General features: G+C 58.1%; 206 protein-coding genes, 6 tRNA genes, 2 pseudogenes and 1 riboswitch. Of the genes and pseudogenes, 130 read left to right on the top strand and 84 right to left on the bottom strand.

The genetic code is table 11. The features are described from left to right. Positions 1-70: 70 nt before the first annotated feature. From WG29040_RS08790 to WG29040_RS08705, 18 genes are all read left to right on the top strand, one after another. Entirely contained in the window at positions 71-613 is a 543-nt protein-coding gene (locus WG29040_RS08790; protein ID WP_003440298.1) for a YaeQ family protein, read from the top strand. A gap of 178 nt (positions 614-791) precedes the next feature. Beyond that, positions 792-2,501, top strand: a complete 1,710-nt coding sequence (gene recJ / locus WG29040_RS08785; protein ID WP_127196024.1) for a single-stranded-DNA-specific exonuclease RecJ — start codon at positions 792-794, stop codon at positions 2,499-2,501. A gap of 144 nt (positions 2,502-2,645) precedes the next feature. Next, the gene (locus WG29040_RS08780) at positions 2,646-3,752 is read left to right on the top strand and encodes an NADH:flavin oxidoreductase/NADH oxidase (RefSeq protein WP_003440303.1); all 1,107 of its coding nucleotides are present in this window, start codon (positions 2,646-2,648) and stop codon (positions 3,750-3,752) included. Positions 3,753-3,788: 36 nt separating this feature from the next. Beyond that, complete coding sequence (locus WG29040_RS08775) at positions 3,789-4,508, top strand: tellurite resistance TerB family protein (protein WP_010655980.1); 720 nt, start codon at positions 3,789-3,791, stop codon at positions 4,506-4,508. A gap of 177 nt (positions 4,509-4,685) precedes the next feature. Beyond that, positions 4,686-6,308, top strand: coding sequence for a methyl-accepting chemotaxis protein (locus WG29040_RS08770; RefSeq protein WP_127196023.1), 1,623 nt, complete (start codon positions 4,686-4,688; stop codon positions 6,306-6,308). Continuing rightward, a complete protein-coding gene (locus tag WG29040_RS08765; RefSeq protein WP_003440313.1) occupies positions 6,308-6,823 on the top strand; it encodes a chemotaxis protein CheW in 516 nt (171 codons plus the stop codon). Before WG29040_RS08770 ends, WG29040_RS08765 begins: the two co-directional genes overlap by 1 nt. Further along, positions 6,820-8,088, top strand: a complete 1,269-nt coding sequence (locus WG29040_RS08760; protein WP_127196022.1) for a protein-glutamate O-methyltransferase CheR — start codon at positions 6,820-6,822, stop codon at positions 8,086-8,088. The genes WG29040_RS08765 and WG29040_RS08760 overlap by 4 nt, the downstream gene beginning before the upstream one ends. Beyond that, positions 8,085-8,771 (top strand): chemotaxis protein CheW, encoded by a 687-nt coding sequence (locus WG29040_RS08755; protein ID WP_003440318.1) that lies wholly within the window; start codon positions 8,085-8,087, stop codon positions 8,769-8,771. The genes WG29040_RS08760 and WG29040_RS08755 overlap by 4 nt, the downstream gene beginning before the upstream one ends. Next, a complete protein-coding gene (locus WG29040_RS08750) occupies positions 8,768-11,056 on the top strand; it encodes a hybrid sensor histidine kinase/response regulator (protein ID WP_127196021.1) in 2,289 nt (762 codons plus the stop codon). Before WG29040_RS08755 ends, WG29040_RS08750 begins: the two co-directional genes overlap by 4 nt. Then, positions 11,053-12,063 carry a chemotaxis response regulator protein-glutamate methylesterase gene (locus WG29040_RS08745; RefSeq protein WP_003440321.1) on the top strand — a complete coding sequence of 337 codons (1,011 nt, stop codon included), beginning with the start codon at positions 11,053-11,055 and terminating at the stop codon, positions 12,061-12,063. Before WG29040_RS08750 ends, WG29040_RS08745 begins: the two co-directional genes overlap by 4 nt. Positions 12,064-12,115: 52 nt before the next feature. Beyond that, the gene (locus tag WG29040_RS08740) at positions 12,116-13,117 is read left to right on the top strand and encodes a PleD family two-component system response regulator (RefSeq protein WP_127196020.1); all 1,002 of its coding nucleotides are present in this window, start codon (positions 12,116-12,118) and stop codon (positions 13,115-13,117) included. A 200-nt stretch (positions 13,118-13,317) separates the two neighbouring features. After that, positions 13,318-14,413, top strand: a protein-coding gene (gene prfB / locus WG29040_RS08735; RefSeq protein WP_100917176.1) for a peptide chain release factor 2 whose coding sequence is annotated in 2 segments (ribosomal slippage) — positions 13,318-13,389 and positions 13,391-14,413 — 1,095 coding nt in all. Because the reading frame shifts where the segments join, the coding sequence is not laid out codon by codon here. Positions 14,414-14,529: 116 nt separating this feature from the next. Further along, positions 14,530-16,032 carry a lysine--tRNA ligase gene (gene lysS / locus WG29040_RS08730; protein ID WP_003440329.1) on the top strand — a complete coding sequence of 501 codons (1,503 nt, stop codon included), beginning with the start codon at positions 14,530-14,532 and terminating at the stop codon, positions 16,030-16,032. Positions 16,033-16,225: 193 nt separating this feature from the next. Next, the gene (locus tag WG29040_RS08725) at positions 16,226-16,942 is read left to right on the top strand and encodes a TetR/AcrR family transcriptional regulator (protein ID WP_003440331.1); all 717 of its coding nucleotides are present in this window, start codon (positions 16,226-16,228) and stop codon (positions 16,940-16,942) included. 12 nt (positions 16,943-16,954) lie between these two features. Further along, entirely contained in the window at positions 16,955-17,503 is a 549-nt protein-coding gene (locus WG29040_RS08720) for a hypothetical protein (RefSeq protein ID WP_003440333.1), read from the top strand. Positions 17,504-17,534: 31 nt separating this feature from the next. Then, positions 17,535-18,812, top strand: a complete 1,278-nt coding sequence (locus WG29040_RS08715) for a flavohemoglobin expression-modulating QEGLA motif protein (RefSeq protein WP_003440336.1) — start codon at positions 17,535-17,537, stop codon at positions 18,810-18,812. A gap of 126 nt (positions 18,813-18,938) precedes the next feature. Beyond that, positions 18,939-19,850, top strand: coding sequence for an alpha/beta hydrolase (locus WG29040_RS08710; protein WP_127196019.1), 912 nt, complete (start codon positions 18,939-18,941; stop codon positions 19,848-19,850). Beyond that, positions 19,847-20,167, top strand: a complete 321-nt coding sequence (locus tag WG29040_RS08705; protein WP_010655975.1) for a hypothetical protein — start codon at positions 19,847-19,849, stop codon at positions 20,165-20,167. The genes WG29040_RS08710 and WG29040_RS08705 overlap by 4 nt, the downstream gene beginning before the upstream one ends. Positions 20,168-20,268: 101 nt before the next feature. Here WG29040_RS08705 and WG29040_RS08700 read toward each other — a convergent pair whose 3' ends face one another. Both WG29040_RS08700 and WG29040_RS08695 read right to left on the bottom strand, forming a co-directional pair. Then, positions 20,269-21,048, bottom strand: coding sequence for an OmpA family protein (locus WG29040_RS08700; RefSeq protein ID WP_003440342.1), 780 nt, complete (start codon positions 21,046-21,048; stop codon positions 20,269-20,271). A 64-nt stretch (positions 21,049-21,112) separates the two neighbouring features. Further along, a complete protein-coding gene (locus WG29040_RS08695) occupies positions 21,113-21,526 on the bottom strand; it encodes a DUF4398 domain-containing protein (protein WP_003440344.1) in 414 nt (137 codons plus the stop codon). Positions 21,527-21,797: 271 nt separating this feature from the next. Between WG29040_RS08695 and ppc the strand changes: the two genes are divergently transcribed. From ppc to WG29040_RS08670, 5 genes are all read left to right on the top strand, one after another. Beyond that, positions 21,798-24,428, top strand: a complete 2,631-nt coding sequence (gene ppc / locus WG29040_RS08690; RefSeq protein ID WP_010655974.1) for a phosphoenolpyruvate carboxylase — start codon at positions 21,798-21,800, stop codon at positions 24,426-24,428. A gap of 285 nt (positions 24,429-24,713) precedes the next feature. Beyond that, positions 24,714-25,361: an adenylate kinase gene (gene adk, locus WG29040_RS08685; protein ID WP_003440349.1), complete on the top strand. Its 648-nt coding sequence runs from the start codon at positions 24,714-24,716 to the stop codon at positions 25,359-25,361. Positions 25,362-25,455: 94 nt separating this feature from the next. Next, the gene (gene tsaB, locus WG29040_RS08680; protein ID WP_010655973.1) at positions 25,456-26,133 is read left to right on the top strand and encodes a tRNA (adenosine(37)-N6)-threonylcarbamoyltransferase complex dimerization subunit type 1 TsaB; all 678 of its coding nucleotides are present in this window, start codon (positions 25,456-25,458) and stop codon (positions 26,131-26,133) included. A gap of 144 nt (positions 26,134-26,277) precedes the next feature. Next, complete coding sequence (locus tag WG29040_RS08675; RefSeq protein ID WP_127196018.1) at positions 26,278-26,574, top strand: hypothetical protein; 297 nt, start codon at positions 26,278-26,280, stop codon at positions 26,572-26,574. A gap of 4 nt (positions 26,575-26,578) precedes the next feature. After that, complete coding sequence (locus WG29040_RS08670; RefSeq protein WP_003440353.1) at positions 26,579-27,442, top strand: DUF72 domain-containing protein; 864 nt, start codon at positions 26,579-26,581, stop codon at positions 27,440-27,442. Here WG29040_RS08670 and WG29040_RS08665 read toward each other — a convergent pair. Next, complete coding sequence (locus WG29040_RS08665) at positions 27,439-28,059, bottom strand: hypothetical protein (RefSeq protein ID WP_003440355.1); 621 nt, start codon at positions 28,057-28,059, stop codon at positions 27,439-27,441. The two genes, WG29040_RS08670 and WG29040_RS08665, sit on opposite strands and share 4 nt — an antisense overlap. A 93-nt stretch (positions 28,060-28,152) precedes the next feature. Here WG29040_RS08665 and WG29040_RS08660 point away from each other — a divergent pair, with 93 nt between their 5' ends. Continuing rightward, on the top strand, positions 28,153-28,935 hold the full coding sequence (locus tag WG29040_RS08660) for a class I SAM-dependent methyltransferase (RefSeq protein ID WP_003440357.1): 783 nt from the start codon (positions 28,153-28,155) through the stop codon (positions 28,933-28,935). 89 nt (positions 28,936-29,024) lie between these two features. On the opposite strand, the gene WG29040_RS08655 is transcribed toward WG29040_RS08660, so the two are convergent. Continuing rightward, entirely contained in the window at positions 29,025-29,663 is a 639-nt protein-coding gene (locus WG29040_RS08655; protein ID WP_037001390.1) for a TetR/AcrR family transcriptional regulator, read from the bottom strand. Positions 29,664-29,753: 90 nt separating this feature from the next. On the opposite strand from WG29040_RS08655, the gene WG29040_RS08650 reads away from it, so the two are divergent. Both WG29040_RS08650 and WG29040_RS08645 read left to right on the top strand, forming a co-directional pair. Next, a complete protein-coding gene (locus WG29040_RS08650; RefSeq protein ID WP_003440361.1) occupies positions 29,754-30,854 on the top strand; it encodes an efflux RND transporter periplasmic adaptor subunit in 1,101 nt (366 codons plus the stop codon). Between the two features lie 5 nt (positions 30,855-30,859). After that, entirely contained in the window at positions 30,860-33,919 is a 3,060-nt protein-coding gene (locus WG29040_RS08645; RefSeq protein ID WP_127196017.1) for an efflux RND transporter permease subunit, read from the top strand. A gap of 87 nt (positions 33,920-34,006) precedes the next feature. On the opposite strand, the gene WG29040_RS08640 is transcribed toward WG29040_RS08645, so the two are convergent. After that, positions 34,007-34,408 carry a YbaY family lipoprotein gene (locus tag WG29040_RS08640; RefSeq protein WP_003440366.1) on the bottom strand — a complete coding sequence of 134 codons (402 nt, stop codon included), beginning with the start codon at positions 34,406-34,408 and terminating at the stop codon, positions 34,007-34,009. Positions 34,409-34,494: 86 nt separating this feature from the next. After that, positions 34,495-37,008, bottom strand: a complete 2,514-nt coding sequence (plsB, locus tag WG29040_RS08635; protein WP_010655969.1) for a glycerol-3-phosphate 1-O-acyltransferase PlsB — start codon at positions 37,006-37,008, stop codon at positions 34,495-34,497. Positions 37,009-37,248: 240 nt separating this feature from the next. Here plsB and WG29040_RS08630 point away from each other — a divergent pair, with 240 nt between their 5' ends. After that, entirely contained in the window at positions 37,249-37,458 is a 210-nt protein-coding gene (locus WG29040_RS08630) for a cold shock domain-containing protein (RefSeq protein ID WP_003440369.1), read from the top strand. Between the two features lie 110 nt (positions 37,459-37,568). On the opposite strand, the gene WG29040_RS08625 is transcribed toward WG29040_RS08630, so the two are convergent. The 4 genes from WG29040_RS08625 to WG29040_RS08610 form a co-directional block, all read right to left on the bottom strand. Continuing rightward, the gene (locus WG29040_RS08625) at positions 37,569-37,949 is read right to left on the bottom strand and encodes a hypothetical protein (RefSeq protein WP_127196016.1); all 381 of its coding nucleotides are present in this window, start codon (positions 37,947-37,949) and stop codon (positions 37,569-37,571) included. Positions 37,950-38,029: 80 nt separating this feature from the next. Beyond that, a complete protein-coding gene (locus WG29040_RS08620; protein ID WP_010655967.1) occupies positions 38,030-38,839 on the bottom strand; it encodes a putative RNA methyltransferase in 810 nt (269 codons plus the stop codon). Then, on the bottom strand, positions 38,839-39,990 hold the full coding sequence (gene dapE / locus WG29040_RS08615; protein WP_003440376.1) for a succinyl-diaminopimelate desuccinylase: 1,152 nt from the start codon (positions 39,988-39,990) through the stop codon (positions 38,839-38,841). Before dapE ends, WG29040_RS08620 begins: the two co-directional genes overlap by 1 nt. A gap of 98 nt (positions 39,991-40,088) precedes the next feature. Then, entirely contained in the window at positions 40,089-42,680 is a 2,592-nt protein-coding gene (locus tag WG29040_RS08610) for a glycosyltransferase (RefSeq protein WP_003440388.1), read from the bottom strand. 275 nt (positions 42,681-42,955) lie between these two features. Between WG29040_RS08610 and tcdA the strand changes: the two genes are divergently transcribed. Further along, positions 42,956-43,765, top strand: coding sequence for a tRNA cyclic N6-threonylcarbamoyladenosine(37) synthase TcdA (tcdA, locus tag WG29040_RS08605; RefSeq protein ID WP_003440391.1), 810 nt, complete (start codon positions 42,956-42,958; stop codon positions 43,763-43,765). Between the two features lie 103 nt (positions 43,766-43,868). On the opposite strand, the gene WG29040_RS08600 is transcribed toward tcdA, so the two are convergent. From WG29040_RS08600 to WG29040_RS08585, 4 genes are read right to left on the bottom strand one after another with little or no spacing between them, the layout of a single operon-like run. Then, positions 43,869-44,273 carry a SufE family protein gene (locus WG29040_RS08600; RefSeq protein ID WP_003440394.1) on the bottom strand — a complete coding sequence of 135 codons (405 nt, stop codon included), beginning with the start codon at positions 44,271-44,273 and terminating at the stop codon, positions 43,869-43,871. Then, positions 44,270-45,475 (bottom strand): cysteine desulfurase, encoded by a 1,206-nt coding sequence (locus WG29040_RS08595; protein ID WP_127196015.1) that lies wholly within the window; start codon positions 45,473-45,475, stop codon positions 44,270-44,272. Before WG29040_RS08595 ends, WG29040_RS08600 begins: the two co-directional genes overlap by 4 nt. 59 nt (positions 45,476-45,534) lie before the next feature. Further along, a complete protein-coding gene (gene dapD, locus WG29040_RS08590) occupies positions 45,535-46,569 on the bottom strand; it encodes a 2,3,4,5-tetrahydropyridine-2,6-dicarboxylate N-succinyltransferase (protein WP_003440400.1) in 1,035 nt (344 codons plus the stop codon). 36 nt (positions 46,570-46,605) lie between these two features. Then, positions 46,606-46,968, bottom strand: a complete 363-nt coding sequence (locus WG29040_RS08585; RefSeq protein ID WP_127196014.1) for an ArsC family reductase — start codon at positions 46,966-46,968, stop codon at positions 46,606-46,608. A 229-nt stretch (positions 46,969-47,197) separates the two neighbouring features. Here WG29040_RS08585 and WG29040_RS08580 point away from each other — a divergent pair, with 229 nt between their 5' ends. Further along, positions 47,198-48,841 carry a Na+/H+ antiporter gene (locus WG29040_RS08580; protein ID WP_003440407.1) on the top strand — a complete coding sequence of 548 codons (1,644 nt, stop codon included), beginning with the start codon at positions 47,198-47,200 and terminating at the stop codon, positions 48,839-48,841. 77 nt (positions 48,842-48,918) lie between these two features. On the opposite strand, the gene dapC is transcribed toward WG29040_RS08580, so the two are convergent. The 3 genes from dapC to map all read right to left on the bottom strand — a co-directional run bounded on the left by dapC (position 48,919) and on the right by map (position 53,778). Further along, positions 48,919-50,118, bottom strand: a complete 1,200-nt coding sequence (gene dapC / locus WG29040_RS08575; RefSeq protein WP_127196013.1) for a succinyldiaminopimelate transaminase — start codon at positions 50,116-50,118, stop codon at positions 48,919-48,921. Between the two features lie 26 nt (positions 50,119-50,144). Then, entirely contained in the window at positions 50,145-52,847 is a 2,703-nt protein-coding gene (locus WG29040_RS08570) for a [protein-PII] uridylyltransferase (RefSeq protein WP_010655964.1), read from the bottom strand. Positions 52,848-52,914: 67 nt separating this feature from the next. Continuing rightward, entirely contained in the window at positions 52,915-53,778 is an 864-nt protein-coding gene (gene map, locus WG29040_RS08565; protein ID WP_127196012.1) for a type I methionyl aminopeptidase, read from the bottom strand. Between the two features lie 291 nt (positions 53,779-54,069). Between map and rpsB the strand changes: the two genes are divergently transcribed. From rpsB to ispD, 22 genes are all read left to right on the top strand, one after another. Continuing rightward, entirely contained in the window at positions 54,070-54,813 is a 744-nt protein-coding gene (gene rpsB / locus WG29040_RS08560; RefSeq protein ID WP_127196011.1) for a 30S ribosomal protein S2, read from the top strand. Positions 54,814-55,019: 206 nt separating this feature from the next. Then, complete coding sequence (tsf, locus tag WG29040_RS08555; RefSeq protein ID WP_003440424.1) at positions 55,020-55,889, top strand: translation elongation factor Ts; 870 nt, start codon at positions 55,020-55,022, stop codon at positions 55,887-55,889. Between the two features lie 205 nt (positions 55,890-56,094). Further along, the gene (gene pyrH / locus WG29040_RS08550) at positions 56,095-56,838 is read left to right on the top strand and encodes a UMP kinase (protein WP_003440426.1); all 744 of its coding nucleotides are present in this window, start codon (positions 56,095-56,097) and stop codon (positions 56,836-56,838) included. Beyond that, entirely contained in the window at positions 56,835-57,392 is a 558-nt protein-coding gene (frr, locus tag WG29040_RS08545; protein ID WP_003440428.1) for a ribosome recycling factor, read from the top strand. Before pyrH ends, frr begins: the two co-directional genes overlap by 4 nt. 15 nt (positions 57,393-57,407) lie before the next feature. Continuing rightward, entirely contained in the window at positions 57,408-58,163 is a 756-nt protein-coding gene (gene uppS / locus WG29040_RS08540) for a polyprenyl diphosphate synthase (RefSeq protein WP_003440430.1), read from the top strand. Next, a complete protein-coding gene (locus WG29040_RS08535) occupies positions 58,163-58,969 on the top strand; it encodes a phosphatidate cytidylyltransferase (RefSeq protein WP_127196010.1) in 807 nt (268 codons plus the stop codon). Before uppS ends, WG29040_RS08535 begins: the two co-directional genes overlap by 1 nt. Beyond that, positions 58,966-60,153: a 1-deoxy-D-xylulose-5-phosphate reductoisomerase gene (ispC, locus tag WG29040_RS08530; protein ID WP_003440436.1), complete on the top strand. Its 1,188-nt coding sequence runs from the start codon at positions 58,966-58,968 to the stop codon at positions 60,151-60,153. The genes WG29040_RS08535 and ispC overlap by 4 nt, the downstream gene beginning before the upstream one ends. 44 nt (positions 60,154-60,197) lie before the next feature. Then, positions 60,198-61,550: a sigma E protease regulator RseP gene (gene rseP, locus WG29040_RS08525; RefSeq protein ID WP_003440439.1), complete on the top strand. Its 1,353-nt coding sequence runs from the start codon at positions 60,198-60,200 to the stop codon at positions 61,548-61,550. A gap of 75 nt (positions 61,551-61,625) precedes the next feature. Further along, a complete protein-coding gene (bamA, locus tag WG29040_RS08520; protein WP_003440442.1) occupies positions 61,626-63,974 on the top strand; it encodes an outer membrane protein assembly factor BamA in 2,349 nt (782 codons plus the stop codon). Between the two features lie 45 nt (positions 63,975-64,019). Continuing rightward, positions 64,020-64,523, top strand: a complete 504-nt coding sequence (locus WG29040_RS08515) for an OmpH family outer membrane protein (protein ID WP_003440444.1) — start codon at positions 64,020-64,022, stop codon at positions 64,521-64,523. Between the two features lie 2 nt (positions 64,524-64,525). Beyond that, positions 64,526-65,581 (top strand): UDP-3-O-(3-hydroxymyristoyl)glucosamine N-acyltransferase, encoded by a 1,056-nt coding sequence (gene lpxD, locus WG29040_RS08510; protein ID WP_003440447.1) that lies wholly within the window; start codon positions 64,526-64,528, stop codon positions 65,579-65,581. Between the two features lie 109 nt (positions 65,582-65,690). Then, positions 65,691-66,131 (top strand): 3-hydroxyacyl-ACP dehydratase FabZ, encoded by a 441-nt coding sequence (gene fabZ, locus WG29040_RS08505; protein WP_003440450.1) that lies wholly within the window; start codon positions 65,691-65,693, stop codon positions 66,129-66,131. Then, complete coding sequence (lpxA, locus tag WG29040_RS08500; RefSeq protein WP_003440454.1) at positions 66,128-66,904, top strand: acyl-ACP--UDP-N-acetylglucosamine O-acyltransferase; 777 nt, start codon at positions 66,128-66,130, stop codon at positions 66,902-66,904. Before fabZ ends, lpxA begins: the two co-directional genes overlap by 4 nt. A 2-nt stretch (positions 66,905-66,906) precedes the next feature. Next, entirely contained in the window at positions 66,907-68,037 is a 1,131-nt protein-coding gene (gene lpxB / locus WG29040_RS08495) for a lipid-A-disaccharide synthase (RefSeq protein WP_003440456.1), read from the top strand. A gap of 11 nt (positions 68,038-68,048) precedes the next feature. Next, positions 68,049-68,672, top strand: coding sequence for a ribonuclease HII (gene rnhB / locus WG29040_RS08490; protein WP_003440459.1), 624 nt, complete (start codon positions 68,049-68,051; stop codon positions 68,670-68,672). A 78-nt stretch (positions 68,673-68,750) separates the two neighbouring features. Continuing rightward, on the top strand, positions 68,751-72,272 hold the full coding sequence (gene dnaE, locus WG29040_RS08485; protein ID WP_003440462.1) for a DNA polymerase III subunit alpha: 3,522 nt from the start codon (positions 68,751-68,753) through the stop codon (positions 72,270-72,272). Positions 72,273-72,456: 184 nt separating this feature from the next. After that, positions 72,457-73,404 (top strand): acetyl-CoA carboxylase carboxyltransferase subunit alpha, encoded by a 948-nt coding sequence (locus tag WG29040_RS08480; RefSeq protein ID WP_003440465.1) that lies wholly within the window; start codon positions 72,457-72,459, stop codon positions 73,402-73,404. 78 nt (positions 73,405-73,482) lie between these two features. Continuing rightward, positions 73,483-74,799 (top strand): tRNA lysidine(34) synthetase TilS, encoded by a 1,317-nt coding sequence (gene tilS, locus WG29040_RS08475; RefSeq protein WP_127196009.1) that lies wholly within the window; start codon positions 73,483-73,485, stop codon positions 74,797-74,799. Positions 74,800-75,071: 272 nt separating this feature from the next. Further along, positions 75,072-76,703 carry a CTP synthase gene (locus WG29040_RS08470; RefSeq protein WP_003440470.1) on the top strand — a complete coding sequence of 544 codons (1,632 nt, stop codon included), beginning with the start codon at positions 75,072-75,074 and terminating at the stop codon, positions 76,701-76,703. A 328-nt stretch (positions 76,704-77,031) separates the two neighbouring features. After that, positions 77,032-78,321 carry a phosphopyruvate hydratase gene (gene eno, locus WG29040_RS08465; protein WP_003440481.1) on the top strand — a complete coding sequence of 430 codons (1,290 nt, stop codon included), beginning with the start codon at positions 77,032-77,034 and terminating at the stop codon, positions 78,319-78,321. Positions 78,322-78,484: 163 nt separating this feature from the next. After that, positions 78,485-78,763: a cell division protein FtsB gene (gene ftsB / locus WG29040_RS08460; protein WP_003440483.1), complete on the top strand. Its 279-nt coding sequence runs from the start codon at positions 78,485-78,487 to the stop codon at positions 78,761-78,763. Then, positions 78,760-79,464, top strand: a complete 705-nt coding sequence (gene ispD, locus WG29040_RS08455; protein WP_003440486.1) for a 2-C-methyl-D-erythritol 4-phosphate cytidylyltransferase — start codon at positions 78,760-78,762, stop codon at positions 79,462-79,464. The genes ftsB and ispD overlap by 4 nt, the downstream gene beginning before the upstream one ends. Before the next feature lie 79 nt (positions 79,465-79,543). On the opposite strand, the gene WG29040_RS08450 is transcribed toward ispD, so the two are convergent. Further along, on the bottom strand, positions 79,544-80,440 hold the full coding sequence (locus WG29040_RS08450; protein ID WP_003440489.1) for a LysR substrate-binding domain-containing protein: 897 nt from the start codon (positions 80,438-80,440) through the stop codon (positions 79,544-79,546). Positions 80,441-80,548: 108 nt separating this feature from the next. Between WG29040_RS08450 and WG29040_RS08445 the strand changes: the two genes are divergently transcribed. The 8 genes from WG29040_RS08445 (at position 80,549) to rpoS (ending at position 87,711) form a co-directional block, all read left to right on the top strand. Next, positions 80,549-81,661 (top strand): S-(hydroxymethyl)glutathione dehydrogenase/class III alcohol dehydrogenase, encoded by a 1,113-nt coding sequence (locus tag WG29040_RS08445; protein ID WP_010655958.1) that lies wholly within the window; start codon positions 80,549-80,551, stop codon positions 81,659-81,661. Positions 81,662-81,748: 87 nt separating this feature from the next. After that, entirely contained in the window at positions 81,749-82,594 is an 846-nt protein-coding gene (gene fghA, locus WG29040_RS08440) for an S-formylglutathione hydrolase (RefSeq protein WP_003440495.1), read from the top strand. A gap of 43 nt (positions 82,595-82,637) precedes the next feature. After that, positions 82,638-83,111, top strand: a complete 474-nt coding sequence (gene ispF / locus WG29040_RS08435; RefSeq protein WP_010655957.1) for a 2-C-methyl-D-erythritol 2,4-cyclodiphosphate synthase — start codon at positions 82,638-82,640, stop codon at positions 83,109-83,111. Continuing rightward, positions 83,108-84,166, top strand: coding sequence for a tRNA pseudouridine(13) synthase TruD (truD, locus tag WG29040_RS08430; protein ID WP_127196008.1), 1,059 nt, complete (start codon positions 83,108-83,110; stop codon positions 84,164-84,166). Before ispF ends, truD begins: the two co-directional genes overlap by 4 nt. Further along, positions 84,154-84,903, top strand: coding sequence for a 5'/3'-nucleotidase SurE (surE, locus tag WG29040_RS08425; RefSeq protein WP_003440501.1), 750 nt, complete (start codon positions 84,154-84,156; stop codon positions 84,901-84,903). The genes truD and surE overlap by 13 nt, the downstream gene beginning before the upstream one ends. Positions 84,904-84,944: 41 nt before the next feature. Next, complete coding sequence (locus WG29040_RS08420; RefSeq protein ID WP_003440502.1) at positions 84,945-85,580, top strand: protein-L-isoaspartate(D-aspartate) O-methyltransferase; 636 nt, start codon at positions 84,945-84,947, stop codon at positions 85,578-85,580. 192 nt (positions 85,581-85,772) lie between these two features. Further along, positions 85,773-86,600, top strand: a complete 828-nt coding sequence (locus WG29040_RS08415; RefSeq protein ID WP_003440517.1) for a peptidoglycan DD-metalloendopeptidase family protein — start codon at positions 85,773-85,775, stop codon at positions 86,598-86,600. 106 nt (positions 86,601-86,706) lie between these two features. Beyond that, positions 86,707-87,711, top strand: a complete 1,005-nt coding sequence (gene rpoS / locus WG29040_RS08410; RefSeq protein WP_010655953.1) for an RNA polymerase sigma factor RpoS — start codon at positions 86,707-86,709, stop codon at positions 87,709-87,711. A 626-nt stretch (positions 87,712-88,337) separates the two neighbouring features. Here the strand turns inward: rpoS and WG29040_RS08405 are convergent. Genes WG29040_RS08405 through WG29040_RS08395 form a run of 3 tightly spaced genes read right to left on the bottom strand, consistent with a single transcriptional unit; the run spans position 88,338 to position 90,889 of the window. Beyond that, positions 88,338-89,387, bottom strand: coding sequence for an alkene reductase (locus WG29040_RS08405; protein WP_127196007.1), 1,050 nt, complete (start codon positions 89,385-89,387; stop codon positions 88,338-88,340). Between the two features lie 20 nt (positions 89,388-89,407). Next, positions 89,408-90,574: an MFS transporter gene (locus tag WG29040_RS08400; protein WP_127196006.1), complete on the bottom strand. Its 1,167-nt coding sequence runs from the start codon at positions 90,572-90,574 to the stop codon at positions 89,408-89,410. A 12-nt stretch (positions 90,575-90,586) separates the two neighbouring features. Next, positions 90,587-90,889 carry a helix-turn-helix transcriptional regulator gene (locus WG29040_RS08395; protein WP_127196085.1) on the bottom strand — a complete coding sequence of 101 codons (303 nt, stop codon included), beginning with the start codon at positions 90,887-90,889 and terminating at the stop codon, positions 90,587-90,589. Between the two features lie 156 nt (positions 90,890-91,045). Here WG29040_RS08395 and WG29040_RS08390 point away from each other — a divergent pair, with 156 nt between their 5' ends. Continuing rightward, on the top strand, positions 91,046-91,630 hold the full coding sequence (locus tag WG29040_RS08390) for an ACP phosphodiesterase (RefSeq protein WP_127196005.1): 585 nt from the start codon (positions 91,046-91,048) through the stop codon (positions 91,628-91,630). Positions 91,631-91,640: 10 nt separating this feature from the next. On the opposite strand, the gene WG29040_RS08385 is transcribed toward WG29040_RS08390, so the two are convergent. Both WG29040_RS08385 and olsB read right to left on the bottom strand, forming a co-directional pair. Next, on the bottom strand, positions 91,641-92,441 hold the full coding sequence (locus WG29040_RS08385; RefSeq protein WP_127196004.1) for a lysophospholipid acyltransferase family protein: 801 nt from the start codon (positions 92,439-92,441) through the stop codon (positions 91,641-91,643). Further along, positions 92,441-93,196: an L-ornithine N(alpha)-acyltransferase gene (olsB, locus tag WG29040_RS08380; RefSeq protein WP_003440534.1), complete on the bottom strand. Its 756-nt coding sequence runs from the start codon at positions 93,194-93,196 to the stop codon at positions 92,441-92,443. The genes WG29040_RS08385 and olsB overlap by 1 nt, the downstream gene beginning before the upstream one ends. Positions 93,197-93,459: 263 nt before the next feature. Between olsB and WG29040_RS08375 the strand changes: the two genes are divergently transcribed. The 3 genes from WG29040_RS08375 to WG29040_RS08365 all read left to right on the top strand — a co-directional run bounded on the left by WG29040_RS08375 (position 93,460) and on the right by WG29040_RS08365 (position 95,992). Further along, complete coding sequence (locus WG29040_RS08375) at positions 93,460-94,050, top strand: YceI family protein (protein WP_003440535.1); 591 nt, start codon at positions 93,460-93,462, stop codon at positions 94,048-94,050. 1 nt (position 94,051) lies between these two features. Beyond that, entirely contained in the window at positions 94,052-95,209 is a 1,158-nt protein-coding gene (locus tag WG29040_RS08370; protein WP_127196003.1) for a phosphatidylserine/phosphatidylglycerophosphate/cardiolipin synthase family protein, read from the top strand. A 147-nt stretch (positions 95,210-95,356) separates the two neighbouring features. Further along, entirely contained in the window at positions 95,357-95,992 is a 636-nt protein-coding gene (locus WG29040_RS08365) for a LysE family translocator (protein WP_127196002.1), read from the top strand. Between the two features lie 95 nt (positions 95,993-96,087). Here the strand turns inward: WG29040_RS08365 and WG29040_RS08360 are convergent, their stop codons facing one another. The 4 genes from WG29040_RS08360 to WG29040_RS08345 form a co-directional block, all read right to left on the bottom strand. Next, complete coding sequence (locus WG29040_RS08360) at positions 96,088-97,362, bottom strand: MFS transporter (RefSeq protein ID WP_127196001.1); 1,275 nt, start codon at positions 97,360-97,362, stop codon at positions 96,088-96,090. A 51-nt stretch (positions 97,363-97,413) separates the two neighbouring features. Then, on the bottom strand, positions 97,414-98,484 hold the full coding sequence (locus WG29040_RS08355; protein WP_127196000.1) for a sugar phosphate isomerase/epimerase: 1,071 nt from the start codon (positions 98,482-98,484) through the stop codon (positions 97,414-97,416). A 134-nt stretch (positions 98,485-98,618) separates the two neighbouring features. After that, positions 98,619-100,115, bottom strand: a complete 1,497-nt coding sequence (locus WG29040_RS08350; RefSeq protein WP_003440546.1) for a PLP-dependent aminotransferase family protein — start codon at positions 100,113-100,115, stop codon at positions 98,619-98,621. A gap of 123 nt (positions 100,116-100,238) precedes the next feature. Further along, a complete protein-coding gene (locus WG29040_RS08345) occupies positions 100,239-101,153 on the bottom strand; it encodes a LysR family transcriptional regulator (protein WP_003440549.1) in 915 nt (304 codons plus the stop codon). Positions 101,154-101,306: 153 nt separating this feature from the next. Between WG29040_RS08345 and speB the strand changes: the two genes are divergently transcribed. From speB to betA, 4 genes are all read left to right on the top strand, one after another. After that, the gene (gene speB, locus WG29040_RS08340) at positions 101,307-102,284 is read left to right on the top strand and encodes an agmatinase (RefSeq protein ID WP_127195999.1); all 978 of its coding nucleotides are present in this window, start codon (positions 101,307-101,309) and stop codon (positions 102,282-102,284) included. 95 nt (positions 102,285-102,379) lie between these two features. After that, the gene (locus WG29040_RS08335; RefSeq protein ID WP_127195998.1) at positions 102,380-103,888 is read left to right on the top strand and encodes an aldehyde dehydrogenase; all 1,509 of its coding nucleotides are present in this window, start codon (positions 102,380-102,382) and stop codon (positions 103,886-103,888) included. Between the two features lie 118 nt (positions 103,889-104,006). After that, positions 104,007-105,560 (top strand): cytosine permease, encoded by a 1,554-nt coding sequence (locus tag WG29040_RS08330; RefSeq protein ID WP_003440557.1) that lies wholly within the window; start codon positions 104,007-104,009, stop codon positions 105,558-105,560. Positions 105,561-105,562: 2 nt separating this feature from the next. Then, positions 105,563-107,251: a choline dehydrogenase gene (gene betA, locus WG29040_RS08325; RefSeq protein WP_003440560.1), complete on the top strand. Its 1,689-nt coding sequence runs from the start codon at positions 105,563-105,565 to the stop codon at positions 107,249-107,251. Between the two features lie 184 nt (positions 107,252-107,435). Here betA and WG29040_RS08320 read toward each other — a convergent pair. The 4 genes from WG29040_RS08320 to WG29040_RS08305 form a co-directional block, all read right to left on the bottom strand. Continuing rightward, a tRNA-Gly gene (locus WG29040_RS08320) sits at positions 107,436-107,509 on the bottom strand. A gap of 107 nt (positions 107,510-107,616) precedes the next feature. After that, a complete protein-coding gene (locus tag WG29040_RS08315; protein WP_127195997.1) occupies positions 107,617-108,474 on the bottom strand; it encodes an alpha/beta fold hydrolase in 858 nt (285 codons plus the stop codon). 77 nt (positions 108,475-108,551) lie between these two features. Then, the gene (locus WG29040_RS08310; protein ID WP_127195996.1) at positions 108,552-109,244 is read right to left on the bottom strand and encodes a pseudouridine synthase; all 693 of its coding nucleotides are present in this window, start codon (positions 109,242-109,244) and stop codon (positions 108,552-108,554) included. A 33-nt stretch (positions 109,245-109,277) separates the two neighbouring features. After that, on the bottom strand, positions 109,278-109,499 hold the full coding sequence (locus WG29040_RS08305; protein WP_010655945.1) for a cysteine-rich CWC family protein: 222 nt from the start codon (positions 109,497-109,499) through the stop codon (positions 109,278-109,280). A gap of 204 nt (positions 109,500-109,703) precedes the next feature. On the opposite strand from WG29040_RS08305, the gene WG29040_RS08300 reads away from it, so the two are divergent. Continuing rightward, a complete protein-coding gene (locus WG29040_RS08300) occupies positions 109,704-110,003 on the top strand; it encodes a hypothetical protein (protein WP_127195995.1) in 300 nt (99 codons plus the stop codon). An 84-nt stretch (positions 110,004-110,087) separates the two neighbouring features. Then, positions 110,088-110,780, top strand: a complete 693-nt coding sequence (gene ung / locus WG29040_RS08295) for a uracil-DNA glycosylase (protein ID WP_003440570.1) — start codon at positions 110,088-110,090, stop codon at positions 110,778-110,780. Between the two features lie 5 nt (positions 110,781-110,785). On the opposite strand, the gene WG29040_RS08290 is transcribed toward ung, so the two are convergent. The 4 genes from WG29040_RS08290 to WG29040_RS08275 are packed head-to-tail and all read right to left on the bottom strand — an operon-like array spanning position 110,786 to position 114,822. Then, on the bottom strand, positions 110,786-111,820 hold the full coding sequence (locus WG29040_RS08290; protein WP_003440574.1) for an AbrB family transcriptional regulator: 1,035 nt from the start codon (positions 111,818-111,820) through the stop codon (positions 110,786-110,788). Further along, positions 111,813-113,327 (bottom strand): tripartite tricarboxylate transporter permease, encoded by a 1,515-nt coding sequence (locus WG29040_RS08285; protein ID WP_003440577.1) that lies wholly within the window; start codon positions 113,325-113,327, stop codon positions 111,813-111,815. Before WG29040_RS08285 ends, WG29040_RS08290 begins: the two co-directional genes overlap by 8 nt. Before the next feature lies 1 nt (position 113,328). After that, the gene (locus tag WG29040_RS08280) at positions 113,329-113,787 is read right to left on the bottom strand and encodes a tripartite tricarboxylate transporter TctB family protein (protein WP_127195994.1); all 459 of its coding nucleotides are present in this window, start codon (positions 113,785-113,787) and stop codon (positions 113,329-113,331) included. A gap of 57 nt (positions 113,788-113,844) precedes the next feature. Continuing rightward, positions 113,845-114,822: a tripartite tricarboxylate transporter substrate binding protein gene (locus WG29040_RS08275; RefSeq protein ID WP_127195993.1), complete on the bottom strand. Its 978-nt coding sequence runs from the start codon at positions 114,820-114,822 to the stop codon at positions 113,845-113,847. Positions 114,823-115,272: 450 nt separating this feature from the next. On the opposite strand from WG29040_RS08275, the gene WG29040_RS08270 reads away from it, so the two are divergent. Further along, a complete protein-coding gene (locus WG29040_RS08270) occupies positions 115,273-115,944 on the top strand; it encodes a response regulator (RefSeq protein ID WP_003440586.1) in 672 nt (223 codons plus the stop codon). Continuing rightward, positions 115,937-117,343 carry a sensor histidine kinase gene (locus WG29040_RS08265; protein ID WP_127195992.1) on the top strand — a complete coding sequence of 469 codons (1,407 nt, stop codon included), beginning with the start codon at positions 115,937-115,939 and terminating at the stop codon, positions 117,341-117,343. The genes WG29040_RS08270 and WG29040_RS08265 overlap by 8 nt, the downstream gene beginning before the upstream one ends. Before the next feature lie 44 nt (positions 117,344-117,387). Here the strand turns inward: WG29040_RS08265 and WG29040_RS08260 are convergent, their stop codons facing one another. Together WG29040_RS08260 and WG29040_RS08255 are read right to left on the bottom strand one after the other, a co-directional pair. Further along, entirely contained in the window at positions 117,388-118,206 is an 819-nt protein-coding gene (locus WG29040_RS08260) for an HDOD domain-containing protein (RefSeq protein ID WP_127195991.1), read from the bottom strand. A 19-nt stretch (positions 118,207-118,225) separates the two neighbouring features. After that, complete coding sequence (locus WG29040_RS08255; protein ID WP_127195990.1) at positions 118,226-119,167, bottom strand: folate-binding protein YgfZ; 942 nt, start codon at positions 119,165-119,167, stop codon at positions 118,226-118,228. 139 nt (positions 119,168-119,306) lie between these two features. Between WG29040_RS08255 and WG29040_RS08250 the strand changes: the two genes are divergently transcribed. Together WG29040_RS08250 and WG29040_RS08245 are read left to right on the top strand one after the other, a co-directional pair. Then, positions 119,307-119,561, top strand: a complete 255-nt coding sequence (locus WG29040_RS08250) for a succinate dehydrogenase assembly factor 2 (protein ID WP_003440597.1) — start codon at positions 119,307-119,309, stop codon at positions 119,559-119,561. Beyond that, on the top strand, positions 119,545-119,997 hold the full coding sequence (locus WG29040_RS08245) for a protein YgfX (protein WP_003440600.1): 453 nt from the start codon (positions 119,545-119,547) through the stop codon (positions 119,995-119,997). Before WG29040_RS08250 ends, WG29040_RS08245 begins: the two co-directional genes overlap by 17 nt. Here WG29040_RS08245 and nadB read toward each other — a convergent pair. Beyond that, on the bottom strand, positions 119,966-121,582 hold the full coding sequence (nadB, locus tag WG29040_RS08240; RefSeq protein WP_127195989.1) for an L-aspartate oxidase: 1,617 nt from the start codon (positions 121,580-121,582) through the stop codon (positions 119,966-119,968). The genes WG29040_RS08245 and nadB overlap by 32 nt on opposite strands. Positions 121,583-122,085: 503 nt before the next feature. On the opposite strand from nadB, the gene rpoE reads away from it, so the two are divergent. From rpoE to WG29040_RS08220, 4 genes are all read left to right on the top strand, one after another. Then, a complete protein-coding gene (gene rpoE, locus WG29040_RS08235; RefSeq protein WP_003172477.1) occupies positions 122,086-122,667 on the top strand; it encodes an RNA polymerase sigma factor RpoE in 582 nt (193 codons plus the stop codon). Positions 122,668-122,698: 31 nt separating this feature from the next. Beyond that, positions 122,699-123,289 (top strand): sigma-E factor negative regulatory protein, encoded by a 591-nt coding sequence (locus tag WG29040_RS08230; protein ID WP_003440613.1) that lies wholly within the window; start codon positions 122,699-122,701, stop codon positions 123,287-123,289. An 8-nt stretch (positions 123,290-123,297) separates the two neighbouring features. Next, positions 123,298-124,266, top strand: a complete 969-nt coding sequence (locus WG29040_RS08225; protein ID WP_127195988.1) for a MucB/RseB C-terminal domain-containing protein — start codon at positions 123,298-123,300, stop codon at positions 124,264-124,266. Positions 124,267-124,451: 185 nt separating this feature from the next. Next, the gene (locus WG29040_RS08220) at positions 124,452-125,873 is read left to right on the top strand and encodes a DegQ family serine endoprotease (protein ID WP_003440619.1); all 1,422 of its coding nucleotides are present in this window, start codon (positions 124,452-124,454) and stop codon (positions 125,871-125,873) included. Between the two features lie 92 nt (positions 125,874-125,965). On the opposite strand, the gene WG29040_RS08215 is transcribed toward WG29040_RS08220, so the two are convergent. From WG29040_RS08215 to arcD (WG29040_RS08160), 12 genes are all read right to left on the bottom strand, one after another. Then, on the bottom strand, positions 125,966-126,454 hold the full coding sequence (locus tag WG29040_RS08215) for an RDD family protein (protein WP_003440621.1): 489 nt from the start codon (positions 126,452-126,454) through the stop codon (positions 125,966-125,968). Between the two features lie 96 nt (positions 126,455-126,550). After that, positions 126,551-126,763: a cold-shock protein gene (locus WG29040_RS08210; RefSeq protein WP_003440624.1), complete on the bottom strand. Its 213-nt coding sequence runs from the start codon at positions 126,761-126,763 to the stop codon at positions 126,551-126,553. Between the two features lie 385 nt (positions 126,764-127,148). Beyond that, on the bottom strand, positions 127,149-128,273 hold the full coding sequence (gcvT, locus tag WG29040_RS08205; RefSeq protein WP_003440627.1) for a glycine cleavage system aminomethyltransferase GcvT: 1,125 nt from the start codon (positions 128,271-128,273) through the stop codon (positions 127,149-127,151). Between the two features lie 17 nt (positions 128,274-128,290). Then, positions 128,291-129,667, bottom strand: a complete 1,377-nt coding sequence (locus WG29040_RS08200) for an L-serine ammonia-lyase (RefSeq protein ID WP_127195987.1) — start codon at positions 129,665-129,667, stop codon at positions 128,291-128,293. A gap of 102 nt (positions 129,668-129,769) precedes the next feature. Continuing rightward, on the bottom strand, positions 129,770-132,628 hold the full coding sequence (gcvP, locus tag WG29040_RS08195) for an aminomethyl-transferring glycine dehydrogenase (protein ID WP_003440635.1): 2,859 nt from the start codon (positions 132,626-132,628) through the stop codon (positions 129,770-129,772). Positions 132,629-132,638: 10 nt separating this feature from the next. Beyond that, on the bottom strand, positions 132,639-133,022 hold the full coding sequence (gcvH, locus tag WG29040_RS08190; RefSeq protein ID WP_003440638.1) for a glycine cleavage system protein GcvH: 384 nt from the start codon (positions 133,020-133,022) through the stop codon (positions 132,639-132,641). Between the two features lie 318 nt (positions 133,023-133,340). Next, positions 133,341-134,849: a sigma-54-dependent transcriptional regulator gene (locus tag WG29040_RS08185; RefSeq protein ID WP_003440647.1), complete on the bottom strand. Its 1,509-nt coding sequence runs from the start codon at positions 134,847-134,849 to the stop codon at positions 133,341-133,343. Positions 134,850-135,024: 175 nt separating this feature from the next. Then, entirely contained in the window at positions 135,025-135,384 is a 360-nt protein-coding gene (locus tag WG29040_RS08180) for a DUF5064 family protein (RefSeq protein WP_127195986.1), read from the bottom strand. 59 nt (positions 135,385-135,443) lie between these two features. After that, on the bottom strand, positions 135,444-136,373 hold the full coding sequence (gene arcC, locus WG29040_RS08175; RefSeq protein ID WP_003440653.1) for a carbamate kinase: 930 nt from the start codon (positions 136,371-136,373) through the stop codon (positions 135,444-135,446). 143 nt (positions 136,374-136,516) lie between these two features. Next, positions 136,517-137,527: an ornithine carbamoyltransferase gene (locus WG29040_RS08170; protein ID WP_003440656.1), complete on the bottom strand. Its 1,011-nt coding sequence runs from the start codon at positions 137,525-137,527 to the stop codon at positions 136,517-136,519. Positions 137,528-137,604: 77 nt separating this feature from the next. Further along, positions 137,605-138,861: an arginine deiminase gene (gene arcA, locus WG29040_RS08165; protein ID WP_003440658.1), complete on the bottom strand. Its 1,257-nt coding sequence runs from the start codon at positions 138,859-138,861 to the stop codon at positions 137,605-137,607. A gap of 33 nt (positions 138,862-138,894) precedes the next feature. Beyond that, positions 138,895-140,322 carry an arginine-ornithine antiporter gene (gene arcD, locus WG29040_RS08160; RefSeq protein WP_003440661.1) on the bottom strand — a complete coding sequence of 476 codons (1,428 nt, stop codon included), beginning with the start codon at positions 140,320-140,322 and terminating at the stop codon, positions 138,895-138,897. 449 nt (positions 140,323-140,771) lie between these two features. Between arcD (WG29040_RS08160) and arcD (WG29040_RS08155) the strand changes: the two genes are divergently transcribed. After that, complete coding sequence (gene arcD, locus WG29040_RS08155) at positions 140,772-142,199, top strand: arginine-ornithine antiporter (protein WP_003440663.1); 1,428 nt, start codon at positions 140,772-140,774, stop codon at positions 142,197-142,199. Between the two features lie 48 nt (positions 142,200-142,247). Here arcD (WG29040_RS08155) and WG29040_RS08150 read toward each other — a convergent pair whose 3' ends face one another. From WG29040_RS08150 to gap, 7 genes are all read right to left on the bottom strand, one after another. Further along, complete coding sequence (locus WG29040_RS08150) at positions 142,248-142,667, bottom strand: YbaN family protein (protein ID WP_051060445.1); 420 nt, start codon at positions 142,665-142,667, stop codon at positions 142,248-142,250. Between the two features lie 58 nt (positions 142,668-142,725). Next, positions 142,726-143,334, bottom strand: a complete 609-nt coding sequence (locus WG29040_RS08145; protein ID WP_003440671.1) for a biliverdin-producing heme oxygenase — start codon at positions 143,332-143,334, stop codon at positions 142,726-142,728. Positions 143,335-143,446: 112 nt separating this feature from the next. Then, the gene (locus tag WG29040_RS08140; RefSeq protein ID WP_010655929.1) at positions 143,447-146,044 is read right to left on the bottom strand and encodes a TonB-dependent receptor; all 2,598 of its coding nucleotides are present in this window, start codon (positions 146,042-146,044) and stop codon (positions 143,447-143,449) included. A 131-nt stretch (positions 146,045-146,175) separates the two neighbouring features. Next, positions 146,176-147,081 carry a FecR domain-containing protein gene (locus WG29040_RS08135; protein ID WP_256681537.1) on the bottom strand — a complete coding sequence of 302 codons (906 nt, stop codon included), beginning with the start codon at positions 147,079-147,081 and terminating at the stop codon, positions 146,176-146,178. 99 nt (positions 147,082-147,180) lie between these two features. Continuing rightward, positions 147,181-147,699 carry an RNA polymerase sigma factor gene (locus WG29040_RS08130; protein ID WP_003440680.1) on the bottom strand — a complete coding sequence of 173 codons (519 nt, stop codon included), beginning with the start codon at positions 147,697-147,699 and terminating at the stop codon, positions 147,181-147,183. Positions 147,700-147,851: 152 nt separating this feature from the next. After that, entirely contained in the window at positions 147,852-148,316 is a 465-nt protein-coding gene (locus WG29040_RS08125) for a methylglyoxal synthase (protein ID WP_003440683.1), read from the bottom strand. A gap of 4 nt (positions 148,317-148,320) precedes the next feature. Beyond that, on the bottom strand, positions 148,321-149,322 hold the full coding sequence (gap, locus tag WG29040_RS08120) for a type I glyceraldehyde-3-phosphate dehydrogenase (protein ID WP_127195984.1): 1,002 nt from the start codon (positions 149,320-149,322) through the stop codon (positions 148,321-148,323). A gap of 209 nt (positions 149,323-149,531) precedes the next feature. Between gap and edd the strand changes: the two genes are divergently transcribed. The 10 genes from edd (at position 149,532) to WG29040_RS08070 (ending at position 161,634) form a co-directional block, all read left to right on the top strand. Continuing rightward, on the top strand, positions 149,532-151,358 hold the full coding sequence (gene edd / locus WG29040_RS08115) for a phosphogluconate dehydratase (RefSeq protein WP_127195983.1): 1,827 nt from the start codon (positions 149,532-149,534) through the stop codon (positions 151,356-151,358). Next, positions 151,355-152,311, top strand: a complete 957-nt coding sequence (locus WG29040_RS08110; RefSeq protein ID WP_003440697.1) for a glucokinase — start codon at positions 151,355-151,357, stop codon at positions 152,309-152,311. Before edd ends, WG29040_RS08110 begins: the two co-directional genes overlap by 4 nt. Positions 152,312-152,388: 77 nt before the next feature. Continuing rightward, positions 152,389-153,126, top strand: a complete 738-nt coding sequence (locus tag WG29040_RS08105) for a response regulator (protein WP_003440699.1) — start codon at positions 152,389-152,391, stop codon at positions 153,124-153,126. Further along, on the top strand, positions 153,116-154,576 hold the full coding sequence (locus WG29040_RS08100) for an ATP-binding protein (protein ID WP_127195982.1): 1,461 nt from the start codon (positions 153,116-153,118) through the stop codon (positions 154,574-154,576). Before WG29040_RS08105 ends, WG29040_RS08100 begins: the two co-directional genes overlap by 11 nt. A gap of 136 nt (positions 154,577-154,712) precedes the next feature. Beyond that, on the top strand, positions 154,713-156,011 hold the full coding sequence (locus WG29040_RS08095; protein ID WP_003440702.1) for an ABC transporter substrate-binding protein: 1,299 nt from the start codon (positions 154,713-154,715) through the stop codon (positions 156,009-156,011). A gap of 106 nt (positions 156,012-156,117) precedes the next feature. Next, positions 156,118-157,026: a carbohydrate ABC transporter permease gene (locus WG29040_RS08090; RefSeq protein ID WP_003440704.1), complete on the top strand. Its 909-nt coding sequence runs from the start codon at positions 156,118-156,120 to the stop codon at positions 157,024-157,026. Then, positions 157,019-157,864, top strand: coding sequence for a carbohydrate ABC transporter permease (locus tag WG29040_RS08085; RefSeq protein WP_127195981.1), 846 nt, complete (start codon positions 157,019-157,021; stop codon positions 157,862-157,864). The genes WG29040_RS08090 and WG29040_RS08085 overlap by 8 nt, the downstream gene beginning before the upstream one ends. Before the next feature lie 2 nt (positions 157,865-157,866). Beyond that, positions 157,867-159,027 carry an ABC transporter ATP-binding protein gene (locus tag WG29040_RS08080; RefSeq protein WP_003440708.1) on the top strand — a complete coding sequence of 387 codons (1,161 nt, stop codon included), beginning with the start codon at positions 157,867-157,869 and terminating at the stop codon, positions 159,025-159,027. A gap of 174 nt (positions 159,028-159,201) precedes the next feature. Further along, complete coding sequence (locus WG29040_RS08075; protein ID WP_003440710.1) at positions 159,202-160,551, top strand: carbohydrate porin; 1,350 nt, start codon at positions 159,202-159,204, stop codon at positions 160,549-160,551. A gap of 210 nt (positions 160,552-160,761) precedes the next feature. Then, positions 160,762-161,634: a D-hexose-6-phosphate mutarotase gene (locus tag WG29040_RS08070; RefSeq protein ID WP_127195980.1), complete on the top strand. Its 873-nt coding sequence runs from the start codon at positions 160,762-160,764 to the stop codon at positions 161,632-161,634. 41 nt (positions 161,635-161,675) lie between these two features. Here the strand turns inward: WG29040_RS08070 and WG29040_RS08065 are convergent, their stop codons facing one another. Then, positions 161,676-162,536: a MurR/RpiR family transcriptional regulator gene (locus WG29040_RS08065; protein ID WP_177412960.1), complete on the bottom strand. Its 861-nt coding sequence runs from the start codon at positions 162,534-162,536 to the stop codon at positions 161,676-161,678. 208 nt (positions 162,537-162,744) lie between these two features. On the opposite strand from WG29040_RS08065, the gene zwf reads away from it, so the two are divergent. From zwf to WG29040_RS08050, 3 genes are read left to right on the top strand one after another with little or no spacing between them, the layout of a single operon-like run. Continuing rightward, positions 162,745-164,214, top strand: coding sequence for a glucose-6-phosphate dehydrogenase (gene zwf / locus WG29040_RS08060; RefSeq protein ID WP_127195979.1), 1,470 nt, complete (start codon positions 162,745-162,747; stop codon positions 164,212-164,214). Then, entirely contained in the window at positions 164,201-164,914 is a 714-nt protein-coding gene (pgl, locus tag WG29040_RS08055) for a 6-phosphogluconolactonase (protein ID WP_003440717.1), read from the top strand. The genes zwf and pgl overlap by 14 nt, the downstream gene beginning before the upstream one ends. Continuing rightward, complete coding sequence (locus WG29040_RS08050; protein WP_177412956.1) at positions 164,911-165,597, top strand: bifunctional 4-hydroxy-2-oxoglutarate aldolase/2-dehydro-3-deoxy-phosphogluconate aldolase; 687 nt, start codon at positions 164,911-164,913, stop codon at positions 165,595-165,597. The genes pgl and WG29040_RS08050 overlap by 4 nt, the downstream gene beginning before the upstream one ends. Positions 165,598-165,752: 155 nt before the next feature. Here WG29040_RS08050 and WG29040_RS08045 read toward each other — a convergent pair whose 3' ends face one another. Next, positions 165,753-166,940 carry an aminotransferase class V-fold PLP-dependent enzyme gene (locus WG29040_RS08045; protein ID WP_127195978.1) on the bottom strand — a complete coding sequence of 396 codons (1,188 nt, stop codon included), beginning with the start codon at positions 166,938-166,940 and terminating at the stop codon, positions 165,753-165,755. 12 nt (positions 166,941-166,952) lie between these two features. Next, the gene (locus tag WG29040_RS08040) at positions 166,953-167,189 is read right to left on the bottom strand and encodes a DUF3820 family protein (protein WP_019693207.1); all 237 of its coding nucleotides are present in this window, start codon (positions 167,187-167,189) and stop codon (positions 166,953-166,955) included. A gap of 207 nt (positions 167,190-167,396) precedes the next feature. Between WG29040_RS08040 and WG29040_RS08035 the strand changes: the two genes are divergently transcribed. Continuing rightward, the gene (locus WG29040_RS08035) at positions 167,397-167,864 is read left to right on the top strand and encodes a PA2169 family four-helix-bundle protein (RefSeq protein ID WP_003440729.1); all 468 of its coding nucleotides are present in this window, start codon (positions 167,397-167,399) and stop codon (positions 167,862-167,864) included. Positions 167,865-167,977: 113 nt separating this feature from the next. Here WG29040_RS08035 and WG29040_RS08030 read toward each other — a convergent pair whose 3' ends face one another. Continuing rightward, the gene (locus WG29040_RS08030; RefSeq protein ID WP_003440732.1) at positions 167,978-168,448 is read right to left on the bottom strand and encodes a MaoC family dehydratase; all 471 of its coding nucleotides are present in this window, start codon (positions 168,446-168,448) and stop codon (positions 167,978-167,980) included. A gap of 71 nt (positions 168,449-168,519) precedes the next feature. Next, a complete protein-coding gene (locus tag WG29040_RS08025; protein WP_127195977.1) occupies positions 168,520-169,464 on the bottom strand; it encodes an alpha/beta hydrolase in 945 nt (314 codons plus the stop codon). Positions 169,465-169,673: 209 nt separating this feature from the next. Here WG29040_RS08025 and fadD2 point away from each other — a divergent pair, with 209 nt between their 5' ends. Together fadD2 and fadD1 are read left to right on the top strand one after the other, a co-directional pair. Next, positions 169,674-171,362 (top strand): long-chain-fatty-acid--CoA ligase FadD2, encoded by a 1,689-nt coding sequence (gene fadD2, locus WG29040_RS08020; RefSeq protein WP_127195976.1) that lies wholly within the window; start codon positions 169,674-169,676, stop codon positions 171,360-171,362. A gap of 359 nt (positions 171,363-171,721) precedes the next feature. After that, positions 171,722-173,413, top strand: coding sequence for a long-chain-fatty-acid--CoA ligase FadD1 (fadD1, locus tag WG29040_RS08015; protein ID WP_127195975.1), 1,692 nt, complete (start codon positions 171,722-171,724; stop codon positions 173,411-173,413). 102 nt (positions 173,414-173,515) lie between these two features. On the opposite strand, the gene WG29040_RS08010 is transcribed toward fadD1, so the two are convergent. Further along, a complete protein-coding gene (locus WG29040_RS08010; protein ID WP_003440740.1) occupies positions 173,516-173,896 on the bottom strand; it encodes a hypothetical protein in 381 nt (126 codons plus the stop codon). A gap of 200 nt (positions 173,897-174,096) precedes the next feature. Here WG29040_RS08010 and WG29040_RS08005 point away from each other — a divergent pair, with 200 nt between their 5' ends. The 3 genes from WG29040_RS08005 to def all read left to right on the top strand — a co-directional run bounded on the left by WG29040_RS08005 (position 174,097) and on the right by def (position 175,968). Continuing rightward, positions 174,097-174,288: a CsbD family protein gene (locus WG29040_RS08005; protein WP_003440746.1), complete on the top strand. Its 192-nt coding sequence runs from the start codon at positions 174,097-174,099 to the stop codon at positions 174,286-174,288. Positions 174,289-174,472: 184 nt separating this feature from the next. Next, entirely contained in the window at positions 174,473-175,426 is a 954-nt protein-coding gene (locus WG29040_RS08000) for a YihY/virulence factor BrkB family protein (protein WP_003440749.1), read from the top strand. Positions 175,427-175,428: 2 nt separating this feature from the next. Then, positions 175,429-175,968, top strand: coding sequence for a peptide deformylase (def, locus tag WG29040_RS07995; RefSeq protein WP_127195974.1), 540 nt, complete (start codon positions 175,429-175,431; stop codon positions 175,966-175,968). 76 nt (positions 175,969-176,044) lie between these two features. Here def and WG29040_RS07990 read toward each other — a convergent pair whose 3' ends face one another. Beyond that, the gene (locus WG29040_RS07990; RefSeq protein WP_127195973.1) at positions 176,045-176,449 is read right to left on the bottom strand and encodes a GNAT family N-acetyltransferase; all 405 of its coding nucleotides are present in this window, start codon (positions 176,447-176,449) and stop codon (positions 176,045-176,047) included. A gap of 589 nt (positions 176,450-177,038) precedes the next feature. On the opposite strand from WG29040_RS07990, the pseudogene WG29040_RS24705 reads away from it, so the two are divergent. Both WG29040_RS24705 and WG29040_RS24700 read left to right on the top strand, forming a co-directional pair. Further along, positions 177,039-177,809, top strand: a pseudogene (locus WG29040_RS24705) (PAS domain-containing protein); the annotation flags it as partial. Between the two features lie 9 nt (positions 177,810-177,818). Next, positions 177,819-178,358 (top strand): methyl-accepting chemotaxis protein, encoded by a 540-nt coding sequence (locus tag WG29040_RS24700; protein ID WP_238143970.1) that lies wholly within the window; start codon positions 177,819-177,821, stop codon positions 178,356-178,358. A gap of 51 nt (positions 178,359-178,409) precedes the next feature. On the opposite strand, the gene WG29040_RS07980 is transcribed toward WG29040_RS24700, so the two are convergent. Next, complete coding sequence (locus WG29040_RS07980) at positions 178,410-179,849, bottom strand: MFS transporter (RefSeq protein WP_127195971.1); 1,440 nt, start codon at positions 179,847-179,849, stop codon at positions 178,410-178,412. 152 nt (positions 179,850-180,001) lie between these two features. Beyond that, a complete protein-coding gene (locus WG29040_RS07975) occupies positions 180,002-181,033 on the bottom strand; it encodes a LacI family DNA-binding transcriptional regulator (RefSeq protein ID WP_003440777.1) in 1,032 nt (343 codons plus the stop codon). Between the two features lie 228 nt (positions 181,034-181,261). Here WG29040_RS07975 and WG29040_RS07970 point away from each other — a divergent pair, with 228 nt between their 5' ends. Together WG29040_RS07970 and WG29040_RS07965 are read left to right on the top strand one after the other, a co-directional pair. Beyond that, positions 181,262-181,795 carry a gluconokinase gene (locus tag WG29040_RS07970; protein ID WP_003440780.1) on the top strand — a complete coding sequence of 178 codons (534 nt, stop codon included), beginning with the start codon at positions 181,262-181,264 and terminating at the stop codon, positions 181,793-181,795. An 82-nt stretch (positions 181,796-181,877) separates the two neighbouring features. Continuing rightward, positions 181,878-183,230: a GntP family permease gene (locus WG29040_RS07965; protein WP_003440786.1), complete on the top strand. Its 1,353-nt coding sequence runs from the start codon at positions 181,878-181,880 to the stop codon at positions 183,228-183,230. A 51-nt stretch (positions 183,231-183,281) separates the two neighbouring features. Here the strand turns inward: WG29040_RS07965 and alaC are convergent, their stop codons facing one another. Next, complete coding sequence (gene alaC / locus WG29040_RS07960; protein WP_010655918.1) at positions 183,282-184,490, bottom strand: alanine transaminase; 1,209 nt, start codon at positions 184,488-184,490, stop codon at positions 183,282-183,284. A gap of 189 nt (positions 184,491-184,679) precedes the next feature. On the opposite strand from alaC, the gene WG29040_RS07955 reads away from it, so the two are divergent. Beyond that, positions 184,680-185,171: a GyrI-like domain-containing protein gene (locus WG29040_RS07955; RefSeq protein ID WP_127195970.1), complete on the top strand. Its 492-nt coding sequence runs from the start codon at positions 184,680-184,682 to the stop codon at positions 185,169-185,171. Here WG29040_RS07955 and WG29040_RS07950 read toward each other — a convergent pair. The 5 genes from WG29040_RS07950 to WG29040_RS07930 all read right to left on the bottom strand — a co-directional run bounded on the left by WG29040_RS07950 (position 185,168) and on the right by WG29040_RS07930 (position 189,606). Continuing rightward, positions 185,168-185,674, bottom strand: a complete 507-nt coding sequence (locus tag WG29040_RS07950) for an N-acetyltransferase (protein WP_003440796.1) — start codon at positions 185,672-185,674, stop codon at positions 185,168-185,170. The two genes, WG29040_RS07955 and WG29040_RS07950, sit on opposite strands and share 4 nt — an antisense overlap. A gap of 114 nt (positions 185,675-185,788) precedes the next feature. Further along, positions 185,789-186,577: a methanethiol S-methyltransferase gene (gene mddA / locus WG29040_RS07945; protein ID WP_127195969.1), complete on the bottom strand. Its 789-nt coding sequence runs from the start codon at positions 186,575-186,577 to the stop codon at positions 185,789-185,791. A 143-nt stretch (positions 186,578-186,720) separates the two neighbouring features. Next, the gene (locus tag WG29040_RS07940) at positions 186,721-187,908 is read right to left on the bottom strand and encodes a GAF domain-containing sensor histidine kinase (protein ID WP_127195968.1); all 1,188 of its coding nucleotides are present in this window, start codon (positions 187,906-187,908) and stop codon (positions 186,721-186,723) included. 154 nt (positions 187,909-188,062) lie between these two features. Beyond that, positions 188,063-188,368, bottom strand: coding sequence for a PepSY domain-containing protein (locus WG29040_RS07935; RefSeq protein WP_003440805.1), 306 nt, complete (start codon positions 188,366-188,368; stop codon positions 188,063-188,065). A gap of 104 nt (positions 188,369-188,472) precedes the next feature. Beyond that, the gene (locus WG29040_RS07930) at positions 188,473-189,606 is read right to left on the bottom strand and encodes a glycerophosphodiester phosphodiesterase (protein WP_127195967.1); all 1,134 of its coding nucleotides are present in this window, start codon (positions 189,604-189,606) and stop codon (positions 188,473-188,475) included. Between the two features lie 136 nt (positions 189,607-189,742). Here WG29040_RS07930 and WG29040_RS07925 point away from each other — a divergent pair, with 136 nt between their 5' ends. Beyond that, positions 189,743-190,066 (top strand): DUF2025 family protein, encoded by a 324-nt coding sequence (locus tag WG29040_RS07925; protein ID WP_003440813.1) that lies wholly within the window; start codon positions 189,743-189,745, stop codon positions 190,064-190,066. Here WG29040_RS07925 and WG29040_RS07920 read toward each other — a convergent pair. Together WG29040_RS07920 and WG29040_RS07915 are read right to left on the bottom strand one after the other, a co-directional pair. Then, positions 190,063-190,596 (bottom strand): DUF1003 domain-containing protein, encoded by a 534-nt coding sequence (locus WG29040_RS07920; RefSeq protein ID WP_010655915.1) that lies wholly within the window; start codon positions 190,594-190,596, stop codon positions 190,063-190,065. The two genes, WG29040_RS07925 and WG29040_RS07920, sit on opposite strands and share 4 nt — an antisense overlap. Positions 190,597-190,623: 27 nt before the next feature. Beyond that, positions 190,624-191,697 (bottom strand): diguanylate cyclase, encoded by a 1,074-nt coding sequence (locus WG29040_RS07915; RefSeq protein WP_003440819.1) that lies wholly within the window; start codon positions 191,695-191,697, stop codon positions 190,624-190,626. Between the two features lie 289 nt (positions 191,698-191,986). On the opposite strand from WG29040_RS07915, the gene WG29040_RS07910 reads away from it, so the two are divergent. Beyond that, positions 191,987-193,036 carry an MBL fold metallo-hydrolase gene (locus tag WG29040_RS07910; protein WP_127195966.1) on the top strand — a complete coding sequence of 350 codons (1,050 nt, stop codon included), beginning with the start codon at positions 191,987-191,989 and terminating at the stop codon, positions 193,034-193,036. 2 nt (positions 193,037-193,038) lie between these two features. Here WG29040_RS07910 and WG29040_RS07905 read toward each other — a convergent pair whose 3' ends face one another. From WG29040_RS07905 to WG29040_RS07890, 4 genes are all read right to left on the bottom strand, one after another. Then, positions 193,039-193,356: a helix-turn-helix transcriptional regulator gene (locus WG29040_RS07905; protein ID WP_003440839.1), complete on the bottom strand. Its 318-nt coding sequence runs from the start codon at positions 193,354-193,356 to the stop codon at positions 193,039-193,041. 249 nt (positions 193,357-193,605) lie between these two features. Then, on the bottom strand, positions 193,606-194,856 hold the full coding sequence (locus WG29040_RS07900) for a ribonucleotide-diphosphate reductase subunit beta (RefSeq protein ID WP_003440841.1): 1,251 nt from the start codon (positions 194,854-194,856) through the stop codon (positions 193,606-193,608). 496 nt (positions 194,857-195,352) lie between these two features. After that, positions 195,353-195,571 carry a hypothetical protein gene (locus WG29040_RS07895; RefSeq protein ID WP_003440844.1) on the bottom strand — a complete coding sequence of 73 codons (219 nt, stop codon included), beginning with the start codon at positions 195,569-195,571 and terminating at the stop codon, positions 195,353-195,355. Positions 195,572-195,713: 142 nt separating this feature from the next. Beyond that, positions 195,714-195,977, bottom strand: coding sequence for a DUF2790 domain-containing protein (locus tag WG29040_RS07890; protein WP_003440846.1), 264 nt, complete (start codon positions 195,975-195,977; stop codon positions 195,714-195,716). 416 nt (positions 195,978-196,393) lie between these two features. Here WG29040_RS07890 and acs point away from each other — a divergent pair, with 416 nt between their 5' ends. The 14 genes from acs to astE all read left to right on the top strand — a co-directional run bounded on the left by acs (position 196,394) and on the right by astE (position 212,251). Next, complete coding sequence (gene acs, locus WG29040_RS07885) at positions 196,394-198,349, top strand: acetate--CoA ligase (RefSeq protein ID WP_003440848.1); 1,956 nt, start codon at positions 196,394-196,396, stop codon at positions 198,347-198,349. Between the two features lie 512 nt (positions 198,350-198,861). Beyond that, complete coding sequence (locus tag WG29040_RS07880) at positions 198,862-199,647, top strand: ABC transporter substrate-binding protein (RefSeq protein WP_003440850.1); 786 nt, start codon at positions 198,862-198,864, stop codon at positions 199,645-199,647. Positions 199,648-199,738: 91 nt separating this feature from the next. After that, positions 199,739-200,428: an ABC transporter permease gene (locus WG29040_RS07875; protein WP_003440853.1), complete on the top strand. Its 690-nt coding sequence runs from the start codon at positions 199,739-199,741 to the stop codon at positions 200,426-200,428. After that, entirely contained in the window at positions 200,425-201,123 is a 699-nt protein-coding gene (locus WG29040_RS07870; protein ID WP_003440855.1) for an ABC transporter permease, read from the top strand. The genes WG29040_RS07875 and WG29040_RS07870 overlap by 4 nt, the downstream gene beginning before the upstream one ends. Before the next feature lie 2 nt (positions 201,124-201,125). Beyond that, the gene (locus tag WG29040_RS07865) at positions 201,126-202,238 is read left to right on the top strand and encodes a succinylglutamate desuccinylase/aspartoacylase family protein (RefSeq protein WP_003440858.1); all 1,113 of its coding nucleotides are present in this window, start codon (positions 201,126-201,128) and stop codon (positions 202,236-202,238) included. 23 nt (positions 202,239-202,261) lie between these two features. Continuing rightward, positions 202,262-203,026, top strand: a complete 765-nt coding sequence (locus WG29040_RS07860) for an ABC transporter ATP-binding protein (RefSeq protein WP_003440860.1) — start codon at positions 202,262-202,264, stop codon at positions 203,024-203,026. Positions 203,027-203,148: 122 nt separating this feature from the next. Beyond that, positions 203,149-204,129 (top strand): transcriptional regulator ArgR, encoded by a 981-nt coding sequence (argR, locus tag WG29040_RS07855; protein WP_003440864.1) that lies wholly within the window; start codon positions 203,149-203,151, stop codon positions 204,127-204,129. A gap of 259 nt (positions 204,130-204,388) precedes the next feature. After that, entirely contained in the window at positions 204,389-205,609 is a 1,221-nt protein-coding gene (locus WG29040_RS07845; protein ID WP_010655910.1) for an aspartate aminotransferase family protein, read from the top strand. Positions 205,610-205,785: 176 nt separating this feature from the next. After that, positions 205,786-206,805 carry an arginine/ornithine succinyltransferase subunit alpha gene (aruF, locus tag WG29040_RS07840; RefSeq protein ID WP_003440870.1) on the top strand — a complete coding sequence of 340 codons (1,020 nt, stop codon included), beginning with the start codon at positions 205,786-205,788 and terminating at the stop codon, positions 206,803-206,805. A 54-nt stretch (positions 206,806-206,859) separates the two neighbouring features. Continuing rightward, positions 206,860-207,897 (top strand): arginine N-succinyltransferase, encoded by a 1,038-nt coding sequence (gene astA, locus WG29040_RS07835; RefSeq protein WP_003440872.1) that lies wholly within the window; start codon positions 206,860-206,862, stop codon positions 207,895-207,897. Continuing rightward, positions 207,894-209,363, top strand: a complete 1,470-nt coding sequence (gene astD / locus WG29040_RS07830) for a succinylglutamate-semialdehyde dehydrogenase (protein WP_177412958.1) — start codon at positions 207,894-207,896, stop codon at positions 209,361-209,363. Before astA ends, astD begins: the two co-directional genes overlap by 4 nt. Before the next feature lie 164 nt (positions 209,364-209,527). After that, positions 209,528-210,874 (top strand): N-succinylarginine dihydrolase, encoded by a 1,347-nt coding sequence (gene astB / locus WG29040_RS07825; RefSeq protein WP_010655907.1) that lies wholly within the window; start codon positions 209,528-209,530, stop codon positions 210,872-210,874. Between the two features lie 65 nt (positions 210,875-210,939). Beyond that, entirely contained in the window at positions 210,940-211,227 is a 288-nt protein-coding gene (locus tag WG29040_RS07820; protein WP_127195964.1) for a topoisomerase II, read from the top strand. A gap of 13 nt (positions 211,228-211,240) precedes the next feature. Beyond that, positions 211,241-212,251 (top strand): succinylglutamate desuccinylase, encoded by a 1,011-nt coding sequence (astE, locus tag WG29040_RS07815; protein WP_003440883.1) that lies wholly within the window; start codon positions 211,241-211,243, stop codon positions 212,249-212,251. Positions 212,252-212,347: 96 nt separating this feature from the next. On the opposite strand, the gene WG29040_RS07810 is transcribed toward astE, so the two are convergent. Next, on the bottom strand, positions 212,348-212,842 hold the full coding sequence (locus WG29040_RS07810; RefSeq protein WP_010655905.1) for a 6,7-dimethyl-8-ribityllumazine synthase: 495 nt from the start codon (positions 212,840-212,842) through the stop codon (positions 212,348-212,350). A 131-nt stretch (positions 212,843-212,973) separates the two neighbouring features. Next, positions 212,974-213,144, bottom strand: a riboswitch (FMN riboswitch). Between the two features lie 216 nt (positions 213,145-213,360). Between WG29040_RS07810 and ltaE the strand changes: the two genes are divergently transcribed. The 9 genes from ltaE to mgtE all read left to right on the top strand — a co-directional run bounded on the left by ltaE (position 213,361) and on the right by mgtE (position 221,274). After that, entirely contained in the window at positions 213,361-214,365 is a 1,005-nt protein-coding gene (gene ltaE, locus WG29040_RS07805; RefSeq protein WP_127195963.1) for a low-specificity L-threonine aldolase, read from the top strand. Positions 214,366-214,511: 146 nt separating this feature from the next. Next, positions 214,512-217,130 (top strand): alanine--tRNA ligase, encoded by a 2,619-nt coding sequence (gene alaS / locus WG29040_RS07800; RefSeq protein WP_003440892.1) that lies wholly within the window; start codon positions 214,512-214,514, stop codon positions 217,128-217,130. 79 nt (positions 217,131-217,209) lie between these two features. After that, positions 217,210-218,445, top strand: a complete 1,236-nt coding sequence (locus WG29040_RS07795) for an aspartate kinase (protein WP_003440896.1) — start codon at positions 217,210-217,212, stop codon at positions 218,443-218,445. Between the two features lie 187 nt (positions 218,446-218,632). Next, the gene (gene csrA, locus WG29040_RS07790; protein ID WP_003175645.1) at positions 218,633-218,821 is read left to right on the top strand and encodes a carbon storage regulator CsrA; all 189 of its coding nucleotides are present in this window, start codon (positions 218,633-218,635) and stop codon (positions 218,819-218,821) included. Positions 218,822-218,882: 61 nt separating this feature from the next. Then, positions 218,883-218,973 (top strand) — tRNA-Ser (locus tag WG29040_RS07785). A gap of 108 nt (positions 218,974-219,081) precedes the next feature. Then, positions 219,082-219,158, top strand: a tRNA-Arg gene (locus WG29040_RS07780). A 72-nt stretch (positions 219,159-219,230) separates the two neighbouring features. After that, a tRNA-Arg gene (locus tag WG29040_RS07775) sits at positions 219,231-219,307 on the top strand. 70 nt (positions 219,308-219,377) lie between these two features. Next, positions 219,378-219,454 (top strand) — tRNA-Arg (locus WG29040_RS07770). Positions 219,455-219,831: 377 nt separating this feature from the next. Further along, positions 219,832-221,274, top strand: a complete 1,443-nt coding sequence (mgtE, locus tag WG29040_RS07765; protein WP_003440900.1) for a magnesium transporter — start codon at positions 219,832-219,834, stop codon at positions 221,272-221,274. Between the two features lie 79 nt (positions 221,275-221,353). On the opposite strand, the gene WG29040_RS07760 is transcribed toward mgtE, so the two are convergent. Beyond that, entirely contained in the window at positions 221,354-221,680 is a 327-nt protein-coding gene (locus WG29040_RS07760) for an Arc family DNA-binding protein (protein ID WP_003440903.1), read from the bottom strand. Positions 221,681-222,044: 364 nt separating this feature from the next. On the opposite strand from WG29040_RS07760, the gene phnN reads away from it, so the two are divergent. After that, positions 222,045-222,626 (top strand): phosphonate metabolism protein/1,5-bisphosphokinase (PRPP-forming) PhnN, encoded by a 582-nt coding sequence (gene phnN, locus WG29040_RS07755; protein WP_127195962.1) that lies wholly within the window; start codon positions 222,045-222,047, stop codon positions 222,624-222,626. Between the two features lie 41 nt (positions 222,627-222,667). Here the strand turns inward: phnN and WG29040_RS07750 are convergent, their stop codons facing one another. From WG29040_RS07750 to WG29040_RS07740, 3 genes are all read right to left on the bottom strand, one after another. Then, positions 222,668-222,910: a hypothetical protein gene (locus WG29040_RS07750; RefSeq protein WP_177412955.1), complete on the bottom strand. Its 243-nt coding sequence runs from the start codon at positions 222,908-222,910 to the stop codon at positions 222,668-222,670. 215 nt (positions 222,911-223,125) lie between these two features. After that, positions 223,126-223,854 carry an aspartate/glutamate racemase family protein gene (locus WG29040_RS07745; protein ID WP_003440913.1) on the bottom strand — a complete coding sequence of 243 codons (729 nt, stop codon included), beginning with the start codon at positions 223,852-223,854 and terminating at the stop codon, positions 223,126-223,128. Between the two features lie 54 nt (positions 223,855-223,908). Further along, positions 223,909-225,447: an NCS1 family nucleobase:cation symporter-1 gene (locus WG29040_RS07740; RefSeq protein ID WP_003440916.1), complete on the bottom strand. Its 1,539-nt coding sequence runs from the start codon at positions 225,445-225,447 to the stop codon at positions 223,909-223,911. A gap of 663 nt (positions 225,448-226,110) precedes the next feature. On the opposite strand from WG29040_RS07740, the gene WG29040_RS07735 reads away from it, so the two are divergent. Continuing rightward, positions 226,111-226,187: transfer RNA gene (locus tag WG29040_RS07735), tRNA-Arg, on the top strand. A 308-nt stretch (positions 226,188-226,495) separates the two neighbouring features. Continuing rightward, a complete protein-coding gene (locus WG29040_RS07730) occupies positions 226,496-227,407 on the top strand; it encodes a bifunctional GNAT family N-acetyltransferase/nucleoside diphosphate kinase regulator (protein WP_127195961.1) in 912 nt (303 codons plus the stop codon). A 51-nt stretch (positions 227,408-227,458) separates the two neighbouring features. Here WG29040_RS07730 and WG29040_RS07725 read toward each other — a convergent pair. Beyond that, positions 227,459-227,582 (bottom strand): annotated as a pseudogene (locus tag WG29040_RS07725) (integrase core domain-containing protein); the annotation flags it as partial.

Genomic DNA, 227,582 nt, shown 5'->3' with positions numbered 1-227,582 from the left:
GTTGAATTGAGCGCAGGCGGGGGTGTATCGGTTAGACTTGGCGCCTTTCTCCGTATCAAGAAGCCCGTTCATGGCCCAGCCGTCCACGACTTACAAGTTTGAACTGAATCTCACCGATCTCGATCGCGGGGTGTATGAAAGCGTCAAGCAGACCATCGCCCGTCACCCGTCTGAAACTGAAGAGCGCATGACCGTGCGTCTTCTGGCGTATGCCTTCTGGTACAACGAGCAGCTGGCTTTTGGTCGTGGTCTTTCGGATGTCGACGAGCCGGCACTGTGGGAAAAAAGCCTGGACGACCGCGTTCTGCACTGGATCGAAGTCGGCCAGCCCGATGCCGATCGTCTGACCTGGTGTTCGCGCCGTACTGAACGCACCAGTCTGCTGGCCTATGGCAGCCTGCGCGTTTGGGAAGGCAAAGTGATCCCGGCCATCAAGAACCTGAAGAACGTCAATATCGCGGCCGTTCCGCAAGAGATTCTTGAAGTCCTGGCCAAAGACATGCCGCGCGTTATCAAGTGGGACGTGATGATCAGCGAAGGCACGATTTTCGTGACCGACGATCGCGGCCAGCACGAAGTCCAGTTGCAGTGGCTGCAGGGCGATCGCGGTTAACAGAGCACATGAAAACTGCTGCGCTCGACAATACTGCGTTAAAGGCAGGCCCGGACTGCTCATTTACACCCCGTAAACTGCGCGTCCTCGCCTGCTTTTGCCTTGTCTTGCCTTCGCTCGCGACGTTTTCAAGCGACCTGTACAAGTACATTTTTCAATAAGAGCCTCCATCCAGCTTATGCGCATCGAACCTCGTCCACTGCCCGAAATCCTGCCTTTTCTGGGCGAAATGCCGACATTGCTGACGCGTCTTTACGCCGCCCGTGGCGTGCAGTCGCAAGCGGAACTGGACAAGAGCCTGGCGCGGCTGATTCCGTATCAGCAGCTCAAGGGCATCGATGCCGCCGTGGATTTGCTGGTGGTGGCCCTTGAACAGCGCCAGCGCATCCTGATAGTCGGAGACTTTGACGCCGACGGCGCCACGGCCAGTACCGTCGGCATGCTCGGTTTGCGTCTGCTGGGCGCGGCCCATGTCGATTACCTGGTGCCTAACCGTTTCGAATATGGCTACGGCCTGACCCCGGAAATCGTCAAAGTTGCATTGACCCGCACGCCACAGTTGCTGATCACCGTCGACAACGGCATTTCCAGTATCGAGGGTGTGGCAGCGGCGAAAGAGGCCGGGTTGAGCGTTCTGGTCACCGACCACCACTTGCCGGGCAACGAGCTGCCGGCGGCTGATGCCATCGTCAATCCCAACCAGCCGGGCTGCGAGTTTCCGAGCAAGGCACTGGCGGGTGTCGGGGTGATCTTCTATGTGCTGATCGCTTTGCGTGCTCGCCTTAACACTCTGGGCTGGTATCAAAACAGCAAGGCGCCAAACATTGCCGAGCTGCTGGACCTGGTGGCCCTGGGCAGCGTGGCGGACGTGGTGCCGCTGGACGCCAACAACCGGATTCTGGTGCATCAGGGGCTCGAACGCATTCGGGCCGGGCGTGCGCGGCCGGGGCTCAAGGCCATTCTTGAAGTGGCCAAGCGTGACCACTCGCGTATTACCTCCACCGATCTTGGATTTATTCTTGGGCCGCGCCTGAATGCCGCCGGTCGTCTGGACGACATGAGCCTGGGTATCGAATGCCTGCTAACCGACGACGCCAATGCCGCGCGGGAAATGGCCGCGCAGCTCGACGAAATGAACCAGGATCGCAAGTCCATTGAGCAAGGCATGCAGCGTGAAGCGCTGGCCCAACTCAAGGAGCTGCCGGTTGAAAGCATGCCGTTTGGTTTGTGCCTGTTCGATCCGGAGTGGCACCAGGGGGTGATCGGGATTCTGGCTTCGCGCCTCAAGGAGCGTTACTTCCGCCCGACGTTCGCGTTTGCCGATGCGGGTGACGGCATGCTCAAGGGCTCCGGTCGTTCGGTGGCGGGCTTTCATATTCGCGATGCGCTCAGCGTGGTGGCTGCCCAGCACCCGGACTTGATCAGTAAATACGGCGGCCACGCCATGGCCGCAGGCCTGACCCTGCCCGAGGCGAACTTCGCGGTGTTTTCCCGTGCGTTCGATGCCGAAGTGCGGCGTCAACTGCGTGAAGAAGACCTGACGGGGCGATTGATGTCGGACGGCAGTCTGGCGGTAGAAGAGTTCCATCTGGAACTGGCGCGGGCCCTGCGCAATGCCGGGCCATGGGGGCAGCACTTCCCCGAGCCGCTGTTTCATGGGGTGTTTCAGTTGGTGGAGCAGCGAATTGTCGGGGAGCGCCACTTGAAAGTGGTGCTCAAAACCGAGTGCGGCAGCGTCAAGCTGGACGGCATTGCCTTCGGAGTTGACCGCGAAGTGTGGCCGAATCCGACCATTCGCTGGGTTGAACTGGCCTATAAACTCGACCTCAACGAATTTCGCGGCAACGAAACCGTACAACTGATGATTGCCCACATCGAACCGCGTTAACCCCGGCGCTCAACCCTTGCGGGAGCTGGCAAGCCAGCTCCCGCAATCTGTACAAAAGATGAACCCCACCTCTTGCAGGGTTGTCGACTAGGCTCTAGGTACGCTTGTTCCCTGGAGCCTGCCCACTGTCATTAGAGGTGACCCATGAGTCTGCTGCTAGAGCCCTATACCCTGCGTCAACTGACCCTTCTCAACCGCATTGCGGTCTCGCCAATGTGTCAATACTCCAGCGTTGACGGGCTGGCCAATGACTGGCATCTGGTGCATCTGGGTAGCCGTGCTGTTGGCGGCGCCGGTCTGGTTTTTACTGAAGCTGTGGCGGTAACCCCTGACGGGCGTATCACCGCGCAGGACCTTGGCTTGTGGAACGACGAACAGATCGAGCCCCTGCAGCGCATTACCCGCTTTATCCGGGCCCAGGGTGCCGTGGCCGGTATTCAGCTGGCCCATGCCGGGCGCAAGGCCAGCACCTATCGTCCCTGGCTGGGCAAGCAGGGCAGCGTCAAAGTGGAAGAGGGCGGCTGGGTGCCGGTCGGTCCTTCGCCCATAGCCTTTGACCCGCGGCACACTGCCCCGACCCAGCTCGACGAAGCCCAGATCAACGACCTGATTCAAGCCTTTGTCGATGCCGCCAGGCGGGCACTTGTGGCTGGTTTCTCGGTGGTTGAAATTCACGCTGCCCATGGCTACCTGCTGCATCAATTCCTGTCCCCGCTGAGCAATCAACGGCGCGACCAGTACGGTGGCTCCTTCGACAACCGTATTCGCCTGGTGCTGCAAGTCACCAAGGCCGTACGTGACATCTGGCCTGAAGAGCTGCCGCTGTTTGTCCGGGTATCGGCGACCGACTGGGTGGAAGATGGCTGGAACCCGGACGAAACCGTGGAGCTGGCGCTGCGCCTCAAAGCGCTGGGGGTCGATCTGGTGGATGTGTCTTCGGGGGGCACCGCCGCCAATGCCGAGATCCCGGTCGGGCCGGGGTATCAAACCCGTTTTGCCGAGCGTGTACGCAAAGAGGCAGGCATCGCCACCGGCACTGTAGGCATGATTACCGAGCCGGCTCAGGCAGAACATATTCTGCGTACCGGTCAGGCCGATTTGATCCTGCTGGCCCGCGAGCTATTGCGTGACCCCTACTGGCCGCTGCACGCCGACGATGATCTGGGCGGCCAGAAGGCGATTTGGCCAGCCCAGTACCAGCGTGCCACTCACCGCGACCAACCGATACACGAGTCGGATCTGCGTGACTGAGTTTCTCCCCTGCCACCCATTTACGAGAGGTGTTTAATGAATACGCGTGGATTGCTCGATCAGTTGCTCAAGTCCGGTCAACAGATGTTGCAGAATAAAACCGCGGGGCAAAGTACCCCCTCCGGCTCAGACAAAGGTGGACTGGGCGGCCTGCTGGGAGGCTCCGGCGGGTTGGGCGGGTTGCTTTCAGGTGCCGGTGGCGGTGCGCTGGCGGCAGGCGTGCTGGGGATGTTGCTGGGCAACAAGAGTGCCCGCAAATATGGCGGGCAGGCCCTGAGCTATGGCGGTCTGGCCGCGTTGGGGGTACTGGCCTACAAAGCCTACGGCAACTGGCAGGCCAACCAGGGTACGGCGCCGCAAACAGAACCGCAGACGATCGACCGGGTAGCGCCCCAGCAGGTAGAGCAACACAGCCAGGCGATTCTCAAGGCGCTGGTTGCAGCGGCCAAAGCTGATGGTCATATCGACGAGCGTGAGCGCCAGCTGATTGATGGCGAGTTCAGCAAGCTGGACGGTGACCCGGCCCTGCAGCAATGGCTGAAAACCGAAATTGACAAGCCACTGGACCCGGCTGAAGTGGCGAGTGCTGCCAGCACCCCGGAAATCGCTGCCGAAATGTACATCGCCAGCCTGCTGCTGGTGGATGAAGAGAGCTTTATGGAAAAGGCCTATCTGCAAGAACTGGCCAAGCAACTCAAGCTCGATCCGGGCCTGAAGGCTGAGCTGGAGTCCCAGGTTAAACAGGCGGCGGAGTAACCCTTTACTGCAGGAGCGGGCATTTTCAAATGCCGCACAGCTCGCGATCAAGCTCGCTCCTGCAGCTTTATGAATATTTTTGCAGATTGCTGTGAGATCAGTCTCAGCGCCCATACGAATCCTCGCGTACCCTCGGCTATACTCCCCATCATTTGAATGGCTCCCCGAGGATTGACTGTGAAGAACTGGACGTTGCGCCAACGCATTTTGGCGAGCTTTGCGGTAATCATCGCCATCATGTTGTTGATGGTCGTCGCGGCTTATTCTCGCCTGCTTTCAATCGAAAGCAGCGAAGAGACAGTCCGGGCCGACTCGATTCCCGGGGTCTATTACAGCTCGATGATTCGCAGTGCCTGGGTGGACAGTTACGTCTTGACCCTGCAACTGGTGGGCTCGTCCAACCAGCGCGACCTGAACAATGAAGACCGCAAACTGTACGCCAGCTACGAAGAACGCCTGAAGCTTGAGCTGGAGAACTATCGCGGCACCATTTTCGATAAAAACGATCGCGCCGCGTTCGATGAGTTTGAGCGGCTGCATCAGCAATACGCGCAGATTCTGGCGAACGTGCTTGAGCTGTACCAGGCCAAGCAATTCGCCCAGGCCCATACCATGGTCACCGAGCAATTGGCGCCGGCCTGGATGGCTGGACGCAAACAGCTCAACAGCGTAATTGACGCCAATCGCTCCTCGGCTTCCGAAGCCACCGAAAACATTGCTCATTCAGTCATGACCGCCAAAGTCAGCATGCTGGTCTCGCTGCTGATTGCCGTACTCGCCGCCGCCCTCTGCGGCTATCTGTTGCTACAAGCGATCATGTCGCCCATGAAACGTATTGTTTCGATTCTGGAAGTGATGCGTTCCGGTGACCTGAGTTCGCGCCTGAACCTGGAGCGTAAAGACGAGTTCGGCGCGGTAGAAACCGGCTTCAACGACATGATGACCGAGCTGACCTCTTTGGTGTCACAAGCCCAGCGCTCCTCGGTACAGGTCACCACCTCGGTCACCGAAATTGCCGCGACCTCCAAGCAGCAACAAGCCACCGCGACTGAAACTGCGGCCACCACCACGGAAATTGGCGCGACTTCCCGCGAAATCGCAGCCACTTCCCGTGATCTGGTACGCACCATGACCGAAGTCACCTCGGCTGCCGATCAGGCGTCGATCCTGGCCGGCTCCGGGCAGCAGGGTCTGGCCCGCATGGAAGAAACCATGCATCAGGTCATGGGCGCCGCCGATCTGGTCAACGCCAAACTGGCGATCCTTAACGAGAAGGCCGGCAACATTAACCAGGTGGTAGTGACCATTGTTAAAGTGGCCGACCAGACCAACCTGTTGTCTCTGAACGCTGCCATCGAAGCAGAGAAGGCCGGTGAGTATGGCCGTGGCTTCGCCGTGGTCGCCACTGAAGTCCGCCGCTTGGCCGATCAGACCGCCGTGGCCACTTACGATATCGAACAGATGGTGCGCGAGATTCAGTCAGCGGTCTCGGCTGGCGTAATGGGCATGGACAAATTTTCGGAAGAAGTCCGCCGCGGCATGTTCGAAGTGACCCAGGTGGGTGAGCAGCTATCGCAGATCATCCATCAGGTTCAAGCGTTGGCCCCGCGGGTGCTGATGGTCAATGAGGGCATGCAGGCCCAGGCCACAGGCGCGGAGCAGATCAACCTTGCACTGGTACAACTGGGGGATGCCAGCAGCCAGACCGTCGAGTCTCTGCGTCAGGCCAGCTTTGCGATCGATGAGCTCAGCCAGGTTGCCGTCGGGCTGCGCAGCGGCGTTTCGCGTTTTAAAGTCTGATGAGCGATCCTCGGGCCAAATCCAGCGGTGGGGGAGCGCCGAACAATCGCCTGTTCCTGGTGTTTCATATCGGCGATGAACGTTATGCCTTGCCGGCCACCGATGTGGTCGAAGTGCTGCCGCTTCTCCCGCTAAAACCTATTGCCCATGCCCCGGCATGGGTGGCTGGCGTGTTTACCCATCGCGGGCAGGTGGTGCCGGTGATCGATATCAGCGCCATGACGTTCGGCCAGGCCGCTGTGGCCCGCACCAGCACCCGGCTGGTGCTGGTCAACTATCGCGGGCAAGTACTGGGTTTGATGCTTGAGCAGGCCAGCGACACGTTGCGCTGCAACCCCGCGGACTTTCAGCCCTATGGCCTGGATAACCGCGATGCGCCGTATCTGGGCCCGGTGCGCAGTGACCAGCATGGGCTTGTGCAATGGATCAGTATCGATGAACTGCTGAGCCCGGCGGTTTCTGCGCTGATCTTCGCCGCGCACCCGGATGACACCGGCCCACAGGTGTACCCATGAATGCCGATCAGCGGTTTTTCGATTTTTTGAAGAAATGCATCGGTCTGGATGTGGCTTCAGTAGGTCCGGCCATCATCGAACGTGCTGTTCGTCAGCGCTGCATGGCGTTGAACATGCTTGACCATGATGATTACTGGCAGCGTTTGATCAGCTCCCAGGATGAACAGCAAGCCCTGATCGAATCGGTGATCGTGCCCGAAACCTGGTTCTTCCGTTACCCCGAATCATTTTCCACCCTGGGGCGCCTGGCCAGAAAGCGCCTGGCCGAAATCGGCAGTCGCCGGACCCTGCGTATCTTGAGCCTGCCCTGTTCAACCGGTGAAGAGCCCTATTCGATTGCAATGGCGCTGTTTGATGCCGGTTTTGCCGCGTATCAATTCAAGGTGGACGCGCTGGATGTCAGCCCGCTTTCGGTGCAGCGGGCTCAGTCTGCGCGGTACGGAAAAAACTCATTTCGCGGGCAGCAAACGGATTTTCGCGAGCGCTATTTCAGCCTTGTGGACGACGCTTATCAACTGTCGAGCAGGGTCTGCGAGCAGGTCAGTTTTCACGTCGGTAACTTGCTGGACCCGGCCCTGCTGGCCAGTTACCCACCCTATGATTTTGTATTTTGTCGCAACCTGCTGATCTATTTCGACCTTAAAACCCAGCAGCAGGCACTGGATGTGCTCAAGCAATTGACCCGTACCGATGGCGTGCTGTTTATCGGTCCGGCCGAGGGCAGCCTGCTGGGCCGGATGGGCATGCGCTCGATCGGTGCGCCGCAGTCGTTTGCTTTTTGCCATAGCCACGAGCCATTACCCGCGGCCCGCCCGGTGCTGGCCGAATTCAAGCCGCTGGTCCGTCCGCAACCGCCAGCGGCGCCACCGGTCATCCGACCATTTGCCCCGCGCCCCCAGTCCTTGGCACCGCGCCAAACGGACTCGCAGGCTGCTGAGCCCAAGGCCCTGCTTGAACAAATTGCGCTGCTGGCCAATGCCGGCAAGAGCAGCGAGGCCCGTGCTGCCTGCGAGCAATTACTGCAATTGCATGGCCCGCAGGCCCAGGGCTATTACTGGCTGGGTTTGCTCAGTGACGTCCAGGGCCAGACGGCTCAGGCCCAGGGGTTTTATCGCAAGGCGTTGTACCTGGAGCCCCAGCATGCAGAAGCCCTGGCACACCTGGCGGCCTTGCTGGCCTCACAGGGTGATGTAACAGGCGCTCAACGCTTGCAGGAGCGCGCGGCCCGTAATGAGCGATCCGTTCACAGTGAGCGTAAACAATGAGCGGTTTAACAGCCCAGAACTTGATCCACTCCGAAGCGCAGGACATTGATGACTGCTGGAACCGTATCGGCATCTTCGGCGATAAATCCTGTGCGCTGCTGGCTGAACATATCCATTGTCGTAACTGTTCGGTGTATTCGGCTGCGGCCACCCGCTTGCTGGACCGCTACTCGTTTGAGCAGGAACATGTGGCCCAATACTCCCCCCGGGAGCTTGAGCGAAAAGTGGCGACCCGCTCGCTGATGATTTTTCGTCTGGGGGATGAATGGCTGGGACTGGCGACGCGCTATCTGGATGAAGTGGCCCCGCTGCAGTCGATCCATTCACTGCCGCACCAGCGTTCACGTGCGCTGTTGGGGGTAGCCAATGTGCGCGGCGCCCTGGTGCCCTGTTTGTCCCTGGTCGAGCTACTGGGCCTGGACCCGACATTGGCGGGGCCGGCATCGCTGCGGATCATGCCGCGCATGCTGATCCTGGCCGCACAAGGCGGGGCAGTGGTATTGCCAGTGGATGAAGTGGATGGCATCCACAACATTGAAGAGTCTGTTTTGAATGGCGCGTCACTCTCGGGCGAGCAGGCCAGTGCCAAGTACACCCGTGGCGTATTGCTGTGGAAAACCCGCAGCCTGCGCTTGCTGGACGAAGAGCAATTACTGGGCGCGATCGCCCGGAGCCTGACATGACCCCCGAGCAAATGCGTGACGCCTCGTTGCTTGAGTTGTTCAGTCTTGAGGCCGAGGCCCAGACCCAGGTCCTGAATGCCGGCCTGTTGGCGCTGGAGCGTAACCCGACTCAGGCCGACCAGCTCGAAGCCTGCATGCGCGCGGCCCACTCCCTCAAGGGGGCGGCGAGAATTGTCGGCGTGGATGCCGGGGTCAGCGTTTCCCATGTCATGGAGGATTGCCTGGTCAGTGCCCAGGAAGGCCGTCTGTACCTGCAGCCCGAGCATATTGATGCCTTGTTGCAGGGCACTGACTTGTTGATGCGTATTGCCACACCAGGCAGTGCCAACGTCGGCCCGGCCGACATTGATGCCTATGTCGGGCTGATGAACCGCTTGCTTGATGGCGGCGACAGCCATGTCTCGGTGGCGCCCCCGGCGTTCGACGTGTCGCAGCTGTTGCTGCCCCCGGAGCCGGCCGTGCCTGTGGTTGAGCTGGCGCTCGAGGCTGACACCGCTCCGGAGCCTGGTCTTCGGTCCCGGCGCCGTACTGATACTGGCGAACGGGTGTTGCGGGTCACCGCCGAGCGGCTCAACAGTTTGCTCGATCTGTCCAGCAAGTCATTGGTCGAAACCCAGCGGCTCAAGCCTTATCTGGTGACGTTGCAGCGCCTCAAGCGCATGCAAAACAGCGGTCTGAAAGCATTGGACAACCTGCGCGACCAGCTCAAGGTGCTGGATCTGAGCCATGAAGCGCAAGAGGCCTTGTCTGATGCACGGCGGATACTGGCTGAGTCCCAGCATTTGCTGAGTGAACAGACTGCCGAACTCGACGAATTTGGCTGGCAGGCCGGCCAGCGCGCGCAATCGCTGTACGACACCGCGCTGGCGTGCCGCATGCGGCCATTTGCCGATGTGCTGGTCGGTCAGGAGCGCATGGTCCGTGATTTGGGGCGCGCCCTGGGCAAACAGATCCGCCTTGAAATCGATGGCGAGAAAACCCAGGTCGACCGTGATGTACTGGAAAAACTCGAAGCGCCGCTCATCCATTTGCTGCGCAATGCCGTCGATCACGGGATAGAAACGCCGGAACAGCGGCTGCTGGCTGGCAAACCTGCCGAAGGCCTGATTCGTTTGCGCATCTCCCATCAGGCGGGTTTGCTGGCGCTGCAGTTGAGTGATGACGGCGCCGGTGTTGATCTTGAGCGTTTACGCCAGACCATCGTCGAGCGCCAGTTGTCGACGGCTTCCACCGTGGCACAGCTGAGCGAAGAGGAACTGCTGGCCTTTCTCTTTCTGCCGGGCTTCAGCCTGCGCGACACCGTGACCGAAGTCTCCGGACGCGGCGTCGGGCTGGATGCGGTGCAACACATGGTGCGCCTGCTGCGGGGCGCAATCGTCCTGGAGCAGGCTTCGGGGCAGGGCAGTCGTTTCAGTCTGGAAGTGCCGCTGACCCTGTCCGTGGTACGCAGTCTGGTGGTTGAAGTGGCCGACGAAGCCTATGCCTTTCCACTGGCGCACATCGAGCGCATGCGCGACTTGATGCCCGATGAAATCGTGCAGCTCGAAGGTCGTCAGCATTTCTGGCACGAAGGGCAGCACGTGGGGCTGGTGGCTGCCAGCCAACTGTTGCAGCGCCCTCCAAGCCAGAGCGAGGATGAAACCCTCAAGGTGGTGGTCATTCGCGAGCGTGATGTGGTGTATGGCGTGGCCGTCGAGCGTTTTATCGGTGAGCGCACGCTGGTGGTTCTGCCCCTCGATCCGCGCCTGGGCAAGGTGCAGGATATTTCGGCCGGAGCCTTGCTCGACGACGGGTCTGCGGTACTGATTGTGGATGTCGAAGACATGCTGCGATCCGTGGACAAACTGCTCAGTACCGGGCGACTGGAGCGAATTGACCGGCGTAACCGCCACGCCGCGCAACTGACCCGCAAACGCATTCTGGTGGTGGATGACTCGCTGACGGTACGCGAGTTGCAGCGCAAACTGCTGATCAACCGGGGCTACGAAGTGGCCGTGGCCGTTGATGGCATGGACGGCTGGAACGCCTTGCGGGCCGAGCACTTCGATTTATTGATCACCGACATCGACATGCCGCGCATGGATGGCATCGAACTGGTCACGCTGTTACGACGTGACAACCGTTTGCAATCAATGCCGGTGATGGTGGTTTCGTATAAAGATCGGGAAGAGGACCGCCGGCGCGGACTGGATGCCGGGGCCGACTATTATCTAGCGAAAGCCAGTTTCCATGACGATGCTCTGCTTGATGCAGTGGTTGAGCTCATTGGAGGAGCTCAACCATGAAAATTGCCATCGTTAACGACATGCCCATGGCAGTTGAAGCCTTGCGCCGGGCGCTGGCTTACGAGCCTGCCCATCAAGTGCTCTGGGTGGCCGCCAACGGCCTGGAAGCCGTGCAACGCTGTGCCGAGAACACCCCGGACCTGATCCTGATGGACCTGATCATGCCGGTGATGGACGGCGTCGAGGCTACGCGGCGGATCATGGCTGAAACCCCGTGCGCCATCGTCATAGTGACGGTTGACCGTGAACAGAATGTCCATCGCGTGTTCGAGGCCATGGGTTTTGGCGCGATGGATGTAGTGGACACTCCCGTGCTGGGAGGAAGTAACCCCAGGGAAGCGGCCGCGCCCTTGCTGCGCAAGATCCTCAATATTGGCTGGTTGATCGGGCAAAGTGAAAAAAGCGTCACTCCGGTTTCTGCCCAGCCCCGGATCTCGGGTTTTCGGGGCGGGCTGGTGGCTATCGGTTCGTCGGCAGGCGGCCCGGCCGCCCTCGAAAGCCTGCTCAAGGGGCTACCGAGGAACTTTGCGGCGGCCATTGTGCTGGTCCAGCATGTTGATCAAGTCTTTGCGGCCGGGATGGCCGAGTGGTTGAGCAGCTCGTGCGGTCTGGACGTGCGTCTGGCGCGACACGGTGAGACGCCACAGGCGGGGACGGCTCTGCTGGCCGGGACCAACCACCACATCCGGTTGTTGAAGAACGGCACCCTGGCCTATACCGCCGAGCCGGTAAACGAGATTTATCGACCCTCGATCGATGTATTTTTTGAAAGTGTTGCCAGGCACTGGCATGGTGATGCGGTGGGTGTTTTGTTGACCGGCATGGGGCGTGACGGGGCTCAAGGGCTCAAACTCATGCGCCAGCAAGGTTTTCTCACCATCGCCCAGGATCAACTGAGCAGTTCGGTGTATGGCATGCCCAAAGCGGCAGCCGCCATCGATGCCGCGGTTGAAATTCGCCCCTTGGACATGATTGCGCCACGCTTGCTGGAGATATTTGCCAAATGACTGGTAAAACCCCGCTGGACTGGCTTGAAGGTGGTAATTCAGGTGAACGCGCATGAGTGACTTGCAGTTGGACGACGTTAAAACTGACGAAAACTCGGCCATGGTGTTGCTGGTAGACGATCAGGCGATGATCGGCGAAGCCGTACGTCGCGGGCTGGCGCTGGAGCAGAACATAGATTTCCATTTCTGTGCCGATCCCCATCAGGCCATTGCCCAGGCGATCCGCATCAAGCCGACGGTGATCCTGCAGGATCTGGTCATGCCGGGGCTTGATGGCTTGACCCTGGTGCGCGAATACCGCAACCACCCGGCCACGCAGAATATCCCGATCATCGTGCTTTCCACCAAAGAAGACCCGTTGATCAAAAGTGCGGCCTTCGCGGCCGGGGCCAATGACTATCTGGTGAAACTGCCCGATAACATTGAGCTGGTGGCCCGTATTCGCTACCACTCGCGCTCTTACATGACGTTGTTGCAACGTGATGCTGCATACCGGGCGTTGCGGGTCAGTCAGCAGCAATTGCTGGATACCAATCTGGTATTGCAGCGGCTGATGAACTCCGACGGCCTGACCGGGCTGTCCAATCGCCGGCATTTCGATGAGTACCTGGAGCTGGAGTGGCGCCGCGCCTTGCGTGAGCAGACCCAGCTGTCCTTGTTGATGATCGACGTCGACTATTTCAAGTCCTATAACGATAGCTTCGGTCATCTGGATGGCGACGAAGCATTGCGCAAAGTGGCCGCGGCCATTCGCGATGCCAGTAGCCGTCCTTCCGACTTGCCGGCCCGCTATGGGGGTGAAGAGTTTGCCATTGTGTTGCCCAACACCTCCCAGGGCGGTGCCCGGCTGGTGGCGGAAAAACTGCGCCAGGCGGTGCAGGGGCTAAAAATCCCGCATATTTCACCTGCTCCCGGCAGCAGCCTGACCATCAGCATTGGCCTGGCGACCCTTACCCCGCAGCAGGGCGGCACCTGCCGTGAGCTGATTTCCGCAGCGGACAAAGGGCTGTACCTGGCCAAGAACAACGGACGTAACCAGGTAGGAATCTCGTAGTCGCTGCCGCAGGCTGCCAAGGGTTGCGTAGCAACCCGTTTCCTTGAGGCCCCCCGCGGCCTCGTCGCAGCCCGACAGCGACTACAGATGATCCAGAGCTGAATTCATCGAGCCTTAACCCCGCCAGACGGGCTGCTGATACGGGCTGTTTCCGGTATACTCCCCGGCTTTGTAAAAATCGCCTACGAGTGCCGCCAGCCATGGAAATCAACCCGATCCTTAACAGCATCAAGGACCTGTCAGAGCGCTCCGAAACTATTCGGGGGTATCTTTGACTACGATCAAAAGCATGAGCGTCTGACCGAAGTCAATCGCGAGCTTGAAGATCCGAGTGTCTGGAACAACCCTTCGTACGCCCAGGAGCTGGGGCGCGAGCGCTCCCTGCTGGCGCAGATCGTTGAAACCCTCGATGAGATGCACACAGGTCTGGCCGATGCCAAAGACTTGCTGCTGATGTCCGCCGAGGAAGAAGATCAGGCCGCTGTCGATGACGTTGCCGCAGAAGTCGAGCGTCTGCGCGAAGCCCTTGAAAAACTCGAATTCCGCCGCATGTTCAGTGGTGAGATGGACGCCAACAACGCTTACCTGGACATTCAGGCAGGCTCTGGCGGTACCGAAGCGCAAGACTGGGCCAATATCCTGTTGCGGATGTATTTGCGCTGGGCCGACAAGCGCGGCTTCGATGCCACCATCATGGAACTGTCTGCCGGTGAAGTGGCCGGGATCAAAGGCGCAACTGTACACATCAAGGGCGAATACGCATTTGGTTGGTTGCGCACCGAGATTGGCGTCCATCGTCTGGTCCGTAAAAGCCCCTACGATTCGGGCAACCGTCGTCATACCTCGTTCTCGGCCGTATTCGTATCGCCGGAAATCGACGACAACATCGAAATCGACATCAACCCGTCAGACCTGCGGATCGATACCTATCGTTCCTCCGGTGCCGGTGGTCAGCACGTAAACACCACCGACTCGGCCGTTCGTATTACCCACGTTCCGAGCAACACCGTGGTGTGCTGCCAGAACGAACGATCCCAGCATGCGAACAAAGACACCGCGATGAAAATGTTGCGGGCGCGTCTTTACGAGCAGGAAGTGCAGAAGCGTAATGCTGCCTCCCAGGCCCTGGAAGATACCAAGTCGGATATCGGCTGGGGACACCAGATCCGCTCGTACGTACTCGACGCCTCGCGGATCAAGGATTTGCGTACCAACATCGAGCGCAGCGATTGCGACAAGGTACTCGACGGCGATATCGACGAATACCTGATTGCCAGCCTGAAACAAGGGCTGTAAGTCGCGCAACAACACGTAAAGTGCGCAGCCGGTGCGATGCCTTCAAGGCGCGCCAAAGCCCGCTTCCCCCTGTCGCAAGGCGGGGGCAACGAACCTGTGATGGAATTTTTTAAGACATGAGCGACCAACAACTCGACCCGCAAGACCTGCAACAGGAAGAAAATACCCTGATCGCCCTGCGCAAGGAAAAACTTGCAGCCGAGCGCGCCAAGGGCAATGCCTTCCCGAATGACTTCCGTCGCGACAACTACTGCGCCGATCTGCAGAAGAAGTACGCCGACAAGACCAAGGAAGAGCTGGCTGAAGCCGGTATTCCGGTCAAGGTTGCCGGTCGCATCATGCTTAACCGTGGCTCGTTCATGGTGATCCAGGACATGACCGGGCGCATCCAGGTCTACGTCAACCGCAAGACCCTGCCGGAAGAAACCCTGGCCGCCGTGAAGACCTGGGACCTGGGCGACATCATTGCCGCCGAAGGCACCCTGGCCCGTTCCGGCAAAGGCGACCTGTACGTTGAAATGACCAATGTGCGCCTGCTGACCAAATCCCTGCGCCCGCTGCCGGACAAGCACCACGGTCTGACCGACACCGAGCAGCGCTACCGCCAGCGTTACGTTGACCTGATCGTCAACGAAGAAGTGCGCCACACCTTCCGTGTGCGTTCCCAGGTGATTGCGCACATTCGCAGCTTCCTGATGCAGCGCGACTTCCTTGAAGTGGAAACGCCGATGCTGCAAACCATCCCGGGTGGTGCAGCGGCCAAGCCGTTCGAGACCCATCACAACGCTCTGGACATGGACATGTTCCTGCGCATCGCGCCTGAACTGTTCCTCAAGCGTCTGGTGGTTGGCGGTTTTGAAAAAGTGTTCGAGATCAACCGCAACTTCCGTAACGAAGGTGTCTCGACTCGTCACAACCCAGAATTCACCATGCTGGAGTTCTACCAGGCTTACGCCGATTACGAAGACAACATGGACCTGACCGAAGAGCTGTTCCGTGAACTGGCTCAGCTTGTTCTCGGGACTACCGACGTGCCATACGGCGACAAGGTGTTCCACTTCGGCGAGCCGTTCGTGCGTCTGTCGGTGTTCGACTCGATTCTCAAGTACAACCCCGAGCTGACCGCCGATGACCTGAACGACATCGACAAGGCTCGCGCCATTGCCAAGAAAGCCGGGGCCAAGGTGCTGGGCTTTGAAGGTCTGGGCAAGCTGCAGGTAATGATTTTCGAAGAGCTGGTCGAGCACAAGCTGGAACAGCCGCACTTCATTACCCAGTACCCGTTCGAAGTGTCGCCGCTGGCCCGTCGTAACGACGACAACCCGAACGTGACTGACCGTTTTGAACTGTTTATCGGTGGCCGTGAAATCGCCAACGCTTACTCCGAGCTCAACGATGCAGAAGACCAGGCCGAGCGCTTCATGGCCCAGGTAGCTGACAAGGACGCGGGCGATGACGAAGCCATGCACTACGACGCCGACTTCGTACGCGCACTGGAATACGGCATGCCGCCGACTGCCGGTGAAGGTATCGGCATTGACCGTCTGGTGATGCTGTTGACCAACTCACCGTCGATTCGCGATGTCATCCTGTTCCCGCACATGCGGCCACAGGCGTAAAGCTAGAAAATAAAAAGCCGCCGACTGAGGCGGCTTTTTATTGCCTGACACCCGGTGATGCGCCGATTCTGGGAGCTGGCTTGCCAGCGATGCAGGGAACATGGTGTTTAGTTGATGTAATCGCCGGCAAACCGGCCCCACAGCCATCCAGTCTCGTCAGTGGCACCATTGTCTTCAACACAAGGAGTCTTTCGTGAACCTAGCCAGGGCTCAAGAAGGGGCGGCGCATGTCGCTACGGCGGTAGCCGAAAGTGTTCAGTATCAAGGGCGCAAGGCCAGTCGCCACGGCAGTGAGCAGCGCCGCCAGCAGATTCTCGATGCGGCCATGCGCATTGTTGTGCGTGACGGCGTGCGTGGCGTGCGGCACCGGGCGGTTGCGGCTGAAGCAGGGGTGCCGTTGTCGGCGACCACCTATTACTTCAAAGACATCGATGACCTGCTTAATGACACCTTCGCCCAATATGTCGAACGCAGCGCAGCCTTTATGGCCAAGCTGTGGCTGAGCACTGAAGGCCAACTGCGTGAACTGGTGGCCTATGGCGATGGCAGCCCGCAATCGCGCGCGCAACTGGCCGATGAAATCGCCCGCATGGCCGCCCACTATATCCAGCACCAGTTGCTTACCCGTCGCGAGCACCTCATGGCGGAACAGGCTTTCCTCCAGGCGGCGTTGCTCAACCCGCGCCTGGCGGTTCTGGTCAGGGCTCATCAACAGATTTTATGGCAGGGTACGTGCCAGATATTACAGGTGCTGGGCTCGAAACAACCGCAGCAGGACGCCAATGTCTTGACGGCGATAATCGGTCGGATGGAATATCAGGACCTGCTTAACGGTGCGCAGCCAGAGGCCGATGCTGGCCGACTCGCTACTCTCACGCGTTACATGCACTTGGTACTGGCCGCTCTATAGAAGGATGCAGGCATGAAAGCTTGGCGCGTAATGCTTATGGCACTGTCGTTTTTAATGTTGAACGGTTGTCTGGTGACCTTTAACGAGGCACCGCTGGTGGCCGAGACAGCGCCCCGGCAGTTGCTGGGAAAATGGGTCAGCAAGGATGCCTGGGGGCAGGCGCGCAACCTGTTGATCAGCGCCATCGACAAACAACACTATCAGGCAGTGGTCTACCCCGCGGGTGAGCCCAAGGCCCAGGAACGCTACAGGTTCATCGTCGCTCGTCATGGCAGCCGCTGGTACGCATCGGCCGCGCTGCCGGCAAAGCTGGGTGGCCACTACACGCTGAGCGGTTTTGAACTGACCGACAGCAATGAACTGGTGGTCTACGATCTTGATCTGGACCAGATCAAACAGGCCATTGGCCAGTCGGCGTTGAGCGGTGACGCCATCGAAACCGCCGAAGGCCCCGGCGCATTGATCAACAGCCCGTCGGCCAAGGTCTTTGCCTACCTGGATGATCCGGCCAACTCCGACGTATTCGTGGAAGCTGCCCGCTATCAACGTGTGGTCAAGTAACCCAACATTAAGCCCATTCAAGGAGCACCGGGTGGACGACTACCAGCGCACGATTCGCACATTGTCAGACCGTATCGTACTGGCGCAAACACCGATCCGCGTACTGGATGCGGTGAAGTGGGACGACAGCATCCGTCAGGGTTTCTTCAAGGCCAAGGGCAAGGAAATGCCGGCGGTCAATCGCGACTATTACCTGGGGCGGCCGCTGTCCTTTGACTCCGGGGCGGTAAAGCTGGAGTTCCAGAACATCGAGCGCGATATCACCCGCCAGCTGGGGCAATTCAACCCGGTCGGGCAGATCATGCGCCGCATGTGCAAAGAGTACCGCATGGTGGTGCGCATGCTCGAAGCCCGTGGCACTGAAGACTTCGGGCTGATTTCCCAGGAGCTGTACGGGGCTGCGTCCGACGCCTTCCATGCCGGCGACCCGACGCTGGCCGATCTGGGGCTGATGATGTCCGATTACCTGGACAACATCGACGGGCGCGGCGACCTCAAGGACGAAGCCAAGACCCTGACCGCCAAAGATGCCGTGGGCCTGCTGCAAAGTCGCTTGAACAAGGTGTTTGGCGAGGCCGAGGAAACCATCCGGGTATTCGAGTCCGACGGTATTGTTGCGGACGCTGCGGCGGGGGCGGATTACATCAAGATTCGCGCCGACGCGATGTTCAACGAGCGCGACGTGCGGGCGCTGGAGGTGCATGAGGGACTGGTGCATGTGGGCACTACGCTCAACGGGCAGAACCAGCCGATATGCACCTTCCTCGCCAAAGGCCCGCCATCCTCGACGGTGACCCAGGAAGGCCTGGCGATCTTGATGGAAATCATCACCTTTGCCTCCTACCCGAGCCGCCTGCGCAAACTGACCAATCGCACCCGCGCTATCCATATGGTGGAAGAGGGCGCCGACTTCATGCAGGTTTACGAGTTCTTCCGTGAGCAAGGCTTTGAAATGTCGCAAAGCTATGGCAATGCCAGTCGGGTTTTCCGCGGCTCGGTGCCAAATGGCCTGCCATTTACCAAAGACTTGTCCTACCTCAAGGGCTTCATCATGGTTTACAACTACATTCAGCTGGCCGTGCGTAAAGGCAAGCTGGAGCAAGTACCGTTGTTATTCTGTGGCAAGACCACCCTGGAAGACATGCGAACCCTGCGCCAACTGGTGGATGAAGGCCTGGTGGTAGCGCCCAAGTACCTGCCCGAACAGTTCCGTGACATGAACGCACTGGCGGCCTGGATGTGCTTCTCCAACTTCCTCAACCATCTGAGCCTGGACCGGATTGAAGCGGATTACTCCAACATTCTGTAACCCTTGAACAGCCGGTAGTCGCTGACCCAGGCTGCGAAGGAGTGCGAAGCAATCCGTTACTCTGAAAACCATACGCACGGACCTCATCGCAGCCTTGGGCAGCGACTACAAATGGTGACTTGTTAGATGAAAATCCTGGCTGCCCTCTGCCTGCTGTTGACCCTCAGCGGATGCAGCTCATTGCTGTTCTACCCCGAACCCGGCCAGCCGATTACGCCAACTGCCGCGGGTTTGAAATATCGTGATGTAACCCTCACCGCCGCCGATGGCACGCGCCTGCATGGCTGGTGGCTGCCCGCCAAAGCCGGGGTGCCGCTCAAGGGGACGGTGCTGCATCTGCATGGAAATGGCGGCAACCTGGCCTATCACCTGGGCGCCACTGCCTGGATGCCCGAGCAGGGTTATCAGGTGTTGATGCTCGATTATCGTGGCTACGGCCTGTCCGCGGGCGAGCCCGGTTTGCCTGCGATCTATCAGGACATCGACGCCGCTTTCGAGTGGTTGCAGCAACAACCCGAAACCCGGGATCAGCCACTGATCGTGCTGGGGCAAAGCCTGGGCGGGGCGATGGGTGTGCATTACCTGAGCCGGCACCCTGAGCAGCGGGCCCGGATCAAGGCCATGGTGCTCGATGGAGTACCGGCCAGCTATCGTGAAGTGGGGCAATTTGCCTTGAGCACTTCGTGGCTGACCTGGCCCCTGCAAGTCCCTTTGTCATGGCTGGTGCCCGACGCAGACAGCGCCGTGTATGCCATGCCGGAAATGGGCGGGGTACCGATGCTGATCTTCCACAGCATGGACGACCCGATCGTGCCGCTTTCCAATGGTCTGCGACTGTATCAAGCTGCGCCCCCGCCCAAGGTGTTGCAACTGACGCGCGGCGGCCATGTACAGACGTTTGCCGACCCGACCTGGCGTCAAGTGATGCTGCGTTACCTGGATGACCCGCAACACTTCAATGGCGTACGGCGCTTGGGCGAAATCCCCAATTACCCCGCCTCACCCGATTCGATTAATGCTGCAGAGAGCCCGCAATGAGTGAAGAACGCAACGCCATCCCCCTGATCATTACCGGTATTTGCACCATCATCGGCACCGTGGGAGCCCTGTGGTACTACGGTTACCTGCACTTTGCCAAACCAGAAGACGCACTGCTGCTCAGCGACTTCACCATGCTCAAGACTATCCCCGGGGAGGACTACAAGGTGTCCCTGACGCCGGCCAATCAGGTGGCGCAGTGCATCGATGGCATCGTCGTACTGTTCGACACCGAGCAAAAAGGTCTGACCGGGGTGCTGGTCAACAACAAGAAACAAGCGGTGCACTGTCTGGTCCAGAAGGCCCCGCAACCCTAAGAGCGAACGCAGGAACAGCCCGCGCCTGCAGGATTGCAGTTGCTCACAAAAAAGCCCCGCCTGATTGCTCAGGCGGGGCTTTTTATTGCGCGCTTACAGACTTACTTCATCGACGAGCGCGGAGCTACCGGCTGGTTGTCGTTGGAGATGGTCACTTCAACCCGGCGGTTCTGGGCACGGCCCGAGTTGCTGTTGTTGTCAGCCACCGGATATTCCTTGCCGTAGCCCTGGGCGACGATGCGCGTAGGATCTACCCCGGCACGCACCAGTGCCGCCTTGACGGCGTTGGCACGACGTTCAGACAGGTTCTGGTTGTACGAAGCCGAACCCTTGCTGTCGGTATAACCTTCAACAATCACCTTGCGGTCCGGGTTTTTGATCAGGTAGTTGGACAGTGTGGTAATGCTGTCACGGCTGTTGGGCTTGAGGCTTGCCTTGTCGAAATCAAACAGCACGTCACCGAAGGTCACCAGAGTGCCGCGTTCGGTCTGCTTGGCGTTCATGCCTTGCAGTTGCTTGATCTGCGCATCACGGGCGTCCAGCAGTGCTTGAGAACGGGCCGCTGCGGAGTTGTTCAACTGGTTTTCAGCAGTACGCAACGCGATGGTCTGCTTGGCCACTTCAACCCGCTGGTTGGTCAGGTAGGCCAGCTGGTCCACTTTGCTGTCATCCTCTTTGTCCATGTAGGCCTTTTGCGCCTTGTCCAGCCATTCGCTGGCATCCTTGGTTTCCAGCGCGGCTACCTTGGTGGCTTGCGGGTTGGCCTGCAGGGCCGAGAAATTGGTCTGGGCATTTTCCAGGTTGACGTTCGGCTGGTGGGAGCATGCAGCCAGGCCAACGCTTAGAGCCAGCAGGGCGGGGATCAGTACTTGATTACGCATAATGTTTGTCCTTTATATCGATTAGGAATGCTGTGTCTGGGCCAGAGGCAAAAAGGGGCAGCGCTTATTGAACGCTGCGCATACCTTCCTGACGCAGTTCCTGGACGGCTTTCTGAGCATCCTGTACGGCCTTCTCGGCTTTTGCGGCCTGGGCTTTGCGCTCTGCTACGCGGGCATCCCATTCCGCTTGTTCAGACAGACGACGGGCGTCTTTGTAGTTCTTGTCATGCATGGCCATCTCGGCCTGCTTGAGCTTGTCCTGTGCCGACTTCATTTCTACCGGAGCGTATTCAGTGCCACCAGCGCTTACGGCGTTGTTGACCGCTGCCTGGGTCACTGCGTACTGCTCCGACGGAGGATTGCCAGCGCAACCGGCCAGAACGAAGCTGGCACCGAGTGCCAGCGCGGCCAGTTTTAGCCCGCGCAGGCGAGGCGAGTTGGTTTTGACAGTGCGGGTCATCATGGTCTTCGACTCCATTGGGAAGCTCCTTATAAAAATCAAGTTCCATCACGACTAAGGCGTCACACGGGAGTGTTGGAACACAGGTGCAAGAGGTGATGGTTATTGGCTGTGACCCGAACGATTTTTGAATAGTTCAAATTAAATGGTGGCGCATTGCCTAAAAAATTCTGACCGTTTGGTCAGGCGTTTTTTGCAGGCTTTGGCGCGGGATCTCTTGTCAAAAGCAGTCCTCGCAACGCACTCTTGGGCAGGAGCTGGTCCCCGGAATCTGCTGGAGAAATTGCTGATGACCGATATTGATGCACGCTTGCGCGATGATGTTCACCTGCTGGGTGAACTGTTGGGAAATACCATTCGTGACCAGTACGGCGAAGCATTTCTCGCCAAGATCGAGCGTATCCGCCAAGGGGCCAAGGATGACCGGCGCGGCACCACGGGCGAGGAGCTGAGTGCCATTCTGGATGCCCTGGGTGACGATGAAGTTCTCCCCGTTGCGCGGGCGTTCAACCAGTTTCTGAACCTGGCGAACATCGCCGAGCAATACCAGCTGATTCACCGTCGCGAAGAAGGCCAGCCGCAACCGTTCGAGTCGCTGGTGCTGCCCACCTTGCTGACCCGGCTGCTGGACGAAGGGCATGACCCTGACACCCTGGCGCGGCAAATCGGCCGTCTCGACATCGAGCTGGTGCTCACGGCCCATCCCACTGAAGTCACGCGCCGTACCCTGATCCAGAAGTACGATGCCATTGCCGAACAACTCGCAGCCCAGGACCATCGCGACCTGACCCAGGCCGAAAAGTCCCGGATCGAGCAGCGTCTGCAACGCTTGATAGCCGAGGCCTGGCACACCGAAGAAATCCGCCGTACCCGACCCACCCCGGTGGACGAGGCCAAGTGGGGCTTCGCGGTCATTGAGCACTCTTTGTGGCAAGCCGTACCGCATATGCTGCGCAACGCCGATCAGGCGCTGCACGCGGCCACTGGCCTGCATTTGCCTTTGGAAGCGGCGCCTGTGCGTTTTGCTTCCTGGATGGGCGGCGACCGTGACGGCAACCCCAATGTCACCGCCAGTGTGACTCGCGAAGTGCTGTTGCTGGCGCGCTGGATGGCGGCTGACCTGTACCTGCGTGATATCGACAAACTGGCCGCCGATCTGTCGATGCAGCAAGCCACTGCCGAACTGCTGGCGGTAGCCGGGGATGGCGCCGAACCGTATCGCGCGGTCCTCAAGCAGTTGCGTGAGCGGCTGCGGGCGACCCGCAACTGGGCGCATAACGCCTTGAGCAGCGCCCAGCCTGCACCGGACGGGGTGTTGCAGGACAACCGCGATCTGCTGGCACCGTTGCAACTGTGCTACCAGTCGTTGCATGCCTGCGGCATGGGGGTAATTGCCGACGGGCCGCTACTTGATTGCCTGCGTCGTGCGGTGACGTTTGGCTTGTTTCTGGTGCGCCTCGATGTACGCCAGGATGCGGCCCGCCACGCCTCGGCTATGACTGAAATCACCGATTATCTGGGCCTGGGCCGCTATGAAGACTGGGACGAAGATGCACGTCTGACCTTCCTCAACCGCGAACTGGCCAACCGTCGACCGCTGTTGCCGGGTTACTTCAAACCCGGGGCAGACACCGCCGAAGTGCTGGCCACCTGTCGCGAAGTGGCTGCAGCACCGCAGGCTTCGCTGGGCTCTTATGTAATCTCGATGGCGGGGGCTGCCTCTGACGTGCTGGCGGTGCAACTGCTGCTTAAAGAAGCTGGGCTGGAGCGCCCGATGCGCGTGGTGCCGTTGTTCGAAACCCTGGCCGACCTCGACAATGCAGGGCCGGTGATCGAACGCCTGCTGCTGTTGCCGGGGTACCGCGCACGCCTGCATGGCCCGCAGGAAGTGATGATTGGTTATTCCGATTCGGCCAAGGATGCGGGCACCACCGCAGCGGCCTGGGCGCAATATCGGGCCCAGGAAAAACTGGTCAATATCTGCCGCGAGCAAGAGGTTGAACTGTTGTTGTTCCATGGTCGCGGTGGCACCGTGGGCCGTGGCGGCGGTCCTGCCCATGCGGCGATTCTGTCGCAGCCGCCGGGCTCTGTGGCGGGGCGATTCCGCACCACCGAGCAGGGCGAAATGATTCGCTTCAAGTTCGGTTTGCCGGACATCGCCGAGCAAAATCTCAACCTCTATCTGGCCGCAGTGCTGGAAGCCACTTTACTGCCGCCGCCGTTGCCCGAGCCGGGCTGGCGGGTGCTGATGGACGAGCTGGCTGGCGATGGGGTCGAGGCTTACCGCGCAGTGGTGCGGGACAATCCGCAGTTCGTCGAATACTTCCGCCAGTCCACTCCCGAGCAGGAGCTGGGCCGCTTGCCGCTGGGCAGTCGTCCGGCCAAGCGCCGGGCAGGGGGGATTGAAAGCCTGCGTGCCATTCCGTGGATTTTTGGCTGGACCCAGACCCGTCTGATGTTGCCCGCATGGCTGGGTTGGGAGACCGCATTGAGCCGGGCGCTGGAACGGGGGGAGGGCGAACAGCTGGCACAAATGCGCGAGCAGTGGCCGTTCTTTCGGACCCGTATCGACATGCTGGAAATGGTCCTGGCCAAGGCCGATGCCGACATCGCACGGCTCTATGACGAGCGTCTGGTAGATCAGGAACTACTGCCATTGGGTGCGCATTTGCGCGACTTATTGTCGCAGGCGTGTTCGGTGGTGCTAGGTTTGACCGGTCAATCGCAATTGATGGCGCACAGCCCGGACACTCTGGAGTTCATCCGTTTGCGCAACACCTACCTGGATCCCCTTCATCTATTGCAGGCAGAACTTCTGGCCCGTTCAAGGCGCCAGCAAGCGGCCCAGGACAGCCCTCTGGAACAAGCGTTGCTGGTAACTGTGGCCGGGATTGCTGCCGGCTTGCGTAACACCGGTTAAGCCAAAAGCAAGACGGGTTGTCGTGCAACGGGCCCGGGAGCGCCGAAGATTTGCTGCGGATCCCCGGGCTCGAACGACACTTTATTGTAGGGTTGCGAGCTGCGACACCTGGCCGCAAGTGCGCGTTTGCTAGAGATTATTCCTGGTTTGGCCTGCTTGTGTGGGCCGGGCCTGCTGTGTATCTTGATCAGCCCTTGGCCGTTTTGACGGCCATAACCCGATTTTGAGATTGGCCCAAAGAGGCGAGTCTGTTGTCATTTAAATAAAAATTTGAGGAGCATATCGATGCGCGTAATTCTGCTGGGAGCTCCCGGGGCCGGTAAAGGTACTCAGGCAAAGTTCATCACTGAAAAATTTGGCATCCCGCAAATCTCCACCGGCGACATGTTGCGTGCAGCGGTAAAGGCCGGCACCGAACTGGGTCTGATCGCTAAGAGCGTGATGGACAGCGGTGGTCTGGTATCTGATGACCTGATCATCAATCTGGTTAAAGAGCGTATCAGCCAGCAAGACTGCAAAAACGGTTTCCTGTTCGACGGTTTCCCGCGCACCATTCCGCAAGCCGAAGCACTGGTTAAAAACGGCGTCGAGCTGGATCACGTGATTGAAATCGCGGTTGACGATGAAGAAATCGTTCAGCGCATTGCCGGTCGTCGTGTTCACGAAGCCTCTGGCCGGGTTTACCACACCATCTACAACCCGCCAAAGGTTGAAGGCAAGGACGACGTAACTGGCGAAGAGCTGATCCAGCGCAAGGACGACACTGAAGAAACAGTTCGTCATCGCCTGTCGGTTTACCATTCGCAAACCAAGCCGCTGGTAGCCTTCTACCAGAACCTGGCTGAGACTCAAGGCAAGCCGAAGTACAGCCACATCGAAGGTGTAGGCTCGGTTGAAGCCATCACCGGCAAGGTACTTGAAGCGCTGAGCTGATCGTCGAATTGCTCTGATACAACAGCCCGCTTGCGGGCTGTTGTTGTTTATACTGCTGCACTTTTTTCAATTCTCAATTCTGACGGGAACACCGATGAGCACCTTGCTGGCCCTGGATACCGCGACTGAAGCTTGCTCTGTTGCCCTGCTGCATGATGGCAAGGTCACGAGCCACTACGAGGTGATCCCGCGCCTGCATGCGCAAAAGTTGTTGCCGATGATTAAAGACCTGCTGGCTGAGGCCGGGGTTGAACTGTCAGCCGTCGAAGCCATTGCTTTCGGGCGCGGGCCGGGAGCCTTTACCGGGGTGCGGATTGCCATTGGCGTGGTGCAAGGTCTGGCCTTTGCCCTGGAGCGCCCGGTGTTGCCGATCTCCAACCTGGCGGTATTGGCCCAGCGTGCCCATCGCGAGCATGGCGCGACCCAGGTGGCGTCGGCCATTGATGCGCGCATGGACGAAGTGTATTGGGGTTGCTACCGCGAGCAGGCGGGTGAAATGCGTCTGGAGGGTGCTGAAGCCGTATTGCCACCGGAAGTGGCCGCCTTGCCTGCCGGTGCCGGCGGTGACTGGTTTGGCGCGGGGACCGGCTGGGGTTATGCCGAGCGTTTGAACGTCAAACCCTACGCGATGGATGCGGGCATGTTGCCCCATGCTGAAGACCTGCTGACCCTGGCCCGCTTTGCCTGGGAGCGCGGTGAAGCCATCGCCGCCGACCTGGCGCAGCCGGTGTACCTGCGTGACAAGGTAGCCACTCCAAAAGCAGAGCGTTGATCGGGACAGGCAGCACAGCCCATTCCCTGTAGGCGCTGGCTTGCCAGCGATACAGGCAACGCGGTTTATCTGGCAGGGCGGCGGGGATTTGCTTACTTGGCCCAACGTCGCTAAATTGCCTTTATCGCTACCGAGCAAGCAGCCATGCGCATAGACGGCTTTTCCTCCCGGTCCTACCCCGTCAAGCGCAAGCAGCGTAAAGATCAGGCGCTGATTGATGAGTCGGTGGAGGACAGCGAAACCACGTTTGAAAGCGCCCCCCAAACTGCTCGCACGCCACCCTCCGGTGAGCGTATCAACTCGTTCCCCGTCCGTTCTCAAGACATGATCTTCCAGCGCTCCATGAGCAAAAGTGCGGCCAGCGCCCTGGCCAGCTATTTGACGACTGCCGGCTTCGTCGATTGGGAAATAGAAGAGCAGGTGCTGGACCTGTACATTTGAGCCCATGAAAGATCTTCCTTACTACCTGGGTTGCCCGTCCTGGAGCGAAAGCGCCTGGCGCGAAGGGCTGTACCCGCAGAATGCCCGGCCAGCGGAATTTCTGGGCCTGTACGCTCAGGTCTTCAACGCTGTCGAAGGCAATACCACTTTCTATGCCCGTCCCGCGCCAGCCACTGTCGAGCGCTGGGCACAAAGCCTGCCCGGACATTTTCGCTTTACTGCCAAGTTCCCCAGGGATATCAGCCACGGCGGTGATCTGCGTGAACAAAATCATGCGGCCGAAGATTTCCTGCAGTTGTTGCGACCTCTTGGGGCGCGCGTAGCGCCACTTTGGCTACAACTCCCGGCCAGCTTCGGGCCTCAGCGTCTGGCAGAGCTGGCGAGCTTCATGGACGCTCTGGAGCGCCCGTTAGCGGTGGAAGTGCGCCACCCTGAGTTCTTCGCCAAAGGGGATAGCGAACGCTTGCTCAATCGCTTGCTCAAAGATCGCGGGGTTGAGCGTATTTGCCTGGATCCGCGGGCGCTGTTCAGCTGCACTTCGACCGATCCGGCGGTGCTCCATGCCCAGGCGAAAAAGCCCAGGGTGCCGCCCCGTCCGGCAGCCTTCACTCAATTCCCGCAAGTGCGTTTTATTGGCCGGCCGGAGCTGCAAGCCAACGACCCGTATTTAGTGCCCTGGATTGACAAAGTCGCGGGCTGGATCGAGGAAGGGCGCACGCCTTACGTGTTTCTTCATACGCCGGACAATCACCGCGCTCCGGAACTGGCGCGGCGCTTTCATCAACAGTTGAGCGAAAGGTTACCGGGGTTGCCCGCATTACCCGAGTTGCACCAACCCCAGGCGACAGAACAACTGGGACTGCTTTAAGCCGCCAGGCGCATATTGTTGATGACCAATGGTCTGGCCCAGCCAAGATCGAAGTCCATGGCCCGTTGTTGCTCGATCAGGGTCAGGGGGTCGAACGGCTCGGCAGGCTTGTCGAGCAAGTCCATTTCAAACTCGGCAATCGGCAGATGCAACGGCCGTGGTTCAGGCCCCGGGCCCGGATCAGGCAGCGGATGGCCGAAAGCCATAACCCTCGGGCGTACCCAGGTGGTTTCGAAGTCCTGTTGATGCTGCTGTGCACTCACTTGTTCTGCGGCAAAGGGTGTGGCGGGCGGTGGCAGCAAATCCGGATCGAACTCGGCAATCGGTAAAAACAACGCTTCAGGGGGCTGCAGTTCGGTGTCCTGCACCTGGCAATGTCGCTGGGTCACGATATTGCCCAGCAGGTCGCTGCCACCCCGGGGCTCAACCTGTTCCTCCACGGCCTGCGGGGTTGCTTCAATCGCAGGGAACTCCGACGTCGCGCATTGTTCGGCCAATGCCTGGGCGTAAAAGTCCTTCCACAGGTGGTTGACGCTACCCGTGATCTGCGAATTGTGCCGGCCAAAGTCGCCAATTGGGGCGATAAAGCCGATGGATGTGCAATGAATGTCTGACATAGCTCTCGGTCGACGCCCGGCTCTGGCAAAATGCCGGATATTTCATTTATCGGCAGCCTTTGCCGATCATTAAATTTTTGAGTGTGTTTTTAGATGAGTGAGCAAGCAGCAGGCTGTCGTATCAAAGTCGAAGCATTGGGCGAGGCCTATCAGGCCCTGGCCGGGCAATGGGCTGAACGTCTGGGTCTGCCTCTGGCCGAGCCCGAGGCTGAGTTCGCCTTGCAAGTGGGCGCGCAGGGGTTGCAGCTGCAACAACTGGGGCCGGACGCCCCGGGCCCGGTGCGGGTCGACTTTGTAGAGGGAGGGGCGGCCCATCGACGTTTGTTTGGTGGCGGTACGGGGCAGATGATTGCCAAGGCGGTCGGCGTACAGCAGGGCGTGCGTCCGCGGGTACTGGACGCCACGGCAGGTTTGGGCAAAGACGCGTTCGTGCTGGCGAGCCTGGGTTGTGAAATGAGCCTGATCGAACGTCAGCCGCTGATCGGAGCGCTACTTGAAGATGGCCTGGCCCGCGGCCTGGACGACTTTGAGGTGGCGCCGATCGTGTCACGCATGCACTTGCTCAAGGGCAACTCGATTGAGGTGATGCGCAACTGGGAAGGCGAGCCGCCGCAAGTCATCTACCTCGACCCTATGTTTCCGCACCGTGAGAAAACAGCCTTGGTGAAGAAGGAAATGCGCCTGTTCCGGCCATTGGTGGGTGATGACAATGATGCTCCGGCCCTGCTTGAAGCGGCGTTGGCACTGGCCAGCCACCGGGTAGTGGTCAAGCGCCCGCGCAAGGCACCGTGCATTGCCGGGCCCAAGCCGAGCCATGCGCTGGACGGCAAGTCGAGCCGTTACGATATTTATCCGAAGAAAGCGCTAAAGCCCTGACCCCGATCTTCCTGCAGGAGCGAACTTGCTCACGATCTTTCAAGCGCAAGAGATCGCGAGACAAGCTCGCGCCTACAGGGGCGGTGTGATCAGAGCGGGCGATACGCGCGCATGAAAACCCCCACCACTTCCTGCACGTGCGCCTCGGCGCCCGCATCGTCCAGCGGCTCGCCGCAGCCATAGAGCAGGCGAAAATTGGGTGAGCCCTTGAGCATGCAAAAGAAGTGCTCCGCTGCGTAGTGCGGCTGATCAATCTGCAATTCACCGGTGCGGTGGATTTTTCCCAGCAGACGCTCCATCTCCAGCACCACTCGCTCCGGCCCCGCCTCAAAGAAAATTTGCGACAACTTAGGGTCCTGGCTGCCTTGGGTCATCATCAGCCGATGCAGGTTGAGTGACTCCTGGCTGTTTATCAGGCTGTGGAAACCCCGGGCAATGTTCAGCAGCACCGCCTCGACCGGTGCGCCGCCAGGCAATTCAAAAAACAATTCCGGCAACTGATCTGTGCACTTGGCCATGATCGCCGAAGAAAAGAGCGTCTCTTTGTCGGTGAAATGGCTGTAGACGGTGAGTTTTGACACGCCCGCCAGGCCTGCGACCGCGTCCATGCTGGTGCTGGCATAGCCCTTGGTCAGAAACAGGGTTTTCGCCGCGTCAAGGATCGCCTGGCGTTTTGCCATGTCCTTGGGACGCCCGAGCGCATTGGGGGGTAAAGGATTGTCAGACATTCTCGTTTATTACTGGACTGGTGAGTTTGGTATTAATAACATGCCGCCCAGTATAAATATTCCAAGCCCTATTAGCGAAAGGTCATCTCCATGTTGCGCCATGCCTTGCCCCGCGCTGTGCCTGTGTGTCTGGTGTTTTTGTTATCCGCGTGCGGCCATGAAGAGCCTGCTCAAATCAGCATCAGCCCGGCAATGGTGGAGCAGCCACAGCCTTCTGCGCTGGCGAGCCAAAGCTATCCGGGTGAAGTCCGGGCCCGGTTCGATCCGCAACTGGCGTTCCGCATTGGTGGCAAAGTGACCCGGCGGCTGGTGGATGAAGGTGAGCGGGTCAAGGCCAATCAGCCGCTGGCTGAGCTGGACCCGCAAGATGTGCGCCTGCAACTGGAGGCGACCCGGGCCCAGGTTGCAGCGGGGCAGGCCAACCTGAATCTGGTGCGAGCGGAACGTGACCGCTACAAAACCCTGCTCGACCGGCAGATGGTCAGCCGTTCGCAGTTCGACAATGCCGAAAACCTCTATCGCTCGGGTGAAGCCCGGCTCCAGCAGCTCAAGGCCGAGCAGGACGTGGCCAGCAATCAGGCCAGCTACGCCGTGTTGCGCGCGCCCCAGGACGGGGTAATCGCCCAGCGCCAGGTTGAGGTCGGCCAGGTCGTGGCCGCAGGGCAAACGGTGTTTACCCTGGCTGCCGACGGCGAGCGTGAAGTGCTGATCAGCTTGCCGGAGCAAGCCTTCGGCCGCTTCAAGATTGGCCTGCCGGTTTCGGTTGAACTGTGGTCGCAGCCCGATCAACGCTTCAGCGGGCGCATTCGCGAACTGTCGCCTGCGGCTGATCCCCGGTCGCGGACCTTTGCCGCCCGTATCGCCTTCACTTCCGGCAAGGTGCCGGCCGAGCTGGGGCAAAGTGCCCGGGTCTTTATTCAAAGCGAAGGCGTGAGCCCGTTGTCGGTGCCGCTGTCGGCATTGAGCGCTGAAAATGGCGCGACCTATGTCTGGCGTGTCGGCCCGGGCAACAAGCTGGAGCAGGTCCCCGTGCGTACCGGGCCCTTTGGCGAGAAAAACGTGCCGGTGCTTGAAGGTCTCAAGGCTGACGACTGGATTGTCTCGGCCGGGGTGCACGTGTTGCATCCTGGGCAGCAAGTGCGGCCGGTTGATCGCTCCAACCGAACGATCAATGTTGCGGTGAAGGAGTAATCCCGATGGGTTTCAACCTTTCCGCCTGGGCGTTGCGCAATCGTCAAATCGTACTGTTTCTGATGTTGTTACTCGCTATCGTTGGTGGGCTTTCCTACACCAAGTTAGGGCAAAGTGAAGACCCGCCGTTCACCTTCAAGGCCATGGTGATTCGCACGTTGTGGCCGGGTGCCAGCGCCGAGGAAGTCTCGCGCCAGGTGACCGAGCGCATCGAAAAGAAGCTGATGGAAACCGGCGATTACGAGCGGATTGTTTCGTTCTCGCGACCTGGCGAGTCACAAGTGACCTTCATGGCCCGTGACTCAATGCCTTCGGCGCGGATTCCGGAGCTGTGGTATCAGGTCCGAAAAAAAATCAGCGACATTCGCCAGAACCTGCCGCCGGATATTCAGGGACCATTTTTCAACGATGAGTTCGGCACTACTTTCGGCAATATCTACAGCCTGAGTGGCGAAGGCTTCGACTACGGGGTGCTTAAAGACTACGCCGACCGCATCCAGATCCAGCTGCAACGGGTCAAGGATGTGGGCAAGGTCGAGCTGCTGGGGCTGCAGGACGAGAAAATCTGGATCGAACTCTCCAACCTCAAGCTCGCCACTCTGGGCCTGCCGCTGGCGACTGTGCAACAAGCCCTCAAGGAGCAGAACGCAGTCTCTACCGCCGGTTTTTTCGAGACCCCGACCGAGCGTGTTCAATTGCGCGTGAGCGGCAATTTCAAAACCGTTGAACAGATCGAGGGGTTCCCGATCCGGGTGGGGGAGCGCACCTTGCGGATCAGTGATGTGGCGGACGTACATCGCGGCTTTAATGATCCTCCGGCACCGCGCATGCGCTTCATGGGGCAGGATGCCATTGGCCTGGCCGTGGCGATGAAAGACGGCGGCGATATTCTGGTACTGGGCAAGGCGCTGGAAACAGAGTTCGAACGACTCCAGAAAAACCTCCCCGCCGGGATGCAACTGAGCAAGGTGTCGGATCAACCGGCGGCGGTGAAAAGCAGCGTCGGTGAATTCGTCCAGGTGCTGGTGGAAGCACTGGCAATCGTGTTGCTGGTGAGCTTCTTCTCGCTTGGGGTGCGCACCGGCCTGGTGGTGGCGCTGACGATCCCGCTGGTGTTGGCGATGACATTTGCCGCCATGTACTACCTGGGCATAGGCCTGCACAAAATCTCCCTGGGTGCGCTGGTGCTGGCGCTGGGGCTGTTGGTGGATGACGCGATCATCGCTGTGGAAATGATGGCGATCAAAATGGAGCAGGGCTACGACCGGCTCAAGGCGGCGAGTTTTGCCTGGACCAGCACCGCGTTCCCGATGTTGACCGGCACCCTGATTACGGCAGCGGGTTTTCTGCCGATTGCCATGGCGCAGTCGAGCACCGGTGAGTACACCCGCTCGATCTTCCAGGTGGTGACCATTGCGCTGCTGGCATCCTGGATTGCCGCGGTGGTGTTCGTGCCGTATCTGGGGGCATTGCTGCTGCCGGATCTGGCGAAGATCCATGGGGCCAAACATGGCAGCGCGACGCCCGACCCCTACGGCACCCCGTTTTATCAACGGGTACGACGGCTGGTGGAGTGGTGTGTGCGTCGGCGCAAGACCGTGATTGTACTGACGGTGCTGTTGTTTTTAGGGTCGGTGGTGCTGTTCCGGTTCGTTCCGCAGCAGTTTTTTCCGGCTTCGAGCCGCCTGGAATTGATGGTCGATTTGAAACAGGCAGAAGGTGTCTCGCTGAGCAACACCAACGAGCAAGTCAAACATCTGGAAAGCTTGCTCAAGGATCACCCCGGGATTGCCAACTATGTGGCTTACGTGGGGACCGGTTCGCCACGTTTTTACTTGCCACTGGATCAACAGTTGCCGGCGGCCAGCTTCGCCCAGTTCGTGGTGCTGGCCAAGAGCATCGAGGAGCGTGAAACCCTGCGCACCTGGTTGATCGAGACCCTTGATCAACAGTTTCCGGGGGTTCGCTCGCGGGTTACCCGCCTTGAAACAGGCCCGCCGGTTGGATACCCGGTGCAGCTTCGGGTGACTGGCGAGCATATAGAAGAGGTACGGGCCCTGGCGCGCAAGGTAGCGGCCAGGGTTCGGGAGAATCCCCACGTGGTCAATGTTCACCTGGACTGGGAGGAACCGAGCAAAGTGGTGTACCTCAATGTCGACCAGGACCGGGCGCGGGCTTTGGGCGTAAGTACAGCGAACCTGTCGCACTTCCTGCAGAGCACCTTGCTGGGCTCCTCCGTCAGCCAGTACCGGGAAGACAACGAGTTGATCGAAATCCTGTTGCGCGGCACCTCCCATGAGCGCACCGAACTGTCGTTGCTGCCGAGCCTGGCGGTACCGACCGACAATGGTCAGAGTGTCGCCCTGTCGCAAATCGCGACCCTGGAATATGGCTTTGAAGAAGGCATTATCTGGCACCGCAACCGCCTGCCGACCGTGACCGTGCGCGCCGATATTTATGGCAAGGAGCAACCGGCCACGCTGGTGCAGCAGATTCTGCCGACATTGCAGGATGTGCGGGCAGAGCTGCCGGATGGTTACCTGCTGGAAGTGGGCGGCACGGTTGAAGACTCCAGCCGTGGGCAGGACTCGGTGAAAGCCGGTGTACCGTTGTTTATCGTGGTGGTGCTGACCCTGTTGATGGTGCAGCTGCGCAGCTTCTCGCGCATGGTGATGGTGTTTTTGACCGCGCCGCTGGGGTTGATCGGGGTGACCCTGTTCTTGCTGGTGTTCGGCAAACCTTTCGGCTTTGTTGCGATGCTGGGCACCATTGCCCTGTCCGGGATGATCATGCGCAATTCGGTGATCCTGGTGGACCAGATCGAACAGGACAAAGCCGCAGGGATGGACCCCTGGCAGGCGATTATCGAAGCGACGGTACGCCGGTTCCGGCCGATTGTGCTGACTGCCCTTGCCGCGGTGCTGGCGATGATCCCGCTGTCCCGTAGCGTGTTCTTCGGGCCGATGGCGGTAGCGATCATGGGCGGGCTGATAGTGGCGACGGCCCTGACTCTGCTGTTCTTGCCGGCGCTGTATGCGGCGTGGTTCAGGGTGAAGAAGGTTTAACCCTGGCCTGAGGTGGGGCATTGTTGAAGTGGGGGCTGGCTTGCCGGCGATGCAGGCAACTCCAGCCCCTACAGGATCATGCGCTGTTTATTGTTGAACCTGATCAACCCGCAGGCGAATCGGTTGCTGGGTTTTGGCATTCAGGTCGACGCTGTTGCGCTCAGTGGTGATGAACAACAACTGACCGTTATCTTCAATCCGTGCACTGACTGCATAGGTGTGGCCCGGTTTGACTTCAGCCGGGTCATAGCTCAGGTGGAAAGGTAGCGGAACCTGGCCTTTGACCGGGCCGCTTTGTTTGGCCAGGGTGACTGCCGGAGCGTCGGCCAGTGACACATCCTGCAGGCTCACTTCAAGGGTGGCGCCAGGCGGCAGGGCGATACGTTGCAGGTAAAACACTTCGCCATCGAGAGCGGCTTGCGGGGCAGGTGTCATAGAGCTGCAGGCTCCGAGCAGGGCAGTCAGGCTGAGTAAAAGGACTTTTTTCATGCGGGAGGCTCCATAGGGCAGGCATTAACGCCATGCGTTGAGAGGGCGCCTGCCAGACAAATGTTCAATCTGGCAGGCGCTTTTGCTTATTTAAGCGGTTTTTCCAAAGACAGCGGCGCTTGATCTGCCGGGTCTTCGCTGCGGTGCAAGGCCACCTGACGGATCGACAAGCGGATCTCGGCGGGCAGCACGCGTTTGGCCGCGCCTTCAGCCAGTTCGCCAAGCAGCTCGTGATAGCTCAACTTACCGTTGGCGTCGCGGCGCAAGACGTCTTCTTCGAGCAAGCTCTGGATAAAGTGGCGGAACAGGCTCTTGTCGAAGAACTCCGGGGCATTGAGGCCATGCAGGATCGACAGGCGCTGGGCCATCATGGTGCACAGGTCTTCCAGCTCTTCGGCGCTCAAGGTGTTCTGGCCGCTGTTGAGCAGCAACGAGATGGCCATGTAGAAGCGCTGCAGGGTTTGCGCAATGCTCCTGGACAGTAGCGTCAGCAGCACAAAATGCCGCGAGCTCGGGGCCGGGCGCAGGTACACAGCGTTTTCAAAGCGCAGCAAACCCTGTTCGACAAACGCCTCTAGCCACTGATCCACCACGGCGTCCAGCTCATCTTCGGACCAGCGGATAAACAGTTCCGATTGCAGGTACGGATACAGGGCGTGGGTGTAACGCAGGATTTGCTCGCGGGTCATGCGCGAGCTGCTCTGGAAGAAGCTGGCCAGCAACGCCGGCAGGGCAAAGATATGCAGCACGTTGTTGCGGTAGTAAGTCATCAGGACGGCGTTTTGCTCATCCAGATACAGGACCTTGCCCAGTGCATCGCTCTGCTCGGAGAGCAGGTCCATGCTTTTCACGTGTTCGATCAGTGCCTGACCGTCACCTTCAGGCACGGTGGTGTGGGGTGAATAGGGGACGCGGCGCAGCAGGGCCAGATACAGGTCCAGCACGCGGGCCATGGCCCGGTCATCCAGCGCCAGTTTGCTGGTGGACAGGAGCACCAGCGCCACCAGGTTGACGGGGTTGATGGCTGCGGCTTCGTTCAGGTGCCGGGCGACTTTCTCCCCCAGCCGGTTAGTAGCCCCGTGCAACCACTCAGGCCGGTACGACGGAGCCAGTTCCTGCTGGCGCCAGCCCGGTTGTTCCCCATCGAGAAACTCGGCGAGTTTGATCGGCTCGCCGAAGTTGACCGCCACCTGGCCAAACTTCTGTTTCTTGAGTGCGCCGATGACTTTGAAAATATCGAATACCGATTCTTTTTTCTTGCTCGCCCCGCGCAGCTCTCCGAGGTAGGTGCGGCCCTCCAGCACCCGCTCGTAACCGATGTACACAGGTACAAAGACGATCGGCATGCGCGATGAGCGCAGGAAGCTGCGGACGGTGATGGCCAGCATGCCGGTTTTCGGTTGCAGCATGCGCCCGGTGCGCGAGCGGCCGCCTTCGACGAAATATTCCACCGGGAAGCCTTTGGTGAACAGGGTATGCATGTATTCGTTGAACACCGAGGTGTACAGCGGGTTGCCCTTGAACGTGCGGCGCATGAAAAAAGCCCCGCCACGGCGCAGCAAGCGCCCCATCAGCGGCATATTGAGATTGATCCCGGCAGCAATGTGCGGCGGAGTCAGGCCGTTGCGAAACAGCAGATAAGACAGCAGCAGATAATCGATATGGCTACGGTGGCATGGCACGTAGACGATTTCATGGCCCTGGGCCACGTTCTGCACGCCCTCGATGTTGTGGATTTTGACCCCGTCGTAAATCTTGTTCCAGAACCAGCTCAGTATCACTTCAAAAAAACGGATTGCCGTGTAGGTGTAATCCGAAGCGATTTCGTTGGCGTAGCGCAGCGCCAGGGCTTTGGCTTTGTCCGCAGATATATTCTCGCGCTCGGCTTCATCCACAATCGCCTGGCGTACGGCCGGCTCCTTGATCAGACCTTTGACCAGGTTGCGGCGGTGGGACAGGTCGGGGCCGATGGTGGCGGTTTTGAGGTTGCGAAAGTGCACTCGCAAAATGCGCTGGGCCATGCGTACCGTGCGCTCATGGCCCTTGTTGTGGTCAATCAGTTCGCGCAAATGAATCGGCGCGGAAAACTGCACGCGGGTCTTGCGCCCCAAAATAAGAATGCGCAGCAAGCGGCGCAGGCGCCCGGTGACTGCCCAGCTGTCGGCAAACAGCAGTTTCCAGGGGCTGGACTCGCTGTCGGGGGACTGGCCCCAGAACACGCTGACCGGGATGATTTGCGCGTCCTCGCCCGGGTTGAGGGTCAAGGCATCTACCAGTCGGGTCAGCGCAGGAGGGGCGCCGCGCTTGTCCTGACGTCCCAGCCAGTCGGGCTCGGGGGTCAGGTAAAAGAACGCTTCGGGCTCGATCATGCTGCCAACGGCGACCGGCAGCACGGGGCGCGGCAAGCCGGCCTTGGTGCACTCGGCGTCGACCACTGCCAGTTCGGTCAGTGAGGGCGATTGCAGCACGTAGAACACCGGCCGGCTGCGATCCAGATTCAGTGTCAAGGACGACTGATTGATCGTTTCCGAGCGCACCCACAGGTACAGCAAGCGACGCAGCGCGCCAAATACAAGACGACGGAATGGGGAGCGGGTCATACGGCTTCTGCGTTAGTGGATTAAAACGAATGTTTACTCGTGCCGGTAGTGTGCCGTATCTCTGGAAAATCGGCAAAAAAGCAGCGAACTAATATTGATTGAGTGTTTTTTTTGCTGACTTATACTCGGGGGTCTTTCGCCATGCTGCACAAGACCCAGTCTGCAAAAACCAGGTTCGAGCGAAAGTTCTCAAAGGGCTGATGGTAGAGCCCGATCAATAATAAAAAGGGGGAAGGATTCATGAGTACGCGCGTAACAGGCAGTGTGAAGTGGTTCAACGACGCCAAAGGCTACGGCTTTATTCAGTGTGCCGATGGTGCCGATGTGTTCGTGCATTACCGTGCCATTCGCGGCGAGGGGCATCGCTCCCTGGCCGAGGGACAGCAGGTCGAATACACCCAGGTCAAGGGTGACAAGGGCTTGCAGGCTGAGGATGTGGTGGGGTTGTAGGCAGGCCCTGTAGCCGCTGTCGCAGGCTGCGATAAGGGCCGCCGGCCCTTCAAACAGCAGGGGTGCTGCGCACCCCGTCGCAGCCTGCGTCAGCGGCTACATGTTTCACTTCAGGGCCCGGTTTTCCAGGTGATTTCTTCCTGACCGTCTTCGCTGATACGAATCCAGCGATCAGCGTCAGCTTCGCCCTGTTCCTCTTCCCACGTGCCCGGTGCGCAACGCACTTCGACGTTCAGCGCTTTGAAAGCGGCCTGGGCGCAGGCAATGTCGTCATCCCACGGGGTTTTATCGCTGTCCAGAAACAGGCTGTTCCATTTGCCGACGGCATTTGGCATCCAGGTCACAGGTATGTCGCCGGCGGTGCATTTCCACACCTGGCCTTTCTTCACCCAGGGGGTGCAGGGGCCCAGGGCCTCGCTAAGCCATGTAACGACGTGTTCATGACCGGCTTTGGCTTCTTTCAGGTAAATCTCAATATCGGGCTGGCGCATGGATGTCCTCACTGCGTATCTGAAAAATCCATTCGCGGATTAGTCGGGCCAGGGGCGGCTGCCCCTGGCCGTAAAGTGGGTTATTGAAGAATGAAGTAATCGTAGCGCATCGACACAGTGACCACTAAAGGCTGCGGGTGGTCGATGACCTGGGCCCGACGTTCGGCACTGGCACGCCAGCCATGGGGGGTCATGGCCAGCAGGTTGGCGCGGTCCTTGGGTTCACTCAGGCTGAGCACGAACTCCAGGGTTTCACTGTGCTGCAACTGCATGCCTTCAGGCACCAGCGCCAGGTGTTTGTCGTCAGCGTAGTCGCGTACTTCGTCGTACAGCCGTTCACGCAGCTCCATCAGGTGCCCGCGGGTCGGGCCTACGCGCATCAGGCCGCCGCCGGGGCTGAGCAGGCGTTTGGCTTCCAGCCAGTCCAGCGGGCTGAACACGCTGGCCAGAAACTGGCAGCTGGCATCGGCCAGTGGCACCCGGGCCATGCTGGCGATCAACCAGGTCAGGTGCGGGTTGCGCTTGCAGGCACGCTTGACGGCTTCGCGGGAGATGTCCAGCGCGTAGCCGTCGGCGTTGGGCAGCGCCTCGGCGATTTGCGCGGTGTAGTAACCCTCGCCGCAACCGATGTCGAGCCAGCGCTGGGGGGCGCGTTCGGCGGCCAGTTCAGCCAGTCGCTTGGCCACAGGCGCGTAGTGACCCGCGTTGAGGAAATCGCGACGGGCTTCAACCATGGCCTGGTTGTCGCCAGGGTCGCGGCTGTTTTTGTGCTGCACGGGCAACAGGTTCAGGTAGCCCTGACGGGCGCGGTCAAAGCGATGGCCCGTCGGGCAGGCCACGCCATTGTCGACTGCGCTGAGGGGTTGCGAACAGATAGGGCAGGCAAGCATCAGGCAAGCAACCTGATCAGGGTCTGGTAGTAGATTTCGGTCAGCACGTCGAGATCGCTGGCCAGAACCCGCTCGTTGACCTGGTGGATGGTCGCGTTGACCGGGCCCAGTTCAACCACTTGGGTACCCAGGGTCGCGATGAAGCGTCCGTCCGAGGTGCCGCCGCTGGTGGAGGCTTTGGTTTCGCGGCCGGTCACCTGTTTGATGCTCGACGACACCGCATCCAGCAGTGCGCCCGGCTCGGTCAGGAACGGCAGGCCGGACAGCGCCCAATCGATGTGCCAGTCCAGGCCGTGCTTGTCGAGGATGTCTGCGACACGCTTTTGCAGCCCTTCAACAGTGGACTCGGTGGAGAACCGGAAGTTGAACACCGCCACCAGATCGCCGGGAATCACGTTGGTGGCGCCGGTGCCGGAGTTCAGGTTGGAGATCTGGAAGCTGGTTGGCGGGAAGAAGGCGTTGCCGTTATCCCAATGCTCGGCGGCCAGTTCGGTCAGTGCGGGCACGGCCAGGTGAATCGGGTTTTTGGCCAGGTGCGGGTAGGCCACGTGACCCTGTACCCCGCGCACGGTGAGTTTGGCGCCCAGGGAGCCGCGACGGCCGTTTTTAACCACGTCGCCCACCAGAGTGGTGCTCGACGGCTCACCGACGATGCACCAGTCCAGACGCTCATTGCGGGCCTTGAAACGCTCGATCACGGCTTTGGTGCCGTGATGGGCCGGGCCTTCTTCGTCACTGGTGATCAGAAACGCCACCGAACCCTTGTGGTCCGGGTAGTCGGCGACGAAGCGTTCGGCGGCAACCAGCATGGAAGCAAGACTGCCTTTCATGTCGGCAGCGCCACGGCCGCAGAGCATGCCGTGCTCGTCGATCAAGGCGTCGAATGGATCGTTTTGCCAGGCCTGCACCGGGCCGGTGGGTACCACATCGGTATGGCCAGCGAAGCACAGCACCGGGCCTTCGTTTTTACCGTGGGTGGCCCAGAAGTTGTCTACGTCTTCGATGCGCATGGGTTCCAGCTTGAAGCCGGCATCACCCAGGCGCTGCATCATCAGCTTCTGGCAATCGGCATCGATCGGGGTCACTGAAGGGCGACGGATCAAATCGCAGGCAAGTTGCAGGGTCGGCGAAAGGTCGGCGTGGGCCGTCATGGGGTGGACTCCGAAGCTGAGCGTGGCAGGGCACAAAAGGGCGGTTATCTTAAAGCAAAACGGCGACCAGAGGCCGCCGTTTAGTGGTTGCAGTCAATTTATACGGCCGGGTGCTCTTCTGGCGCTTCCACCGGTTTGGGCAGTGAAGACAAGAAGGCCATGATCAGCGCCGCCAGATACGGCAGCGACTGCACCAGCAGCATGACCACCCAGAAACGCATGTCGTTGCTCGGCAGGCCCTGGACCAGGAAGATCCCCAGTGCCGCGCCCCAGAGCAGCAGCATGATGAACACCTCTTCACGGGCTTCCGAGATGGCGACCCAGAATCCGTGATTGTCGGCGTTTTTCGGGGTGCGGAAGAACGGAATGCTGGTGGTGAAAAATCCGTACAGCACCGCTTTGGCGATGGTATGGGACAGGGCCAGACCTGCCAGGGCCGCGGCAAACGCGTCCTTGAGGTTGACCCCCACGGCGCGGCGGTACAGGAAGATGATCTTGCCTACCTTGAACACAAACAGGGCCAATGGCGGGATGGCGAAAATCAGCAGCGGCGGATCAACCCGCGTCGGCACAATGATCATCGCCGCCGACCACAGCAGGGCGCCCACGGTGAAGAAGATGTTCATGCCGTCGGCTACCCACGGCAACCAGCCCGCGAGGAAGTGATAACGCTGGCCACGGGTCAATTGCGTATCTTTGCCGCGCAGCAGGCTGGAGGCGTGACGCTTGATAATCTGAATCGCACCGTAGGCCCAGCGGAAGCGCTGTTTCTTGAAGTCGATAAAGGTGTCGGGCATCAGCCCTTTGCCGTAGCTATTGTGGGAATAGGCAGCGGAATAGCCTTTTTCGAACACGCGCAGACCCAATTCGGCATCTTCACAGATACACCAGTCTGCCCAGCCAAGCTCCTCGAGCACGGAACGCCGGGTCATGGTCATGGTGCCGTGCTGAATGATCGCGTCGCGGTCATTGCGGGTGACCATGCCGATATGGAAGAAGCCCTTGTACTCCGAGTAGCAGAGCTTCTTGAAGGTGCTTTCGTTCTGATCACGGTAGTCCTGGGGCGACTGCACGATGGCGATTTTCGGATCGGCAAAGTGCGGCACCATGTGCTTGAGCCAGTTGCGATCGACACAGTAATCGGAGTCGATCACGGCAATCACTTCGGCATCCGGCGCGGTGTGCGGGATCAGATAGTTCAGCGCGCCGCCCTTGAAGCCGGCCAGCGGGGCAACATGGAAGAACTTGAAGCGCGGGCCAAGGGTTGCACAGTAGTCGCGCACCGGCTCCCAGACCGCCGGATCCTTGGTGTTGTTGTCGATAATCAACACTTCGAAGTCCGGGTAGTCGAGGTTCGCCAGTGCATCGAGGGTCTGTTTGACCATCTCTGGCGGCTCGTTGTAGCACGGCACGTGGATCGACACTTTTGGCCGGTAGGCGTCCTCGTGTTCAACCGGCAGAAACTCGCGCCGCCGCTTGCGAATCCATACGGCCTCGGCCAGTTCATGGGCCTCGGTCAGCAGTACGATAAACACCCCGAACGCACCGAGTCCGAGCAGGATGCCTACGGTCAGACTGAACCAGGTGCTGTATTGCTGGCTGTAGTCGTAACCGATCCACACCAGCACCGACCCGCACAGGAACGCGGTGAAGGTCAGGAAAGTGCGGCCACGCTGACGCAGGGCGGAACCGTCGATCAGCAGCAAGGCCAGCGACAGCAGGCCCATGACCACTGAGCCAATGGCCAGTACCCGCCACTGCGGGATAGCCACTACCGGGCCTTCAAAGTTGAATTTTTGCTGGCGCGCGGCGTTGTACACGCCCCAGTACGCGCCCACCGAGCCTTCGTCACTGGCTTTCCAGGGTTGGTCGAAGGCTTCGATCACAAAGTAGTTGTAGCCGCGACGGTTAAGCGTATTGACCAGTGTGCGCAGGTAAATGGCCTGGTCAGCCGGGGTCGCATCGGCGCCACCGCGCATGCGGCCGTTGCTCGGCCAGCCAACCTCCGAGAGCAGCAGCGGTTTTTTCGGGAACATTTTTTTCAGGTCGCGGGCACGGTCCAGGACGAACTCGCCGGCCTTGTCCACGGGGATAAATTCCCAGTACGGCAAAATGTGCGCAGCGATCAGGTCAACGTGCTTGGCCAGTTGCGGGTATTTCTCCCAGATATGCCACTGCTCGGAGGTGGTGACCGGCACCTTGACGGCTGCCCGCACCCGGTCCAGCAACACGATCAAGTCTTCCGGGGTGATCTCTTCACGGAACAGGGCTTCGTTACCCACCACAACCCGCACTACGCTGCGCGAGTTATTGGCCAGTTCGATGGCTTTCTGGATTTCGCGCTCATTGCGCTCAAGGTCCGGACTGATCCAGATCCCGATGGTGACCCGCAAGCCGAACTCTTCCGCCAGCTTGGGAATATCGCCCAGGGTGCCGTCGACCGAGTAAGTCCGGATGTTGTCGGTCAGCTTGCTGATGATTTCCAGATCGCGACGCATTTCGTCGTCGGTCGGGTACTGGTCTTTCTGCGGGTACTGGCCTTGCTGAAACGGCGAGTAGGAAAAGCCCGAGATTTGCTCGGGCCAGTTAGGCGCAGAAACCGGGCGATTGATCAGCGCCCAGAAGCCGGTGAACAGGGCGGCGATGGCCAGCACCACCACCAGGTTGAGTCCAAATTTACGCGATGACATAACTATTTCGGGTTCCAAAGGGAGTGGAACGAAGATCGTTCGGCAGTTACCAAGCGGCGCGCATCCTACACCGCGCTCTGACCGGCCGTACAGCGCACGGAATCAGGTCCGGCGTTTGGCAGCGGCGGCCGATTTAAGTTCTTGCATTATTATTTGCAGCTCTTGCCTCGTTGTACCTCCAGGTATTAAAGCAGGCTTGGTCGCGCAGCCTCCAGGAAAGATACAAAACCCCGGGTCATGCCCCTATAATGCGCGCCGGTTTCAGGGTGATGGTCATGAGTACAGAAGATCCACGGTTTGCCGGTGTAGCCCGGTTATATGGCATAGAAGGCCTGGAGCGGCTGCGCGCGGCCCATGTAGCAATCGTCGGTGTGGGCGGTGTCGGGTCGTGGGCGGCAGAAGCCATTGCCCGTTGTGGCGTAGGTGAAATCTCGCTGTTTGATCTGGATGACGTGTGCGTCAGCAACAGCAATCGCCAGTTACACGCCTTGAGCACGACCATTGGTCGAGACAAGGTGGAAGTGATGGCCGAGCGTCTGCGTCAGATCAATCCTGACTGCAAGGTGCATGCAGTGGCTGACTTCGTGACTCGCGAAACCATGGCCGAATACATCACCCCCGATATCGATTGCGTGATTGACTGTATCGATAGCGTGAATGCCAAGGCAGCGCTGATTGCCTGGTGCAAGCGGCGCAAGATCCAGATTATCACTACCGGTGGTGCGGGGGGGCAGATTGACCCGACGCTGATCCAGGTCTGCGATTTGAACCGCACCTTCAATGATCCGCTGGCTTCAAAAGTGCGTTCGACCTTGCGCCGCGATTATGGCTTCTCGCGCACCATGACCCGTCATTACAGCGTGCCTTGCGTATTTTCCACCGAGCAGCTGCGCTATCCGAAGCCTGACGGCAGCATTTGCCTGCAGAAAAGCTTTGTGGGTGACGGGGTCAAGCTTGATTGCGCCGGTGGGTTTGGCGCGGTGATGATGGTGACGGCCACTTTTGGCATGGTCGCGGCCACCAAGGCCGTGGACAAGATCGTGGCGGGCGTGCGGCGGCCCTCGGAGCGGGTGAAGCCTGCCTGATCGGCCCCGTTAATCGTCCCGATGCCATCGCTGGCAAGCCAGCTCCCACACTGTTTTTGTAGGCGCTAATACCCCGTGGGAGCTGGCTTGCCAGCGATGGGGTTTAGCCTGCCAGCTCGCGCATCCGCTGCAATACGGCATTCAGCCCATTACTGCGCGACGGTGACAGCTGCCGGCTCAAGCCCAGCTGGTTGAACCACTCGGGCAAATCCACCTGTTGCAGCTGTTCGCCGGACAAGCCATTGACCCGTGCCAGCAATAGGGCGACCAGCCCGCGGATCAATCGTGCATCGCTACTGGCTGCAAACTGCCAGTGACCGTCGCGCAGCTCACCCAGCAACCACACCTGACTTTCGCAGCCATGCACGCGGTTGGCTTCGTTTTTGTCTGCCAGGTCAAGCTCGGGCAGGCGTTGCCCCCATTGCATCAGCAAGCGCGCGCGTTGTTCCCAGCCTGTGCAGTGTTCAAAACTGTCGAGGGCGGCCTGTGCATCGGCGGGCAGGGTCATTGCAGCAACTCCAGCGCCTGGTCCAGCGCCTCGAAAAAACGCTGTAGATCGTCGGAGTCGTTGTACAGCGCCAGCGACACGCGGATAGCTCCGGCCAGACCGAAGCTTTTGAGCAGCGGCATGGCACAGTGATGACCGGCCCGCACAGCGATGCCTTGCTCAGTCAGCAGATGTGCCAGGTCGGCATTGTGCACGCCGTCAACCACAAAGCTCACCAGCGCCAGCTGTGGCGAACCCAGCAGGCGAACCCCCTGGCGTTGCGTCAAGCCGTCGATCAGCAGGCTGTGCAATGCGGCTTCGTGGGCTTCGACGGCTGCTTGATCCAGAGTGGACAGATAGCTGAGGGTTGCGCCCAGACCGATCACGCTGGCAATCGGCGGAGTACCGGCTTCAAAGCCCAGCGGTGCCGGGCGAAAGGTTGCGCTCTGGTAGTCAGCGTCTTGCACCATCTCGCCACCGAACTGCCAGTGCTGCAGGCGGGCCAGCGCGGCGTGGCGGCCAAACAGCACGCCCAGCCCGTCCGGGCCGTACAGTTTGTGGCTGGAGAAAACGTAAAAGTCGCAGCCCAGCGCGTTCACGTCATGCCGGCCATGGACGATGCCCTGGGCGCCATCAACCACGGTCAGCGCATTTTGCGCCTTAGCCAGAGCCAGCAGCTCAGGTAACGGCTGCCATACACCGAGCACATTGGATAACTGGCTGACGGCCAGCAGGCGGGTGCGGGGGGTGATCAGGCGGGCGGCGGCATCGAGGTCGATCACGCCGTCGGCATCCAGCGGCAGTACCACCAGAGTCAGTTTTTTACGCTTGGCAAGCTGTTGCCACGGCAGCAGGTTGGCATGGTGTTCCAGGGCGCTGATAACGATCTCGTCGCCCTGGGTAAATTGGTGTTCCAGCCCATAGGCCAGAAGGTTCAGCGCCGAGGTGGCGCCGTGGGTGAAAACAATTTGCCCGCAGTCGCTGGCGTTGAGCCATTGCGTCACTTTCTTACGGGTGTTTTCAAACGCCTGGGTCGCATGGGCGCCCGGCAGATGCTGGGCGCGGTGCACATTGGCTGCGCCATTGGCGTAGTAATGCTGCAGTGCGTCGAGCAGGGCCTGGGGTTTTTGTGTAGTTGCAGCGTTGTCCAGATAGGTCTGGTCCTGACGTTGCATGGCGGCGATGGCAGGGAAGTCAGCGCGCCAGGGGGAAGGCAAAAGCATGGTGTTCAGGGCTCTGTTGACGGGACCAGAGGCTGGCCCCGTCAGTGGCAGACAGACGCTTAGTTGTGAGCGTGCAGTGCTTCGTTCAGCTCGATGGCCGACTTGTGGGTTTTGCATTCCACAGCGCCGGTTTCCGAGTTGCGGCGGAACAACAGGTCTGGCTGACCGGCCAGGTCACGGGCCTTGACCACTTTGACCAGCTGGTTGTTCTCGTCCAGCAGCGCGACCTTGGTGCCGGCGGTTACATAAAGGCCGGACTCAACGGTGTTGCGGTCGCCCAGCGGGATACCGATACCGGCGTTGGCGCCGATCAGGCAGCCTTCGCCAACCTTGATCACGATGTTGCCGCCGCCCGACAGGGTGCCCATGGTGGAGCAGCCGCCGCCCAGGTCCGAGCCCTTGCCGACGAATACGCCCGCCGAGACGCGGCCTTCGATCATGCCCGGGCCTTCGGTGCCTGCGTTGAAGTTGACGAAACCTTCGTGCATCACGGTGGTGCCTTCGCCGATGTAGGCGCCCAGACGGATCCGCGCGCTGTCAGCGATACGCACGCCGGCCGGAACCACGTAGTCGGTCATTTTCGGGAACTTGTCGACCGAGAACACTTCCAGCAACTCGCCACGCAGGCGGGCTTCGAGCTGACGCTCGGCCAGTTCGCCCAGGTCGATGGCACCCTGGCTGGTCCATGCCACGTTCGGCAGCAGCGGGAACACGCCAGCCAGGCTCAGGCCGTGGGGCTTGACCAGGCGATGGGACAGCAGGTGCAGCTTGAGGTAGGCCTCGGGGGTGGAGGTCAGGGCTGCATCTTCGGCCAGCAGGGTGGCGACCAGCGGCTTGTGGCTTTCAGCCAGACGGGTCAGCAGGGCGGCCTGGGCGGTGTCGATCGGTTTGGCGATTTCAGCCATTTGTGCAGCTTGCGCGGTGCTGAAGGTGATTGCCTGGTTGCCGCCGGTGTAGCCCAGGATCGGGGCGATGGCTGCGATCAGCTCGGCCGACGGGTTAAGCAACGGTTGGGCGTAAAACACTTCCAGCCATGCGCCTTGACGATTCTGGGTACCAACACCAAAGGCCGCGCTGAATAGGGTAGTAGACATGCAATTACCTCTTGAACATAAATAAATGGGCGGGCTTTAAAGAAGGGCCGCCGCATAAAGATCTGGCTTGAAGCCAATCAGGGTTTTGTCTCCGAGATCGAGCACCGGGCGCTTGATCATCGAGGGTTGGGCAAGCATCAGTTCAATGGCTTTCGCCTGGTCGAGATCGGCTTTGCGTTCGTCGTCGAGTTTGCGAAAGGTTGTACCGGCGCGATTGAGTACCACTTGCCAGCCGTGCTCGTTGCACCATTGGGTCAGGTGCTCGCGGTCAATACCGCTGGCTTTGTAATCGTGGAAGTCGTAGCGCACGGCATGCTCATCCAGCCAGGTGCGAGCCTTCTTCATGGTGTCGCAGGCCTTGATGCCGAAAAGGTGCAACGTCTTGTTCGAATCGGTCACTGGATTGCCCCTCCTTTGAATACGCCGGGAAATGATCGGTGGCGGATTATGCCATGAGCAGCGGCCTTGGGCTCGGCCGGGTGCAAGCTTGGCATGTACGTGTGACAGGTCGTCGCATTGCGACTTTTGTTCAGCGGTCAGAGCCCGGGCTTAAAGGCTACTATGGTACGCAATGGGGAAATTGTTGCCTCATATGTTTTAAGGCTTATTGTTCGGGAATCCTGTTGATATGCAAACTGCCTATACCGTCCTCATCTTGCTGATGCTGGTGGGCGTCTCGCGTTTATTGGGGCGCGTGATTCCGCTGCCTCTGCCCCTGGTGCAGATTGCTGCCGGTGCAGTGCTGGCGTGGCCAACCCTGGGCTTGCACGTGGCGCTGAACCCCGAGTTATTTCTCTTTTTGTTTTTGCCGCCGTTGTTGTTCTCGGACGGTTGGCGCATGCCAAAGCGCGAATTCTGGCGCCTGCGGGGGCCCATTCTGACGCTGGCCGTCGGCTTGGTGCTGTTCACTGTCGTGGGGGCCGGCTACTTCATTCATTGGCTATTACCGAGCATTCCTCTACCCGTTGCGTTTGCCCTGGCCGCCGTACTGTCGCCGACGGATGCGGTGGCGGTATCGGCCATTGCCCAAAACCGGCTGCCGGCACCCCTGATGCATATGTTGCAGGGCGAGGCGTTGATGAATGACGCGACCGGCCTGGTGACCTTCAAGTTCGCCCTGGCGGCAGCCATCACCGGGGTTTTTTCCCTGGCCAATGCCAGCGTGACTTTTTTGCTGGTGGCTTGTGGCGGCCTGGCGATAGGTGTGGCATTGAGCTGGGTTGTAGGGCGCATGCGCTCGTGGATGATCACGCGGGGCTGGGATGATCCGGCCACGCATGTGGTGTTCATGCTTCTGCTGCCGTTTGCCGCTTATGTACTGGCCGAGCGTCTGGGGGCTTCGGGTATTTTGTCGGCGGTAGCGGCGGGGATGATGCAGAGCTGGCTGGATTTGTTGCCGCGGCAAACCAGTACCCGGTTACTGAACCGCAGCGTGTGGTCGCTGCTGGAATTTGCCTTCAATGGCCTGATTTTCTTGCTGTTGGGCCTGCAGTTGCCGGACATCATCAAAGCCGTCGTCAGACTGGAGCCCACACTGTGGCCGACCCTGATGTATCGCTGCCTGGATGTAGTGGTGATCTTTCTGGTGCTGTTGGCGTTGCGTTTTATCTGGGTGCAGAGCATCTGGCGCTTGTCCGGCCTGTTGCGCCGCTGGCGCGGCAAGGGCGAGTTGACCATGGTGCCGACTGCACGTTCCTGCTGGTTGCTGACGGTGGGCGGGGTGCGTGGGGCCGTGACGCTGGCGGGCGTGATGTCGGTGCCGCTGTTGATCAGCGAAGGCCTGGATTTTCCGGAGCGCGAACTGTTGATCTTCATTGCCGCCGGGGTGATTTTGCTGTCGTTGATCGTGGCCTGCATTGCCTTGCCCCTGTTGTTGCGCGGTATCCCCAAGAGTCAGGACGATGCCATGCGGGCTGAAGTGCGCGAAGCGTGGCGGCGCACGGCGGAAGCGGCGATTCATGCGCTGGAGGCTGAAGAGGTGGTCGAGCCCGAGAAACAGGATGCTGCGCTGGCGGCATTGGCGGCTGAATTGAAGGCGCGGATCATGTCCGAGTACCGGCATCAGCTTGAGGTGTTCAATGACTCGGCGGAAGCTCAGGCGCTGGCGTCGCAGATGGACCATCTGGAAAGCCGTTTGCGGCTCAAGGCGCTCAGGGCGCAACGGCTGGAGCTGTACAGCTTGCGTCGCCACCATGAAATCGGTGATGACGTACTCAGTGAAGTCCTGCGGGATCTGGACTTGAGCGAGGCCAACCTGGGAACCGTGAAGTAGCCCGACATCTGCAGCAGCGAGCTCGCCTCATGATCTTTAAAGATCGCGGGGCAAGTTCGCTGCTGCAGGTCTGGAGGTTATTTGCGGCGCAGAATGAACTCGCGAATCCGTTCTGCGGCTTCTACGCATTCTGCCAGCGGCGCTACCAGTGCCATGCGCACGCGGCCGGCGCCGGGGTTGAAGCCGTCGACTTCGCGGGACAGGTACGAGCCCGGGACCACAGTCACCTGTTCTTCGGCGAACAGGTCGCGGCAAAAGTCTGCGTCATCCCCTTCAACGTTGGGCCACAGGTAAAAGCCGCCGTCCGGGCGCTGTACGTCGAGGACCGGGCCCAGAATTTCCAGCACCGCATCGAACTTCTCGCGATACAGGTCGCGGTTGGTGCGCACGTGGGCTTCGTCGTTCCAGGCCGCAATGCTGGCCAGCTGGGTTTGAACCGGCATGGCGCAGCCGTGGTAGGTGCGATACAGCAAAAATGCCTTGAGGATCTCGGCGTCACCGGCCACGAAACCCGAGCGCAGGCCCGGCAGGTTGGAGCGCTTGGACAGGCTGTGGAATACCACGCAGCGTTTGAAATCTTCACGACCCAGGTCTACGCAGGCGCTCAGCAGGCCGACGGGCGGTGTCTGCTCGTCGAAGTACAGTTCGCTGTAGCACTCGTCGGCGGCAATCACGAAGTCATGTTTGTCAGCCAGGGCGATCAGTTTTTTCAGGGTGTCGAGGGGGATCAGCGCGCCCGTCGGGTTGCCCGGTGAGCACAGGAACAGGATCTGGCAGTTGTCCCAGGTCTCGGCCGCTACGGCGTCGAAGTCCGGGTTGAAGCCATGCTCTGCCAGGCACGGCAGGTAGTGCGGTTTGGCGCCGGCGAGGAACGCCGCGCCTTCGTAGATCTGGTAGAACGGGTTCGGACTGATCACCAGCGCGTCGTCGCCACGGTTGACCACGGTCTGGGTGAAGGCAAACAGCGCTTCACGGGTACCGTTGACCGGCAGGATGTTGCGCGCCGGGTCGAGCCAGCCTTTTGGCACCTGGAAACGTCGCTCGGCCCAGCCGCCAATGGCTTCGCGCAGGGCCGGGATGCCGAGGGTGGTCGGGTAGACCGCCATCTGGTCCAGGTTGTCGGCCAGGGCCTTGGCCACGAAATCCGGCGAGCGGTGTTTGGGTTCGCCAATGGACAACGCAATCGGGCGTTTGTCGGTGTTGGGCTGCACGCTGCCAAGCAGGGCGCGCAGTTTTTCGAACGGATAAGGCTGAAGCTGGTTTAGAGCGTTGTTCATTGGATGCGGGTCTCGCTCGGCGGCGCTTAAATGCTCAGGCGCCACGGTTCAGGGGTTGAGTCTTTGTCGACGGTCAGCTGTTCAACGATGGCTTCCTGCAAACGCATGCACAGCTGCGGATCGGACAGCGGCTGATTGTTTTCGTCAGTAACGAAAAACACGTCTTCGACGCGCTCGCCCAGGGTGGCAATCTTGGCGTTCTGCAACGACAGGTCGAACTCCAGAAAAATCATCCCGATACGGGCCAGCAGGCCGGGCCGGTCGGGTGCGCTGAGTTCCAGTACGGTCACCGGGCGCTGCGCGTCATTGTGAATCGTCACCTGGGGCGGGAAAGCAAAATGCTTGAGCTGGCGGGGAACCCGGCGCTGGATGATGTTGGGGTAGTCATCGGGGTTGCGCAGCGCTTCAGTCAGGCCCTTGCGGATTCTCTCGACGCGGGCCGGGTTATTGCCGATCGTTTCGCCGTCGTTGTCGAGCACGATGTAGGTATCGAGGGTGAACTTGCTGCTGGAGGTGATGATTCGCGCGTCATGAATGTTCAGGTTGAGCTGATCCATCGCGGCCACGGTTACGGCAAAGAAGTCATGCTGGTCGGGCGCGTAGATGAAAATCTGGGTGCCGCCTTCGAACTCGCGCTGGGTGGTTTCCTTGATCAGTACCAGCGGGCCGCCATCGGCCGGTTGTTGCAGGATGGCCTCGGTGTGCAGGGCCACATCGGCCGAGGTATGGCGCAGGAAGTAGTCGTCGCCAAGCTGGGACCAGAGTTGTTCCACATCGTCCTGGTCGTTGCCGTTGCGCACCAATATGTCCAGCGCGGCACTCTGGGTCTGGCGGATCTGCTCTTCGCGATCAACCGGGTTTTCCAGGCCGCGACGCAGTGCGCGCTTGGTTTCGGTGTAAAGCTGGCGCAACAGGCTGGCGCGCCACGAGTTCCACAGGGTCGGGTTGGTGGCATTGATATCGGCCACGGTCAGGACGTACAGGTAGTCGAGACGGGTTTCGTCGCCCACGATCTGGGCGAAGTCATGGATGACCTGGGGGTCGGACAGATCCTTGCGCTGGGCGGTGGTCGACATCACCAGGTGATTTTGCACCAGCCACACGATCAGGCGTGTATCCCACTGCGGCAACTGGTGGCGGATGCAGAACGCCTCGGCATCTACCGCGCCAATCTCGGAGTGGTCGCCATGCCGGCCTTTGCCGATATCGTGATACAGCCCGGCCAGGTAAATCAGTTCAGGCTTGGGCAGCTTGGCCATCAGCTTGCTGGCCAGCGGGAATTTCTCTGACACCTGGGTGTACTGCAATTTACGCAGATGCTTGATCAGGTTCAGGGTGTGGGCATCGACGGTATAGATGTGGAACAGGTCGTGCTGCATTTGCCCGACGATAAAGCCGAATTCGGGCAGGTAGCGTCCGAGAATGCCGTAGCGGTTCATCCGGCGCAGGTTGCGATGGATGCCGATCTTGCACTTGAACAGCTCGATAAACAGGCTGGTGTTGCGGATGTCTTTACGGAAGTCGTCGTCGATCAGGTAGCGGTGTTCGCGCAACAGACGAATGGTATCGGCCCGCACGCCCTTGATCTCGGGGTGCTGGGCCATCAGCAGGAAAATTTCGAGCATGGCAAACGGCGTGCGTTTGAACACATGGTCGCTGGTGGCCTCGATGTAGCCATCGTGCAGCTGGAAGCGCGAGTTCAGCGGGGCAGGCGGCGCGGCGTCGTCGGGTGCCAGAATCACTTCTTCGAAGTGCTGGATGATCAGGTCGCTGAGCTGGGCGATGCTCATGACCACCCGGTAGTACTGCTGCATGAAGTTTTCGATGGTCTGTTTGGTATCTTCGCCGGTAAAGCCGAGCAACTCGGCGATGCTGCGTTGATGATCAAACAGCAGGCGGTCTTCAGCGCGGCCGGCGAGCATGTGCAGGGCGTAGCGGACTTTCCACAGGAACTCTTGCGAGGATGCCAGCAGGGCGTGCTCGCTCTCGACCAGGAAACCTTCACCCGCCAGGGCGCGCAGATTGAGGGTGCCGTACTGACGTCGGGCCACCCACAAAATGGTCTGGATATCGCGCAGGCCGCCCGGTGAGCCTTTGACGTTGGGCTCCAGGTTGTATTCCGTGTCGTTGTATTTGTGGTGACGAGCTTTCTGCTCGGCACGCTTGGCCAGAAAGAAATCCTTGCTGGGCCACATGTGGGCGGTACTGGTGACGTCCAGCATGCGCTGGCGCAGGCGCTCAGGGCCGGCCACGGTACGGCTTTCCATCAGGTTGGTGATGATGGTCAGGTCGGCGCGGGCCTGCTCGGCGCATTCGTCCACCGAGCGCACGCTCTGGCCAACTTCGAGACCGATGTCCCAGAGCAGGGTCAGAAAGCGTTCGATGGAGTCGCGGAAAATTTCGTGATCGGCGTTGTCCAGCAGGATCAGCAAATCGATGTCGGAGTAGGGGTGCAGTTCGCCACGGCCATAGCCGCCGACGGCAACCAGGGCGATATCGGCCTGGTTGCTCCAGCTGAACTGATCCCACGCCTGTTGCAGGATATTGTCGACGAACCAGGCGCGATCTTCGATCAGGCGTCGAATGTCGCGGCCACTGCGAAAGCGTTCGTCCAGAGCCTCTCGCGCCTGGCGGATGGCCTTTTTGAAAGCGGCAATGGGGCTTGCCTTCAACGCCAGTTCGGCCTGGAACTGGCCGCGGTCAAAAAGTTCGGGATCCACCTGCGGCATCGATTGGCTTTCCTATCGCTGTAAAGCTTTTATATAGGGAGAATCTATATAGAGACTGCTTGAGGTATCAGGCCGAAACGCGAGGGATGGTGTCATCGCTGCGCAGGGTGAAGATCTCGTAGCCCGTCTCGGTCACCAGCAGGGTGTGTTCCCACTGCGCTGACAGCTTGCGGTCCTTGGTGATTGCGGTCCAGCCATCACCCAGAACCTTGGTATCGGCTTTGCCCTGGTTGATCATCGGCTCGATGGTGAAGGTCATGCCTGCTTTAAGTTCCATGCCGGTGCCGGCGCGACCGTAGTGCAGGATTTGCGGCTCTTCGTGGAAGACCTTGCCGATGCCGTGGCCGCAGAACTCGCGAACTACCGAGAAGCCGTTCTTTTCAGCGTGCTTCTGGATCACTTCGCCGATGTCGCCCAGGCGGCAGCCCGGTTTGACGATTTCGATGGCCTTGTACATGCATTCCTGGGTCACTTGCGACAGGCGCTCGGCCCAGACCGGTACCTTGCCGACGTGGAACATGCGGCTGGTATCGCCGTGGTAACCGTCCTTGATGACGGTAACGTCGATATTCAGGGTGTCACCGTCTTTCAGCACCTTGTCGCCCGGGATGCCGTGGCACACCACATGGTTGATCGAGGTGCAGATGGACTTCGGAAAGCCTTTGTAGTTGAGCGGAGCGGGGATGGCCTGCTGCACGTTGACAATATAGTCATGGCAGATGCGGTCCAGCTCTTCGGTGGTAACGCCGGGCTTGACGTGCTCGGCAATCATTTCCAGGACTTCGGCGGCCAGTTTGCCGGCGATACGCATTTTTGCGATGTCCTCGGGGGTTTTGAGGGTGACGGTCATTCGGGCTCTCTTCGCGCGTTGGCGCTCATCATCAGGATTGCGGGGGTGCTTTGTTGCTGCACACCGCCATAAAAATGCGATTCTAACAGACGGTCGGCGATAATCATGGGCCTCTCGCCATCGCTTCTCTTAATAGAATGGGGCATTCTGGCTCTATTCCAGACCCTGCGCAAAAGGGCGAGGAAGAAAGTCTGAATCCGTGTTTCGTTTTTTGCGCATCTTGTGGTATAAAATGCGCCGCTTTCCGGGTATAGCCCGCTAAGCACAAACCCACACACGTATCGACACGATGACCTGGGTGCCTTCAGCTCGAAGCTGCTGGTTGGTCGTTGGGATACGTGGAGGCCTAACCCGACTTACTAAGGAACTACCATGTCCCAAGTCAACATGCGCGATATGCTGAAGGCCGGTGTGCACTTCGGTCACCAAACCCGTTACTGGAACCCGAAGATGGGTAAATACATCTTTGGCGCGCGTAACAAGATCCACATCATCAACCTTGAAAAAACCCTGCCAATGTTCAACGAAGCTTTGACTTTCGTAGAGCGTCTGGCCCAGGGCAAAAACAAGATTCTGTTCGTCGGCACCAAGCGTTCCGCTGGCAAGATCGTTGCTGAAGAAGCAACCCGTTGCGGTTCGCCGTACGTTGATCACCGCTGGTTGGGCGGCATGCTCACCAACTTCAAAACCATCCGTGCTTCCATCAAGCGTCTGCGTGACCTTGAAGTCCAGGCCGAAGACGGTACTTTCGCCAAGCTGACCAAGAAAGAGGCGCTGATGCGTACTCGCGATCTGGAAAAGCTGGATCGTAGCCTGGGTGGTATCAAGGACATGGGCGGTCTGCCAGACGCACTGTTCGTTATCGACGTTGATCACGAGCGTATCGCGATCACCGAAGCTAACAAGTTGGGTATCCCGGTTATCGGCGTTGTCGATACCAACAGCAGCCCAGAAGGTGTTGACTACATCATCCCGGGTAACGATGACGCAATCCGCGCTATCCAGCTGTACATGGGTGCGATGGCTGATGCTGTGATCAAAGGCCGTAACCACGTTGCTGGCGGCACCGACGTTTTCGTCGAAGAAGCTCCGGCTGCAGCGGTAGTTGAAGGCTGAGTAATTAACGCCTAGCGTTTACTCAGTACGCAAAAAGGGGGCTTGGCCCCCTTTTTGCCACCTCGAAATCCATTTGTTGGAAGTTGCCCTGGCGTTGCTGTATCAGATTGCGGCTGGCAGGGTTGTATCGAGGCATGCTTCACACGAATTGAACGCCCGTTCGGTCGGGTGGAATGGTTGAAAACCTATCCAAGAGGAATTTTGAAATGGCAGAGATTACTGCAGCGTTGGTTAAAGAACTGCGTGAGCGTACCGGCGAAGGCATGATGGATTGCAAGAAAGCCTTGACCAAGGCTGGCGGCGACATCGAAAAAGCCATTGATGACATGCGTGCTTCGGGCGCCATCAAGGCTGCCAAAAAAGCAGGCAACGTTGCTGCTGAAGGCGCTATCGCAGTTAAAGTTGCTGAAGATGGCAAATCTGCCGTTATTCTTGAAGTTAACTCGCAAACCGACTTCCTGGCTCTGCAAGACGACTTCAAAAAATTCGTTGCTGACAGCGTAGAAAAAGCTTTCGCTGAGAAGCTGACCGACGCAGCTCCGCTGATCGCTTCGCAGGAAGCTGATCGTCTGGTTCTGGTTGGTAAAGTAGGCGAGAACGTAAACATCCGTCGCCTGGCCCGCATCGAAGGCGACGTTGTTGATGCTTACCTGCACGGCAACAAGATCGGTGTTGTAGTAGCTCTGAAAGGCGGTAACGCCGAGCTGGCACGTGACATCGCCATGCACGTAGCTGCAAGCAACCCTGAGTTCCTGCTGCCATCGCAAGTTTCCGCTGACGCTATCGAACGCGAAAAAACCGTGTTCATGAGCCTCAACGAAGACAAGATCAAAGGCAAGCCAGCAGAAATCGTTGAAAAAATGGTTGCCGGTCGTATCAGCAAGTTCCTGGCTGAAGCCAGCCTGGTTGAACAAGCTTTCGTTAAGAACCCGGAAATCAAGGTCGGCGAACTGGCCAAGAAAGCCGGCGCTGAAATCGTTTCCTTCACCTACTTCAAAGTAGGCGACGGTATCGAGAAGCCAGTTGATGACTTCGCTGCTGAAGTTGCTGCACAAGTGGCTGCAAGCAAGCAATAAGACGGTTCTAAACTGTCGACCCGAAGAGGCTGCCCGCTCACGCGCGCAGCCTCTTTTCAAATGGGTGGGGATTTTCCCTTCCCGGCGGAACCGGTTTACAAAATAGTGTTCCGATGGTGCTGCTGTGCAGTGCCAGCTAGAGTAAGCGCGGGCTGTAAACAGCCTCGCACAGATTTTTTATAAAACGCGGCAGGAGAGATTCGCAATGGCTCAGCAGGGCAGTGGTTATCAAGCTCGCTATAAACGCATTCTACTCAAGCTAAGCGGCGAAGCCCTGATGGGCTCTGAAGAGTTCGGGATCGATCCCAAAGTTCTCGACCGCATGGCGCTGGAAGTCGGCCAGCTGGTTGGTATCGGTGTTCAGGTAGGGTTGGTGATTGGTGGTGGCAACCTGTTCCGTGGGGCTGCGCTGAGTGCTGCAGGTATGGATCGCGTTACAGGCGACCATATGGGCATGCTGGCAACCGTGATGAACGCCCTGGCCATGCGCGACGCGCTGGAACGTGCGAATATCTCCGCCATCGTAATGTCGGCCATTTCCATGGTGGGCGTGACTGATCATTACGATCGTCGCAAGGCCATGCGTCACCTGAACGCCAAGGATGTGGTGATTTTTGCTGCAGGTACCGGTAATCCATTCTTCACGACGGATTCGGCTGCCTGTTTGCGTGCCATTGAAATTGACGCTGATGTGGTGCTCAAGGCAACCAAGGTCGACGGCGTGTACACCGCAGATCCATTCAAAGACCCGCATGCCGAGAAGTTCGATCATCTGACTTACGATGAAGTACTGGATCGCAAGCTGGGCGTAATGGACCTGACGGCTATCTGCTTGTGCCGCGACCATAAAATGCCATTGCGTGTATTTAACATGAACAAGCCCGGCGCCCTGCTTAATATTGTCCATGGCGGCGCTGAAGGCACTCTGATCGAGGAAGGTCAACAATGATCAACGAAATCAAAAAAGACGCTCAAACGCGCATGCAGAAATCGCTGGAATCTCTGTCCCATGCATTTGGCCAGATCCGTACCGGCAAGGCTCACCCGAGCATTCTGGGTAGCGTGATGGTGCCTTACTACGGCTCGGATACTCCGATCAGCCAAGTGGCCAACATCACTGTCAAAGACTCCCGTACCCTGCAAGTCGTAGCGTTCGAGCGCAATATGCTCGGTGCGGTAGACAAGGCAATCCAGAGCGCCGGTCTGAACCTCAATCCGACCAACCTGGGCGAATTGCTGCTGATCTCCATGCCTGCCCTGACTGAAGAAACCCGCAAGGTGTTCGCCAAGCAGGCCCGTGACGCAGCTGAAGATGCCCGCATTGCTGTGCGTAATATTCGTCGCGATGCGCTGAGCCAGTTGAAAGATCTGGTCAAGGAAAAAGAAATCAGCGAAGACGAAGAGCGTCGTGCTGCTGATGATATTCAGAAGCTGACCGACAAGGCTGTAGCTGATATCGAAACTGCCACCAAGCAGAAAGAAGCTGACCTGATGGCCGTATAAGGGTCTGGGCGTTTTATGGAAATGACCAAGCAGGCTGAGCCGTCATCGGTGCCGCGACACGTCGCCATCATTATGGACGGTAATAATCGCTGGGCGAAAAAACGCTTTATGCCGGGTGTTGCCGGGCATAAAGCGGGAGTGGATGCGGTTCGCGCAGTGATTGAAGTGTGTGCCCAGGCCAAGGTCGAGGTGCTGACGCTGTTCGCGTTCTCCAGTGAAAACTGGCAGCGCCCGGCAGCAGAAGTCAGTGCCTTGATGGACTTGTTCTTCCGGGCACTGCGTCGTGAGGCCAAGCGCCTCAATGAAAACAACATCAGTCTGCGGATCATTGGCGACCGCTCACGCTTTCATCCCGATTTGCAAATGGCGATGCGTGAAGCGGAAGCAATGACTGCGGGTTCTGAGCGCTTTGTGCTGCAGATCGCCGCTAACTACGGCGGTCAGTGGGACATCGCCCAGGCCGCTCAGCAGTTGGCGCGTCAGGTGCAGGCAGGGCATTTGCAGCCTGAAGACATCACCCCTGACGTGTTGCAAGCCTGTCTGGTAACGGGTGATCTGCCTTTGCCTGATCTGTGCATTCGCACCGGTGGCGAGCATCGCATCAGCAATTTTCTGCTGTGGCAGCTGGCCTATTCCGAGTTGTACTTCTCCGACCTGTTCTGGCCGGACTTCAAACACGAAGCCATGCGTCATGCATTGGCTGATTTCGCTTCTCGCCAGCGCCGCTTCGGTAAAACGAGCGAGCAGGTTGAGGCTGGAGCCCGGGTTTAATGCTTAAACAACGAATCATTACTGCTCTTATCTTGCTGCCAATTGCCCTGTGCGGTTTTTTCCTGCTTGAGGGGGCCGGCTTTGCGCTGTTTATTGGCCTGGTCGTGACCCTGGGGGCCTGGGAATGGGCACGCCTGGCGGGCTTTGAAGCTCAGCCGGCCCGCGTTGCCTTTGCTGCGGTTGTAGCCTTGCTGCTGTTTGGCCTGCACATATTCCCTGATCTGGCGCCATGGGTGCTGGGTGCTGCGGTTCTATGGTGGGCAGTGGCAACCTACCTGGTGCTGACCTTTCCGCAATCATCGGTGCACTGGTCAACGACTGCGACCAAACTGGTCATCGGCCTGTTGATTCTGTTGCCGGCCTGGCAGGGTCTGGTGCTGATCAAGGCGATGGCGCTGGGTAACTGGTTGATCATGGCAGTGATGGTTCTGGTGTGGGGTGCCGATATCGGCGCCTATTTCTCGGGGCGTAAATTCGGCAAGCGCAAGCTCGCACCGAAAGTCAGTCCGGGCAAAAGCTGGGAGGGTGTATTTGGCGGCTTGTTGCTGAGCTTGCTGATCACCGCTGCGGTCGGTGTGGTGCGTGGCTGGAGCGCCTCCGAGATGTTTGCCGCACTGGTCGGTGCTGGCGTGATCGTATTGATTTCGGTGGTGGGTGACCTCACCGAAAGCATGTTCAAACGCCAGTCCGGGATCAAGGACAGCAGTAACCTGCTGCCTGGCCATGGTGGTGTTCTGGACCGCATCGACAGTTTGACTGCGGCGATCCCGGTATTTGCTGTATTGCTGTGGATGGCGGCGTCATGAGCCGTCCACAACAGATTACTGTTCTGGGGGCTACGGGTTCGATTGGCCTGAGCACCCTGGATGTTGTTGCCCGTCACCCTGATCGCTATCAGGTGTTCGGTTTGAGCGGTTACAGCCGTCTCGCCGAGCTGCTGGCGTTGTGCATTACCCACAAGCCAAAGGTTGTGGTCGTGCCGGATGATCGTGCGGCCAGCCAGTTGCTGGCCGGCCTGCGCTCGGCAGGGCTCGGTGTCGAGGTCCTGGTGGGTGAGGAAGGCCTGTGCCAGATTGCTTCGGCGCCCGAGGTTGATTCGGTCATGGCGGCGATTGTTGGTGCTGCGGGCTTGCGTCCGACACTGGCAGCGGTCAATGCAGGCAAAAAAATCCTGTTGGCGAATAAAGAAGCGCTGGTGATGACCGGCGACCTGTTTATGCAGGCTGTTCGCCGCAGTGGTTCGGTGCTGTTGCCCATTGATAGTGAGCACAACGCCATTTTCCAGTGCCTACCGCAGGATTTCGCCCGAGGCCTGACTAATGTTGGCGTTCGCCGGATTCTGTTGACGGCGTCTGGCGGACCTTTTCGCCAGACCCCCCTGGCGGAGCTTGAGCACGTTACGCCGGATCAGGCCTGTGCCCATCCCAACTGGTCGATGGGGCGCAAGATTTCCGTAGACTCTGCCAGCATGATGAACAAGGGCCTGGAATTGATCGAGGCTTGCTGGCTGTTTGACGCCAGACCGGACCAAGTCGAGGTGGTCATCCATCCGCAAAGCGTGATTCATTCGCTGGTCGATTATGTGGACGGTTCGGTGCTTGCCCAGCTGGGTAATCCGGATATGCGCACTCCGATTACCAATGCCCTGGCATGGCCTGAGCGCATTGATTCGGGGGTCGCGCCGCTGGATCTGTTTGCAGTTGCGCGTCTTGATTTCCAGCGCCCGGATGAGCAGCGCTTTCCCTGCTTGCGCCTGGCCCGTGAAGCGGCCATGGCGGGCAACAGTGCGCCGGCGATGCTGAATGCGGCGAACGAAGTAGCGGTTGCGGCCTTTCTTGATGGCCGAATCCGTTACCCGCAAATTGCCCGTATCATCGAAGACGTTTTGAACAGTGAGCCTGTGGTTGCAGTAGACGAGTTAGAGGCGGTCTTCGCCGCCGATACCAAGGCGCGAATGCGGGCTGAACAGTGGTTGAGTCGTAACGGCTGATAAGTGGTGCTTGCCGGAACCGGACAGGATCGCGGAGAAAGTAGATGAGTGCGCTATATATGATTGTTGGCACCCTGGTGGCATTGGGTGTGCTGGTCACTTTTCATGAATTCGGTCACTTTTGGGTGGCGCGCCGTTGCGGCGTCAAGGTTCTACGTTTCTCCGTGGGTTTCGGTACGCCTTTGCTGCGCTGGCATGACCGCAAGGGTACCGAGTTTGTCATTGCAGCCATCCCGTTGGGTGGCTACGTGAAAATGCTCGACGAGCGCGAAGGCGAGGTTCCCGCCGATCAGCTGGATCAGTCCTTCAATCGCAAGACCGTTGGTCAGCGCATAGCCATTGTCGCCGCCGGGCCGATCGCCAACTTCTTGTTGGCGATGGTGTTTTTCTGGGTGCTGGCAATGATGGGCAGCCAGCAGGTGCGGCCTGTAATCGGTGCCGTAGAAAGCGCCAGCCTGGCAGCTCAGGCCGGCCTTGTGGCCGGCCAGGAAATCGTTGCCATTGACGGCGAGCCGACCGTTGGCTGGTCGAACGTAAACCTGCAACTGGTCCGCCGTCTGGGCGAAAGCGGTTCTATCCAGATCGCAGTGCGCGGGCCGGGCTCGGATGTCGAGACTTCGCATCAGTTGATCCTGCATGACTGGCTCAAGTCTGCTGACGAGCCGGATCCGATCAAGTCGCTGGGTATTCGCCCGTGGCGCCCCGAGTTGCCGGCAGTGCTGGCAGAGCTTGACCCGAAAGGCCCGGCACAGGCTGCCGGACTTAAAATCGGTGACAAGCTGTTGGCCATCAACGATCAGGCCATCAACGACTGGCAGCAGGTGGTTGACTGGGTTCGCGTGCGGCCGGACTCCCGTGTTGTGTTGCATGTCGAGCGCGACGGGGTTGCGCTTGATGTCCCTGTTACCCTGGCGGCTCGCGGCGAAGGTAAGGCGGCAACCGGCTATCTGGGGGCGGGGGCCAAAGGTGTCGATTGGCCACCGGCAATGATTCGTGAGGTCAGTTACGGCCCGCTCGCCGCAATCGGGGAGGGTGCAAAGCGTACGTGGACCATGAGCGTATTGACTCTCGATTCGCTGAAGAAAATGTTGTTCGGTGAGCTCTCGGTAAAAAACTTGAGTGGACCGATAACCATTGCTAAAGTGGCGGGCGCTTCTGCCCAGTCGGGCGTCGTGGATTTCCTGAGTTTCCTGGCTTATCTGAGTATTAGCCTTGGGGTTCTGAATTTGTTGCCCATCCCTGTACTGGATGGGGGGCATTTATTGTTTTATCTGATCGAGTGGGCGCGTGGTCGTCCCTTGTCGGATCGGGTGCAGGGTTGGGGGATGCAGATCGGTATCAGTTTGGTGATCGGGGTGATGTTGCTTGCTCTGGTCAACGATCTGGGACGTCTGTAAACACTTCGCTGAATTGCGAATCTGCCGCATTTTGCGGCAGTTTGTTTATTGCCAGTTGGAATAAGAAAGGACTTCATGAAACGTCTGCTGCTAACTGCGGTTCTCGCCGTACTGATGATCGCCGAAGTTCACGCCGAGTCCTTCACTATCTCTGATATTCGTGTCAACGGGCTGCAGCGGGTTTCCGCCGGTAGCGTGTTTGGTGCGTTGCCTCTGAACGTGGGTGAAGTAGCGGATGACCGCCGTTTGGTGGAATCCACTCGTGCGTTGTTCAAAACCGGTTTCTTTCAGGATATCCAACTGGGTCGTGATGGCAATGTGCTTGTCATTACGGTTGTCGAACGTCCATCCGTCTCCAGCATCACCATCGACGGTAACAAGGCGATCTCCACTGATGACCTGATGAAAGGGCTCAAACAGTCGGGCCTGGCCGAAGGTGAAATCTTCCAGCGTGCAACCCTTGAGGGTGTACGCAACGAGCTGCAACGCCAGTATGTTGCCCAGGGCCGCTACTCGGCCACGGTTGACACCGAAGTGGTGCCCGAGCCGCGTAACCGCGTTGCCCTGAAGGTCAACATCAATGAAGGCACGGTTGCTGCTATCCAGCACATCAACGTGGTGGGCAACACCGTCTTCCCTGAAGAAGATCTGGTTGACCTCTTCGAACTGAAAACCACGAACTGGCTGTCGTTCTTCAAGAATGACGACAAGTATGCTCGTGAAAAACTGTCGGGTGACCTTGAGCGTCTGCGCTCTTACTACCTCGATCGCGGCTATATCAATATGGATATCGCTTCGACCCAGGTATCGATCACCCCCGACAAGAAGAACGTCTACATCACGGTCAACGTGAATGAAGGCGAAAAATACAATGTCGGCGAAGTGAAACTGAGCGGTGACCTCAAGGTTCCTGAAGACCAGATCAAATCGCTGTTGCTGGTTCAGCCAGGGCAGGTGTTCTCGCGCAAGCTGATGACCACTACCTCCGAACTGATTACCCGTCGTCTGGGTAACGAGGGCTACACCTTCGCCAACGTGAACGGTGTGCCTCAGCCAAACCCTGAAGATCACACGGTAGCCATCACTTTTGTGGTTGATCCGGGCAAGCGTGCTTACGTGAACCGCATCAACTACCGCGGCAACACCAAGTCTGAAGACGTGGTTCTGCGTCGCGAAATGCGCCAGATGGAAGGTGGCTGGGCTTCGACTTACCTGATTGACCAGTCCAAGGTTCGCCTTGAGCGTCTGGGCTTCTTCAAGGAAGTGAACGTTGAAACTCCGGCTGTGCCAGGCACTGACGACCAGGTTGACGTGAACTACGCCGTAGAAGAGCAGGCTTCGGGTTCGATCACTGCCAGCGTCGGTTTTGCCCAGAGCGCCGGTTTGATCCTGGGTGGCTCGATCACGCAGAACAACTTCCTGGGCACGGGTAACAAGGTCAGCATTGGCCTGACCCGCAGCGAATACCAGAGCCGCTACAACTTCAGCTACGTTGATCCGTACTGGACTGCAGATGGCGTAAGCCTGGGCTACAACGTGTTCTACCGCACCACTGACTACAAAGATCTGGACGTTGACGTTGCCAACTACTCCGTTGACAGCCTGGGTGCAGGCGTCAGCATGGGTTACCCGATCAGCGACACCTCGCGTCTGACCTATGGTCTGACCGTGCAGCAGGATGAAATCAGTACCGGTCAGTACACCGTTGACGAGATTTTCGACTTCGTAAACCGTGAAGGCACCAAGTACCTCAACTTCAAGGCATCGGTCGGCTGGTCTGAATCGACCCTGAACAAAGGTGTACTGCCAACACGCGGCAGCTCGCAGAGCCTGGTGCTTGAAAGCACGATTCCTGGCAGCGACCTGCAGTTCTACAAGCTGGACTACCGTGCCCAGCTGTTCCAGCCGTTGACCGACACCTACACCATGCGTCTGCACACTGAGCTGGGCTATGGCGACGGTTACGGTTCGACTGAAGGCCTGCCGTTCTACGAGAACTACTACGCCGGTGGTTTCAACTCGGTACGTGGTTTCAAGGACAGCGCTCTGGGCCCTCGCAGCACGCCTAGCTCGGGTAAAAACCCGGGCACCATCGCTGACCCTGATCAGGATCCGCTACCATTTGGTGGTAACGTGCTGATCCAGGGCGGTGTGGAAGTTCTGTTCCCGATGCCGTTCGTCAAAGATCAGCGCTCCCTGCGGACCTCTGTGTTCTGGGATGTTGGTAACGTGTTCGACACCAACTGCAAGGGCGATACCAAGGATTGCGACATCAGCTTTAGCAATATGGCCAGCTCTGTCGGTGTTGGCGTGACCTGGGTGACTGCACTTGGCCCGCTAAGCTTCAGCTTGGCAATGCCGGTCAAGAAACCGGATGACGCAGATACCCAGGTATTCCAGTTCTCCCTCGGCCAGACTTTCTAAAAGCCTGACTTTAGACACAGACAACAGATTTTTTAGGAGTGCATCGTGCGCAAGTTGACTCAATTGGTTCTCCTGGCTTCGGTCCTGGTCGCTGGCCCAGCCTTTGCTGATATGAAAATTGCCGTACTGAACTATCAGATGGCATTGCTGGAATCTGACGCTGCCAAGCGTTATGCCGTGGATGCCGAGAAGAAATTTGGCCCGCAACTGACCAAGCTCAAAAGCCTGGAAAGCAGCGCCAAGGGTATTCAGGATCGTCTGGTAAAAGGCGGCGACAAAATGCAGCAGGGCGAGCGTGAGCGTCTGGAGCTTGAATTCAAGCAAAAGGCCCGCGATTTCCAGTTCCAGTCCAAGGAACTGAACGAAGCCAAAGCAGTTGCTGACCGTGAAATGCTGAAACAGCTCAAGCCAAAACTGGACAGCGCTGTTGAAGAAGTCATCAAGAAAGGTGCCTTTGACCTGGTATTCGAGCGTGGTGCTGTGATTGATGTCAAACCTCAGTACGACATCACTCGCCAGGTTATCGAGCGCATGAATCAGCTGAAGTAATTATGACTGCGACTATAAAACTCGGCCAATTGGCCGAGTTCCTCGGTGCCACCTTGCGTGGCAGCGCGGAGAAAGAAATTACTGGGCTAGCCACTTTACAAGAGGCTGGCCCAGCTCAGTTGAGCTTTCTGGCCAATCCCCAGTACCGAAAATTCCTTGTCGACTGTCACGCGGGAGCTGTATTGCTCAAGCCGGACGATGCCGAGGATTATGTCGGTGATGCGCTATTGGTACCTGATCCTTATCTGGCATATGCCCGAATTTCCCACTTGTTCGATCCCAAGCCCAAGGCTGCGCCCGGCATTCACCCGACGGCAGTCATTGCTGTTGATGCGGTGATCGATCCGCTGGCCAGCATTGGTGCTTTTGCGGTGATTGAAAGTGGTGCTCGAATCGCTGCCGGCGTCACGGTCGGTCCCCACTGCTTTATCGGGGCCCGTTGTGAAATCGGCGAGGGCGGCTGGCTGGCACCACGGGTAACGCTTTATCACGACGTACGCATCGGCAAGCGCGTGGTGATTCAGTCGGGTGCTGTGCTGGGCGGTGAGGGTTTTGGTTTCGCCAACGAGAAGGGTGTCTGGCAAAAGATCGCGCAGATCGGTGGGGTAACCATCGGTGATGATGTCGAAATTGGCGTCAACACCGCCGTCGACCGCGGTGCTTTGGCCGACACGGTGCTGGGTAATGGCGTCAAGCTGGATAACCAGATCCAGATCGCCCATAACGTTCAGGTCGGTGACCATACGGCCATGGCTGCCTGTGTGGGTATTTCCGGTAGCACTAAAATCGGCAAGCACTGCATGTTGGCGGGTGGTGTCGGTTTGGTGGGGCACATTGAAATTTGTGACAACGTGTTCTTGACTGGTATGACGATGGTGACTCACTCGATTACCAAACCAGGCGCCTATTCTTCAGGGACCGCCATGCAGCCGGCGGCCGAATGGCGCAAGAGCGCGGCACGTATTCGTCAGCTGGACGATATCGCCAGACGGCTTAAACATCTGGAAAAGCACGTCGGGGAAGTGACCCCGGACGGTAAAGCTTCTTCAGAGGGCTAATACATTTTCCATATCAAGTGTGCATAGCCACTGGTTTGCTTCCTTGATTTGCTAGAGGAGCGCGCCTTAGTCGCGCGCGCCCAATCTTTATTACAGGCTTCCCCACGAAATGATGGACATCAACGAGATTCGCGAATATCTGCCCCACCGTTACCCGTTCCTGCTGGTGGATCGCGTAGTGGATCTGGATATCGAGAACAAGCGCATTCGTGCCTACAAGAATGTCAGCATCAATGAACCTTTTTTCAACGGTCACTTTCCGGCGCACCCAATCATGCCCGGCGTTTTGATCATTGAAGCGATGGCTCAGGCAGCTGGTATCCTTGGCTTCAAAATGCTCGACCTCAAGCCTGCCGACGGCACGCTTTACTATTTCGTGGGCTCCGACAAGCTGCGCTTCCGTCAACCGGTCACCCCGGGTGATCAACTGATTCTTGAAGCCAAATTTCTGAGCTGCAAGCGTCAGATCTGGAAGTTCGAGTGCCAGGCTTCGGTTGATGGAAAGCCGGTTTGCTCGGCTGAAATTATCTGTGCGGAACGCAAACTATGAGTTTGATTGACCCTCGCGCAATCATCGATCCGACGGCCATATTGGCCGACGACGTCGAGGTCGGCCCATGGTCGATCATCGGCGCAGGTGTGGAAATCGGCGAGGGGACAGTGATTGGGCCGCATGTGATTCTCAAGGGCCCAACCAGGATCGGTAAGCACAATCGTATCTACCAGTTCTCTTCGGTAGGCGAGGACACACCTGATCTGAAGTACAAGGGCGAAGAAACCCGCCTGGTGATCGGTGACCACAACGTCATTCGTGAAGGGGTCACCATTCATCGCGGTACCATTCAGGATCGCGCCGAAACAACCCTGGGCGATCACAATCTGGTCATGGCTTATGCCCACATCGGCCATGACAGCGTGATCGGCAATCACTGCATTCTGGTCAATAACGCTGCCCTGGCGGGCCATGTGCACATGGGTGACTGGGCGATCCTGTCCGGTTTTACTCTGGTTCATCAGTTCTGCCATATCGGCGCCCACAGCTTCTCGGGCATGGGCACCGCCATTGGCAAGGACGTACCGGCATTTGTGACGGTGTTTGGCAGCCCTGCGCAAGCGCGCAGCATGAACTTCGAAGGCATGCGCCGTCGCGGTTTCAGTGAAGACGCCATTCACGCGTTACGCCGCGCCTATAAAGTGGTGTACCGCCAGGGCCTGACCGTTGATCAGGCGCTGGCCGAACTGGCTGAGCCTGCTGCGCAATTCCCTGAAGTTGCAATGTTTGTTGAGTCGATTCAATCCTCCACCCGCGGCATTACGCGCTAGTCATGGCTAGATTGCGTATCGCGCTGGTGGCAGGGGAGGCTTCGGGCGACATTTTGGGCTCGGGGCTGATGCGGGCACTCAAGGCACAGCATCCTGATGTCGAATTTATCGGCGTCGGCGGCCCATTGATGGAAGCTGAGGGCATGAGCTCTTACTTCCCGATGGAGCGACTGTCGGTCATGGGGCTGGTTGAGGTGCTGGGTCGTTTGCGCGAATTGCTCAAGCGCCGCAAGCTTCTGGTCCAGACCCTGATCGCAGAAAGGCCCGATGTCTTTATCGGCATCGATGCGCCTGACTTCACGCTCAATATCGAACTCCAGTTACGTCGTGCCGGGATCAAAACCGTGCACTACGTCAGCCCTTCCGTATGGGCGTGGCGTCAGAAGCGAGTGCTGAAAATCCGCGAAGGCTGCGATTTGATGCTGACCTTGCTGCCGTTTGAAGCCAGGTTCTATGAAGAGCACGGTGTACCTGTGCGTTTCGTCGGACACTCTCTGGCAGACACCATCCCGCTTGAGGCCGACAAAGCCGGTGCGCGTGCCGAGCTGGGGTTGCCTGAGGGGCCGCTGGTCGCTTTGATGCCGGGCAGTCGCGGTGGCGAAGTGGGTAAGCTGGGCGGGCTGTTTCTGGATGCTGCGCAAAAAATTCGTGAAGCACGACCTGATGTGCGGTTTGTCCTGCCTTGCGCCAATGCGGCGCGCCGGGCGCAAATCGAACAGTTGCTGGTCGGGCGTGATCTGCCCCTGACCTTGCTCGACGGCCGCTCGCATCTGGCCCTGGCGGCATGTGATGCGGTATTGATTGCATCCGGTACGGCCACCCTGGAAGCGCTGCTGTACAAGCGCCCGATGGTGGTGGCGTATCGTCTTGCAGGTCTGACCTACTGGATTCTCAAGCGTCTGGTCAAAAGTCCCTACGTGTCATTGCCCAACCTGCTGGCTCAACGGATGTTGGTGCCTGAACTGTTGCAGGATGCGGCTACCCCGCAAGCATTGGCGCAAACCCTGCTGCCCTTGCTGGACGGTGGCGAAGAGCAGACCCGGGGCTTTGACGAGATACACCGTACATTGCGTCTCGACGCTTCCAATCAGGCCGCCAAAGCGGTGCTGGATCTGATTGCGCAATCCAAATGAGTAAAGTAACCATGCAAATCGGGCTGGACTTCAATCTGGTCGATCTGGCCGAAGACCTTGTGGCCGGAGTCGATGAGGTGGGCCGCGGGCCGTTGTGCGGCGCGGTAGTGACCGCAGCGGTAATTCTTGACCCTGCGCGTCCCATCGCCGGGCTCAATGATTCGAAAAAGCTCACCGAAGCGCGGCGTGAAAAGCTTTACGACGAAATCTGCGAAAAAGCCCTGAGCTGGTGTATTGCCCGGGCCGAAGTTGAAGAAATCGACGAGCTGAATATTTTGCACGCCACCATGCTGGCCATGCAGCGGGCTGTCGAAGGCCTGAGCATTACCCCCAAGCTGGCCATGATCGATGGCAACCGCTGCCCTAAACTGGCGATGCCGGCTGAGGCCGTGGTTAAAGGCGACAGCAAGGTTCCGGCGATTGCAGCGGCTTCGATTCTGGCCAAGGTCAGTCGTGACCGGGAGATGGCCGCCTTTGAGTTGATCTATCCCGGCTATGGCATCGGCGGACACAAGGGTTATCCGACCCCGGTACACCTCGAGGCGCTCGAACGCCTTGGTCCCACACCGATACACCGGCGTTCGTTTGGTCCGGTGCGTCGGGCCTGGGAAGCCCGCGAGGCGACCGAGATTTAGCCCCAAGGCTGATGTTTTTGCCAAGGCCCGGTACAATCCGGGCCTTGTTGTTTCTCAAAGCTTAAAGACAGGATCACCATGCCGGCTTCATTCGTTCACCTGCGCCTGCACACTGAATACTCCCTGGTCGATGGCCTGGTGCGGATCAAACCGCTGATCAAAACCCTGGCCGGGATGAATATGCCCGCCGTGGCGGTGACCGACCAGAACAACATGTGTTCTTTGGTCAAATTCTATAAAGCGGCCATGGGCGGCGGGATCAAGCCGATTTGCGGGGCTGACCTGTGGTTGTCGAACAAAGACCCGGAAAACCCGGTGAGTCGCCTTAGCCTGTTGGCGATGAATGGCGTCGGCTACCGCAATCTGACTGAACTGATCTCCCGTGGCTTTATTGATGGCCAGCGTAACGGCCAGGTCATTATCGAGCGCGAATGGGTAGCCGAGGCTGCGGAAGGCCTGATCATGCTTTCGTCAGCCAAGGAGGGTGAAATCGGCATCGCGCTGATCAGTGGCAACACTGAAGAGGCCGAGGTTCTGGCCCGCGAATGGATGACCGTATTCCCTGACCGGTTCTATCTCGAGGTTCAACGCACCAAACGTCCCAATGACGAAGAGCACCTGCATGCAGCGGTAGCGCTGGCAGAGACAGTCGGCGCGCCACTGGTGGCGACCAACGATGTGCGCTTCATCAGGCAAGAAGACTTCGAAGCCCACGAAACCCGTGTCTGCATCGGTGAAGGCCGGGCGCTGGACGACCCGCGTCGCTCGAAAAACTACAGCGACCAGCAGTACCTGAAAAGCGCCGAAGAAATGGCCGAGCTGTTCAGTGATTTGCCAGAGGCGCTGGTGAACTCGGTTGAAATCGCCAAGCGCTGCAACATCGAAGTAAAACTGGGCAAACACTTTTTGCCCAACTTCCCGATTCCCGATGGCATGACCATCGATGAGTATTTCCGCAAGGTGTCCTTTGACGGTCTGGAAGATCGCCTCAGCGTTCTGCTGCCTAAAGACACCACCGAAGACTATGACGCCAGGCGCCAGGTGTATGTCGACCGGCTGAATTTCGAGCTGGATATCATCATCCAGATGGGGTTCCCCGGTTACTTCCTGATCGTAATGGACTTTATCCAGTGGGCTAAAAGCAACGGCGTACCCGTTGGTCCGGGTCGAGGGTCGGGTGCCGGGTCACTGGTGGCCTATGTGCAGAAGATCACCGACCTTGATCCGCTGGAATACGACCTGCTGTTTGAACGATTCCTTAACCCGGAACGGGTATCGATGCCCGACTTCGACGTCGACTTCTGCATGGATGGTCGAGACCGGGTCATTGAGTATGTAGCCGAAAAGTATGGTCGCAACGCGGTAAGCCAGATCATTACCTTTGGTTCGATGGCTGCCAAGGCGGTAATCCGTGACGTGGCCCGGGTCCAGGGCAAGTCCTACGGCCTGGCGGACCGTCTGTCGAAGATGATTCCGTTCGAAGTCGGCATGACCCTGGAAAAAGCCTACGAGCAGGAAGAAATCCTGCGCGACTTCATCAAGGTCGATGAAGAAGCGGCCGAGATCTGGGACATGGCCCGCAAGCTCGAGGGCGTAGTCCGTAACGTTGGCAAGCACGCGGGTGGCGTTGTAATCGCGCCGACCAAACTTACCGACTTTTCGCCGATTTACTGCGACGAAGAGGGCGGCGGCCTGGTAACCCAGTTCGACAAGGACGACGTTGAGTCGGCCGGTCTGGTGAAGTTCGACTTCCTGGGGCTACGGACCCTGACAGTCATCGACTGGGCGCTGAAAACCATCAACCGTGATCGCGCCAAGGTAGACGAGCCGCCTCTGGATATCGCTTTCATTCCGCTGGATGACAAGCCGACCTATCAGTTGCTGCAAAAGGCCGAAACCACTGCAGTGTTCCAGCTTGAGTCGCGGGGCATGAAGGAGCTGATCAAAAAGCTCAAGCCCGACTGCCTGGAAGACTTGATCGCACTGGTGGCCCTGTTCCGTCCGGGGCCGCTGCAGTCAGGCATGGTTGATGACTTTATCAACCGTAAACACGGTCGTGCCGAACTGGCGTACCCGCACTCGGACTACCAGTACGAAGGGCTCAAGCCGGTATTGGCCCCGACATACGGCATCATTCTGTATCAAGAACAGGTGATGCAGATTGCCCAGGTCATGGCCGGCTACACCCTGGGTGGTGCCGACATGTTGCGCCGGGCCATGGGCAAGAAAAAGCCCGAAGAAATGGCCAAGCAGCGCGGCGGCTTTATCGAGGGTTGTGCCAACAACAATATCGATGGCGACCTTGCCGGTAACATTTTCGACCTGGTAGAGAAATTTGCCGGTTATGGCTTTAACAAATCCCACTCTGCCGCCTACGGTCTGGTGTCGTACCAGACGGCATGGCTGAAAACCCATTACCCGGCGCCGTTCATGGCTGCGGTACTGTCGGCGGATATGCACAACACCGACAAGGTCGTGACCTTGATCGAAGAAATTCGCACCATGAAGCTGCGTCTCGACGCGCCGGATGTGAATGCTTCGGAGTTCAAGTTCACGGTTAACGATGAAGGGCGGATCATTTACGGTCTGGGTGCGATCAAGGGCGTAGGCGAGGGGCCAGTAGAGGCCATCACCGAAGCTCGCCAGGACGGTCCGTTCACCGATTTGTTCGATTTCTGCGCCCGGGTCGACCTCAAACGCATCAACAAGCGAACCCTGGATGGTCTGATCCGTAGCGGTGCGCTGGACCGTCTGGGGCCGTTTTTCCATGATGAACCCAAGGCCTGGCAGGCGAGTATCGACCAGAATCGCGCGGTATTGCTGGCTGCGATGGAAGAGGCGATCAAGGCTGCCGAACAAACCGCCCGCACCCACGACAGCGGGCACGCCGATCTGTTTGGCGGCCTGTTTGTCGAGGCGGATGCCGACGTCTACGCCAATCACCGCAAGGCCAAGGAACTGACGCTCAAAGAGCGTTTGAAGGGCGAAAAAGACACCCTGGGCCTGTACCTGACCGGCCATCCGATTGACGAGTATGAAGGCGAGATCCGCCGTTTTGCCCGTCAGCGGATCATTGATCTCAAGCCGGCCCGGGATACTCAAACGGTCGCCGGCATGATCATCGCTTTGCGGGTCATGAAGAACAAAAAAGGCGACAAGATGGGCTTCATCACCCTCGACGACCGGTCGGGACGGATTGAAGCCTCGCTGTTTGCCGAGGCATTCCATTCGGCGCAATCGCTGTTGCAGACGGATGCGATGGTGGTGGTCGAAGGTGAGGTCAGCAATGACGACTTCTCCGGCGGCCTGCGCCTGCGGGTCAAGCGTGTGATGAGCATGGAAGACGCCCGAACCAGCCTGGCCGAAAGCCTGCGTCTGAAAGTTGTACAGTCCGCGCTCAAAGGTGATCAACTGCGCTGGCTGGGCGATTTGTTCAAGAAACACCGCGGCGCATGCCCGATCACCATGGAATACACCGGAGTGGGGGCCAAGGCGACGCTGCAGTTTGGCGAGACCTGGAGAATCGATCCGGCTGACAGCTTGATTCAAGCCTTGCGTGACCAGTTTGGGCGAGACAACGTCTTCCTCCAATACCGTTGACGGTCAGGGGTGCGAGAAGCGCCCTGACCTCGACCCGAATTTTTAATCTCGACCTGAGAGCGCCTGTCCCTTAAGGTAGGCGCGATACAGATCAACCGGCTGCCCCAGTTCGGTTAAAAGCACCAGCAAATGCTGGGTTTTAACTCTTCTGGCATGCTTTGCCGCCGACCCAAGACGGATGCTTATGAACCCGAATTTTCTTGATTTCGAACAGCCGATTGCTGACCTGCAAGCCAAAATCGAAGAGTTGCGCTTGGTTGGTAACGACAATTCGCTGAACATCAGCGATGAAATCTCTCGTCTGCAAGACAAAAGCAAAACGCTGACTGAAGATATTTTCGGCAAGCTGACCAGCTGGCAAATTGCCCGTCTGGCCCGTCACCCGCGCCGTCCTTACACCCTGGACTACATCGAGCACATCTTCACCGAGTTCGATGAGCTGCACGGCGACCGCCATTTCTCGGACGACGCTGCCATTGTTGGCGGTATTGCCCGTCTGGACGATCAGCCAGTCATGGTGATTGGTCACCAGAAGGGCCGTGAAGTGCGTGAAAAGGTACGCCGCAACTTCGGCATGCCGCGCCCGGAAGGCTACCGCAAGGCTTGCCGTCTGATGGAAATGGCCGAACGTTTCAAGATGCCGATCCTGACCTTCATCGACACCCCTGGCGCTTACCCGGGGATTGACGCTGAAGAGCGCAACCAGAGTGAAGCAATCGCCTGGAACCTGCGGGTGATGTCGCGCCTCAAAACCCCGATCATTGCCACTGTTATTGGTGAAGGTGGTTCGGGTGGTGCGCTGGCAATCGGCGTCTGCGATCAGTTGAACATGCTGCAGTACTCGACCTATGCGGTGATTTCGCCGGAAGGTTGTGCATCGATTCTGTGGAAAACCGCCGAAAAGGCGCCGGATGCTGCCGAAGCGATGGGCATTACTGCCGAGCGTTTGAAAGGTCTGGGTATTGTTGACAAGGTCATCACCGAGCCATTGGGTGGCGCGCACCGTGATCCGGTGGCGGCTTCCGCTTCGATTCGTGCCGAGCTTGCCTCCCAGCTGGACATGCTCAATAAACTCGATCACGAAGCGTTGCTCAAGCGTCGCTATGAGCGACTGATGAGCTACGGTCTCTGACAGGGGCATTGTAGGAGCCAGCTTGCGCGCGAGCTCTTCGTTGCTGCGTTGTAAGGCTAGCTCCTACAGGATTGTGCGATGTCCAACCTCTCAATCCTGCTTCTCAAAGCCCTCGAGCCCTGGCGCAATGCCAGGGCCTGGCATGTAGCGCTCTCCGGCGGTCTCGATTCGACCGTGTTGCTGCATGTTCTCGCTCAACTTCGTCAAACCAGTTCTCTGCCTCCTCTGAGCGCCATCCATGTCCATCATGGTCTTCAGGCTGCGGCAGACGCGTGGCCGGCCCACTGCCAGGCACTCTGTGATGCGCTGGGGGTGCCGCTGCAGGTTGTACATGTGCATGTGCAGGCCGGAGCAAGTCTTGAGCGTGCGGCCCGTGAGGCTCGCTATCAGGCGTTCGTGACGCTTACGCGAGCGCAAGAGGTGCTGCTCACCGGTCAGCATCGCGACGACCAGGCGGAAACCCTGCTGTTTCGTCTGCTGCGCGGGGCCGGAGTGAGCGGCCTGGCTGCGATGCCGCGTCAGCGTCGGCTGGGTGAAGGCAATTTATGTCGACCTTTGCTCGATGTGTCGCGCACCGACCTGGAGGCCTACGCGCGGGAACACAGCCTGAGCTGGATTGAAGATCCGTCCAATCAGCAGACCGACTTTTCGCGAAATTATTTGCGCCATGAGATTTTTCCGCTGCTGACCCGGCGCTGGCCGCAAGCAGCCGCCAGCATGGCGCGCAGTGCGGCCCACTGTGCCGAGGCGCAGGGCCTGCTCGATGACCTGGCCCGGCAGGACCTGCAAGCTGCGGGGGCGGTCAGCGAGTTCGACTGGCTCGGCTTGCCCTCGCTGGAGCTTGCGCCGATCACCTGCCTGTCACCGGCCCGGCAACGCAATGCGTTGCGTTACTGGCTGGCGGCGTTCAGTCAATTACCGGATACCGATCATTGGGCCGGTTGGGATGCCTTGCGCGATGCCCGGGGCGACGGGCAACCGCTCTGGAAACTTGCCGAAGGCGAGTTGCACCGTGCAGGCGGGAGGATCTGGTGGCTGGCCGGTGACTGGTTGCGCCAGCCGCCAGCTTCTGTGCAATGGCACAACCCGCATCAACCACTGATATTGCCCGGCAACGGCCAGTTACGTCTGTCGGGGGATATACCCGATGGCTCCGTGCAAGTGAGCTATCGTCAGGGGGGCGAGGTGATGACGGTGAAAAACCGTGGTCATCGTGACCTGAAGCGACTGCTCAACGAGCAGGGGTTGCCATTATTTGTCCGTGGCAGATTGCCGCTTCTGTATGTAAACGGGCAGTTATTGGCAGTGGCAAACCTCCCGGGACTGGACTGCGGCCCCTGTGGACGCTGGCAATTGCACTGGCTGCCAACTAAGAGCGATCAAGGTTTGAGCTGAAAGGGTGTTTCCGGTAGACTACGCTCCCTTCTTGATACAACTTCTGTAGATTCACCAGAATTGCAGATGTTGCCGATTACCAAGCAGTCTTTGCTGGGCGATTTTAAAAAAATGTGTGGCTTGTATCGAACCGTTGGTTTCCATCGGTCTGTTTCAACGCAGCAGTTTTTCGAAAGGTGCACTGTGACTAATGCTGGTGATTGGGGGCTTCGGCCTTCCTTCGCTTTCCCCGGCGGCTCTGACCGCTTTAACGCAGACTTCTAGGGTTTTTCATGACGCGCTACATCTTCGTCACGGGCGGTGTTGTTTCTTCATTGGGGAAAGGCATTGCCTCGGCTTCATTGGCAGCCATCCTGGAGGCGCGGGGACTTAAGGTCACCATGCTGAAGCTGGACCCCTACATCAACGTTGATCCGGGCACCATGAGCCCGTTCCAGCACGGTGAAGTGTTCGTCACACACGACGGCGCAGAGACCGACCTGGACTTGGGTCATTACGAGCGGTTTATCCGCACGACCATGACCCAGAACAACAACTTCACCACGGGCCGTGTCTACGAACACGTCCTGCGCAAGGAGCGCCGTGGTGATTACCTGGGTGCAACCATCCAGGTAATTCCGCACATCACCGACGAGATCAAGCGTCGAATCATCAAGGGCGCCGGCGATGCCGACGTAGCGATGGTTGAGATTGGCGGCACTGTGGGTGACATTGAGTCGCAACCGTTCCTCGAGGCAATCCGTCAGCTGCGCATCGAAGTAGGCGCCAAGCGCGCCATGCTGATGCACCTGACTCTGGTTCCGTATATCGCCACTGCTGGCGAAACGAAAACCAAACCAACGCAACACTCGGTTAAAGAATTACGTTCCATCGGCCTGCAGCCAGATGTTCTGATCTGCCGTTCCGATCACCATGTCGATATTTCCTCGCGTCGCAAAATCGCGTTGTTCACCAACGTTGAAGAGCGTGCGGTGATTTCGCTGGAAGACGCCGACACCATCTACCGTATCCCGGGCATGCTGCACGCTCAGGGTCTGGATGATTTTGTCGTTGAGCGTTTCGGTCTGGAATGCAACAGCGCCGACCTGTCCGAATGGGAACAAGTGGTCGACGCCAAGCTCAATCCTGAGCACGAAGTCACCATCGCCATGGTCGGCAAGTACATGGAACTGCTGGATGCGTACAAGTCGCTGATTGAAGCGATGAGCCACGCCGGTATTTCCAACCGTACCAAGGTCAACCTGCGTTATATCGATTCTGAAGATATCGAAAACAAAGGTACTGAACTGCTGGAAGGTGTCGATGCCATTCTGGTCCCGGGCGGCTTCGGTCTGCGCGGCGTAGAAGGCAAGATCACTGCGGTTCAATATGCTCGCGAAAACAAGGTGCCATACCTGGGTATCTGCCTGGGCATGCAAGTGGCGGTTATCGAGTTCGCACGTAACGTGCTGGGCTGGAAAGACGCCAACTCCACCGAGTTCGATCGCAACAGCGGCCACCCGGTTGTGGGCCTGATCACTGAGTGGGAAGACGCCACCGGTGCTGTTGAAACCCGTACCGAAACGTCGGATCTGGGCGGCACCATGCGTCTGGGTGCACAGGACTGCCAGCTTACCGCCGGCTCTCTGGTTCACGACTGCTATGCCAAGGACGTGATCGTTGAACGTCATCGCCATCGCTATGAAGTGAACAACAACCTGCTGCCTCAACTGATGGAAGCCGGCCTGAAAGTAACCGGTCGTTCCGGTGACGGCGCGCTGGTAGAAGTGGTTGAAGCACCGGATCATCCTTGGTTCGTTGCTTGCCAGTTCCACCCGGAGTTCACCTCCACGCCACGTGACGGTCATCCGTTGTTCACGGGTTTCGTCAAGGCTGCACTGGCTCAGCACGAAAAAAACGCTTAAGCAGCAGGGTGTAATGGAAAGTCCGCGCAGGTTCTGGCGGACTTTCCAGAAGATCACCCTGGTTTTTGCGTGCTACCGACTACCGACGACCACGTGTTTGCCTTGGCAGCCGCGGTCGCCGATGTCTGCGGCAGACACTTCTGTGAAGAGTTTTCCGACAATAGAAACCGCATCACCCTCGTTTCTCCGGTAAAGTACCGCACGATTTCTCGGACCCCTGGCTCCGAACCTTATCGTCCTCAAGGCTGCCTGCAGATTGGCCCTTGTCGATGATGACAAAATTTCCCTCAGCTGCGTCGTTTTCGTCAACTTTGGAGTGTTTACAACAATGGCAAAAATCGTCGACATCAAAGGTCGTGAAGTTCTCGACTCCCGTGGCAACCCCACCGTGGAAGCGGACGTGCTTCTCGACAACGGCATCATCGGCAGTGCTTGCGCGCCTTCCGGTGCTTCCACCGGTTCCCGTGAAGCGCTGGAACTGCGTGATGGCGACAAGAGCCGTTACCTGGGCAAAGGCGTTTTGAAAGCCGTTGCCAACATTAACGGCCCGATTCGCGATTTGCTGCTGGGTAAAGACCCGGTTGATCAAAAAGCGCTGGACCACGCGATGATTGCGCTGGACGGCACTGAAAACAAAGGTTCCCTGGGCGCTAACGCCATCCTCGCTGTATCCCTGGCAGCTGCCAAGGCTGCGGCTCAGGACCAGGACCTGCCGCTGTACGCACACATCGCCAACCTGAACGGCACCCCGGGTGTTTACTCGATGCCGGTACCGATGATGAACATCATCAACGGTGGCGAGCACGCAGATAACAACGTCGACATTCAAGAGTTCATGGTGCAGCCGGTTGGCGCCAAGACCTTTTCCGACGCGCTGCGCATGGGTACTGAAATCTTCCATCACCTTAAAGCTGTACTCAAGGCTCGTGGCCTGAGCACTGCAGTGGGCGATGAGGGTGGTTTCGCACCTGACCTGGCTTCCAACGAAGATGCACTGAAAGTGATCTCCGAAGCTGTCGCCAATGCCGGTTACACCCTGGGCACTGACGTGACCCTGGCTCTGGACTGTGCGGCCAGCGAATTCTACGAAGACGGCAAGTACAACCTGTCTGGCGAAGGCCAGGTGTTCAACTCCGAAGGTTTCGCCGAGTACCTCAAAGGTTTGACTCAGCGCTACCCGATCATCTCCATTGAAGATGGCCTGGACGAGTCTGACTGGGATGGCTGGAAAATCCTGACCGACAAAGTCGGTGAGAAAGTTCAGCTGGTAGGGGACGACCTGTTCGTAACCAACACCAAGATCCTGAAAGAAGGCATCGATAAGAAGATCGCCAACTCGATCCTGATCAAGTTCAACCAGATCGGCACCCTGACCGAAACCCTGGAAGCTATCCAGATGGCCAAGGCCGCTGGTTACACTGCAGTGATTTCGCACCGTTCCGGCGAAACCGAAGATTCCACCATTGCCGATCTGGCAGTGGGTACTTCGGCTGGCCAGATCAAGACCGGCTCTCTGTGCCGTTCGGATCGCGTGTCCAAGTACAACCAATTGCTGCGTATCGAAGAGCAATTGGGCGCAAAAGCCAAGTACAACGGTCGCAGCGAGTTTCGCGGCTAAGCAGTTGGTGGTAAAAAGACAGCAGGTTGTGTCGGAATTTTCGCTTAGACGAGTTTTTTGACACTAATCTGAATCTGTACAAGCCTGGGTTCTCCAGGCTTTGTACTATTGGTTGTTTACGTTTTTCGGCATGGCTGTCTTTTCACTGGATACCTGATATTCGATGCGCAGTCCTAATTGGTTGTTTCTCATCTTGCTCTTGCTGCTGGCTGGCCTACAGTATCGCCTGTGGGTGGGGAATGGCAGTTTGGCGCAGGTTACCGACCTGACCCAGCAAATCGCCGATCAGCATGCTGAAAACGAAGTATTGCTGGAGCGCAACCGTGTGCTGGATGCGGAAGTTCTGGAGTTGAAAAAAGGCATGGAGACCGTTGAAGAACGTGCTCGCCATGAGTTGGGCATGGTCAAGGAGGGCGAAACCCTCTACCAGTTGGCCCAATGAGTTCCCTGTCACCGGCCTTCTGGGCCGTGATTCCTGCCGCGGGCGTTGGTGCCCGTATGGCCGCGGACCGTCCCAAGCAGTATTTGCAGTTGGGCGGGCGCAGTATTCTGGAACACAGCCTCGGCTGTTTTCTTGACCATCCGGGCCTCAAGGGGCTGGTGGTCAGCATTGCTTCTGATGACCCTTTTTGGCCTTCCTTGCCCTGTGCCGCCGATCCACGGATCGCCCGGGTAGAGGGCGGGCGCGAGCGTGCCGATTCGGTGCTCAATGCGTTGCTGCATCTGCATGCACTGGGCGCGTCTGATGACGATTGGGTGTTGGTTCACGATGCCGCACGCCCGAACCTGTCCCGTGAAGATCTGGACAAATTGCTGCGCGAACTGGCCCTCGACCCGGTCGGTGGCTTGCTGGCGGTTCCTGCGCGGGACACGCTCAAGCGCGTCGACAAGCATGGCCGGGTGGTTGAAACCGTCGATCGCAGTCTGATCTGGCAGGCGTACACGCCGCAGATGTTCCGTCTGGGAGCATTGCACCGGGCCCTGGCTGATAGCCTGGTGGCAGATGCCAAAATCACTGATGAATCCTCAGCCATGGAGTGGGCGGGCCTCGCGCCGCGCCTGATCGAGGGTCGCTCGGACAACATCAAGGTGACCCGCCCCGAGGACCTCGAGTGGCTGCGGTTGCGCTGGGTCAATCGTTGATCCCTCTGTAGCAGCGAGCTTGCCTCGCGATCTTTTAAAAGATCAAAAGATGGCGAGGCAAGCTCGTTGCTACAGGTTTCTAACCCAAATACTCCTCACGCTTTGCCAATCCTTCCTTCAGATAGTCCACCAGCTTCCTGACCTTTGGCGACAAGTGCCGTTGCTGCGGATAGAGCGCCCAAACCGCGGTATTGGGTGGCTGATGAGTTTCTAGCAAAGACACCAGAGCCCCAGTCTTCAAATGCTCCAGCACGTAATAGTCCGGTAGCTGGCACAGCCCGACCCCCAGCAGGGCTGCATCCAGTACTGCCTGCCCGCTGTTGCAGCGCCAGTTGCCTTGCACCCGCTGCGAAAATTCGCGCCCGTCCTGCTGCAATTGCCATAGATCTGAGCTGCCAATCAAACAGTTGTGGCGGCTCAATTCCGACAGGCTATGGGGGCGGCCGTAATGTTCCAGGTATGACGGCGATGCACACAGATACATACGTCGTGGTGCCAGGCGGGTGGCCACCAGTCGTGAGTCCTGCAGCCGGCCCAGGCGGATGGCCAGATCAAGGCTCTCGTGCACCAGATCCAATGGACGATTGCTCAGTTCGATATCGACCCGTAACTGCGGGTATAACCCCATAAAACGTGTCACCAGCGGCACGATAAAGCGTTCGCCGTAGGCCACGGCGCAGGTCATTCGCAGCATGCCTTTGGGTTCGCTGGCCAGGTCGCCGACTGCACGCAGGGCTTCTTCGCGGCCGTCTTGCAAGCGCTGGCAGTGCTGTAAAAATGTCTGACCGGCCTCGGTCAGGGTTACCCGGCGCGTACTGCGATAAAACAGTCGGGTTTGCAGGCGTTCTTCGAGTCGGGCGACCTGACGGCTTATGTGCGATGACGACACGCCAAGGCGTTCTGCAGCAGCGGTGAATTGGCCGCATTCGGCCACCGCAACAAACTCATCAATGCCTTCCCAGCGGCTCTCATTCACAGTTGATTGTCCCTGTATGGCAATAATGTTTTGCTTTTGTCCGGATTATTAATCAGTCAGCGCTGATTTACACTCCTGGTCTTGTTTTAACTTTGCTGGAGTCGATTGATGATCAAGTCACGTGCTGCCGTAGCCTTCGAGGCCAAGAAACCGCTGGAAATCGTCGAAGTTGACGTTGCGATGCCCAAGGCGGGTGAAGTGTTGCTGCGGGTTGTGGCTTCGGGTGTATGCCATACCGATGCCTACACCTTGTCGGGGGCCGATCCGGAGGGCATCTTTCCGTCGATTTTGGGCCATGAAGGCGGCGCTGTAGTCGAGGCGATCGGCGAAGGTGTTACCTCTGTCGCAGTGGGCGATCACGTCATCCCGCTGTACACGCCGGAATGCCGCAAGTGTAAATTCTGCCTGTCAGGCAAAACCAACCTGTGTCAGGCGATTCGTGCCACCCAGGGTAAAGGCCTGATGCCGGACGGCACCACGCGCTTCTCCTACAAAGGGCAGCCAATTTTCCATTACATGGGCACCTCTACCTTTTCGGAATACACCGTGTTGCCGGAAATCTCGGTGGCCAAGATTCAAAAAGACGCACCGCTGGAGAAGGTCTGCCTGCTGGGTTGTGGTGTCACCACGGGTATTGGTGCCGTGATCAATACTGCCAAGGTCAAGCCGGGCGACACCGTAGCCATCTTCGGCCTGGGCGGCATTGGCCTTTCAGCGGTGATCGGCGCAGTAAAGGCCAAGGCCGCGCGGATCATTGCCATCGATATCAACCCGGGCAAGTTTGAAATCGCCAGGCAACTGGGCGCGACCGATTGCGTCAACCCGAAGGACTTTGATCGCCCGATTCAGGAAGTGATAGTCGACATGACTGACGGCGGCGTCGATTTTTCTTTCGAGTGCATCGGTAATGTGCAACTGATGCGTGCGGCACTGGAGTGCTGCCACAAAGGTTGGGGCGAGTCCGTCATCATCGGTGTCGCCGGTGCCGGTCAGGAAATTTCGACCCGTCCGTTCCAGTTGGTCACCGGCCGAGTCTGGCGTGGATCGGCCTTTGGTGGCGTGCGTGGGCGCACTGAGTTGCCAAGCTATGTCGACATGGCGCAAACCGGTGAAATCCCGCTGGACACTTTCATTACCCACACCATGGGCCTGGAAGACATCAACAAGGCTTTCGACCTGATGCACGAAGGCAAAAGCATTCGTACTGTAATCCACTTCTGACGAAGAGCTGCAAGCTACAAGCTATAAGCGGGAGAAACACATGCCCGCTTCTACTTGTGGCTTGCAGCTGAAAGCTTGGAGCTGTCCATGACACTGGAAAATATTTCCTGCCAGAAAAGCTTCGGTGGCTGGCACAAGCGCTACCGGCACCGTTCTGAGGTACTGGGTTGCGACATGGTATTTGCCGTGTACTTGCCGCCCCAGGCCGAGCAGGGCGCCAGGCTGCCGGTGTTGTACTGGCTGTCGGGTTTGACCTGTACCGATGAAAACTTCATGCACAAGGCCGGCGCTATGAAAATGGCCGCCGAGCTGGGGCTGATTATCGTGGCGCCGGACACCAGCCCCCGTGGCGACGGGGTTCCGGATGATCCGGATGGCGCCTGGGATTTCGGCCTGGGTGCAGGTTTTTACCTGAACGCAACGCAGCAGCCTTGGGCTCAGCATTACCGCATGCATGATTATGTGGTGCAGGAATTGCCGGCATTGGTTGAAGCGCATTTCCCTGCCTCGCAAAAACGCGGGATCAGCGGACACTCCATGGGTGGCCACGGAGCTTTGGTTTGTGCGCTGCGCAATCCGGGGCGCTATCAGTCGGTGTCCGCTTTTGCGCCGATCAGCAACCCGATGGATTGCCCGTGGGGGCAAAAGGCCTTCTCCCATTACCTGGGGGATGAGCGCTCGCGGTGGCGTGAATGGGACGCGTGCATTTTGATCAGCGAGGCCCGTGAAAAGCTGCCGCTATTGGTGGATCAGGGAGATCGGGACGACTTTCTGAGTGTGCAGCTCAAGCCCGAGGCACTGCAGCAGGCTGCGAAACTGGCGGGTCATCCGTTGAACTTGCGTCTGCAGCCGGGCTACGACCATAGCTATTTTTTCATCGCCAGCTTTATTGACGACCACTTGCGTCACCACGCGAGCGCACTAAGCGCTTAATAGTGGGTAGAATCACGCCCTGACTTAATCGGGGCGTTTTTTTATGCGTATTGGCCACGGCTATGATGTGCACTGTTTTGCTGAAGGCGATTTTATAACCCTGGGCGGCGTGCGGATCTCCCACAAATTCGGGCTGTTGGCCCATTCTGATGGCGACGTGCTGTTGCACGCACTCAGCGATGCTTTGCTGGGCGCTGCGGCGCTGGGCGACATCGGCAAGCACTTTCCTGATACCGACCCGACTTTCAAGGGCGCAGACAGTCGCGTCCTGTTGCGTCATGTCGTCGGGCTGATCCATGCCAAAGGTTGGAAAGTCGGCAATGTCGACAACACCATCATTGCCCAGGCGCCAAAAATGGCGCCGCATATTGAAACGATGCGCGCGCTGATTGCGGCGGATCTAGAGGTTGATTTGGACCAGGTAAACGTAAAAGCCACCACCACCGAAAAGCTCGGCTTTGTCGGTCGTGAAGAAGGCATCGCTGTGCATTGCGTCGCGTTGTTGGTTCGCGGATGAACGAGTTTGATCTGCTGGGGCCGCTGGCTTACGGCGAGCCTTTGGGGACCGCGGTGCTCAAGGCCACGGCTGAAGACTTCCAGGTTGATGAAGTGCTGGATATTCCGTTGTCCGGTGATGGCGAGCATCTGTGGTTGTGGGTCGAGAAGCGGGGGCTGAACACTGAAGAAGCCGCACGGCGGATCGCCAAGGCCGCAGGCGTGCCGCTGCGTACGGTCAGTTACGCAGGCTTGAAAGACCGTCAGGCCCTGACGCGCCAGTGGTTCAGCGTGCAGTTGCCGGGCAAGGCCGATCCTGACATGTCGGGCGCTGAAAACGACACCCTGCGAATTCTCAAAAGCACCCGCCACAAACGCAAGTTGCAACGCGGCGCCCATGCTGCCAACGGTTTCACCCTGCGCCTGACGCAACTGGCCGGGGACAAGGAAGCATTGGCGCAACGTCTTGAACTGATCGCCAAACAGGGCGTACCGAACTATTTCGGCACCCAGCGTTTCGGCTGGCAGGGCGGTAATTTGGGTGAGGCCCGTGACTATGCGGCGCGCAAAGCCTTGCCGGAGCAGCGCAATGTGCGCTCGCGGCTGTTGTCCACCGCTCGCAGTTATCTGTTCAATCAGGTGCTGGCGGCGCGGGTAGCCGATGGTAGCTGGCAACGTGCACAGGTTGGCGATTTACTGGCCTTTACCGACAGTCGCAGTTTCTTTGCGGCGGGTGAGGCTGAATGCAGCGACCCGCGACTGAGCATTCTCGACCTTCATCCCACCGGTCCCTTGTGGGGCGAGGGCGAGTCGCCGACCACCGGTGCACCCCATGAACTGGAACAGTCCGTTGCCGGGCGCGAAGCTGATTTGCGTGACTGGCTGGTTCGAGCAGGCATGAGCCATGAACGGCGTATCCTGCGGCTGCCCATTGGCCGGTTGACGTGGCATTATCCGGAGCCTGACATTCTGCAACTGGAATTTGTTCTGCCGGCCGGATGCTTCGCTACTGTCCTGGTGCGAGAACTTGTTGATCTGGTGCCTTTGGGTCAAACGGACAGCCTATGCGTATTCTGATTTCAAACGATGACGGGGTCACTGCCCCGGGTCTGGCCGCGCTTTATGGCGCGCTGGCCGATTATTGCGAGTGCGTGGTGATTGCGCCCGAGCAAGACAAAAGCGGGGCGAGCAGTTCACTGACGCTGGATCGGCCCTTGCATCCGCACACCCTGGCCAATGGCTTTATCAGCATTAATGGCACGCCGACCGATTGCGTTCACCTGGGCCTTAATGGTCTGTTGGAGCAGCAGCCGGACATGGTGGTCTCGGGAATTAACCTGGGTGCCAATCTGGGTGACGATGTGCTGTATTCAGGGACTGTGGCTGCGGCGCTTGAGGGGCGTTTTCTCGATCACCCTTCGTTCGCGTTTTCGTTGGTGTCGCGTCAACTGGACAACTTGCCGACAGCGGCCTATTTCGCCCGCAAGCTGGTTGAAGCGCACGGGGTGCTGGACTTGCCGCCGCGTACGGTCCTTAACGTGAATATTCCCAATCTGCCGCTCGATAAAATTCGCGGTATTCAACTTACGCGTCTGGGGCATCGTGCCCGTGCTGCGGCGCCGGTTCGGGTTGTGGATCCGCGTGGCAAGGCCGGCTACTGGATTGCGGCTGCCGGCGATGCAGAGGATGGCGGCCCGGGAACGGACTTCCATGCCGTGATGCAGGGCTATGTCTCGATCACGCCGCTGCAACTTGACCGCACTTTTGGCGATGGTTTCAAAAGCCTCGGTGTCTGGCTGGAGGGTCTGGGGTGATGGGGCGTGAACAGGATGGCCTGATGCATCGCGGCATTGGCATGACCTCCGAGCGTACCCGCGAGCGGCTGATTCAGCGCCTGCGGGAAGAGGGCATCGTTAACCAGAAAGTGCTTGAGGTTATTCGGCGTACGCCACGGCATCTGTTCGTGGACGAAGCACTGGCGCACCGGGCCTATGAAGACACGGCGCTGCCCATAGGCAACAACCAGACCATCTCCCAGCCTTATATGGTCGCCCGCATGAGCGAGTTGCTGCTTGAGGACGGCCCGCTGGACAAGGTCATGGAGATTGGGACCGGGTCGGGTTATCAGACCGCGGTTCTCTCGCAGCTGGTCGAGCGAATATTTTCCGTAGAACGGATCAAGGTGTTGCAGGATCGGGCCAAGGAGCGACTGCTCGAGCTCAACCTGCGTAACCTGGTGTTCCGATGGGGCGACGGCTGGGAAGGCTGGCCTGCGCTGGCGCCTTATAACGGCATTATCGTGACCGCGGTGGCGACCGATGTCCCCCAGGCGCTGCTGGATCAATTGGCCCCCGGCGGGCGCCTGGTGATTCCGGTGGGTGCAGGCGAGGTTCAGCAATTGATGCTGATCGTACGTGAAGAGCACGGTTTTGCCCGGCGGGTGATCGGCAATGTGCGCTTTGTGCCGCTGCTCAACGGGCCCCTGGCCTGAGTCTTTGTTCGGCCCTGCTGAATTATGGGGCCGGGTGCAGGTCATACTGCGCAGCGGTCGGGCTCTGTCGTTGCCTGAATTTTTTATGATTTGGCTTTGCCGTCTGTAAAGCTGTGTTGCCAGTTATACTTGCGCTAAACCATGGCCAATACTGGCGTACTAATATTTAGCCATCTTCAAAGGGAGCGGCGGGTGAGTCTCACAGTCATTGCGCAGCGTATGGGAACCAAAAGCTATCACAGACTGGTAGTCGGTCTATGCCTGAGTGCCGTCCTGGTTTTGTTGGCCGCGTGCTCCAGCACACCCAAGAATGGCGTGCGTGTGGTTGACCGCAACGGGGTCGCTCAGCGTCCGGCGGTAACAACCGGGCAATACGTGGTGCGACGTGGCGACACGTTGTTCTCAATTGCTTTTCGCTACGGCTGGGACTGGAAGGCTCTAGCGGCGAAAAACAATATTGCGGCTCCTTTCACTATTGTCCCAGGTCAAACAATTCGCTTTGACGGACGTGCCGGAACCCTGCCCGCAGGTGGCACCACCACGACTGTCGTCTCGAATTCTGCAGGCAGCAAAACCACGGTAATCAAACGCGCGAGCACCGCAGCAGCTGCGCCAGCGGCCGTTGCGGCACTGCCTGCAGGCCCTGCTCCCAAAGGCTGGGGATGGCCTTCTAATGGCATTTTGATTGGCAAATTTTCTTCAAACGGTAGTTTGAATAAAGGTATTGATATCGCCGGAGATTTGGGACAGCCTGTTTTGGCTGCGTCTGATGGGTCAGTTGTTTACGCCGGCAGTGGATTGAGGGGCTACGGCGAATTAGTCATCATCAAGCACAGCGATACCTACGTCAGTGCTTACGGCCACAACCGTAGGCTGTTGGTTCGGGAGGGGCAGCAGGTCAAGGTCGGACAGACAATTGCCGAAATGGGGTCAACTGGTACAGACCGGGTGAAACTTCACTTTGAGATTCGCCGTCAGGGTAAACCTGTAGATCCACTGCAATTCCTTCCACGCCGTTGATCGCTTACCAGCCTGTTCCTGATGTAGTTAAGGAACAGGCTCCAGCATTGCCAAGGATATAGGCGAAGCTTGAGCTTGAGGTCGAACTCACCAAAGGACTACAACAATGGCTCTCAGTAAAGAAGCCCCGGGGTTTGACATCGACGATGAGGTGCTCCTTATGGACTCCGGCATCGACAGCGACTTGATGTCAGAAGACGACGAATCAACCCCTACTGCCCGCACCAAGTCCAAAAAAGCGACCGCTACAAAACAGCACAAGTACATTGACTACACCCGGGCGCTCGATGCGACCCAGCTGTATCTCAATGAAATTGGCTTTTCTCCGTTACTCTCCCCAGCAGAAGAAGTTCATTTTGCGCGCTTGTCGCAAAGTGGAGATCCGGCCGGGCGCAAGCGCATGATTGAAAGCAACTTGCGTCTGGTGGTGAAAATCGCCCGTCGCTACGTCAATCGTGGGCTCTCGCTACTGGATCTGATTGAAGAGGGCAACCTGGGACTGATTCGCGCAGTAGAGAAGTTTGACCCTGAGCGCGGTTTCCGTTTCTCGACTTACGCCACCTGGTGGATCCGCCAGACGATTGAACGGGCGATCATGAATCAGACCCGCACCATTCGTTTGCCGATTCATGTCGTCAAAGAGCTCAATGTCTACTTGCGGGCTGCACGCGAACTTACGCAAAAGCTCGATCACGAACCTTCCCCTGAAGAAATTGCCAATCTGCTCGAAAAACCCGTCGCAGAGGTCAAGCGCATGCTTGGACTGAATGAGCGGGTGTCCTCGGTGGATGTTTCTTTAGGCCCTGATTCCGATAAAACCCTGCTCGATACCCTGACAGATGATCGACCTACAGATCCTTGCGAGCTGCTTCAGGACGATGACCTGTCGCAAAGTATCGATCAGTGGTTGTCTGAACTTACAGACAAGCAGCGTGAGGTGGTGATTCGCCGCTTCGGGTTGCGTGGTCATGAAAGCAGTACCCTCGAAGATGTTGGTCTGGAGATTGGTCTGACACGCGAACGTGTTCGGCAGATTCAAGTCGAGGGGCTCAAGCGTTTGCGCGAGATCCTTGAGCGCAACGGTTTGTCCAGTGAGTCGCTGTTTCAGTAACAGGCATCCTGCTCGCTAAAAAGCCCCGAAATATTCGGGGCTTTTTTGTGCCCGCAGAATCTGGACCGCTGCTGCCAAGGGGTTTTTTTGAGTGCGTGCGGGTGACCGGTCAGTCTCAAAAGTGCAGTCAGGCAGGGGTTGGAACTTTATCTGTCATGGGCTGTAAGCCTTTGCTTACCTTTCATGTAAGCCAAGGGCGAAAACAGGCTTGTGGATAGTCTGCTTCTGACTTTAATAAGTTGTAACTGATTGAATTTAAACATTTTTATTGTTTTGTTAAGTCTGATCCGGATTTAAAAACCCTAACTGATGCGCTTGCAGCCATTCTTAAAGTCTTTAGTATCTCAACTGTGCCGACGGATCGACACAGTGCTCAAGGATGAGTGCTCAGGGACAATCGCAGGACGTGATTCATCAGGATGATGAAAGGGACAAAAGGGAATAGGGAAAAAATGTGGGCGGGTCAAACCGCCCCTTTTTTTGCCTTGAAAAAAGTGGCTGCAGCGGCGATTCATCGTTGAGCCGGTTACCCGAATCAAACGCAAAACGCCCAGGGCAATGGCCCTGGGCGTTTTGCGTTACAGACAGAAAACAGGTGCAGTGTGCGCCTGTTCCCGGGTCAGGCGTTACAGCGCTGGATAGTCGATGTACCCGGTAGGGCCTTTAGCATAGAAGGTCTGCGGGTCTGCTTCATTGAGCGGTGCATCGGCCTTCAGGCGTGCTGGCAGGTCCGGGTTGGCAATGAATGGCACACCGAACGCGACAGCATCGGCTTTACCCGCTGCGATCCAGGCATTGGCACTGTCTTTTGTGAAGCTCTCATTGACGATGTACGGGCCGCCAAAGGCTGCCTTGAGCTGTGGGCCGAGGCTGTCTGGCGCTTCATGCTCGCGGGCACAGATATAAGCGATACCGCGCTTGCCGAGTTCACGGGCGACATAGCCAAAGGTTTCAGCCAGATTGTCATCACCCATGTCGTGCAGGTCGGCACGTGGCGACAAGTGCACGCCAATCCGGCCGGCACCCCAGACATCAATGGCGGCATCGGTGACTTCGAGCAGCAGACGGGCGCGGTTCTCGATCGAGCCGCCGTACTGGTCGGTGCGCTTGTTGGTGCTGCTTTGCAGGAACTGATCGAGCAAGTAACCATTGGCACCATGGATTTCTACGCCGTCAAAGCCTGCGGCCTTGGCGTTCTCGGCGCCGGCACGGTAAGCCTCGACAATGTCTGCAATCTCGGCAGTTTCCAGTGCGCGTGGGGTGGGGAAATCCACCTTTGGACGCACCAGGCTTACATGGCCTTTAGCTGCAATGGCACTTGGTGCAACAGGGGCTTCGCCGTTCAGATACATCCCGTGGGAGATCCGGCCAACGTGCCACAACTGCAGCGCGATACGGCCACCGGCCGCGTGGACCGCCTTGGTGATGTTGCCCCAGCCGCGGACCTGGTCGGCAGACCAGATGCCGGGGGTGTCAGGGTAGCCGACGCCCATTGGCGTTACCGAAGTGGCTTCGCTCAGGATCAGCCCTGCCGACGCGCGCTGAACGTAATACTCAGCCATCAGCGCGTTTGGAACCCGCCCTTCATCGGCGCGGCAGCGGGTGAGGGGGGCCATGATGATGCGGTTAGGCAGTTCAAGGTCGCCCAGCTTGATCGGATCGAAAATCGTGGTCATTTATGCAGCCCTCTCAAGGATCAATGTGTGGCAGTGGCCAGTTCGGGATTGCCGTTCTGGCGAAAAGTAATCAGGGTGACCAGCAATGCCAGAACCGCCAGAACCGCGGCAGCCAGTGGCACGCTGGTGAGGCCGAAGCCGTGGGCAATCACGCTGCCGCCAACCCAGCCGCCCAGCGCGTTGCCGATGTTGAAAGCACCGATGTTCAGGGTGGATACCAGATTGGGGGCGGCCTTGCCGAAGGTCACGACGTTCACTTGTAGTGCGGGCACGGCGGCAAACGAAGCGGTGGCCCAGAGGAACAAAGTGATCTCGGTCGGAATCAGCGCGACACTGGTCCAGCTAAGAACGGTGGAAATAACCGCCATCGAGATGAACACGCCGATCAAGGTCGCGGCCAGACGCTTGTCTGCCAGCTTGCCGCCGATGATATTGCCCACGGTCAGGCCCAGGCCGATCAGCAACAAGGTCCAGGTCACACCGTTGGGCGAGACGCCGGTGACATCGCCCAGCAAGGGCGCGACATAGGTGAACAGAGTGAACATCGATGCGGAAAACAGCGCCGTCATGCTCAGAGAGAGCCAGATGCCAGCGCCCTTGAGTGCGGCCAGTTCGGCACGCATGTCGAGTTTCTCTTCGTCACGCTTGGCAGGCAGGAAGCGGATCAGGCCAATCAACGCCACCACGCCAATCACGGTCACCGCGAAAAACGTCGAACGCCATCCTGCCGCCTGACCGAGTGCGGTACCCAGGGGCACGCCCAGCACATTGGCCAAGGTCAAACCGGTGAACATCAGCGCCACTGCCGAAGCGCGCTTGTTGGCCGGTACCAGGCCTGCAGCCACTACCGAGCCGATACCGAAGAACGCGCCGTGACACAGGGCGGTTACCACACGGGCAAACATCAGCACGTTGTAATCACTGGCCAGTGCGCAGAGCAGGTTGCCGATGATAAATATCACCATCAGCGCCACCAGGGCTGCCTTGCGCGGCAATTTGGCAGTTGCCAGCGCCATGAATGGCGCCCCGATAGCTACACCCAGTGCATAACCGGTGACGAGCCAGCCTGCGCCCGGGATCGACACACCAAGGTCCGCAGCGACATCGGGCAGCAACCCCATGATCACGAACTCGGTGGTCCCGATGGCGAAAGCGCTGAGCGCCAGAATGAGTAGCGAGAGGGGCATTGGAAATCCTTGTTAAAGCGCTTGGTTGATTGCGGCGAGGAAAGCCTTGATGGTTTCCTCATTGCGTTTGAAAAAGTGCCACTGGCCAACCTTCTGGCTGCTGATCAGACCAGCGCGTTGCAAGGTGGCCAGATGGGCGGAGACAGTGGATTGCGACAGGCCGAAACGTTGGTCGAACTGTCCGGCGCAGACGCCGTGTTCAGTGCTGTGATGCTGGTCGGGGAACTCCACTTGCGGGTTTTTAAGCAGGCAAATGATTTCTCGGCGTACTGGGTGTGCCAGCGCTTTTATTATTTCGTCGAGGTCGATCGGCATGGTGGTGGTGCTCATTGAAATGCAGCGTTATATCGCGAAGTTGCGAACTTTAAATCGTTATATCGCGATATACAAATACGATTTGCTTCTTGAATCAGCATAAATCGGTATATCGGGTTATAACGATATTGGTGTGGCAGTGTTAAACTGCTCGGCATGAATTATCTCGCACATCTGCACCTTGGCGGCCAGCGCCCTGACGAATTACTCGGAAGCCTGTATGGCGACTTTGTAAAAGGACGCCTGCAAGGCGTATACAGCCCTCAAATCGAATCTGCGATCCAGCTGCATCGAAGCATTGATGTATTTACCGATGCGCATCCCCTGGTCGATCAATCGCTGTCGCGATTCAGCCAGACCCGCCGGCGCTATGCCGGCATAGTGCTTGACGTTTTTTTCGACCATTGCCTGGCCCGGGACTGGGCGCAGTATGCCGAAGGTCCTCTGGACCGCTTTACCTCAGGTTTCTACCAGGTGCTGGTGAAGCAGCCGCAATTGCCCAAACGTCTTGCCGCCATCGCGCCGCACATGGCGGCGGATGACTGGCTTGGCTCCTATCGGGATTTCGCGGTACTGGAACAAGTGTTCCGGGGCATTGCCCGACGTCTTTCGCGGCCAGAGGAACTGGCCGGGGCGATGGCGGATCTGCACGCGCTGTATGAGCCCCTCAGTGAGGATTTCCGGGCGTTTTATCCGCAGTTACAGACGTACGCCAGACAACAGCGCTCGCTGTTGCCCTAGTCGCACGGGTTCAAGTGTCCTGCACGCAGATGCCAGCGCCGGCAGGCTCGCTCCTGCAGTGACGCGGCGCACCACTGAGCACTCGGCTTATCGCCTCCTGGGCTCTATAGGCCAGCACGGCACGTTCCTGCCGGTCACAGGCAATTGGCTCAAGCAGATGAATCTCGACGTCCGCCTGTTCATGGCTGAACAGACGCAATAAATGGGACAGCAAATCATCGTTGCCAATGAAGGGTGCTATCCGGTCGACCTCGCCATTGCGCAAGTAACGAATCGCAACCGGTTGCAGCGCCACCCGACTTTCAATGGCCGCCGACAGCAAACGCCCATGAAACGTGCGTACGGAGCGTCCATCGGTAGTGGTGCCTTCGGGAAACATCAGCAGCGGCAGTTGTTGTTGCAGATGCCGGCTCATTTGCTGGCGAACCAGCTGGCTGTCGCCCGCGCCCCGGCGAATGAACAGGCTGCCTGCCTTGGCGGCCAGCCAGCCAGCCACTGGCCAGCCGCGAACCTCGGCCTTGGACAGGAAAGACAGTGGCGTCAGTTTTCCGAGCAGGGCAATGTCGGTCCATGACACATGGTTACTGACCCACAGCATTGGCGTTGCAGGCACCTCGCCCACCAGGATGACGCGAAAGGGCAGGGCAGCACACAGGCGGGTCATGAAAAATTGCGACCAGCGCTGTCGACGGGCCATCGTACTGTCCAGGTGCAAGCGCTCCATCAGCCCGAACAGACTCGCCATGCCCAGGCCCAGACTGACCACGGCGAGAACCCGCACTACCCGGCCATACTGGCGCAGGCGCTGCATTACACGGCCGCCTTGAAATGACGGGCATATCGCGGGCACAACTCGTCACGCTTGAGCAGGATGAAGACGTCGGCGACCTGAAAATCTTCATCCCAGCACGGCTCGCCACAGATCTTTGCACCCAGGCGCATGTAGGCCTTGAGCAGTGGCGGCATTTCGGTGATGACGTTGGCTGGAATATCCAGGGCCGGCAGCGGTTTTTTAGGCACTGCACGCAAGTGCACGGTGCTCAGGTAGCGTTCACGCAGACGCTGCATGATCGCCTGGGCCTGGACGCCGCCGTCTTGCATCGGAATGCTCGCGCACCCCATCAGGTAGTGGTAATCGCCCTGATTGAGGACCTCGGCCAATTCACCCCAGAGCACAGCGATGGTGCCGCCATTGCGGTAGGCCGGGTCGACACAGGTTCTGCCGATCTCCAGCACTGAGCCCTGCAGGTGCGCCAGCCCGTGAAGGCTGAATTCTTCTTCGCTGTAAAAATGGCCGATGTTCAGCGCCGCACAATGATCGAGCAGGCGGGTGGTGGCTACCAGTTGGCCGCTATTGAGGTCACGAACGCCGATATGCTCGCAATGGGCGTCGTAATCATCCTCATCCAGTTCGTGTTCGGCACTCTTGAGTTTTGCCTTCAGCTCGCCGCCAAATACGCGAAAGCGCAGGGCTTGAGCTTCACGCAAGGCGCCGGGGCCGATCAGACGTTCTGCCTTCAGGCGTCGTTCTTGAACCGTGTCGCGGATACGGACGAGCTGGGACATTGCGAATCTCCGTGCAGGCATGGTGCCTGCCTTGGTTTTCTGCCAATCGACTGAGGGGTGCAACTTCAGGCTAGGCAGGTGCAATGTCATCACCGTGACGTTTGGGTGATGCTTGTATGACAGGCTCTATGGGAGTGCTTTACTGGAGGAACTGTAGGATCGGATAAGCGTCCTAAGGCTGTATGAAAATTTTCCGCCACAGCACTTGCAAGTACCCGGACTCGGGGTAATGTTCGCCCACGTTTATCTGCCTATGAGTTTTTATGTTCAAAGCGTTTTTATCTTCTGCCTGCGCCCTGTGCCTGACCCTCGGCGTGAGCCTGTCTGCCCAGGCCAACTGGTACCTGGACGGTGAGTCCTCAAGGCTTTCATTTATCACCACGCAAAATGCCAATGTCGCCGACCTGCATCGTTTTTTAGTGCTGCACGGCAAGGTCGATCCTAAAGGCCGCGCGCAATTGCGGATCGAAATGGACTCGGTCAACAGTGCGGTGCCGTTGCGCGATGAGCGCATGCGCGACCTGTTGTTCGATTTCAAAAACTTCCCGGAAGCGCAAATCACCGCGCAGATCGATCTGCAGCCCATCAATGACCTGGCCAATGGTGCGCAACTGGAGCTGCACTTGCCGGTCACGGTAAGCCTGCGTGGCAAGCAGCACACCTACGAAGCCGAACTCTTGGCCACCCGTCTTGATGAGCGGCGTTTTCAAGTGGTGACACTTGAACCGCTGATGCTGCAGGCCGAAGACTTTGGCTTGCAACCCCAGCTCGAAACCCTGCGGAAAATGGCCGGCTTGTCGGCCATCAGTTTTTCAGTACCGGTGGGTGCGGTGCTGATTTTCACGGCCCGCTGATATGGCTGGCGCAGTGTTTCCATGGCGCAGCGCCAATCAATTCGAGTTGCTGATCGACGGCCCGCAATTTTTCCCTCGCATGCTGGCGGCTATCGACCAGGCGCAGGTACATGTCGATCTGGAACTGTATCTGGTGGAGGCCGGCGACTGTGCCGAAGCCATAGTCCAGGCCCTGGAACAGGCGGCCCGGCGCGAAGTGCGGGTACGTTGTCTGTTTGACGGATACGGCAGTCTGGCGTTTACCCCGGGCTTGCGGCGCAGACTGACCGATGCGGGGGTCGAGCTCAGGTTTTACAACCGGTTGAGCTGGCGCCGGGGCCTGAACAACCTGTATCGCGATCATCGCAAGCTATTGCTGGTGGATCATCAATTGGCCGTGGTCGGTGGCACCGGGGTGACCGATGAGTTTTGGCAGCCCGGCCAAAACACCTGCGACTGGCATGAAGTCATGGTCGCCATCCAGGGGCCGTTGGTGCAGGACTGGCAGATGCTGTTTGATCGCCAGTGGCGCGCCAATATCAGCCGTAAGGCCTGGAAACCTGCAACGCACTTCGGTTTGCCGCGTTTGCCGCGGGTCCCCGATGAAGGTGAAGGTATGGGGCGCGTGGCTTATGCCGATGCCCACCAGCATCGCGATATTCTGCAATCGCTGGTGCGTGGGATTAACAGTGCGCAACATCGCATCTGGCTTGCCACCCCCTATTTTTTGCCCACCTGGAGCGTTCGTCGCTCGCTGCGTCGTGCGGCGAACAGGGGCGTCGATGTGCGCTTGTTGCTGACCGGGCCGCGTACCGATCATCCGTCAGTACGCTATGCCGGGCATCGTTACTACCCGCGGCTACTCAAATCCGGGGTGCAGATATTTGAATACCAGCCGTGCTTTTTACATCTGAAAATGGTCCTGATCGACGATTGGGTGAGTATTGGCTCGTGCAACTTCGACCACTGGAATTTGCGCTTTAACCTTGAAGCCAATCTGGAGGCGCTGGACCCGGTGCTGACTCAGGCAGTGGCCGCCAGTTTTGTCACCGACTTCGCCCAGAGCATGCCCATCAGCCTGCAAGCCTGGCAGTCACGTCCTCTATGGCGACGGGTCAAACAGCGAATCTGGGGCTGGGTTGACCGTCTGGTGGTCAACGTTCTGGGGCGCCGCCACTAGCCGGCAAAACCCGCGTTGAGGGTTTTGTTGAGCCCTATGCAAATTTTTCCCGGGCATTCGGTTACAGAGCGCTGCCGAACGTGCAGAATCTTGCCACCTCGCGGGCCAATGGACAGCCTGAGGCACGATTTTTCTGGAGCGTTTTGCATGACACTTTCGTTGTTACTGGCGGTACTGGCTTCTGGCTTTATTTATGGCATCACCCCGGGACCCGGGGTGCTGGCGGTTTTCGGGATTGGCGCCGCCCGCGGTCGACGTGCCGGGGCCGGATTTCTATGCGGGCATTTGCTGGGTGACGTGATCTGGTGCAGCACTGCCCTGATTGCCATTGTCGGGGCGCGGGAGTTTGGCAGTACCGCATTCAACATTCTGGGCTTGCTCAGCGGTCTTTATCTGTTCTGGCTGGGGCTGCGTGCAGTGCGCGCCCAGCCTGGCAACGAGGCCCGGCAAGGCCCTGCGCGCCAGCCTTTTGCCCACGGCATTCTGTTTGGCCTGACCAACCCCAAGGCCTACCCCGTTGCGGTGGCCACCTTCACTGCGCTGCTGTCCAGTCGTGCCGAACTGCTGACCTGGTCAATGCTGCCGTGGCTGATTGTGTTGAGCTTTTTGGGGGGCGCGGCAGCTTATGTAATTCTGATTGGCATTGTTGGCGCCGGGCACGTGCGGGCGCTGTATCAACGCCATGAACGACTGATTACCCGGCTGTGTGGTGTGATGTTCATCGGTTTTGCCATCAGCGCCCTGATGCATGCCTTGCCAGGGTTGCTGGCAAGTATCCGCTGAGGCGGCAGTTGGCAAGGCCGCCGCTATTGATAGCACCGCAGTGGTCGACAACCGCAGGCGAAGGCAAGTGACTCACCTTCGCCCTGGTTGAATACTCAGGCCCGGACCGGCTCGCTGTCAGGGGCGCCGGCTGTTTCCTTGCGCACTACACGGTACAAGAGGCTGCAAACCATGAAGCCAATGACGGCAAACAGGCTCATCAGGCTGAACACATAGTTGTAGCCTTGCTGGCCCGGGAAGTGGTCCAGGATCGAACCGTAAATCACGTAGGCAAACATGCCGGGCGCATAGCCGATCAGACAGGCAATTCCGAAGGCCGAGCCGGTGATGCGCTGAGGAATCCCCACCTCGCTCATGGGAGCCCAGAACACGCCGCGCATGGTGAAAACAATCAGCGCGAACGAGAGGGTGGCGGCCATGCCGATATAAATGAAGTGTTCGCCTTTGGGCACCAGCAACACCGCGGCCATGGCGGGAATCAGGGCCAGGAACGCCCATTTCAGATAGCGCGACGGGCTCTTGAAATACTTGTCTGCCATGAAGCCGCCCGCCGGCCCGCCCAGAATCTTGAGGAAGTATTGGTTGATGATCCCGTAGGCACCGACCAGTGCTACGGGCAATTCGTAGATATCCTTTAAGTAGGGAATGAAATAGGTCAGGCCGCAGTAGACGATATAGACCATGAACACGTTGAAGCTGACCAGCCAGATCCCCGGAATCCGAATGGCTTCAAGCAATCCGGACATACCCGACAGGCTGTCCTCTTTCTTGGGGGCGGGGGCTGTCTTGCTGTCTCGCAGCAGGAACCAGGTGATGATCCCGGCAAAGATATCGACCAGAGAATAGAAGACGATGGCCGATTTCAGGCCTGCTTCGCCCGAGCCCATGGCAACGAACACCCCCAGGGCTGAAAACGCCACGAGAGTATCGACGATGCCCCTGCCACCCTCCAGAAAACCGAACATGCGGCCTTGTTCGCCTTCCTCGCCAAGATTGCGCACAGCCTTGAGCAGGGCAGGCCAATAGATACAGTCAGCGCAGACTGCCAGCAGGCAGAACACGATCAGCATCTTGTCGAAGCCGGGAAAGGTGGCCAGGTAAAGTCCCAGACTGCCTGTCCCGATCAACCCCAGGGGAATCAGTTTACGTGTGGCAAAGCGGTCCGCCAGATAACCGCCGACCACGAATAACGCTGTGGCGATGATAGCGTTGGCACTCAGTAACGTGCCCAGTTGAGTATGGCTCAGCCCCATGTATTGCTGGATGGGAACGTAAAAGGCATCTTTCAGGCTGGCGAGTTTATAGATGGTTCCGCCGCCAAGAATGAGGACGAGGAAACGCAGCCATTTGGCTTTTGTCTGTGCGGTCATTTTTGTTTTCCACAGAAAGTAACGTGACGTTTTGGCGAGTGTGGTGCGGGGTCAGGCACAGACCGGCGTATCCGCCAGTGTCAGTTGTGCCAGAACCTTCAGCTCACCGAGCAGGCCGCGCACATAGCGAATCTGGTTGTTCGCCCACTGGTGCTCTGCAGCCATCATGCGTTCGGCGCAAAACCCCGGCGGCAGTGCCGTTTCACTCATTTGCCGGTACTCGATGAAAGGGTCTTGTGTCTCATCCGACTGGCGGAAGGCGGGGGCGGCGTAGTGATTTTCCTGCTCAAGAATAAAGGCGATAACCTGCGGCTCCTGCTCGCCGAGCATCAGCAGCTCGAACATCATGCGCGCACTTGGCAGGTGATCTTCGGCCCCCCCTTGCAGCACCCCGTAATGGCCGAAACCATTTTTCTCGGGCACCACGCGTACCCCTTTCATGTGCACCTGGCGGATGTGCGCAGACAACTGTTTCAGGGCCGTCAAGGGTTGCTCGCAGGCATTGATCATATTGCCGAAGTCGAACAACGCATGCAGGCGGGGGTGATCCAGGCGGCTGAGCAACTGGGCGATTTCATGGCTTTTCAACTCTTCATGCTGCTCAAAGTCGAAGAACAGATCGTGCAGGTCTGCCTGTTGCGCCAGATAGCGCAGATCCTCCTCGATCAGTGCCATTACCCGTGACAGATGACCTTCATAACGCGCATAGACCCGGATGTTGCGAGTGCCGATAGCCTTGGCGATGGCGATAACCTGATCCACGTCTTCTTTGCGGGTGCTGCTGATCTCCAGATGTATGTCCAGGCCCAGCGCTGCTGCCTTATGGGAAAACTCCTGAAGCTGCTGCGGGTTCATGTTACTCAGGCTGTTGGCCTCGCCATCCAGCAGATGCAGGCTCAGGCCTTGCAACTCATGGCGCCAGGCGAAGTCCAGCAGTTCAGCGGGCTTGACCCGACCGTGGGTCAGGTTGGTCAGCAAGGGATAGGCATGGGCGAACAGACGCATGCGCTCCAGGCGATCGATAAGCTTGCTGGCCAGTTGCGCAGTCAACAGTGGAGGCGGGCAGTCGCTGCGGCTGTTGTGGCTTAGCAGGGAGTTGAAGCGTGCTTGAATACAGTTCATTAGAATTATTCCTGGTACAGGCACCGAATCGGTCGGTAAGGCCTTTATCGCACCAGAGTGGTTCTACCAATAGAGCCATTATTTTTTAATTCTTATGACCACTTTCAGCCTCTGTTTCACCGGGGCCTGCCTGCTCACAGAGCGTGGCCCATCTTCAGCAGCGCCTGAGCCAGCGCCTCGACTTTTTCCGTGGCCTGTTCGATCGGGGTTCCGGCAAAGCCGATAAGCAGTCCGGGCGGCAAGTAACGTTTCACGCAGTAGTCGCTCAAGGCATAGGTATGGATCTGGTGTCGGGCCAGCTCCTTGGCGATGACCGCGTCATCCAGTCCGGGGTCAAGCCAGGCAATGACATGCATGCCGACATTGACCGGCTTCACGTCCATGAAATTGCCCAGACGCTGTTTCAGTGCCTGTATCAGGCAGTCCTGGCGCGACTGGTAAAGAGCGCGCATACGCCGGATATGGCCAAGGAAATGACCTTCGCGGATGAAGTCGGCCGTGACCGCTTGCAGCTGGGTCGACGGGCTGCGGTCCATGACCGCGCGCATGGCACAGAAGGGCTCCACCAGTGCCTGGGGCAGTATCACGTAGCCCAGGCGCAAGGAAGGGTAGAGCACCTTGCTGAAGGTGCCGACGTAGATGACACGGGACCACTGGTCCATGGCGTAAAGAGCGGGCAGTGGCTTTGCGCAATAGGTGAATTCGCTGTCGCAGTCGTCCTCGATGATCCAGCGATGGCCACGATTTGCCCACTCGATCAATTCCTGGCGCCGGCCGTAGCTCATGGTAATGCCCAGCGGGTGCTGGCGTGACGGCGTGGTGAACGCAAGACGAGCCTCAGGGCATTCTTGAAGGCCTTGTTGCAGATCGATTCCCTGGTCGTCGATACGCAATGGCACCACCCGGCAACCCTGGGCCTGCAGGGCAATGCGCGCCGAGATATGACCGGGGTCTTCCATCCAGATACTGTCCTGCGGATCGAGCAGCAACATGCCCAGCAGGTTGAACGCCTGCTGGGCACCCGAGACGATCACCACCTGGCCGGCATCGCACTCGATACCGCGAGCGTCATAGACATACTCGGCAATCGCTTCGCGCAGTTGCAGCAAACCCTTTACTTCGCCGTAACCCAATATGGCTTTGGTCGGCTGGCACAGGTGCCGGTTCATCAGGCGCTTCCAGACGTGCAGCGGAAAGGCATCGAACGCGACCTGACTGGGCAGGAAAGATGTCGGGCAGTCCGGCTCCCAAGCCTGGTAGGAGACGCCGTTGAAATGGTCGCTGCGCATGGACAGCACAGATTGGCTCAAGTGTGACAGGCGCGGCGGTCTGGGCGGCTCGTCAGGGGCGGCTTCGCGGTTCTCCCATTCCGCGCAGACATAGGTACCGGCACCGGGGCGTGAGACCAGAAAACTTTCAGCGATCAGCAGGTCGAAGGCATTGAGGATGGTAATCCGTGACAGCCCCTGTTCTTTGCACAGGGTCCGGGTGGAGGGCAGGCGGGTGCCTCCTTGCAGCCGGCCGGCGAGGATTTGCTGGCGAATCTGCAAGTACAGCTGACGGTACAGGGGGGTTGAGCTGGTGCGGTCCAGCGTGAGGCCGGTCAGGAGCCGACCGCCGGGGGATTTCATGGTCTGTTTGCCTCTATTGTTCTTATTGCGCCCTCAGGCACTGAGGGGCGCCATTATGTTGCACGGACCGGCGCAGCAAAACCCGTCTGCACAAGAGTGTGCGAGGTGTCGGCGACACTGTGTTCAAGGCTGGACCTCTTGCCGTGCGGTGGCCGCCAGGTCCTCAAGGAATACCCGCAAAATCGGTGACGGGGCAACGCCGCGTCGGGTGATGACATCGAACGGCGACTTCAAGTGCAGGCTCATCGGGGCCAATTGTTGCATCTCACCGGTATTGACCCACTGAGCGGCAAAGTGGATGGGCAGAAACCCCAGATAAGCACCGGAGATGATCAGGATCGCCAGCGCCTCGATGTTGTCTACGGTGGCGGCGGCCTTGCTCACACCCAGTCGGTCCAGGTCGTGCTGCTGCATGAAGCCCCGGGCTACGATTCGACTCTCGCTGATCTCTTCAAGCAGTTCGGCATTCTCTGCGGTACTGCCGTGCAAGGGATGGCGCCGCCCGCAATACAGTCCGAGGGCCTCCTGGTACAGGGGTAAATAGTCCAGCCCCGAGACGTGATTCGGGAAGTGCCCGATGGCCAGATGCAGGCGGTTGTCCAGCACCCGTTCTTCGAGTTCGGCAGGGGTCCCGACATACACATTGAGGTGAACATCGTGGCCTCTGGAAACGAAGCGCTGGGTGGTTTTCGGCAGGGGAGAATCGGGGTCGGTAATGGTTGAGTCAATGATGCCCAGGTTCAGCTTGCCGGTGATCTTCTGCTTGAGCACATCGGCATCCAGGCAGAAGTCATCTACGGCGGCCAGCAGCCGCCGGGTAGATTCGAAAATCGCCACGCCCTGTTCTGTAAGGCGAAAGCCGCTGCGCCCGCGCTGACAGAGCTTGACCCCAAGACGGGTTTCCAGATGGGTCATCTGTTCGCTGATGGTCGACTGGCCGATATTCAGCGCTGCTTGAGCCGCAGAGAAGCCGCCGCATTTGACGATTTCGGCGAATACTCTGAGCAGCTTCAGGTCCACGGTATGTAGCTGATTCAACCGGTCCTCTCCCTATCGATGCATCGGATCTGCCGATATATGTATCGGATGATTAGCATTTTTTCTATGAAAAGCTGCGCTCATAGTCACTCCAGCGCCAGGCACTTACCAGTGCGCCCCCATGGCAATAACAAGAATTGGAGATAGATCGATATGTCTAGCAATGGATATGAGTCCGGCCGTTTGAACCTTCCGTTTGTAGGGCATTGCACGTTCGGTAAATCCCCGGTCTGTACTGATTGGGAAACCCTGGATGCCGATGTCGCCATCCTCGGCGCACCCAATGACATGGGTACACAGTGGCGTTCGGGCGCCCGTTTTGGGCCGCGCGGGATTCGCGAGGCATCGACCCTGTTTTCTTTCGGTCATGCCGGTGCCTACGATCACGAAGATGACGTGATGTACCTTACCTCCCAGGACGTGCGCATGGTCGATGTGGGGGATGCGGATATCGTCCACACCGATATGAAAGCGAGTAATGACAATATCGAGTTTGCGGTCCGCAAGATTCTCGAGTCAGGCGCTATGCCTGTGGTCCTGGGCGGCGACCACTCGGTTCACGCTCCGGTCATCAAGGCCTTCGAAGGCAAAGGGCCAATTCATATCGTGCACTTTGATGCGCATCTGGATTTTGTTGATGAGCGCCATGGGGTTCGCTACGGCCACGGCAACCCGCTGCGCCGCGCTTCAGAAATGAACCATATCGTCGGCATGACCCAGATGGGCATCCGCAACGTTTCGTCCTCCAACCGCGATGACTATGAAGCGGCCCACTCTGCCGGCTCAAAAATCCTCTCGGTGCGCGATGTCCGTCGCCTGGGTACCGAGGGCGTTCTGGAGCTGATCCCTCAGGGGGTCAAGTACTACATCACCATCGACATTGACGGTTTCGACCCTTCGATCGCCCCGGGCACAGGCACGCCGAGCCATGGCGGCTTTCTGTACTACGAGGTGCTGGAGATTATTCAGGCGCTGGCCAAGCGCAGCAAAGGCAACATCATCGGCATGGACCTGGTGGAGGTCGCTCCGGTGTATGACCCGGCGGGCGTGACGTCGATTCTTGCCGCGCAACTGCTGCTCAACAGCATCGGTTTTATCTACCACGAACGGGCCAAGGCCCGCGCACTCTGAAACACCAGTGCCGGGGGCTTGCGTGCAGCCCCGGATTGAGTCTTGAACCCAGGAGGCCTGGCGCGATGTCTGACGCCCGGCCCGAGAGAATAATAATGGACACGACGGTCAAGCAGTACTTGCAGAAATTCGGCTTGAGCGAAGCCACCCAGGCTTTTCTCGGCAAACAGCAGAAGATGTTTATTGGTGGTGAATGGGTCGAGGCCAGCGACAAACAAACCTCGGATGTCATCGAGCCCTCTACCGGGGGCTTTCTGACCCGTGTTCCCATGGGCACCGCGGCCGATCTGGACCGCGCCGTGCAAGCCGCCCGGGCCCAGTTTGACGGTGGCCCGTGGCGTCAGGTCAAACCGCTGGAACGTGAGCGGATGCTGCATCGGCTGGCAGAACTGATTGAGCTCCATGGCGATGAGTTGGCTGAAATCGAGTCGATCGACATGGGCAAGTCGGTGGTCGCGGCACGGGCCGTGGATGTGCAAGGCACAGTGGATACCCTGCGTTACTTTGCAGGCTGGGCCACGAAAATCCACGGCCGTACCGTTGAACCGTCGCTGCCCGGTAATTATCTGGCCTACACCCGTAAAGAGCCGATCGGGGTGGTGGGCGCTATCGTGCCGTGGAACTTCCCTCTGCAAACCATGGCCTGGAAACTCGGCGCGGCACTGGCAGCCGGCTGCACCATAGTGGTCAAACCGGCTGAATTGACTTCGCTGTCGGCCCTGCGCTTCGCTGAGCTGGTGCAGGAAGCGGGCATCCCGGATGGTGTGATCAATATTGTCACCGGACGGGGAAGTGTGGTGGGTGCCGCGATGGCGACGCATCCGGGCATCGACAAACTGACCTTCACCGGTTCGACGCCGGTCGGACGCACCGTCGGCCAGGCGGCGCTGGGCGACATGAAGCGCCTGACCCTGGAGCTGGGGGGGAAATCCCCGGTAATCGTTCTCGCGGACGCCGACGTGCCTGCCGCGGCGCAAGCGATTGCCAACGGGGTGTTCTTCAACTCGGGCCAGGTGTGCGACGCCGGCACCCGGGCCTACGTCCATCGCAGCATTTACGACAGCTTTTTGCGTGAACTGATCGCCTGTACCCGCGCACTGAAAATGTCCCCCGGGCTGGACCCGGACTGCTTTATCAGCCCGCTGGTATCGCAACAGCAGAAGCAACGGGTACTGGACTACATCGCCCTCGGCAAGCGTGAGGGGGCCGAGCTGGTATACGGCGGCCAGCCGGTCGACGGGCCGGGCTACTTCGTGGAGCCGACGATCTTTGCCCATTGTCGCAACGACATGCAGATCGTCCAGGAAGAGATTTTCGGCCCCGTGCTGGTCACGGCTGCGTTCGATGATGATGAGCAAGCGCTGGCGCTGGCCAACGACTCTTCCTATGGCCTGGCTGCAGCCCTGTACTCCAACGACCTGGGCCGGGTGCACAGCCTGATCCCGCGCCTGCGGGCCGGGATGGTCTATGTCAACGGCCACGGCACCATCGATCCTTCGATGCCGTTTGGTGGCTACAAGCAGTCCGGTTTTGGCAAGGATCTGGGGGCTGAACAGCTCGATCACCTGCTGGAAACCAAAGCCGTGTGGATAACGCTGCCCTGAGTGTCGATTGACACTCCTGTGCACCGGGCGGCTGTCACAACCCTGATAAAGGGCGACAGCTCGCCCCGGGGCAGGGCAGTTATCGGGTCATGATCTTCACTACTTCTGCGAGTACATCATGCACACACCACCCTCATCGGCTGTTGAAGGGCACTCAATCGATTTCATTCCCGAAAATGAGCGCACCGACAAACTTTCCAGCCAGGGACCTTTCTGGTTTCTCGGCAACTTCACCTTTTTCACCATGACCATCGGCTTTGTAGGGCCCAGTGTTGGCTTGAGCGCCCTATGGACGATTCTGGCCGGAACGCTGGGCATCATGTTTGGCACCTTGTTCATGGCCTTCCACGGTTCCCAAGGGCCGCACCTGGGGTTGCCGCAGATGATCCAGTCGCGGGCCCAGTTCGGCTATCGCGGGGTGATTCTGGCGCTGCTGGCGACGCTGTTTGTGTTCGCCGGTTTCAATATCGTCAACCTGGTGTTGATGATGCAGGGCCTCAAGGAACTGTTCGGTTTTGATCCGCTGACGGTTGCGCTGGTGGTGACGGTGCCGGCGACAGTCCTGGCAATCCTGGGGCATGACTGGATGCATCGCAGTTTTAAATGGGCCCTGTTTCTGTCAATTCCCCTGTACGGGCTGGTGACACTGGCGGTGCTGATGCATTGGGTGCCCGACACGCCGCTGCCACTGCTCGCTATCGGCGAGGTCGAGGCACCGCCCCTGGGTTTTAACTGGACCGGCTTTATCACCCAGTTTGCCGCGGCGGCCAGTTACAACATCGCCTATGCGCCGTATGTGTCCGATTATTCGCGTTACCTGCCGAAGAATACCCATAGCGGCAAGTTGATTGCCGTGGTGTTTCTCGGTGCCTCGCTGTCGGGTGCCTGGATGATTGCGGTGGGCGCCTGGCTGGCCGACCACCTGCATGCCACCAACGTCCTGGTGGCCCTGTCGCAAGTGGGCAATACCGTCTCGTCCGTGATGGGCATCGTGGTGGTCGGCGTCACCATCCTGGTGTTTCTGCCGGTCATGGCCATGAACATCTACAGCGCGAAGCTGACCACCCTGACCTGCGTCGACTCCATCAGGCATATCGAACCGACGCGCAAGGCACGGGTGCTGGCAATCATTTTCGTGATCCTGCTGCAGCTGGGTGTATCGCTGGGTCTGCAGGACTCTGACAAGGGCCTTTCGGTATTGGGCATCTACCTGGTGGTGATGCTGTATTTCCTGGTGCCCTGGACTGCGGTGAACCTGACGGACTACTTCTTTGTGCGCAAGGGACGCTACGCCATCCCGCATTTCTTCATGGCCCGCGACAGTCTTTACGGCAGCTGGGGCCTGCGCGGCCTTGCGTCGTATGCCATTGGTTTCGTCGCAATGATCCCGTTTTTCTACATCTTCGATGGCGTGGCCCAGAAAGAAGTGTTTGTCGGCCCGCTGGCCAAAGCCCTGGGCAATATCGACGTTGCCTGGCTGGTCGGGCTGATCGTGTCCGGCCTGACGTACTTCTGGCTCAGCCGCTCGATTGATCTCAATCATGAAGAGCGGGTCATTCAGGACATCGAACAGACGCATCCGCATTACAGCACCGGGGACCCAGGGGCGGCGGTCATGCCGATGCCGGTACCACTTGTGCCGCTGGTCAGTGAAACGAGTATTTGGAGATAACCATGAACAATAAAAAATATGACTACATCATCATTGGCGCGGGCTCTGCCGGGTGCGTGCTGGCCAACCGTCTGACCGAAGATGCGGACGTAGAGGTGCTGGTCCTGGAGTTCGGCGGCAGTGATCGCAGCGTGATGATTCAGATGCCGAGCGCTTTTTCGATGCCCATGAACACCACCCGCTACAACTGGCGCTACGAAACCGAGCCGGAGCCTTACCTCGACGGACGTCGCATTCACTGTCCGCGCGGCAAGGTGCTGGGGGGCTCATCCTCCATCAACGGACTGGTCTATATCCGCGGGCATGCCTATGACTTTGATGAATGGGAGTCCCTGGGTGCCGAAGGCTGGGGCTACCGTAATTGCCTGCCGTATTTCAAGCGTGCCGAGAGCTGTGATGCCGGCGGTGATGCTTATCGCGGCGGCAGCGGCCCGTTGCATACCAGCAGTGGCAACAAAATGAAGAACCCGCTGTACGGGGCGTGGGTCGATGCCGGTGAAGAGGCGGGTTACATCAAGACCGACGACTGCAACGGTTATATGCAGGAAGGCTTTGGTGCCATGCATATGACGGTCAAGGACGGGGTTCGATGCTCCACGGCCAACGCTTATTTGCGCCCGGCCATGGAGCGTCCCAACCTGACGGTGATCACCCGGGCGATGACGCGCCAGATCGTGCTCGACGGCAAGCGTGCAGTGGGGGTGAGCTACGACCACGGCGGCCAGACCCATACCGTGCGCTGCTCCCGGGAAGTACTGATCTCGGCGGGGCCCATCGGTTCGCCGCACCTGTTGCAACGCTCGGGTATCGGTCCGGCTGCGGTACTGAACAAGGCCGGGGTGGTGGTCAGGCATGATCTGCCCGGGGTCGGCGAAAACTTGCAGGACCACTCGGAAATCTACATTCAGTACGCCTGCAAAGAGCCGGTGACCCTGAACAGTAAAATGGACCCGCTGAGCAAGTTGATGATCGGTTTGCGCTGGCTGGTCTGCAAGGATGGGCTGGGTGCAACCAACCACTTTGAAGCCGGCGGTTTCATTCGCTCGGGGCAAGGGTTGCGCTGGCCGGACATTCAGTTTCATTTTTTGCCGGCGGCCATGCGTTATGACGGTAAAAAGCCGATCAAGGGGCACGGCTTCATGGTGCTCACAGGGCCGAACAAACCCAAGAGCCGTGGCCATGTTCGAATTCGCTCGGCTGACCCTTACGAGCATCCCGAAATTATCTTCAACTATTTGCAGCGTGAAGAGGACCGCGAGGGGTTCCGTCGCTGTGTGCGGCTGACCCGGGAAATCATCGGCCAACCGGCGATGGACCGCTTCCGTGAGAGCGAAATCGCTCCGGGTCCGAATGTGAACACTGATGCCGAGATTGACCAGTTCGTACGTGAGAACCTTGAAAGCACCTACCATCCGTGCGGCTCGTGTCGTATGGGTGAAGACGACATGGCAGTGGTGGACTCACAACTACGGGTACGCGGGATTGAGGGGCTGCGGGTAATCGATTCATCGGTCTTTCCAACCGAACCCAACGGCAACCTCAACGCCCCGACCATCATGCTTGCCGAGCGGGCCGCAGATCTGGTTCGCGGGTGCGGGATGTTGCCTGAATCCGATGTGGTGGTGGGCCTGGCTGCGCAGTGGGAAACCAGCCAGCGGCCTTCGGCACCAGTGAGAAATGTCAGGGTTTAAATCTTCAATGTGCTGTGCAGCAAGTGCGTCGTGGCTTGCTGCCGGCCATGAACCAGGCTCGCGAAACTGCCGCGTCAGGCTGACGGGGTGAGCTTGCAGGGAAGGTGTTGCTCTGATGAGCACAACAGCGTTTTGGTTTCAGATGTTCGGGGGGGAGTTTGCTGCGTTTGCATGGAAGCAAAAGTGGAGCGGGTAGAGGGAATCGAACCCTCAACTAAAGCTTGGGAAGCTTTCGTTTTGCCACTAAACTATACCCGCTCAGAGCGGCTGACTTTGTACCAGAAGTCGGCCTTGATGAGAAGTTTTTATTCCTGAAATTGTAAATTTCAAGCGCATTCATTCCCTCTCTTACCCTTGGCACTGCATCAGCGGCTCGCTGCCAGATGCTCAGCGTGTGCCGGCTGCAGAAAACCGAGCATGGCGGCCTTGCTGATATGGCTCGCTGATTTGTGCTCCATATCCAGAAAGTGCCCGGTGTTTTCCAGGCGAACAAACTGACTGTTCTCAATCGATTGGACAAAGTGTTGCGCGTCGCTGGCCGAGGTGTACTCATCCCATGCGCCATTGATGAACAGCACCGGGATCTCGATACCGCTGGCCGTATCAAGCAAGCACGGCTGGTCACAGGTCAGCACCTGTTCGATGTGAAAATGCATTTGTGCGTACTCGTGCTCGGCCAGGCTGCTGACGTGTTTAAAGTTGAAGCGCTTGAACAGCGAGGGTAAATGCTTGCCCAGGGTATCGTTGACCAGGTTGCCCACTTGTGTGCGGTTGCAGTCAGCAAGGCAGCGCCGGCCACGCTCCAGGTAGTCGCGCATGGGCCCGTTGATGAGGGGTGAAAATGAACTGATCACGGCCTTCTCGATGCGCCGTGGTGTGCACGCCAGGGCTGTCAGCGCGGCAGTTCCGCCCCACGAAAACGACATCAGGTAATTCGCCGAAAAATGCTCGATCAACTCCAGAAGCATTTGCGCTTCAAGTTCCTTGGTCAGCATTTTCTGATGCTGGTTGTGCGGTTTCGATTTGCCGGCATAGGGCTGGTCGTAGAGCACGACGTTCAGATGCGGGTGCAGATTCTTCACGGTCTGGGCAAACGAGGCGGTGGTGGCCATGGAACCGTTGACCAGAATAATGGTGTTTTCGGCAGTATCCGAGCGATAGAACTCGGTGTGAATTCGATATTGACCTTGAACATCGAGCACTTTGATTTCGGGCTTGAGCATGGCGTCAGACTCCAGTGAACCGAGTGTCGGCAAGACCGAGGATGCACCGGCTATATGACAGTCATGCGGACACGGGGTCAGAACAGATCGACCTCCTGGGGGCTCAGGGGCCGGTACTGGCCGGGGGCGAGCTGGCTGTCGAGCAGCAATGGCCCGATGCTCTCCCGGTGCAGGTGAACAACCTTGTTGTTGAAGTAGCCAAACATGCGTTTGACCTGATGGTAGCGTCCTTCAACGATACTCAGGCGTGCACTGCAAGGGCCCAGCAGTTCGAGCCCGGCGGGTTGTGTGGTCAGGTCTTCATAGGCGAAATAGACCCCTTCATTGAACCTGGAGACATACTCCTGGCCTATGACTTGTTCTGTCTCAACGTAATACACCTTGGGCAGTTTGGTCTGTGGCTGGGTCAGACGGCGTGACCATTGCCCGTCATTGGTAATCAGCATCAACCCGCTGGTATTGAAGTCCAGCCGGCCAGCAATATGCAGTTCCTGCTTGTCCGGTTCATCCAGCAGATCGAGGACTGTCGGATGTTCCGGGTCCTGGGTGGCGCTGACGCAACCGGGGGGTTTATGCAGCATGAAATACCGCGCAGGTTTGCCAGCCTGCAGCAGCACGTCATCACATTCAATGCGACTGAAAGCCCGTATTTCATGGTGTGGATCGCAGACGATGCGGCCATCGACCCGTATCCGTTTTTCGATCAGGAGCAGGCGGACCTGTTGGCGGCTGAACTGGGGCAAGTTGCTCAGAAAACGGTCTACGCGCATGACGCTCGATCACAAAAAATAGAGGCAGGCATCTTACCCGAGGCGTTCCGGTTGCGCGGGCGGCAATTGGTTTTGCACCTGCGCGCAGCGGGGACACAGGCAGGCCAGGTCTTGCTGGGCGAGTGGCAAGGCTTGCAGCACCTGCGGGTCGATACTGACGCTGTAGCACCAGCAGGGTTGTTCCGCGGTATTGGCGCTGGCCATCGAGCAGTCGTTGCGCGCCCCGCAGGCAGGGCAGAGATCAGGCGTGGTCATGGCTGGGGTCCGGTGATTGACCCGGCTATTGTATGCCCTTCGAAGGGAAGCAGGCGCAGTGATATGCCGCCCGCCACGCCGGTCAGAATTATTTGATCCGCGGCACCGAAACTGTTTTTCGTGGTCTTAAAAGGTGTGGATGGCATCGCCATTTACTGCCCCCGGCGCCGCCGGGTGTGCCCATCAGCGGTCCAGGAGGCCGCCATGTACCGTCGTCTGCTCAGCCTTGTTGTGCTTGCTCTGGCCTTGTCTGCCTGTGTGCCCTATTACCCGGGCTACGGCGGCTATCGCTCTGAGGTTTATGTAGCGCCAGCGCCTTATGGCTATGGTTATTACGGCCCTTACTACGGTCATTCCCGTGGCTACTATGCTGCGCCGCCACGCTTTTACCAGGGGGCGCCGCACTATAACCATGGACCTGCTTATCCGTCGGGTCATGGATATGGCTACGGTAATGGCCACGGTTATGGTGGCGGTGGCCAGGGCCGGGGGTGGGACAGGTAGAGAATGCCCGGCAGATGCATTGATGAATTGACAATGGAGACGGGCTTTTCTAGTGTCCGCTCCATTGTTTTTCAGGATGTAGTCATGACGTCGGATGATCGTATAAAACTTGAACCGGTCTGGAAGCAGGCTTTGCGCGAGGAGTTCGAAAAACCTTATATGGCCCAGCTGCGCGAGTTCCTGCGCCAGGAGCATGCCGCCGGGAAGGAAATCTATCCGCCGGGCCCGCTTATTTTCAATGCCCTCAACCTGACCCCGCTGGACAAGATCAAAGTGGTGATTCTGGGACAGGATCCCTATCACGGTCCCGGTCAGGCCCATGGCCTGTGTTTTTCGGTCCAGCCCGGCATTCCCGTGCCGCCTTCGCTGGTCAATATTTATAAAGAGCTCAAGCGCGATCTGAATATCGATATCGCCACCCATGGCTGCTTGCAGCATTGGGCAGAGCAGGGGGTGTTGCTGCTCAACACCACCATGACAGTGGAGCGCGCCAATGCCGCGTCCCACGCCAAAAAAGGCTGGGAGCACTTCACCGACCGGATTATCCAGGTGGTGAGTGAGCAACAGCCCAAACTGGTGTTTTTGTTGTGGGGCGCCCATGCGCAAAGCAAACAGAAACTGATCGATGCCACCAAGCATCTGGTGCTGACCTCGGTACATCCTTCGCCGCTTTCCGCCTATCGGGGGTTTATCGGCAACGGTCACTTCAGTCGAACCAACAAGTTTCTTGAGCAAAACGGGTTGTCCCCGATCGACTGGAAACTGCCGCCGGCCTGAGGGCGTTAGTCCGGGCGAGGCCGTACCCAGTAGCGAAACAGGGGTTCGGCCAAAAACAGCACGAAGAGCAAGCGCATCACCTGCAGGGCGGTGACCAGAGGTACCGACAACTGCAGGGTTTCTGCGGTAAGGCTCATTTCTGCGATACCGCCAGGCATCATTCCCAGGGTCATGGAGCGCAGATCCAGTTGTGTCAGGCTGCTCAGGCCGAGTGCGCACAGGCTGGCGATCAGCATCGTCAGCGCCGTACCTGTTAATGTGCGGCCGATGAAGGACGGGGCACGGCGAAAAAACGCCCGGTTGAAATGACACCCCAGTCCACTGCCGATCAACCATTGGCCCGCCTGGCTGCTGCCATCGGGCAGGCCTATGTGCAAGTTCCAATAAATACTGACGCTGGCGCTGACCAGCAGCGGTCCGAATAACCAGGGGTTGGGCTGGCGCAAGCGTTGCCAGAGCCAGGCCATCAGCGCACCGGCCGGAAACAGCAGGGCTAACCAGTAGAGGTTGACTGATGCGGGATGCAGCGCCGGAGCGCCTTCGCCGAGCAAGTACTTGAAGGCGGCCGGTACGCACAGCACCACCATCAGCACCCTCAGGCTCTGTCCGGCAGCGACCCGGCTCAATACGGCACCATTGCGTGCGCCGAGATTGACCATCTCCCCCGAACCGCCCGGCATGCTGGAGAAAAACGCCGTAGCGCGGTCCTCTCCACTGCGGCGCATGATCCACACCCCGAGCACGCTCGACACGCTGGTGAGCAGCGCGCCGACAAAGATCAGGCCGAAATGCGCCAGCACCTGCTCCATGACCAGGGGGGTGAAGTGCAGGCCGATACCGATGCCCACAATCCACTGCCCACATTTACGTCCGCCCGGAATCTCGGCCAGCTGCCACGGAGTCAGGCAGCGGACCAAAATGATCGCCAGCAACGAGCCGACCATCCAGGGCAGTGGCCAGCCGATCAGGCTGGCGAGAAAACCGCCGGCCAGACCGACCAGCGGCGTTCCCCACCAGTGCTTGAACCCTTGCTCAGGCATTGGCCAGGGCGCGGCGTTTGGCACTGCGCTTGCGCCAGATACGCAGAACAGGCATCAGCAGCATGATCGCGGTCAGTACCCAAACACCCAGGGTGATCGGGCTTGCCCACAGAATTTCCAGCGCGCCGTTGGAGATCGACAGGGCGCGGCGCAAATTCTGTTCCATCAGTCCGCCGAGGATGAAACCCAGCAGTACCGGCGACAGCGGGAAATCGAGCTTGCGCAGGATATAGCCGAAGATGCCGATACCGATCATCAGGAACAGATCGAAGGTGGTGGCGTGGACGGCATAGACGCCGATGGCGGTAATAATCGCGATCACCGGCACCAGCGCCCAGTTAGGCACCGAAAGAATCCGGGTGAAGATGCGAATCATCGGAATGTTGAGGATCACCAGCATGATGTTGGCGATAAACAACGAAGCGATCAGGCCCCAGACGATATCCGGCTGTTGTTGAAACAGCAGCGGGCCGGGCGTGATGTTGTACAGCGACAATGCGCCAATCATCACAGCCGTGGTACCCGAACCCGGTACGCCCAGGGTCAGCATCGGTACCAGGGCACCGCAGGCCGAAGCACCGATGGCAGTCTCGGGAGCGGCCAGACCGCGCATGTCACCCTCGCCGAATTTGCCCGAAGTACCCGCCAGACGTTTTTCCGTCATGTAGGCCACGGCACTGGCCAGGGTTGCGCCTGCACCCGGCAGGACGCCCATGATGAATCCGAGCAGGCCGCAACGGATATTCACCACGAATACCGCAGAGGCTTCCTTGAAGTTGAACATCATGCGGCCGGTGGCTTTCACGGCTTCTTGCCCGCGATGGGTTTTTTCCAGCAGCAACAGGATTTCGCTGATGGAAAACAGGCCCAGTACCAGCACCACAAACTGGATGCCGTCAGTCAGGTGGATGTTGTCCCCTGTAAAACGGTAAACCCCGCTGTTGGCATCAATCCCCACCGTCGACAGGAACAGACCGATCAAGGCGGCGATAAATGTCTTGAGTGGACGATCGCCGGCCATGCCGCCCAGGCAGACGATGGCGAATACCATGAGTACGAAATATTCCGCCGGACCGAAGGCTATCGCCCATTTGGCCAGCAGCGGGGCGAACAGCACCATGCCGCAGGTGGCAATAAAGGCACCAATGAAAGAGCTCCAGGCGGACAGTGAAAGCGCCACGCCTGCCAGGCCTTTGCGGGCCATCGGGTAGCCGTCGAGGGTGGTCATTACGGTGGACGCTTCACCGGGGATATTCAGCAGGATCGAGCTGATACGCCCGCCGTACTCACAGCCCAGGTACACGGCAGCCAGCAGGATCAGCGCGGATTCGGGAGGCAGTCCCAGGGCGAAGGCAATGGGAATCAGCAGTGCCACCCCGTTGATGGGGCCAAGGCCGGGGAGCAATCCGACCACGGTGCCGATCAGGGTGCCGCACAGTGCGGTGATCAGGTTGTAGGGCGTGAGCGCGACGCCAAAGCCCTGGCCCAAATAGCCAAAAGTATCCATATCAGTTCTCCAGAACGTCGAGCAGGCCAAGCGGCAGCGGTACGTCCATGGCTTTATCGAACAGCAGATAAAGGCCGACGCTCATCAAGCTGATGATCAGGATGCCGGGCAACCAGCGGCCGCCATACAAACGTGCCATCGGGATGCCGACCAGCGCGCTGCTGAGGATAAAACCCAGGGATTCGAAGGTGCCGGCGAAGACAAGTAACAGCAGGACACACAGTCCGATCTTGGTCAGCGTCTGGCGATCCAGCTGCGGGTCTTCTTCGCTATGCACCACAGGTGAGGGGCGAAAAATCATGTAGATCAGACCCAGTGCCATCAAGGCGAGCATGAGCAAGGGGAAGGCGCGAGGACCTACGGGCTCGTAGGAAAAAGCAGCCTGATACGGCCAGGCCATGATCGCCAGACCGGCGCAGACGACGAGCAGGACCGAGGCAAAAATTCGTTGTATGAGCATGGTTCACTCCTGGGATGTGCCCCGGTATTCAGGGGCACAGCCAGCGGTCAGCGGCGGTTACTGGATGAGGCCGAATTCCTGGGCCAGGGTTTTGTAGTCAGCCACCTGTTTTTTCACATAGGTGTCCAGCTCCGGCCCGGTCATGGCGAAGGGGAAGAGCTCGCGCTGATCACGCAGCTTGGCGAATTCTTCGGAAGCCAGCAGCTTGTCGAACGCGTCTTTCCACCACGCGTAGTCTTCATCGCTGACTTTTGGACCCAGGTAAAAACCGCGAACCACAGGCCAGACGATGTCGTAGCCCTGTTCTTTGGCGGTCGGGATGTTTTTCATTTCGGGCTCATCCAGACGTTCATTGGCGAACACGGCGAGCAGGCGCATATCACCGCTCTGGATGTGCGGCATGGAGTCGGAAATATCGGTACTGCCTACCTGAATGTGACCACCCAGCAGCGCGGTTGCGATTTCACCGCCACCCTCAAGGGCAACGTAGCGCAAGTCCCGCGGATTGATTCCTGCCGCCTTGGCGATCAAGGCTGTTTGCATCCAGTCCTGGCTGCCCACGGTTCCGCCGGAGCCGATGACCACTTTGCCTGGATCTTTCTTCAGTGCCTGAACCAGATCATCGAGGTTCTTGTAGGGCGAATCATTTTTCACCGCAATCGCCCCATAGCTGGTACCCACGGCGGCGAGCCAGCGCACGGAATTTTCATCGAAGCGACCGAACTTGCCTTGCGCCAGGTTCAGCAATGAACCGCTGGACCAGGCCACCAGGGTGCCGGCATCGGCGGGACGCTGGGCGACCACGGCGTTGTAGGCAACGGCGCCCACTCCGCCGGGCATGTAGGTCACGCGCATCGGCTTGCTGAGCAGTTTTTCGTTAACCAGTGCACTTTGGGCCAGCTTGCACGTGAGGTCGAAACCACCGCCAGGCGAGGCCGGGGCGATGCATTCCGGGCGTTTCGGTTCTGCCAGCAGTTGGCCGGCGAAGAGCATGCAGCCGGCGGCAAGAGCTACGGTGCGCAGTGATAGATTCATGGTGTCTCCAAAGGAGTTTTTGTTTTTAGGGGGCAGCAATTGTTCGCTGAAAGCCGGTGGCGGCGGGAAACGCCCGTGCCGGGCTGGCGCCGTGCATCAGCTTTATTGCGCAAAACAGGGAGGCGACAAAAAGTCTTTCGCAAGGGAGCGGGAGTGTCGAGCCAACAGGGGGGAAACAGAAAGGCGGCGGGCCTTGGGCTGAAGAGTCAGCATGCAGGGTGCTCCATTATTGTTCTTATTGGCGAAAACGCTTCGAGGCGTTTTTCAGGGCGTAACGCGATGACAGTTGTAACTGTCCGTTTCCGGATCCTAATCAGCCAACCTTTCGCGAACCTTTCAGTTGCCTTTCATTGCTCTTTCCCGGTTTTCGCACTTCACAGTATTTCTGCCGTCTGTACACTCCGCGCAAAGAAAGGCCCCGGCCTGCACAAAAATAATGAGGTAAACCCGATGCGTGTACTTTTGGTCGAAGATCAGCTGCAGCTGGCCGAGAGTGTTGCCCAGGCCTTGAAAAGCACTGGTCTGACCGTGGATGTGCTGCACGACGGTGTGGCTGCCGACCTGGCCTTGAGCAGCGAGGAATATGCAGTGGCGATCCTGGATGTGGGATTGCCGCGCATGGACGGTTTTGAGGTGCTGGCGCGTTTGCGCAGCCGGGGCAAGACCTTGCCGGTATTGATGCTGACTGCCCGCAGCGATGTCAGGGACCGGGTTCACGGGCTCAATCTGGGGGCTGACGATTATCTGGCCAAACCCTTCGAACTGACTGAGTTGGAGGCCAGGGTCAAAGCCCTGCTGCGGCGCACTGTACTGGGCGGGGAGCGCCAGCAGCGGTGCGGATCTTTGGTGTACGACCTGGGCACCCGGCGCTTCACCCTTGGCGATGAACTGCTGATTCTCACCTCCCGCGAGCAAGCGGTGCTTGAGGCGCTGATCGCAAGGCCCGGCAGAGTCATGAGCAAGGAGCAACTGGCAGCCCAGGTATTTGGCCTGGATGAGGAAGCCAGTTCTGACGCTATCGAAATCTATATTCACCGCCTGCGTAAAAAACTCGACGGCCAGGCAGTAGCCATTGTGACCTTCAGGGGTCTGGGGTACTTGCTGGAAGGCCGCGATGTTTAAATTCGACAGCCTGCGCGGGCGCCTGCTGTGGAACCTCTCGCTGCTGTTGGTGGTATTGATGCTGGCCAGTGGCTTTAGCGCTTACTTCAACGGCCGTGAAGCTGCCGACACCGCCTATGACCGGACCTTGCTGGCGTCGGCGCGCACTATTGCTGCCGGGCTGTCACAGCGCGATGGCAGTTTGAGTGCCGATGTACCCTATGTAGCGCTCGACACCTTTGCCTACGATAGCGCCGGACGTATCTACTACCAGGTCAACGATATTCATCAGCGGCTGATTTCCGGTTATGAACAGTTACCGGCTCCGCCACCCGGTACCCCCCGTACCGATGATTACCCGGCCCTGGCGCGGTTTTATAACGGCCAGTATCTGGGGCAGAACGTGCGGGTGGTGAGTCTGCTCAAGGCGGTTAGCGAGCCCAACATGAATGGCATGGCGGAAATCCGCGTTGCTGAAACCGACGAGGCGCGGGTGTCCATGGCGCGCAGCCTGATGGCCGATACGCTATTGCGCCTGGGCATGCTGGGGCTGGGAGCCTTGATTGTCGTGTGGTTTGCGGTAAGCGCCGCATTGCGACCGCTCGAGCGCTTGCGCACCGCCGTCGAGGAGCGCCAGCCCGATGACTTGCGGCCATTGCCGCTGGTGTCGGTCCAGCGCGAGTTGCGGCCATTGGTGCAGGCGCTCAATCACTTCACCGAGCGTTTGCGCGGGCAGTTTGAGCGCCAGGCGCAATTTATCGCCGACGCCGCCCATGAGTTGCGTACCCCACTGGCGGTGCTCAAGGCCCGGCTTGAGTTGGGTCTGCGGGCGAATGAGCCGCCCACCTGGCGCAACACCCTTGAACAGGCTGCCGATGACACCGACCGTTTGACCCTGTTGGCGAATCAGTTGTTGTCGCTGGCGCGGATTGAAAACGGGGCACGGGCCATTGCCGAAGGCGGTGCGCAGTTGCTCGATCTCAGCCAGTTGGCCCGGGAGCTGGGAATGGCCATGGCGCCGCTCGCACATGCCCGGGGCGTGGCCCTGGCGCTTGAGGCCGACCAGCCAGTGTGGATGCGCGGGGAGCCCACCTTGTTGAGTGAGTTGTTAAGCAATCTGGTGGATAACGCATTGGCCCACACTCCACAGGGCGGCAATGTGATTCTGCGGGTGACGCCCCATGCCGTGCTTGAGGTTGAGGACGACGGGCCGGGCATCCCCTTTGAGGACCGCGAGCGGGTTTTTGAACGCTTTTATCGGCGTAACCACCAGGTGGCAGGTTCGGGGCTCGGGCTGGCGATTGTCGGTGAGATTTGTCGGGCGCACCTGGCACCGATCAGCCTGCACGACGGTGAGCAGGGCGGGTTGAAAGTGCGGGTGAGTTTTGTGCTGGCCGACAGGCGGACGCAAACCTCGTAGTCGCTGCCGCAGCCTGCGGCAGCGACTATAGGTGCGATCCGGCTTCAGATAAACATACCGCGGGCAGCGTTAAGATCGTCCTGGAACCTTTGATCGTCGGCATCCAGCCCCAGTTTTTTGAAGGCCGGCAGGGTGCTCAGCTCAAGCCCCGGAACTGCGTTGCTGCCTTGCGAGCAGAACAGGGTCGCGATTTGTACCAGGTCGATGTAGTCGATGGTTTTGGAATCGCGGGTGAAGTCCTGGTACTGACCGGGCAGTTTCAGCAACATTTCCGGGAATTCCCAGACCGTCAGCAGCTTGTCGCCAATGCGCGGATGAATGCTTTCGATCACGTGATTCAGCGATACCGGATCGAACAGCAGTTCATTGTGGTCTTCGGCGTAGGTCAGGATCGGCAGCACGCCAATTTGATGGACCAGCCCCCCGAGTGCTGCCTGATCAGGCTTGAGCGAGGTGTATCGACGACACAAGGTGTAGCAAATCCCGGCGACCTCCAGGCTTTGGCGCCAGACGTCGCGCATTTTGTTTTCGACCACTTGCGAACGGGCATGAAAGATCTGCTCCATCACCAGTCCGATAGCCAGGTTACTGCTGTAGTTGACGCCCAGGCGGGTGATGGCGGTGTGCAGGTCGGTGACTTCGTAGAGGGCTCGTAGCAGCGGGCTATTGACCACCTTGATCAGTCGCGCCGACAGGGCGGTGTCGCGACCTATGACTTTACTCAGATGACTGACGCTGATTTCAGGGTTTTCTGCTGCCTTGCGGATGTTCAGCGCCACTTCCGGTAGCGTGGGCAAAACCAGGTCATCTTTATCTATGGCCTTAATCAAGTCCATCTGGACTTTGTGTGCCAGCGTGCTCATTTCTGTTCTCTAGTGGCAATTAGCGCTGGATCTCACGATCGCGGTCTAGCTGGTACGGCAAATCAAGCAGCGAAAGGGTGGGGCCCTGTGCATCACCTACATGGATTTCGCCTGCTTCAACGGCATCGGCAGTCAGAACACACAGCAGCTCAATGCCGTTTTCTGCATGGGCTGCAATCACCACTTCACCCACGCTACCGGTATTCGCAGGAGTAAACAGAGGCGTTCCAGGCTCGGGTAATTCGCCGGCTTCCAGATGCAGGCGGTAGAGGCGGCGTTTGAGCTTGCCCAGATACTGCATGCGCGCGACGATTTCCTGGCCGGTGTAGCAGCCTTTTTTGAAGCTGACTGCTCCCACCGCCTGCAGGTTGAGCATCTGCGGAATGAACAGTTCGCGGGTCTGGGGCATGACCTGGCCGATACCGGCGCGGATCTGACCCAGGATCCATTGATCGAGGTCGGCTTCTACCAGTTGCGCTTTCAATTGCTGTAAAAGGCTGTCGGCCTGGTCGGCCGCGGTCCATAGTTCAGACCGGCCCGGGGATACGCGAATGGCGATCAGGCCATTGGCTCTGGCTACGCTGTCGGTCTCGGCTGGCAGGTCGAGGCCCAGGTTTTGCAACACTGCATCGGCCTGGTTCAGGCCAAAGCGTACCCAGCTGGCGCTGTCGTCGGTCAGTTTCGACTTGGAGAACACGGCGTATTTTTTCAGGTCTGCCAACTGTGGCTCGACCAGTTCGCGGGCCATCGCCAGCAGGCAGCCTTCAGGTTCAAGGAGGATGCGGAAGCTGGACTGCATCCGGCCTTTTTGTGTGCAGCGCGCACCCAGGCTCGAGCGCGTCTCGCTCAAATAGTTGAGGTTGCAGGTCAGCTGTCCCTGCAGGAACTTGCTGGCGTCATTGCCGATGACGGCGAGAACGCCTTCGTGGGACAGGGTGCAGAAAAAAGCAGAGTCGGCCATGGGTCTTCGCAGGTAATAAAGTCTGGGACACATCATAGAGGTGCGCCCTGTAAATGGGTAGTTCAATGCCGGGCGACCAAAGCCGACTGTTCTATGGCGGATCGGCCTGTATACTTGCGCTCTATTTGAGGAGCGCTCCATGGTCGAAGATGTTGAACTCAATCGTCTCTACTGGCACAGCCGTCGCGGCATGCTTGAACTTGACGTGTTGCTGGTGCCTTTCGTCAAGGAAGTGTACGCCACCCTGAATGATGTCGATCGCGAATGCTATCGCAAGCTGCTCGAGTGTGAAGACCAGGACATGTTCGGCTGGTTCATGGAGCGCGCAGAGTCCGAAGACCCGGAACTGCAGCGCATGGTTCGCATGATCCTGGATCGTGTCCAGCCCAAGTAATTATTTCGAGTGCCGCTGGCAGGCCTCAGGGCAATTGCTGGCGGCCTGTCTCGCAGCCCAGATGCTGGCGCTGATCTCAATTTTCCTTCTCTCGATACCTGTCTGGGCACGTGTGTCCGGTGCTTTTCTGTGCCTGGCCCATGGCATCTGGCTGTGGGGGCGGCACATTCGGCTGACCCACGCCACGGCCTTTCGCGGATTGCGCCGCACTGCCGATGGCTGGCAGCTATGGAACCGGGCCAGGGGCTGGCAGGCCGTGCAGTTGCGCCGTGACAGTCTGGCGCTGCCAAGTGTGGTGATTGTGCGTTTCAGCCTGCGCGGCGAGCGTCGGGTGCGCACGTTGTGCATACCCCGCGACGCGCTGGCGCCGGATCAGCACCGGCGTTTGCGCGTGCGCCTGAAGTTCAGTCGACGTAGGTGGTTGGCACCAGAATAGTGTCCAGGGCTTCGGGCAGCATGTGCGGATAGTCGAGGGTGTAATGCAGGCCCCGTGACTCCTTTCTCGCCATGGCGCTGCGGATCATCAGCTCGGCCACTTGCGCCAGATTTCTCAGCTCGATCAGGTCGCGGCTGACTTTGTAATTACTGTAGAACTCGTCAATTTCGTCCAGCAGCAGGCGCACGCGGTGTTGTGCCCGTTGCAGGCGCTTGTTGGTGCGCACTATGCCTACGTAGTCCCACATAAAGCGCCGCAACTCATCCCAGTTGTGGGCAATGATCACATCTTCATCCGAGTCCGTGACCTGGCTGGCATCCCAGTCCGGCAGGGCCACAGGCGTCGCTACCTGTGGCAGCTGGGAGAGGATGTCGGCCGCTGCCGACTTGGCATACACAAAACATTCCAGCAACGAATTGCTGGCCATGCGGTTGGCACCATGCAGGCCGGTGAAGCTGGTTTCACCAATGGCATACAGGCCCGGCACATCGGTATGCCCATGCTCGTCCACCATTACCCCGCCGCAGGTGTAATGTGCCGCCGGGACCACCGGGATCGCCTGCTTGGTGATATCGATGGAGAACTCCAGACAACGCTCATAGACGGTCGGGAAGTGGCTTTTGATAAAGGTATCGGACTGGTGGCTGATATCGAGATAGACGCAATCGATGCCCAGGCGCTTCATCTCGTGGTCGATAGCACGGGCGACGATATCTCGTGGTGCCAGTTCCCCGCGCGGATCGAAGCGATGCATGAAGCGCTCGCCGTCAGGCAGCTTGAGGTGTGCGCCTTCGCCGCGCAAAGCTTCGGTTATCAGAAAGCTTTTGGCCTGGGGGTGATACAGGCATGTGGGGTGGAACTGGTTGAACTCCAGATTCGCCACGCGACACCCGGAGCGCCAGGCCATGGCAATGCCATCACCGCAGGCGCCGTCGGGGTTGCTGGTATAGAGGTAGACCTTGGCGGCGCCGCCCGTGGCCAGAATGGTGAAGCGTGAGCCGAAGGTCTCGACCTCTCCGGTGGCGCGGTTGAGCACATAGGCACCCAGGCAGCGTTCGCCATCCAGGCCAAGCCGGCGCTCGGTAATCAGATCGACGGCAACCCGCTGTTCCAGCAATTCAATATTGGGCCGTTGGCGGGCCTGCTCGAGCAGGGTTTTGAAAATGGCGGCGCCGGTAGCGTCAGCGGCATGGATAATTCGCCGGTGGCTGTGCCCGCCTTCGCGGGTGAGGTGGAACTCAAAGCCCGGCTGTTCGGGGTCTGCGTCTTCATCACGGGTGAAGGGTACGCCCTGGTCGATCAGCCACTGGATGGCTTCGCGGCTGTGCTCTACGGTAAACCGCACCGCGTCTTCATGGCACAAGCCACCCCCGGCATTGAGGGTGTCTTCGACGTGGGACTGTACGGTGTCGGTGTCATCAAGAACTGCGGCCACGCCACCCTGTGCCCAGAACGTCGAGCCATTGGCCAGATCGCCTTTGCTGAGAACTGCAATGCGCATATGGCCCGGCAGAGTAAGGGCCAGGCTCAAACCGGCAGCGCCGCTGCCAATCACCAGCACATCATGTTGAAAATGTTGGCTCATTCTTCTGAATCCGCAATAAAAGCGCCCTCTAGTATATAGAGGGGGGGATCGGCACAATAGCCGGGCTTTTGTGGCTTTGGGAAAGTACCGCGGGCAGGGAGTGTGCCTCAGACTTGCGGGGGCTGCATGTCGATTTGCACAATTAATCGGCAAGCGCTCGGGGCTGCCCGGCATTGGCCTGTTGCCCGGTCCCGTATGGCTTGATTTCGTATGGGATTTTGAACTTTTCCTGCGGGCCAGGGTTCCATAGAGGGTTGCCCTTCATGTGGGAGAACAGCGTCAAATGTGCAGCTGGGGTTATGGTCTGACTTCAGTTGCTGAATTTGGCGACAAGATTATCGACGCAGCCGGGCTGACCCGAGCTGCGTTTTCGTGCGTGCCAAATCAGAGTGCGCAGGAAACTTGCCAGGGGGGAGAGAACTTTTGCGTAAAAGCCGAGTCTATGTTTGCAAGCCTGATCAATTAGCAAAGCAATCTTCCTCCCGGTCTTATGAGGAGTGTTCATGCTAACCCAGGAAGAGGATCAGCAGCTGGTCGAGCGCGTACAGCGTGGCGACAAGCGAGCTTTCGATCTGCTCGTGTTGAAGTATCAACACAAAATTCTCGGGTTGATCGTGCGTTTTGTGCACGACACCCATGAAGCCCAGGACGTCGCTCAAGAAGCTTTTATCAAGGCTTATCGGGCACTCGGTAATTTTCGCGGTGACAGTGCCTTTTATACGTGGCTGTATCGTATTGCCATCAATACGGCGAAAAACTATCTGGTGTCTCGCGGTCGACGTCCCCCTGATAGTGATGTGAGTTCTGAAGACGCTGAATTTTATGATGGTGATCACGGTCTCAAGGATCTTGAGTCGCCGGAGCGCGCTTTGCTCCGTGACGAGATTGAGGGCACGGTTCACCGCACCATTCAGCAATTACCAGAAGATTTGCGTACGGCGTTAACTTTACGTGAGTTTGATGGTCTGAGTTACGAAGACATTGCGAGCGTCATGCAATGTCCGGTGGGTACCGTGCGCTCCCGGATTTTCCGCGCTCGGGAAGCCATCGATAAAGCCCTGCAGCCGTTGTTGCAGGAAAACTGAGACAGCGGCGATAGCCAAGAGAGGAACCGCCATGAGTCGTGAAGCCCTGCAGGAATCGCTGTCCGCGGTGATGGATAACGAAGCGGACGAACTGGAATTGCGTCGGGTGTTGAATGCCTTTGACGATACACAAACACGTGAGACCTGGTCCCGTTATCAGGTGGCGCGTGCTGTGATGCACAAAGACCTGTTGATTCCGCGTCTGGATATCGCATCTGCCGTTTCGGCCGCGTTGGCTGAAGAGCAGGCCCCTGCCAAAGTCGTACGTGGTCCGTGGCGCAGCATTGGCCGTCTGGCCGTCGCTGCTTCGGTCACCGTTGCCGTATTGGCGGGCGTAAGACTGTACAACCAGGATGACATCGTAGGTGCCCAGCTGGCCCAGCAAAACAGCCAGCAGAGCCTGAGCGCTCCGATGGTTAAAGGCCCGGCGGTACTGGCAAACTACAGCGAGAGCTCCGATCAGGCCACCGGTCCCATGGCTAACGGCGTTCTGCAAGGTCAGCCAGGATGGCAAGATCAGCGTTTGCCAGGTTATCTGCGCCAGCATGCCCAGCAAGCGGCGATGAAGGGGACTGAAAGCCCTCTGCCTTATGCTCGTGCTGCCAGCCTGGAAAATCGCTAAGGACCATCATGCGCGTCCTACCTCTGTTACCTCTTCTGCTGACGGGCCTGTTTGTTCTTCCGGCCCAGGCAGATGAAGCCCGGGACTGGCTCAAACGTCTTGGGCAAGCCGAGCAACAACAAAGCTACAAGGGCACTTTCGTCTACGAACGCAATGGTAGTTTTTCTACCCATGGCATCTGGCACCGAGTGCAGGACGGCTCCGTTCGTGAACGACTGATGCAGTTGGACGGTGCTGCGCAAGAGGTTGTTCGTGCAGATGGACATACCGAGTGCGTCACTGGCAAGTTTATCTCCGGTCTCGGGGATATTCCTGCAGCTACGGCTCGTCAGCTCGATACCAAGAGAATTGATGACTGGTATTCGGTTGCAAAAGTTGGCGACTCTCGGGTCGCTGGAAGACCGGTATCAGTAATTGCTTTCACCCCTCGCGATCAACATCGTTACGGGGTTGAACTGTATCTGGATAACGAAACCGGTTTAGCGCTGAAATCGTTGTTACTCAATGATAAAGGGCAGTTACTTGAGCGTTTCCAGTTCACCAGTATCGATACTACGCCCCCGGATGACAGTGAACTCAAGCCCACTGGTAAATGCCGTCCCGTTGTTGCGGCTGATGCTGAGCCACCTTTAGTCAAAACTTCGCATGTCTGGCATTCCGACTGGTTGCCGCCGGGTTTTGAACAGATCAGCAGTACAGTGCGCCTGGATCCCAAGACCAAGTCTGAAGTTACCAGCCTCTTGTATGACGATGGTTTGACGCGCTTCTCCGTGTTTCTTGAGCCACTGAAGGGTAACGCTATACCCGATACGCGGTTGCAGCTGGGCCCGACCGTTGCGGTGTCAAGGCATCTCACCACCCCGCAGGGGAACATGATGGCCACTGTTGTGGGTGAAATTCCGATGGGTACCGCAGAGCGCATCGCACTCTCGATGCGTGCCGGTCAGAGCGATCCTGCGCCCCAGGGCAAGCCATAGCGGTGCTCGAACATGATAGGTGAGCATTCAGTTTTATCGTACCTTTTATCTTTTCGTACAGGTCAGGGCCCGCAAGGCTCTGGCCTTGTTTGTTTTCCGGGGCCAAAAAAAAGGGTCTATGCTGGCTTTAGTTTTTTGGTGCCTGTCGCTTAACTCTGCTTGCTATTAACGGGAGCTGTAAATCAATGCCTCGATTGAAATCTTACTTACCCATTTTTGCAGCCGTGCTGATGCTCGGGCAGGCAGTGCCGGCTCTTGCTGAAGCGCAGTTACCTGATTTCACGCAGCTGGTCGAGCAAGCCTCTCCGGCTGTGGTGAATATCAGCACCACACAAAAGCTGCCGGAGCGCAAAGTATCGAGCATGGGCCAAATGCCTGACCTCGAAGGTTTGCCGCCCGGCCTGCGCGACTTCTTCGAACGCAGCCTGCCCCCAGGCAGTGGTGGCCAGGGTGGCCGTCAGCGTGAGGCCCAGTCCCTGGGCTCGGGTTTCATCATTTCGCCGGATGGCTACATTCTGACCAACAACCATGTGGTGGCGGATGCTGATGAAATCGTTGTGCGCCTGTCTGACCGCAGCGAAATGAAAGCCAAGCTGGTCGGAACTGATCCCCGTTCCGACGTCGCATTGCTGAAAATCGAGGGCAAAAACCTGCCTGTTTTGAAACTGGGTAAATCCCAGGACCTCAAGGCCGGTCAGTGGGTGGTTGCCATCGGTTCGCCGTTCGGGTTTGACCACACTGTGACCCAGGGCATCATCAGCGCTATCGGTCGCAGCCTGCCCAATGAAAGCTACGTGCCGTTCATCCAGACTGACGTGCCGATCAACCCGGGTAACTCGGGTGGCCCGTTGTTCAACCTGACGGGCGAAGTGGTGGGCATCAACTCGCAGATCTATACCCGTTCCGGCGGCTTCATGGGCGTGTCCTTCGCCATTCCTATCGATGTGGCGATGGATGTTGCCAATCAGCTCAAGGCAGGCGGCAAGGTAAGCCGTGGCTGGTTGGGTGTGGTGATTCAAGAGGTCAACAAAGACCTGGCCGAGTCGTTTGGCCTGGATAAACCGGCCGGTGCGCTGGTGGCCCAGGTGCTCGATGATGGTCCTGCTGCCAAAGGCGGCCTGCAAGTGGGTGACGTGATCCTGAGCATGAATGGTCAGCCGATCGTGATGTCCGCAGACCTGCCGCACCTGGTTGGCGCGCTCAAGGCCGGCAGCAAGGCGACCCTTGAAGTGGTTCGTGACGGTAAGCGCAAAACCCTGGATCTGACGGTGGGTGCTATTCCCGATGAAGGGAAAGAAATGGCTCCTGCAGCAGGTGCAGAACTCAGCAGCAATCGTCTGGGCGTTTCCGTGGCGGATCTGACCGAAGAGCAGCAGAAAGCCAATGACATCAAAGGTGGCGTGATCATCAAAGACGTACAGGACGGCCCGGCTGCCCTGATCGGCCTGCAACCTGGCGACGTGATTACTCATCTGAACAACCAGGCAATTACCAATGCCAAGCAGTTCACTGATATTGCCAAGGCATTGCCGAAGAACCGTTCGGTATCGATGCGGGTTCTGCGTCAGGGTCGTGCCAGCTTCATTACCTTCAAGCTGGCTGAATAACCTGATGTGAATTGCAGGAGCGAGCATGTTGCTCCTGCAGTTCTGAAGTCACTGCTAATAAAAAACCCGTATCGCGAGATACGGGTTTTTTTTTATTTCTTTGGCTTGGGAATGCGTACCAGCTGACTGCTGGAGTACATGTCGTGCCAGGTACGTTTGTGCTTGTCGAATAGCGACCAGATAAACCCCAGCCCCAGGCACAGCCAGGAGCCGATAGAGACGATAAATCGCAGCAGGGCCTGCCACAGGCTGATCGCGCTGCCATCGGCATTCTGTACGCGTATGCCCCAGACCTGCATGCCCAGGGTTTGCCCTGAGTGGGTCCAGAACTTGGCAAAGAAACCGAACAGGACAAAAAACAAAATGGTGGAAAGTAGCGGGTCGCCATCCAGAGCGCCCGACTCGGACAACGCCCGCATTTTGGCTTCGCCGATAAAGCTCATCATGATCAGTTTGTAGATGAACGTAGTGACGATCAGCAGGGCCGTGCACAGCAAAAAGTCATAGAACATAGCTGCCAGGCGGCGCCCCAGGCCAACGGCGGGAAAGTCGCCTTGCGGGCTAAGCGGTTGTTTCGACATGGCAGGGTCTCGTGAAGGAAAAGCGCCATCTTACGGAATTACGCCAACAAAAAAGCCTCTGATGTCACCATCAGAGGCTTTTCAACGCGAGAAAGCTTAGCCTTCTGCTTGCACTTCATCAGCCTGCAGGCCTTTTTGGCCCTGAACTGCGATGAAGGTCACTTTCTGGCCTTCTTTCAGGCTTTTGAAGCCATTACCCTGAATGGCACGGAAGTGCACAAACAGGTCCGGACCGCTTTCCGGGGTAATGAAACCAAAACCTTTCTCGTCGTTAAACCACTTAACGGTACCGCTCTGACGTTGGGACATTTCTTAATTCCTTGACGCTAACAATTAATGACAGCCTCTTAGTTGTGTAAGAGGACTGGTGCTGGGTTGCAGGAAAGTAAGAGACGCAGAACGGGTTGTAGCAAACATAGAGCTACTGCCCAGGTCACGATTCCAGCGACCCATGCAAACACAGTGAGCAAACTTTACGAAACCGGAAATGAAAAAACAAGCCCCTTTGGCAGGCCGCGCCAAGCCCGTTTTTTCAGGTTGTTAATGCAGTTTTACAAGGCTGTTGATCATGCTGATGTTCGATTGCGCTCATGTTGAAACATGTGTTTTCGCTATCGAAAGTTTGCACCATTTGGTGGCGGTTGCATGACACCCATGGAGCGTGAACATGCAACTGCACTAATTAAGCTTTAGCTCACCCGCGATAATAACGTTGTGGAACAAATGGCAACTTCGAAACTTTCAGCGGTACAGGTTTGCCGCGCACGATTGCCCACACCTCTGAGTCCAGCGCGGTAAAGGCTGTATCCAGATAACCCATGGCCAGAGGGGCACCCAAAGTCGGCCCAAAACCACCGCTGCATACATTGCCGATGACAGTGCCTTCAGCGTCAACGATTTCAGCGCCTTCACGTACGGGTGTGCGCTCCTGGGGCAGCAGGCCCACACGCTTGCGCGCTACGCCGTTTTGCTGCTGGGCAAAAATGATGTCTGCACCCGGAAAACCGCCGGCCCGGGAACCCTCGGCGCGCCGATTTTTCGAGATCGCCCAGAGCAGGCTGGCTTCAACCGGCGTGGTGCTGTCGTTCATGTCATGCCCGTACAGGCACAGACCGGCCTCCAGTCGCAGCGAATCACGGGCGCCAAGGCCGATGGCTTGCACTTGCGGATCGGCCAGCAGGTGGCGCGCCAGAGCCTCTGCGTGTTGAGCGGGGACCGAAATCTCAAAACCGTCTTCCCCGGTGTAGCCCGAACGACTGACGTAGCATTCAGTTCCCAGCAGGGTGACCGGGGCAAATTGCATAAAGGTCATGCTTGCCACTTCGGGAGCCAGACCTTGCAGCACGGTAACTGCTGCCGGACCTTGCAGGGCGAGCAGGGCGCGCTCTTCAAACAGCGGCTGGATGTCGCAGTGCTTGCCCAGGTGTTTGCGCAGATGCGCCAGGTCCTGGTCCTTGCAGGCGGCGTTGACCACGAGAAACAGCTGGTCATTGCCCAGATTGGCGACCATCAGGTCATCCAGGATGCCACCTTGTTCATTGGTGAACATGGCATAGCGCTGCATGCCAACCGGCAGGTCAATGATGTCTACCGGGACCAGGGTTTCCAGGGCCCTGGCCGCATCAGCGCCGCTCAGCAGAATTTGCCCCATGTGCGACACATCGAACAACCCGGCATGTTCACGGGTATGTTGATGTTCTTTCATTACACCCAACGGGTATTGCACCGGCATGTCATAACCGGCGAACGGCACCATACGGGCCCCGAGTTCAAGGTGCAGTGCGTGCAGCGGGGTTTTAAGCAGTTGTTCGGTGGACATTGGTCACTCCTTGAAAATCAGCACTCAATAATGTTGACGGCCAGACCGCCGCGGGCAGTCTCTTTGTATTTGCTTTTCATGTCGGCGCCGGTCTGGCGCATGGTGCGGATTACCTTGTCCAGTGAGACAAAATGCTGGCCGTCGCCGCGCAGGGCCATCCGCACGGCATTGATGGCCTTGACCGAACCCATGGCATTGCGCTCGATGCAGGGCACCTGTACCAGTCCGCCAATGGGGTCGCAGGTCAGGCCAAGGTTGTGCTCCATGCCGATTTCGGCGGCGTTTTCGACTTGCTGAACGCTGCCGCCCAGCACTTCACACAACGCGCCGGCGGCCATGGAGCAGGCCACGCCCACTTCGCCCTGGCAGCCCACTTCGGCGCCCGAGATCGAGGCATTTTCCTTGTACAAAATGCCGATGGCGGCGGCAGTCAGCAAGAAGCGCACCACGCCGTCCTCATTGGCCCCGCCAATAAAACGCATGTAGTAATGCAGAACCGCCGGAATAATCCCCGCCGCACCATTGGTGGGCGCCGTGACAACCCGGCCGCCGTTGGCGTTTTCTTCATTGACGGCCAGGGCGTACAGATTCACCCAGTCCAGCACTGACAGCGCATCGCGCAGCGCGGCCTCGGGGTTGGCGCACAACTGACGGTGCAGCGCTGCCGCCCGTCGCTTGACCTTCAGGCCGCCCGGCAAAATACCTTCGTTACGACAGCCCGCACTCACGCAGTCCTGCATCACTTGCCAGATATTCAGCAAGCCGCTGCGGGTTTGTGCTTCAGGGCGCCAGGCGCTTTCATTGGCCATCATCACCTGGCTGATCGACAGATCGTGGGTGACGCAATGGCGCAGCAAGTCTTTGGCAGTCTTGAACGGGTATTTCAAGGGGGTGCTGTCTTCGACGATGCGATCAGCGCCTGCCGCGCCTTCATCCACCACAAAGCCGCCGCCCACCGAGTAATACTCGCGGCTGCGGATCTGAATCCCGGCGCCATCCAGCGCCCGGAAAATCATGCCATTGGGGTGATAGGGCAGGGGTTTTCGAATCATCGCCAGATGCGACTTTTCGTTGAAATCGATGGGGTGTTCGCCCAGCAGGTTCAAACGCCCGCTGCTGCGAATGGTGGCCAGACGTTCGGCTACGGTTTCGGTGTTTACGGTATCCGGATGCTCGCCTTCAAGCCCCAGCAGCACGGCCTTGTCGCTGCCGTGGCCTTTACCGGTGGCGCCGAGGGAGCCATAGAGTTCAACTTTCACGCAGGCTGTGTCTTGCAGCAGTTCATCACGGCGCAGACCTTCGGCAAAACGCGCGGCTGCGCGCATGGGGCCGACGGTATGGGAGCTGGAGGGGCCGATGCCAATCTTGAACAGGTCGAACACGCTTAACGACATGGGGTTCTCCGGTTTCTTATAGGTTTATTGGCAAAAAACATCATCCACTGCAGGCGCGAGCTTCTCGTTGCATAACAGCTCGCTCCTGCAGGGATGGGTGGGTTACGCCTCCTGGTAGCTTTCGATAGACGGGCACGCACACACCAGGTTGCGGTCACCGAATACGTTGTCGACCCGGCCAACCGGCGGCCAGTATTTGCCTTCGATCAAGGACGCCACCGGATACACCGCCTGTTCGCGGCTGTACGGGTGGGTCCATTCACCGACCATTTCAGCGGCGGTGTGCGGGGCGTTTTTCAGCGGGTTGTCTTCCTTGTCCAGGCTGCCGTTTTCGACCGCGCGAATTTCTTCGCGGATGCGGATCATGGCTTCGCAGAAGCGGTCCAGTTCTTCTTTGGATTCACTCTCGGTCGGCTCGATCATCAGCGTGCCGGCCACCGGGAACGACATGGTCGGCGCATGGAAGCCGAAATCGATCAGGCGCTTGGCCACGTCGTCGACGCTGATGCCGCTGCTGTCCTTGAGCGGGCGCAGGTCAAGAATGCATTCGTGTGCCACCAGACCGTTGCTGCCCGAGTACAGCACCGGGTAGTGCTCTTCGAGACGGCGGGCGATGTAGTTGGCATTGAGGATCGCCAGCTGCGAAGCACGCTTGAGGCCTTCGCCGCCCATCATGCGGATATACATCCAGGTAATCGGCAAAATGCTCGCGCTGCCAAACGGTGCCGCGCACACCGCGCCTTCCTTGCGTTCCATGGTGCCGTGACCCGGCAGGAATGGCGTGAGGTGCGATTTGACGCCGATCGGGCCGACCCCCGGGCCGCCGCCGCCATGGGGGATGCAGAAGGTTTTGTGCAGGTTGAGGTGGGACACGTCGCCGCCGAACTTGCCCGGTGCGCACAGGCCGACCATGGCGTTCATGTTGGCGCCGTCGATGTACACCTGGCCGCCGTTGTCATGAATGATGCCGCAGATTTCGCGGATGCCTTCCTCGAATACACCGTGGGTCGAGGGGTAGGTGATCATCAGGGCCGCCAGGTGCTCGCGGTGCTCGATGGCTTTGGCGCGCAGGTCTTCGATGTCTACGTTGCCCCGTGCATCGCATGCCGTCACCACCACGCGCATCCCGGCCATGTTGGCGGTTGCCGGGTTGGTGCCGTGGGCCGAGGACGGGATCAGGCAGATATCGCGACGTTCTTCACCACGGCTCTGGTGATAGGCACGAATGGCCAGCAGGCCGGCGTATTCACCCTGGGAGCCGGCGTTCGGTTGCAGCGAGATGGCGTCGTAACCGGTGGCAGCGCACAGCATGGCCTCCAGTTCGGTGGTCAATTGCTGGTAGCCCAGGCTTTGCCCGGCGGGTGCAAAGGGGTGCAGGTTGCCGAACTCGGCCCAGGTCACCGGAATCATTTCGCTGGCGGCATTGAGCTTCATGGTGCACGAGCCCAGCGGGATCATGGTGCGATCCAGGGCCAGGTCCTTGTCCGCCAGACGACGCAGATAGCGCATCAGTTCGGTTTCAGAATGGTAGCGATTGAATACCGGGTGGCTGAGAATCGGCGACTGGCGCAGCAGTGCCGCCGGCAGGGTGCCGGTCACTGTCGCGGCCAGTGCGTCGAAGTCAGGCAGGGTCTGACCGTCCGCCGCCAGCAACGCCCACAGCGCAGTAACATCGGACTGGCCGCTGGTTTCGTCCAGCGACAGGCCCAGACGCTGGCCATCGATCAGGCGCAGGTTGATGCGTTGGGCGTGGGCCTTGGCATGCAGGGCGTCGGTGTGGCTGCCGGTGTTCAGGGTCAGGGTGTCGAAGAAGGCGGTTTGCTCGACCTTCAGTCCCAGATCGCTCAGGCCTTTGGCCAGGATCGCCGTCAGTTGGTGAACGCGCCGGGCGATTTGGCTCAGGCCCTTGGGCCCGTGGTACACGGCGTACATGCTGGCGATGTTGGCCAGCAGGACCTGGGCGGTGCAGATGTTGCTGGTGGCCTTCTCGCGGCGGATATGTTGCTCGCGGGTTTGCATGGCCAGGCGCAATGCCGGTTTGCCGTGACGGTCAACCGAAACACCGACCAGACGCCCCGGCATGTCGCGCTTGAAGACATCGCGGGTGGCGAAGTAGGCCGCATGGGGGCCGCCGAAGCCCAGTGGTACGCCAAAACGCTGGGCGCTGCCGATGGCCACGTCGGCGCCAAACTCGCCTGGCGGTGTCAACAGGGTCAGGGCCAGCAGATCAGCCGCTACGGCCACCAGTGCATTGGCGGCATGAAAACGTTCAACCAGGTCGCGGTAATCAAACACGTCGCCGTTGCTTGCCGGGTATTGCAGCAGGGCACCGAAGAAGGCCGACACGTCAGTCAGATCGCGCTCATCAGCCACGACCACCTCAATGCCCAGTGGTTCGGCACGGGTGCGCAGCACGTCGAGGGTTTGCGGGTGGCAGTGGCTGGAAGCAAAAAAGCTGCGGCTGGTTTTGTTCTTGCTCAGGCGCTTGCAGAACGTCATTGCCTCGGCGGCGGCGGTGGCCTCATCGAGCAACGATGCGTTGGAAATCGGCAGACCGCTGAGATCGCTGATCAGGGTTTGATAGTTGAGCAGGGCTTCGAGGCGGCCCTGGGAGATTTCTGGCTGGTACGGGGTGTAGGCGGTATACCAGGCCGGATTTTCCAGCAGGTTGCGCAGGATCGGCGAAGGGGTGTGGCAGTTGTAATAGCCCTGGCCGATATAGGTCTTGCACAGCAGGTTCTTGGCGGCGATGGCTTTGATCGAGGCCAGCGCGTCGGCTTCGCTTTGCCCGGCCGGCATGTTGAGAACGCTGGTGCCCTTGATGCTTTCCGGGATCACGCTGGCGCTCAGGCCTTCAAGGGAATCAAAACCGAGGGTGGCGAGCATGGCTTGCTCATCGGCCTGACGCGGGCCGATGTGGCGCGCGATAAATTCATTGGCGGTGCTGAGATTGATGGTCATGACAGGCTCCTCAGTTGTCGTCTTGAGCTTTGATCAAGCGGTCGTAGGCATCTTGATCCAGCAATTGCTCGACGGCATTCGCATCAGCAGGCTTGAAACGGAAGAACCAGCCTTGACCCAGAGGGTCTTCGTTAACCAGTTCCGGGCTGTCTTCGAGCGCCGGGTTTACTTCCAGCACTTCACCGTCCAGGGGCATGTATACGCCGCTGGCGGCCTTGACCGACTCAACGGTGGCGGCTTCGGTGCCTTTGTCGTAGGACTGCAATTCAGGCAGTTGGACAAACACCACATCACCCAGAGCGTTTTGCGCAAACGCGGTAATTCCCACAGTCACGCTGCCATCAGCTTCGGCGCGCAGCCATTCGTGGTCTTCAGTAAAACGCAATTCGCTCATGGAAACTCCTCAGGGCCAGACATGTCTGGTGGTCACGGGTAATTGCTCGCTCGGAACGAGCTTATGGGAGAGTTCATTGCAAAATGGTTGCCAGTTTATAAATATCGTTATTTATCAGTGGCTTGAGTGATTCAGCGGCGCAGATTGAAAACTGTGCTGTAGCGAAATCGATACAGTGCTGGGGCAGAAAAAAAATCCATGAGGATCATGGCCTTGCACAGCAGTGGAATAGACAGGGTGTATCGAAATCGATCCAGTGGAATGATTTCGATACGACAGGTGGGGGCTTGGTGATAGCCGGCTTGCCGGCGCTACAGGTCAGGCCTTGCCGGGGATACCATACTTGCGCAGGCGATGGGCAATGGCGGTATGGCTGGTTTGCAGGCGGCTGGCCAACTGACGGGTCGAGGGATAGCTGACGTACAACTTTTCCAGCAATGCTTTCTCGAAGGTTTCGACTGCGTGCTCCAGGGTTTCCACCTCGCCGTCACTTTGCCGTGCAACCGAGGTACCGGCGATGTCCAGGTCGCCAATGTCGACCAGGGTGCTTTCGCAGATCGCAGCTGCACGAAAGATCACGTTCTGCAATTGGCGCACGTTACCGGGCCAGCGATTGCCCAGCAGCGCCGGATAGGTGCCGGGCGCCAGGCGGCAAACGGGGCGCTGGATCTGGGTGCAGGCCTGCTGCATGAAAGTGCGTGCCAGCAACAATATGTCCTGGCCGCGTTCGCGCAGTGGCGGCACTTCAATGTTGAGTACGTTCAGGCGATAGAACAGGTCTTCGCGAAAGGTGCCCTCGTTGACCATCTTTTCGAGGTTGCGGTGGGTGGCGCTGAGGATCCGTACATTGACCTTGACCTCGCGCTCGCCGCCTACCCGGCGGAAGCTGCCGTCATTCAGAAAGCGCAGCAGCTTGGCTTGCAGGTAAGGCGACATCTCAGCGATTTCGTCGAGGAACACCGTGCCATTGTTGGCCAGTTCCATCAGCCCTGGTTTGCCTCCGCGCTGGGCGCCGGTGAAGGCGCCGGGGGCATAGCCGAAGAGTTCGCTTTCAGCCAGGTTTTCGGGGAGCGCCGCACAGTTTAAGGCCAGAAAGGGGGCGCCAAAACGGTCGCTGATGGCATGGCAGGCACGGGCCACCAGTTCCTTGCCGGTACCGGTCTCGCCCTGGATCAGTAACGGCGCATCCAGGGCCGCTACACGCTGGGCCCGGGCCTTGAGGGTGCGGATGGCGGGTGACTCACCGAGCAGGGCGTCAAAGCCTTCTGCGTGATCGTGGTGCAGCGCGGCCAGGCGCTCACCGATGCGGCTTGGCTGGTACAGGGTCAGCAGGGCGCCGGCATCGGTAATCGGGGTGGCGTCGAGCATCAGCGGGTGGCCGTTGAGCGTCACTTCGCGCAGGGGCAGGCGGAAGCCGTGCTCCAGCAGTACATCGAGCAGGCCGGGGTCACTGAACAGCTCGCCGATACTTTCACCGGTGGGTTCATGGCCGTACAGGGCAATCAGCGCCGGGTTCGCCAGCAGTACGTGGCCATCGCTGTCCAGCGCCAGTACCGGGTCGGTCATGGCCGCGAGCAGCGCATCAAGTTGCAGATGGCGGCGTTGTCCGGGAAGGATGTCGACCACCGTCACGGCCTGTACCCCGTTGACGCTGAACAGTGCCTCGCGCAACTCGTCGAGCACTTGCGGGCTCAGGGTCGGAGCGTCGATATAAACGTTGGGCGGGACCATTTCCACCGCATCCAGGTTGAGGTTCCGCCCGCCGAGCAACGCCAGAACTTCCTGGGTGATGCCGACGCGGTCGATAAAACTGACGTGGATACGCATGGGAACAAAGAACACTTCTGGCCAGCGGAGGCCGCCAGTATGCCTTGGCGCGGGAGATTGGTGAAATCGGAGGGCGAGGGGGCGTTGGTTGCATCGCCGGCAAGCCGGCTCCCACAAGGTTTCAAATTGACTTGAACGATGTGGGAGCCGGCTGCCGGCGATCAGGGTTCACGCATTATTCGAGGTGTTCGGGTTTGACCGGGTCGCCAAGCTGCACGTCCAGCTGCTGGCGGACATCCTTGAACATCAGGTCGTAATACTTATGCATCGACAGTATGTTGGCCGAGGTGGGCATGCCGTTATCCACGGCAATTTTAAAGCCGACTCTGGCGAAGTCGAACCACTGATCCTTGGGCAGGGTGAACGACTCCTTGAATTCGTTCTGGTTGATCCGGCCGTGCATGTCGAACTGCATCGACTTGCCTTCCCTGGGATCTTGAACGACCTGGTAATCGATCTTGATGTCATACCCGAAGTCACCCGGCTGAAGCGGTTCGCGATGGATATGCAGGTGACCGGGTTCGAACGAGGCCATAGGGGCAACTCCTGAGTGTATGAGGGGTAAAGGGCAGACCGCCAGGTCTGCCCCCAGGTTCAAAAATAGCTGATGCCGGGCTTTTCAGTACTGACCCGGGTACCCGCCTTCCCTTGAACGATAGCTTCGATATCCGCCAGGGCGCCAATTACGGCGGTCTTGCCGGTTTTGCGGGCAAACTCGCAAGCTGCCTCGACTTTAGGGCCCATGGAGCCATTGGCGAAGCCGAGTTTTTCCAGCTCGTCCGGGTGCGCCTGGGCAATAGCTTTTTGCGAAGGCTTGCCCCAGTCAATAAAGGCCGCGACGACGTCAGTGGCGATTACCAGCAAGTCACTTTTCAGCTCCTGGGCCAGCAACGACGAGCACAGGTCCTTGTCGATGACGGCCTCGATGCCCTTGAGGTTGCCGTCCTCGCCATACATGGTCGGGATCCCGCCACCGCCTGCACAAATGACGGTGGTGCCTTTTTCCAGCATCCACTTGATCGGACGGATTTCGAAAATGCGCATGGGTTTCGGGCTGGCCACTACACGACGAAACTTGTCACCGTCCGGGGCGATGCTCCAGCCTTTTTCCGCAGCAAGGCTTTCAGCTTCGGCCTTGCTGTAAACCGGGCCGATCGGTTTGGTCGGGTTCTGGAACGCCGGGTCTTTCGGGTCGACCTGAACCTGGGTCAGCAAGGTGGCGAGCGGCGTTTCCTTGGGTAATACGTTGCCCAGTTCTTGCTCAATCATGTAACCGATCATGCCTTCGCTTTCAGCGCCCAGCACGTCCAGCGGGTACGGGTCGACGGCAGTGTAAGACGCCGCCTGCAGCGACAGCAGGCCTACTTGAGGGCCATTGCCGTGGGCCACCACCAGTTCGTTACCGGGGGCGATGAGGGCAATTTGCTGAGCAGCGGTGCGGATGTTTTCACGCTGGTTCTCTGCAGTCATGGGCTGACCGCGACGCAAAAGGGCGTTACCGCCCAGTGCTACGACGATACGCATAAAAATGTCCTTATAAAAAACGGGGAGCGGCTCGAGTCCCGCTGGAGCCGAGCTTGCTCGCGATGCAGACGCCCCGGTCATTGGTCCTGCTCCGGGGTGATGGCATCGCCGGCAAGCCGGCTGTCGCACGAAACCAGCGGGCCTTAGATGTCAGCCAGTGCTGCTACCAGGATTGCCTTGATGGTGTGCATGCGGTTTTCTGCTTGCTCAAAGGCAATGTTCACCGGTGACTCAAACACGTCTTCGGTCACTTCAATACCGTTTTTCAGGTTTGGATGGTGCTCGGCCACATCCTTGCCGACTTTGGTTTCGCAGTTGTGGAATGCGGGCAGGCAATGCATGAATTTCACCCGTGGGTTTTCTGCCGCTTTGATCATCTCGGCATTGACCTGATACGGCAGCAACAGCTTGATGCGCTCGTTCCAGGCTTCAACGGGCTCGCCCATCGATACCCATACGTCGGTGTGGATGAAGTCCACGCCTTTGACCGCCGCTTTAGGGTCTTCGGTCAGGGTGATTTTAGCGCCGCTTTCTTTGGCGAATTCCTGGCACTGCTTCACGAATGACTCTTCTGGCCACAGGCTTTTCGGCGCGCCGATGCGCACGTCCATGCCCAGCTTGGCGCCGATCATCAGCAGCGAGTTACCCATGTTGTTGCGGGCATCGCCCAGGTACGCGTAGCTGATGTTGTGCAGCGGCTTGTCACTGTGTTCGCGCATGGTCAGCGCGTCAGCGATCATTTGCGTCGGGTGGAACTCGGCGGTCAGGCCGTTGAATACCGGTACGCCTGCGTACTTGGCCAGCTCTTCAACGATTTCCTGGGCAAAACCACGGTATTCGATGGCATCGAACATGCGCCCCAGAACCCGGGCGGTGTCTTTCATGCTTTCTTTGTGACCGATTTGCGAAGAAACCGGATCAATGTAGGTCACGTGCGCACCCTGGTCATGGGCGGCCACTTCAAACGCGCAACGGGTGCGGGTTGAGGTTTTCTCGAAGATCAGGGCAATGTTTTTGCCTTTCAGGTGCGGCTCTTCGGTACCGGTGTACTTGGCGCGCTTGAGATCGCGGGACAGATCCAGCAGGAAGTGCAGCTCACGGGGAGTGTGATGCATCAGGCTGAGCAAGCTGCGGTTTTTCATGTTAAACGCCATGGGGATCTCCTGGGTTTCTGGTTAACCGGCTTGCGCCGTCCCTTATGGGGCGGGGCGCAAGCAATCTAATGAATGAATTAATAGTCAATCGGGTCGCGGATGATCGGGCAGGTCATGCAGTGGCCGCCGCCACGGCCGCGACCCAGCTCGGAGGCGCTGATGGTGATTACTTCGACTCCGGCTTTGCGCAGCAGGGTGTTGGTGTAGGTGTTGCGGTCATAACCGATCACCACACCAGGCTCCAGGGCCACCACGTTGTTGCCGTCATCCCACTGTTCGCGTTCGGCGGCAAAGGAGTTGCCCCCGGTTTCGACCACGCGCAGAGCCTTGAGGCCAAGGGCCTTGGCTACCACTTGGAGGAAGCTGGCTTCTTCACGGCGCACGTCTACGCCGCCGGCTTTGCTTTCGTCCGGATACAGCGAGAAAGCAACAATCTGGTTGACCACTTCAGGGAAGATCGTCACCAGATCGCGGTCGCAGAAGCTGAATACCGTGTCCAGGTGCATTGCGGCGCGGGACTTGGGCAGGCCCGCGACGATGACCCGCTCCACTGCTTTGTTCTTGAACAGGTTCTGCGCCAGCTGGCCGATGGCCTGGCGTGAGGTGCGTTCACCCATACCGATCAGGACCACGCCTTTACCGATAGGCATAACGTCGCCGCCTTCGAGGCTGGCGTTGCCGTGGTCGATGGTCGGGTCGCCGTACCAGATCTGGAAGTCAGCGTTGGTGAACTCAGGGTGGAACTTGTAGATCGCCGTGGTCAGCAGGGTTTCCTGACGACGGGCCGGCCAGTACATCGGGTTCAGCGTCACGCCGCCGTAGATCCAGCAGGTGGTGTCACGGGTGAACTGGGTGTTGGGCAGCGGCGGCAGGATAAAGCTGGTGTGACCCAGGAAATCGCGGAACATCTGGATGGTCTTGCCACCAAAGCTGTCCGGCAGATCGTCGGCAGACACGCCGCCGATCAAGTACTCGGCAACCTGGCGTGGTTCGAGGCTTTTGATCCAGGCTTTGACTTCACTGACCAGGCCGATGCCAACCTGATCGGGTGTGACCTTGTGATCCAGAATCCAGTCCAGCGCTTCCGGCATGGCCACGATGTCGGTCAGCAGGTTGTGCATTTCCAGCACATCGATGCCGCGGTCACGCATCTTGGTCACAAAATCGAAGTGGTCGCGTTTAGCCTGGTTGACCCACAGCACGTCATCAAACAGCAGTTCATCGCAGTTGCTCGGGGTCAGGCGCTGGTGAGCCAGGCCCGGGGAGCAAACCATAACCTTATGCAGCTTTCCGGCTTCGGAATGTACGCCGTACTTCACTTTTTCCGTGGTCATTACAGTCATCCTCCAAAGTGCATAAACAGGGTTTTACAGGGTCAGGAAGCCGTCGTAGAGTCCATAGGCCGCCACCAGGGCGCCAATCACTACTGCGGCAAAAATCACTTTCTCGATATTGGTGAAGACGGGTTGGCCACTCTCATGTTTGGCCTTGGCGAACAGAATGACGCCAGGTGCATACAGCAGGGCCGAGAGCAGCAGGTATTTAAGGCCGCCGGCATAGATCAGCCAGATGGCATAGATCAGGGCGATACCGCCGATGATCAGGTCTTTCTTGCGTTCTCTCAGGGCGTTTTCGTAGGTCTCGCCGCGCACTGCCAGCAGGAAACCGTAGGCTGCGGACCAGAGGTAGGGCACCAGAATCATCGAGGTGGCCAGGTAGATCAGCGACAGGTAGGTACTGGCCGAGAACAGGGTGATCACCAGGAACAACTGCACCATGGCGTTGGTCAGCCAGAGGGCATTGACCGGTACATGGTTGGCGTTTTCCTTTTTCAGGAAGGCCGGCATGGTGTGGTCCTTGGCCGCCGAGAACATGATTTCGGCACACAGCAGCACCCAGGACAACAGGGCACCCAGCAGCGAGATGATCAAGCCGACACTGATCAGTACCGCTCCCCAGTGGCCCACTACGTGCTCAAGCACGGCAGCCATCGACGGGTTCTGCAGTTTTGCCAGTTCCGGTTGAGTCATGATGCCCAGCGACAGCACGTTCACCAGTACCAGCAACAGCAATACGGTGATGAAGCCGATCACGGTGGCTTTACCCACGTCAGAGCGTTTTTCGGCGCGGGAGGAGAAGATACTCGCCCCTTCGATACCGATGAACACCCAGACGGTGACCAGCATCATGTTGCGCACCTGATCCATCACACTGCCCAGACTCGGGTTTTTCAGGCCCCAGATGTCACTGGTGAAGATGTCCAGTTTGAACGCGAACAGGGCAATCAGGATAAACAGTACCAGCGGCACTACCTTGGCAACGGTGGTTACCAGGTTGATGAACGCTGCTTCCTTGATCCCGCGCAACACCAGAAAGTGCACGGCCCAGAGCAAAATCGAGGCCGCAATGATGGCTGCCGGGGTATTGCCTTCGCCGAAGATCGGGAAGAAGTAGCCCAGGGTGCTGAACAGCAGCACGAAGTAGCCGACGTTGCCCAGCCAGGCACTGATCCAGTAGCCCCAGGCCGATGAGAAACCCATGTAATCGCCAAAGCCGGCCTTGGCATAGGCGTAAACGCCGCCGTCGATATCCGGTTTGCGATTAGCCAGGGTCTGGAAGACGAAAGCCAGGGTCAGCATGCCTACCGCAGTGATTGCCCACCCGATAAGAACAGCGCCTACATCGGCACTTGCAGCCATGTTTTGGGGCAGTGAAAAAATACCGCCGCCAATCATTGAGCCGACTACCAGCGCAACCAATGCACCCAGTCGAAGTTTTCCAGGAGTATCAGACATTTGTAGTGACTCCAATCTAGGAGAAGTGAGGCCTAAAGGTTAGTCCGTTGGTTTTTTGAGCCAGTTGACTTAGATCAGGGCATTACTACATTCCATTGTTAGTAGTGAAGAGAAGTCGCCATTGCGGCTTATTTTGACGCGCTCTGGAAAGCGTGTTCCAGACAGGGATACTCTCGGTTGACGCTGCAGCTTTACTGCATTTGCGTGGGGATTGAAGCTAGACAGTATTTTCAGATTTGCAAATGTGATTGCGAGGTTTCATCTGCCGGTCTAAAAATTAAAATGTCATTTACATATGAGTTGTCTTTTAGGTTTCAATAGAAAAGGTTGTTATTAAAAAAAGCTTACTTATGGCTTAACCTTAATGAACGTTCAGGGTGCAGTTATATTTAGCCAGCCAGCGGTTGTGACCGGATGCCCATTAATAATTAACTGAAAAAGAGGTGGCAATGTCACAGCAGGCACACAAGCTTCGACTCAACGCCCTGATTGCGTTGGTGGTCGGCTCAATGATTGGCGGCGGTATTTTTTCTTTGCCACAAAATATTGCCGCACATGCTGCTGGCGGTGCCGTGTTGATCGGCTGGGGGATCACGGCAGTGGGCATGCTGGCGCTGGCCTTTGTCTTCCAGACACTCGCCAATCGCAAGCCAGAACTGGACTCAGGTGTATACGCCTATGCCAGGGCCGGCTTTGGTGACTACATGGGGTTCTCATCGGCCTGGGGCTACTGGATCAGTGCCTGGCTGGGCAACGTCGGCTACTTCGTGCTGCTGTTCAGCACTCTGGGCTATTTCTTCCCGATGTTTGGCCAGGGCAACACACCGGTTGCCATCGGCTGTGCCTCCTTGTTGCTGTGGGGCGTGCACTTTTTGGTATTGCGCGGAATCAAGGAAGCAGCGTTCATCAACCAGTTGACCACTGTGGCGAAAATTGTCCCGATCGTGATGTTTATCGTGATTGCAGCGGTAGCCTTCAAGGCGGACATTTTTACCCGGGATCTGTGGGGCAGCGGTGCGCCAGATCTGGGCAGCGTGATGGACCAGGTGCGCAACATGATGCTGGTCACCGTGTTTGTGTTTATCGGTATCGAAGGCGCCAGTGTGTACTCGGGCAGGGCCGAAAAACGCTCGGATGTGGGCAAGGCCACGGTGATCGGTTTTCTCGGGGTGCTGGCGTTGCTGATGCTGGTGAATGTGCTGTCGCTCGGGGTCATGACCCAGCCGGAGCTGGCCAGTCTGCAGAACCCGTCGATGGCCGGTGTGCTGCAGTATCTGGTAGGGGACTGGGGGGCGATCCTGATCAGCATCGGGCTGGCCATTTCGCTGTTGGGGGCGTTGTTGTCATGGGCGCTGCTGTGCGCCGAAATCCTGTTTGCCACATCAAAGGACAAAATGATGCCGGCGTTCCTGAAAAAGGAAAACGCCAATCATGTACCGGTTAACGCCTTGTGGCTGACCAACTCGATGATTCAGATTTTCCTGATCATCACCCTGGTGTCGTCGGGCACCTACACCAGTCTGATCTATCTGGCGTCTTCGATGATTCTGGTGCCCTACCTGTGGTCGGCCGCCTATTCGGTATTGTTGTGCATACGAGGAGAGACCTACTCGCTGGCGAGCAGGCGGCGGGTCAAGGACCTGCTCGTGGCCGCGGTCGCTTTGATTTATGCCATGTGGCTGCTGTATGCGGCGGGCCCCAAATACCTGCTGCTCTCGGCTTTGCTGTATGCCCCTGGGGTGTTGTTTTTTGCCAAGGCCAAGCGGGAGCAGGGTGAGCCGCTATTCAAGCACTGGGAGAAACTGATTTTTGCTGCGGTATTGTGCGCGGCACTCTCGGCGGCGTACGGGCTTTATAGCGGCTTGCTGACCCTGTAATGCGATCAACCCATAACCCTGTGCCTGCGCCCGCAGCAGGGTTGCGGGTCAGTGGTTCTGCGGGGCGGTAGCCGCCTTGGGCAGGCGCTCTGGCCGGGACCAGATCCACAGGTTGCCCATGCTCATGCCGGCAATGGCGAGGAATACGGGCCAGTCGTGATCCAGCACATACAGCATCAGCCCGGCACAGAGCAGCATGCTGACCGTGGCGCTGACTTTGGCTTTGCGCTGGATGATTTTGCCGTTGCGCCAGTTGCTCAGAATCGGGCCAAACAAACGATGGTTCTCGAGCCAGGCACTCAGGCGTGGTGAGCTTTTGGTCGCGGCCCAGGCCGCAAGCAGAATGAATTCAGTGGTCGGCAGGCCCGGAATCACTATTGCGATCAGGCCAATGCCCAGGCTCACGTAGGCCAGCAGGCCAAACAGCACGCGAGCTATTTTCGACGAGGATTGAGTTTGGCGGGTCATAAGCTCAAGACGCATGAAAGGACGCCCGGCCAGCGAGTGCCGGCCGGGCAGGTCAAGCTTAAGCCAGTTCCGGTTCAGCAGCGTAAGCGTGTTCCAGTAATACGGTGAAACGTTCGAAGGCGGCCACTGCACCCTTGTCCAGCTCAGCTTCTTCTTCGGTGCTGAGATCCAGGCCGTCGAGGGTTCTGATGAAGCTCTTCCAGCCTTCGGCGCGGCCGCCTGCAGGCTCACCCAGATGGCGAGCGCCGAACGTGTCGCTCAGGCCCAGGCCAACAGCACGCTTGATCAGGAACGCGGCACCGAGCTTGGAACCTTCGGATACAAAAATCCAGCCCAGGGCTTCGGCTTTGCTCGGTGCGGTCACTGCGCCGGCAACAGGTGCAGGGACTGCAGTGTCGAGGTCGGCCAGATCGGCCCTGGCTTGCTCGGCACGGCAACGCTCTGGCAGATCCGGAACGATTTCTTTCAGGGCCGGGTCGGTGTACAGGGCTTTGAGTTCTGACTGAAACAGGTATTGGGCCACAACAAAACGGGCAAAGTTAGGCACGGTTGCAAAGGGCGAATGTGCCTTGACCAGGGCGTCGAGCTTTTGGTGCGGCTCGTTGGTGATCTGGTTCAGGCGTTGCGAGCGCAGGGTCGGGCGCTGTGCGGAATCTGGAGTATTCATGCAAATGTCCTTGAGAATGAGATGCGCTTTGTAACTAGACGAACCAGAAGACGCGTCACAGTAAAAAATCCTCACTGCGCAGCCTGAATGGACTGCGCAATGGGGCTCGGGATCAGATATCCCACACCAGATTGATTGCGAAGTTGCGGCCCGGGGCCGTCAGGCGGTCCATGTTGGCGGGGTTGATGACCCCGGCTTCACCTACGCTGTCGTAGCCGCGAACATCATCCCAGTTCCAGTATTTCTTGTCGGTCAGGTTGTACAGGCCAGCGTTGACGGTGACGTCCCGGGTGACCTTGTAGAAGCCGGACAGATCGATCACACCGTAGCCCGGGGACTTGAACTGGGTGCTGGTGCCGTCGGGCGAGAAGAAGTTGCTGTCGTCGACCTGGTCCTTGCGTTTAACCAGGGTCCAGCTCACCAGAGCACCGTAGTTCTCTTGCTCGTAGCCAAGGCCGAGCACTGCTTTAAGCGGGTTGACGCTGTTGATCGGCTCGCCGGTGTCATCGTTTCTGCCGTGGGCATAAGCCACCGAGCCGATGTTGTACAGGCCATGGGGTGCACCGAACGCATCCAGATTCAAGCGGCCTTTGATTTCGGCGCCCTTGATGGTGGCGTGTTTGATGTTGTTGCTCTGGAACGTCAGCTCGTCGTAGCCGGGGGTGATCGCATCTTCATTGATGAAGTCGCGGTACTTGTTATAGAACACGGCAACATCGAATGAACCGGCATCGAAAGTACCGCGCAGCCCGGTTTCGAAGCTTTTGCTTTTTTCCGGCTCCAGATCCGGATTGGGCTCAACCGAATAGCCTTCCCCCAGATTGGTAAACCGGCCATACAGTGCTTTGGCGCTAGGTGTACGGAAACCTTCGGCGTACTGGCCGTACCAGGTGTACTCCTCGCTCAGGGCGTAGGTCAGGCCGAACTTGGGCGACAGGCGATGCCAGACTTTCTCCTTGTCACTGACACTGCTCTTGTCAGCGGCGGCCACCGTATTGAGGAACTCCTGAGTGATGTGTGGCGTGAGTTTGGTGTAGTCGTAGCGCAGCCCCGGCATGAAGGTCCAGTCGTTCCAGCTGATTTCGTCCTGGGCGAACAGGCTGTAGGTGTTGATGGTCGGGTCAGGGAAATCGCTGGATTTGACCAGATAGTCGCTTGGGCTGTTGGCGCCCACAGCCGAGCAGCCTCTGCCGACGGCCAGACATACCCCCGAACCGCTGCGCGAGCCGGTGACTTTCTGGTTTTTGACGGTGGCACCGTAGGTCAGCAAATGATCGGTGTCAGCGATCTGAAAGGCTTTATCTGCCTGGGCGTCCAGCACCCACTGTTTCTCTTCGTAGGTGGTATTGCGCGAGCGCAGCACATTCCGGGTGAAGGGGAAGTAGTCTTCCAGGGTGTTCTGGTCGGTCTTGGCGGTCTGGTAGTTCAGGCTCAGCTTGAGGTTGTCGGCCACGACGCTATCAACAACCATGCTGTTTTCGAGCCCGAAACGCTCGCGGCTGACGGTGTCGGTACCGGTGCGCGAGCGATACATGCCCAGTGGCTGGCCCTGGTTGAAGGGGCCGCCGACTGCGCTTTTTTCATTGGCGTCGATCCGGTTCTTGAATTTTTCGTAGGTGAAGGCCAGACGATCGTCATCGTTGTAGTTCCAGCCTGCCTTGGCCAGCACGTTGGTGGTTTTCACGTCTTCGGGGTTGGCGGCCGTGCGGCTCAGGCCGGTGCCGCCATGATTGCCATAGGATTCGGTTTCGTGGCCATCGCGCTGGCTCAAGTGCAGCAAGCCGTCAAAGTCACCTGCACGGCCGGCCACGGTGCCGGATTTCAGCCAGCTGCGATCGGCGGAGCTATAACCGGTTTTCAGACGTGCCCCGACATCCTGGCCCGGTTTGATGATGTCATCCGGGTCGAGGGTGAAATAGCTGACTGCGCCACCAATGGCATTGCTGCCGTAAAGAACCGACGCCGGGCCACGGAGGATTTCAACCCGTTTTACGATTTCGGGGTCGACATAGTTGCGCTGGGTCTTGGCGTAGGGGCCGTTGAAGAACGAGTCCGGAATTTCGACGCCGTCGACCTGGGTCAGGATCCGGTCACCGTCAATACCGCGAATGTTATAGCCGCTGACCCCGCCACGCTGGCCGGTGCCGCCCACCGAAACACCGGGTTCATAACGCACCAGTTCCTTGATGGTGTTGACGTTCTGGCGGTCGAGTTCCTGGCGGTCATGCACGGAAATAGTGCTGGGGACCGAGTTCACGTCCTGTTCCTGGCGGGTGGCGCTGATGGTCACCTGTTGCAGGGCCAGGGTGCCGCTGCTGTTGCTGCGCTTTTCGAGCACGATGTTGTTGTTGCTCAGCTTGCGGTAGCCCAGGTTAGTACCGATCAGCAGGCGATCCAGCGCTTTCTCCGGGGACAGGGAGCCACGTACCCCCGGTGAGGAAACATCCTGTCCCAGCTCGGCCGGCAAGCCGACCTGCCAGCCGGTCACGCTGGTAAAAGCGTTGAGCGCCGACACCAATGGCTGCTGGGAGATTGCAAACTTGTAATTGCCCACGGAGCGGGTGGCTGCTGGCTCATCGGTCGCGGCCATGGCCGGGGCTGCTTGCACACCGGCCAGGAACATGGCGACGGTCAACAACGACAACGTGCATTGCTGCAAGCCGCCCGAACGGGCGTTGGAGGAGGACCGGCGGTTGAAACGAGTGGGCATTGATAGCGCTCCGTGGTGAACGAATCTTATAGTTGCGAACATGATTCAAAATGCGAATCAGTTGCATTGACTACAACGAGACGTATGGCCCCTGGCAATCGAGTAAAAAAATATTCAATTAATCGGGCTGGTTAATTCAGGATCACCAGCGCCGGGTATTCCGAAAGGCTGCTCGAGGTGATGTGGGCCAGGGAGCGGACAATGTCCAGGGGCTGATCCAGCCGGTAATTACCGGTCACCGCCACGTTCGCCAGTTTGTCGTTGTTGCTCATGATCCAGCCGGGGTAATAGCGCCGGACTTCGTCCAGCACTTTGCCCATCGGGCAGTTTTCAAATACCAGACGACCCTGAACCCAGGCGAGGTCAGTCTGTGGGTTGAGCTTGACGGGCTGGCCGAATCCGTTGGGGCCGATGCTCACGCTATTGCCGGCAGACAAGCGCATTTGTGTGCCGGCACTTTTTACCCGCAGTTCAACATCGCCACGCTGTACCCGCACATGGGCTTCGCCATTGAGGTAGCTCACGGCGAAGGCGGAATCGCGCACGCTGGCGCGTACCGGACCGGCGTCAAGCAGCATCGGCAATTCCAGATTGGCCGGGACCTCAAAAAATGCCTCGCCTTGATACAGGCGAGCATTGCCCTGGGCATTGACCAGCTTGCTGGAAAACGCCGAGTTGGTGTTGAGCAGGACCTTCGAGCCGTCTTCGAGCTGCAGGCGCTGGCGTTCGCCGACCATGGTCAGGTGATCGGCTTGCAGACGTAAGGGCACGTTGCCGTAGCCACCCACGGTGATCACCAGCACGGCAGCGGCTGCCGCGTGTTTCCAGTAGCGGCTGACGCGGCGCATCACCCCGGGAGCACGGCGGGTTTGCAGGGTGTGGGCCGCGGCCAGCAACGGCTGCCCGTTCCACACGGCGTTGGCTTTGGCATAGGCCCGGGCATGGGCCGGGTCGGCATTCAGCCAGTCATTGAAGGCTGACTTTTGCGCATCGTTTGCGCACTCAAGGGTAATCAGCCAGTCCAGTGCCTGATCCATGGCGCTGTCTTGCAGCACCTCTTGAGCGGATTTGTGAGTGTCTGTCACAGATGTTCCTTGGCAGTCTCAGGACATTTTTGCAGGCTTCGAGGGTGAAGATTAAGGCCGACTCAGCCTGTCGGCTACCCCGATGCAGATTGCCATGATCAATTTGAGTTCCTTTTGGACGGTACTCAATGAGACGTCGAGCTCTTCGGCGATCTCTTGATAACTGCAGCCATGCAGGCGGCTGAGGATGAAAATTCGCTGCTGGCGTGCGCTTAACTGGCTCAGGCTCACACTCAAACGCTCCAGTAATTGTGCGGCTTGATGGGCTTCTTCGGGGGTGCTGAGGGGAGAGGCAACGCCCTCGATGACTTCAATCGGTACATCTTCAACCACTGTCCGGGACTGGATGCGCCGTGCCCGCAGATGATCAAGCGCCAGGTTGCGCGCCGTCTGGAACACAAATGGCTCAAGATGCTCGACCGCTCGTTCGCTCAAGGCCCGGGTCACGCGCAGATAGGTCTCCTGCAACAGATCCTCTGCGGTGCTGTGGTTGTTGACCATTCGCTCCAGCGTGCGCAGCAGGGTTACCCGTTGGGCAAGGAAGACTTGATTGAAGCGGGACTGACTCACTGTGTTACCCGACCGATTTTGAGCGAATGATAATGCTTATCATCCATGCCTTTGGTCAAGTGCTGTTTTGTGCGGGGGAGAATCTGTGAGGCCTTTTCCATCTGCGGGAGCTGGCTTGCCAGCCCCCACAGTGTGGATGAGGTGCTGGTGCCTTACACGCGCCCCTTGAGATAGGCGCTGTAATCGGGGATGCGATGCTCGTGGGGCTGGCTCATCAATGGGCTGCTGATCAAGTAATCGGCGCTGCACTCATTGCATGCCACCGGAATATTCCACACCGCGGCTACCCGCAGCAGTGCCTTGATATCCGGATCGTGGGGCTGGGGCTCGAAGGGGTCCCAGAAAAACACCAGCATATCGACCCGTTGCTCGGCGATCCGCGCGCCGACCTGCTGGTCGCCACCCAATGGGCCGCTGATCATGCTTTCGATCGGCAAGCCCAGGCGTTGGCTTAACAGCAAACCCGTGGTGCCAGTGGCGCACAGCTCGTGCTGGCTGAGCACTGTTTTGTGCCGCTCGGCCCAGTCCAGCAAGAAACCCTTGCAGTGATCGTGAGCCACCAGGGCGATACGCTTGCGCGCCGCCAGGGGGGCCGAGGTGAAGCTGATACCGATCATCGCGTTACTCCGCGTTACACAGCGCCAGGCAGTTATCGAGCATGCGGTTGGAGAACGCCCATTCGTTGTCATACCAGGCCAGCACTTTCAACATTTTGCCGCTGACTTTGGTGTGATTGGCATCGAAGATCGACGACAGCGGATTGTGGTTAAAGTCGCTCGAAACCAGCGGCAAGGTGTTGTACCCCAGGACTTTGGAGTGTTGGCTGGCCTCTTTGAACAGAGCATTGACTTCGCCCGCGCTGACTTCACGCTTGAGCTCAACGGTCAGGTCCACCAGTGACACGTTGATCACCGGAACCCGTACGGCCATGCCGGTCAGCTTGCCGGCCAGTTCAGGCAGCACCAGACCCACGGCTTCGGCGGCGCCGGTTTTGCTCGGGATCATGTTTTGGGTGGCCGAGCGCGCGCGGTAAGGGTCGGAGTGGTAAACGTCGGTCAGGTTCTGATCGTTGGTGTAGGCGTGAATGGTGGTCATCAGGCCGTTTTCAATGCCGAATTCGCGATGCAGAATTTGCGCTACCGGTGCCAGGCAGTTGGTGGTGCATGAGGCATTGGAAATAATCTGGTGCGATTGACGCAGGATGTCGTGGTTTACCCCGTAGACCACCGTCGCGTCAGCATTTTTACCCGGGGCGGAGATGATCACTTTGCGTGCGCCGGCGCTAATATGTGCCTCGGCTTTGCTGCGTTCGGTGAACAGGCCGGTACATTCAAACACCACGTCGATCTTCAGGGCGGCCCAAGGCAGTTCAGCGGGATTGCGAATGGCAGTGACGGCGATGCGGTCGCCATTGACGGTCAGGCTTTCCTGATCATGCTCGACCGTTGCGTCGAAAGTGCCATGAACCGTGTCGAACTTGAGCAGGTGAGCATTGATCGAGCTGTCGCCCAGATCGTTGATGGCGACGATCTGCAGGTCCTGACGGTAGCCTTGGGTATACAGTGCACGCAGGACGTTGCGGCCGATTCGGCCAAAGCCATTGATTGCGATTCGTAGAGTCATGGAAAGCGTCCGCCATCGATTTGTTGTTGGAATTACAAGATTATTCGCATAAAAATAGAAAACAAGCCATTTAAGTGGCAATATTTTGTTTTATCTACAACGAGTGACCTGAATCAACGGGTCCGAATGATTGAAGTCGCGTGTCTGCGCCCTTCGGTCAGCATAGGACACGTCCCGGTCGCCACATCCGTTAGCCTGGAGTTCAACACATGCATCCCCGCGTTCTTGAAGTCACCGAGCGTCTTATTGCCCGCAGTCGAGCTACCCGCGAGGCGTATCTGGCGCTTATTCGCGGGGCCGCCAGTGACGGTCCGCAACGCGGCAAGCTGCAATGTGCCAACTTTGCCCATGGCGTAGCCGGGTGCGGGGCGGATGATAAAAACAACCTGAAGCTGATGAACGCGGCCAACGTCGCAATTGTTTCGTCATATAACGACATGCTGTCGGCGCATCAGCCTTACGAGCATTTTCCGGAGCAAATCAAGCAGGCACTGCGTGAAATGGGCTCGGTCGGCCAGTTTGCCGGCGGTACCCCGGCCATGTGCGATGGTGTGACCCAAGGTGAGGCGGGGATGGAGCTGAGCCTGCTGAGCCGTGAAGTGATTGCCTTGTCGACGGCCGTGGCGCTGTCGCACAACATGTTCGATGCGGCGATGATGCTGGGGATTTGCGACAAGATCGTTCCGGGCTTGCTGATGGGCGCGCTGCGCTTTGGTCATCTGCCGACCATCTTTGTTCCGGGCGGGCCTATGCCGTCGGGGATCTCCAACAAAGAAAAAGCCGACGTACGCCAGCGTTACGCCGAAGGCAAGGCCAGCCGCGAAGAGCTGCTGGAATCGGAAATGAAGTCCTACCACAGCCCCGGCACCTGCACGTTTTATGGCACCGCCAACACCAATCAGTTGTTGATGGAAGTCATGGGCCTGCACCTGCCAGGCGCCTCCTTCGTCAACCCCTACACCCCATTGCGTGATGCGCTGACGCGGGAAGCCGCGCACCAGATCACCCGTCTGACCAAGCAAAACGGCAACTTCATGCCGTTGGGCGAGATCGTCGACGAGCGTTCGCTGGTCAACTCCATTGTGGCGCTGCACGCCACGGGCGGCTCGACCAACCACACCCTGCACATGCCGGCAATTGCCATGGCCGCGGGTATCCAGCTGACCTGGCAAGACATGGCCGACCTGTCCGAGGTGGTGCCAACCCTGTCCCACGTGTATCCGAACGGCAAGGCCGATATCAACCATTTCCAGGCCGCGGGCGGTATGGCGTTCCTGATTCGCGAACTGCTCGAGGCCGGCTTGCTCCACGAAAACGTCAATACCGTGGCCGGTTTTGGGCTGAGCCGCTACACCCGCGAGCCGTTCCTGGTAGATGGCAATCTGGTCTGGCGTGAAGGCCCGATTGAAAGCCTGGATGAATCCATTTTGCGGCCTGTGGCCCGTGCCTTCTCGGCAGAGGGCGGGCTGCGGGTGATGGAAGGCAATCTGGGGCGCGGCGTGATGAAAGTATCGGCGGTGGCACCCGAGCATCAAATTGTCGAAGCCCCGGCCCGGGTCTTCCAGGATCAGCAAGAGCTGGCCGACGCGTTTGCGGCCGGCGAGCTGGAACATGATTTTGTCGCGGTGATGCGCTTCCAGGGCCCGCGCTCCAACGGCATGCCCGAGCTGCACAAAATGACGCCGTTTCTGGGCGTCTTGCAGGACCGTGGCTTCAAGGTGGCACTGATTACCGACGGCCGGATGTCGGGCGCCTCGGGCAAAATCCCGGCCGCGATTCATGTCAGCCCCGAAGCCTCGATTGGTGGCGCTCTGGCCCGGGTTCAGGATGGCGACATGATCCGGGTCGACGGGGTCAAAGGCACATTGCAACTGCTGGTGGATGAGGCAGAATTCGCAGCGCGCACTCCGGCGATCGGCACCTTGAGCAATGCCGTGGGTACCGGGCGCGAGCTGTTTGCGTTTATGCGTCACGCCTTCAGTTCGGCTGAGCAGGGCGCGAGTACCTTCACCTCGTCTCTGGAAAACTTGAAATGAAACTGGCGCTGGTCGGTGATATCGGGGGGACCAACGCACGCTTTGCGTTGTGGGAAAACGACCAGCTGCATTCGGTCCGCGTACTGGCCACGGTGGACTTCGTCTGCCCGGAAGACGCCATCAGGCTTTACCTGCACGATCTGCAACTGGCCCCGGGGGCGGTCGGCTCGGTGTGTTTGTCCGTGGCCGGGCCGGTGAGCGGTGATGAGTTTCGCTTCACCAACAACCATTGGCGTCTGAGCCGTTCGGCGTTTTGCCAGGCGTTGCAGGTCGACAATCTGTTGCTGGTCAATGATTTCAGCGCCATGGCGCTGGGCATGACCCGCTTGCAACCCGAAGATGTGCGTCAGGTCTGCCCCGGCACTCCTGATCCGGCACGGCCGGCAGTGGTGATTGGCCCGGGCACCGGCCTTGGGGTGGGGACTCTGCTCAACCTGGGGGGCGAGCAGTGGATGGCGTTGCCGGGGGAGGGTGGTCACGTTGATCTGCCCATGAGCAACCCGCGTGAAGTGCAGCTGTGGCAGCACATCTACAACGACATCGGGCATGTCAGTGCCGAAACCGTTTTGAGCGGCAGCGGCTTGCCCCGCGTCTATCGGGCGATCTGTGCGGTAGATGGCCATACCCCGGTGCTGGACAGTGACCATGCCATCACCGCTGCGGCCCTGGCTGGAGACCCGCTGGCATTGCAGGTGCTGGAGCAGTTCAGTTGCTGGTTGGGGCGAGTGGCGGGCAACAATGTGCTGACCGTCGGCGGACGAGGCGGGGTGTATATCGTAGGCGGGGTGATCCCGCGCTTTGCCGATATTTTTCTGGCCAGCGGCTTTGCCCAAAGTTTCACTGACAAGGGCTGCATGAGTGACTACCTCAGGGGTATTCCCGTGTGGCTGGTCACTGCCCCTTACTCGGGTCTGATCGGTGCGGGGGTGGCGTTGCAGCAAGCGTTCGGCTGAACACCCGCAGCGATACTGTCGTCAGCAAGCCCGCGCCTGCATCAAGGGGGGGGTAAAAAACAATAAGGAACACCGCTGTGAGCGCACTCGGCAAATCAATTTTGCTGGTCGACGATGACCAGGACATTCGCGAACTGCTTGATATCTATCTCACCCGCGCCGGTTTTCAGGTACGTACCGTGGGTGACGGTGCCGGCTTTCGCCAGGCGCTGGAAGACACACCCGGCGATCTGCTGATACTTGATGTGATGTTGCCCGATGAAGATGGCTTCAGCCTGTGCCGCTGGGTGCGGCAACACCCGCGCTTTGCCACAATCCCGATCATCATGCTCACTGCCAGCTCCGACGAGGCTGACCGGGTGATTGGCCTGGAGCTGGGCGCAGACGATTACCTGGGCAAGCCTTTCAGCCCCCGTGAACTTCAGGCGCGGATCAAGGCGTTGCTGCGCCGGGCGCAGTTTTCCAGCGTCAATGTGACGGCCGGCAACGAGGTCATGGCCTTTGACGAATGGCGCCTGAACACTGTGACCCATCGCCTGTTTCATACCGACGGGGAAGAAGTGATCTTGTCGGGAGCAGACTTCGCCTTGCTCAAGCTGTTTCTGGACAACCCGCAACAGATCCTCGATCGCGATACCATCGGCAACGCAACCCGCGGCAGGGATCTGATGCCGCTCGACCGCATCGTCGACATGGCTGTCAGCCGTTTGCGTCAACGCTTGCGTGACACCGACAAGCCTCCCCGGCTGATCCGCACCGTTCGCGGCAGCGGTTATCAGCTGGCGGCCCAGGTCAGCGCCGTCCATGGCCTTTAAATTCCGGCCCCAAGTCCGTATCCCCCGTTCATTGCTCGGGCGCATGCTGTTACTCACCCTGCTTGCCATTTTGCTGGCGCAGACGCTATCGAGTGCCATCTGGCTCTCGCAATTGCGTACCACCCAGCTCGAAGGCCTGGTCACCAGTGCCCGCAGCCTGGCGTATTCGATGAATGCCACGGTGACGTACTTGCGGTCACTACCCCTGGCCTACCGGCCCATGGTGCTCGACCAGATGCGCAGCATGGGCGGTACGCGGTTCTTCGTAAGCTTGAATGACAAGCCGCTGGAGATGCCGGTGCTGCAGCCGACCCAGCGCAAAAAGGCGGTGCTCAGCGCGGTGGATCAAGTGTTGCGCCAGTCCCTGGGGGCTGATGTCGACATGACCGTGCAATTTGTCAGCCCCCGGGACTTGCGCATCTTCAATGCCGGCATGAGGCTCGAAGAGTTGCCGCGTTCCTGGGCGCATTTCGCCTTGACCCTGGAGCCGGTCAATCCGCCGGTACTGGTGACGCAAATTCAGATGGCCCCCGGCGAGTGGCTGTACATCGCCTCCTTGTTGCCCGAACCCTATACCAGCCTTGAGGAGGAAGGCCTGCCGGCCGTGCAGTTGTGGTTTATCGCCCTGAGCAGCATCTTCCTGCTGTTGTTTATCGGACTGCTGGTGCACTGGCAAAGTCGCCCGCTCAAGCGTCTGGCCCGGGCGGCGCGGGATATGTCGCTGGGGGAGGACAAGCTCAAGCCGGTGGAAATCGGTGGCGGCAGCGAAGTGGTGGAAGTCGGCCGGGCCTTTAATACCATGCGCGCCCGTATCAGCCGTTATCTGACGGAGCGCAGCCAGTTGTTCAGTGCCATCTCCCATGATTTGCGTACTCCCATCACCCGCCTGCGGCTGCGGGTCGAGTTGCTTGAAGACGAGCAACTGCAGCACAAGTTTGGCCGCGATCTGGATGAACTCGAGTTGCTGGTCAAAGGTGCACTGCAATGTGTGAAGGACACCGATATTCACGAAAATATCGAGCAGGTGGACCTCAATCTGTTACTCGATTGTCTGATAGAGCCTTATTTATTGCCCCAGGGAAATGGCCGTGTGACGTTACAGGGGCGAGCCCTCAAGCCTTACTCGGGCAAGCCCCTGGCCCTGCGTCGCTGCATGGGCAACCTGATAGATAACGCACTCAAATACGGAAAAAAAGCTCACCTGCGCATTGATGACAATGAGCGCGCCTTCGTTCTGACCGTTGACGATGAGGGCCCGGGCGTACCGGAGCAGCGTCTGGAACAAGTATTTGAACCGCACTTTCGTCTGGCCGGGCAGCAGCAGGGCTATGGTCTGGGGCTCGGTATTGCCCGCAGCATCGCCCATAGCCATGGGGGCGAAGTCAGTCTGCAGAACCTGCGCGTCGGCGGGCTGCGGGTCACTTTGTACCTGCCGCGAAATGCCGACTGATCGGGTTGATCTTTATGTAACCGGATCGTGACATTTGCGCGTCTCTTCGTTACGCGAGCCTGGGCGGTGATGGATACACTCTTCGGCAGCGCAAGCAAAAGACTTGCCCAGCTATAACAACAAGAAAGGACATCTCATGAATTCACTCAGTCGCCTCGCCGTTTCCATCTCTCTCGCCTGTGCATTTCCCCTGACAACCTATGCCGCCGACGCACCTGCCGATTCCAAAGGCACGGTCGAAGTGGTGCACTGGTGGACCTCGGGCGGTGAAAAAGCGGCCGTTGATGTCCTCAAGGCCCAGGTCGAAAAAGACGGCTTCACCTGGAAAGACGGCGCAGTCGCCGGCGGTGGCGGAGCCACGGCCATGACCGTACTGAAAAGCCGTGCTGTCGCCGGCAACCCGCCAGGCATGGCTCAGATCAAAGGCCCCGACATCCAGGAGTGGGCCTCCACGGGCTTGCTCGACACTGAAGTCCTGAAGGACGTTGCCAAAGAAGAGAAGTGGGACAGCCTGCTCGACAAGAAAGTCTCCGATACCGTGAAATACGAAGGCAATTACGTGGCCGTGCCGGTGAACATCCACCGGGTCAACTGGCTGTGGATCAACCCTGAAGTGTTCAAGAAAGCCGGTATCGAAAAAGCCCCTGCCACCCTCGAAGAATTCTATGCCGCGGGCGACAAGCTCAAGGCTGCCGGTTTCATTCCGCTCGCCCACGGTGGCCAGCCTTGGCAGGACAGCACTGTGTTCGAAGCCGTGGTGCTCTCGGTCATGGGGGTCGATGGCTACAAGAAGGCACTGGTAGAGCTGGATAACGCCACCCTGACCGGTCCTGAAATGGTCAAGGCGCTGACCGAACTGAAGAAAGTCGCGACCTACATGGACGCAGACGGCAAGGGGCAGGACTGGAACCTGGAAGCGGGCAAGGTCATCAACGGCAAGGCCGGCATGCAGATCATGGGTGACTGGGCCAAGAGCGAGTGGACGGCGGCCAAGAAAGTCGCGGGCAAGGATTATCAGTGCGTGCCTTTCCCGGGTACCGATAAAGCCTTTACCTACAACATCGACTCCCTGGCGGTGTTCAAGCAGAAAGACAAGGGCACGGCGGCGGGTCAGCAGGACATCGCCAAGGTCACCCTGGGGGAAGACTTCCAGAAAGTCTTCAGCATCAACAAAGGCTCGATCCCGGTGCGGATCGACATGCTGAACGACATGGCCAAGTACGGTTTCGATTCTTGCGCCCAGACCGCGGCCAAGGACTTCCTGGCTGATGCCAAAAGCGGTGGCCTGCAGCCGAGCATGGCGCACAACATGGCAACCACGCTGGCGGTGCAGGGCGCATTCTTTGATGTGGTGACCAACTACATCAACGACCCGAAAGCCGACCCGGTTGAAACGGCCAAGAAACTCGGCGCAGCGGTCAAGTCTGCCAAGTAACCCGTAGCGGCAGGTTTCAAGCTGCAAGTCAGAGCACTGTCCTGCTTGTCTTGCAGCTTGAAACTTGTAGCGGGTAACTGCTCTTTCCTTTTTTATGGATTTCCCCATGAGTTCTGTTGCTGCCTTCAGCAAAGCCTCGCCGTTCGATGCACTGCAGCGCTGGCTTCCCAAACTGGTGCTGGCGCCCAGCATGTTCATCGTCCTGGTGGGCTTTTACGGCTATATCCTGTGGACGTTCGTTCTTTCGTTCACCAACTCGACTTTCCTGCCGACCTACAAATGGGTAGGCCTGGCGCAATACGCACGGCTGTTCGACAACGACCGCTGGTGGGTCGCCAGCAAAAACCTGGCGGTATTCGGTGGCATGTTCATCGCCATTACCTTGGTGATTGGCGTGACGCTGGCGGTGTTCCTCGATCAGCGCATCCGGCGTGAAGGCTTCATCCGCACTATTTACCTGTACCCGATGGCGCTCTCGATGATCGTCACCGGTACCGCCTGGAAGTGGTTGCTGAACCCGGGCATGGGCCTGGACAAGCTGCTGCGGGACTGGGGCTGGGAAGGCTTTCGACTGGACTGGCTGATCGATCCCGACCGCGTGGTGTATTGCCTGGTGATTGCGGCAGTGTGGCAAGCCTCGGGTTTTATCATGGCGATGTTCCTCGCCGGCCTGCGCGGGGTCGATCAATCGATCATTCGTGCCGCCCAGATCGATGGCGCGAGTTTGCCGCGGATTTACTGGAAAGTGGTGCTGCCAAGCCTGCGTCCGGTGTTCTTCAGTGCGGTGATGATTCTGGCGCACATTGCGATCAAGAGTTTTGACCTGGTGGCGGCAATGACGGCCGGTGGTCCGGGTTACTCGTCCGACTTGCCTGCGATGTTCATGTATTCCTTCACCTTCAGTCGCGGTCAGATGGGTGTCGGTTCGGCCAGTGCGATTCTGATGCTCGGAGCGATTCTTGCGATCATCGTGCCTTACCTGTATTCCGAGCTGAGGGCCAAGCGTAATGACTAGTCTTGCCGGCAAATCCGCCATCAGCCTGAGCCGCATCGCGATCTACGCGGTGCTGCTCTTCGCTGTACTGCTGTACCTGGTCCCCCTGGTGGTCATGTTGTTGACCAGCTTCAAAACCCCGGAAGACATCAGTACCGGCAACCTGCTGAGCTGGCCCGCCGTGGTCACCGGCATTGGCTGGGTCAAGGCCTGGGCCACGGTCGACGGCTACTTCTGGAACTCGATCAAGATCACCGTCCCGGCGGTACTGGTCTCCACCGCCATCGGCGCGCTCAACGGCTACGTGTTGTCGATGTGGCGTTTTCGCGGTTCGCAGTTGTTCTTCGGCCTGCTGCTGTTCGGCTGCTTCCTGCCGTTCCAGACGGTGTTGCTGCCAGCCTCGTTCACCCTCGGCAAAATGGGTCTGGCCAGCACCACCACCGGCCTGGTGTTTGTGCACATTGTTTACGGCCTGGCGTTTACTACACTGTTTTTCCGCAATTACTACGTCAGCATTCCCGACGCACTGGTTAAGGCGGCGCGTCTGGATGGCGCGGGTTTCTTTACGATTTTCCGCATGATCATTCTGCCGATGTCGACCCCGATCATCATGGTCTGCCTGATCTGGCAATTCACGCAGATCTGGAATGACTTCCTGTTCGGCGTGGTGTTCTCCAGTGGTGACTCACAGCCCATTACCGTGGCGCTGAACAACCTGGTCAACACCAGTACCGGGGTCAAGGAATACAACGTGGATATGGCCGCGGCGATGATCGCCGGGCTGCCGACCCTGCTGGTCTATGTGGTCGCAGGCAAGTATTTCGTGCGCGGGCTGACGGCCGGCGCAGTCAAGGGGTAATCATGGCAACGCTTGAACTTCGTAATGTAAACAAGACCTACGGTGCCGGCTTGCCGGACACCCTGAAGAACATCGAACTGTCGATCAAGGAAGGAGAGTTCCTGATCCTGGTGGGGCCTTCCGGGTGTGGCAAGTCGACGCTGATGAACTGCATCGCCGGCCTGGAGAACATCACGGGCGGCGCGATCATGATTGATGATCAGGACGTCAGCGGCTTGAGTCCCAAGGATCGCGACATCGCCATGGTGTTCCAGTCCTATGCGCTGTACCCGACCATGAGTGTGCGCGAGAACATCGAGTTCGGTCTCAAGATCCGCAAGATGCCCCGGGCTGACATCGACGAAGAAGTGGCCCGGGTTGCCAAGTTGTTGCAGATCGAGCATTTGCTCAACCGCAAGCCGGGGCAATTGTCCGGCGGTCAGCAACAGCGTGTGGCAATGGGCCGGGCCCTGGCCCGGCGGCCGAAGATCTATCTGTTCGACGAGCCATTGTCCAACCTCGATGCCAAGTTGCGGGTCGAGATGCGCACCGAAATGAAACTGATGCACCAGCGTCTGAAAACCACCACCGTCTACGTCACCCACGATCAGATCGAGGCCATGACCCTGGGCGACAAGGTGGCGGTCATGAAGGACGGCATCATTCAGCAGTTCGGTACTCCCAAGCAGATCTACAACGATCCGGCCAACCTGTTTGTTGCCAGCTTTATCGGTTCGCCACCGATGAACTTCATTCCGTTGCGCCTGCAGCGCAAGGACGGCCGCCTGCTGGCGCTGCTGGACAGTGGCCAGGCGCGTTGTGAGTTGCCGATGAGCATGGATGACGCCGGTCTGGAAGACCGGGAGGTGATTCTGGGGCTGCGCCCGGAGCAAATCGTGCTGGCCTCGGCCGATGCTGCCGGCATGCCAACCATTCGCGCCGAAGTCCAGGTGACCGAGCCCACAGGTCCGGACACTCTGGTCTTTGTTCAGCTCAATGAGGCCAAGGTCTGCTGTCGTCTGGCGCCCGATGTGGCGCCGCAAGTGGGTGAAACCCTGACCCTGCAATTCGATCCGGCCAAGGTGTTGCTGTTCGATGCCAAAACCGGTGAGCGCCTGGGCACTGCTGCTTCGTTGCCGGTACAGGATCGTGCCGACAACGTCACCCGAATCAAGGGGCGCTGAGTTTCAAAGTGTGGGGGTGTTCATGGAGGAGCCGGGGCCGTCTGAGCTGCAAGCGACCCGCCCCCACAGTTACACAGGGGTAGTGCCGTTGCGGGCATTGGAACGGTCGGGAATTTAAAAGTGGACCGAGTTGGATAAAAACAGTTAATAACAATAAAAGACGAGGATTTAGGGATGAAAAAGCAACACGCAAATACCCGGTTGATCTGCCAGCTGTCAGCCGTCGCCGCGCTGGTGCTTTCTGCCAATGCGATGGCCGACGACGCTTTCAGTGCAGATTCAAAATGGATGACCGGTGATTGGGGCGGTGAGCGGACCAAGCTGATCGAGCAGGGTATCGACATCAAGGCCGATTACGTCGGTGAAGTAGGCGCCAACCTGCATGGCGGCTATAACCACGACAAGACCGCGCGCTACAGCGACCAGTTCGGGCTGGGCGTGGCGCTGGACCTGCAAAAGCTGTGGGGCTGGGATAACACCCAGGCCAAGATCCAGCTCACCAACCGTAATGGTCAGAGCATCTCCAATGACCGTATCGGCGACCCGCGTGCCGGAACCCTGAGCTCCTCCCAGGAAGTCTACGGCCGTGGCCACATGGTTCGTCTGACCCAGTTGTATATCCAGCATCAATTCCTGGACGGCAAACTGGACGTCAAGGCCGGTTACTTCGGTGAAGGCGAAGACTTCAATACCTTCCCGTGCGAATTCCAGAACCTGGCGTTCTGCGGTTCCCAGGTGGGTAACTGGGCCACCAACATCTGGTACAACTGGCCGGTCAGCCAGGCTGCACTGCGGGTGAAATACAACATCACCCCCGAGTTCTATGCGCAGATCGGTGCGTACAACCAGAACCCGTCACAACTTGAGCACGGTAACGGTTTCAAACTCAGCGGCAGCGGGACCAAGGGTACAGTGCTACCGGTCGAACTGGTCTGGTCGCCCAAGGTCAACAACCTGCCGGGCGAATACCGTGTGGGCTACTACAAGAGCACGGCACCTGCGGATGACCTGCGCGAAGACATCAACGGCGCAGATGCTGCGACCACCGGTCAAAGCTACCGTGTGCGCAACAGCAAGCACGGTTACTGGTTTGTGGCCCAGCAGCAACTCACCAGCCACAACGGTGATGCCTCCCGTGGTCTGAATGTTGCAGCCAACGCAACTTTCCACGACAAGGCCACCAACATTGTCGACAACTATCAGTCGCTGATGTTTGTGTACAAAGGTCCGTTCGATGCCCGTCCAAAAGATGACATCGGTATCGGTTTTGCCCGTATCCACGTCAACAGTGATGTGAAGAAAAACGCCGAGCTGGCCAACGAGGCCATTGGTGTCACCGACTATGACAACCCGCTGTACTCACCGCTGCGCTCCACCGAATACAACTACGAACTCAACTACGGCATCCACGTGACCAACTGGCTGACTGTGCGTCCTAACCTGCAGTACATCACTCACCCGGGCGGTGTTGACCAGGTTGATAACGCGTTGGTGGCCGGCCTGAAAATTCAGTCGGTGTTCTAACGTTGTTGCGATAAGCTCCTGTCCTTATGCGCATTTGACGGATAGCCATGGCTATCCGTTTTTTTGTGCAGGAGCTTTCGGGCTTTAGTGAGACCGCGATAGCGGTTTACCCGTCGATATCTTTTCTGGATCTGGCACCTCCTTGCAGGCAGGCCAGCTCCCACAGGTTCTACTAAGGTTTGGGCGACATGATTTTCAGGACTGCGGCACATGCATGAGCATCCGCTTCACCGTTTTTTCAAATCCAGACGCGAGCAGCCGGTCTTCCAGTGGGAGCGCTTTCAGCAGCGTGACATCCTGGTGATTGACCACCCCCATTGTCAGGCCGTGTTCAGCCGTCAGGGTGCGCAACTTCTGCATTTCAAACCCACCGGCCAGAAGCCCTGGTTGTGGTGTGCTGCCAAATGGCCGCAAGTTGGAGCGATCCGTGGTGGCGTGCCTATTTTCTGGCCGTGGTATGGCCGTCATCCAAGCGAAAATGCGTGGCCGTCCCATGGCTGGGCGCGTTTGATCGACTGGAAGTTGCTGGACAGTCATGCAGACGAAGAGGGCGTGAGCCTGCACTGGCGGTTACAGCTGTGCGACTGGCAGGTGGATCTGCATGCGCGACTGGGCGAAGACATGGAGCTGCGCCTGAGCACCGAACATCAGGACGATGAGCCTTGCCAGCTGAGTCAGGCTTTGCGCGCTTACTGGCGGATTGGTGATGTGGCGCAGATAGCGCTGTCCGGTCTTGACGGGGTACAGGGCTACGACCAGCTCAACCGCGAAGTTTGCCAGCAGCAGGGCGAGTTACGGGTTGCGGGCGGTTGTCAGCGGGTGTTCCGGCATGACGGCGAAATGCAGCTCAATGACCACGCCTGGCGGCGGGCGCTGAGCATCGACACCGGCGTCAGTGGCAACACGGTGGTGTGGCATCCGGGCAAGCGGCCGTTACTGGGGGTGAGCTGGAACGAAGTGATGGGGTTTGTGTGTGTCGAGTCCACCAGCGGCGGTACCCACAATCAGACCCTGGCCCCTGGCGAGCAAGCGCATCTGAGTCTGCAGGCCCGGGCCGGTTTGGTGAGTGCCGCACCTCTGTAGGAGCGAGCTGCGGTTGCCTTGAAGCTCGCTCCTGCAGGTGGTCAGTTGAACTCGTCACCCACCGGATAGCGGCTGGCGTTCAGGCTTTCCTTGATTTTTCGCAGGTGTGGCTGGAAATCCACGCCGCGGCGCAGGGTCATGCCGGTGGCCAACACGTCCAGTACGGTGAGCTGGATGATGCGCGAGGTCATCGGCATGTAAATGTCGGTGTCTTCAGGCAGCGGAATGTTCAGGCTCAAGGTACTGGCCTTGGCCAGTGGCGAATTCTCTGCGGTCAGTCCCAGTACCGAGGCCCCGTTTGCCCGCGCAATGCGTGCTACCTCTACCAGCTCCCGCGTCCGTCCGGTGTAGGAAATAATCACGAACAGCTCGCCGGTGTGCGCCACTGACGCAATCATGCGCTGCATCAGCACGTCGGCATGGGCAGTGACGGCCAGGTTGAAACGAAAGAACTTGTGCTGTGCATCCAGCGCCACCGGCGCCGAGGCACCCAGGCCAAAGAAGTGAATCTGGCGGGCCTGGATCAGCAAGTCGACGGCGCGGCTGATAAGGTTGGGGTCCAGTGCCTGGCAGGCGCTGTCGAGCGATGCAATTGCACTGCCGAAAATCTTCTGGGTGTAAGCTTCGGGATTGTCGTCGGCCTCAACTGCGCGGCTGACATAGGCGGCGCCGCTGGCCAGACTTTGCGCCAGTTGCAGCTTTAGCTCCGGGTAACCGCTAACCCCGAACGAACGGCAAAACCGGTTAACCGTAGGTTCACTGACGGAAGCCGCCTGGGCGAGCGCCGCAATGCTGAACCGGGTCGCCTGTTGCGGATTCTGCAGGATGATTTCTGCCACTTTGCGCTCGGCCTTGTTCAGGTCTTCGAGGCGGCTTTTGATCTGTTCGAGTAAATTTCGCACGCGGTCCATTTATGTTCCTTGGTTCAGCGATGCAAAGAGCCGGGTTCTAAAGCAGCTCTGGAAGGTGGCCTATCCTACTGGTGGCCTGTTACGACCACTAGCAGGAATCTGTATTTTGAGAAAATGTTGTGTTTATTACTACATTTTTCCTTGAGTGATACCTTGAAAAAAGGTATTTGTAGCTTAACTTGATAAAAGAACAAACATCATGCCTTCGATTACGGTTGAACCGTGCACCTTTGCCTTGTTCGGCGCCCTTGGCGATCTGGCCTTGCGCAAGCTGTTTCCTGCTTTATATCAACTGGATCGTGCCGGCCTGCTGCATGCCGATACGCGCATTTTTGCGCTGGCTCGCGAGCCGGGTGACGCCCTTACGCATCTGGCACACATCGACAGCCAGTTGCGTCAGTACGTTGGTGCCAAGGAAATCGAAGAAGAAGCGCTAGCCCGCTTCCTGGCTCGCTTGAGTTACCTGCATGTGGACTTTCTCAAGACAGAAGATTATTTGCCTCTGGCTGAACAAGCCGGAACGGCCCAGCGCCTGATCGCGTATTTCGCGACGCCGGCGGCGGTGTATGGGGCCATCTGCGAGAACCTGTCCAGGGTCGGTCTGGCTGAAAATACCCGTGTGGTGCTGGAAAAACCCATTGGTTCGGACCTGGACTCATCGCGTAAGGTCAACGATGCCGTCGCGCAGTTCTTCCCCGAGACGCGTATTTACCGCATCGACCACTACCTGGGTAAAGAAACCGTACAAAACCTGATCGCCCTGCGTTTTGCCAACAGCCTGTTCGAAACCCAGTGGAACCAGCGCTACATCTCCCACGTTGAAATCACCGTGGCCGAGAAAGTCGGCATCGAGGGGCGCTGGGGCTATTTCGACAAGGCCGGCCAACTGCGGGACATGATCCAGAATCATCTGTTGCAGCTGTTGTGCCTGATTGCCATGGATCCGCCTGCGGACCTGTCGGCAGACAGCATTCGCGATGAAAAAGTAAAGGTTCTCAAGGCGCTGGCCCCGATCAGCGCCGAAGGTCTCACCACCCAGGTGGTACGTGGCCAATACATCGCCGGTTACAGCGAAGGGCAGTCGGTCCCGGGCTATCTGGAGGAAGAAAACTCCAATACCCAGAGCGACACCGAAACCTTCGTTGCCCTGCGTGCCGACATTCGTAACTGGCGTTGGGCGGGGGTGCCGTTTTATCTGCGCACCGGCAAACGCATGCCGCAAAAACTGTCGCAGATCGTGATCCACTTCAAGGAACCCTCGCACTACATCTTCGCCCCGGAGCAGCGTCTGCAAATCGGCAACAAGCTGATTATTCGCCTGCAGCCGGACGAAGGTATCTCCTTGCGGGTGATGACCAAAGAGCAGGGCCTGGACAAAGGCATGCAACTGCGTAGCGGCCCGTTGCAATTGAATTTTTCCGACACGTACCGCAGTGCGCGGATTCCGGATGCCTACGAGCGTCTGTTACTCGAAGTGATGCGCGGCAACCAGAACCTGTTTGTGCGCAAAGACGAAATTGAAGCGGCATGGAAGTGGTGTGACCAGTTGATCGCCGGCTGGAAAAAGTCTGGTGATGCGCCCAAGCCGTACGCGGCGGGCTCCTGGGGACCGATGAGTTCCATAGCATTGATTACGCGGGACGGGAGGTCTTGGTATGGCGATATCTGATTTGAAGCTGCCTGAAGGGGTCAACGCGCACACCTTCAAGAACCCGGCGATTCTGGCCGAGGAACTGGCAAAAAAAGTGGCCGGGCAATTGAATGCCGCCATTGGCGCGCAAGGCGTTGCCACCCTGGTGGTATCCGGTGGGCGTAGCCCGGTGGCGTTCTTTCAGAGCCTGATCAAGCAACCGGTGGACTGGTCGAAAGTGGTGGTCAGTCTTGCCGATGAGCGCTGGGTCCCGGTGGAGCACGCCGACAGCAACGCCGGCCTGCTCAAAAAGAACCTGCTGCAAGGGCCGGCAGCCAAGGCGCGCTTTGTCGGCTTGTATAACGTGGCGGCCAATCTTGACGCTGCGGCAGAGCAAGCTGACCGCGCATTGGCCGAGTTACCGCCGATTGATGTCCTGATTCTGGGCATGGGCGACGACGGGCACACCGCCTCGCTGTTCCCCGACAGCCCGAATCTGCTTGAAGCCTTGAAAGCGGATGGTGAGCGTCGTTGCTGGCCGATGCTGGCACCGACCGTGCCTCATCAACGCTTGAGCATGAGCCGCAGCCTGCTGGCGAGCGCCAGGAACACGGTGCTGTCGATTCAAGGGCAGGCCAAATTGAATACCCTCAACGAAGCGCTGGCGGGCACTGACATTGCCGCCTTGCCGATTCGTGCCTTTCTGCAACCTACGTTAGAGATTTACTGGTGCCCATGAGCCAAGGATCAGCTGCCATGACAATAAAAACTGCGAACGTATCGATGGCCGATAAAGTCGCCCTGATCGATGAACTGTGTGCCTCGGCGCGAATTCTGCCGGTGATCACCATCGCTCGTGAGCAAGACATTCTGCCGCTGGCCGATGCGCTGGCTGCGGGCGGCCTGACGGCACTTGAAGTGACCTTGCGTTCACAGTTCGGGCTCAAGGCCATTCGTGTTCTGCGCGAGCAACGACCCGAGCTGGTAACAGGGGCGGGCACCGTGCTGGACCGGCACATGCTGGCGGCTGCCGAAGAGGCCGGTTCGCAATTTATTGTCACCCCGGGCATTACCCGTGACCTGCTGGAAGCCAGCGTGGCCAGCGATATCCCGCTGCTGCCGGGTATCAGCAATGCGTCCGGAATTATGGAAGGCTACGGTCTGGGTTACCGTCGATTCAAGCTGTTCCCGGCTGAAGTCAGCGGCGGTGTGGCGGCGATCAAGGCGCTGGGCGGCCCCTTCGGTGAAGTGAAATTCTGCCCGACCGGCGGTGTTAGCCCGGCGAACATTCGCAACTACATGGCATTGAAAAATGTGATGTGTGTGGGCGGTAGCTGGATGCTCGACAGCGAGTGGATCAAGAACGGCGACTGGGCCCGAATCCAGGAATGCACTGCCGAGGCCCTGGCTTTGCTGGATTGACCACCTGTGTAACGAATTTGTTGTGTGTTCTACGGTTTTTGGTGCGCTTGGTCGGCGCACCTTTTTTTTGTCCGCAATTCCCAACGATGAGTCACCTGCAGGAGCGAGCTTGCCTGGCGATCTTTCAAAGATCGCGAGCAAGCTCGCTCCTGCAGTTAGCCCCGGGAAAGCTCGCGCAGTGCCCTGATCAACCTGTTGATGTCATCCAGCGAGGTGGTGAGGCCCACGGTGATGCGAATACAGCTACCGCAGGCTGAACCGCCGCGCACCACGGTGAACAGGTTGTAATCCTTGAGCAGACGATCTGCCATCGGTGTTTGATCCTGCAGGTGGGTGAATCGCAGGGCAGAAATGGCGCATTGCAGACGCGGTTCATCAGGCGTGAGCACTTCGATGCCCGGCATTTTTCGCGCTTCACTCACCCATAGCTCGCGCAGATAGTTCAGGCGTTCGCCTTTGGCCCGGGCGCCACCCAGGTCTTTGTGCTCTTGCAGCACCTTTGGCAGGGTCAGCCATGCCGGAATATTGACCGTGCCATAGGGGGCCCGGTTACGAATATCAGGTTCCGGGTAACGTTGACTGCCCATGTCCGGGCTAATGTCTGCCAGACGCCGCGGGTCGATATACATGACCCCCAGGGTCAGTGGTCCGCCGATCCATTTATGCAGGTTGTAACCGGCAAAGGCCACGCCCAGGGCCTGCAGGTCGAACTCGATCTGGCCAAGCGCATGGGCACCGTCCAGCACCACGTCCACGCCGTGGGCGTTGGCCGCATCGACTATCGCCTGCACCGGCATGACCAGTCCGGTGAGGTGTGTCACGTGGGTCAGCGCCATCAGCTTGATTCGCGGATGACGTGCCAATACCTCACGATAGCTGGCGACCAGGCTGTCATGGCTGGCGGGGTGCTCATGGATTATTTCGATGATCTCAAGCCCGCGCTGCCGGGCCACCCAGCGCATGGCTGACTCGACGCTGGGGTACTCCAGGTCGCTGATCAGCAACTGATCGCCGGGCTGCAAGGCGTTGTAGTTGCGAATCAGCGATTGCAGGGCATCCGAAGCGCAGCGGGTGAGGGCGATGCTGGCGTCTTCAACGCCGAGCAAGCCTGCCAGTTGATGATGGATCTCGATATTCTGCGGACCATCGAATTGCGGGCGCACATGCACCGAGTTCTTGCGGTTGATAAAGTCGATATTGCGCTGGTAGTCCTGGGCAACTCCTCGGGTCATGCGCCCGAAGTAGCCGTTTTCCAGATTGACCGGACCGGCTGCTACGTCGTAGCGCTCGGCGATGCTGTGCCAATAATCTTCGTTGCGGGCGTTCTCTTCGATCCTTGGCATGGGGCAACTCTATCAGTGGCGGGGTTTGGGTTTTCCGTGTTTGGCGCGCAACGGGTCGAGCAGGTCTGACAGACCGTTGTGATCGATTTCCTGCATCAGGGCCAGAAGACCGCCCAATTCGCCGTGTGGAAAGCCTTCTCGGGCAAACCAGTTCAAATACTGGCCCGGCAGGTCGGCAATGATCCGCCCCTTGTATTTGCCGAATGGCATTTCGCGGGTCACCAGCAGTTCGAGTTTTTCGGGGTTCATGCAGCAGCCTTCAGATACGTGATGCAACGAATGATAAATACAGGCATTTTGCATGCAGGCCAATTGACAGATCATGCAAAAAAACCGGATACAGATAGTTATGATTTCTATAACTTTTTGATATATAAGGATTTATTCAAATTCAGCAACTGGCACGGGGTCTGCAAATACTAATGCACGATCCTCAACCTTGTAAGGAATTGAATAATGACTGACCTCAATAAAGAAGCCATCTCTGTCCTGAACGATCTGATCGAAACCAGTAAAGACGGTCAGGAAGGATTCAAGACCTGTGCCGAAGATATCAAGCATCCTGAGCTCAAGGCCCTGTTTGCAAAACGCTCTGCAGATTGTGCGGCTGCGGCTGCCGAGCTGCAGGCCGCGGTACGCCAGTTGGGTGGCGACCCGGAGACCAGTACAAGCGTGGCGGGTGATTTGCATCGTCGCTGGGTCGATGTGAAATCGATGTTTACCGGCAAGGATGAAGAGGCAGTGCTCAATGAAGCCGAGCGCGGCGAAGACCATGCGCTGAAGGCTTATAAGGAAGCGCTGGAAAAAATTGAGAAGCACCAACTGCTGCACATTCGTGATCTGGTAGAGCGTCAGTACCATGGCGTACAACGCAATCACGACCAGGTCAAGGCTCTGCGCAACCAAGCTCGTGCCCGCTCTTAAACGTAAACGCCTGCGTAGCCCTTGGTAGCTGAGGGCTGACTCGCATACAGCAAAAACCCGGCCTGTTATCCAGGCCGGGTTTTTGCGTTGCGGGCATTTGCACGTCGTGCAAATCAGCTAATGCTGATAGCCGGCAACGGGGTCAGGGTTACGGTTTGTTGTTTGCGCGGGGCAATGATTTCGGCTTCGCCATCGACCACGATTTCATCGCGTTGATTGAACACACGGGTCGCTATACGCACGCGGAACTTGGGCAGTTTCTCGAGAATTTCCAGACGCACGGTCAGGGTGTCGCCAATTTTCACCGGCTTCTGAAAGGTCATTTGCTGGCCGACATAGATAGTGCCCGGGCCAGGCAACTCACAGGCCACGGCTGCACTGATCAGCGCGCCACTGAACATGCCGTGGGCAATGCGTTCCTTGAACATGGTTGCGGCGGCAAATTCCGGATCCAGGTGCACCGGGTTGTGGTCACCGGACATGGCCGCAAAAAGCTGAATGTCGCGCTCTTCGACGGTTTTGCTGTAACTGGCAGTCTGGCCGACTTCAAGGGCTTCGTACGGGGTGTTGGTAACCTGAGTCATCTAGCGCATGTCCTGTGACGAGTGTTTAATTTCAAGTTTTTGATTTTAAAGTATTTTTTAGAATGGTCGAGCTATTCGCTGTGGGGCGGGCGGGAGCGAAGCAGGGCCTGGTCAAGCCATTCGACAACATCTGTAGTCACTTCGTCACGGTTGATTTCGTTGAAGAGCTCATGCCGTGCCTGGGGGTAGATTTTGAGTTGCAAGTCCTGACTGCCGGCTTTGCGTAAAGCCCCGGCCAGGGATTCCAGGCGCTTGCCTTCACTGACCGGGTCACAGGCGCCACCCATCACCAGCAAAGGCAGGGCTGAATCAATTTGCACGAGGTTGGACGCTTTGCTGATTTGCTGCAAGCCGCCCAGCAGATCAATCCAGAGTTGATTGGTGCAACGAAACCCGCACAAGGGGTCGTTGGCGTAGGCATCGACTTCGGCCGGATCGCGACTGAGCCAGTCATAGCGGGTGCGATTGGGCTTGAATGCTTTATTGAACGAGCCAAAGGACAACCACTCGATCAGCGCGCTGCGTCCTTTCGGGCCCTGGCGCCAGCGTTCCAGTCGGGCTATCAGGCTGGCAGCCCGGTAAAGCGCGACAGGCTGGAAATTGGAGGCGCTCAGAATTGCCCCCTGCAGGCTGTTGCTGTGGTGGAGCAAGTACGCCTGGGCGATGTAGCTGCCCATGCTGTGGCCAAGCAGGAAGATCGGGAGCCCCGGGTGGGCCTGGCCGATGTGCTGATGGAGGCTGGCGACATCACTGACCACCGCGCACCAGCCATCATGGTCAGCAAAGTAGCCCGGTGTTCCGCGTTCGGCCGTTTTACCGTGTCCGCGCTGGTCGTGGGCATACAGGCCAAAACCGGCTTCATTTAGCGCCTTGCCCAGTCGGGCATAGCGAGCAGTGTGTTCCGCCATGCCGTGGACCAGCAACACAATGGCTTTGGGCGTAGCGCCAGGCAGCCACTGATTAACCAAAAGGCCGCTACGGTCATTCGCGTCCAGCCAGAAAGTCTGATGAATCATGGCCATTCCTTTACACGGAGTAGGAGCAGTGTATAGCGCATTCACAGGCAAACCACTTAACTGGCGATGCCGCGGTAATAAGATTCAAGATGTAAATGGCGAATATCGGTGTATTTGCCTACAACTTGATAACTGTTAACGTCAGTTAGCTCCGCTTTTCAACGCCCAAGGGAAGCGGCCAGGCACATTCAGGTCCGAGGACAAAAATAATGCAACCTGATTTCTGGAATGACAAACGTCCTGCCGGTGTACCGCTGGATATAGATATGACGGCCTTCACATCGGTCGTTGATGTGTTTGAACGCTCGTGCAAGAAATTCGCCGATCGTCCGGCGTTCAGCAACCTGGGTGTGACCATCACTTATGCCGAACTGGAGCGCCACAGCGCAGCGTTTGCCGGTTATCTTCAAAATCATACCGACCTCAAGCCCGGCGACCGCATCGCTGTACAGATGCCCAACGTGCTGCAATATCCGATCGCGGTATTTGGTGCGTTGCGCGCCGGTCTGATGGTGGTCAACACCAACCCGCTGTACACCTCTCGCGAAATGCGCCATCAGTTCAAAAGTGCCGGGATTCGGGCGCTGGTGTACTTGAACATGTTCGGCAAGCGCGTGCAGGAAGTGCTGGCAGATACCGAGATCGAGTACCTGATCGAAGCCAGAATGGGCGACATGATGCCGGCTGCCAAAGGCTGGATTACCAACCTGGTGGTCGACAAGGTCAAAAAGCTGGTGCCGGCCTACCAGTTGCCCCAGGCCATTGCCTTTAAAAGCGTATTGCACCGGGGCGCAGGCCAGCCGATTCGGCCGGTGCCGGTGACGCTGGATGACACGGCAGTCCTGCAATACACCGGTGGCACCACCGGACTGCCCAAGGGCGCAATGCTCAGTCACGGCAATCTGGTGGCCAACATGCAGCAGGTGCGTGCTTGTCTGTCCCAGCATGACGAGAGTGGGCAACCGATTCTCAGGGACGGTCGGGAGGTCATGGTGGCGCCGTTGCCGCTGTACCATATCTATGCATTTACCGCTAATTGCATGGGCATGATGGTCACGGGTAACCACAACATCCTGATCACCAATCCGCGTGATATCAAAGGTTTCATCAAGGAGCTGAAGAACTGGCGGTTCACCGCTTTTCTGGGGCTTAACACCCTGTTTGTCGCGCTGATGGACCATCCGGACTTCAAGAGCCTGGACTTCTCGGGGCTGAAGGTCACCAACTCGGGCGGTACTGCGCTGGTCAAGGCCACGGCCGAGCGTTGGGAAAAAATCACCGGATGCCGCATCGTTGAGGGCTACGGCCTGACTGAAACGTCGCCGGTGGCCAGTGCCAACCCCTGTGGTTCTCTGGCCCGGCTGGGCACCGTGGGCATGCCGGTTCCGGGCACGGCGATGAAAGTAGTCAGCGATGATGGCAGCGACCTGGGTTTGGGGGAGCGCGGCGAGCTATGCGTCAAAGGCCCGCAAGTCATGAAGGGGTACTGGCAAAACCCGCAGGCAACGGCCGAAGTGCTGGACGCCGAGGGGTGGTTCAAGACGGGTGATATTGCGGTGATTGATCCCGATGGTTTTGTCCGGATTGTCGATCGCAAAAAGGACCTGATCATCGTTTCGGGTTTCAACGTGTACCCCAATGAAATCGAAGATATCGTGATGGCCCACCCCAAAGTGGTGAATTGCGCGGTAATCGGCGTGCCTGACGAGCGCACCGGGGAGGCCGTCAAACTCTTTGTAGTCGCGCGCGAAGGCGGGGTCAGCGTTGAAGAGCTCAAGGCGTACTGCAAGGACAACTTCACCGCTTACAAGGTACCCAAGCAGATAGTGCTGCGTGACTCCTTGCCCATGACTCCCGTGGGGAAAATCCTGCGTCGCGAGTTGCGTGATAACGCCTGATTCCATCAGCCTGGTGAAAAACGCCCGTTTGCTTTGAGCAGACGGGCGTTTTTATTCGTCTATAACAATAGGCAGGGTTTGATCTGGATCTCTGAGGGGGCGCCGTAATGCTTGAATTAGAGCGGTTTTACTATCAATAGAGCTATTGTACTAATGATGACTTTGGATTGTCCTACAGTCAGGTTTGTGACTCTGCGGGCCATCTTTGGCTCTAGGCGGCCTCTGGCAAAGCTGCTACTCTCGGCGCGCTTTGTGACTTCTCGGTAAGTGAAAAGCCAGATTTATCCATTACAAAAATCACACAAATAATAACCGCATCAATGCGGTGAAGAATTCGCGACGCTGAGGAGTGGGCTTCCATGATTGAAGACTTTTGGAAGGATAAGTACCCAGCTGGGATTGCTGCTGAAATCAACCCGGATGAATACCCGAATATTCAGACGGTACTGCGCCAATCTTGCCAACGTTTTGCGGATAAACCCGCATTTAGCAACCTCGGTAAAACCATCACCTATGGTGAGCTTTACCAGCAATCAGGTGCATTTGCCGCCTACCTGCAGCAGCACACCGACCTGCAACCCGGCGATCGCATTGCTGTGCAGTTGCCCAACTTGCTGCAATACCCGATCGCTGTGTTCGGAGCCATCCGCGCCGGCTTGATCGTGGTTAATACCAACCCGCTGTATACCGCGCGGGAAATGGAACACCAATTCAATGACTCCGGCGCCAAGGCGCTGGTATGCCTGGCGAACATGGCGCATCTGGCCGAAAAGGTCGTGCCCCAGACTTCGATCAAGCATGTGATCGTTACTGAAGTGGCTGACCTGCTGTCGCCCTTCAAGCGCGTGTTGATCAACAGTGTCATCAAGTACGTGAAAAAAATGGTCCCGGCGTATCACTTGCCCAAGGCCATCAAGTTCAATGATGTGTTGAGCAAGGGGCATGGCCAGCCAGTAAACGAAGCCAGCCCGCTTGCCAATGACGTCGCGGTTCTGCAATACACGGGCGGCACCACTGGTGTGGCCAAGGGGGCGATGCTGACCCATCGCAACCTGATCGCCAACATGCTGCAGTGCAAGGCGCTGATGGGTTCCAACCTTAACGAAGGTTGCGAAATCCTGATCACGCCATTGCCGCTTTATCATATCTACGCGTTCACCTTTCATTGCATGGCAATGATGCTGCTGGGCAATCACAACATATTGATCAGCAACCCGCGTGACCTGCCGGCGATGGTTAAAGAGCTGTCGAAGTGGAAGTTCTCCGGCTTCGTAGGGCTTAACACCCTGTTTATAGCGCTGTGCAACAACGACGGGTTCCGCAAGCTGGACTTCTCGTCCCTGAAGGTGACGCTGTCGGGGGGCATGGCCCTGCAACTGTCCGTGGCCGAGCGCTGGAAGACGGTAACCGGCTGTGCCATTTGCGAAGGCTACGGCATGACCGAGACCAGCCCGGTGGCCTCGGTCAATCCGATCCAGCACATTCAGATCGGCACTATCGGCATTCCGATGCCTTCGACCCTGTGCAAAGTGATCAATGATGCGGGTGAAGAGCTGCCGTTGGGTGAAATCGGCGAGCTGTGCATCAAGGGCCCGCAGGTGATGAAAGGTTATTGGGAGCGTCCTGATGCAACTGCCGAGATCATGGACAGCGAAGGCTGGTTGAAGTCCGGTGACATCGCGCTGATTCAACCTGATGGCTATATGCGCATTGTCGATCGCAAAAAAGACATGATCCTGGTCTCTGGCTTTAACGTTTACCCGAACGAGCTGGAAGATGTGATGGCCTCATTGCCGGAAGTGTTGCAGTCGGCGGCGATCGGTATTCCTGATGAAAAAACCGGCGAGCTGATCAAGGTTTTTATTGTGGTCAAGCCGGGCATGACCCTGAGCAAAGAGCAGGTCATGGCGCATATGCGCGCGAACCTGACCGCTTATAAAGCGCCGAAAATTGTCGAGTTCCGTGACAGTTTGCCGACCACCAACGTAGGCAAGATCCTGCGCCGTGAGTTGCGTGACGAAGAGATGAAGAAACTGGGTCTTAAAAAGTAATCTGCCCTTAAACAATAAAGCCCCGCATTGCGGGGCTTTTTTGTTTCAGCTCGCGTTTACCGCTGTGCAGGAGCGAACTTGCCCCTGCAGGGTTTGCGCTGTTTATTTTTGCAGAAACTGCGAAAAGTTGACGCCTGTGCCTGTCGGACGCACGTCCTGCAGGAAGGAGTCTTTGTCCGCGCTCAGCTCAAGACTCATGGTCGGCGTACGCTTGTGCGTCGCTCGTACCACCATGCCTTCGCGTTTCTCGCGCAGGAACGCAGTGGTGACCTTCAAGTGCAGCAGTTCATCGGTACTTGGGGTATGCAGCAACAGATGCACCCATTCGTACTGACCGACGGCCAGACGCGCCAGGGGAATATCGAACCACCAGATGTTCTTGTTGGTGTTCAATGTGGCGAAATGGCAGTTGTTGACGCCAAGCACAGCGCCGCCAAGTTCCTGGTTTCTGCGGGCAATGGCCAGCTTTTTATCGAGTTTCATAACCTTCCTACAATTGCTGATCTTCAGCGCCATAGCCTGAATCCGTTGCGCATTCTCGGGGGTTAGGCGGCAAACATAAAGCTCAACCTGCGCGGAACGACGAAATGATGGCCAGAAAATAAATGAAACTCCTGCGGTGACGATCGGGTCAATGATTCTGTCGATGTAATGACATCCGAAATTTCATCAGGAGAAATCCCATGAGCAGCACTGGCGATAAGATCAAAGGCAAAGCGAACGAAGCAGTAGGTAATGTCAAACAAGCGGTGGGGAAAGCGACCGACAATGACAAGCTGCGTGCCGAAGGCAAGGCCCAGGAGCTGAAAGGCGAAGGCCAGCAAGCGGTAGGCAAGGTGAAAGATGCGGTCAAGAAAACCGTCGATAAAGCCTGATAACCCAGGATTGCCGCAGGTGCGTCGGGTACCTGTGGCGAACATGAACGGTCATCCATGTGATGGCCGTTTTTGTATAAGTGTTTCCATAGTCGCCAACTTGACTACATTTGAGGTAAAACCCCAACCCAGAGCTTATGGCTGGCTTGCACAACCTACTTTTTAAGCGGCGAAAGGAGACGCTATGTTATTCCCGGTCTTGAATGGCCTGCCGTTGGGCAAAGTACTGATTCGCACGGTGAAAGAGTTTATCGACGATGAAATGTCGACTTACGCCTCGGCACTGGCCTATCAAATGCTGTTTTCGTTATTCCCTTTCATTCTGTTTTTGATTGCCCTGATCGGCTTCTTGCATCTGCCGGACTTTTTCTCCTGGTTGCGCCTGCAGTCTGAACTGGTACTGCCGCCGCAGGCTCTGGAGCAGGTCAACCCGGTCATCGATCAGTTGCAGCAGTCCAAGGGCGGATTGCTGTCGGTGGGTATCGTAATTGCCCTGTGGACCGCTTCGGCCGGTGTGCGGCTGATGATGAGCGCCATGAATGCCGCCTACGATGTGGTCGAGGGGCGGCCAGTCTGGAAGCGATTCCCGCTGTCGATTTTTTACACCATCGGCATTGCCGGAATGCTTCTGGCAGCCGCCGCGCTGATGGTGCTCGGGCCGCAGGTGATGAGCTGGCTGGCAGGACAGGTCGGGCTCGAAGAGTTCGTGGTGACACTGTGGACCATCCTGCGCTGGCCTGTGATTGTGCTATTGCTGATGGTGGCGGTGGCAGTGATTTACTACGTCATGCCGGATGTGGAGCAAAAATTCCGGTTTATCACCCCGGGTTCGGTGCTGGCGGTGGTTGTATGGATCGTGGCTTCGCTGGGCTTTGCCTTTTATGTCAAAACCTTTGCTGACTACAACGCCATGTATGGCAGCATCGGTGCGATCATCGTGCTGTTGCTGTACTTCTACATTTCTGCCGCGGTGCTGCTGCTGGGGGCTGAAATGAACGCCGTGATCGAGCACATGTCGGCAGAGGGCAAGGATCCGGGCGAAAAAACCTTCGATGGCTCCGACGACCCTGATCCCAAGCAACACGTCTCCGGGCTGGGGCGTGACCATTCCATTCCATCCACTCCAGATGAAGCCTGACTATGATTCGTGAAATTCTGAAAATGGGCGATGAGCGTTTATTGCGCGTTGCCCAGCCGGTGCCGGCTGAAATGTTCGATACCCCGGAACTCTGGCAGTTGCTGGACGATATGTTGCAGACCATGGAGCACGCGGGCGGTGTGGGGCTGGCGGCCCCGCAAATCGGGGTTGACCTGCAGATGGTGATCTTCGGGTTCGAGCACAGCGAACGTTACCCTGATGCTGAAGCCGTACCACAAACCATCCTGATCAATCCGTTGATCACTCCGCTCGGTCCGGCGCTTGAAGAAGACTGGGAAGGCTGCCTGTCGGTGCCTGGTTTGCGCGGGGCAGTCGAGCGTTTTCAGAAGATCCGTTACGAAGGTTTCACGCCTAAAGGTGAACCGATCGTACGTGTGGCGGAAGGTTTTCATGCACGAGTAGTGCAGCATGAATGCGACCACCTGATCGGTCGCCTGTACCCGTCGCGGATCAAGGATTTCAGCAAGTTCGGTTTTATCGAGATGTTGTTCCCGGACCTGGAGCCGGGCACCCGGGAATAACTGCCTTGCTTTGCAGGGGCGAGCTCTTTGAATGCTCTTCAAACAGCTCGCCCCTGCAGGGAGGGGAGCGCCGGGCTTAACGGCCCATCGCTATCATCGCCTTGTTGCGTTGATAGCGCACCAGCCGCTCATACAGGGCATGGGGCAAGTCAACCTCCAGACTGAACCCCATCTTTTCATAGAGCCCTTGCAGTTCAGGGTCGCAAAACAACCAGACCATCCCTTCGCACTGCGATGTTGCCGCGTTGACCAGCGTGGTAGCTATGCCTTGCCCGCGTACTGCCGGATCGACAAACAGGCCGGTCAACCAGTAACCGTTGGCCATTGGTCGCAGACACAAACCGGCGACTATCTGGTCCTGGCGGGCAACCCACAATTGAGCTTCCTTGCTCGCTTTCATCGACGATTGGTGAGAGCGGTAAAACTTGTTCAGCAAGGGCCACAACGGCGCGTCGAGCGAAGAATAAGCAATGGCAGTCATAAGTCCACAGGCTTGAAAAGGGAGCGGCAGTATAAACAAATAAGTGCTTGAACTTTATAAACCTTGGGTATTGCCGCTTATTTGCAATTAAAACGCTTTGTTTATCATTGTTTTTTGAATAAAGGGTTTTAAATCCGAGTGGGTTCCCGATAGGTGTTATACCTGTGCCACACCCCCTGAACAGTTGAGCGCTTAACATGGCTAAAGGTATGGATTCAAAGAAGGCCGCAAAAAAGAAACCGGCCAAAACAGCCGATGAAAAACGCGCGGACAAGAAAACCAAAAAATCCGAAGTCGGATTGTTTGGTCACTGAGTGATTTACAGGAGCCCGTATTCCGGGCTCCTTGGTTTTTTGATTGGCGCAACGTCGATTTGGATTATTCTGCGCAATTGAGCACTTCGTCGCACACTGATGGCGATTTGCTTGCACGCTGTATCTGGCTGGCTATGCTTCAATTCTTGGGGGTTGAACATATAAAACTTACATCCCCGAAGTGCGCACATCTCTATGTTAAAGGCAGCAGGCACGTTTTCTTGTGTCGTGAAGCGTTTGAATTATCAATAGAAAGCATCTTCAGGAATTGAGCCATGTTCAACTTTCATCACAAAGCCGACCTGCTTGAGAATCAGCGCCTCACCTGTTCTCTGGATGAGAGCAAGGCCAAGCTGATGGCCGTCAGCCGCTCAATGGCAATCATTGAGTTCACTGCCGATGGCGTCATTGTGGATGCCAACGAAAATTTCTGTCGCGTGACGGGTTACTCGGTCGATGAGATCAGCGGTAAACATCACCGTCTTTTTTGTGAACCGGACTATCTGCGCACTGAACAATACGCACAGTTCTGGAAGGACCTGGCCAGTGGGGTGCCCATGAGCGGCACTTTCTTGCGGCTTGATAAAGCCGGTCGCGAGATCTGGCTTGAGGCCAGCTACATGCCGATCACCGGCCCGAACAATGAGGTGACCCGGGTACTCAAGGTGGCAACCGAGATTACCGAGCGGATCAACAAAGAGCGGGAAAATCAAAGCATTGTGAATGCATTGAGCCGCGCCATGGCGATGATCGAGTTCTCGCCCGATGGCCGTGTGATCAACGCCAATCAGAACTTTCTCGACACCATGCATTATTCACTGTCTGAAATTGTCGGGCAGCACCACAGCATGTTCTGTCGCAGCAGTGAGAGCGAGTCTGGCACCTATAAAGCTTTCTGGGCTTCCCTGAATCGCGGCGAATACCATTCCAGACGCTTTGAACGGGTCGATAAATACGGCCATACAGTTTTCCTGGAAGCGTCCTACAACCCGATTTTTGATGCCAAGGGCCGACTGTATAAGGTCGTCAAATTCGCCAGCAACATCACCGCCCAAGTGACTAACCTGCAAACCGCCGCCGAGTCGGCCCACAGCACTTCGGTACAGAACGACGCCTGTGCGCAGAAGGGTTCTCAGGTGGTTCAGCAGACTGTACAAATCATCGAAGCCATCTCCAAAGATCTCAATGAAGCCGCGCAAAGCATCGATGCGGTGAACAAGCAGTCCGACATCATTGGCAAAATCGTGCAGACCATTCGTGGTATTGCGGATCAAACCAATTTACTGGCGCTCAATGCTGCGATTGAGGCGGCCAGGGCCGGTGAACATGGGCGGGGTTTTGCTGTGGTGGCGGATGAGGTCAGAAGCCTGGCGGCACGTACCAGCGCGGCAACTGTGGAAATTGTCGAGGTGGTGCGCAAGAACCATGATTTGTCGCTGAGCGCGGTGAGCAGCATGCAGTCGAGCCTGAGCCGGACCGGGCTCGGGGTTTCGCTGGCGAATGAGGCCGGGGAGGCGATTCTGGAAATCCAGCAGGGCTCCAAGCATGTGGTGGATGCCATCAGCCAGTTCAACTCGACGCTGCAACTGCATTAAAGGCCAACCCCCCCGACCGATTGTGTGAGCCGGCACCCCGGCTCACCGTTGTTACCGATGGGCAATGCTCTCCAGTGCCAGGTTACGGGTACGCGGACCAAACCCGCCGATGGTGATCATCACGATCAGCATGCTGCTGACGATAAACGCCAATACCCCCGGTGTGCCGAAGTGCTCCAGGAAAATACCCACCAGCAAACTGCTGAACACAGTGGACAGCCGGCTGAATGAATAGCAGAAGCCGACCGCACGCGCCCGGATATTGGTCGGGAACAGTTCGCTTTGATAAGAGTGATAGCTGAAGCTCAGCCAGGCGTTGCAGAAGGTGATCATCACACCGCAGAACACCAGGCCCAGCGCGCTGGTCTGAAACGCGAACAAGGTACCGAAAATCATTGCTCCAAGCGCTGAGCCAACAATCTGCCACTTGTTTTCAAAGCGGTTGGCAAAGCGCATGAACAGCAGCGGCCCAAGGGGGTAGGCCAGGGTAATGATGAAGGCGTACATCAGGCTGTGGGTGACGCTGACCCCCTGTCCTGAAATCAGCGCGGGCAACCAGTTGCCGAAGCCAAAGAAGCCGATGGCCTGAAAGACGTGAAACACGATCAGCATGATGGCGCGTCGGCGATACGGCGGTTTCCAGATATCGGCAAAGCGGCCTTCACCTTCAAGGTTCACGGGTTCGGGTTCGGGCGTATCCAATGGTTTTTTGTGGTCACTCAGGCAGCGGGCTTCCAGATCATCAAGGATCCTGTTGGCCTCTTCAAAGCGACCCTTTTGCGCCAGCCAGCGCGGAGACTCAGGCAGGCTTGAGCGTAACCACCAGATAAACAGGGCAAACACGGCGCTGGCCAGCACCACCCAGCGCCAGCCCGAGACGCCAAACGGCGCCTGTGGCACCAGCCACCAGGACATCAATGCAACGGCTGGCACTGACAAGAACTGAATAAAAAACGCAAAGGCGAAGGCCGAACTGCGCATGCGCTTGGGCACCAGTTCTGACAGGTAGGCGTCAATCGTGACCAGCTCGATACCCAGACCAATGCCCACCAGGAAACGCATGAAGATGATGCCTGCAGCCGAACTTTGAATGCCCATCAACACCGTGGCCAGGGTGTACCAGATCAGGGCGAAGGTGAAAATTGCGCGCCGTCCGAACCGGTCGGCCAGAGGGCTGAGCATACTGGCGCCAAGGAACAGGCCAAGAAAAGTGGCCGAGGCAAATGCAGCCTGATCAGAAAAACCGAACACCCCTTGTGCGCCCGTCGCGAAAATACCGTCACGAATCAGGCCCGGGCTTATATAGGCAGTCTGGAACAGGTCGTAAAGCTCAAAAAAACCGCCTATTGAAAGCAGTGCCACTAATTTCCAGACACTGGCCACGGCCGGCAGGCGATCAATCCGTGCGCTGATCCAGGCCGCACGGGCAGGATCGATTCCGTCCGCTTGGGCGGCCGTTGCGCCAGGGTAGGTAGAGGAGACTTCAGGCATTGGCGAACTTCCTTTTTCTGTAAGTCAGAAAGGGTAGTTCGCTTGCCAAGGTTATTGCTTGTGAAGTTCAGGCCCCGGGCGGAGGAATTCAGCGCCTTGTTGCCATAAATGGTTACAAATTAGTGCTTTATGCTGCGCCAGCTTAATCGGGGCTAGGTGCTTTCGCGCACCATCAGGTCAAAGCCCATGTCCTGCACCGGGTTGGCAACCCTGTTTCCCGCCATCAACGTGAGCATCTGCTCGGCCGCATGACGGCCAATGGCTTCTCGCGGAGTACGAATGCTGCTGAGGCGCGGCACCATAAACTCGGAGGAGGGAAGGTCATTGAATCCCAGAATGGCAATTTGTCCGGGGATTTTGATGCCGATGCGTGCGGCTTCCAGCAGGGCGCCCTGCGCCAGGTCGTCATTGCCGAAAAATATTGCATCCACCTGCGGATGGTTGGCCAGCAACTGCAAGAACATCTCGCCGCCCAGGCCGACAGAAGAGGGGCGGGGAGTCAGGATTTCCAGGTCGGGGTTATACAGCCCGGCCTGCTGCAAGGCCAGGCGATAGCCTTCGCCGCGCAAGAGGGTGCGCTGATCAAGCTGTGCACCTATATAGGCAAGTTGGCGGCGGCCCCGTGAAATCAGGTGCCGGGCAGCGGTCTCACCGGCCTTCAACTGTGAAAAACCTACGCAGTTGAGGCCCTCGGCGGCGTCCAGTTCCATCATGTACACGCAGGGCACATTGCTGTTTTCGATCATCCGGCGCGAGCTTTCGGAACGATCAAAACCTGTCAATAACAGACCCCGTGGCTGATAGGCCATGTAGTTGCGCAGCAGGTTTTCTTCTTCGTCCCGTGAGTAGTGAAAGTTGCCGATCAGCACTTCAAAGCCCTTGGGCCGCAGTACGGCATGGATAGCTTCGAGGGTGTCGATAAACAGCAGGTTGGACAATGACGGCACCAGCACCACCACCGAATGGCTCTGCGCCGAAGCCAGCGCCCGGGCAGCCGGATTGACCACATAGTTCAGCTCATCGGCCGCTTTGCGTACCTTTTCCGCCAGCTCGGTGGCAACACTGCTGATCCCGCGCAAGGCCCGCGAGGCGGTAATAGGGCTGACGCCGGCAAGGCGGGCGACTTCATTAAGGGTGGGGCGACCCGTGGTTCGGGTGTTTTTATCGTTTTTAAAGGAGGTCATCGGGCGGCTTGCCAAACAAAAAACAAGTCACTAAGGTAGCGCTGTCCTAGGATCCCCGCAATTGCCTGATTGCGTGTAGGGCAGTTACCCCAGCTTTGTATGTAGAGAGCGCCACCGCGTCTCCCCATAAAAACGAGAAATAGACGTCGGTAGCCTGGTCTTTGTGCTTTGCTTTCAACTATTGAACGCAGCAACAAAGACAGCGCTGTCTACGGACTGAGGTGTTTCATGAGTCAACCTATCACTGCCCTGGTCATAATGGGTGTTGCCGGCTGCGGCAAGTCCAGCGTGAGCCAGGCGTTGTGCCAGCTCAACGGCGCGACCCCGATTGAAGGCGATGCGTTTCACCCTGCGGCCAACATTGCAAAAATGAGTGCAGGTATTCCCCTGACCGATGACGACCGTGCCGGCTGGCTAGACAGCCTGTGCGATGAACTGCGTCGTGCCGTAGCCAAAGGCCAGCATCCGGTCTTGACCTGTTCGGCCCTGAAATTGCGTTATCGCGAGCGTCTGCGCAGTGCGGTCGACGGTCTTGGATTTGTGTTCCTGGAGCTGACGCCAGAGGTTGCCGCTGATCGAGTGGCCCATCGTCCGGGGCACTTCATGCCCAAGACGCTGATCGACAGTCAGTTCGCTGCGCTCGAGTCACCTGTCCATGAGCCCCTGGTGCTGACATTGAATGCCGCGCAACTGGACATCGACCAACTGGCGCGCGCTACCCGTGACTGGTGGCGTGAGCAATCACTGTTGGCAACGTCATGATTTTGTTACAGATAGACAGCGCTACCCGCCTCAGCCATGGCTGCATTTGCGTAGTTGATAACAACAAGACAGGAGACGCCCCATGCTAGGCATGTCCCACAATACCTTTCTGCTGCTTGATGCAGTTGTGACCATTATCGGGCTGATCGTATTGATCACCCGGTTCAAGCTGCATCCCTTTATTGCCTTGATCATCGCCTCTGCGTTTCTGGGCCTGACGGCGGGCATGCCTGCCAACCTGATCATCAAGTCGTTCCAGGATGGTTTTGGCGGCGTGCTGGGCTTTGTCGGGATCATCCTGGCTCTGGGCACCATGCTTGGCAAAATGATGGCTGACTCCGGTGGTGCCGACCAGATCGCCCGTACCCTGATCCGTGCCTTCGGCAAGGAGCGGGTGCAGTGGGCGATGATGTTTGCCGCGTTTTTAGTCGGGATTCCATTGTTTTTCGAGATCGGTTTTGTATTGCTGATCCCGCTGGTATTTATTGTGGCGCGCCGCACCGGAGTATCGATCATAAAAATCGGCATTCCGCTGCTGGCCGGTTTGTCGGCAGTGCACGGCCTGGTGCCGCCGCACCCGGGGCCATTGCTGGCCATTGGCGTGTTCGGTGCTGATATCGGCAAAACCATTCTGTACGGCCTGATCGTCGCGTTGCCGACGGCAATCATTGCCGGTCCGATCTACGGCACTTTCATTGCCAAATACATTCCCGGCACTCCATCCCAGGAATTGATGGACCAACTGGCGAGCGAACCTGAGTCCAGCAGCCTGCCTAGCTTCAGCATTACTCTGATCACCGTGCTGTTGCCGGTGTTCCTGATGTTGCTCAAGACGTTCGCGGACGTGGCGTTGCCCGATGGCAACTTCTTCCGTGTCTGGATGGACATGATCGGTCACCCGATCAGCGCCCTGTTGCTGGCTTTGTTGTTGGCGCTGTACACCTTTGGTGCACGTCAGGGCATCGACTCCAAGCGCATTCTCAAGTTGCTCGACGCGAGTCTGGCGCCCACCGCAGCGATCATTCTGATCATTGGTGCGGGCGGCGGTTTCAAGCAGATGCTGGTAGCCAGCGGTGTGGGTGATGTGATCGGTCACATGGCGGTCAACGCGCAGATCTCGCCGATCTTGCTGGCGTGGCTGGTGGCTGCGGTGATCCGCATTGCAACCGGTTCTGCCACTGTTGCAACTATTACCGGGGCGGGGATTGTGTTGCCGGTAGTGGATTTGATTCCCGGGGTTAACCGGGAACTGCTGGTACTGGCAACAGGTGCAGGTTCGCTGATTTTGTCCCACGTCAACGATGCGGGTTTCTGGCTGGTGAAGCAGTACTTCAACATGACCGTGGCTGAAACCTTCAAGACCTGGACTGCGATGGAAACCATTCTGTCGATCGTGGCCCTGATCTTTATCTTGCTACTGTCGCTGGTGATTTAAAGCCTTCTGCTGCGCCAGGAGCGAGCCCGCTCCTGGCGCAGATAAGAAACCTCAGTTGGCGCTCACGCCATCCGCCCGGAACATCGCGCGAATACCACGCAAGGCCTGACGGATGCGGTCCTGGTTTTCAATCAGGGCAAAGCGCACATGATCATCCCCGTACTCACCAAATCCTACGCCTGGTGAGACACAAACCTTGGCGTCCGCCAGCAGCTTCTTGGCAAACTCCAGTGAGCCCAAGTGTGCATAGGCCTCGGGAATCTTGGCCCAGACATACATCGAGGCTTTCGGGTTTTCGACCATCCATCCCAGTTCATGCAAGCCTTTGACCAGCACGTTACGGCGTTGCCGGTACTGCTCTGCAATATCCTTCACGCATTGCTGGTCGCCTTCGAGGGCAGCAATTGCCGCGACCTGCAGCGGGGTAAAAGTACCGTAGTCGTGGTAACTCTTGATCCGTGCCAGGGCGTTGACCAGCTCTGCATTGCCCACCATAAAGCCGATACGCCAGCCTGCCATGTTGTAGCTTTTTGACAGGGTGAAGAACTCAACCGCAATGTCCTTGGCGCCCGGTACCTGCATGATCGACGGGGCTTTCCAGCCGTCGTAGACGATGTCTGCATAGGCCAGGTCGTGAACCACCAGCACATCGTATTGCTTGGCCAGGGCCACCACGCGCTCGAAGAAGTCCAGTTCGACACACTGGGCCGTGGGGTTGGACGGGAACCCAAGGATCATCATTTTGGGTTTTGGAATCGAGCCGCGAATGGCTTTTTCCAGTTCGGCAAAGAAGTCTACGCCGGGAATCAGGGGAACCGAGCGCACCTGGGCGCCAGCAATCACGGCACCGTAAATGTGAATCGGGTAGCTGGGGTTCGGCACCAGCACCGTGTCGCCCTGATCCAGCGTGGCGAGCATCAGGTGCGCCAGGCCTTCCTTGGAACCGATGGTAACAATGGCTTCGTGTTCGGGGTCGATCTCAACGTTATAGCGGTCGGCATACCAGCGAGAAATGGCCCGGCGCAGGCGTGGGATTCCGCGGGAAGTTGAGTAGCCGTGGGTGTCTTCACGCTGTGCGACGGTGCAAAGTTTTTCGACAATATGCGGTGGCGTCGGGCCGTCGGGGTTGCCCATGCTGAAGTCGATAATGTCTTCGCCACGGCGCCGTGCCGCCATTTTCAGCTCGGCAGTGATGTTGAATACATAAGGGGGGAGTCGATCTATGCGCGCAAAGCGGCGCGGCGAACCTTGGTCTGCCATGTGTGCCTCTGGTACGTAAGCGCCCGGAACCGTCCGAGCGACGCTGACCACTGCGGTGGTCTGGGCGAGACAATAAAGGCGCTGATGGCCTTTTGTCCAGATACAAGTTTTTGACCTGTCATCACCCCCGGGTTTTTTGTTCCTATACTGACCCGATCCGTTTCCTACTCACTCAATGAGCACGATCTTATGGAACAGGCAGAGAAGTTCGATTTACCAGCCCCGCGATTTACCAAAGGTCACTTTCAGTTGATTGCCGGTTTGGGCGGACGTTTTACCCAGGAGAGTGCTGAGCAGATTCCACTGCTGTGGGAACAGTTTCTGCCGCAGAGCGATAACATCCCCTGCAAAGTTGGCGAGGAAACCTATGGCGTTTGCTGTAACCCGGATGGCCAGGGCGGCTTCGAGTACATCGCCGGGGTTGCCATCAGCAAGCTGGATGACTTGCCTGAGCGCTATCGCTGGATTGAGCTGCAAGAACAGGAGTACGCCGTATTCGAGCATCGTGGCTCGCTGGCCGGTTTGAGCCAGACCTTTCAGTCGATCTGGAAAGACTGGCTGCCCCAATCATCCTATGAAGCCGCGGATGCTCCAGAGTTCGAGCGCTACAGTGCCGACTTCAATCCGCATACCGGTGCCGGTCTGTTGGAGATCTGGTTGCCGGTCAAGCCGCGGTCCTAGCTCGCCTGTGCATGTGTGCCGTGGGCCTCGGCAAGATCGAGCACCAGGCGTCGCTCACCCAGATATGCCTCGCCACATTCAACCCAGCCCTGGCTCAGGTAAAAGGCCAGTGCGCTGGTATTGAAAGGGCTGACAGACAGCATCAACTGCCGGATCTCGGGCCATAGCAGACTGACTGCCAGGGGCAGTTGCCGCAGGCAGGCTTTGCCCAGGCCCTGGCCTTGTACTCGCTTGTCGACCTGCAATGCATGCAGGGTGGCGCAATCAGCTTCAGCCCAATGGGCCAAAAGTGGCTTGCGCCTGAGCAGCAAGAAGGCCACTGGCCGCTCATCACCCAAGAGTACGAAACCTTTGATCCCCGGATGGGGTTCGGCCGGCAGTGAATACAAGGCTGACTCGATGTTGCCCGAGTAGGCGATTTGTTCAGCATGAACTTCAAGCGTCTGTAACTGCTCGAGTTGGCGCGGTGTCAGGTCTTCATAGGCACAGAGTCGGGTGTTCATGCTGGGGTTCTGTCGAAGTGCAATGGGGGCCACCGAACCGTTGGTTCAGTGGCCGTTTGAAGATCACGTCAGTTTCTACCCATCTGCAGTTCAAATACAGAAAATATCCGCATATCAGTCCTGAGGGTCAGGCTTGCGATGTGGAAAGGGCAGTAACATGCCGACGGTTTTTTGATAGTGGCGGTATTTCTCACCAAATATTTCGACCAGGTCTTTTTCTTCCAGGTACGAGCCAATCATGATGTAAACCGTACTGGTCAGCGCAAACACCAGATGCCCGACAGTCATGGCGGGCGTGGCCCAGAATGCGATCAAAAAGCCCAGGTACAGCGGGTGGCGTACGATTTTGTAGAGCAGTGGTGTCTTGAAGGTACTGTCCACTGCTCTGGGTTTTCGCAAGGTATCGAGGGCCTGCTTGATCCCGAATAGCTCAAAATGGCTGATCAACGCGGAAGCCAGGAATACCAGGCCCCATCCGAGCCAGAACAGGCCACTGAGCAGCCCGGTGGCCAAGGGTGAATCGGCCTTCCAGACCAGGGTGTCGATCGGCTGCCACCACCAGCACATCAATGCCAGAACCGCACTGGAAGCCAGTACATAGGTAGCGCGTTCAATCGGGGCAGGCACGAAATTTTGCCACCAGAGTTTGAAGCTTTTACGGGCCATGACGCTATGTTGTACGGCAAACAGACTGATCAACAGCACATCGACGAGAAGTGCCTGCGGCCACGGAATTCCCGGGCCTGAATCAATACTTTTGGGAACGGCTACATTGCCCAGAAAGCCTATGAAGTAGAGAAAGCCCAGCAGGAAACACAGGTAACAGAGCAGGCTGTAGAGCAGGCAGGCAATTTTTGCTGTGGGACTGAGGGGGCGAGGTTTGTGTTCGGATCTGGTCAACATGAACGAGTCCTTTCGAAGATGGAAAAACAGAGCTACACGTCCTCCAACTTAGTTCATATCGGCCAGCTGGCCCGCGCCAGTGGTCGGCGCCAAAAAATCACTCCCCGTGCAATGTGGCTCCTGGTTGCGGCGAAAACTGCCCGTCACGAGCTAGGTTGCGCCTCGAATTCAAAGGTAAAGACCGTACCCTGCTGTTCATTGGAAATCACCTCGACATGGCCGCCATGGGACAGGGCGATCTGGCTGGCAATGTACAGGCCCAGCCCCAGCCCGGCCTGTGGTGTGTCGTTGGCGGGACGGTAGTAGGGTTGAAACAGGTACGGCATGACCTCTGCCGGAATGGGCGGCCCCTGATTGGTGACGCTAAGGCTAAAGACCCGGTCTAGGATCCGGGCTTCGACGTGAACCGGATCGGTGGCAGAACCATGGGTGATGGCGTTGGCCAGCAGATTGGAAAGCAGTTGTGCCAAACGGCCGCTGTCACAGCGAATGCTGTCCAGTGGCTCTATTTGTAACTGAATCAGGCGGTGGGGATGAACGCTTTGTACTTCCGAGATGACATGCAGCAACACTTGATCGAGGTCGGAGCATTCGCGCAGCGTCAAGGGGATTCCGCCACCGAGTCGGCCACGGGCAAAGTCCAGTACATCTTCTACCAGCTGCGAAGCGCGATAGCCGCAGGTCAGAATGTGTTGCACCAGATGCTCGGTCTTCGGATCGGGGTGTTTGTGCAATAGACGTTCGGCTGCTGTGGTAATGGAGAATAACGGGTTGCGTAAATCGTGGCCTATGACGGCAATGAACTGCTCGCGCAACTCAGCATTTTCACGCTCCTTGATCAGTGCCATCTCTGTGCGCTGCAAGTTTTCTTCGGCTTCAATTTGCAGCGAAAGCAAGCGCGAAAATGACTCCATCGTCGATTGTATGGCGCTGTTTTTGAGCCTTGCGGGTTCCGGGTCCAGGGCGCAGAGGGTGCCGAAGAACGTGCCGTCAGTGCGAAATACCGGAATCGTAATGTAACTCTCGAAGCGATACATTTTGGGTGTGGCATGGTGTTGGTACAACGGATCTGCGCTGGCCTGATCGATGATGATCGGCAGGTGTGAGGTCATGCTTTCAAAGCACAAGGTACTGATCAGATCCAGTTCCCCGCCGGCCTGCAAGCCAAAACCCAGGTTGTCGAGCACCGCGCACGCGGTCCAGGTTTGTTGGGTGACACGCGCAACGGCGGCAAAGCGCATTCCGGTCATTTCAGTGATGACCTGAAGAATCGCCGGTACGGCACTGATCCGGTTAATCGTCGCGATATCGGCGGCCGTACTGTGCCCCATGGGAAATGTTCTCGCAGAAAAAACCTGATTCTAGCCAGAACAACTGGAGCTCGTGCAAATTCATACTGGGTGAGTGTGAAAGTCCGAGGAGAGCAGGGGTAATAAAAAAGCCGCGCCCCTCATGACGAGGGGCGCGGCTTTTTATTTATGCGACTCAAGTATCTTGTTTGTCTTGCAGCACTTCGGCGGTTTTTGCATCGAGGTCTACATCCCACTTGATGCCTTTGGCGTCACGCAGTTCAACCTCATAAACCAGTTTGCCGTAGGAGTGATCCAGCTCGGTGTCGACAATGGTCGAACCGGGGTGTTTATCCAGTGCCGCTTGATTGAGTTTTTCAAATGAAGCGATCTCACCCGATTTGAGCAGGCCCGGAATATGGTCGGGGCGTACATCGGCCTGGGCCAGGCCGGCAGTCAGGGTCAGGGCGGCAGCGGCGAACATCAGGTTAAGTGGTTTCATGTTTAATCCCTCCAGGGTGAACTCTTTAAGTGGGATCAGATTAACCATGACAACTTAATTAATCCTTAATTTTCGCCCTGTGTCTGAATTACTTACTCAAGTTCTTAGTAGCCGTTCTGTTCCAGTAGTTGGTTCACGCTCTTTGTCGCGGGGCGCTGGTAGTACTTGAGCAGTTCGCTGGCGCGGTTAGTGAAGATGCCGTCTACGCCGACATCCATGGCCTTCTTGAAGTCCACTGGCTCGTCAAGGGTGTAGACATGGACCAGCATGCCTTTGTCGTGGGTCGCCTGGTTCATCCACGGCTGAATCAGGTCGAAATAGCTCTGGGCACCTCCCGCGGTCAAGGCCGCAGACGGGCCTGTGCCGATGGCACCGTTGGCCTTGGCAAAGTCGAGCCACTGCATGAACTCGGCTTTGTCCCTGGGTTGAAGTCTGGCGTAATAGGCTGCTTTGTCCTTCGCGCCCGAGTCGGCAAAGCTGACGCTGGAGTTTGCTGCCATGCCGCCTTCGCCGACCCACAGGAGCAAGATTTTTGGTGTGTCGGGCATTTCTTTTTGCAGTAATTCAAGGCTGCTTTTTTCGAAGGTTTGCAGCATCACCCGGCCTTTGCCTTCACCGGTTTGAAGCGCACCCCTGTCAGCAGTTGAAACGACCGGTTTTAGCCAGCCGCGTTCGCCCAGCTTGTTTTTCAGGTCGCGCTCAATACCCGGAAACTGCTTGGGCTCTTTTGTTTCGATGTACAGGCCTGGCTTGTGCTGCGGGTTGCCCTGGGCAATATCGATAATTTCGTCCAGCGTCAGGATTGGCAGTCCGACATAGGCGGGGCGGGCGCGGTCGGGATAGGCCTGATTGAACCAGCTACCGGCATCCAGGGTTTTCAGCTCTGCCAGGGTGAAGGCGCTGGCCGGGCTGTCTTTGCGCTCGGGGAATTTTTGCGCAACATCCGTGGTGCGTAACAAGCTGTTGTCATGTAGCGCAAACAGCACTCCGTCTTTACTGCGTTGCAGATCCATCTCCAGGTAGTCGGCACCCAGGTCACGGGCAAGCTTGTAGGACGCAGCGGTAGACTCCGGTGCGTCGAAAGATGCCCCTCGATGGGCGATGACTGCCGGATGCGGGATGCCATGAGCGCTGGCCAGGGCTGCTTCGGATGCGTCTGGGGCGCTGGCGGCGTGTGCGCAACCCATTCCTAGCAGCAAGCTCAGCAGTAGAGTGCTTTTGGCAAAAGTAACAGGCATTGTTGAGGTCCTTGGTATTAGAAAATTTGTGCAGTACTCTTGGTGTCATCAGCGTCCCCGGCAGAGGGGCGAGTGTTCAATCTTGCGTGTAAATCATCGACCCTAGAGCCTTCCTGGCTCTTCAGTGAGGTTTACCATGCGCATCACTTCGCAGCTAATCTGCCAGGCCGCCGATCTACTTTACGGTTTTGTCGGTTTCAATCGTAAGACTCAACAGTACATTGTTCGTTTCAGTGAAGATTCTTTCGGGATGGATGTCGCCGACGACAACATCACGCCTGCTTGCGAGTTCGTCTGGCAGCCCGCGGCGCAGGACACCATGACACTCAAGCGCGAGCTGATCCAGTTGTTACTGGAGCAGAATATCGACGACCGCCTGAACATCACCGAGCCTTTGCGTGTGTACATGCAACGTCAGGACTTGCCTGAAATTACCGCGGTGCGCCGCTGTGTCAGTTAAGGCGCCTTGCGCACCAGATGCTGGTGCATTTCCGAGGTCAGGCTTTCAATTCGCTCGGTCAGTTGCTTGGTCATTTCGGTCAGCCGGGTGTTTTGCTCCAGCAACGTCATGATTTTCTCATTGGTTTGCGCTGCAGCGGCTTGTCGCTCGGTATTGGCCACGGCCAGTGCTTCACGGTGCTGGGCGTCAGCATCTGCCTGGGCCTTGTCCCGTGCCGCCTGGCGGGTTTGCGCCAACAAAATCAAGGGGGCGGCGTAAGCCGATTGCAGGCTGAAAGCCAGATTGAGCAGGATGAACGGGTAGATATCAAAATGCGTCACGCCAAACAGGTTCAAACACACCCATATCACCACGATCAATGTCTGGGCGCCTAGAAAGGTGGGCGTGCCAAAAAAGCGGGCAAAGGCTTCGGCTCTCAAGGCGAACTTGTCACTGCCGAAAGTAGGTTCCAGATGGGCGTGGGCTCGATGAAAACGTAGATGGTCAACTTTTTCAGGGGCGTGCGCAGTGTCGTTTTTATCTGTATTCACAGGGCTCTCGCTCTCGTTTTGCGTGCTTTATGGCTTGCTCAAGACTATATCCATCAGCGTGTCTGCGGCTCCGAGGCTGATCTTGTTACGACCGGTATTCTTGGCGATATATAACGCTTTGTCGGCTTCATTCAGCCACATCGAAGCATCCTGATATTCGGGCCGGAAAGCTGCCAGGCCGATGCTCAAGCTTGCGCGCAACTCAGGTTCATCGCAGTGCCGGTAATTACTGAACAACTGGCTCAATCGCTCCATGATTTCCTGCGCTTGGGCCAGTGAGCGATCAGGCAAAATGACGCAGAATTCATCACCGCCATAACGCCCGGCCAGGTCTTCTACGCGCAGGTTATCTTTGAGTTCGTTGCTCAACTCGCGCAGCACGCCGTCGCCTACGATATGTCCGTGGGTGTCATTGATGCGCTTGAAGTGGTCAATATCAATCAACACCAGGGTGGCAGTGGAATGTGTCTGCTTGCAGTGTTGGAAGCTGATTTGCAGCAAGTCTTTCCATGAGCCGTGGTTGAGCAGTCCGGTCAGGCTATCGGTACGGCTCAGGGCGCGCAGCGTACGTTTGTGCTCGGCCAGTTTGGTCGCCAGTTGATAGCTGATCATGCCCACGGCGAACGGATAGAGCGTCAACATGGGCAAGCAGGCATAGATTTGTATTGCCGTGGTGTCCGGGTTGAAGGCCGCGCCAAATAACAGCCATGACAGCAGGACTCCGGCCAATTGTGCCAGCAGCCCGCGGATCAGCATTTTTGGGCCGCCGACGGCTACGTTGTTCATGATCATCATCGACAGGATGGTCACTGTCGGCAGCGGATTGAACTGCATGCTGGCGGCCCAGAAGCCTCCGAACAAAGAGTCAATCAGCATGTTGTGGCGTTCGGCCCGATACGGGTAAATAGAACGGCAAGACAATTGAAAGGCCAGGTGTGGCCAGATAAAGCCGTTGATCAGCAACAGCCCCCATACCCAGGTCGGCAAGTTGAGGGGGTAGATGGCAGCCATCACGCTGAAGCAGCCAATCGCCAGGCCAATGCTTCGCGGCAAATAAATTCGCCGGGCGAACGACAAACCTTTGCCTTTTTGATTGTCCATAGTTATCCGGCAGATGTCTGGATAGTGGAGTGCGTCTTTGCCATGGGACAGCACTGCTGATCTTTGATATTCAGCGAGTAGCGCGTTGTGGATTTTTACGCTGGCAACATCCGGATAACAACTCAGCGTGTGGGGCCGTTCTCATCAATACTGGTTCCGTTGGTATCGGCAGGCCGGTCGGTGTGACTCTGGAGTCTTCAATGCAGCCTGCGAATGCGCTGAGTTACGTTTGACCCTCTACGGCTCGAAAAGCAAGCCTGATAATCATTCATTACTGAGGTTTGAAAGAATGACACGCGACTCAGCCAGTTCAGAGGCGCTTAAACCCGCAGAGCGTCATCAAGGAGCATTTCGCAACCAGCAGGCACGGCCGCCTTCCAGTCTGGGCAAGACGCTGGGGATTTTCTGGAAGATGTTCTTCCATAAACCTGCGAATACACGCCCGGCAGGGGCGGTTCCGGTCAACTCATTGAGTCGCCGGCAATTGGAGGAGGCGCCGGATTTTAGTGTCTACCGGTTGGGGCATTCGACCCTCTTGCTCAAACTCAAAGGCAAATACTGGCTGACCGACCCGGTGTATGCCGAGCGCGCCTCGCCGTTCCAGTGGACGGGCCCCAAGCGTTTTCATGCGCCACCCATCAGCCTGGATGAGCTTCCGCCCCTGGAAGCAGTGATCCTGTCACACAATCACTACGATCATCTTGATCAAAAGACGGTGTTGCAGCTGGCCGCCAAAACCAGGCATTTTCTGGCCCCGCTGGGAGTGGGGGACTTGCTGGTCAAGTGGGGAGTCCCCGCCAGTAAAGTTCAGCAACTGGATTGGTGGCAGCAAACACAGCTGGCAGGCATTCGTTTTATAGCTACTCCGTGCCAGCATTTTTCTGGTCGCGGGTTGTTTGATCACAACCAGACGCTTTGGGTGTCGTGGGTCATGATCATTGACGAAGTACGGATTTTCTTCAGTGGTGACTCCGGGTATTTCGACGGTTTCAAACTGATCGGTGAACAGTTTGGGCCGTTTGATCTGACCCTGATGGAAACGGGGGCCTATAACGTCGACTGGCCTGACGTGCACATGCAACCCGAGCAGACCTTGCAGGCCCATATCGACCTGAAAGGTCGCTGGTTGTTGCCTGTCCACAACGGCACCTTCGATCTGGCCTTTCATGCCTGGCATGAGCCTTTTGACCGTATCGTGGCGCTGGCGGAGCAACACAATATTCTGATCACAACGCCATCAATGGGGGAGGCGTTCAACCTGTTGCAGCCTCACCCCGGGCGTGCATGGTGGCTGGAAGTACAAACCATGCAGGACACCCCGGGCAAGAATGGCAAATAAGCTTATTCAAGCAGTGCGAAGTCTTCACGACCTGTCGGATCGGGGGTTGTGCCGCGGATGTTGCCGCCGCGACCTGGCGCGAACCCCGGGAAGAACACCAGGCCTTCTGCTTCCAGGCTATAAGCCAGAGCCAGTCGAGTGACATCGCGAATGGGCTCGCCGGCTTCAAAACGCTGGATGGCGGGGACTGAAACCCTGGATTTCTGACTCAGTTGCTCGAAACTCCAGTCGAGCATTTGCCGGGCCTGGGTGCAGTGCAGCGGGGTGAATTGATTGATGATGATGCGTTCCAACGTACTGTGCATGGCTGGATTGGGCATGGCGATTCTCCGGGGCTGAGTCAGTGCTTGAAAATATACTGTGTTTTTATACAGTTGTTTTTAAAGGCAATCAAACCCGTTTTTCTGATCAGTTCCGGGGTGGAGCTCTCACCCGAAAAGCCCCCGTTTCAGGCGTTTTGCATTACAGGTAACAGTCGAAAATTTCGATACGTGCACGACAAATATTGCGCCCAATAAAAAGGGCCGCCTCGCGGCAGCCCTTTTAAACAGCGTATGACCAAACCGGAATCAATCCCAGCTCAGTGCGCCGCCAGTCTGGTACTCGATAACCCGTGTCTCGAAGAAGTTTTTCTCTTTCTTCAAGTCCATGATTTCGCTCATCCATGGGAACGGGTTAGTGGTGCCCGGGTATTCTTCTTTCAGGCCGATTTGCGACAGGCGGCGGTTGGCGATGAACTTGAGGTAGTCCTCCATCATGGCCGCGTTCATGCCCAATACACCGCGTGGCATGGTGTCACGTGCGTATTCGATTTCCAGCTGAGTACCCTGCAGGATCATCTGCGAGGCCTCTTCCTTCATTTCAGCGTCCCACAGGTGCGGGTTTTCGATTTTGATCTGGTTGATCACATCGATGCCGAAGTTAAGGTGCATGGATTCGTCGCGCAGGATGTACTGGAACTGCTCGGCGACGCCGGTCATCTTGTTGCGACGACCCATCGACAGGATCTGGGTGAAGCCGCAGTAGAAGAAGATGCCTTCCAGAACGCAGTAGTAAGCGATCAGGTTGCGCAGCAGTTCCTTGTCGGTTTCAACGGTGCCGGTTTCGAACTTCGGATCGGAGATCGAACGGGTGTACTTAAGGCCCCAGGTAGCTTTTTTAGCGACCGACGGGATCTCGTGGTACATGTTGAAGATCTCGCCTTCATCCATGGCCAGGGATTCAATGCAGTACTGGTAGGCGTGGGTGTGGATCGCCTCTTCGAACGCCTGGCGCAGGATGTACTGGCGGCATTCCGGGTTGGTGATCAGGCGGTATACGGCCAGTACCAGGTTGTTGGCAACCAGGGAGTCGGCGGTGGAGAAGAAGCCCAGGTTGCGCATCACGATGCGGCGTTCGTCGTCGGTCAGGCCTTCCGGGTTTTTCCAGAGGGCGATGTCGGCGGTCATGTTGACTTCTTGCGGCATCCAGTGATTTGCGCAACCGTCCAGATACTTCTGCCACGCCCAGTCGTACTTGAAGGGTACGAGCTGGTTAAGGTCGGCGCGGCAGTTGATCATCATCTTTTCATCGACGGCAACGCGGGCGCTGGCGCCTTCGAGCTCGGCCAGGCCTTCTGCGATGTCGAGATTGTCCAGGGCTGCCTTGGCGCGCTGGATTGCAGCGGAGTCAGAAGCAGTGACTGCACGGGCTTCCTGAGCCGCAACGCCGCCAGCAGCGTCAAGGCGGTCCATGTTGGCTTCGGTTGCGTGGCCGGCATTGGCGCCTTTGACAGCGACTTCACCTTCCTCTTCTTTGTCGAATTCGTCCCAGCTCAGCATGACGTGTCGTCTCCTGCGTGAGGGCCTGTGCCCGTGTGGTAACACTGATTGTTTGGTTGTCACACGGCCATAGGCCACTTGGATCTAAGAAATGTTGCTGCAGTAGCGATGTACGCACGCAAAAACATGAATATATTCGGGGGCTGTCCCGGCTGTCGCTGAGGGGATGCTGTCTGTTCAGCATCTCACCCTGGCCCAGAAGGCCGGAGCTACGTGGTTTACAGCCCGCTCAAGGGGTATGGAACACCCTTTGGATGGCGGCAGTATACGGCTTTTGTACAGGGTATTTCAGCCAGTTTTTTTTCGTACGATGCGACGAAATGCCCTAAATCCGGCCTGGACTTAAGCATGGCCGTTGCTGGGCGAGGGTTTGCTTGCGAGGAAGTATTTCTGGTGTGTGCCGGGGACCACGAATGTGGTGTGGCTTTGATGGGGCGAGGGGCGGTGGCGGGGCAGACTACGCCCGGTCGAAACCGGGCATCAAGTCGATACGCTGTCAGCTCAGGCGATGGCCGTTGGTGCGATCGTAGCCGTCTTCGGCAAAAGTGGCCGAGCGGGTGCTGTCGTAACCGTCTTCAGCAAAGCTGGCCGAGCGGGTGTTGTCATAGCCGTCTTCAGTAAAGGTCGCTGAATGGGTGTGGTCATAACCGTCAGCGGCAAAGGCGCTACCTGCAAGTACAGACATGCTTAAAGCCAATATTAATGCGCGTTTCATGGGTTTAACTCCTGGCGATTGAGGCGCAGGCAGGCAACTTTTCAATGCGCAATAAATAGCGCTGTAAGTTGCAATAAAGTGCCGCGTTGGATCGCGTTAACAAGGGATGTAATTAAGTAGCGGGGGATTTGTAAGTTGTGGGTCAGCCGTTGGAACAGCCGTTGCCCATTACCCGGTATTCAAGGATGTGCTGGGTGCCTTGCGAGTCTTCGTAGACCATCTGGGCCGGCACCACTTCGCAAACACTGGGGATTTCGCTCATGGAGATGACCTTGGCGATATCCAGCTCGGAAGAGTAGGAGTACTGTTCTACGGCGGGTTGCGGGTGTCCGGCAGGCATAGTTGCTTCATCCGCCAGGGCGGTTAAACACACACTGCTGAGGGCCAGAACTAACAACGCTTTCATTTCGTAATTACCTGTTTTTGGTCGAGTGGGATCACACAGCCCTTGTGGGGCTGCGTGTAAAACTTGATGAGTTAAGAGCGATTAAACATGCCTTCGTGGGGGCTGTAACTTGTATCAATCGCAGTGCCTTGGTTGGCGAGGTCAATTTTAGGCCCGGGCGGTACAGGCATAAAGAGGGGGTTTTGATAAAGACTGTTGACAGATTCTGCAACAATCGTCGAAAACAGACCCGGATTTGGTTTTTGGCAATTCCTGAATCAAAGGATAAAGCGCTGTAAGTACTGTGCTTGAGGCTTCGGCAGAGAAATCAGGGTTTTCCCGGGTATTTCTTACTACCAACGTCGAATGGATCTCATGCCCCGGCCCGGCTAAAACAGGGTCATAAAACAACAACTACAAACATCGAGGTATGAAACATGAGTGCCGCTTCCCTGTATCCCGTACGCCCTGAAGTAGCAGCCAATACGCTGACCGATGAGGCGACCTACAAGGCGATGTACCAGCAGTCCGTGGTCAATCCCGATGGCTTCTGGCGCGAGCAGGCTCAGCGTCTCGACTGGATCAAGCCGTTCACCACCGTCAAACAGACCTCTTTCGACGACCACCATGTCGATATCAAATGGTTCGCCGACGGCACGCTTAACGTTTCCTACAACTGCCTGGATCGCCACCTTGCCGAGCGCGGCGATCAGGTTGCGATTATCTGGGAGGGCGATGATCCTTCCGAGCAGCGCAACATCACCTACCGCGAACTGCACGAAGAAGTGTGCAAGCTCGCCAATGCGTTGCGCGGTCAGGACGTTCACCGTGGCGACGTAGTAACTATCTATATGCCGATGGTGCCCGAAGCTGTGGTCGCCATGCTGGCCTGTACCCGGATCGGTGCCATTCACTCGGTGGTGTTCGGTGGCTTCTCGCCCGAGGCGCTGGCAGGACGCATCATCGACTGCAAGTCCAAGGTGGTGATTACTGCCGACGAGGGCGTGCGCGGCGGCAAGCGTACGGCGCTCAAGGCCAATGTCGATGTGGCACTGACCAACCCTGATACCTCGAGCGTGCAGAAAATCATCGTGTTCAAGCGTACCGGCGGCGATATCGCCTGGTACAAGCACCGAGACATCTGGTATCACGACTTGATGGCCGTGGCTTCCACCCACTGTGCGCCAAAAGAGATGGGCGCCGAAGAAGCGTTGTTCATCCTTTATACCTCCGGCTCCACCGGCAAGCCCAAAGGGGTGCAACACACCACGGGCGGTTATCTGCTGTATGCCGCGCTGACCCATGAACGCGTATTCGACTATCGTCCCGGCGAGGTCTACTGGTGCACGGCTGACGTCGGCTGGGTAACCGGTCACACCTATATCGTCTACGGCCCCCTGGCCAATGGCGCGACCACACTGCTGTTCGAAGGCGTGCCGAACTATCCGGACATCACCCGGGTGTCGAAAATTGTCGACAAGCACAAGGTCAACATCCTCTACACCGCGCCAACGGCCATTCGCGCCATGATGGCCGAAGGTCAGGCTGCGGTTAAGGATGCTGACGGTTCAAGCCTGCGTCTGCTGGGTTCGGTAGGTGAGCCGATCAACCCGGAAGCCTGGAACTGGTACTACACAACCGTGGGTAAAGAGCGTTGCCCCATCGTTGATACCTGGTGGCAGACCGAAACCGGTGCTTGCATGATGAGCCCGCTGCCGGGAGCCCATGCGCTCAAGCCGGGTTCTGCGGCGCGTCCATTCTTCGGTGTGGTGCCGGGGCTGGTGGACAACCTGGGCAACCTGATTGAAGGTGCGGCGGAAGGCAACCTGGTGATCCTGGATTCGTGGCCGGGTCAGGCACGCACCCTGTATGGCGATCACGACCGTTTTGTCGATACCTACTTCAAGACCTTCCGCGGCATGTACTTCACGGGTGACGGGGCCCGTCGCGACGAAGACGGTTACTACTGGATCACCGGCCGGGTGGACGATGTGCTTAACGTTTCTGGCCATCGCATGGGGACCGCCGAGATCGAAAGCGCGATGGTGGCTCACCCGAAAGTCGCCGAGGCGGCTGTTGTAGGCGTGCCCCACGACATCAAGGGGCAGGGCATTTATGTCTACGTCACCCTCAATGGCGGTGAAGCGCCAAGTGAAGAGCTGCGTCTGGAGTTGAAAAACTGGGTGCGTAAAGAGATAGGTCCGATTGCCTCGCCGGATGTCATCCAGTGGGCGCCAGGCTTGCCGAAAACCCGATCCGGCAAAATCATGCGCCGTATCCTGCGCAAGATCGCCACCGGTGAATATGACGGTCTGGGGGATATTTCCACCCTGGCCGACCCGGGTGTGGTGCAGCATTTGATCGAAACCCACAAGAGCATGAAGCAGGCATAAACCTTCTTTGCGCTCCCGAACCCCGCCCGGCATTGCCCGGCGGGGTTTTTATTTGGCCGCTGGCGGAGTTGGGGGTGCCTCGGGCAGTGTTACCGCAGGTGTAACCAGGCGCACAAAAACGGGGTCTTGCGACACCAAAAGCACCGTTTTAGAGCTGTTTTGACTCCCCTGAAAAATAAGATGAAACGCTACACTTGCCGGAATAGAAGGCTTTGCGAATAATAGGCCCGCTATTTGCAACTCACATAGGTTCTATGTCTTTTGCTCTTGCATGAATTCGAAGAGCTGTCAATGACTGGAGTCGCATTTCTCGATGCATCTGTAATTTGTTGTCGCATTGGAGAAATAACGGCTTGAAGCCTGTCGTTAGAATGCCGATCACTCGCTCGTCGTCGTTGTGCTGATATCAGTGCATCGCCAGTAGGACGTGGCGCCGCATTCCCGGTTTAACCTCCGCATCTTGGGCTAACGCTCATTCTGCATTTATTGCCCTTTACCGATGGAGTCCTAAGATGAAGAAACTCGTGCTTCTTGGCGCCCTGGCACTGTCCGTGCTGTCCCTGCAGGCTTTCGCTGATCAAAAACCGCTGAAAATCGGTATTGAAGCCGCTTATCCTCCGTTTGCCTCCAAGGCGCCGGATGGCAGCATCGTAGGTTTTGACTATGACATCGGTAATGCTCTGTGCGAGCAGATGCAGGTCAAGTGTGTGTGGGTCGAACAAGAATTCGACGGCCTGATTCCGGCGCTTAAAGTGCGCAAGATCGACGCCATCCTGTCCTCGATGTCGATTACCGAAGACCGCAAAAAGTCTGTCGACTTCACCAACAAGTACTACCTCACTCCGGCGCGTCTGGTGATGAAGGACGGTGCTGTGGTCAGCGACAGCCTTGACGAGCTCAAGGGCAAGAAAATCGGCGTGCAGCGCGGTTCGATTCACGACCGTTTCGCCAAGGAAGTCTTTGCACCCAAAGGCGCAACTGTCGTGCCTTACAGCTCGCAAAACGAAATCTACCTGGACATCGAAGCCGGTCGCCTTGATGGCACCGTGGCCGACGCCACCCTGCTCAATGACGGTTTCCTGAAAACCCCGGCTGGCAAAGGCTATGCCTTCGTAGGCCCGCAATTCACCGACGTCAAATACTTCGGTGACGGCGTGGGTATCGCGGTACGCAAGGGCGACAAAGAGCTCAAAGACAAGATCGACACCGCGATCACGGCTCTTCGTGACAACGGTAAATACAAGCAAATCCAGGACAAATACTTCGACTTCGATATTTACGGCCCAGAAGCCAAGTAAACCGTCGCAGCGGTAAGTCCGAAATGGCGCAAGCAACAGGATCTCTGAAGTTTGCGCCATTTTTTCATCCTAATTTTCGAGGACCTGAATCATGTTGAAAGGCTACGGGGCTGTCATCCTCGATGGCGCTTGGCTGACGCTTCAGCTCGCCTTGTCGTCCATGGCCCTGGCCATTGTTCTAGGTCTGATCGGTGTTTCCTTGCGCCTGTCGCCGGTGCGCTGGCTGGCCTGGTTGGGCGATCTGTATTCAACGGTTATCCGCGGGATACCCGATCTGGTGTTGATCCTGCTGATTTTCTATGGCGGTCAGAATTTGCTGAACAACGTTGCGCCGATGCTGGGCCATGACGATTACATTGACTTGAACCCTCTGGCTGCGGGTATCGGCACCCTGGGCTTTATTTTTGGTGCATACCTGTCCGAAACCTTTCGTGGGGCCTTCATGGCGATCCCCAAAGGTCAGGCCGAGGCGGGCATGGCTTATGGCATGAGCAGCTTTCAGGTGTTTTTCCGGGTATTGGTACCGCAGATGATTCGCCTGGCGATTCCGGGGTTCACCAATAACTGGCTGGTACTGACCAAGGCGACGGCCCTGATTTCGGTGGTCGGCTTGCAAGACATGATGTTCAAGGCCAAGCAGGCGGCGGATGCCACCCGCGAACCCTTTACTTTCTTTCTGGCTGTGGCAGCGATGTACCTGGTGCTGACCAGTGTTTCGCTGTTGGCGCTGCGACAACTTGAGAAACGCTACTCGGTAGGCGTAAAGGCGGCTGATCTATGATCTTCGACTACAACGTCATTTGGGACAGCATGCCGCTGTACCTGAATGGGCTGCTGGAAACCCTTAAACTGCTGGGCATCTCGCTGTTTTTCGGTTTGCTGGTGGCTGTGCCGCTGGGTTTGATGCGGGTCTCCAAGAAGTCCTGGGTCAACTTCCCGGCCTGGCTGTACACCTATGTGATTCGCGGTACGCCGATGCTGGTCCAGCTGTTTTTGATCTACTACGGCCTGGCTCAGTTCGAGGCCGTGCGTGACAGCTTCCTGTGGCCGCTACTGTCCAGTGCGACCTTCTGTGCCTGTCTGGCGTTTGCCATCAACACCAGTGCCTACACCGCCGAAATCATTGCCGGTAGCCTCAAGGCCACACCCAATGGCGAGATCGAGGCAGCAAAGGCCATGGGCATGTCGCGCTACAAAATGTATCGCCGTATTTTGCTGCCGTCGGCCATGCGCCGGGCACTGCCGCAATACAGCAACGAAGTGATCATGATGTTGCAGACCACCAGCCTGGCTTCCATCGTGACGCTGATCGACATCACAGGTGCGGCACGCACGGTCAACGCGCAGTACTACCTGCCGTTCGAGGCCTATATCACCGCCGGTGTGTTTTACCTGTGCCTGACGTTCATTCTGGTGCGCCTGTTCAAACTGGCCGAGCGCCGCTGGCTGGGCTACATGGCCCCGCGCAAGGCCTGACCATGGAACGTATCGATCATGTACTGCCATGGAGCAGCCTGGGAACCGAGCGCCAGCTGACGGTGTTCCGTTTCGGTACCGGCGAGCGCAAGGCCTACATTCAGGCCAGCCTGCATGCTGATGAGCTGCCGGGCATGCGTTGCGCCTGGGAACTGAAAAAGCGCCTGGCCGAGCTTGAACTGCAGGGCGCCCTGAACGGCGTGATCGAACTGGTGCCTGTGGCCAATCCGCTGGGGTTGGGACAGTTGCTGCAAGGCAACCACCAGGGGCGTTTCGAGTCCGGCAGCGGCAAGAACTTCAACCGCGATTTCGTTGAGTTGAGTGCCCCCGTGGCAGCTGCGCTGCAAGGGTGTCTGGGGGATGATCCCCATGCCAATATCCGTCTGATCCGTCAGGCGATGCTTGATGTGCTGGAGCAGTTGCCACCTGCTGCGAGCCAGTTGCAGGGCCTGCAGCGGGTACTGTTGAGCCATGCCTGTAATGCGGACATCGTGCTCGACCTGCATTGCGATGCGGAAGCGGCGTTGCACATGTACGCCTTGCCCCAGCATTGGCCGCAGTGGCGCTCTCTGGCCGCGCATCTGAACATGCGGGTTGGATTATTGGCCGAAGACTCCGGCGGCAGCTCGTTCGATGAAGCCTGTTCGTTGCCGTGGTTGCGCTTGCAGCGCCAGTTCGCCGATGCACAGATTCCCCTGGCGTGCATGGCTACCACCCTGGAGCTGGGCGGGCAGTCCGATACCGGACGTCCAGAGGCCCAGGCGTATGCCGAAGCCATTCTGGCGTTTCTGGCCGAGCAAGGTTTGATTACCGGGGACTGGCCGGCCGCGCAGCACCCGGCGTGCGAAGGCATGCCGTTCGAAGGCACCGAACTGTTGTATGCACCGCACCCCGGTGTGGTGAGCTTTTTACGTCCGGCGGGCGCTTGGGTTGAAGCCGGCGAGCCGCTGTTTGAAGTGATTGATCCTTTATCTGACCGGGTCAGTACGGTATGCGCGGGTACGGCCGGCGTATTATTTGCCGTTGAGCGACTGCGTTATGCCCAACCCGGTTTCTGGCTGGCTAAAGTGGCGGGGCGTGAGCCTCTGCGTCACGGGCGCTTGCTCAACGACTGACTGTTTTTGTGAGAACCGACAACATGTACAAACTTGAAGTCCAAGATCTGCATAAACGCTATGGCAGTCACGAAGTGCTCAAAGGCGTTTCGCTGGCCGCCAAAGCAGGTGATGTGATCAGCATCATCGGTTCCAGTGGCTCTGGCAAAAGTACCTTTTTGCGTTGCATCAACCTGCTTGAGCAGCCCCATGCCGGCAAAATCCTGCTCAATGGCGAAGAACTCAAGCTGATTGCCAACAAGGACGGCGCGCTCAAGGCCGCTGATCCCAAGCAACTGCAACGCATGCGTTCGCGACTGTCGATGGTGTTCCAGCATTTCAATCTGTGGTCGCATATGACTGCGCTGGAAAACATCATGGAAGCACCGGTGCATGTACTGGGCATGTCCAGGGCCGAGGCCCGGGAAAAGGCCGAGCATTACCTGAACAAAGTGGGTGTTTCCCATCGCAAGGACGCCTACCCGGGGCATATGTCCGGTGGCGAACAGCAGCGTGTGGCGATTGCCCGGGCGCTGGCGATGGAGCCTGAAGTCATGTTGTTCGACGAGCCGACTTCAGCCCTCGACCCGGAGCTGGTGGGTGATGTGCTGAAAGTGATGCAGGATCTGGCACTCGAAGGCCGGACCATGGTTGTGGTGACCCACGAAATGGGCTTTGCCCGTGAAGTGTCCAACCAGTTGGTGTTTTTGCACAAAGGCATTGTTGAAGAAAGCGGCGATCCGCGTGAAGTACTGGTAAACCCGCAATGCGAGCGTTTGCAGCAATTCCTGTCGGGCAGCTTGAAATAACTGCAGCTATAAGACTGCCTCTGTGCACCAAAATAGGTCATGCTCCGCGTCTCGCGCAGTTGGCCCAGGCTGAGTGTTGGCGCATTTGGTTTTCCTTCTGTTTTCGTTCCGGATAGCACGCTATGACCGCCCATCGAATTGGTTTCCTTATTTGGCCCAGCACCAAAGCCTTGACCCTGGCGCTGGCAGAGGAAGCGTTGCGTGTTGCTCAGCGCGTGCACCCCGAAGTCGTTTACGAGTTGCTGTTTTTACAGGCCGAACCGCCGGCAGAGGGCGCCTGGCAGTTGCCCGGTGAACCCTGGACGGGCAAGCTGGAAGGCTGCCAGAAACTGTTTTTGCTGGCTGACGAACCCCCGGCGACCATCGCGCCGGCCCTGAGCAGCGCACTCAAGCAATTGGTGCGCGCGGGCTGTGTGATTGGCGGGCTGTCGGCAGGGGTTTACCCGCTGGCGCAAATAGGTTTGCTCGATGGTTATCGTGCTGCCGTGCACTGGCGCTGGCAGGATGATTTCGCCGAGCGCTTCCCTAAGGTGATTGCCACCAGTCACTTGTTTGACTGGGACCGCGATCGCCTGAGTGCTTGCGGCGGCCTGTCGGTACTGGATCTGCTGCTTGCAGTGCTGGCCCGGGATCATGGTGCCGAGCTGGCGGGCGCGGTCTCCGAAGAGCTGGTGGTGGAGCGCATTCGTGAAGGCGGCGAGCGCCAGCGTATTCCTCTGCAGAACCGTCTGGGTTCGAGCCATCCCAAGCTGACCCAGGCCGTGCTGCTGATGGAAGCCAACATTGAAGAGCCGCTGACCACCGACGAAATTGCCCAGCATGTCTGCGTGTCTCGCCGGCAACTGGAGCGGATATTCAAGCAATACTTGAATCGCGTTCCGAGCCAGTACTATCTGGAGTTGCGTCTGAACAAGGCGCGTCAGATGCTGATGCAAACCAGCAAGTCGATTATTCAGATCGGCCTGTCGTGCGGCTTTTCATCGGGGCCGCATTTTTCCAGCGCCTATCGCAACTTCTTTGGCGCAACGCCTCGTGAAGATCGCAATCAGCGTCGCAGCAGCAGCCCGTTCGAATTGTCATCGGCGCCTGCCGAGCGCGGCTGAGAGTCAGCGGCCTGGTTTTGCCTGAGTGCGCCCCGCAACAGGATGAGCAATCAAAGTGCGTTGATGCTGCCGAAAAGTCGGCCCAGCGTTTAAACTGCGCCTTTGTGACGGAATATGTCGCATTGCCGCAAGCCTTGGAAAATCGTGGTAGGACGCTGTAAGAAGTTGTCGCTTGGCGACAAGGCTTGCCCCCCGCGTGTCCTTACAATCCCCCCATCGCTTGCCAGTTCAGGCAGGCGTTCCTCTTCAGGAGACTCCGATGTCCGTTGAGCAAGCCCCGGTGCAACGCGCCGATTTCGACCAGGTCATGGTTCCTAACTACGCACCTGCCGCCTTCATTCCTGTGCGCGGTGCCGGTTCCCGGGTTTGGGATCAGGCAGGTCGAGAACTGATCGACTTCGCAGGCGGCATCGCTGTTAACGTTCTGGGTCATGCACATCCGGCACTGGTCGGCGCGTTGACTGAACAGGCGAACACCCTGTGGCACGTATCCAACGTGTTCACCAACGAGCCGGCATTGCGCCTGGCCAAAAAGCTGGTGGACTCGACCTTCGCTGAGCGGGTGTTCTTCTGCAACTCGGGCGCAGAAGCCAACGAGGCCGCGTTCAAGCTGGCCCGTCGTGTGGCCCATGACCGTTTTGGCCCTGAGAAGTACGAAATCATCGCCGCCCTCAACAGCTTTCACGGACGCACACTGTTCACCGTGAACGTGGGTGGGCAGTCGAAGTACTCCGACGGCTTCGGTCCGAAAATCACCGGCATCACCCATGTCCCGTTCAACGATCTCGACGCTTTGAAAGCGGCCATTTCGGACAAGACCTGCGCGGTAGTGCTGGAGCCGATCCAGGGCGAAGGCGGTGTGCTCCCGGCCGAACAGGCTTACCTGCAAGGCGCGCGCGATTTGTGCGATCAACACAATGCATTGCTGGTGTTTGACGAAGTGCAAACCGGCATGGGCCGCACCGGCGAGCTGTTTGCCTATATGCATTACGGCGTGACCCCGGACATCCTCACCAGTGCCAAGAGCCTGGGTGGCGGTTTCCCGATCGCAGCCATGTTGACCACTGAAGCACTGGCCAAACACCTGGTTGTCGGCACTCATGGCACCACCTACGGCGGCAACCCGCTGGCGTGCGCCGTGGGCAACGCGGTGATCGACGTGATCAACACCCCTGAAGTGTTGAACGGTGTGAAAACCAAGCACGAGCAGTTCAAGACCCGCCTTGAGAAAATTGGCCAGCAATACGGCCTGTTCACGCAAGTACGTGGCATGGGCCTGTTGATTGGTTGTGTATTGAGCGATGCCTGGAAAGGCAAGGCCAAAGACATCTTCAACGCCTGTGAGAAAGAAAACCTGATGATTTTGCAGGCCGGTCCTGACGTGGTGCGTTTCGCCCCGAGTCTGGTGGTTGAAGAGGCTGATATCGAAGAAGGTCTGAACCGCTTCGAGCGTGCCGTGCAAAAGCTGACGCAAGCCTGATCGTGATTTCAACGCCTGATTTTTCAGGCGTTGACCCTTTTATATGCTGAACCGCAACCCCTGCAGGAGCGAGCTTGCTCGCGAGCCATGCATCGCGATCCCATAAAGCTCGCTGCTGCAGGGGTTGCAGGTTCGGTATTTTCTTCTGTGTTGTTCAAGGATTAAGGAGTGACACCATGCTGGTGATGCGCCCCGCGCAAATGGCTGATCTGGGCGAAGTACAGCGTCTGGCTGCGGACAGCCCGATTGGTGTCACTTCATTGCCGGACGATATCGAGCGCCTGCGCGACAAGATCGCAGCCTCTGAAACCTCGTTTGCCGCTGAAGTCAGCTTTAACGGCGAGGAGAGTTATTTCTTCGTTCTCGAAGACACCGCCACCGGCAAACTGGTGGGCTGTTCGGCAATCGTGGCATCGGCCGGTTACTCGGAACCGTTCTACAGCTTTCGTAACGAGACCTTTGTACATGCCTCCCGCGAGCTGAAGATTCACAACAAGATTCACGTGTTGTCGCAGTGCCATGACCTCACAGGCAACAGTCTGCTGACCAGCTTCTATGTAGTGCCGGAACTGGTGGGTTCGGCCTGGTCCGAGCTCAACTCCCGCGGGCGACTGCTGTTTGTGGCCAACCATCCGGAGCGCTTTGCCGATTCGGTGGTTACCGAGATCGTCGGTTACAGCGATGAAAACGGTGACTCGCCGTTCTGGGACGCCATTGGCCGCAACTTCTTCGACCTGAACTACGCCGCCGCCGAGCGCCTGTGCGGGCTTAAAAGCCGCACTTTCCTCGCCGAACTGATGCCGCACTACCCGATTTATGTGCCCTTGCTGCCCGACACCGCCCAGGAGGCCATGGGGCAAGTGCATCCGCGGGCGCAGATTACCTTCGACATCCTGATGCGCGAAGGCTTCGAAACCGATCACTACATCGATATTTTCGACGGTGGCCCGACCCTGCATGCACGTGTTTCGGGTATCCGTTCGATTGCTCAAAGCCGCGTGGTACCGGTCAAGATCGGGGAGCCAGGCAAAGGCGGCGGTCGCCAGTATCTGGTGGCCAACGCCCAGTTGCAGGATTACCGCGCGGTACTGCTGGAACTCGACTGGGCGCCGGGCAAACCGGTGATGCTGGATCTGGAAGCGGCCGAAGCACTCGGTGTTGGCGAAGGCGCCAGCGTACGAGTGGTGGCGGTTTAACGCGTTTAGCGAGTTTCGCGGGGTTCGTCAGCGAGCCCCGTTTGAGGAGATAGCATGATCGTTCGTCCTGTACGCAATAGCGATTTACCGGCCCTGATTGAGTTGGCCCGCAGCACTGGCACCGGCCTGACGACCTTGCCGGCCAATGAAGAACGCCTGCTGCACCGTGTCACCTGGGCTGAAAAAACCTTCCGTGGCGAAGCCGGGCGCGGCGACGCGGACTACCTGTTTGTGCTGGAAAACGACGAAGGCAAGGTGGTCGGCATTTCTGCCATTGCCGGCGCGGTAGGCCTGCGCGAGCCCTGGTACAACTTCCGGGTGGGCCTGACGGTCAGCGCCTCCCAGGAGCTGAATATCTATCGGGAAATCCCGACCCTGTTTCTGGCCAACGATCTGACCGGCAACTCTGAATTGTGCTCCCTGTTCCTCAGCGCCGATTATCGCACCGGCTTCAACGGCCGCATGCTGGCCAAGGCGCGGATGCTGTTTATCGCCGAGTTTCCCGAGTTGTTCGGCAACAAGATCATTGCCGAAATGCGCGGTATGTCCGACGAAGCGGGCCGCTCGCCGTTCTGGGAAAGCCTGGGCCGGCACTTCTTCAAAATGGAGTTCAGTCAGGCCGATTACCTGACCGGCGTCGGCAACAAGGCCTTCATCGCCGAGTTGATGCCCAAGTTCCCGGTATACACCTGCTTCTTGTCTGAAGACGCTCGCGCCGTGATCGGCAAAGTGCATGTTCACACCGAGCCGGCGCTGAACATGCTCAAAAGCGAAGGCTTCAGCTACCAGGGCTATGTCGATATTTTCGACGCTGGCCCGGCAGTGGAGTGCGAAACCAGCAAGATCCGTGCTGTGCGCGACAGTGAAGCGCTGGTGCTGGCCATCGGCACCCCGGGTGACGATGCCACGCCTTACCTGATCCACAACCGCAAGCGCGAAGACTGCCGTATTACCGCAGCACCGGCACGTCTTGCTGCAGGCACGCTGGTGGTTGATCAATTGACCGCCAGACGTCTGCAACTGACTGCCGGCGATCAAGTCCGCGCAGTGGCATTGTCCGCCCAGCCAGTGACCCCACGGGAGTCGAAATAATGAGCACGTTGTATATCGCAGGCGCCTGGCAGAACGGGCAGGGCGAAGCCTTTGAGTCGCTGAATCCGGTCACCCAGCAAGTGTTGTGGACGGGTAACGGGGCCAATGCGGCCCAGGTCGATGCTGCCGTGCAGGCGGCGCGTCAGGCTTTTCCGGGCTGGGCCACACGTTCTTTCGAGGAGCGCCTGGGCGTACTCGAAGCGTTCGCTGCCAGCCTCAAGGGCCACGCCGATGAGCTGGCGCGCTGCATCGGCGAAGAAACCGGCAAACCCCTGTGGGAGTCGGCCACCGAAGTCACCAGCATGATCAACAAGGTGGCAATCTCGGTACAAAGCTATCGTGAGCGCACGGGCGAGAAGAGCGGCCCGCTGGGCGATGCCACTGCCGTATTGCGCCACAAGCCCCACGGCGTGGTCGCGGTGTTTGGTCCGTATAACTTTCCGGGCCATTTGCCCAACGGGCATATCGTCCCGGCTTTGCTGGCCGGTAACAGCGTGGTATTCAAACCCAGCGAACTGACCCCCGGGGTTGCCGAGCTGACGGTCAAGTGCTGGATCGAAGCCGGCTTGCCGGCGGGTGTGTTGAACCTGCTGCAGGGTGCGCGCGAAACCGGTATCGCACTGGCGGCCCATACGGGCATCGACGGCTTGTTCTTCACTGGCTCGAGCCGTACCGGTAACGCGCTGCATCAGCAGTTCGCCGGTCGCCCGGACAAAATCCTGGCCCTGGAAATGGGCGGCAACAACCCGCTGGTGGTCGATCAGGTGGCCGATCTGGACGCTGCGGTCTACACCATCATTCAGTCGGCCTTTATCTCGGCCGGGCAACGTTGCACATGCGCCCGGCGCTTGCTGGTGCCGCAAGGGGCGTGGGGCGACAGTCTGTTGACGCGCCTGGTTGAAGTCAGCCAGAGCATCGAAGTGGGGGCTTTTGATCAGCAGCCGCCACCGTTCATGGGCTCGGTGATTTCGTTGGGTGCCGCGCGCGCCCTCATGGATGCTCAGGAAGTATTGCTGGGCTCTGGGGCTGTGGCTCTGCTGGAGATGACTCAGCCGCAGAGCAATGCCGCGTTGCTGACTCCGGGCATTATCGACGTCACTGAAGTCAGTGAACGATCCGACGAAGAGCTGTTCGGACCGTTGCTGCAAGTGATTCGCTACAGCGGTTTCGACGAAGCGATTGCCGAGGCCAACAACACCGCGTTTGGCCTGGCAGCAGGGCTGCTTTCGGACTCCGAAGCGCGTTATCAGCAGTTCTGGCTGCAAAGCCGGGCCGGGATCGTTAACTGGAACAAGCAGCTGACCGGCGCGGCCAGCAGCGCACCGTTTGGCGGTATCGGGGCGTCGGGCAACCATCGCGCCAGTGCCTATTACGCCGCTGACTATTGCGCGTACCCGGTTGCTTCTCTGGAGACGCCGACCCTGGCGTTGCCGGCGGCGTTGACCCCCGGTGTGCGAATGTCCTAAAGCGCCGATTCCTGTGGGAGCTGGTTTGCCAGCGATTGAGGCAGCGTGGTCCGTTCGATACCCCGCGTCGCCTGCATCGCTGGCAAGCCGGCTCCAGGATCAGGGCCTGTTTGCCTCAGAATTTTGATTCATGCCAATTACAACCGTTTGCCGGAGCCTCGCCGATGAAGTCCTTTGAAGTCAATTTTGACGGTTTAGTGGGGCCGACCCATAACTACGGCGGTCTGTCGTTTGGCAACGTCGCCTCCCAGAGCAACAGTCAGCAGGCCTCCAATCCAAAGGAAGCCGCGCTGCAGGGTCTGGAAAAAATGAAAGCGCTGATGGACATGGGCTTTGTCCAGGGGGTTTTGGCGCCTCAGGAACGTCCGGATGTCGGCGCTTTGCGCAGCCTGGGCTTTAGCGGCAGCGATGCGCAGGTCATCCAGCGCGCCGCGAAGCAAGCAATGCCATTGCTGGTCGCCAGTTGCTCGGCGTCGAGCATGTGGGTGGCCAACGCGGCCACGGTCAGCCCGGGCGCGGATACGGCAGACGGCCGCGTGCACTTTACGGCTGCCAACCTCAATTGCAAATTTCACCGCAGCATCGAGCATCCGACCACCAGCCGTGTACTGGGGGCGATGTTTGCTGATCCGCAGCATTTTGCGCACCACGGGGCATTGCCGGCGGTGGCTCAGTTTGGTGATGAAGGTGCGGCCAACCACACGCGGTTTTGCCGGGATTATGGCCAGCCGGGGGTAGAGTTTTTTGTATACGGGCGCAGTGCGTTCGACAGCCGCTACCCGGCGCCGCAAAAATATCCGGCGCGCCAGACCCTTGAAGCTTCGCAAGCCGTGGCGCGTCTGCACGGCCTGAGTGAAGAGGGGGTAGTGTTTGCCCAGCAGAACCCTGACGTGATCGATCAAGGGGTGTTTCACAACGACGTGATCGCTGTCGGTAATGGCGAGTTGTTGTTCCATCACCAGGATGCGTTTCTCAACACCGAGCAGATGCTGGCCGAGCTGCACGCCAAGCTGGCGGCACGTGGTGGCAACTTCCAGTCGATCAGCGTGCCCCGTGATCAGGTAGCAGTGGAAGATGCAGTGCGCTCTTATCTGTTTAACAGCCAGTTGCTGAGTCGTGCCGACGGCTCGATGCTGTTGATCGTGCCCGAAGAGTGCCGCAGCAACCCCCGTGTGTGGCAGTACCTGCAAGGGCTGACGGCGGCGGGCGGACCGATTCGCGAGGTCAAGGTGTTCGACCTCAAGCAAAGCATGCAGAACGGTGGCGGCCCGGCGTGCCTGCGGCTGCGGGTCGCACTTAATGAAACTGAGCTGGCGGCGGTCAATCCCGGGGTTATCATGACCCCTGCGCTGTACGACACGCTGACCCGTTGGGTCAACAAGCACTACCGCGATGCCTTGCGCGAAAGCGATCTGGCAGACCCGCAATTGTTGCTTGAATGCCGGACGGCACTGGATGAACTGACGCAAATCCTTAAACTGGGCGCGGTTTACCCGTTCCAGATCAATTGAACACGTGCGTGCCCGGGGTTTATCGCCCCGGGCACGCAACGTCACCCGCAAATGAGAGCTAAATAATGACCGATACCCTGAAGCTGATCCTTGAAGATACCGACGGCACCCAGCTGGAAACCTCCTGCACCCGCGTCGCTGTCATGTGGCAGGGCAAGGAACTGTGGATTCAGCAAGACGGCCGTGGCCAGTTGCTGATCGGTGTGGACGTTGAGGAAGGCGATGCCGAATACGCCAACCTGTTGCTGCGCCCATTGGCGACTAACCTTGTAAGCCTGCAACTGGAAATGGAATCGGCTGACCTGGGCGACGACGAAGACGGTCACGTTCACGGCCCAGACTGCAACCACTGATAAAGGATGCTCTATGCTCGCCCTCGGCAAACTGCTTGAACTGACCCTGGCCGGACGTGAACCGGCCGAGAAGACTCAACTGACTGTCGACGGCGTGCGGATGCGCTGGCTGGCCGAGGGGGCACTTGAAGTGCGCCCTCCTGAAGGTCGCGACGATGGTATGGATCTGCTGTTGTCGGCCGGCATCCACGGCAATGAAACAGCGCCTATCGAGTTGCTCGATCGCCTGTTGAATGACATTGCCCGGGGCGACATCAAGCCCCGAACCCGAATTCTGTTCCTGTTCGGCAACCCTGGCGCCATGCGCACCGGCGCGCGGTTTGTCGAAGAGGACCTGAACCGGCTGTTCAACGGTCGGCACGAGAACAGCAGCGGCCCAGAAGCCTTGCGTGCGTGCGAACTTGAACATCTGGCCGAAACATTTTTCAGCCTTCCTGAACGTACCCGCCTTCATTACGACCTGCACACCGCCATTCGCGGTTCGAAGATCGAGCAGTTCGCGCTCTATCCCTACAAAGAAGGTCGGGTCCATTCCCGTGACGAGCTGGCCCGCCTGCGTGCTGCCGGCATGGAAGCGGTCCTGCTGCAGAACAAGCCTTCAATCGTCTTCAGTGCTTACACCTACGAGCAGCTGGGCGCTGAAGCCTTTACCCTGGAGCTGGGCAAGGCACGACCTTTCGGGCAGAACGGCGGGGTTAACGTCGAGCGTCTTGAGTTGCGTTTGAAGCAGATCATCGAGGGCACCGAACCGCCCCTGGCTGATGCTTCGCTGGAAGGTCTGCAGCTGTTCAGCGTGGCTCGCGAAGTGATCAAGCACAGTGATGCCTTCGTCCTGCACTTGCCGGCGGATGTCGAGAATTTCTGCGAATTGCCCAAGGGCTATTTGCTGGCGCAAGACACGCCCAGGACGCACTGGATCGTCGAGGAGGAGGGTGCGCGGATCATCTTCCCCAATCCAAAGGTGAAGAATGGTTTGCGGGCCGGGATGATTATCGAGCCGGCGAAGGCGGCGGTGCTCGTTTAGCTATAGGCGCGGGCTTGTCTCGCGATGCGCTCGATGGCGCCGTGTTTATCGGGTAAACACGGCGCCATCGTCAACAGTCATCGCGATTGACCTGAATTACACCGCGCGTTTTTGCTGGGTATCCATACGCTTGATAGCGCGAATTTTCTGCAGGGTATCGACGCAGGTTTTTGCCGCTTCCTGGCCTTTGTGCACGAAGTGCTCGAAGAAAAACTTCTGGTGTTCTTCGCCTGCGTGGAAGTGATGCGGGGTCAGGCTGACCGAGAACACCGGAACTTCGGTTTCCAGTTGAACCTGCATCAGGCCGCTGACCACTGACTGGGCGACGAAGTCGTGGCGATAGATGCCGCCGTCGACAACCAGGGCTGCGCCGACGATACCGGCATAGCGGCCAGTCTTGGCCAGCAGTTTGGCGTGCAGCGGGATTTCAAACGCACCGCCGACTTCAAAGAAATCGATGTCGCTTTCCTGATAACCCTGCACCAGCATTTCGGCGAGGAAACCTTTACGGCTCTGGTCGACGATCTCTTTGTGCCAGCTGGCCTGGATAAACGCTACACGCTCGTTGTGGTGAATTGCGGTGGGTTGCATGTTCTGACTCCTGTTTGTGTGAAAAACAGGGCATATGAATCGAATGGGATTTAAGGGTGCGTTCCGGTGGGCTGTACGCGGCAATAAAGCAGCAGTACAAGCCCGCCGGGTTGACGGCCCTTTGGCGCCAATCCCGTTCTCTCTTCATCCGGACTATGACCGTCGGCCCCGGGATCACACCGGGTCTGCTGACCTTGGCCGGTCATCAGCCAAAGCTGAAGGACCTGCCAAGCGCTCGCGGGCTATGCGCATTGCGCGCAATTACCGCCGGTGGGGAGTTGCACCCCGCCCTGAGAACGTTGCCGCCAGCCTTTCTGGCGGCGGGCATTTTGTATCACATATGTTTTAAAGATGCATTGCTGCTTTTTGCTAATAGTCATCGATTTTGCAGATTGTTTTATTTGTCCATTGTCAGGTTACGCCTTGAATATGGCGGGGTTGCCCGCAGTACTCTTGTTAGCAAGGGAGGTCCCCGATTAGCATCAAGTGCTGATCCCCCCATTGCCGAGGCTTGTTCAATGACTGTTATCGATCTTCGTAGTGACACCGTGACCCAACCCAGCCGCGGCATGCGCGAGGCCATGGCGAATGCGCCACTGGGCGACGATGTGTATGGCGAAGATCCCATGGTGAACAAGCTGGAGTGGGAGCTGGCCTCAAGACTGGGCTTTGCCGCGGCACTGTTCGTGCCCACGGGCACCATGAGCAACCTGCTGGCGCTGATGGCCCATTGTGGGCGCGGCGATGAATACATCGTCGGGCAGCAGGCCCACACCTACAAGTATGAAGGTGGCGGTGCGGCGGTACTGGGCTCCATCCAGCCGCAGCCGCTGGAGGTACAGGCGGATGGTTCGCTGGACCTGGATCAGGTCGCGGCAGCGATCAAGCCTGATGACTTTCACTTTGCCCGCACCCGCTTGCTGGCGCTGGAAAACACCATGCAGGGTAAAGTCCTGCCACTGGAGTATCTGGCTGCGGCAAGTCGTCTTACCCGTGAGCACGGGCTGGGCCTGCATCTCGATGGTGCGCGGCTGTACAACGCTGCCGTCAGGCAGGGGGTGGATGCGGCGGATATCACCCGGCATTTCGATTCGGTGTCGGTATGCCTGTCCAAAGGGTTGGGCGCGCCAGTGGGCTCGGTGCTGTGCGGTACTGTGGACTTGATCGGCAAGGCCCGGCGTTTGCGCAAGATGGTCGGCGGCGGCATGCGCCAGGCCGGTCAGCTGGCGGCTGCGGGGCTTTACGCGCTGGACCATCAGGTTGAGCGCCTGGCCGATGACCATGAGCACGCCCGGCTGCTGGCCGATGGCTTGCGTGCTGGCGGTTATGAAGTTGAGCCGGTCCAGACCAACATGGTTTATGCGCAACTGGGTGAGCGGGCGCAAGCGCTCAAGATATTTGCCGGTGAACGTGGTATCAAACTGAGTGCCGCACCGCGTCTGCGAATGGTCACGCACATGGATGTCAGTCGCCAGCAGATTGAGCAGGTAATCTCGGTTTTAACTGAATTTAACCAACAATGAGTGTGCAGGCCGTCCAATTGCCTGCGCCTATCGTATAAACACGCTGTACCCAAGGCGAAGGGCCGATATAATGCGGCCCTTTGCGAGTCGCACTGTCGATGGACGTGATTGACTTGCCTCTGGCCGCAGCCTCCGTGGAAGAACCTATGAAAAGCGCAGAAATCCGTGAAGCCTTCCTTCGCTTCTTCGAGGAGCAAGGTCACACCCGTGTCCCGTCCAGCTCCTTGGTCCCGAACAACGATCCGACCCTGCTGTTCACTAACGCGGGGATGAACCAGTTCAAGGACTGTTTCCTGGGTCAGGAAAAACGGGCATACACCCGTGCTACCAGCAGCCAGAAGTGCGTGCGTGCCGGTGGCAAGAACAGTGACCTGGAAAACGTCGGCTACACCGCCCGTCACCACACTTTTTTCGAAATGCTGGGCAACTTCAGCTTTGGCGACTATTTCAAGAAAGACGCGATCAATTTTGCCTGGACCTTCCTGACCGGTGTCTTGAAGCTGCCTGAAGACAAGCTCTGGGTGACGGTCTACGCCAGCGATGACGAAGCCTATGACATCTGGACCAAAGACGTCGGCGTGCCTGCCGAGCGCATGATCCGCATCGGCGACAACAAAGGTGCTCCGTACGCTTCGGACAACTTCTGGACCATGGGTGATACCGGCCCGTGTGGCCCGTGCACCGAAATTTTCTATGACCACGGCCCCGAAATCTGGGGTGGCCCGCCGGGCTCGCCGGATGAAGACGGTGACCGTTACATCGAAATCTGGAACAACGTGTTCATGCAGTTCAACCGCACCGCCGATGGCGTGTTGCATCCGCTGCCTGCGCCGTCGGTAGACACCGGCATGGGCCTGGAGCGGATCAGTGCGGTGATGCAGCACGTCAACTCCAACTACGACATCGATCTGTTCCAGAGCCTGTTGCAAGCCGCAGCCCAAGCGATTGGTTGCGCCAACGACGGCCAGGCGTCGCTGAAAGTGGTGGCTGACCACATTCGTTCGTGCAGCTTCCTGATCGCCGATGGCGTGCTGCCGTCCAATGAAGGTCGCGGCTATGTGCTGCGCCGCATCATTCGTCGCGCCTGCCGTCACGGCAACAAGCTGGGCGCCACCGGCAACTTCTTCTACAAAATCGTCGCGGCACTGGTTGCCGAGATGGGGGCGAGCTTCCCTGAACTGGTGCGCGAGCAGGCCAACATTGAGCGCGTGCTCAAAGCCGAAGAAGAGCAGTTCTCCAAGACTCTTGAGCAAGGCCTGAAAATCCTTGAGCTGGACCTGGCCGACCTTAAAGGCACCGTGGTGCCGGGCGATGTAGTGTTCAAGCTCTACGACACCTACGGTTTCCCGATGGACCTGACCGCCGACATCGCCCGCGAGCGTAACCTGACCGTGGACGAAGAAGGTTTCGAGCGCGAGATGGAAGCCCAGCGTGTGCGTGCGCGTTCGGCCAGTTCGTTCGGCCTGGACTACAACACCCTGGTCAAGGTCGACGTGCCCACCGAGTTCATCGGCTACAGCGCCACCCACAGCCCGGCCAAGGTAGTTGCCCTCTATAAGGATGGCCAGTCTGTTGCCAGCCTGAATGAAGGTGATGAGGGCGTGGTGGTTCTGGATCAAACCCCGTTCTACGCCGAATCTGGCGGTCAGGTCGGCGACTGCGGTTATCTGCAGGCGGGCGGTGCCCGTTTTGACGTGCGCGATACCACTAAAACCGGCGGCGCGTTCCTGCATCACGGTGTGGTTGCAGCGGGCGGCCTGAAGGTCGGCGAAACCGTTGAAGCGCAGGTCGATGCTGAAGTCCGTCATGCCACGGCGCTGAACCACTCGGCTACCCACTTGCTGCACGCGGCCCTGCGCCAGGTACTGGGCGAGCACGTTCAGCAGAAGGGGTCGTTGGTTGACAGTCAGCGCATGCGTTTCGATTTCAGCCACTTCGAGTCGATCAAGCCCGAGCAGATCAAGGCGCTGGAAGATATCGTCAATGCCGAGATTCGCAAGAACACCCCGGTCGAGACTGAAGAAACCGACATCGACACCGCCAAGCAAAAAGGCGCCATGGCGCTGTTTGGCGAGAAATACGGCGACAACGTGCGCGTGCTGAGCATGGGCGGTAATTTCTCGGTCGAGCTGTGTGGCGGTATCCACGCCAATCGCACCGGTGATATCGGTCTGATGAAAATTACCAGTGAAGGTGGTGTAGCCTCCGGTATTCGTCGTATCGAGGCGGTCACCGGTGCTGCCGCACTGGCTTACCTGAACGCCGCTGAAGAGCAGCTCAAGGAAGCCGCCAGCCTGATCAAGGGCTCGCGTGAGAACCTGGTCGACAAACTGTCGGCTGTGCTGGAGCGTAACCGCCAGCTGGAAAAACAACTCGAACAATTGCAGGCCAAGGCCGCAAGTGCTGCCGGTGATGATCTGTCATCGTCTGCAGTGGATGTGAAAGGCGTGAAAGTGTTGACCGCTCGCCTGGACGGTCAGGATGGCAAGGCGCTGCTGGCGCTGGTAGATCAGCTGAAGAACAAGCTCGGCCGTGCAGTGATCCTGCTCGGCAGTGTTCATGAAGACAAGGTCGTTCTGGTTGCAGGCGTAACCAAGGACCTGACTGGCCAACTCAAAGCCGGTGATTTGATGAAGCAGGCCGCTGCGGCAGTGGGCGGGAAGGGCGGTGGTCGTCCGGACATGGCGCAAGGCGGCGGTGTTGATGCTGCAGCCCTGGACGCCGCACTGGCCCTGACTGTGCCATTTGTCGAGCAAGGTATCTGAGGTCCAGCACGCGCCGTCGTCTACGGCGCGTCGTTTGAATGATAAATGGGCGCCCTTTATGGGCTGAGGCTGCTTTGAAATGGCTTTGATCGTACAAAAATTCGGAGGCACCTCGGTCGGCTCTGTCGAGAGAATCGAACAGGTCGCCGAGAAAGTTAAGAAGTTCCGTGAAGCCGGCAATGACCTGGTGATTGTGCTGTCTGCAATGAGCGGCGAAACCAATCGCCTGATCGAACTGGCCAGGCAAATCAGCGATCAGCCATTGCCCCGTGAACTGGATGTGATCCTGTCCACGGGCGAGCAGGTGACAATAGGCCTGCTGGCAATGGCGCTGAACAAGCGCGGCGTGCCAGCGGTGTCCTATACCGGCAGCCAGGTGCGGATCCTTACGGACAGCGCGCACACCAAGGCCCGGATTCTGCAAATCGACGATCAGAAGATTCGCGCCGACCTCAAGGCCGGGCGCGTGGTTGTGGTGGCAGGTTTCCAGGGCGTGGATGAGCACGGCAACATCACCACCCTGGGCCGTGGCGGTTCTGACACCACCGGTGTGGCGCTGGCGGCAGCCTTGAAGGCGGATGAGTGCCAGATCTACACCGATGTCGATGGCGTTTACACCACTGACCCGCGGGTTGTGGCGCAGGCTCAGCGTCTGGAAAAAATCACCTTCGAAGAAATGCTGGAAATGGCCAGCCTGGGCTCCAAGGTGTTGCAGATCCGGGCGGTCGAGTTCGCAGGCAAGTACAACGTTCCGCTGCGCGTATTGCACAGCTTCAAAGAGGGTCCTGGCACCCTTATTACTATTGATGAAGAGGAATCCATGGAACAGCCGATCATTTCTGGCATCGCTTTCAACCGCGATGAAGCCAAGCTGACTATCCGTGGCGTGCCTGACACTCCGGGCGTGGCGTTCAAGATTCTGGGCCCGATCAGTGCGACCAACATTGAAGTCGACATGATCGTGCAGAACGTGGCGCACGATAACACCACCGACTTCACCTTCACCGTGCATCGCAATGACTTCACTGCAGCGCAGACGGTGCTGGAAAACACGGCGCGTGAAATTGGCGCCCGTGAAGTGGTGGGTGATACCAAGATTGCCAAGGTGTCGATCGTCGGTGTTGGCATGCGCTCCCATGCGGGCGTTGCCAGCCGCATGTTTGAGTCGCTGGCCAAGGAGAACATCAACATCCTGATGATCTCGACCTCGGAGATCAAAGTCTCGGTGGTGATCGAAGAGAAGTACCTGGAGCTGGCTGTGCGCTCGTTGCACACCGCTTTTGAACTGGACGCTCCTGCCCGACAGGGTGAGTAAAGCGTTGCCCGGAGGGCGCGGTTGATCCGCGCCCTTTGTTTTTTGATAGATGTGAACGAACTCTGCTGTTTTCGTCATGTTGGTCAATACTTAAGGCGCGGCGGGCTATAGCTGTTCAGCTAGTAGGCCGAAGCCCTTTTTTTTTGCAGACTGTTGTCCCTGAAATGAATAGCGTGAGGAGAAACGTATGCTGATTCTGACTCGCCGATGTGCGGAAAGCCTGATCATAGGCGATGGCGAAATTACTGTGACCGTGCTCGGCGTCAAAGGAAACCAAGTGCGAATTGGTGTGAATGCACCCAAGGAAGTGGCCGTGCACCGCGAGGAAATCTACCTGCGGATCAAGAAAGAAAAGGATGAAGAACCAAGTCTCTAATTTTATTTAAGTTTTTAGTTGCATACGGGGAAAAGGCTGGTTATTATACGCCCCGTGTTGCGGAGAGGTGGCCGAGTGGCCGAAGGCGCTCCCCTGCTAAGGGAGTACATCTCAAAAGGGTGTCGGGGGTTCGAATCCCCCCTTCTCCGCCATTTATTCAAGTAGCACGTTCGAATCTAGCCATTTCGGTAAGTTGTTGAAATTACTGAAAAAAGTACTTGGCAGAGAGATTCAACGGTCTATAATACGCAGCTTCAAATGCACTCGTAGCTCAGCTGGATAGAGTACTCGGCTACGAACCGAGCGGTCACAGGTTCGAATCCTGTCGAGTGCACCATTTAAAGAGTTAGTTGCTTCGGTAGTTAACTTTGCTTCAACCAGCGGTGGTCTGGTCTAACAAACACAACTTGCACTCGTAGCTCAGCTGGATAGAGTACTCGGCTACGAACCGAGCGGTCACAGGTTCGAATCCTGTCGAGTGCACCATTTAAGAGTTAGTTGCTTCGGCAGTTAACTTTGCTTCAACCAGGGTGGTCTGGTCTAACAAACACAACTTGCACTCGTAGCTCAGCTGGATAGAGTACTCGGCTACGAACCGAGCGGTCACAGGTTCGAATCCTGTCGAGTGCACCAAACACCAAAAAGCCTGCACATTGTGCGGGCTTTTTGCTGTCTGCGATTTGGATTCTCGGTAGTGACTGTCGAGGCGCCAGGCTGCGATCGGCAGCGCGGCAGTCGTAAAACTCAGGCGCCTGCCATAATGGATCGATCGAGGTTTGGGGTTGGTACTGCGGCAGCGACCACAGGCATCGCGCAAGCAGTTGTTATCACCGAGATTTTTCGCGTCATTAATTTTTAAGCCGTGTATGATTGCGCCCGTCAGCCCCGCCGGGGCTTGTGGAAGACCTCCATGGACTTACCCAGTAGAAACTCAGCATCCCGTTTTTCCAATCATGAATTGACTGATTGATCCTTCCGGCGTGCCCTGCTGCTGGGAGTGGAGTTCGCCTATGACCGAAGTTGAAGTAAAGAAAACTCAAGACAGCCTGCAAAGCCGCCTCGCTCAAGTCATTGAGCTGCTTAATCGCCAGCGTGTGGTCGAGGACCTGACCCATCGTCAGGAAGGCCAGCACCATGACCGGGTTGAAAACCTGGTCCACCGGCAAAACCTTGTTGAGCTCCAGCGCAAGCTTGAAGACCTGCACTCTGCAGACGTTGCCTACATCCTTGAAGCATTGCCCCTGAACGACCGTCTGACGGTCTGGCAGCTGGTCAAGGCTGATCGCGACGGCGACATCCTGCTGGAAGTTTCGGATTCGGTACGTGAAACCCTGATCGCCGACATGGACGATCATGAGCTCCTGGCTGCGGCCAAGGAGATGGATGCCGACGAACTCGCTGACCTGGCCCCTGAGCTGCCGCGAGACGTCATCCATGAGCTGATGGAAACCCTGGACGGGCAGCAGCGTGAGCGCGTTCGCTCCGCACTGTCCTATAACGAGGATCAGGTCGGCGCCCTGATGGACTTCGAGATGGTGACCATCCGCGAGGATGTCAGCCTTGAAGTGGTGTTGCGTTATCTGCGCCGCCTCAAAGAGTTGCCAGGGCACACCGATAAACTGTTTGTGGTCGATTACGACGGCGTGCTCAAAGGCGTGCTGCCGATCAAGCGCTTGCTGGTCAACGACCCGGAGAAGCAGGTGGCTGAAGTCATGGCCAGCGACCCGGTAAGTTTCCATCCGGACGAAGATGCCTACGATGCGGCCCAGGCATTTGAGCGTTATGACTTGATCTCTGCGCCCGTGGTCGACAAGAACGGCAAGCTGATTGGCCGTTTGACCATCGATGAAATGGTCGACCTGATCCGGGAAGAAAGTGAAAACGAAGTCCTCAACATGGCCGGTCTGCGTGAAGAGGAAGACATTTTTGCATCGGTCTGGAAATCCCTGCGTAACCGCTGGGCCTGGCTGGCGGTCAACCTGGTGACTGCATTTATTGCGTCGCGGGTGATCGGGCTGTTTGAAGGATCCATTGAAAAACTGGTCGCCCTGGCTGCGCTGATGCCCATCGTGGCGGGGATTGGCGGCAACTCCGGCAACCAGACCATCACCATGATCGTGCGCGCCATGGCCCTTGACCAGGTCAATACCGGCAGCACCTCGCGCCTGATGCGCAAAGAGCTGGCCGTAGGCCTGATCAATGGCCTGGTGTGGGGTGGCGTGATAGGTGTCGTCGCCTACCTGCTGTATGGCAGCTGGTCGCTGGGGGTGGTGATGACGGCTGCCATGACCCTCAACCTGTTGCTGGCTGCGCTGATGGGAGTATTGATCCCCATGACGCTGTCCCGACTGGGGCGTGATCCGGCGATGGGGGCAAGCGTGATGATCACGGCCATGACAGACAGTGGTGGATTCTTTATCTTTCTGGGCCTGGCAACGATCTTCTTGCTATGACCCGCGCCAGATCAGCCAGGCGTAAATAACGCCCATAAAAAAGCCAGCGCAGTGCTGGCTTTTTTGTATCTGTATTGAGTCAGGACGCGCTGGATGCTGCTTCGGCGTCGTGAGCAATCAGGGACACCAGCGCATTTTGCTGGCGATGGGAGAGTTGGCGGAAGCGTTGCAGCAGTTCACGCTCATGCAGGGAAAGCTCGGGGCTGTCCAGGCGCATGCTGAGTTCTTCACCCAGATTGCCTTCCTGAATAAGGCTTTGCTCCAGTCGGGCGATGATTTCAGAGTTCATGCTGCGGTGATGATCGCGAGCCACTTCGGCAATGCGCTCGCGCATTCCGTCTGGCAGGCGTACGACAAACTTGTCGGCCGTACGGCTTGAGTAAATTGCCTGTTTCAATGGGCGCATTATAGTTAACCGGTTAGTTCAGGGGAGCGGTTCTCGGAATTGGCCGCAGGATGTGGTTTAAGACCGTCCCTGTGGCCAAATGTTCAACCTGAATTGTTAAGAGGCACGCATCATGCCTTAAGTCCGCCACTTCCCTGGCGTCAATTCTGTGACAAATATTGAACCGGATAGAGGCTTTTTGCCAGTAACGATTATCGGAAATCTGCACTGGCTTGGGAAGCTGATAGTCGTGTTCTTCATCCGAAAGCAGCGCTGGCACGTTTTTTACGACGAATGCTTGAAAGCCGCTAGCCGGCCCTTATGTGTTTGCGCATTCTGCGGGTGGCTCGGTTTACGGGCAGTCAGGTTCCGGGAGATCCAAATCATGCCAGGCAAATTGATTTATTTGATGGGCCCTTCGGGCTCAGGCAAGGACAGCCTGATTGATGCAGCACGACCTTATCTGCCCGAGCGCGGCTGTGAGGTTATCCGGCGAGTGATTACCCGCTCCTGCGAGGCTGTGGGAGAGGATGCGCTGGGGGTTTCCCGGGAAGTCTTTCAGTCTCTCAAGGAGGAGGGCGCGTTTGCCATGCATTGGCAGGCCAATGGCCTTGAGTACGGGATTCCGGCTCAGATCGACGACTGGCTCGATAGCGGGCGCCATGTAGTGGTCAACGGCTCCCGCGGCTACCTCAAAAACGCCCGTGAACGTTACCCGGATCTGCTGGCGATCATGGTTTGCGTCGATACCCGGGTGCTACACCAGCGTTTGCTGGCGCGTGGCCGGGAGACACCGGCTGAAATCAGCGCCCGTCTGCAGCGCAATCAATTGTTTCTCGATACCACTGATGAACTGCAGGCAGAGCAGGTGTCGGTACTGAATAACTCGGCCACGCTGTCCCGGGGCGTTCAAGGTTTGTTGGCGCTTATTGATGCGAGCGTGGCCCCTGCTGCCCACTCGGCGTAACTGCGAGTCGACGGCCTTACCCGGGTTGTTCAGGCGCTGCTTTAAAAAAACCAGCGCTCGTCTTGAATATTTGCGCTGGCCACGGGGCGTTCAGCCGTCAATCGAGGTGCAACCTGATCGGTCTCTGTCATCACAGCCAGTTGTGGCATGGGGGTCAGCGGTTTGTTGTAAGTGACCAGCTCGGCAGTCTGTGGGGCGGTGGGGGCTGGTTGAAAGTGAAAAGCCACCAGGACGGCAAGCCCAAGGGCGTTCAACAGTAAAAGAGTGCTGTTCATGGCGGTCATCTCTGAGGGCATGGACTGATTACTGTTGATAGAGCACTCTTCGTGCCAACTTTTTTATAGGGTAAAACCCTTATAAAACAGCATCTTGAGTGGGTTTTTAAAGGGCGGATGATTGCAGATTGCAATGATGGCTTTTTGCTGTAGTGCAAATTGCACGACAGCTGCCGACAGCACCCCGCCAGTCATGCAGTCATGGGTAAGTCAGCCGCCCGTAGCTATCGGCAGAACCGTGCCGCCCAGCCGGCAATCGCCTTGGGCCGGGGCGTTGCATAAGTGCGTACCTTGGACGTAGACAGCCCCAGGCGCACCAGTGATTCGGCAATGGTTACAGCAGCCGTCACGCCATCGATCACCGGCACTCCAGTAAGCTGGCGAATGCGTTCATCAAGCCCGGCCATCCCCCCGCAACCCAGGCAAATAACCTCGGCCTTATCTTCGATAACTGCCAGTTCGGCCTGGCGAACAATGGCTTCCAACGCCTTGTGCGGTGACGCCTCAAGCTCCAGCACCGCCATGCCACTGGCCCGCACCGACGCACAACGATCCCAGAGCCCCGACAGCTTCAGGCGGTCCTCAATCAGCGGGACGGTACGATCCAGGGTGGTGACCACCGAATAGGCCCGCCCCAAAAACATCGCCGTGCTCGCCGCAGCATCAGTGATATCCACCACTGGCACATCAAGCAGTTCCTGCAACCCCTCGCGGCCGTGCTCGCCGTACCCGGCCTGGATGACCGCATCGAAAGGCCGGTCATAGGCCATGACACAGTCCATTACCGCGATGGCCGCCAGATAGCTCTCAAAATTGCCTTCCACCGACTCTGCGCCGAAAGCGGGGGTCAGGCCGATGATCTCGGTGCCGGGCGCTGCCACCGACTGCGCCTGGCGGGCAATGGCCTGGGTGATGCTGTCAGTGGTGTTGACATTAACCACGAGAATTCGCATGGGCTCTCCTTGAAGTGAGGGGGGGGCGGTCTGCACCAGGCAGACCGTGACAGATCAATGGCTGGCATTCTCGACGGCAATCGATTCGCCACTGACCTGGGCGTAATAAGGTTGGCGCTTGGCGATGATCAGATAGAGCATCGCCGCGATACCTGCACCAATCAGCCAGGAAAACGGCGAAACGGTGTGGAAGCCCGGGACCAGGGCCAGCACGATGGCGATCAGTGCGGCAGGAACGAAGGCTGCGACCGCGCGTAGATTGACGCCATTGGAGTAGTAGTAAGTGCCGCTGGGGTCTTCGCTGTACAGCGCCGGCACATCGACCTGACCTTTTCGTACCAGCCAGTAATCGACCATGATCACGCCATACAGCGGGCCGAGCAGGGCGCCGAGACCGGACAGGAAGTAAACGATCACCAGCGGGCTGTTATACAAATTCCACGGCAGGATCAGCACCGCAATGGTTGCACTGATCAGCCCGGCGCGGCGAAAGGTCAGGTATTTGGGTGCCAGATTGCTCAGTACAAATGCCGGAGCGACAAAGTTGGCCATGATATTCACGGCCACTGTAACGATCAGAAACGCCAGGCAGCCCAGCACCAGAAATAAAGTGTTGGGAATCGAAGCGATGATTTGCGTCGGGCTCTCAATGATTTTTCCATTGATCTGGAATTGCGCGCCGCACAACAGGACAGTGATACCGGCAAACACCAGAATATTCACCGGCAAGCCCCAGAAATTCCCGACCTTGATCGTTTTGCAGCAGGGCGAAGAGCGGGAGAAATCGCTGAAATTAAGAATCATCGTGCCGTAGATCGCCAGCCACAGCGCGCCACCAGCAAACACGTTGCGCCACATTTCACCGGTGCTCAACGGCTCGCGGCTTGACCAGGCAATGGTGCCGTTGGCCTGAAAATACATCCAGCCGGCAAGACAGATCACCGTCAACAGAATCACCGGCCCGGCGAACGCCTCATAGCGCCGGACCATTTCCATGCCGTAGGCAAGAATCGCCAGCTGTACGAACCAGATGGCGACAAAACATAGCCAGCCCAGGCTCGACAGACCAAGAATCGAGTTGTGGTCATACTCGGCAAACCCCGGATGAACCGCGATCAGCAACACCCGCAGCACCACCGATGCCAGATAGGTCTGAATCCCGAACCAGGCGATAGCGATTACTGCGCGTATCAATGCCGGAATTTGCGCTCCATGAATGCCGAAACTTATACGGCTGATCACCGGAAAAGGCACCCCGGTGCGCTGCCCCATATAGCCCGACAGGTTCATGAAATTGAACACCAGGGCCGCGCCGATTCCGAGGGAAAGCAAGATTTCCCAACCGTTCAGGCCCAGTGCGTACAGGCCGATGGCGAATGAGTAATTGGCAATGTTGTGCACATCGTTGGTCCACAACGCAAAAATACTGTACCTGCCCCAACGCCGGCCTTCGGTTTTGGTGGGGGCAAGGTCGCTGTTGTGCAAGCGCGGACTGAGCGCCAGGGTTGACGACACGCTGTCAGGAGCGAGGGCGGGGGTTGAAACCGGGGAAGGTAAATCCAGAGCGATGGTAGGGGAGAGTCTTGAACGCATTCTGGCAAGCTCCTGATACCTGCAGCGTGATGACTGTTCATGAGCACGGGCTCGACAAATCTTCGTCACGGCTAGCGAGAATCACTGGTTATGAAAGTCCGCGGTATGCCTGCTTGATGCCGCAGGCCACGAAATAACGTGTACTTAGTTTTTGTCTGTTTTGTATACAAGTGGCGTGTGGGTGTAAGCGATATTCATGCCAGCGAAAAATTGCGTGTGGCTATCAGCAGCGGAAGATTTCAAAGTTGCTATTTATCTGACTGAAAAATATGGATTTTATTTTTCAAGATTTCGGGCGGGAAGATCAGGCGAGGGATAAAAGCATGGCCGATTGGCGATGATGGCCATTTGCGGGGTTGTTACTTTTTGATGCAAAAAAGCAGTATTTGAATTTCTGGTGCACCGTTACGTGACATTTTGTATACGATTATTTGACCGTGCTCATGACCCTTTATCAGCAGCGGGGCGCCTGCAATTGATCGCCCCGGCGTGCCTGGGCAACGGCAGCATATTCGGGGCAGGGCAGGACCTCTGTGGGTGCGAGACTTGTACGCGATGCTTGTGACAGTTAAAAAGCCAACGCACGACATGACAAATAAAGCCTTGCCCGTTACCATGCACGCCGTTGATCGCACCGCACACCGCGTGCAGTGCACATGATTTGTCTCAGTAGCTCAATTGGATAGAGCATCCCCCTCCTAAGGGGAAGGTTGCAGGTTCGAACCCCGCCTGGGACACCATACAATTCAAGACCTCCAGCTATTCTCGACTTACCGTGCAAACGACGGTGACAGCAAGGTGCCAGCTGCAGGCAAAAGAAAGCCCCGATCATATGTTGCTGATCGGGGCTTTTTTGTAGCCGGTGGTTAAGGGATTGTTACTGATAGTCCTGAGTTTGGCCCCCGCCGGCAGAGCTGAACGGTGTCGAATGTCCTCCACCCTGTTCGGCATTACTCGCGTTATGTCTTAAGATAGCCGGTTGCCGAAAGAACCGTCATGGCCATAGCCATGAAGGGCTTTCATCCTTTTACAAATATGTGTGTTGAAGATGAACAAGCCTTTCGTTTCTCTATGCCCTGAAATTACTCGGGCGCACGCGCTGACGCTGATGGATTGGTTGGAGGATGAGCGCGTTACCTGCTATCTGAGCGATTCGCGTCATGTCTCTCGCTCCATCGGGCAAGCTATCGATCGGACTCAATCGCCGATCCTGACCCACCTATTCAACCAAGGCGGCCGATTCTTCATGGTCTATGACCGGCATGACGCCCCGGTGGGCTTTGTCCGTCTAATCAAGACCGGGCCCAATTGCGAGATTGTCCTGGTCATCGGGGACAGTGACAAATGGGGCCGCAACCTTGGCGCCCGCACGATCCGCGAAGGCATGAAACTGGCCTTCCTCGATATGCGGGCCCAGAAGCTCATCGCCAAGATCCACCCTGACAACGGGCGCTCGCTGAAAGCCTTTGTGCGCAGCGGCTTTGTGCTCGAGAGCGAAACCCCGACATTGAAGTCATTTTCCATGACGGCGGGGCGCTATCGCCAGTTGTTGCGCGAAGGTGCCGTTGGCGACTCCACCAGGATCTACATCACTGAAATCGACAAGGCCAGGCTGGAGAGTCTGATCGTGCTCGAGCAAGGCCCGGCCGTGGTTGAACTCGAGCATGAGCTTGAGCGAGCCATTGTCGTCAAGCCGCAGCAGGTGGCGTGCAATGTCGTCACGATGAACTCCAGGGCCTTGCTGCAGCTGGACGACGAAGAGATCGAAGTGGCCCTGGTTTACCCTGAAGATGCAGACAGCAACGCAGGGAAGCATTCCGTCTATTCCGACATCGGCGCTGCCATTCTGGGTTATCAGGAGGGGGACGCCATCGACTGGCGAATCTCGGATCGCACCCGCCGGATCGAGATCAGGAAAGTGCTTTACCAGCCAGAGGCCGCGGGCCATTTCCACCTGTAATCGCGCCTTTTGCTCAGTTGTACCGCCACCCTCGAAGTCGTGTGCGACTGTCTAGTCCTGAAATAGGTTTACACCTGTTTCACCCCAACGCCCGATGCATTGCATCGGGCGTTTTGTATTTCAAAGACTGGTGCGGACGCTCGCTGTTGTAAATCGATATCGACTCACTCACCAT

This window comes from Pseudomonas sp. PAMC 29040, from assembly GCF_003994535.1.
GTDB lineage: Bacteria > Pseudomonadota > Gammaproteobacteria > Pseudomonadales > Pseudomonadaceae > Aquipseudomonas > Aquipseudomonas paraversuta.
The sequence above is the reverse complement of the archived record's forward strand: the minus strand, read 5'-3'. Positions and strand labels throughout refer to the sequence as shown.

Excerpts from the sequence above, each read along its gene's own strand:
- arcC (WP_003440653.1), bottom strand. The coding sequence starts at position 136,373 with ATGCGTATCGTCGTAGCACTGGGCGGTAACGCCCTTTTGCGTCGCGGT.
- WG29040_RS08080 (WP_003440708.1), top strand. The coding sequence starts at position 157,867 with ATGGCAACGCTTGAACTTCGTAATGTAAACAAGACCTACGGTGCCGGC.
- WG29040_RS08570 (WP_010655964.1), bottom strand. The coding sequence starts at position 52,847 with ATGCCGCAGGTGGATCCCGAACTTTTTGACCGCGGCCAGTTCCAGGCC.
- WG29040_RS08755 (WP_003440318.1), top strand. The coding sequence starts at position 8,085 with ATGAGCGGTTTAACAGCCCAGAACTTGATCCACTCCGAAGCGCAGGAC.
- WG29040_RS07900 (WP_003440841.1), bottom strand. The coding sequence starts at position 194,856 with ATGCTGAGCTGGGACGAATTCGACAAAGAAGAGGAAGGTGAAGTCGCT.
- arcA (WP_003440658.1), bottom strand. The coding sequence starts at position 138,861 with ATGACCACGGAAAAAGTGAAGTACGGCGTACATTCCGAAGCCGGAAAG.
- WG29040_RS08375 (WP_003440535.1), top strand. The coding sequence starts at position 93,460 with ATGTTCAAAGCGTTTTTATCTTCTGCCTGCGCCCTGTGCCTGACCCTC.
- WG29040_RS08290 (WP_003440574.1), bottom strand. The coding sequence starts at position 111,820 with ATGCCTGAGCAAGGGTTCAAGCACTGGTGGGGAACGCCGCTGGTCGGT.
- WG29040_RS08365 (WP_127196002.1), top strand. The coding sequence starts at position 95,357 with ATGACACTTTCGTTGTTACTGGCGGTACTGGCTTCTGGCTTTATTTAT.
- WG29040_RS08225 (WP_127195988.1), top strand. The coding sequence starts at position 123,298 with ATGCGCGTCCTACCTCTGTTACCTCTTCTGCTGACGGGCCTGTTTGTT.
- adk (WP_003440349.1), top strand. The coding sequence starts at position 24,714 with ATGCGCGTAATTCTGCTGGGAGCTCCCGGGGCCGGTAAAGGTACTCAG.
- WG29040_RS07810 (WP_010655905.1), bottom strand. The coding sequence starts at position 212,842 with ATGCAACCCACCGCAATTCACCACAACGAGCGTGTAGCGTTTATCCAG.
- WG29040_RS08045 (WP_127195978.1), bottom strand. The coding sequence starts at position 166,940 with ATGCCAAGGATCGAAGAGAACGCCCGCAACGAAGATTATTGGCACAGC.
- WG29040_RS08265 (WP_127195992.1), top strand. The coding sequence starts at position 115,937 with ATGTTTAAATTCGACAGCCTGCGCGGGCGCCTGCTGTGGAACCTCTCG.
- WG29040_RS08600 (WP_003440394.1), bottom strand. The coding sequence starts at position 44,273 with ATGACCCTGCCCGCCGATGCACAGGCCGCCCTCGACAGTTTTGAACAC.
- WG29040_RS08370 (WP_127196003.1), top strand. The coding sequence starts at position 94,052 with ATGGCTGGCGCAGTGTTTCCATGGCGCAGCGCCAATCAATTCGAGTTG.
- WG29040_RS07965 (WP_003440786.1), top strand. The coding sequence starts at position 181,878 with ATGCTAGGCATGTCCCACAATACCTTTCTGCTGCTTGATGCAGTTGTG.
- mddA (WP_127195969.1), bottom strand. The coding sequence starts at position 186,577 with ATGTTGACCAGATCCGAACACAAACCTCGCCCCCTCAGTCCCACAGCA.
- fabZ (WP_003440450.1), top strand. The coding sequence starts at position 65,691 with ATGATGGACATCAACGAGATTCGCGAATATCTGCCCCACCGTTACCCG.
- dnaE (WP_003440462.1), top strand. The coding sequence starts at position 68,751 with ATGCCGGCTTCATTCGTTCACCTGCGCCTGCACACTGAATACTCCCTG.
- WG29040_RS08775 (WP_010655980.1), top strand. The coding sequence starts at position 3,789 with ATGAATACGCGTGGATTGCTCGATCAGTTGCTCAAGTCCGGTCAACAG.
- WG29040_RS08270 (WP_003440586.1), top strand. The coding sequence starts at position 115,273 with ATGCGTGTACTTTTGGTCGAAGATCAGCTGCAGCTGGCCGAGAGTGTT.
- WG29040_RS07910 (WP_127195966.1), top strand. The coding sequence starts at position 191,987 with ATGACACGCGACTCAGCCAGTTCAGAGGCGCTTAAACCCGCAGAGCGT.
- ispC (WP_003440436.1), top strand. The coding sequence starts at position 58,966 with ATGAGCCGTCCACAACAGATTACTGTTCTGGGGGCTACGGGTTCGATT.
- olsB (WP_003440534.1), bottom strand. The coding sequence starts at position 93,196 with ATGTCCCAGCTCGTCCGTATCCGCGACACGGTTCAAGAACGACGCCTG.
- rpoE (WP_003172477.1), top strand. The coding sequence starts at position 122,086 with ATGCTAACCCAGGAAGAGGATCAGCAGCTGGTCGAGCGCGTACAGCGT.
- WG29040_RS08250 (WP_003440597.1), top strand. The coding sequence starts at position 119,307 with ATGGTCGAAGATGTTGAACTCAATCGTCTCTACTGGCACAGCCGTCGC.
- WG29040_RS07975 (WP_003440777.1), bottom strand. The coding sequence starts at position 181,033 with ATGACCTCCTTTAAAAACGATAAAAACACCCGAACCACGGGTCGCCCC.
- ispF (WP_010655957.1), top strand. The coding sequence starts at position 82,638 with ATGCGTATTGGCCACGGCTATGATGTGCACTGTTTTGCTGAAGGCGAT.
- mgtE (WP_003440900.1), top strand. The coding sequence starts at position 219,832 with ATGACCGAAGTTGAAGTAAAGAAAACTCAAGACAGCCTGCAAAGCCGC.
- fadD1 (WP_127195975.1), top strand. The coding sequence starts at position 171,722 with ATGATTGAAGACTTTTGGAAGGATAAGTACCCAGCTGGGATTGCTGCT.
- WG29040_RS08595 (WP_127196015.1), bottom strand. The coding sequence starts at position 45,475 with ATGCTTTTGCCTTCCCCCTGGCGCGCTGACTTCCCTGCCATCGCCGCC.
- WG29040_RS08355 (WP_127196000.1), bottom strand. The coding sequence starts at position 98,484 with ATGAACTGTATTCAAGCACGCTTCAACTCCCTGCTAAGCCACAACAGC.
- WG29040_RS08645 (WP_127196017.1), top strand. The coding sequence starts at position 30,860 with ATGGGTTTCAACCTTTCCGCCTGGGCGTTGCGCAATCGTCAAATCGTA.
- WG29040_RS08640 (WP_003440366.1), bottom strand. The coding sequence starts at position 34,408 with ATGAAAAAAGTCCTTTTACTCAGCCTGACTGCCCTGCTCGGAGCCTGC.
- WG29040_RS08000 (WP_003440749.1), top strand. The coding sequence starts at position 174,473 with ATGTTATTCCCGGTCTTGAATGGCCTGCCGTTGGGCAAAGTACTGATT.
- WG29040_RS08085 (WP_127195981.1), top strand. The coding sequence starts at position 157,019 with ATGACTAGTCTTGCCGGCAAATCCGCCATCAGCCTGAGCCGCATCGCG.
- WG29040_RS08050 (WP_177412956.1), top strand. The coding sequence starts at position 164,911 with ATGAGCCAAGGATCAGCTGCCATGACAATAAAAACTGCGAACGTATCG.
- alaS (WP_003440892.1), top strand. The coding sequence starts at position 214,512 with ATGAAAAGCGCAGAAATCCGTGAAGCCTTCCTTCGCTTCTTCGAGGAG.
- WG29040_RS08385 (WP_127196004.1), bottom strand. The coding sequence starts at position 92,441 with ATGCAGCGCCTGCGCCAGTATGGCCGGGTAGTGCGGGTTCTCGCCGTG.
- WG29040_RS08750 (WP_127196021.1), top strand. The coding sequence starts at position 8,768 with ATGACCCCCGAGCAAATGCGTGACGCCTCGTTGCTTGAGTTGTTCAGT.
- WG29040_RS08420 (WP_003440502.1), top strand. The coding sequence starts at position 84,945 with ATGACCTCCGAGCGTACCCGCGAGCGGCTGATTCAGCGCCTGCGGGAA.
- WG29040_RS08145 (WP_003440671.1), bottom strand. The coding sequence starts at position 143,334 with ATGAATACTCCAGATTCCGCACAGCGCCCGACCCTGCGCTCGCAACGC.
- WG29040_RS08705 (WP_010655975.1), top strand. The coding sequence starts at position 19,847 with ATGAGTGAAGAACGCAACGCCATCCCCCTGATCATTACCGGTATTTGC.
- WG29040_RS07860 (WP_003440860.1), top strand. The coding sequence starts at position 202,262 with ATGTACAAACTTGAAGTCCAAGATCTGCATAAACGCTATGGCAGTCAC.
- rseP (WP_003440439.1), top strand. The coding sequence starts at position 60,198 with ATGAGTGCGCTATATATGATTGTTGGCACCCTGGTGGCATTGGGTGTG.
- WG29040_RS07760 (WP_003440903.1), bottom strand. The coding sequence starts at position 221,680 with ATGCGCCCATTGAAACAGGCAATTTACTCAAGCCGTACGGCCGACAAG.
- def (WP_127195974.1), top strand. The coding sequence starts at position 175,429 with ATGATTCGTGAAATTCTGAAAATGGGCGATGAGCGTTTATTGCGCGTT.
- WG29040_RS07950 (WP_003440796.1), bottom strand. The coding sequence starts at position 185,674 with ATGAACACCCGACTCTGTGCCTATGAAGACCTGACACCGCGCCAACTC.
- WG29040_RS07875 (WP_003440853.1), top strand. The coding sequence starts at position 199,739 with ATGTTGAAAGGCTACGGGGCTGTCATCCTCGATGGCGCTTGGCTGACG.
- ppc (WP_010655974.1), top strand. The coding sequence starts at position 21,798 with ATGACCGATATTGATGCACGCTTGCGCGATGATGTTCACCTGCTGGGT.
- WG29040_RS08260 (WP_127195991.1), bottom strand. The coding sequence starts at position 118,206 with ATGAGCACGCTGGCACACAAAGTCCAGATGGACTTGATTAAGGCCATA.
- WG29040_RS08610 (WP_003440388.1), bottom strand. The coding sequence starts at position 42,680 with ATGTCATCGCGTAAATTTGGACTCAACCTGGTGGTGGTGCTGGCCATC.
- WG29040_RS08400 (WP_127196006.1), bottom strand. The coding sequence starts at position 90,574 with ATGCCCCTCTCGCTACTCATTCTGGCGCTCAGCGCTTTCGCCATCGGG.
- WG29040_RS08580 (WP_003440407.1), top strand. The coding sequence starts at position 47,198 with ATGCAAACTGCCTATACCGTCCTCATCTTGCTGATGCTGGTGGGCGTC.
- lpxA (WP_003440454.1), top strand. The coding sequence starts at position 66,128 with ATGAGTTTGATTGACCCTCGCGCAATCATCGATCCGACGGCCATATTG.
- fghA (WP_003440495.1), top strand. The coding sequence starts at position 81,749 with ATGACACTGGAAAATATTTCCTGCCAGAAAAGCTTCGGTGGCTGGCAC.
- WG29040_RS08095 (WP_003440702.1), top strand. The coding sequence starts at position 154,713 with ATGAATTCACTCAGTCGCCTCGCCGTTTCCATCTCTCTCGCCTGTGCA.
- WG29040_RS08720 (WP_003440333.1), top strand. The coding sequence starts at position 16,955 with ATGAAAGCTTGGCGCGTAATGCTTATGGCACTGTCGTTTTTAATGTTG.
- WG29040_RS07795 (WP_003440896.1), top strand. The coding sequence starts at position 217,210 with ATGGCTTTGATCGTACAAAAATTCGGAGGCACCTCGGTCGGCTCTGTC.
- WG29040_RS07740 (WP_003440916.1), bottom strand. The coding sequence starts at position 225,447 with ATGCGTTCAAGACTCTCCCCTACCATCGCTCTGGATTTACCTTCCCCG.
- WG29040_RS08005 (WP_003440746.1), top strand. The coding sequence starts at position 174,097 with ATGAGCAGCACTGGCGATAAGATCAAAGGCAAAGCGAACGAAGCAGTA.
- WG29040_RS08665 (WP_003440355.1), bottom strand. The coding sequence starts at position 28,059 with ATGTCAGACATTCATTGCACATCCATCGGCTTTATCGCCCCAATTGGC.
- ftsB (WP_003440483.1), top strand. The coding sequence starts at position 78,485 with ATGCGCAGTCCTAATTGGTTGTTTCTCATCTTGCTCTTGCTGCTGGCT.
- WG29040_RS08535 (WP_127196010.1), top strand. The coding sequence starts at position 58,163 with ATGCTTAAACAACGAATCATTACTGCTCTTATCTTGCTGCCAATTGCC.
- WG29040_RS08710 (WP_127196019.1), top strand. The coding sequence starts at position 18,939 with ATGAAAATCCTGGCTGCCCTCTGCCTGCTGTTGACCCTCAGCGGATGC.
- WG29040_RS08210 (WP_003440624.1), bottom strand. The coding sequence starts at position 126,763 with ATGTCCCAACGTCAGAGCGGTACCGTTAAGTGGTTTAACGACGAGAAA.
- gcvT (WP_003440627.1), bottom strand. The coding sequence starts at position 128,273 with ATGTCCACCGAACAACTGCTTAAAACCCCGCTGCACGCACTGCACCTT.
- argR (WP_003440864.1), top strand. The coding sequence starts at position 203,149 with ATGACCGCCCATCGAATTGGTTTCCTTATTTGGCCCAGCACCAAAGCC.
- WG29040_RS08070 (WP_127195980.1), top strand. The coding sequence starts at position 160,762 with ATGCATGAGCATCCGCTTCACCGTTTTTTCAAATCCAGACGCGAGCAG.
- tsaB (WP_010655973.1), top strand. The coding sequence starts at position 25,456 with ATGAGCACCTTGCTGGCCCTGGATACCGCGACTGAAGCTTGCTCTGTT.
- csrA (WP_003175645.1), top strand. The coding sequence starts at position 218,633 with ATGCTGATTCTGACTCGCCGATGTGCGGAAAGCCTGATCATAGGCGAT.
- WG29040_RS08350 (WP_003440546.1), bottom strand. The coding sequence starts at position 100,115 with ATGAAATCCCCCGGCGGTCGGCTCCTGACCGGCCTCACGCTGGACCGC.
- WG29040_RS08040 (WP_019693207.1), bottom strand. The coding sequence starts at position 167,189 with ATGAACCCCGAAAAACTCGAACTGCTGGTGACCCGCGAAATGCCATTC.
- gcvH (WP_003440638.1), bottom strand. The coding sequence starts at position 133,022 with ATGAGCGAATTGCGTTTTACTGAAGACCACGAATGGCTGCGCGCCGAA.
- bamA (WP_003440442.1), top strand. The coding sequence starts at position 61,626 with ATGAAACGTCTGCTGCTAACTGCGGTTCTCGCCGTACTGATGATCGCC.
- WG29040_RS08390 (WP_127196005.1), top strand. The coding sequence starts at position 91,046 with ATGAATTATCTCGCACATCTGCACCTTGGCGGCCAGCGCCCTGACGAA.
- WG29040_RS08215 (WP_003440621.1), bottom strand. The coding sequence starts at position 126,454 with ATGTCGAAACAACCGCTTAGCCCGCAAGGCGACTTTCCCGCCGTTGGC.
- WG29040_RS07990 (WP_127195973.1), bottom strand. The coding sequence starts at position 176,449 with ATGACTGCCATTGCTTATTCTTCGCTCGACGCGCCGTTGTGGCCCTTG.
- WG29040_RS08025 (WP_127195977.1), bottom strand. The coding sequence starts at position 169,464 with ATGATTCATCAGACTTTCTGGCTGGACGCGAATGACCGTAGCGGCCTT.
- WG29040_RS07750 (WP_177412955.1), bottom strand. The coding sequence starts at position 222,910 with ATGACCGCCATGAACAGCACTCTTTTACTGTTGAACGCCCTTGGGCTT.
- WG29040_RS07880 (WP_003440850.1), top strand. The coding sequence starts at position 198,862 with ATGAAGAAACTCGTGCTTCTTGGCGCCCTGGCACTGTCCGTGCTGTCC.
- WG29040_RS08625 (WP_127196016.1), bottom strand. The coding sequence starts at position 37,949 with ATGCGCCAGCCCGATATTGAGATTTACCTGAAAGAAGCCAAAGCCGGT.
- WG29040_RS08230 (WP_003440613.1), top strand. The coding sequence starts at position 122,699 with ATGAGTCGTGAAGCCCTGCAGGAATCGCTGTCCGCGGTGATGGATAAC.
- WG29040_RS08185 (WP_003440647.1), bottom strand. The coding sequence starts at position 134,849 with ATGCGTATCCACGTCAGTTTTATCGACCGCGTCGGCATCACCCAGGAA.
- WG29040_RS07915 (WP_003440819.1), bottom strand. The coding sequence starts at position 191,697 with ATGGACAATCAAAAAGGCAAAGGTTTGTCGTTCGCCCGGCGAATTTAT.
- truD (WP_127196008.1), top strand. The coding sequence starts at position 83,108 with ATGAACGAGTTTGATCTGCTGGGGCCGCTGGCTTACGGCGAGCCTTTG.
- astA (WP_003440872.1), top strand. The coding sequence starts at position 206,860 with ATGATCGTTCGTCCTGTACGCAATAGCGATTTACCGGCCCTGATTGAG.
- WG29040_RS08470 (WP_003440470.1), top strand. The coding sequence starts at position 75,072 with ATGACGCGCTACATCTTCGTCACGGGCGGTGTTGTTTCTTCATTGGGG.
- zwf (WP_127195979.1), top strand. The coding sequence starts at position 162,745 with ATGCCTTCGATTACGGTTGAACCGTGCACCTTTGCCTTGTTCGGCGCC.
- rnhB (WP_003440459.1), top strand. The coding sequence starts at position 68,049 with ATGCAAATCGGGCTGGACTTCAATCTGGTCGATCTGGCCGAAGACCTT.
- WG29040_RS08090 (WP_003440704.1), top strand. The coding sequence starts at position 156,118 with ATGAGTTCTGTTGCTGCCTTCAGCAAAGCCTCGCCGTTCGATGCACTG.
- WG29040_RS07870 (WP_003440855.1), top strand. The coding sequence starts at position 200,425 with ATGATCTTCGACTACAACGTCATTTGGGACAGCATGCCGCTGTACCTG.
- WG29040_RS07925 (WP_003440813.1), top strand. The coding sequence starts at position 189,743 with ATGCGCATCACTTCGCAGCTAATCTGCCAGGCCGCCGATCTACTTTAC.
- WG29040_RS08620 (WP_010655967.1), bottom strand. The coding sequence starts at position 38,839 with ATGCTTGCCTGCCCTATCTGTTCGCAACCCCTCAGCGCAGTCGACAAT.
- betA (WP_003440560.1), top strand. The coding sequence starts at position 105,563 with ATGAACAATAAAAAATATGACTACATCATCATTGGCGCGGGCTCTGCC.
- WG29040_RS07980 (WP_127195971.1), bottom strand. The coding sequence starts at position 179,849 with ATGCCTGAAGTCTCCTCTACCTACCCTGGCGCAACGGCCGCCCAAGCG.
- WG29040_RS07955 (WP_127195970.1), top strand. The coding sequence starts at position 184,680 with ATGGAACAGGCAGAGAAGTTCGATTTACCAGCCCCGCGATTTACCAAA.
- lysS (WP_003440329.1), top strand. The coding sequence starts at position 14,530 with ATGAGCGACCAACAACTCGACCCGCAAGACCTGCAACAGGAAGAAAAT.
- WG29040_RS08765 (WP_003440313.1), top strand. The coding sequence starts at position 6,308 with ATGAGCGATCCTCGGGCCAAATCCAGCGGTGGGGGAGCGCCGAACAAT.
- WG29040_RS08285 (WP_003440577.1), bottom strand. The coding sequence starts at position 113,327 with ATGGATACTTTTGGCTATTTGGGCCAGGGCTTTGGCGTCGCGCTCACG.
- WG29040_RS08030 (WP_003440732.1), bottom strand. The coding sequence starts at position 168,448 with ATGACTCAGGTTACCAACACCCCGTACGAAGCCCTTGAAGTCGGCCAG.
- phnN (WP_127195962.1), top strand. The coding sequence starts at position 222,045 with ATGCCAGGCAAATTGATTTATTTGATGGGCCCTTCGGGCTCAGGCAAG.
- WG29040_RS08100 (WP_127195982.1), top strand. The coding sequence starts at position 153,116 with ATGGCCTTTAAATTCCGGCCCCAAGTCCGTATCCCCCGTTCATTGCTC.
- WG29040_RS08405 (WP_127196007.1), bottom strand. The coding sequence starts at position 89,387 with ATGACCACGATTTTCGATCCGATCAAGCTGGGCGACCTTGAACTGCCT.
- WG29040_RS08360 (WP_127196001.1), bottom strand. The coding sequence starts at position 97,362 with ATGACCGCACAGACAAAAGCCAAATGGCTGCGTTTCCTCGTCCTCATT.
- WG29040_RS07745 (WP_003440913.1), bottom strand. The coding sequence starts at position 223,854 with ATGCGAATTCTCGTGGTTAATGTCAACACCACTGACAGCATCACCCAG.
- WG29040_RS08650 (WP_003440361.1), top strand. The coding sequence starts at position 29,754 with ATGTTGCGCCATGCCTTGCCCCGCGCTGTGCCTGTGTGTCTGGTGTTT.
- WG29040_RS08780 (WP_003440303.1), top strand. The coding sequence starts at position 2,646 with ATGAGTCTGCTGCTAGAGCCCTATACCCTGCGTCAACTGACCCTTCTC.
- WG29040_RS08010 (WP_003440740.1), bottom strand. The coding sequence starts at position 173,896 with ATGAAACTCGATAAAAAGCTGGCCATTGCCCGCAGAAACCAGGAACTT.
- WG29040_RS07820 (WP_127195964.1), top strand. The coding sequence starts at position 210,940 with ATGACCGATACCCTGAAGCTGATCCTTGAAGATACCGACGGCACCCAG.
- WG29040_RS07845 (WP_010655910.1), top strand. The coding sequence starts at position 204,389 with ATGTCCGTTGAGCAAGCCCCGGTGCAACGCGCCGATTTCGACCAGGTC.
- WG29040_RS07935 (WP_003440805.1), bottom strand. The coding sequence starts at position 188,368 with ATGAAACCACTTAACCTGATGTTCGCCGCTGCCGCCCTGACCCTGACT.
- plsB (WP_010655969.1), bottom strand. The coding sequence starts at position 37,008 with ATGACCCGCTCCCCATTCCGTCGTCTTGTATTTGGCGCGCTGCGTCGC.
- WG29040_RS08740 (WP_127196020.1), top strand. The coding sequence starts at position 12,116 with ATGAGTGACTTGCAGTTGGACGACGTTAAAACTGACGAAAACTCGGCC.
- gcvP (WP_003440635.1), bottom strand. The coding sequence starts at position 132,628 with ATGACCATCAATCTCAGCACCGCCAATGAATTTATCGCGCGCCACATC.
- WG29040_RS08315 (WP_127195997.1), bottom strand. The coding sequence starts at position 108,474 with ATGCTCAAGCCCGAAATCAAAGTGCTCGATGTTCAAGGTCAATATCGA.
- arcD (WP_003440663.1), top strand. The coding sequence starts at position 140,772 with ATGTCACAGCAGGCACACAAGCTTCGACTCAACGCCCTGATTGCGTTG.
- WG29040_RS08220 (WP_003440619.1), top strand. The coding sequence starts at position 124,452 with ATGCCTCGATTGAAATCTTACTTACCCATTTTTGCAGCCGTGCTGATG.
- gap (WP_127195984.1), bottom strand. The coding sequence starts at position 149,322 with ATGACTCTACGAATCGCAATCAATGGCTTTGGCCGAATCGGCCGCAAC.
- rpoS (WP_010655953.1), top strand. The coding sequence starts at position 86,707 with ATGGCTCTCAGTAAAGAAGCCCCGGGGTTTGACATCGACGATGAGGTG.
- WG29040_RS08675 (WP_127196018.1), top strand. The coding sequence starts at position 26,278 with ATGCGCATAGACGGCTTTTCCTCCCGGTCCTACCCCGTCAAGCGCAAG.
- aruF (WP_003440870.1), top strand. The coding sequence starts at position 205,786 with ATGCTGGTGATGCGCCCCGCGCAAATGGCTGATCTGGGCGAAGTACAG.
- WG29040_RS08395 (WP_127196085.1), bottom strand. The coding sequence starts at position 90,889 with ATGCCGATCGACCTCGACGAAATAATAAAAGCGCTGGCACACCCAGTA.
- speB (WP_127195999.1), top strand. The coding sequence starts at position 101,307 with ATGTCTAGCAATGGATATGAGTCCGGCCGTTTGAACCTTCCGTTTGTA.
- ispD (WP_003440486.1), top strand. The coding sequence starts at position 78,760 with ATGAGTTCCCTGTCACCGGCCTTCTGGGCCGTGATTCCTGCCGCGGGC.
- dapD (WP_003440400.1), bottom strand. The coding sequence starts at position 46,569 with ATGTCTACTACCCTATTCAGCGCGGCCTTTGGTGTTGGTACCCAGAAT.
- astE (WP_003440883.1), top strand. The coding sequence starts at position 211,241 with ATGCTCGCCCTCGGCAAACTGCTTGAACTGACCCTGGCCGGACGTGAA.
- WG29040_RS08655 (WP_037001390.1), bottom strand. The coding sequence starts at position 29,663 with ATGTCTGACAATCCTTTACCCCCCAATGCGCTCGGGCGTCCCAAGGAC.
- rpsB (WP_127196011.1), top strand. The coding sequence starts at position 54,070 with ATGTCCCAAGTCAACATGCGCGATATGCTGAAGGCCGGTGTGCACTTC.
- nadB (WP_127195989.1), bottom strand. The coding sequence starts at position 121,582 with ATGAGCCAACATTTTCAACATGATGTGCTGGTGATTGGCAGCGGCGCT.
- WG29040_RS08760 (WP_127196022.1), top strand. The coding sequence starts at position 6,820 with ATGAATGCCGATCAGCGGTTTTTCGATTTTTTGAAGAAATGCATCGGT.
- alaC (WP_010655918.1), bottom strand. The coding sequence starts at position 184,490 with ATGGCAGACCAAGGTTCGCCGCGCCGCTTTGCGCGCATAGATCGACTC.
- WG29040_RS08300 (WP_127195995.1), top strand. The coding sequence starts at position 109,704 with ATGTACCGTCGTCTGCTCAGCCTTGTTGTGCTTGCTCTGGCCTTGTCT.
- WG29040_RS08660 (WP_003440357.1), top strand. The coding sequence starts at position 28,153 with ATGAGTGAGCAAGCAGCAGGCTGTCGTATCAAAGTCGAAGCATTGGGC.
- WG29040_RS08180 (WP_127195986.1), bottom strand. The coding sequence starts at position 135,384 with ATGGCCTCGTTCGAACCCGGTCACCTGCATATCCATCGCGAACCGCTT.
- dapC (WP_127196013.1), bottom strand. The coding sequence starts at position 50,118 with ATGAACAACGCTCTAAACCAGCTTCAGCCTTATCCGTTCGAAAAACTG.
- astB (WP_010655907.1), top strand. The coding sequence starts at position 209,528 with ATGAAGTCCTTTGAAGTCAATTTTGACGGTTTAGTGGGGCCGACCCAT.
- WG29040_RS07895 (WP_003440844.1), bottom strand. The coding sequence starts at position 195,571 with ATGAAACGCGCATTAATATTGGCTTTAAGCATGTCTGTACTTGCAGGT.
- WG29040_RS08745 (WP_003440321.1), top strand. The coding sequence starts at position 11,053 with ATGAAAATTGCCATCGTTAACGACATGCCCATGGCAGTTGAAGCCTTG.
- WG29040_RS08335 (WP_127195998.1), top strand. The coding sequence starts at position 102,380 with ATGGACACGACGGTCAAGCAGTACTTGCAGAAATTCGGCTTGAGCGAA.
- WG29040_RS08790 (WP_003440298.1), top strand. The coding sequence starts at position 71 with ATGGCCCAGCCGTCCACGACTTACAAGTTTGAACTGAATCTCACCGAT.
- WG29040_RS08170 (WP_003440656.1), bottom strand. The coding sequence starts at position 137,527 with ATGGCGTTTAACATGAAAAACCGCAGCTTGCTCAGCCTGATGCATCAC.
- surE (WP_003440501.1), top strand. The coding sequence starts at position 84,154 with ATGCGTATTCTGATTTCAAACGATGACGGGGTCACTGCCCCGGGTCTG.
- WG29040_RS08280 (WP_127195994.1), bottom strand. The coding sequence starts at position 113,787 with ATGCTCATACAACGAATTTTTGCCTCGGTCCTGCTCGTCGTCTGCGCC.
- WG29040_RS07970 (WP_003440780.1), top strand. The coding sequence starts at position 181,262 with ATGAGTCAACCTATCACTGCCCTGGTCATAATGGGTGTTGCCGGCTGC.
- WG29040_RS08695 (WP_003440344.1), bottom strand. The coding sequence starts at position 21,526 with ATGGAGTCGAAGACCATGATGACCCGCACTGTCAAAACCAACTCGCCT.
- WG29040_RS08330 (WP_003440557.1), top strand. The coding sequence starts at position 104,007 with ATGCACACACCACCCTCATCGGCTGTTGAAGGGCACTCAATCGATTTC.
- recJ (WP_127196024.1), top strand. The coding sequence starts at position 792 with ATGCGCATCGAACCTCGTCCACTGCCCGAAATCCTGCCTTTTCTGGGC.
- WG29040_RS08670 (WP_003440353.1), top strand. The coding sequence starts at position 26,579 with ATGAAAGATCTTCCTTACTACCTGGGTTGCCCGTCCTGGAGCGAAAGC.
- WG29040_RS08445 (WP_010655958.1), top strand. The coding sequence starts at position 80,549 with ATGATCAAGTCACGTGCTGCCGTAGCCTTCGAGGCCAAGAAACCGCTG.
- WG29040_RS08275 (WP_127195993.1), bottom strand. The coding sequence starts at position 114,822 with ATGAATCTATCACTGCGCACCGTAGCTCTTGCCGCCGGCTGCATGCTC.
- WG29040_RS07940 (WP_127195968.1), bottom strand. The coding sequence starts at position 187,908 with ATGGGGCACAGTACGGCCGCCGATATCGCGACGATTAACCGGATCAGT.
- dapE (WP_003440376.1), bottom strand. The coding sequence starts at position 39,990 with ATGACGGCCCACGCCGACCTTTCGCCGACCCTGCAACTTGCCTGCGAT.
- WG29040_RS07890 (WP_003440846.1), bottom strand. The coding sequence starts at position 195,977 with ATGAAAGCGTTGTTAGTTCTGGCCCTCAGCAGTGTGTGTTTAACCGCC.
- WG29040_RS08075 (WP_003440710.1), top strand. The coding sequence starts at position 159,202 with ATGAAAAAGCAACACGCAAATACCCGGTTGATCTGCCAGCTGTCAGCC.
- WG29040_RS07930 (WP_127195967.1), bottom strand. The coding sequence starts at position 189,606 with ATGCCTGTTACTTTTGCCAAAAGCACTCTACTGCTGAGCTTGCTGCTA.
- lpxD (WP_003440447.1), top strand. The coding sequence starts at position 64,526 with ATGACTGCGACTATAAAACTCGGCCAATTGGCCGAGTTCCTCGGTGCC.
- uppS (WP_003440430.1), top strand. The coding sequence starts at position 57,408 with ATGGAAATGACCAAGCAGGCTGAGCCGTCATCGGTGCCGCGACACGTC.
- WG29040_RS07865 (WP_003440858.1), top strand. The coding sequence starts at position 201,126 with ATGGAACGTATCGATCATGTACTGCCATGGAGCAGCCTGGGAACCGAG.
- WG29040_RS08140 (WP_010655929.1), bottom strand. The coding sequence starts at position 146,044 with ATGCCCACTCGTTTCAACCGCCGGTCCTCCTCCAACGCCCGTTCGGGC.
- WG29040_RS08125 (WP_003440683.1), bottom strand. The coding sequence starts at position 148,316 with ATGATCGGTATCAGCTTCACCTCGGCCCCCCTGGCGGCGCGCAAGCGT.
- WG29040_RS08200 (WP_127195987.1), bottom strand. The coding sequence starts at position 129,667 with ATGTCGTTAAGCGTGTTCGACCTGTTCAAGATTGGCATCGGCCCCTCC.
- WG29040_RS08150 (WP_051060445.1), bottom strand. The coding sequence starts at position 142,667 with ATGACCCGCCAAACTCAATCCTCGTCGAAAATAGCTCGCGTGCTGTTT.
- frr (WP_003440428.1), top strand. The coding sequence starts at position 56,835 with ATGATCAACGAAATCAAAAAAGACGCTCAAACGCGCATGCAGAAATCG.
- WG29040_RS08255 (WP_127195990.1), bottom strand. The coding sequence starts at position 119,167 with ATGGCCGACTCTGCTTTTTTCTGCACCCTGTCCCACGAAGGCGTTCTC.
- fadD2 (WP_127195976.1), top strand. The coding sequence starts at position 169,674 with ATGCAACCTGATTTCTGGAATGACAAACGTCCTGCCGGTGTACCGCTG.
- WG29040_RS08630 (WP_003440369.1), top strand. The coding sequence starts at position 37,249 with ATGAGTACGCGCGTAACAGGCAGTGTGAAGTGGTTCAACGACGCCAAA.
- WG29040_RS08305 (WP_010655945.1), bottom strand. The coding sequence starts at position 109,499 with ATGACCACGCCTGATCTCTGCCCTGCCTGCGGGGCGCGCAACGACTGC.
- arcD (WP_003440661.1), bottom strand. The coding sequence starts at position 140,322 with ATGTCTGATACTCCTGGAAAACTTCGACTGGGTGCATTGGTTGCGCTG.
- WG29040_RS08035 (WP_003440729.1), top strand. The coding sequence starts at position 167,397 with ATGACTGACCTCAATAAAGAAGCCATCTCTGTCCTGAACGATCTGATC.
- WG29040_RS08135 (WP_256681537.1), bottom strand. The coding sequence starts at position 147,081 with ATGGATCAGGCACTGGACTGGCTGATTACCCTTGAGTGCGCAAACGAT.
- ung (WP_003440570.1), top strand. The coding sequence starts at position 110,088 with ATGACGTCGGATGATCGTATAAAACTTGAACCGGTCTGGAAGCAGGCT.
- ltaE (WP_127195963.1), top strand. The coding sequence starts at position 213,361 with ATGACTGTTATCGATCTTCGTAGTGACACCGTGACCCAACCCAGCCGC.
- pgl (WP_003440717.1), top strand. The coding sequence starts at position 164,201 with ATGGCGATATCTGATTTGAAGCTGCCTGAAGGGGTCAACGCGCACACC.
- WG29040_RS08480 (WP_003440465.1), top strand. The coding sequence starts at position 72,457 with ATGAACCCGAATTTTCTTGATTTCGAACAGCCGATTGCTGACCTGCAA.
- lpxB (WP_003440456.1), top strand. The coding sequence starts at position 66,907 with ATGGCTAGATTGCGTATCGCGCTGGTGGCAGGGGAGGCTTCGGGCGAC.
- tilS (WP_127196009.1), top strand. The coding sequence starts at position 73,483 with ATGTCCAACCTCTCAATCCTGCTTCTCAAAGCCCTCGAGCCCTGGCGC.
- WG29040_RS08700 (WP_003440342.1), bottom strand. The coding sequence starts at position 21,048 with ATGCGTAATCAAGTACTGATCCCCGCCCTGCTGGCTCTAAGCGTTGGC.
- pyrH (WP_003440426.1), top strand. The coding sequence starts at position 56,095 with ATGGCTCAGCAGGGCAGTGGTTATCAAGCTCGCTATAAACGCATTCTA.
- WG29040_RS08310 (WP_127195996.1), bottom strand. The coding sequence starts at position 109,244 with ATGCGCGTAGACCGTTTTCTGAGCAACTTGCCCCAGTTCAGCCGCCAA.
- eno (WP_003440481.1), top strand. The coding sequence starts at position 77,032 with ATGGCAAAAATCGTCGACATCAAAGGTCGTGAAGTTCTCGACTCCCGT.
- WG29040_RS07730 (WP_127195961.1), top strand. The coding sequence starts at position 226,496 with ATGAACAAGCCTTTCGTTTCTCTATGCCCTGAAATTACTCGGGCGCAC.
- acs (WP_003440848.1), top strand. The coding sequence starts at position 196,394 with ATGAGTGCCGCTTCCCTGTATCCCGTACGCCCTGAAGTAGCAGCCAAT.
- tsf (WP_003440424.1), top strand. The coding sequence starts at position 55,020 with ATGGCAGAGATTACTGCAGCGTTGGTTAAAGAACTGCGTGAGCGTACC.
- edd (WP_127195983.1), top strand. The coding sequence starts at position 149,532 with ATGCATCCCCGCGTTCTTGAAGTCACCGAGCGTCTTATTGCCCGCAGT.
- tcdA (WP_003440391.1), top strand. The coding sequence starts at position 42,956 with ATGAGTACAGAAGATCCACGGTTTGCCGGTGTAGCCCGGTTATATGGC.
- WG29040_RS08110 (WP_003440697.1), top strand. The coding sequence starts at position 151,355 with ATGAAACTGGCGCTGGTCGGTGATATCGGGGGGACCAACGCACGCTTT.
- WG29040_RS07905 (WP_003440839.1), bottom strand. The coding sequence starts at position 193,356 with ATGCCCAATCCAGCCATGCACAGTACGTTGGAACGCATCATCATCAAT.